Below are 224,440 nucleotides of genomic sequence, written 5' to 3'. Positions count from 1 at the left end.
TTGCGCGAGCGGCCGTCGCTCAGCTCGAAACGCACCACGCTCTCTGTGTGCTGGGTCAGCCCCGTGACCCGCCCTTCCACCCACCGTGTCTGACCATCCAGCTGCGGCGCGAGCCGATCATCCAGTGCCCACTGGGCGCTGAGGCAGGCCCAGCCCAACCCGAGTAAGAAAAAGGCCAACGGATACGTACGAAACGGTAGCATCATCAACGCGACGGCCGGCAGGACCAGCAGCCAACCGACCGACGGCAACGCCGGCAGGAAACGCAAGGCAAGCAATCCCAGTGCGAGCGCGAACATCCCTGTGCGCATGGATCATTCCTTGAAAGTGAACAAGCGAGTGTCAGCCCGGCCGCGCACCTGGATTATGATTTTTTGTCACAAAGTCTGAATTTCACGTTCACGGAATCCGGGCATACTTGTCCCTCGAACTGACCTGGACCCCTTATGCCACGGCGCTTATTCAAACGGTACATGCCCGACCCGACCAGCATCAGGGAACACAAATCCTTACGCTTTTTCGGCAAGCTGCTCCATGACCCCAACCTCTGGCACCTCAACCGGCACTCGGTAGCGCGGGCCATGGCCGTAGGCTTGTTTGCCGCATTCATCCCTATCCCCTTGCAGATGTTGCTGGCGGCCTTCCTCGCCATTTCCGTGCGCGGCAACATGCCCATCGCGGTAAGCCTGGTCTGGCTGACCAATCCCATCACCATGCCCGTCGTCTTCTTCTGCACCTACATGACCGGTACATGGCTGATGAACATACCGCCGCGCAGCCTGCCCGACGAGCTGACCTGGGAATGGATCAGCGGTCAGCTATCAACGATGTGGCAACCGTTTCTACTGGGCTCGGTGGTGATGGGCCTGGTGCTGGCGGCACTGGCGTACTGCCTGACCATGACCTATTGGCGCTGGTGGGTGGGTCATCAGTGGAAAAAACGCAAACTGCGCAACCGCTAGCCACCTGCCCGGCGCCTTCCTTAATCGGCATTGCCCGATACCCGCGGCCGTCGAGGCACGTTCTTCGCCTCATCTGATTATTTTGCGAGATTCCATGCTCCGCATATGGCTACACTGCGCAGGTGGTGCGGGCCGGATGCCTGCGTGGAATGTCGAAAACAGTGTGGTGCGGGAGAGTGGCGTGCTTAGAAGAATGGGGATAAAAGGCCGCGTACTGTTGCTGACCTTGCTGCCTACCAGCTTGATGGCGTTGCTTCTGGGGGGCTATTTTACCTGGATGCAGTTAGCGGACCTGCAGACCCAATTGCTCAATCGTGGCGAGATGATCGCCGAACAGTTGGCGCCGCTGGTGGCTCCCGCGCTGGGCAGCAAGAACACCAAGCTGCTGGAACGAATTGCCACCCAGTCCCTGGAGCAAACCGATGTCCGCGCCGTATCTTTCCTGGCCCCGGACCGTTCGTCGCTGGCCCACGCCGGCCCGACCATGCTCAATGAACCCCCTATCGGCAACAGTTCCCACCTGCTGCAACGTACCGGCAATGACGCCACCCGCTATTTACTGCCCGTGTTCGGTCGCCATCGCAATCTCGCCGGCGAGTTGATCCCCGATGAATCCGACCGCCTGCTGGGCTGGGTCGAGCTGGAGTTGTCCCATAACGGCATGCTGCTGCGCGGCTACCGCAGCCTGTTCGCCAGTCTGTTGCTGATCGCCATTGGCCTGATGTGTACCGCCGCCCTGGCGCTGCGCATGAGCCGCACGATCAACGCCCCCATCGGCCAGATCAAACAAGCAGTGGCGCAACTCAAGGACGGCAACCTGGAGACCCGGCTGCCACCGCTGGGCAGCCAAGAGCTGGATCAACTGGCGTCGGGCATCAACCGGATGGCCGAAACCCTGCAGAATGCCCAGGAAGAATTGCAGCACAGTATCGATCAGGCCACCGAAGACGTGCGCCAGAACCTGGAAACCATCGAAATCCAGAACATCGAACTGGACCTGGCCCGCAAGGAGGCCCTGGAAGCCAGCCGTATCAAGTCCGAGTTCCTGGCCAATATGAGCCATGAAATTCGCACGCCGCTCAACGGTATCCTCGGCTTCACCCATCTTTTGCAGAAAAGCGAGCTGTCGCCCCGTCAGCTGGATTACCTGGGCACCATCGAAAAGTCCGCCGATAGCCTTCTGGGCATCATCAACGAAATTCTCGACTTCTCGAAAATCGAAGCCGGCAAGCTGGTCCTCGACAGCATTCCGTTCAATTTGCGCGACCTGCTGCAAGACACCCTGACCATCCTCGCGCCCGCCGCCCACGCCAAGCAACTGGAATTGGTGAGCCTGGTTTATCGGGATACGCCACTGTCCCTGGTCGGCGACCCGCTGCGCCTCAAGCAGATCCTTACCAACCTGGTCAGCAATGCCATCAAGTTCACCCGCGAGGGCACTATCGTCGTCCGGGCGATGCTCGAAGATGAGCAGCAAGACAGCGTGCAACTGCGCATCAGCGTCCAGGACACCGGCATCGGTCTGTCCAACCAAGACGTGCGAGCGCTGTTCCAGGCGTTCAGCCAGGCAGACAACTCACTGTCCCGGCAACCCGGTGGCACCGGACTCGGGCTGGTGATTTCCAAGCGCTTGATCGAGCAGATGGGCGGCGAAATCGGTGTCGAAAGCACGCCGGGGCAAGGTTCGGAGTTCTGGGTCAGCCTGAGCCTGCCAAAAACCCGCGACGATATCGAAGACCTGCCTTGCGCGCCGCTGCTGGGTCAACGCGTCGCCGTGCTGGAAAACCACGACCTGGCGCGCCAGGCCCTGCAACATCAATTGGAAGACTGCGGCCTGGAAGTCACCCCGTTCAACAGCCTGGAAAACCTCACCAACGGGATCACCAGCGCCCACCAGACCGAACAGGCAATCAACCTCGCGGTGCTTGGCATCACCGCCAATGACATTCCGCCAGAGCGCCTCAACCAGCACCTTTGGGACCTCGAGCATTTGGGCTGCAAAGTGTTGGTGCTGTGCCCGACCACCGAGCAGATGCTGTTCAACCTGTCCGTGCCCAACCCCAACAGCCAGTTGCAGGCCAAACCGGCCTGCACGCGCAAACTCAAGCGTGCCCTGTCCGACCTGATCAGCCCGCGGCCCTTGCGCAGCGACCCCGGGGAACCGTTGTCCAGTCGCGCGCCACGGGTGCTCTGCGTCGATGACAACCCGGCCAACCTGTTGCTGGTGCAGACCCTGCTGGAAGACATGGGCGCCAAGGTCCAGGCGGTGGAAAGTGGCTACGCGGCCATCGAGGCGGTGAAAGATGAAACCTTTGACCTGGTGCTGATGGACGTGCAGATGCCAGGCATGGACGGACGTCAAAGTGCCGAGGCGATTCGCCAATGGGAAAGCGAGCGCCCCGGCCACGGTACAGCGTTGCCCATTGTCGCTCTGACCGCCCACGCCATGGCCAACGAAAAGCGCGCGTTGCTGCAAAGCGGCATGGATGATTACCTGACCAAGCCCATCAGCGAACGGCAACTGGCCCAGGTGGTGCTGAAATGGACGGGCCTGGCCTTGCGTAATCAAAACCTTGAGCGTAGCGGCGAAGGTGCCGGCCCCACGGTACAGCTGCCGGTTCTGGACCAGGAGGAAGGCTTGCGCCTGGCCGCCGGCAAGCCTGACCTGGCGGCCGACATGCTGGCGATGCTGCTTGCCTCCCTGCAAGCCGACCGCGAAGCGATCAGCGTCGCCCGTGCGGACAACGACAACCATGCCTTGATCGAACGGGTCCACCGCCTCCACGGTGCGACCCGCTACTGTGGCGTACCGCAGTTACGCGCGGCCTGCCAGCGCGCCGAAACCTTGCTCAAGCAGGACGACGCCAAGGCCATGGCCGCTCTCGACGCCCTGGACATGGCGATCGCCCGTCTCGCCAGCGAGGCGCGGGTCAACGCCTGAGCCTGCCAAGAAAGGAACATTTGATGCGCATCATCCTCTTCAGCAGCCAGACCTATGACCGCGACAGTTTTCTGGCTGAACCGTTGCCAGCCGGCATGCAACTGCAATTTCAACCGGCACGCCTGAACCTCGACACCGTAGCCCTGGCAGACAGGCACGAGGTCGTCTGTGCCTTTATCAACGACGACCTCAGCGCTCCGGTGCTGGAACACCTGGCCGCCGGCGGCACACGCTTGATCGCCCTGCGCTCCGCGGGCTACAACCATGTCGACCTGGCCGCCGCCAAACGCCTGGGGCTGACAATCGCCAGGGTGCCGGCCTACTCGCCTCACGCGGTGGCGGAGCACGCCGTCGCGCTGATCCTGGCCCTGAACCGCCGCTTGCACCGCGCCTATAACCGCACCCGCGACGGCGATTTCAGTCTGCATGGACTGACCGGTTTCGATCTGGTGGGCAAAACGGTCGGCGTGGTCGGGACCGGACAGATCGGCGCGACCTTCGCCAAGATCATGACCGGCTTCGGTTGCAACTTGCTGGCTTACGATCCCTATCCCAACCCACAGGTCGAAGCCCTGGGCGCTCGCTACGTAAGCCTGGACGCGTTGCTGGGCGAGGCGCAGATCATCAGCCTGCATTGCCCGCTGACCACCGACAGTAGACACCTGATCAATGCGCAATCCCTGGCCCACATGCAGCCCGGCGCCATGCTGATCAACACCGGGCGTGGCGGCCTGGTGGACACGCCGGCGCTGATCGCAGCGCTGAAGAACGGCCAACTGGGTTATCTGGGGCTGGATGTCTATGAAGAGGAAGCCCAGTTGTTTTTCGAGGATCGCTCGGATCTGCCACTACAGGACGACGTACTGGCACGCCTGTTGACGTTCCCCAACGTGATCATCACTGCCCACCAGGCATTCCTGACCCACGAGGCGTTGGCGGCGATTGCCGCGACCACTCTGGCCAACATCGCGGCGTGGGCCGCGGATCAGCCACAAAACCTGGTGCACGGATGATCAGCGGTAACATGCCGCGCGCATGATGAGCAGGCGCCCGTGATAGGATGCCGCGCCTATTTGGAGGATCCATGGCCGAACACGATTTCCGCTTCAGCTTGCTGAGCCCACAACACACCCTGATCGAATGCCGTGCCCTGGTGCCGGGCCGTTATCAAGTCACCGGCAACGGTGGCTCGATCAAGCACGGCGACGTGCTGATCGTCACCCTGCGGGGCAGCAAGACCCTGTCGATGCGACTGACCGTCGAGGGCGACGCGCGTTACTCCATTCGCCCAGCCGGGCAATGGGTGGCCATGGCGCAAGGGCCGAAATTCGGCGAGCTGGAAATTCACACCTGGAACGTCAACTGCGACAGCTGCGATGCGGTGCTGGAGTTTGAGTTCTCGGTCGAGACCAAGCTGACCAAGGAGCCACTGCAACCGGCCGCCAACGCGCGAATCGCCGAGTTGGGCTGGAGCACCGACGGCGACAGGCACCGCTGCCCGAAATGCCGCAAGGCCGCTCAATGAAGCGCCTGTGGATGTTCACAGCAGTGGCTGCCGGCCTTGCCGGCTGCGCCAGCGACGAGGTCAAGCTCACGCAGGACCGCAGCTACGTGGTGGAGTGGATTGGTGAACGACCACTGATGGATTACGCCCACCTGACCGTCACCCTCGGCGCCGATGGCCGGGCGTATGGCAATGGCGGCTGCAACCATTGGTTCGCACCATACACCCTGGAGGGTGACACGCTCAGCTTTGGCAAGATTGGCAGCACTCGTAAACTCTGCCCAGAGGCGTTGATGGAGCAGGAACAGCGTTTTTTCAAGGCACTCGAGCGTGTACAGCGTTGGGATATTTCACCGATTCAGCAGACGCGTTTCTGGCCAGCCGAAGGGAAACCGTTGCGGTTGTGGTTGGAAGAAGGTTGATCTGACTCGCGTGGTCACGGGCGGCCACTACTCGCTACTGTTGATAGTTGCGCCCGTCCCACCGAAGCCTCCACTAGACCTGCCGTAACTCATTAGGCACAGAAGAACGCGCGCCCAGCCGACTGATCCACACCGCCGCCACAATCACCGCCCCGCCCAGAAACAATCGCCCCAACGGCTCATGCTGATTCCAGATCAGCAAATTCAGCAACAAGCCCACCGGCACATGCAGATTGTTCATCACCGCCAGCGTGCCCCCGCTGACCAGGCATGCGCCCTTGTTCCACCAATAAAGCCCCAATGCGGTACTGACCAGCCCCAGGAACACCAGCACGCCCCACTGCAACGGTGCTTCGGGCAGGAAGTCGGCCTTGCCGAACACCAGGAACGCCGGCAACACCACCGCCAACGCCCCCAGGTAAAAGTAACCAAACCGTCGATAGTGCGGCAGATCGCTGGGATGACGCGCCACCAGGCGCCGGTACAGCACCTGTCCGGCGGCGTAGGTGAAGTTGGCCAATTGCAGCAGCAAAAAGCCCATGAAGAAATCCGGATTGACCTGATCCAGTCGGATCACCGCCGCGCCTGCCACCGCTACCAGCGCGGCCACCAGCGCCCAAGGGTTGAAACGCCGGTTCAACGCGTCCTCGATCAACGTCACATGCAGCGGCGTAAGGATGGTGAACAGCAACACTTCCGGCACCGTCAACACCCGGAAACTCAGATATAAACAGACGTAAGTCACACCAAACTGCAACGCGCCAATCAGCAACATCCCGCGCATGAACGCCGGCTCGACCGAACGCCAGCGCGTCAACGGGATAAATACCAGCCCGGCCAACAGCACCCGCACCAGCACGGCAAAATAACTGTCGACGTGACCGGCGAGGTATTCGCCGATCAAGCTGAAGGAAAACGCCTGAATCAGGGTGACAACCAGTAAATAGCCCATGTTCGCCTCATCGTGAATGGGCGCGACCTTAGCGTTTTTCGATCCGCGACGAAACTCAAGGCAAAAAAAACCCGACCTCGCTAAAGCGTCAGTCGGGCGGAGCACTCAGGAGCAACAAGTGCAAAGGGAGGTTCGGTACACGCACTTGAAGGGTTGCGTGACGCTATGAAAACACCGGGTGATTATCTGGCGATTAACGCTTCAAGCGACCTGTGCCAACAGCGCCTTGGCATGGTTCAAGCCTTTTTCCTGGAAATCGCCCCCCAGATTCACCCCTTCGGCGTGAATGAACGCGACGTCATGGATACCGATAAACCCCATGACCTGACGCAGGTACGGTTCCTGGTGATCGCTGCTGGCTCCGGCGTGAATGCCGCCCCGGGCGGTCAACACGAAAGCGCGCTTGCCGGTGAGCAGACCCTGAGGACCGGTGGCGGTGTATTTGAAGGTCACGCCGGCACGCAACACATGGTCGAGCCAGGCCTTGAGCGTGCTGGGAATCGCGAAGTTGTACATCGGTGCCGCCATCACCAGTACATCGGCGGCCAACAGCTCTGCGGTCAATTCGTTGGAGCGGTCCAGGGACGCCTGTTCACGCGCATTGCGCTGTTCAGCTGGCTTCATCCAGCCGCCCAGCAGGTCGGCGTCCAAGTGTGGAACCGGGTTGACGGCCACATCACGCAAGGTGATCTGGTCGGCAGGATGAGCCGCTCGCCATTGGCTGATGAACTGCTCGGTCAGCTGGCGGGAAATCGAATCCTGCTGACGGGCACTGCTTTCGATGATCAGAACATTGGACATGGTTACGTAGGCTCCATCGGAGATTGCTGTAAGTCGATGGAGTGAAGGTTAAACAGAGCCCTTTCGATAAAAAAGCGTAAAAAACTGCTGTAATCCATCTATAAATTTGTTTATAAGCGGAGCACGGCATACGGCCTTCTCCGCTCCGGCTTATTTGGGTTCGCAGGTCAGCTTGATGCGCATCTTGATAATCGCGCGACTGAACTTGACCGTGGTGTTGGTACTTTTACCCGCTGGAACCAGCACCTTGCGCACACGAGTCGGCTCCGGGCCATTGGTAAACGCGACCTTGCACGTAGCGTCATTAGCGCCGTAGTTGCTGAGTTGAATGGAGCTGATATCGGCATCAATGTCAGAGGCGCTGTAATCAATGCTGACACCCTTGATCGATTTGGACACATCGATGGGATAGGCAAACGCGCTCACCGGCAGCAGCGCCAGCAATACACAACAGAATTTCTTCATTCGGCAGTCTCCAGTAAGGACTGCCAGCTTAGGACAAGAGGAGCTCATCTTGAAAGCGCCCCGCGTGACCCTTGATCAATGGCGCACGCTGCAAGCCGTGGTCGACCACGGTGGCTTCGCCCAGGCGGCTGAAGTGCTGCATCGTTCGCAGTCCTCCGTGAGCTACACCGTGGCTCGCATGCAAGACCAGCTCGGCGTGCCGTTGTTGCGTATCGACGGGCGCAAGGCCGTGCTCACCGAGGCCGGCGAAGTCCTGCTGCGGCGCTCGCGCCAACTGGTAAAAAATGCCAGCCAGTTGGAAGACCTGGCCCACCATATGGAACAGGGTTGGGAAGCCGAGGTACGCCTGGTGGTCGATGCTGCCTATCCCAACGCCCGACTGGTACGCGCCTTGAGCGCCTTCATGCCGCAAAGCCGCGGCTGCCGCGTACGCCTGCGTGAAGAAGTGCTCTCCGGCGTCGAGGAACTGCTGATCGAGGGCGTGGCTGACCTTGCGATCAGTAGCTTCAGCATTCCCGGTTACCTGGGCACGGAGTTGAGCGACGTGGAGTTTATCGCCGTGGCCCATCCCGAACATGCGCTGCACCGGCTCAACCGTGAATTGAGCTTCCAGGACCTGGAAAGCCAGATGCAAGTCGTGATCCGTGACTCCGGCCGACAACAACCGCGCGACGTCGGCTGGCTGGGGGCGGAACAACGCTGGACCGTCGGCAGCCTGGCCACCGCCGCGGCCTTCGTCGGCAGCGGCCTGGGGTTTGCGTGGCTGCCCCGGCACATGGTCGAGCGTGAACTCAAGGACGGCGTGCTCAAGCAACTGCCCCTGGAGCAAGGTGGCAGCCGCCATCCGACCTTCTACTTGTTTTCAAACAAGGACAAACCCCTGGGACCGGCCACGCAGATTCTCGTGGAGCTGCTGCGTACCTTTGACACCGCACCGCTGGACGCACCCTTTGCCGCACCGCAGCAAGCCTGACACGGAGGTCACAGATGGCCTATTTCGAACATGAAGGTTGCACCCTGCATTACGAGGAATATGGCCACGGCGTGCCGCTGATCCTGATCCACGGCCTGGGCTCGAGTTGCCAGGATTGGGAGCTGCAGGTGCCGGTGCTGGCGCAGCACTATCAGTTGATCGTGGTGGACATACGCGGCCACGGTCGCTCCGACAAGCCCCGCGAGCGCTACAGTATCGAAGGATTCAGCGCCGATTTGCTGGCGTTGATCGAACACCTGCGCCTGGGGCCGGCCCACGTGGTGGGTTTGTCCCTGGGCGGCATGGTTGCCTTTCAACTGGCGGTGGATCAGCCGCACTTGCTCAAAAGCCTGTGCATCGTCAACAGCGCACCGCAGGTCAAGGTCCGGACCGCCAGCGATTATTGGCAATGGGCCAAGCGCTGGAGCCTGGCACGGATACTCAGCCTGGACACCATCGGCAAGGCGTTGGGCAACAGACTGTTTCCCGCGCCCGAACAGGCGGATCTGCGGCGCAAGATGACCGAACGCTGGGCAAAAAATGACAAACATGCTTACCTCGCCAGCTTCGATGCGATCGTGGGCTGGGGTGTGCAGGAACGACTTTCGAGGATCACCTGTCCAACCCTGGTCATCAGCGCCGATCATGACTACACCCCGGTGGCGCAGAAAGAAATCTATGTAAAACTGCTGCCCGACGCGCGGCTGGTGGTGATCGAGAACTCCCGCCATGCGACGCCGCTGGATCAACCCGAAGCCTTCAACACCACCCTGCTCGACTTTCTGAAGAACGTCGAAACCACTACCCAGGATCACTGACCCATGCTGAAAAAAATCGCGATCTTTGCCGGTTCCATTCTGTTTGCTGCCAACCTGATGGCGGCCGAGCCTGCCAAGGCGCCCCATGTATTGATCTCCACCACCAACGGTGACATTGAAATTGAACTGGATCCGGTCAAGGCGCCGATCAGTACCAAGAACTTCCTGGCCTATGTCGACAAAGGCTTCTACACCAACACCATTTTCCACCGGGTGATCCCGGGTTTCATGGTCCAGGGCGGCGGCTTCACCCAGCAGATGTCGCAAAAAACCACCGATGCACCGATCAAGAACGAAGCCAGCAACGGCCTGCACAACGTACGCGGGACGCTGTCGATGGCACGCACCTCGAACCCGGACTCGGCCACCAGCCAGTTTTTTATCAACGTGGCCGACAACGCCTTTCTTGATCCGGGTCGCGATGCCGGTTACGCCGTGTTCGCAAAAGTCGTCAAAGGCATGGACGTGGTCGACATCATCGTCAACTCGCAAACCACCACCAAACAAGGCATGCAAAACGTGCCGATCGATCCGGTCCTGATCAAGTCGGCCAAGCGCATCGACTGAGGTCCACCGGATGTCTCGCGCGGCGCCCACAAGGCACCGCGCGTATTTGAACAGGAGAGCCCGCGCCGCGGGCGTCAGACTCAATGCTCTATCGTCGTTTTGAACAACTGATCGATATCTTCCGCGACGCTCCCAGCGCGGCCCCTCCCGAGAAAGTCCTGCCCTTCTACCTCTATTACCTGCGCCAGGTGTGGCCGAGCTTCGCTGCGTTGCTGGTGGTGGGCTTGATCGGCGCGCTGATCGAAGTCGCGCTGTTCAGTTACCTGAGCCGCATCATCGACCTGGCGCAGGGCTCGCCACCCGCCAATTTCTTCGAACTGCATGCCAGCGAGCTGATCTGGATGGCTGTCGTCGCCCTGCTGTTGCGGCCCATTTTCGGCGCCTTGCATGACTTGCTGGTGCACCAGACCATCAGCCCCAGCATGACCAGCTTGATCCGCTGGCAGAATCACAGCTATGTGCTCAAGCAAAGCCTGAATTTTTTCCAGAACGATTTTGCCGGACGCATAGCCCAGCGCATCATGCAAACCGGCAACTCGCTGCGCGATTCGGCGGTGGCGGCGGTGGATGCCATCTGGCATGTGGCGATCTACGCCATCAGTTCCCTGGTGCTGTTCGCCGAAGCCGACTGGCGCCTGATGATTCCGCTGGTGTCGTGGATCGTCTGCTACAGCCTGGCCCTGCGTTACTTCGTGCCACGGGTCAAGGCGCGCTCGGTGACGTCCTCTGAAGCACGCTCCAAGCTGATGGGCCGGATTGTCGATGGCTACACCAACATCACCACCTTGAAGCTGTTCGCGCATACCCAGTCCGAACAGAACTACGCCCGTGAAGCCATCATCGAACAGACCGAAAAAACCCAGCTGGCCAGCCGTGTGGTCACCAGCATGGACGTGGTGATCACCACCATGAACGGGCTGCTGATCGTCACCACTACCGGCCTCGCCCTATGGTTGTGGACCCATTCGCTGATCTCGGTCGGCGCCATCGCGCTGGCCACCGGGCTGGTGATCCGGATCGTCAACATGTCGGGCTGGATCATGTGGGTGGTCAACGGTATTTTCGAGAATATCGGCATCGTCCAGGATGGCCTGAAAACCATCGCCCAGCCTTTGGCGGTTATCGACCGCGAAAACGCCCCACGCCTGACGGTACCCCGGGGCGAGGTGCGTTTCGAGCAGGTGGATTTCCACTATGGCAAAAGCAGCGGGATCATCGGCGGCCTGGACCTGGTGATCAAGCCAGGGCAGAAAATCGGCCTGATCGGTCCGTCCGGCGCCGGCAAGTCGACGTTGGTCAATCTGCTGCTGCGCCTCTATGACCTGCAAGGCGGGCGGATTCTGATCGACGGCCAGGACATCGCCGAGGTGGCGCAGGAAAGCCTGCGCGAACGCATTGGCATGATCACCCAGGACACCTCGCTGCTGCACCGCTCGATCCGTGAAAACCTGCTGTATGGCAAACCGGACGCCACCGATGAAGAACTCTGGGAAGCCATACACAAGGCCCGCGCCGACGAGTTCATCCCACTGCTTTGCGACGCCGAGGGCCGTACCGGCCTGGATGCCCACGTCGGTGAACGCGGGGTGAAACTTTCCGGTGGACAACGCCAGCGCATCGCAATCGCCCGTGTGTTGCTCAAGGATGCACCGATCCTGATCATGGACGAAGCCACCTCGGCGCTGGACTCTGAAGTCGAAGCGGCGATCCAGGAAAGCCTGGAAACCCTGATGCAGGGCAAGACCGTCATCGCCATCGCACACCGGCTGTCCACGATTGCGCGAATGGACAGGTTGGTGGTGCTGGAAAAAGGCCAGATCGCCGAAAGCGGCAACCATGCCGAACTGCTCGCCCACCGAGGGTTGTACGCGCGTTTGTGGCAGCACCAGACGGGAGGTTTTGTCGGGATCGACTGATTCCTTGCGCCTCGAAACACCGCCAATTCCGAACAATTCTGACAGTTTTTCTCTATCTCACTGGTCTTGCATCAAAATTCTGCTGTATTGCAATCGGGGTCCAGGAGGGCCCTGACATCAGACTGCAGGGAAGCATCACCGACCCGTAAATTAGATAGAGCAATCTATTAAGGACGTATTCATGTCTTTGTTCAAACGTTCCGTCACGGAAGGTCTAGGTACGTTTTGGCTGGTGCTGGGAGGTTGCGGGAGTGCGGTATTAGCCGCAGCGTTCCCGGGTGTCGGAATTGGTCTACGGGGGGTTTCCCTGGCATTTGGACTGACGGTACTGACCATGGCGTTCGCCATCGGCCATATCAGCGGCTGTCATCTCAACCCGGCAGTATCCGTGGGGTTGGTGGTGGGTGGGAGGTTTCCGGCCAGGGAGTTGCCAGCATACATCGTGGCACAAGTGATCGGCGGCGTGGTGGCCGCGGCCTTGCTTTACTTCATTGCCAGCGGCAAACCGGGCTTCGAACTGGCCTCGGGGCTCGCCTCCAATGGTTATGGCGAGCACTCGCCCGGCGGATACTCCATGGCGGCAGGGTTTGTCACCGAGTTGGTAATGACCGCGATGTTCGTGCTGATCATTCTCGGCGCAACTGACCGTCGTGCACCTGCCGGCCTGGCACCGATTGCCATTGGCCTGGGGCTGACCCTGATCCACCTGATTTCCATCCCCGTCACCAACACCTCGGTCAACCCGGCTCGCAGCACGGGACCTGCGCTGATTGTCGGCGGCTGGGCGATCCAGCAACTGTGGCTGTTCTGGCTCGCGCCGATCCTTGGCGCGGTAATCGGCGGTATCACCTATCGGTGGTTGGGCAAGGACGCAGCAGCCTGAGTCAAGCGTGCTCAGCCCTGGCGATACGGCAGGGCTGAGCGCGCTTCTTCGGCATACGCCAGAACGCCCATTCGCTCGCGCTCGAGGAAATCCGCCACCGCCGTTTTCAGTCCCGGATGGCGCAAGTAATGCCAGGAACGGGTAATCACCGGTTCAAACCCGCGAATCAGCTTGTGCTCCCCCTGGGCGCCCGCATCGAAACGCTGCAAGCCATGCGCGATGGCATAGTCCATGCCTTGATAGAAACACGTCTCGAAATGCAGCCGGTCGAACTCGGCAAGGCAGCCCCAGTAACGTCCATAAAAGCTGTCGCCACCCACCAGGCTGAACGCCATCGCCACGGGCCGCGTCCCTTGCTTGGCCAGCACCACGCGGATCGCGTGCGGCATACGCTCAGCCAACAGGCTGAAGAACGCTCGGGTCAGGTAAGGCGCCTGCCGACGCACCGCGTAGGTGTTGGCGTAACAGGCGTAGACAAAATCCCACTGGGCTTCGCTCAGCTCATGACCGTGCAACCATTCGAACTCGATCCCCTGCCCCGCCACTTGCTCGCGCTCCTTGCGCAGCTGCTTGCGCTTGCGTGAACTCAACGCATCGAGAAAATCCTGGAAGTCCCGATACCCACGGTTTTGCCAATGAAACTGGCAACCCAGGCGCTCTAGCCAACCCGCCTGTTGAGCCAGCGCGTCGTCGGCCAGGGCGTCCGTGAAGTTGATATGGGCGCTGGAAAGCCCTTCGATTTCCAGGTAACCGGGCAGGCTCTTGAGCAACTCGAAACCGTCCGCCGCACTCGCGGCCAACAGCCGTGGCCCGCTGACCGGGCTGAAAGGAACCGCCGTCAACAATTTGGGGTAGTAGTCGATACCCGCACGCGCGCATGCATCGGCCCAGCCATGGTCGAAGACGTATTCGCCGTAGGAGTGCCATTTACGATAGCTGGGCAATGCGGCAAGCAGCCGCCCGCCTTCGTAATGCAGCAAATGCTCCGGCTGCCAACCCGATTGCGCACCGAGACTGGCACTGTCTTCAAGGGCACTGAGGAAGCCATGGCGCAGAAACGGCTGCTCCTCGGGAACCAATGCGTTCCATTCATCCGGCGCAATCTCGGAGAGCGTATTCAAGCGTTGTAACCGCATCCCAATCCTCGACAGTAAACGCGTGTTCGCGATGGTCGTTCATCGGGCCATTCTGACAGAACCCGAGGTACAGCGGTTTCCCGCGAGCCACACGGCTGCACATAAAAAAAAACCCCGCCAAATGGCGGGGCAAGCAAACGAGGAGCGCTTTAACGGATGAAGAAAGAGCGCGGTGTCACGCTATTACGACGTTCTTAGAACACGTACTGCACACGACCTACAACGGCATCACCGCTGTCATCACCGTTGGCATTGGTGATTTTGTCGGTGCTGGCCTTGACGTAGTTCAGAGACACTTTGACCGCCTCATTCGCGTACCAGTTCACACCAACAGTGTTCAGGCTGGCCTTGGCATCACCGACTTCACGGGTAGCGCTGTTGGTCACGATGTTTTTGTCGTCAACACGCAGGTTGTCGTAGCGGTAGAACACTTCCCAGGCGCCAAACTGCTTGTTTTCTGGCTTGATGGAGTCGAACTTGCCGCCGTCGAGTTTGTAGGTGCGCGCTTCGCCAGTCAGGGTGTACGCCACCTGGCCGTAGAAACCACGGGCCTTGACGTCCTGGTAAGCGTCGCTGTCAGCCTTCATTTTGCGAGTCAGGTATTCAGCCTGCAGCGACAATGGGCCAGTGGCGAAAGCGAATTCACCGCCAAACACGGTGTCGGTGTCATACGCGCCGACTGCTGTCAGGTTGGAGGTCAGGCCAGTGCCGCCGCCAAAAGTGGCGCGGTTGCCGTTGGAGCCGGCATCGTTGCCGCCGCCGGTCGACACACCACGCACGCCGAGACGAGGACGGATCCGCGAGTCGAATGCCGCATCGCTCAAATCACGAACCGCCACATCCAGACCGAAGTGCAGGACGTTGCCGGCTTCATGCATCGGAGCGAACACCGCACGGCCGTTGAATTGCTTCACGCCTTTGCCGTCTTCGTCGTTGATGTCTTTGGTGGCGACGCTGGCGGACAGATAGGCCATGTCGGCAACTGTCGAGCTGACCTGGATGCCCAAGCCGTTTTCGTGGCCGTTTGCCCAATCGGCGAGTTCATAAGCCGAGTTACGCTCGATGCCGGTTACCCACTTGGAGCTGGTGGCTTTTTCCAGGCCGAAATCCGGGTCGAAACGACCGGCACGGATGGTCACAGGCTTGAAGCCCACGTAGGACATGGAAGCTTCGTCGAAGTAACCGTCGTCAGAGTTGCCGGCGTTGTGGGAGAAATCGTAGTTGATCTGGTATTTGAAGTCCTTGTAGACGGTGCCGCCCAGTTCCAGGAAAGCGCGACGCATGTAGGCGGCGTCGGCGGAGTCACCGTTCTTGGTGTAGAAACCGTCAAATGAGCCGTAATCGGCCTGCAAGCGACCACCCAGCTTGAAGCTGAAGTTCTGGTCGGTAGTAGCAACCTCAAGGCCGCCCTTGGTTTTGACTACGATATCGGCGCCATCAGTAGTGACAGTACCAGCGAAAGCCTGGGCGGTAACGGCCAGGGCCAGGGCGCTGGCCGCGAAACCGGCGAAGTGCTTACGGATCATCGAAGAATTCCCCTAATTGGTGGTCTTTTACTTTGGAAAACACACGGGTTCAGGCCCGCTGGTGTTGGGAGGGGATCTTGGCGAGCGGATATTTCAGGCAAGTTGCTGGAACATAAATATTTTATTACAGGGGAACTTTCTTACAACCAGCAGGAATAAGCCGCAGGCCACGGCCAGCCTGCATCTCAGCGAAAAAAGTGCTGAAAATGGCAGGTCGCAGAATGTGAAAAAAACCTGAAAAAAAATAACCTTTTATCCGCCGGAAGGTTTTGAAGGACGAAAAAAAGCCCGCGTCCGGCAGCGGCGCAGGCTTGGAATAGTCGTGGGCAGTCGTCGGGGTTTCAGGACTGGCGGTAATGCCGTTCAGTTACCCTGTGGCGAGGGGGCTTGTCCCCCGTTGGGCTGCGCAGCAGCCCCTAAACCTGCAGTCCCGGTTTTACCGGACTGAACGGGGGCGGCCTTTTTGGGGCTGCTGCGCAGCCCAACGGGGGACAAGCCCCCTCGCCACAAAGGTAACTGAATGGCATTAGGGCTTGCGGGTGTGCTCGGCGGCCAATCGCTCGGCGAGTTCGTCGATCTCGGCCATCGGGGGCTCGGGCAAGACACGCAGCGTAGCCTGCATCAGGCGCATCTGGCGGATAAAGCGCCGGCAATCAGAGCAGAACATCAAGTGATGGCGCATCAACAGACGCTCACCAAAGGTCAACTGCCCGTCGAGGTAGTCGCTGGAAAGCGCTACTTGTTCTCTACACGTCAACATTCGCCGGTTTCCTCAAAATGCTCCACCGTGGCGAAGACTTTAAGCCGTGCTCGATGCAAGAGCACCCGAACATTGGAGAGCGATATCTGCAGAAGATTACAAATCTCTTCCAGCTCCAACCCCTGGCGTTCTCGCAACAACAGCACGCTGCTTTGCAGTTCGGACAAACTCAACAACGTGTGCTCCAGGCATTCACGCAACTCACCTGCGGTCAGCAGCGCCTCCGGGGTGTCCTCGTGCCAGGCGAACGGGGCGACCAGCCAGTGGCCGTCACTCGCCGCAAATCGCTCATCGCCGACGGTCCCATGGGGCGCCGGCAAATCATCCAGCAACACTTCGCGGCGGTTTTGCTTGTAGCGGCCCTTGGCCGAATTGGCAGTGATGGTCAGCAGCCAGGTCTTGAGGCTGGAACGCCCCTCGAACGCGGCCAGGTTGCGCACCACCGAGAGCCAGGCGTCTTGTACCACTTCGTCGGCATGACGCTGGCCCACGATGGCGTAAGCCACGGCACGCATGGCGCTCTGGTAGGTGGTGAGCAACTCCTTGTAGGCCTGCTGCTCGCCCTTGAGCAGGCGCTCAAGCAGCTGCGCGTCGTCTGCTGCGGCCATTCAAACCTCGATGTCTCAGGGGCAGGGTGTTTAGCGTTTGCGCAGAATCACACTGCCAATCGAATACCCGGCACCAAACGAGCTGAGTACCGCGACCGCGCCCTTGGGCAAGTCGTCCTGATAGGTATGGAACGCAATCACCGAACCCGCCGAGCTGGTGTTGGCGTACGTATCGAGAATCACCGGAGCCTCTTCCACCTCGGCTTCACGACCCAGCAGTTTCTTGACGATCAGGTGGTTCATGCTCAAGTTGGCCTGGTGCAGCCAGAAACGCTTCACGTCGGTGACACTCAACTGGTTTTCAAGCAGATGCTGGCCGATCAACTCGGCAACCATCGGGCAGACATCGCGGAAAACCTTGCGGCCTTCTTGCACGAAAAGCTTGTCCGGCGCACCGATGCCCTCTTCCGCCGCGCGATTGAGGAAACCGAAGTTGTTGCGGATGTTATTGGAGAACTTGGTCAGCAGCTTGGTGCTGACGATATCGAACTGATACTCGGAGGTGGCCAGGTCAGCTCGCTCGAGAATCACCGCCGTCGCCGCATCGCCGAAGATGAAGTGGCTGTCACGATCACGGAAGTTCAAGTGACCGGTGCAAATCTCCGGGTTGACCATCAGGATCGCCCGGGCCTGGCCCAGTTGAATGCTGTTGCAGGCGTTCTGGATGCCGAACGTGGCCGAGGAGCACGCGACGTTCATGTCGAAGCCGAAACCCTGAATCCCGAGGGCTTCCTGGACTTCGATGGCAATGGCCGGGTAGGCCCGCTGCAGGTTGGAACAGGCGACAATCACCCCGTCGATATCAGCGGCGGTCTTGCCGGCGCGCTGCAAGGCTTGCTCGGCTGCGCCCACGGCCATCTGGCAGAGGATCGACCATTCGTCATTGGAGCGCTCGGGCAGGCGCGGGGTCATGCGCTGCGGGTCGAGAATGCCTTCCTTGTCCATGACAAAGCGGCTCTTGATGCCCGATGCCTTTTCGATAAAGGCTGCGCTGGATTCGGTCAACGCCTGAACGTCGCCCTGCTCGATAGCCACCGCATGGTCGGCATTGAACTGTTGAACGTAAGCATTGAAAGACTGCACCAGCTCTTCGTTGGAAATGCTGTTGGCCGGGGTGTACAGGCCAGTGCCGCTGATGACGACGTTATGCACGGTCGTTCCTCTAAATCTGTTCAGGCAGAAAGTATTGGCACTGCCGTACCAAACCGTAAAGTGCTCAAGCCCGTACCGCGGGCATCAAGCGGGAAACGCTGTATTGCGTCGCGCCGAGGCTGATACAGCCAATCTAGACGTTCCACGCATTTATAGCCGCGAAGTTTGCCATAAACCGCAGATCTTGGCGCCTTTTACCATGTACTTCATCCCGCTGAGCCGGCTCAGGCTTCCACTTGGCTCCACTGCTTGCTCAAACGCTTATCGGAGATCGGCACCTTGGTACCCAACTGCTGGGCAAACAACGACACCCGATACTCCTCCAGCCACCAGCGGTACAGCTCCAGTTGCGGATCGCGCTTGCCTTCCTGTGCATGCTTGTTCAGGCGCGTCTGGTACTGGCTCCACAGGCCGCTCAACTCGGTGCTCCAGACCCGGTCTTTCTGCACCTGTCCCGGCAGTTTCTCCAGGCGCAGCTCAATGGCCTTGAGGTAACGCGGCAACTCCTTGAACCACTGCGCGGGCGTTTCGCGCACGAAGCCTGGGTAGACCAGATTGCTCAATTGCTGCTTGATATCGTTCAACGCCACGGCCTGGGCCAGGTCGATCTTGCCTTTGAAGCGTTTTTGCAAGCCGTGCCATAGCTTCAGCACCTCCAGGGTCAACCGCGCCAGGCGCTCGGCATGTTCGGTCCAACCGCCGCGCTTGCGCTCGGCCAGCGCGGCCAGGCCCGAGCCGTCACGCGGCAGGCTGGCCTCGCCCTCCAGTATGCAACTGTCGAGACTCGCCAGCAGAATGTCTTCCACCAGCGCATCGATGCGTCCCAGCTCACGGTACATCAGCCCAAGCTCGGTCAAGCCGGGCAACTTGCCGCGCAGGAACTTTGCCGGCTCGGCCAATTGCTGCATCAACAGACGCTGCAAGGCACGTCGATGCTGGAACTCGGCTTCGGCGGCCGTCGAGAACCGCCCTTCCTTGACCGTGCCGTTTTCTTCGATCAGCGCCGGGTAGACGGTCATCGACAGCCCGGCAATATTTTGTTGAGTCTTCTCGGCCACCGCCGCGAACACCTTGGCTTCCACCGGCTGCTGGCTTTTCGCGGTCTGCGGTACCGCCAGCGCGGCCTGGCTAGCCTCGACGAAACGCGCGGTCAATTGCGCCAGGTCACGGCCCTCACCGAGGAACTTGCCCTGGGCGTCAACCACTTCCAGATTCATCTTCAGATGACTTTCCACCTGCTGTGCAGCCTCGGCCCAGGCCTCGTCACTGACCCGCGCGCCGGTCATGCGCAACAGCTCGCGCCCCAGCGCCTGGGGCAGCGAGCCCTGGGCGAATTCGATGCGTTGCAGCGCGGCCTTGACGAAATCCGGCACCGGCACGAAGTTCTTGCGCAACGCCTTGGGCAGGTTACGCACCAGGGCGATGCACTTGGCTTCGATCAGCCCCGGCACCAGCCACTCCAGACGCTCGGCGGGCAGCGCCGGCAACAGCGGCGCCGGCACACGCACAGTCACGCCGTCGCGGGGATGGTTGGGTTCGAAGTGGTAACTCAAGGACAGGGCCAGGTCACCCAGGTGCAAGGTGTCCGGATAATGCGCGGCGGTGACCTCGCTGGCTTCACGGGCCAGCACGTCTTCCTCGCGCATGATCAGCAGTTGCGGGTTTTTCTGGCTGTTGACCTTGTACCAACTGTCGAACGTCGCAGTCTGGTGAATCTCTGCCGGCAGACGCGCGTCGTAGAACGCATACAGGGTTTCTTCGTCAGCGAGGATGTCGCGACGGCGGGCCTTGGCTTCCAGCTCGTCGAGCTGCTCCAACAGCTGTTTATTCGCCGCGAGGCACTTGGCACGGGATTGGATCTCACCGCGCACCAGCCCTTCGCGGATAAACAACTCACGCGAGACCACCGGATCCACCGGCCCGTAATGCACCGGCCGGCGACCGACCACAATCAGCCCGAACAGGGTGATCTGCTCAAAGGCCACCACTTGTCCGCGCTTCTTCTCCCAATGGGGCTCGAAGTGGTTTTTCTTGATCAGGTGCCCGGCTAGCGGTTCGATCCAGTCGGCATCGATCTTCGCCACCATGCGCGCATACAGCTTGGTGGTTTCCACCAGTTCGGCGGTCATCAACCATTGCGGGCGCTTCTTGCCGATGCCCGACGACGGGTGAATCCAGAAGCGCCGTTGACGCGCGCCGAGGTAGTCGCCGTCCTCGGTCTTCTGGCCAATCTGACTCAGCAGGCCGGACAGCACCGCCTTGTGCAGTTTTGGAAAATCCGCGGGCTCCTTGTTGACGCTCAACTGCATGTCGCGACAGATCAGGCTCAACTGCCGATGGGAATCGCGCCACTCGCGCAAGCGCAGGTAGTTCAGGAAGTTCTTGCGACACCAGTTACGCAGCGGGCTGGCGGTCAATGCCTGGCGCTGCTCTTCAAAGCCACGCCACAGATTGACCAGGCCGGCGAAGTCCGAATCCGGGTCCTTCCATTGTGCGTGAGCCTGGTCGGCCGCTTGTTGGCGCTCCGGAGGACGCTCGCGCGGGTCCTGGATCGACATCGCACTGGCGACGATCAACACCTCCTGCAAGCTGCCGAGTTTCGCCGCCTCCAGCAACATGCGGCCCATGCGCGGATCCACCGGCAGGCGTGCCAGTTGGCGGCCCAGCGGGGTCAACTGGCTATTGCGATCCACCGCGGAGAGCTCTTGCAGCAGATTGAAACCGTCGCTGATGGCCTTGCCATCCGGCGGTTCGATAAACGGAAAATCAGTGATCTCGCCCAGGCGCAGGTGCAGCATTTGCAGGATCACCGCCGCGAGGTTGGTGCGCAGGATTTCCGGGTCGGTAAATTCCGGGCGACCGATGAAATCCTCTTCGCTGTACAGGCGCACACAGATACCTGGCTCGACCCGGCCACAGCGGCCTTTACGCTGATTGGCGCTGGCCTGGGAGACCGCTTCAATCGGCAGGCGCTGGACCTTGGCACGGTAGCTGTAACGACTGATACGCGCGGTTCCGCTGTCGATTACATAGCGAATGCCCGGCACCGTCAGCGAGGTTTCCGCGACGTTGGTTGCCAGCACCACGCGACGCCCCGGGTGCGACTGGAAAATGCGCTGCTGCTCGGCTGGCGACAAACGTGCGTACAGCGGCAGAATCTCGGTGTGCTTGAGCTGGGCCTTGCGCAACATGTCCGCGGCGTCACGAATCTCGCGCTCACCGGGCAGGAACACCAGCACATCGCCGGGGCTCTTGCGCTCGCTGCGTTCGAAGGCGGCGATTTCATCCAGGGTCGCGAGAATCGCCTGATCCACCGTCAAGTCGTCCTCGACGCGGTTGCCCTCCTCGTCCTGCTCCAGGGTCAGCGGCCGATACCAGGTTTCCACGGGGAAGGTACGACCCGAGACTTCGACAATCGGTGCATCGTCGAAGTGCTTGGAAAAGCGCTCCAGATCGATGGTAGCCGAGGTGATGATGACCTTCAGGTCGGGACGACGGGGCAGCAGGGTTTTCAGATAACCCAGCAGGAAATCGATGTTCAGGCTGCGCTCGTGGGCCTCGTCGACGATGATCGTGTCGTAGCGCTCGAGGTAGCGATCATTCTGGGTTTCCGCGAGCAGGATGCCATCGGTCATCAGCTTGATCAGGGTGTTGCCGTCACTCTGGTCCTCGAAACGCACCTGATAGCCGACCAGCGCGCCCAGCGGTGTGGCCAACTCTTCAGCGACCCGGCTCGCCACACTGCGCGCGGCAATCCGCCGGGGTTGGGTATGACCGATCAAACCATATTGACCGCGACCGATCTCCAGGCAGATCTTCGGCAACTGCGTGGTTTTACCCGAACCGGTCTCGCCGGCAATGATCAGCACCTGATGCTTGAGCAGCGCGGTCTTGATTTCGTCGCGCTTGGCAGCGATGGGCAAACTGTCGTCATAGCGAATCTGCGGAACGCTTTCGCGCCGCGCCGTGACCTGGGCGCAAGACGCCTGCATGCGCGCCACCCACTGAGCAAGCTTGTCCTCGTCGGGCTTCTTGCGCAGCTCAAGCAGTTGCCGACGCAAGCGATGACGGTCGGCAAGCATGGCGTGGTCGAGGTTCTTCAGCAGTTGGTCGATAGCGGGTGCTTGGTCAGTCATCAGGTACAGAACGATCGTCTAATTAAAAGCGGGGACGGATTGTCGCAGAAAACCGTCGGCAAGCGCGTCCCTCATTCGTTTTCCAGGCCCTTGCGCCGATACGGAAACACATCAATCACTTTCCCCGCCCGGATAGCGTCCTGCAGGCCCTTCCAGTAATCGGCGTTGTACAACTCGCCATGCAACTCATTGAACAAGCGTCTTTGGCCGGCATCGGCAAACAGGAACGGCGGGAACTCTTCGGGAAACACATCCAGCGGCCCAATCGAATACCACGGCTCCGAGGCCATTTCATCTTCCGGTGTGCGCGGCGCCGGGATGTGCCGGAAATTGGCTTCGGTCAGGAAACAGATTTCATCATAGTCATAGAACACCACGCGCCCATGCCGGGTCACGCCAAAGTTCTTCAGCAGCATGTCGCCGGGAAAAATATTCGCCGCCGCCAGTTGCTTGATTGCCAGGCCATAGTCTTCCAGCGCTTCGCGCACCTGGGCCTCGCTGGCGTTTTCCAGATAAAGGTTGAGCGGGGTCATGCGACGCTCGGTCCAGCAGTGGCGGATCAGCACGCTATCGCCCTCCACTTCGACCGTCCCGGCCGCCACTTCGAGCAATTCCGCCAGGCATTCGGGCTCGAACTTGCTCAGGGGAAAGCGGAAGTCCGCGAACTCCTGGGTATCGGCCATGCGCCCGACGCGATCAACACTTTTCACCAGCCGGTACTTCTCGATCACCGTCGCGCGGTTGACGTTTTTCGAAGGTGAGAAACGGTCCTTGATGATCTTGAATACCGTGTTGAAGCCCGGCAGGGTAAACACGCTCATGACCATGCCGCGCACCCCGGGGGCCATGATGAACTGGTCGTCGGTGGTCGCCAGATGATTGATCAAGGAACGATAGAATTCGGACTTGCCGTGCTTGTAGAAACCGATCGAGGTGTACAACTCGGCGATATGCTTGCCCGGCAGGATGCGCTTGAGAAAGCCGATGAATTCCGCCGGCACCGGTACATCCACCATGAAATAAGAGCGGGTGAACGAAAAAATGATCGACACATCGGCTTCGTCGGTGATCAGCGCATCGATCTGGATGCCCCGCCCTTCGCGGTGCAGCAATGGAATCACCAGCGGCCATTGCTCATCCCGGGTGTAAAGACGCCCCACCAGATAGGCCCCCTTGTTGCGATAGAGCACCGAGGAAAACAGTTCGACATTCAGCGCCGGGTCCTTGCACACCCAATCCGGCAGGTTCTCGCGCAACTGCGCCTCCAAGCGGCGCAGATCAGCGGCCAGGTCGGCGTAGGGTTCACTGAAACGGTAATCGCTGAATACCTGTTCCAGCATCCCCGCCAGCTTGCCCTGGGGTTTGTAGCTGCGGGTTTGCGCGGCGCGGGCACGCCGCAGGCTTGGGCGAGTGGTGTGGATGAACATGCAGCCGTCGCTGATCAAGTCATGGCTGAACAACCCGCAGAAGATCGAGTTGTACCAGGTCTCTGACAGCTCATCGTCAAAACGCAGGTCGATCAGGCTGATATAGGCGCTTTTGACCAACGGCCAGGATTGGATCTCGAGCAATGTGTCATCGGCGAAGGAGGCGCGTAGACGTGCGCTGACCTCACCGACCTTGTCTTCGTACAGGTTGATGCGCGCTGCCGATGCAGCCTGTGCCTCTTGCCATTGAGCCTTTTCGAAACGCTCGCGGGCGCCATCGGTGATCTGGCGAAAATGCTCGCGGTAATCGTCAAAGCCACCGAGGATCATCGTGGCAATGGACTGCGCGGTGTCAATGGCAGGCGTTTGCTGCGGCATGGCGGAGACCTCTGCGGGCATTCGGAAGACCTGAGCTTAGCCAGTGTCTGGAAGCAGGAGAAGTGCAATTTGCTGCGTCGCGTCTGGCAGTGCGCTTGAACGCGCGAGTGACGCGTTTTATCCGCCCAATGATGCATCAGGGATTGTGTCGGGCAGGGACGCTAAGCAACACTCTTGCCTTGATAAAAGGAGTTGCCCGTGAGACCTGTCGACACGCTGTACCTGGTGGCATTGGCCGCCATCTGGGGCGCGAGCTTTTTGTTTATGCGAATTATCGCGCCGGAAATCGGCACGCTTCCTACCGCGTTTTTCCGGGTATCGATTGCCGCCGCTGGACTTTTGGCGATCCTGGCCATGCTGCGCGTAAGCTGGGATTTTCAGGGCAAGTTCAAAACCATTTTGCTACTGGGAGTCATCAACTCGGGGATTCCCGCCACCCTGTATTCGGTCGCGGCCCAGGTGCTGCCGGCGGGTTACTCGGCGATCTTCAATGCCACCACCCCCTTGATGGGGGTGTTGATCGGCGGGCTGTTTTTCCATGAGCGGCTGAGTTCGTCAAAGGTTGCCGGCGTCTGCCTGGGATTGTTCGGTGTCGGCATCCTGACCCGCGCCGGGCCGGTGGCATTCGACCTGGAACTGCTGATGGGTGCCCTCGCCTGCCTGCTGGCCACCACTTGCTACGGCTTTGCCGGATTCCTCGCCAGGCGTTGGCTCGACCAACAAGGCGGACTCGACAGCCGCCTGTCAGCGTTGGGCAGCATGCTGGGCGCCACCTTGTTCCTGTTGCCGTGGTTCGGCTGGAGCGCGATCAGCCAGCCACCCGCCAGTTGGGGTGGCTGGAACGTATGGTTGTCGCTGCTGGGCCTGGGGCTGCTGTGTACGGCGCTGGCCTACATCTTGTACTTCCGTTTGCTGACGTCGATCGGACCGGTGAAGTCGATGGCAGTCACCTTCCTGATTCCGCCATTCGGCGTGTTGTGGGGCGCGCTGCTGCTGGATGAGCCACTGTCCATGGCGCACCTGTATGGCGGGATGTTGATCGCGGGGGCTTTGTGGTTGGTACTGCGGCCGGGGAAACTGGCAAAAGCCCTGTAGGCATAGGTGCTTAAATCCAGGCAGATGGGCTGTTGTGGCGAGCGGGCGTGCCCCGCGTTGGGTTGCGAAGCAGCCCCAGTAAGCCGAATGCACTGCCTCAGATATTCCGGAGTGGCTGGTTTTGGGCTGCTCCGCAGCCCAACGCGGGGCAAGCCCGCTCGCCACAAGGAAATTCGTCAGTTTCTGCGTAGGCCCCTATGCCCCATCAGTTTTTACGGAATACGAACATCAAACCGACGATGATCAACCCCATCCCCGCCACGCTCAGCATCGCCAGGCGATTGCCAAAGATCAGGTAGTCCATCACCGCCGTCACCGCCGGCACCAGATAAAACAGACTGGTGACGTTCACCAGATTGCCGCGGGCGATCAGGCGATATAGCAACAGCGTCGCCAGCAGCGACACCACCAGCCCCATCCACAAAACCGGCAGGTAAAAACCCGCGCTGTGCTCGATATGGAATGGCTGGAACGGCACAAACACCGAACACAGCAACAAGCCCGCAAGGTATTGCACGGGCAGTGTGCCCAACGGGTTTTCGCTAATGCGTTTCTGCATGATCGAGCCCAAAGTCATGCTTGCCAGCGCCAGCAAACCGAAGAGCATCCCGGCCAGCGACATGCTCGACAAGCCGATGCCCTGATAGACCACCATGATCAAGCCGGCCAACCCCAGGAGCAGGCCAGACATTCGGCGCCAGGACCGCCGGCGCTCCACCAGCACCACCGTGAGGATCGGTTGTACGCCCATGATGGTCGCCATGACCCCGGGAGTCACCTTCAGGTCGAGCGCCAACAGATAGAAAATCTGATACGCCCCCAACAGCACCAGGCCGGTAGCGATGGCATAGCGCATCGGTTTGCCCGGACGCGGCAATTTGAGCTTGAGGACAGGCACCAGAATCACCAGGCCGGCCAGGGCAATGGCAAAACGGATCAGCAGAAAAGCAAAGGGTGAAGCATGGGCCAGGCCCAACTTGGAGAAAATCGCCCCGCTGCTCCACAGCAACACAAACAGGCTCGTCGAGGCCGCCGCGGCCACGGATTGTTTTGAAATAACAGACATGATTACCACCTGTAATCAGGCAAAAGCCAACTCAGCCGAAGCTGAAATTCAGTAGATTTCGTTCAGGCGGGCACAGGGAAACAGCAATCAGCTGTTCAGCCCGGAATGCCGACACCCGGCGGTGATACGACTGCGTACACCGGCGTGCTACTGACAGGTGGGGGGTAATGACTGATCTGCACAGGCTGCTGATCCGCGCACGGCACGACGCCAGCGTTGACCGCTGAATCGACTACCGCTATGCGCTGGGAAGCTGGCATGGGCTGATCTTTTTGAAGGGAGGAGAAAGGTGTCGTGAAACACCTTTCGCAGACTATAACCAGCCGGCGACATGATCTGCAATGGTTTTGCCAGAAGTCCCGTAGGGACAGCGAGTGGCTAAGTACCCGGCGCTGAAACACCCGCCACTTGACCTCAAGAGAAAAAGTCATCGGTGGCATAAAAAAAACCGCTCAGCGAGCGGTTTTTCGGAACGGGCGGGCACCTCAGCCAAACAACCATTTCCACAACAGCACCAACACCAGCACCGCGAGTACCGGTCGCATGATGCGATAGGCTTTCGGGTGCTTGCGCTTCCACTGTTTGACCACGCCGCTGAAGCTGTCGCTGAAACGCTTGCTCCAGGCATAGGCCTGATTGATTCCGCCAACGCGCTCGTCATCCAGGTTTTGCGGAGCGGTTGCACGTCCCAACTGGGCACTGACCCACCGGTTGATACGGGTCATCAAGGGGTTGCTCAGTGGCCGCTCAATATCGCAGAACAGAATCACCCGGGTTTTCTCGGTCTCGTTTTTTACCCAGTGCACGTAGGTTTCATCGAACATCACGTCTTCACCGTCGCGCCAGGCGTAGACCTGACCGTCGACAAAGATCCGGCAATCGTCAGAGTTAGGCGTCGACAAACCCAAGTGGTAGCGCAGGGAACCGGCAAAGGGGTCACGGTGCGGGTTGAGATGGCTGCCACCGGGCAACAGCGCGAACATCGCGCCCTTGACGTTGGGGATACTGCTGACCAGCGCCACGGTTTTCGGACACAGCTGTTCGGCCGAAGGTAAAGGTTTGTCGTACCACTTCAGGTAAAAACGCTTCCAGCCTTTTTTGAAGAATGAGCCGAAACCGGCATCATTGTTCTTCTCGGCGGCGCGGATATAACCTTCGTCGAACAAGTGCATGGCCTCGTCGCGAATCACTTCCCAATTGTCCTTGAGTACATCCAGCTCGGGAAACTTGCTGCGGTCCAGGTAGGGTTTGGACGGCACGCCGGAGAAAAGATACATCAGCGCGTTATACGGGGCGAACAGCGCCGAATGATTGACGAACTGACGCAATACCGGCAAACGTGCCTTGCCGCGCAAATGCACGTAGAGCGTGCTGCCGATAAACAGCAACAACACCGACAGCTTGGCGGCCAAAGAAAAGTTCATGCAACAACTCCTGAAAATGGGCGTCTGGACAGTCACTTCCCATCAATGGGAAACCAGACGTAGCAGCCGGCCATCATAAACATTCATAGCCTTGGGAAAAACCCGCGCCATCCAACAATCAGTTTTAATCCAGCGCGAGGGCGGGCCAATTATGCATAGGCCACGCGCCATCGCGCTGATTTGCGTCAAGCCTGGTTTTCCTGGTCGGTAAACAAATCACTGAACAACATGCTCGACAAATAGCGTTCGCCGGAATCCGGCAGCACCACGACAATGGTCTTGCCCTGCATTTCCGGCTTCTGTGCCAGGCGCACCGCCACGGCCATCGCCGCGCCGCAGGAGATACCGCAAAGAATCCCCTCTTCCTGCATCAGGCGCAGCGCCATCGCCTTGGATTCCTCATCGCTGACCAACTCCACCCGGTCCACCATCGACAGGTCGAGGTTCTTCGGCACAAAACCGGCGCCGATGCCCTGGATCTTGTGCGGGCTTGGCTTGATTTCCTCGCCGGCCAACGCCTGGGTAATCACGGGTGAACTGATGGGCTCCACCGCCACCGAGAGAATCGGTTTGCCCTGAGTATTCTTGATATAGCGCGACACGCCCGTAAGGGTGCCACCGGTGCCGACACCCGCCACCAGCACATCCACCGCGCCATCGGTGTCGTTCCAGATTTCCGGGCCGGTGGTCTTTTCATGGATCGCCGGGTTGGCCGGGTTGTCGAACTGCGCCGGCATGAAGTACTTGGTCGGATCGCTGGCGAGGATTTCAGCGGCCTTTTCGATCGCCCCCTTCATCCCCTTGGCCGGCTCGGTCAGTACCAGCTCCGCCCCCAGGGCCTTGAGGACCTTGCGCCGCTCCAGGCTCATGGATGCAGGCATGGTCAGCATCAACCTGTAGCCTCGGGCGGCGGCGACAAACGCCAGGCCGATGCCGGTGTTACCCGAAGTGGGTTCGACAATGGTCATGCCGGACTTGAGTTTGCCGCTGCTTTCAGCGTCCCAGATCATGTTCGCGCCAATCCGGCACTTCACCGAGTAGCCCGGATTACGCCCCTCGATCTTGGCCAGGATGGTCACGCCACGTGGGGCAATACGGTTGATCTGAACCAGGGGCGTGTTACCGATGGAGTGCGCGTTGTCTGCAAAAATGCGGCTCATGGCGGGATCCTTAAGGCGGCGTTCAAGAAGGCAACAAGGGTATGCCTCGGACTTCAAGGCGTCTAGTCACTGGAACGTTGAGGCCACTTGGAGAGTCAATCGCCTACACGCTGGGAGGAGACACTTATGAAACGTCGCTACAGTTGGCCGCTAGTGACCGTCGCCGGGCTAGTGGTCTTCCTTGTCGTACTGAACATCGCCCTACCCTATCTGGTGCGCGACTACTTGAATGAAAAACTCGCCGACATGGGCGACTACCGGGGCCAGATCGCCGATGTAGACCTGGCCCTGTGGCGCGGAGCCTATCGGATCAACGGTCTGCAGATCGTCAAGGTCGACGGCAAGGTGCCAGTGCCGTTCGTCGACGCGCCGGAGATCGACCTGGCCGTGAGCTGGCATTCGTTGTGGTACGACCACGCGGTCGTGGCCGAGGTGCAATTCATCAAGCCTGAAGTGAATTTCGTCGACGGCGGCGCCAATAAGCAGGCTTCCCAGACGGGTCGGGGCACCGATTGGCGCGAACAGCTGGCCAAGCTCTTCCCCATCACCCTCAACGAAGTACGCATCAATGACGGAAAAATCACCTTCCGTAACTTCAGCTCAAAACCCCCGGTCAATATCAGCGCCAGCGACGTCAACGCCAGTCTCTACAACCTGACAAACGTGGTGGATGTCGAAGGCAAGCGTGATGCCCGTTTCGAGGGTAAAGCCCTGCTGCTCGGGCATGCACCGCTCGAAGCCCGCGCCACCTTCGACCCGCTGAGCGATTTCGAAGACTTCGACTTCCGCTTGCGCGCCCGCGACATCCAGCTCAAGCGCATGAATGACTTCGCCGCGGCCTACGGCAAATTCGACTTCAAAGCCGGTACCGGCGATGTAGTGATCGAAGCCCAGGCCGAGAATGCGCAGCTCACTGGCTACATCAAGCCGTTGTTGCGCGACGTCGAGGTATTCGACTGGCAGCAGGACGTGGAAGACAAGGACAAGGGGATTTTCCGCTCGATCTGGGAGGCGGTGGTGGGCGCCGGCGAAACGCTGCTGAAAAACCAGAGTAAAAACCAGTTTGCCACCCGCGTGGAATTGAGTGGCAGCGTGCATCAGCAAGATATCAGCGCGTTCCAGGCGTTTTTGCAGATTTTACGCAATGGTTTCATTCAGGCGTTCAATGCCCGTTATGAACAGCCCAAGCCCAGCGCGGAGTGAAAAGGCAATCCTGGTCAAGCAAGGCTGAACCAGTGTGGCGAGGCTTGGCTGCGATAGGGCTTGATGGGACCTGTCTGTGGCGAGGGGCTTGTCCTGTGGCGAGGGGGCTTGTCCCCCGTTGGGCTGCGCAGCAGCCCCAATTAAAGAAGAATGCGGCGTATCAGGCAGTCCTCAGCGGCTGGTTTTTGGGGCTGCTGCGCAGCCCAACGGGGGACAAGCCCCCTCGCCACAGGCAAGCCCCCTCTCCACTGCATAGTGTTTGGCACGCGAATTTCTTAAATGAACAGCGTTGCCAGCACAGTTAGGCGTGACCGGCCATTCAGAGACTGAATAACCCGTCTGCGTTCACAGTCGCCGAGGCCACGCGGTATAGTCGGGCATTGCTGATTTCGAGGAATAACCGATGAAGTTCGAAGGCACCCAGGCCTACGTTGCCACTGATGACCTGAAACTGGCCGTCAACGCCGCCATCACCCTGGAGCGCCCGTTGCTGGTCAAGGGCGAACCGGGCACGGGCAAGACCATGCTCGCAGAGCAACTGGCCGAATCCTTCGGTGCCAGATTGATCACCTGGCATATCAAGTCCACCACCAAGGCTCACCAGGGTTTGTACGAATACGATGCGGTCAGCCGCCTGCGCGATTCGCAGTTGGGCGTGGACAAGGTCCACGATGTGCGCAACTACCTGAAGAAAGGCAAGCTCTGGGAAGCGTTCGAGTCCGAGGAACGGGTGATCCTGTTGATTGATGAAATCGACAAGGCCGATATCGAGTTCCCCAACGACCTGCTGCAAGAACTCGACAAGATGGAGTTCTACGTCTACGAAATCGACGAGACCATCAAGGCCAAGAAACGCCCGATCATCATCATTACCTCCAACAACGAGAAAGAATTGCCGGATGCGTTCCTGCGCCGCTGCTTCTTCCATTACATCGCCTTCCCCGACCGCACTACCCTGCAGAAAATCGTCGATGTGCATTACCCCGACATCAAGAAAGACTTGGTCAGCGAAGCACTCGACGTGTTTTTCGACGTGCGCAAGGTACCGGGCCTGAAGAAAAAACCCTCCACCTCCGAACTGGTCGACTGGCTCAAGCTGCTGATGGCCGACAACATCGGCGAAGCGGTGCTGCGCGAGCGTGATCCGACCAAGGCCATCCCGCCGCTGGCCGGCGCCCTGGTGAAGAACGAACAGGATGTGCAACTGCTTGAACGCCTGGCGTTCATGAGCCGTCGCGGCACTCGATAAGGGCCTTGCCATGCTGCTCAACCTGTTCAACGAAATGCGTGCAGCCAAGGTGCCGGTCTCGGTGCGCGAACTGCTGGACTTGATCAACGCCCTGAAACAACGGGTGACCTTCGCCGACATGGATGAGTTTTACTACTTGTCCCGGGCGATTCTGGTGAAGGACGAGCGCCATTTCGACAAGTTCGACCGGGCATTCGGTGCGTATTTCAAGGGCTTGGAAAAACTCGACGATCATTTGCAGGCGCTGATTCCCGAAGACTGGCTGCGCAAGGAGTTCGAGCGCTCGTTGAGTGATGAAGAGCGGGCGCAGATCCAGTCCCTCGGCGGCCTGGACGAACTGATCGAAGCGTTCAAGAAACGTCTGGAAGAACAGAAGGAGCGCCACGCCGGCGGCAACAAGTGGATCGGCACCGGGGGCACCAGCCCGTTCGGCTCCGGCGGTTTCAACCCCGAAGGCATTCGCGTGGGGGATGCCGGCAAGCGCCAGGGCAAGGCGGTCAAGGTCTGGGACCAGCGCGAGTACAAGAACCTCGACGATTCGGTCGAACTCGGCACGCGCAATATCAAAGTGGCCCTGCGCCGCCTGCGCAAGTTTGCGCGCCAGGGCGCGGCGGAAGAGCTGGACATTGATGGCACCATCGACCACACCGCCCGCGACGCCGGCCTGCTGAATATCCAGATGCGCCCGGAACGGCGCAACACAGTCAAGCTGCTGTTGCTGTTCGACATCGGCGGCTCGATGGATGCCCATGTGAAGATCTGCGAGGAACTGTTTTCGGCCTGCAAGACCGAATTCAAACACTTGGAGTACTTTTACTTTCACAACTTCATTTATGAGTCGGTGTGGAAGAACAACCTGCGCCGCACCTCCGAACGCACCTCGACCCAGGATTTGCTGCACAAGTACGGCGCCGACTACAAAGTGATCTTCATCGGCGACGCGGCGATGGCACCGTATGAAATCACCCAGGCGGGTGGCAGTGTCGAGCACTGGAACGAGGAGCCCGGGTATGTGTGGATGCAGCGTTTCATGGAGAAGTACAAGAAGTTGATCTGGATTAATCCGTATCCAAAAGATACGTGGGACTACACCTCGTCGACCAATATCGTACGGGACCTGATCGAGGACCAGATGTATCCGCTGACCTTGCGCGGATTGGAAGAAGGCATGCGCTTTCTTTCCAAATAAATCATCTGCTGCCTGAATGCAGATTCAAATGTGGGAGCGGGCTTGCTCGCGATAGCGGTATATCAGTCAGTGCAACAATGACTGACCCACCGCTATCGCGAGCAAGCCCGCTCCCACATTGGTCTTGCCGTGTTCTCTAGAACGTCGTAAAGCGCTGCAAATATTTGAGGTGCTGACGATGCGCCGTTTCCTGCAGCACCGGCACCAGCCTCACCTTCTCCCCCGGCAGACACTGCGCCAAGCGCGCCAGCGACAACGGCGTCACCGCCCCCAACCGCGGATAACCGCCGATGGTCTGCCGATCGTTGAGCAATACAATCGGCTGCCCATCCGGCGGGACCTGGATCGCCCCCAGCGGAATACCTTCAGAAATCAACGACGGCCCTTGATACTGCAACGGCGTCCCCAGCAAGCGCATGCCCATGCGGTCGGCGCGGCTGTCCAGCGTCCACTCGGTGTTGAACGCATCAAACACGCTCTGCCCGCTGAATTGGCCGATCTGAGCCCCGAGAATCACCTCCAGTGAGGCCTCGGCCCGCAGAGTCAACAAGCGCTCGACGGGCAATTCGCACACGCCGCTGGCCGAACCTGAATACGCCAGACTCGCCCCTTCGGCCAATGCCCGCCCCCAACCGTCCAGCCCGCCCAACGCCTCGCGGCCGACGCTGGCGCAACTGCCCAGCACCTTGGGCGCATCAAAACCGCCCGGGGCTGCCAGATAGGCCCGCGCGCCACTGAACGGCCGGGTGAAACGCAAGCGCTGGCCCTTTTGCAGAATGAAACTGCGCCCGGGGCTGATGGCGCGTTCGTCGATATAGGCGCCCAGATCGGCACCGGCCAACCCCAATATGCAATAGTCTTCGGCCTGGACAGTGAAACCGCCCAGGGTGATTTCCACCACCGGCGCATCCAGTGGATTACCCAGCAATCGATTGGCCCAGGACATCGAGACCCAATCCAGGGCACCGCCCTGGGTTACGCCCAAATGCCTGACCCCAAAACGTCCGGCATCCTGCAACAGGCACAGCGGCGTACTGGCCTCGATCAGCAAGCGGCTCATACCTGGGCCTCCAGCGGCGAATCATCGCCGCCCAGGTGGATGAACTCGGCGTGGTCGATGGCCTCGAAACGCACGCTGTCGCCTGGCTGCATCAGGCTGTAGCCGTCACGTTCACGGTCGAACAACTTGGCCGGGGTGCGGCCAATCAGGTTCCAGCCACCAGGCGACTCCAGTGGATAAGCAGCCGTTTGTCGCTCGGCAATCCCGACGCTGCCGGCAGCCACGCGTTTACGCGGGGTATTCAGACGAGGCGTGGCCAGGGTGGCTTCCACCAACCCCATAAAAGCAAACCCGGGAGCAAAGCCGAGGGCGAACACCTGATAGTGATGCTGGCTGTGACGACGAATCACCTCGCTCACTGCAAGACCGCTGCGCCGAGCCAGCAACTCCAACTCGGGGCCGACGCTCAGGTCATACCACACCGGCAGCACATGGCATTGCCCGCTGCCCTGGGCTTCAGGCTGCAGCCCGTCGAGCGCCTCGGCGATCAGTTGCCGAGCCTGGCCCGGGTCCAGCACCGTCAGGTCGTAATGCACCATCAAGGTCGTGTAGGACGGCACAAGATCCACCAGCGCCGCGCCGAAACCGTCACGCAAGCGACACGTCGCGGCGAGCATCCAGGGCATGTTGTCTTCAGCGATCACCTCAAACAGACGCACCATCAGGCTGTCGATAGCCACCACTTCAATCCGGGGTTTCATTGGCTCTTCAACGCCTCGCGGATACGGCGCACGGCCGCCACCGAACTGGCGTTATCACCATGTACACACAGGGTGTCTGCCTGTAGCAGCAACGCGCTGCCATCGCTGGCGATGAGCGGTTCACCACGGGCGATGGTCAGGGCTTGCTGGAGGATGCTGTCTGGATCGTGATGCACCGCGCCCGGCAGTTGCCGCGACAACAGATGCCCGGCGCTGTCATAAGCGCGATCGGCAAAGGCTTCGAACCACAGCGTCACGCCGAACTCCTCGCCCAGCGCTTGCGCCGCGCGGTTGTCGCGGGTCGCCATCAGCATCAACGGCAAGCTTTTGTCGTAGGCGGCCACCGCCTGGATCACCGCACGCAGCTGTGCAGGGTTGGCCATCATGTCGTTGTACATCGCGCCATGGGGTTTGACGTAGCTGACCCGCGTCCCCTGGGCCCGGCAAATACCGTCGAGGGCGCCGATCTGGTAGTGCAACAGGTCCTGCAGTTCCTGGGGCGCATAAGCCATGGAACGCCGACCGAACCCCGCCAGGTCTTGATACGCCGGGTGCGCGCCGACTTGCACGCCATGCTGCAACGCCAGGCTGACGGTTTTGCGCATGATGCTCGGGTCGCCGGCATGGAAGCCGCAGGCGACATTGGCGCAGTCAATGAAGGGCATGACGTCGGCATCCAGACCCAAGGTCCAGTGGCCAAAACTCTCGCCGATGTCGCAATTCAGAAGCAGGCGGCTCACGGTGAAGACTCCTGTAGGCTTTATTTTTTTGTAGTGTGGGATCTTTTGCCAAGATCTCGCAACGCTGTTGTCGCCGGCCCCGACGACGCTTATCGTGGGACAGCTCGATTTTTGGCGCGCAGTCGCCGTTGCGTCCAACTAATAAAAACCGATCCATGCATAAGAAAAAGTTGATTCCATGAATTTGAAGTTCCTCGAAACCTTCGTCTGGGTAGCCCGCCTCAAGAGTTTTCGCCTCACCGCGGAGAAGCTGTTCACCACCCAGGCCTCGATTTCCAGCCGCATCGCAGTACTGGAAGGCGAGTTGGGAGTGAAGCTGTTCCTGCGTGATTCCCGAGGCGTGAGCCTGACCCCGGACGGCGTGAAGGTGCTCGAGTATGCCGAGCAGATGATGAACACGTTGCAGGGGCTCAAGCAATCATTGGAAACCACCAGCAGCAAAGTCGGACGGATCCGTATCGGCGCGATGGATACGGTGATCCACACGTGGCTCAGTCCGCTGGTGACTGAACTGATGGATCATTTCCCTTTGGTGGAAATCGAGCTGGTCGCCGATACCGCGCTGAACCTCTGCGACCAGTTACAAAAAGGCTTCCTCGATCTGATCCTGCAAACCGACCTGATGCGCCAGGAAACCGTGCGCAGCCTGGAACTGGCCAGTCATCCCATGGGCTGGATTGTCGCCAGCCATTCGATCTACAACCGTGACTACGCGTCCCTCGCCGACCTGGCTCAGGAACGCATCATTACCTACTCGAAGAACTCCCATCCGCATCAGGACGTACTGAGCCTGATGCAGGCCCACGGCGTGCCGGCCCCACGCATGAACTGCGTGAACTCGGTCTCGGCGATTACCCGCTTGTTGCGCGACGGGTTTGGCATCGGCGCACTGCCACCGGTATTGGTCAGCGAGGAACTGGCACGGGGCGAGTTGGTGATGCTGCCCATGGCACAACGCTTGCCGAACCTGCAGGTGGTGGTGTCGTGGCGGGTTGGCGTGGAGTTGGTGGAGGAGATTGTTGCGTTGTGCCAGAGCGTAGTGGCGCGCTATGCCGAGGACGTGGGTAAAGAGCGCATGGTGCTCAGCCAACCCAAAAAGCCCGATTAAACCTGTGGGGGCGGGCTTGCTCGCGATGCAGGCGCTGCGATCGATCAGATACCCCGAGGTGATGCTATCGCGAGCGAGCCCGCGCCCACACAAGCCCTACCTATGCCTTACAGGCCCTTGAGGTCGCGCTCTTCGATCGGCCGGCTCTGGCGCAGGCGCTTGCCGCCCAGCACCACCCAATCGATCAGACGGAACAGGCATTCCAGGCCGAACGACAGCAGCATCGCCCCGCCCAACCCCCACCCCATGGCTTCGGGGGTCAGGAGAATCTGGTAACTGTAGCCTTCCCAGGTTTCCCGGCGAATATCCGGGTCGGCCGCCACCGCAACCTGCAGCACGCGGATATACCACGGCCCTTGCATGGCCTGGTACTGCTTGTCCAACGCCACCTGGCGATCAAGCAACGTACCGAGACTGTTGGCATCGCTGCGAAATACCGGGTCATCGCTGGCACGGTAATGGGCCACCAAGGCCTGCAAGTCGCCCTTGAAGAACTGTTGCGCGGTGCTTTCAAAACCACGCAGGCCGGTCTGCGCTTCAATCAGATGCGCTTCGACACGCTTGGCGTAATCGCTGACAAACCCCGGCACTTGCAAGCCGACCAACAAACCCATGGCAAACAGCACCAGGCGCAGATAGCTGAGCAACATAATCGACGTCCTTATTCGGTCGTGCCCTGGCTGACGCATTCACCGCGTCGCCACAGGCTCCACTGGCCCGGTACGTAGCGGGTCCAGGTTTCGTTTTCGGTCAAGGGTTCGGTGGCAATCACCGTCACCACGTCATTGGGGGTGGTTTCCGCCTGAAAATCGACGATCACGTCGACATCTTTCAAGCGCGCCGGACCAAACGGCGCACGACGGGTGATCTGTGCAAGTTTGGTCGAGCAATAGCAAAACAGCCAATCGCCGTCGCTGAGCAGGCAGTTGAACACGCCTTTGCTGCGGAATTCGCTGCAGGCCGCGATCAGCTCCGGGAGCACCTGTTCAATCTCCACCGGCTCCGGGAAAGCCTCGCGGACGCGGTTAAGCAGGTCACAGAAGGCTGCTTCGCTATCGGTATCGCCCACCGGCCGGTAAAAAGTCGCCTGGGGGTTGAAGTCGGCCAATTGACCGTTGTGCGCAAAACACCAGTTACGCCCCCACAGCTCGCGAACGAACGGGTGAGTGTTGGACAGGCACACCTTACCGACGTTGGCCTGGCGGATATGGCCAATCACCACTTCACTTTTGATGGGATAACGCTGCACCAGCAGCGCGACTTCCGATTCGCTGCTCGCGGCCGGGTCCTGAAACAGGCGCAGGCCGCGGCCCTCATAGAAAGCGATACCCCAGCCGTCGCGGTGCGGACCGGTACGTCCGCCGCGCTGCATCAGGCCGGTAAAGCTGAAGACGATATCGGTCGGTACGTTGGCACTCATGCCCAATAATTCACACATGCCAAACTCTCGATGCAGGGCGGACGAGGTTATAGACGCGGTTCGACCCGCATACTGCTGACGGAAGCTGCCGGACGACCATAACGCTCGTCTGCGAAGGGCTCGTCATCGGCCGGTTCGGCCGCCATCTGGGCGGCGGCGGCGGCTTTTTGCTCACGGCGAGCCTTGGCGGCACGTTCGATCGGCCAGCGGATCAGCACAAACACCAGGTACAGGCCGAAGACGATCATCGCGTACATGAATAAATCGGAAACGGCACGCCAGGCGTTGTTCCCGACCTTGAGCAACATGTCCATGGCGGTGATGGCGACGGCGGGGGCAAATTGCTCCTTTACCGGGTCGACGATGGTCGGGCTCAACAACAACACCGCCATCAGCAACCGCAGCGGCTCGCGCAACCAGCGCCACATCCAGCGGGTCAGGCGAAACCACACCAACAGGCAGCCCAAAGCGGCAAAGGCATAAAGGCCCCAAGCGGTCAGATAGTCGTTCTCGGTCATGGTGTCCATGGCAAGGTAGGCAAACAGACGGCTATGATAACGGCTTTTCAGTGTCACGGCTGCAATGCCGTCGGCCATCCGCCAGACAGAGAGTGATCCATGCCTCCATCGACCCACGTCAATGCCGCCCCGATTGCCCGCCAGGCCACGGGGCCAGACCCGTATGCCTGGCTGCAGGAGCGCGACAGCGTTGAAGTGCTGGATTACCTCAAGGCTGAAAATGCCTGGCAAGAAGCACAGCTTGGGGACCAGCAAGACCTGCGCGAAAAGCTGTTTCAAGAGATCAAGGGCCGTATCCTTGAAACCGATCTGTCCTTGCCTTCCCCTTGGGGGCCTTACCTGTATTACACCCGCACCACCGCCGGTGACGAGTACGCCCGTCATTACCGTTGCCCACGTCCGGTCGATGACAGCCAGCAGATCGATGAAAGCGCAGAGGAATTGCTGCTAGACCCCAACGTACTGGCCAACGGCGGCTTTTTCTCGCTTGGCGCCTTCAGCATCAGCCCCGACCATCGGCGCCTGGCCTACAGCCTGGACACCAGCGGCGAAGAGATTTACACCCTGTACGTGAAGGAATTGGCCAGCGGCAAGGTCAGCGAACTGGCGTTTGAAAACTGCGACGGCAGCATGACCTGGGCCAACGACAGCCTGACGCTGTTTTTCGGTGAGTTGGACGACACCCATCGCCCATACAAACTGTATCGCTATCGCCTGGACGGTACGGCGGCCGAGGAAGTGTTCCATGAGCCCGACGGACGTTTCTTCATGCATTGCTACCGTTCAAGTTCCGAACGCCAGTTGCTGCTGTCCCTGGGCAGCAAGACCACCAGCGAAGTCTGGGCCCTGGACGCCGACCAGCCGGAGCAGGCTTTCACCTGCCTGGCGCCACGGATGGAAGACCATGAATATGATGTCGACCACGGTAAGCTCGACGGCGAGTGGACCTGGTTTATCCGCAGCAACCGCGACGGCATCAACTACGCGCTGTACGTGACCACCGACACCGGCAGCGTACCGACACAGGGCGACTGGCGGAACCTGATCCCCCACAGCGATGAAGTGATGCTCGACGGCGTCAGCCTGAACGCCAGCGCCATGACCTTGAGCCTGCGCATCGGCGGGCTACCGGTAATCGAGGTACATCCGCAGGGCGTTGCCGCCTACCGTGTGGAATTGCCTGACGCTGCCTACAGTCTCTACGTACAGAACAGCCTGGAGTTTCCGAGCGACAAGATCCGTCTGCGCTATGAAGCCTTGAACCGCCCCGCCCAGATACGCCAGCTGGAACTGGCCAGTGGCGCGCAACAGGTGCTCAAGGAAACCCCGGTACTCGGCGCCTTCAATGCCGATGACTATGTCAGCCAGCGGCTGTGGGCAACCTCCGCCGACGGCACCCAGGTGCCGATCAGCCTGGTGGTCAAACGCGACCAATTGGGTCAGGCAACGCCGCTTTACCTGTACGGCTACGGCGCCTACGGCTCGAGCCTCGACCCGTGGTTTTCCCATGCGCGCCTGAGCCTGCTGGAGCGTGGCGTGGCCTTCGCGATTGCGCATGTGCGCGGCGGCGGCGAATTAGGCGAGGCCTGGTATCGCGCCGGCAAGCAGGAACACAAGCAAAACACCTTCAGCGACTTCATCGCCTGCGCCGAGCACCTGATCGGCGAAGGCCTGACCACCTCCAGGCAACTGGTCATCAGCGGCGGCAGCGCCGGCGGGTTGTTGATCGGTGCGGTACTCAACCAGCGCCCGGAGCTGTTTCAAGCGGCGATTGCCGAAGTACCGTTCGTCGATGTGCTCAACACCATGCTCGACCCGGACCTGCCACTGACCGTCACCGAGTACGACGAGTGGGGCAATCCACAGGAGCCCGAGGTGTATGCACGGATCAAGGCCTACGCGCCCTACGAAAACGTCAGCGCCCAGGCCTACCCGGCGACACTGGTGATCGCCGGGTATAACGACAGCCGCGTGCAATACTGGGAAGCCGCCAAATGGGTGGCCAAGTTGCGCGCCAGCAAAACCGATAACAACCTGTTGCTGCTCAAGACCGAACTGGGTGCCGGCCATGGCGGCATGAGCGGTCGTTACCAGGGATTACGCGATGTAGCGCTCGAATATGGATTTGTATTCAAGGCGCTGGGCCTGGCTTAAACCCCTTCACCGGATGTCTTCGGCTTGCTGTCGCTTTGGTGCAGGCCAGGCAGCGGCTGGTCCTTGGGCGGCTTGGGCATTTCAATCGGCGGCAGCAACGGCACTCCGCCGCCTTGCGCCCTGGGCACAGTAGGCGGCGTGACTTGCGGATAAGGTGTCGGGGTTGCGGTACCCGGCGCGCCCGTGGTGGACGCAGGTGTATTTGGCACGGGTTGCAACACTTGAGCATGCGCGACACTCAGGGTGAGCACGCCGCATGCAATGACCGCTAGAATGCTGCACTTCATCGATGGCTCCATGGCCTGACTGTAAACCAGTCCTCAGGCTACTCCCAACTGCACAAGAATGCCCTTCCCAATGAGATTTCAATGAAACGTTTTGTTCTGCTGGACACCACCCCGATTCCTGGCAACGGCGGTGCCTTGTGCCTGTTCGAATACGGCGAGGATTTTGTCATCAAGATCCAGGGCGGTGACGGTGGACAGCTGATGAACACCCGCATGCACGGTTCCGAAGACGCGCTGGCGGAGATTCCCTGTCGCAAAGTGGCGGGTCGGCCGGGTTCACGGGTGTTGATTGGCGGCCTGGGCATGGGCTTTACCCTGGCGTCGGCGCTCAAACACCTGGGCAAGGGCGCCGAAGTGGTGGTCGCTGAACTGGTGCCTGGCGTGGTGGAGTGGAATCGCGGCCCATTGGGTGAAAAATCCGGGCGGCCCTTGCTCGACCCGCGCACCGTGATCCGCATGGAAGACGTGGCCAAGGTATTGCAAGCCGAGCCACAAGGCTTTGATGCAATCATGCTGGACGTCGACAATGGCCCCGAAGGTCTCACGCAAAAGGCCAACAGCTGGCTGTATTCGGCGGCAGGCCTGAGTGCCTGCGCCAAGGCCCTGCGGCCCAAGGGCGTACTGGCGGTCTGGTCGGCCAGCGCCGACCGCTTGTTCAGCGATAAACTGCGCAAGGCCGGTTTCAAGGCCGAAGAAGTGCAGGTGTTCGCCCATGGCAACAAAGGCACCCGGCACACCATCTGGATCGCCGAGAAGCTCAAGGGCTGAAGTGACCGGCAACGACTGCCCAATTAGCCGGTGAGCAGCTAGAATCAATGCAACCCGTGATTTATCCCCTACAACAGGCGCCATGATGAGTTCGACCAACCCGCCCTCCCACACCGCCAAGCTGGACCGCATCCTCGCCGATGCCCAGCGCGACCGGGAAATGGGCTATCGCGACAAAGCCTTGAAAATGTACCCCCACGTGTGTGGTCGTTGCGCCCGCGAGTTTGCCGGCAAGCGCTTGAGCGAACTGACGGTGCATCACCGCAATCACAACCATGACGACAATCCCCAGGACGGCTCGAATTGGGAATTGCTGTGCCTGTACTGCCACGACAACGAACACTCGCGCTACACCGACCAGCAATACTTCGGCGACGGTTCCACCAGCAGCCCGACGATTGCCAAGGCCACGCACAACCCGTTTGCGGCGTTGGCCGGGTTGATGAAGAAGGAGGATTGAAAGTGGGAAGCTGCAAGCCTCAAGCGACAAGAAAAAGCCGCTCTGCTTTTCACTTGCAGCTTGAAGCTTATCGCTCAAAGCTTGTTGCTATAATGCTGCCTTTTTAAGGCTTCCCCGTGGGCAATAAACGCTACAGCTGTATCGGCCTGTACAACCCCAAATCCCCCGAAAACGTCGGCTCGGTCATGCGCGCCGCCGGCTGCTATGGCGTGGCTTCGGTGTTTTACACCGGTAAACGGTATGAGCGGGCCCGGGATTTTATTACCGACACCAAGAAGGTCCACCACGACATTCCGCTGATCGGCATCGATGACTTGAAAAAGATCCTGCCTCTTGGTTGTATTCCGGTCGCGGTCGAGCTGGTCGACGGTGCCCGCCCGCTCCCGGAATACACGCATCCGGACCGTGCACTGTATATCTTCGGTCCGGAAGACGGCTCGCTGGACAAGGAAATTCGTGACTGGTGTGAAGACGTCGTGTACATCCCGACCACCGGCTGCATGAACCTCGCGGCAACCGTCAACGTGGTGCTCTATGACCGCCTGGCCAAGGGCAACAACACCCGTTCGGGTCCCAAGTACTGATTTTCCGGGAACATCCGGCGCTCGCCTGCAGTCAGCTGCATATCAATGGCCCTTCGTTGGAGATAGATCATGAGCGACAGCAAAACCCTGAAACCTGTTATTCAATCCACCCCCTTCCAGACCCAACCGACGCAAAATGTCCAAGGCTGGGAGCGCATCGGCTCGCTGGCCGGCGGCGTGGTGATGATGGGTAAAGGCATTCGCCGGGGCGGCTTTTTCGGCTTGATCCAGGTGGCGATCGGCGGCGCGGCCCTGGCCCGCGGCATCAGCGGCCACTGCTCGGCCAAGTCGCTGCTGGACAAAAGCCGTCAAGAAATGAATACCGTGCGGACCAAGATCGAACGCGCCGGGGAAGAGCTGAAAAACCTCAAGACCCAGGCCGAAGTAGCCGCCGAAAAAGCCACCAAGACCGTAGGCTGAAACCCCGCCCCGACAGCTGACAATTACTGTAGGAGCGAGCTGGCTCGCGAAAAACTCAAAGGCGCCGCGTTTATCCAGAATACGCGCGGTATCGTTGAGGTTTTTCGCGAGCCAGCTCGCTCCTACAGTTCGTTAATGAATCAATGGGTTGGGGCTTAGCGCAGGAGTTTACTGTCGAGTACGTCTGACGATTCGCCAATGACGCTCTCGGCGATCTGCACGAACTCCTGAGTGCTGATGCTCTCCAGGCGCATCAGCGCCTGGGTCAAATCATCCAGCGAACGCTTGTTGTGGGTTTTAAGGCGTATCTCTCGATCCAGGTCCTGCAGCAATACCACCGAGCGTGCCACCGCGGCAGCGTTCACTTGCTCGCCGCGCAAGGTCTTGACGCCCTTGCCTTCCTTGGTCAGCCAGGTCTGAATCGCTGCATAACGCTCGTCGCTGATCCCCCCGGCACGGCGCAACAGTTCGATGGCGTAATACTGCGCCAACCCTTCGCTGATCCAGTCGCTGCCTTGATGGTCATTGAAGCGGCCAATGGTTTGCACCACTTCACGGAGCAACGGACTGCTGCCGTTTTCGCTGACCAGCGGCGTGCGGCTGTTGAGGTAGATCGAATCCCATCCGAAGAATGCGCCTCGGCGCATCGGATCGCTGGCCCCGACCACCAGCAACTTCGCCGGGTGCCGGGGGAACACGGCCTGCACCTGGGGCCAGACGAACGTCAGGAGCGTCAATACGTCCATGCGGCGCATGGCCTGGCCCTTGGGCGAGGCGACAGTGATGTCGGTGGCCCCCAGGCGCGTTCGGCGGCTGCCCAGGTTACCGGCGAGCATCCAGCCAGTGGGCCTGTCGAACAGCCGCGACACATTGTCGATACGAAATTTGTTCTTGCCAATCCGCGGCCAGGAGGTCTCGACGCTTTTCCAGCCTGCGGGAAGCTCGAAAGTCAGACGCGACACCAGCTCGATACCGTCCTGCTGGTCCAGGCGGGCCGACGGCACCAGGTCGTCACCGCGAAACAGCGCCCAAGCGGGGGTGATGCGCGTTTCATAGGTGCCGGCCTTGCGCGCCTGAGTCAAACGTACGCGGTAGGTCAGGCTGGCCTTGTCGGCGCTCGGTTGCCACAGGCCGCGACGTTCACCGTCAGCCGCTCCCGGCAAAATTTGCCACAGGCCATCGGCCTTGAAATCGCTGTAGTCGCCATCGTCGCCCAACGCGAAGTTCAGGCTGCGCACGGCAGAGCCCCGGGACAGGCTCAAGCGCACTTCGGCCTGGTCACTCTCGGGCAACAGCTTGACGTGATAATCGAGGTCGACTTTCTTCGCCGACCACGCCGAGGCGCTCAACCCCAGCAACAGCAGGCTCGCTGCCAGCTTGAGTGCAACCGTCATACGCTCTCCTTCTCAGCCCGCGCGGAAAATCAGGTAATCCTCCCAATCGTCCTCGGCCACACTGCCTTCGCTGAGCATGCGCCCGGATTGGGAAATACGTTCGTGGTGAACGGCGTCGCGATCCCCGCAGACCAGGTGATGCCAGAGCGGCAAGTCCTTGCGCTCGCTGACCAATCGATAACCGCACGTGGGCGGCAGCCACTTGAACTGATCGGCCTGGCCCGGTGTGAGCTGGATGCAATCAGGCACCGAGTCTCGACGATTAGGATAGTCGGTGCACTGACAGGTCTTCAGGTCCAGCAGTTTGCAGGCGATACGCGTGTAATAGACCGCGTTGTCATCTTCGTCTTCAAGCTTTTGCAAACAGCACAGGCCGCAACCGTCACACAGCGACTCCCATTCCTCCTGGTCGAGGTGCTCAAGGGTTTTACGTATCCAGAAAGGTTCGACTTTGGCGGCCATGGTTCTACATCAATATCGGACTGTGAGAAGGCCGCCAGTCTAGTGCCCAAGCCACGTGGGGCCAAGCGCTTGCGACTGCCGGTATGACAAGCGTTGGCACCGGCTCGGCCGGAACCCTCTGGCGCGGCTGTCAGTAACCGCGCTCGAAACTCACTTCGCCACGCAACGGCGCCTTGGCCTGATACGCCCGCACGTTGTCGACAAACAACGCCACCATCATGCGTGGACAGGTCGGCGCCGAGCTGTGCCCGGTCAGCAGCAAGCCCCAGGCAGTCCAGAACGGATGGCGCTGCGGCAACGGCTCCTGCCGGCACACGTCGATCACCGCACCGGCCAGATGCCCTTCTTTAAGGGCCTCCACCAGATCAGCATCCACCACCGCCACGCCACGCCCGACGTTGATGAACAGGCCGGTCGGCTTGAACTGCTTGAACAGTGCCGCATCGTACAAGTCATGGGTGTCCGGCGTGTTGGGCAGCAGGTTGACCACATAGTCCACCTCTGCGACCAACCGCCCCAGTTGATCCAGCCCCGCCACTTCGACAAAGGGCGACTGTTCCCGGGCTTCACTGGCGATACCGTACAGCTCGACGCCAAACGGCAGCAGAAACTGCGCCACGCTGCGGCCGATATCGCCGGTACCGACGATCAGCACCTTGCGTCCCGCGAGACTCTGGCCCAAGCGGTTGTCCCACTTGCGCTCGACCTGGCTGACCAGCCGTGCCAGCACCTCGCGCTCGTGGCCGAGCATGTAGGTCAGCACGTACTCGGCCATCACCTGGCCATAAATGCCCACGGCCCGCGTCAGTCGATAATCCCGGGGCAAGCCTTCAGCCAACAGCGGCGTAATGCCCGCCCAGGTCGATTGCAGCCATTTGGGGTGATGCCCTTGGCGCAGCAGGGTCGCCAACAGGTCCGGTTGGCCCAGCCACACCGGGCAATCGGCGGCCAGACGCGACAGTTGGGCCGAGTCTCCGCTGGTCGAGACTTCAAGATCCGGCGCTGCTTCGCGCAGCAGTCGGGCATACAGCGGGTGGTCCTGTTCTGCAATCAGAACGCGCATGGTTCAAACCTTTCAAAAACAGTACGAGCGGCCGCCGGTGGCAGATTCACTGCACGTCTCGGGGCCGCTGGGTCATTCGATTCCATTGATGAGCGTACACCGCGCGGTGTACTTACCGATCACATCGGGTCATTACGGCGCAGCAGCTCTTCGGGCAAGTGTTCGATGTACTCGTCCTCGGCCGGCGGCATTTGCAGGTGGTAGCCCTGCTTTTCGAGGTTCTCCAGGACCACGCCGATGTCTTCGCGCGACAGCTTGCGTTCGGGGCTCAGGACCAGGTCAAACGCGTGGTGAGGCTTGCCGAACGCGGCCAGCAGGGTTTCCGGGACTCGCTCCAGGGCATCGCTTTTCAGCACGTAGAGGTACATCTCGTTTTTTTTCAGGCTGCGATAAATGGAGCAAATACGTTTCAAGGCTGTTCTCCGGCGGTGGCCAGGCTGTCCAGCAGCGCCTGGCCCATGAGCTCGCGGCGCCAGCCACGCAGCGAGTCAGGCAATTGGTAAGGCCCCTCGGGGTAGCCACTCTTGAGCAGCGCTTCGAGGGTTTTCTTGCGCAGCATCAGCTCCGGGGCCATGTCCAGGCGCTCGGCGAACGCCTGGCCAAGGGCGCGCAGTTGCTTGATCAACGCAGCGGCGTCAACCGGCAGCGGCTCAGGCACGGCCGGTGGCCACTGATCCATGGGCACACTGGCGGCATGCTTGATCAGGTCCAGCAGAAACTCGCCGTCCTGGCGCACGGTACGCGGGTGCATGTCTTCGATTTTGCCCAGCGCGGCGAGATTATCCGGCTGGGATTTGGCCAGGGGCCACAACGCGTGTTCGCGCACAATACGGTTGCGCGGCAGGTCGCGGGCACGGGCCTGCTGCTCGCGCCAGGCGCACAGTTCGCGCAACACAGCGAGTTGCGCGCGTGACAGTTTCCAGGCCAGCTTGGCGTCGCGATACACCTCGTAGGGGTCGACATCCCGGCGCAGGTTGGCAACCAGTTCGGCGCCATCTTCCAGGACCCAGGCGTATTTATCCTCGGACAGTTGCGGGCGCAGCCGGATATAGACTTCGGCCAGGTGCACGGCGTCTTCGGCGGCATAGCTGACTTGGGTCTCGGACAAGGGTCGCTGCAGCCAGTCCGAACGGGTCTCGCCCTTGGGCAACTCGATATCGAGTACCGCGTGCACCAGGCGTGAGTAGCCCATGGAGAAGCCCAGGTTCAGGTAAGCCGCCGCCAGTTGCGTGTCGAACAACGGCACCGGCAGGCTACCGGTCAGGCGCAACAAGACTTCCAGGTCTTCGCTGCACGCATGGACCACCTTGATCACCGCCGGGTTTTCCAGCAAGGCGGCCAGGGGCTGCCAGTTATCGATGGTCAGGGGATCGATCAGATAAGCGCGTACACCGTCCCCGATCTGGATCAGCCCGGCGATGGGATAAAAGGTATCGACCCGCATGAATTCGGTGTCGAGGGCGACGAATGGCAACTGCTGCCATTCGGCGCAATGCTGGCCGAGGCTATCGTTGTCGCAGATCCAGTGAATATCGATGGCCACACGGCTCTCCCTTGAAGAATGGCGCGCAGTATATATCGCCGGAAGGACTTTCGAGCACCCGCAGTACGCCAGCAATCATGAAAACTCCGACAGAAGACTAGGAATATACCTACAGATGCGATTTATCTTCTCTTACGCAGCACATAAACCCGCCACAAGGTTGAACCGGGCAGGAACTCTTGCTGGTTGAGAATGTTGAAACCGGCTTGCCTGAATTCGGCCTCCACCTGCGCCCGGAAAGTCACCGGGGGCTCTGCCAGCGCAGTGGCTGGCTCTCGGGAGGCGCTGTGCTGTCGGGCGGCGCGCTGACAGGAATCACTGTTGACCGAGACAATCACCGTGTCGCGGCTGACCCGATGAAACTCCTGCAGGAGCACCCGTCGAGCCTCGGCAACAGGCACATGCCGAAACAACTCCAGGCAAAAAATGCAGTCCACCGCATTCGCCGACAGGTCCACGGAAAACGCCGAGCCCTTGAAGGTCTTGACCCGCTGTAGCAGCACTGGAGCATGGTGGACCCGCGCGTGGTCCAGCCTCTCCTGGGACAGGTCCGAGGCCAGGATCACCCGATTGCTGTGTTCAGCCAACACGGGCCAGAAACGCCCTGGTCCACACGCCAGGTCCAACACCAGCCCCGGCTCGCCTGCCACTTTCAGCGCCTGGCGCACCAGGCGCTCATCACGCCACAACCACAGACGCCGCAGCCACCCCAAGGGACGTGTGTCAGCACACGTCCGAGCGTGCTCACGGTCACAGCGCTCGGCGAATTCCGCCTCGATGGAGGATAGGGAGGGTGACGGCATCACAAGACTCTTGTGTATGAATCGGTGTAAATGGACCTGGAAGACCCAGCTTACCCATCGCCGCGTGAAAAAAAGGTCGAAACACTCACCGTCCGTCCCTGCCCGATCAAGCCTGATGCAGATACCAGCGCCAGTCCTGCTCACCCACCTCGCCCATGAACTGGCGGTATTCGGCACGCTTGACCGCCAGGTACACCCTCAGGAATTCAGGGCCAAAGGCTTCGCGGGCCCAGTCCGAGCCTTCGAGGGCACGCAACGTGGTCAACCAGTCGCTGGGCAGCAACTCCGTGGCCTGCGCATACCCGTTGCCCTCCACCGGAGCCCCAGGATCGCGGCGTTCGCGAATGCCACGATGGATGCCCGCCAGAATCGCGGCCGCCGCCAGATAAGGGTTGGCATCGGCCCCACAGATCCGGTGTTCGATATGTCGGGAAAGCGCCGGGCCACCGGGCACCCGCAGACTGACGGTGCGATTGTCGACGCCCCAGGTCGCTGCCAGCGGCGCGTAGCTGTTGCTCTGGAAACGCCGGTAAGAGTTGGCGTTGGGGCAGAACATCAGCAGGGTGTCGAGCAACGTACTGAGCATGCCGCCCACCGCCTGGCGCAGCAGCGGCGTACCGTCTGGCGCTTCGCTGGCAAACAGATTGTTGCCCTCGGCGTCGGCCAGACTGACGTGCATGTGCATGCCGGTGCCTGCCAGGTCGTCGAAGGGCTTGGCCATGAAGCACGCGGTCATCCCGTGTTTATGGGCCACGCCCTTGACCAGGCGCTTGTAACGCACCGCTTCGTCCATGGCTTGCAAGGCATCGTGGCGATGTTCCAGGGTGATTTCCACCTGTCCCGGAGCGTATTCGGAAATCGCCGTGCGCGCAGGAATGCCTTGCAGCTTGCAGGCGCTGTACAGGTCGGCGAGAAACGGTTCGATCTGTTCCAGCTCCCGCAGGCCGTAGACCTGGGTCGAGCGCGGGCGACCGCCATCCACATCCCGCGCCGGCTGTGGTCGGCCATGGCTGTCGGGCTTCTGGTCGAGCAGGTAGAACTCCAGCTCGGCCGCCATGACCGGGTAGTAACCGTCGGCCTCGAGCCCTGCAATGACGTTGGCCAGCAAGTGTCGGGGATCGGCCACGGTGGCCGGCATGCCTTCTTCGGGATGCATGCTGACCTGCACCGCTGCGGTCGGGATCAGCCGCCACGGCATGCGCTGCAAACTGCCGCTGACCGGGTAGGCTCGACAATCGATATCGCCCACCTCCCAGACCAGCCCGGTGTTTTCCACGTCGTCACCATTAATGGTCAAGCCGAGGATGGTACTGGGCAGCGGTCGACCCGTTGCATACACCGCGAGCAATTCATCCCGGTGCAGCAACTTGCCACGCGGGACACCGTTGCCGTCGAGGATGAACAACTCGAACATCTCGATATCCGGGTGCTGTTCAAGAAAAGTCTGGGCTTCGTGCAGGGAGGCAAAGGCGGTACTCATGGAAAACTCTCATACGTTCGCGTCAGGCAGGCACACAGGCGCTGCCGGTCAGATGCGCAGGGCATCCACGGGGCAATCAACGTAGGGGAGCGTTATCCGGGGGACGCGCATGGCGGCAATGCCACAGCGCCCAGAAGGTCAACTCCGAGGGCAAAGCCCCCGCACGGTTCCGTCGACAGACCAAACGGCTTGACGCAACGGCGCCAGGCGATGGTTCTAGGTGAATCTCGGGGCAACCGTCCATGCAGGGATCACAGTGAAAAGATACTGGCCAGCCTCACATGCCGGATGCAGGCGTTCAATTCAGTCTTGACGGAGTTTGGTTGTACCCGGACTAAACATTTGGAACTATGGGCGCTTCGCTCATGCCCCAAGGAACCGCCTGGATGAAAGCTCCCTTGACCCTGTGCCTGCTGACCGGCCTGGCATTGCCTGCCCTGGCAGAGACTTCCGCTTCGCGCCTGGACGAGGTGCTCCAGCGCGGTGAAATGACGGTCTGCACCACCGGCGACTACAAGCCCTATACCTATTTGCGGGCGGACGGCCGTTACGAAGGCATTGATACCGCGATGGCCGAAGACCTGGCCAAAAGCCTGGGCGTACAGGTGAAGTGGGTGCCCACCACCTGGAAAACCCTGATGCCGGACTTCCTCGCCCAGCGCTGTGACATTGCCGTCGGCGGCATCTCCGTGTCCCTTGAGCGGCAGAAAAAAGCCTTCTTCAGCCAGGCGATGAACGTCGACGGCAAAATCCCCCTGGTGCGCTGCGCCGATGTCCAGCGCTATCAAACGGTCGAACAGATCAACCAGCCTCAGGTCCGGGTGATCGAACCCGCGGGCGGCACCAATGAAATCTTCGCCAGGGCGCATCTGGGCCAGGCGCAGTTGCGGCTGTTCCCGGACAACGTGACGATTTTCGAAGAGTTGCTGGCGGGCAAGGCCGACGTGATGATCACCGATGCCAGCGAGGCGCGCTATCAACAGAAGCTCAAGCCGGGACTGTGTGCGGTGAACCCCGAGCGCTACATGCAGTACAGCGAAAAGGCCTTCATGCTGCCCCGGGACGATGTCGCCTGGAAAAGCTACGTCGACCAATGGCTGCATTTGAGTACCGCCACCGGGGCCTACGACGCTATCGTCAAGCAATGGCTGGCGGCGCCTTGATCACTTCGGTCCAACCGTTCCAATCGCCCGACAAGCGTCTACGCTCTTGAAACACTGAACCAGAACGAGGGACGCGCAATGACGGGAATGCTCCGAGCCATCGGGTTGCTGCTGATGCTGTGCTTCAGCCAGGCCACCCTGTCCCAGGAACAGGACGCCCAGGCAGCCAGGGCACTGCTGGAAAAAGCCCTGGCGTATTACCACGACAAAGGCGACGGGGCGTTTGCCGCCTTCAGCCGCCAGGGTGAGTTTGTCGACAAGGATCGGTACGTGTTCGTGGTCGACACCCAAGGCATCCTGCTTGCCAGCGGCGGCCCGTCATCGGCGCTGATCGGCCGTGATGTTTCCGAAGTGCTCGGGCCAGACCTGCAGAAATCCTTCAAGGATGCGCTGAAAGTGCCGGAAGGCGATGGCATCCAGCAGGCCGAGTATCGCTGGAGGAACTGGAACGACGGCAAGGTCGAGCGCAAGCGCGTGTTCTACCAACGCATCGGCCAACGCATTCTGGCCGTGGGTTATTACCTGCCACGGGCCTCGCCGGAGCAGGCCAAGGCGCTGCGGGACAAGGCGGTCGAGGACTTGGAAAAAGACCAGGCCGGCACACTCAAGGCAATCAACGCGTTGCAAGGCGGCTTTCTACAGGACGATCTGTACGTGTTCGTGGTCGATCTCGACACCCGGCGCTACGTGGCCCACGGGACCAACCTGCGCCTGATCAACACTGACTTCGCAAGAATCAAGGACCCGGACGGCAAGCCGGTGGGCGAGCCGATCCTCGATCTGATGAAGGAACAGGACCAGGGCGAATATGAATACCGCTGGAAAAACCCGGTGACTGGCAGGGTGGAAAACAAGCATGCCTACCTGCGCAAGACCGGACACTTCCTGGTGGCGGTGGGTTACTACAGCCCATGACGACATGGGTTTGGACAGGTTTCGGTGGCATGTCCAAGGCTTATTGAGCATAGATATCTACACACCTTTGCCTCAATGCTTAAATCCAAGCAGATAGGGTTGCTGTGGCGAGCGGGCTTGCCCCGCGTTGGACTGCGAAGCAGTCCCAGCAAGCCGAATGCGGTGCATCAGATACTTCGTAGCGACTGGTTTTGGGGCTGCGAAGCAGCCCAGCGCGGGGCAAGCCCGCTCGCCACAGGGAAATTCGTCAGTTTTGTGTAGAATCCTCGGTTTATTGAGCTTTGTCCCCTCGCCCTCGCAACAGTCGGTTGGGCATCGCAATCGCGGCCGCCAGCCCCAGCAGTGAAACGGCCGCGCTGACCGTCAGCAAATGCCGAAACGTAACCAGCAACTCTTCGCGCAAGGCATCTTGCGCGGCGCCCGGTGCAGCGTTGAGGCCGTCCAGCAAGACATTCCCCGAACTGCCCTCGGCCGCCAGCGCGCCGTGGGCAAGGTTGGCGAAACTGGAATCCTGCAACAACGCCAGCAGCAAAGCCGACATGCAGGCAACCCCCACCGCCCCACCGAGTGAACGGAACAGGTTGGTGGTGCTGGTGGCAACCCCAATGTCGTGCTGCGCCACCGAATTCTGCGTGCCCACCAGGGACGTCGGGAACTGCATGCCGGCGGCAATCCCGCTGAGCAACATGCACACGCTGCTCAGGACCAAGGCCTGGGGAGCACTGAAGGCCATGCCCAGGATTGCCATCGGGCTGAGCAATGCACCGGCAAGGATCATCGGTTTATAGCGACCGGTCACCGAAGTCATACGCCCGGCAAAGTACGCGCCGATCGGCAAGCCCATGGCCAGCGGCAGCAGGTGCAGCGCGGCGCTGTCGGCGCCCGCCCCGGTCACGGTCTGATAACGCAGCGGTATCAATACGGTCAGCGAAATGGCCTGGAAGCTGGTGACGAAAATCGTGCACCAGCACAACACCGCGCTGCGGTTGACGAACAGGTGCATCGGCAGCAAGGGTTCCCGCGCACGACGTTCATGCCAGACGAACACCGCCAACGCCAGCAGCGCACACGCCAGCAGGCCCAGCACTTGATCGTCGCGCCAGGAGTGGCCTTGGCCGATTTCGGTGATGCCCAATAACAGCGTGGTCAGGCCCAGGATCAGCAGCAGCGTGCCGAGGTAATCAATGACCGGCTTGCGTTGCGGCACCGGCAGTCCCACCAGCGTACGGTGGGCCACCCACCAGGCGCCCGCGCCCAGTGGCAGGTTGATCAGAAAGACCCAGCGCCAGGACAGATACTCCGTCATATAGCCGCCCAACACCGGTCCGGCGACGCTGGCCACCGCGTACATGCTGCTGAAATAGCCTTGGTAACGCCCCCGCTCGCGGGGCGGAATAATGTCGCCGATGATCGCCTGGCTCACCGAAATCATCCCGCCGGCACCGATGCCCTGAAGGATGCGCGCCAGCACCAGTTGCTCCATGCTTTGTGCCATGGCGCAAAACAGCGAAGCCAGGGTGAACAGCCCCATGCCGATCAGCATCATCGGCCGGCGCCCATACAAGTCACCCAGCTTGCCGTAGATCGGCACCGCCACGGTCATGGCCACCATGTAGCCGGAAATCACCCACGCCAGCAGGTTGACGTCGTTGAATCGAGCGGAAATGGCCGGCATCGACACCGCAACGATGGTTTGGTCCAGGGCCCCGAGAAAGATCGCCAGCATCAGGGCGACGAGGACGCTGCGCACGGAAGGATTGACGTGTACGGGCGAGTTTAGGTGAGTCACGACTGAACCTGCAGGCAAGGCCCACGGAAAAAAGCCCGTGGGAATGCCCGCCATATTACTCGATAGCCAGCTACTCGATAGCCTCGTAAGGAAGTCCGACGTAGTTTTCCGCAATGGTTTTGCGCCCGGCCTCGGAGTCGAGGAAATACGCCAGTTCGCTCTCGGCAATCCGCTGGCTGAAACCGTCGGCCTGCGGAAACTGGTGCAGCATTGAGGTCATCCACCAGGAAAATCGTTCGGCTTTCCAGACCCGCCGCAAGCAGATCGAGGAGTAGCGTTCCAACAAATCCACACGCCCCTCGCGGTAAACCTTGAGCAAAATATTGAACAAGGTGCTGACATCGCTGGCGGCCAGATTCAAGCCCTTGGCGCCGGTGGGTGGCACAATATGGGCGGCGTCTCCGAGCAGGAACAGGCGACCATATTGCATCGGCTCCACGACGAAACTGCGCAACGGCGCGATGCTCTTTTCAATGGAAGGACCGGTCACCAGTCGTTCGGCCAGATCCGTCGGCAAGCGCGCTCTGAGTTCATCCCAGAAGCGTTCATCGGACCACTCTTCAATCGGCTCATCGGCCGGCACTTGCAGATAATAACGACTGCGCGTGGGCGAACGCATGCTGCACAACGCAAAGCCGCTCGGGTGTTTGGCGTACACCAGTTCATCGTGGACCGGCGGGGTCTCGGCGAGAATGCCCAGCCAGCCAAACGGGTAGACCCGCTCGAAAATCTCCAGGGACTCGGCCGGGATCGATTGGCGTGCCACTCCGTGGAAACCGTCGCAACCGGCGATGTAGTCACACTCCAGGCGGACTTGCTCGCCGGCGTGCTCGAAGGTCAGCCAAGGCCGCTCACTCTTGAGGTCATGGGGCTGCACATTGCGCGCTTCGTACAAGGTGATCGCGCCGGATTGCTGACGCGCGGCCATCAAATCCCGGGTGACTTCGGTCTGGCCGTAGATCATCACGGTTTTGCCGCCGGTCAGGGATTTCAGGTCGATGGGTTGCCGGTGCCCGTTCAGCGCCAACTCGAAGCCGTCATGAATAAGCCCCTCGGCATCCATGCGCTGCCCGACACGGGCCTGGCGCAACAGGTCGACCATGCCTTGCTCCAACACACCGGCACGAATGCGCCCGAGCACGTAGTCCGGGGCCTGGCGCTCTAGAATCAGGGTTTCAATCCCGGCATTGTGCAGCAGTTGACCGAGCAGCAGCCCCGAAGGACCGGCGCCGATAATGGCGACTTGGGTTTTCAGCGTTTTCATTATTTTTATGGCCTGTGGCTTTGCACGAACGTATTGAGTGAAAGTGTTGTCATTGCTTGTGTTGCTGGCATTTTTCACTTGAGCGGCCAGCATCAGAAGGTGAAAACTGAGCCAAAGCCTGCGCTTTTTGCCAATCAGGGCGATTACCGCACAACTATCCTGAGTATCGGATTGAAACCATGACCAGAGCTGCCAGTTCCGCGATTCCAGTGTTCAAACTCTACGGTGAAAGCCAACAATGGCCGACACCGGATTTGTTGCATTGCGAAACCATCTCCCGGCGCAGCCGTGAGTATCAGTGGGAAATCCAGCCCCACCGACATGCGGACCTGTGCCAGTTGCTGTATGTCCACAAAGGCCAGGCGCAACTGGAGATCGAAGGCCAGCGCAGCACGCTGAGGGAGTCCACCTTGCAGGTGCTGCCCCCCTTGTGCGTGCATGGGTTTCGTTTTTCCGAGGATGTCGAAGGCTACGTAGTGACGCTGGCCGCGCCGCTGATCGCCCATTTGCAAGGCCAACTGGGCGCGGCGGTGGACGGTTTGAGTGCGGTGGGCAGTTACCCGGCGGGCCAGGACAGTGATTACCTCAACAGCCTGTTCGCGCGGTTACAGGACGAATACAGCGAAGATTTCCCGGCGCGCGACATGATGATGCACGCCGTGGTCAGTGTGCTGCTGGTGTGGATCAGTCGACAGGCCATCCAGCGCCGTCATTCACGGATGCCGCGCGGCCGTGAATATTTCCGGCGTTTCACCCAGTTGGTGGAACAGCATTACCGCGAGCACCCGAAGATCGAGGATTTGGCCCATACGCTGGGCATTTCGGTCTCCCACCTTAACGGCACCTGCCGCGAGCTGGGCGGCCAGCCTGCGTTGCAGATCATGCACGACCGCCAATTGCTCGAAGCCAAGCGTTTGCTGACGTACACCAGCATGACCATCAATGAAATGTCCGAGGTATTGGGCTTTTCCGATCCGACCAACTTCTCCCGGCTGTTTCGCCGACGCGTCGGGTTTTCGCCCAAAGCGTTTCGGGAGCAGTTGAAGGCCGATTCGAGCGCCGGCCTGAAAGGCTAGCGCAACGCGCTCAGGGTAGCCGAATAGCTGCAAGGCCCGTGGTTACAGGTGGCGGCCATCCCCGGTTGCAGGCGAGCCTGCTCCGCCCGGTAGGCAGCCGTACCATAAAGGGCCGTGGCAACGGCGCAGAGGACGAAAATCATCAGGTACTTTCTTGTCTTGATCGTCATGGCATTGACCTCCGGACACACCAGCAAGGTGCTGTCTTCAGCATAGGTCAGCCAGGGCGAGATGCCAGTATCGAGGGGTATTCAGCCGCCTTATCGAGCCTGCAGCCCTTCGTCCCATTGCGGCTGTTGCGGAAACTTCTGCACCAGGAAATCCAGCAGGCTGCGCAACGCCTGGGGCATGTGTTTGCGCGAGGCGTACACCGCATACATGTTCATCTGCCGGGGCTCGGCGTGGGGCAGCAAGCGAATCAACTCGCCACGGCGGATGTAGTCGCCGGCCTGATAGGTGGGCAACATGGATACTCCAGCCCCGGCCAATGTGACCCGTAACAAGGTGCTGGCTTCATTGGCGCTGATATTGCCTTGCACCGGCACCGATACCGGCTCACCGCCCTCCACGAAATGCCAGACGCTTTTGCCAAAGTAGGAATGCGTCAGGCAATTATGTCGGACCAGGTCTTCCACCCGCTGAGGTCGCGGATGCTCGAGCAAATACGCCGGCGACGCGCAGATCACCGAGCGGCACACCGTCAACTTGCGCGCGATGAGGTTGGGGTCCAGATCGTTGCTCATGCGGATCGCCAGGTCGATGCGTTCATCCACCAGATTCACCGTGCGATCGAGCATTTGCAGATCAATGCTGACGAGCGGGTAGCGCTTGACGTATTCCGCCATCGCCGCCGCCAGTTGCGCCTGGCCGAAGGACGTACTGACACTCAAGCGCACCAGGCCACGCGGCGCATCGTTCGGCTCGCTGACGGCGGCCTGCATGTCGCTGCACAGCTCGAGCATCTGTCGGCATCGCGGCAAGATCTCACTGCCAGCGGCGGTCAGGCTGAGCTTGCGGGTGGTGCGATGCATCAAGCGCGCCCCGACCCAGTCCTCCAACTCCGCCAGGTAGCGCGAGACCACCGGACGCGACAGGTCCAGATGATCGGCCGCCGCCGATTGGCTGCCGAGGTCGACTACGCTGACGAACACCCGCATTGCTTGAAGACGATCCATGATTTGCCCGATTTTAGAAACAAACTGTGTTCAAGCATGGCATTTTTTGCTGTGAACCGTGCAATTAAGCTCTCTCCATCGCCCACCAAGGCCCTTCAATAACTGGAGCTGCACATGTTCACCACTCTCAAGCGTTTTGTACTGGCAACCGCCGTGCTGGGCTTCGCCGCCCATGCCGTCGCGGCGGACTTGACCCTCGATGTCTACAACCCCGGTGAAGCGGCGATTTTCCCGGTCAGTTCGGTGCTGGTCAGCGGCGAGAAAAACGCGATCCTGGTCGATGCGCAGTTCGGCAAAGGCCAGGCTGAGCAACTGGTGCAAAAAATTCGCGCCAGCGGCAAACAACTGACCGCCATCTACATCAGCCATGGCGACCCGGACTACTACTTCGGTCTCGACACACTGACCCAGGCGTTCCCCAAGGCCAAGGTCCTGGCCAGCCAACCGGTGGTGGACCATATCAAGGCCACGGTTGACGGAAAGTTGGCGTACTGGGGCCCGAAAATGGGCACCGACAAGCCGGCCAAGACCATCATCCCGCAGGTCCTGGAAAGCCAGAGCCTGACGCTGGAAGGCAAGCAGTTGCAGATCATCGGCCTGGACGGCCCGCAGCCCGACCGCAGCGTGGTATGGATCCCCTCGCTCAAGGCGGTTGTCGGCGGAGTGGTGGTTTCACAGAACATTCACCTGTGGATGGCCGACACCCAGGGTGCGCAATCCCACGCCGACTGGTTGGCCACCCTGCAACGGATCGAGCAGTTGCAACCGCAGACCGTGATCCCTGGTCATTACCTCGGCACACCGACACCTGAATCGGTGAAGTTCACCAGCGATTACATCAAGGCCTTCGATGAAGAAACCGCCAAGGCCAAGGACTCCGCGGCGCTGATCGCCTCCATGAAAAAACGCTACCCGACCCTGGCCGATGAAAGTTCGCTGGAACTGAGCGCCAAAGTCGCCAAGGGCGAAATGAAGTGGTGAATTGAACCAACCCCTACCGCACTGGAGAACGTCATGAGCAAGATTGCAATCATTGGTGCCACCGGCCGCGCCGGCAGCCAACTGCTGGAAGAAGCCTTGCGTCGCGGCCACAGCGTCACGGCCATTGCCCGCAACACCGGCGCTATCGCCCCGCGTCCCGGCCTGACCGTCAAGCAAGCGGATGCCCTGGACGCGCAGGCGTTACAAGCAGCCATCAGCGGCAACGAGGTGGTGATCAGCGCCGCGCATTTCGCCACTTTGCCGGCCGAGGCCGTTATTGGCCCGGTAAAGCAGGCCGGCGTGCAACGTCTGCTGGTGGTAGGCGGTGCGGGCTCATTGCTATTGCCGGATGGCAGTCGAGTCATCGACAGCCCCGGCTTCCCCGCCGAATACAAGGCTGAGGCCAGCGCTGGTGCGGTTTTCCTCGACACTCTGCGTCAGGAGAAAGCCCTGGACTGGAGCTTCCTGTCGCCTTCGGCCGAGTTTGTCGAGGCCGAGCGCACCGGCACGTTCCGCTTGGGTCAGGATGATCTGCTGGTCAGCAACGCAGGCCGGAGCTGGATCAGCTTTGCCGACTTTGCCATCGCCCTGATCGATGAAGTGGAAACCCCGAAACACTCACGCCAGCGCTTCACCGTCGGTTACTAAGCGGGAACGCAGACAGAGCGATGTTGAAGCTTGCAACCCCCTCTGTGGCAATGGAGCTAGCCTGTGGGGGCTGGTTCTGTGGCGAGGGGGCTTTGTCCTGTGGCGAGGGGGCTTGTCCCCCGTTGGGCTGCGCAGCAGCCCCAATCGCTATACACCGCATGACTCCAGAAAAAACTCAGCGACCGCTTTCAGGGCCGCTTCGCGCCCCAACGGGGGACAAGCCCCCTCGCCACAGGACAACCCCCCTCGCCACAGGACAAGCCTCCTTCGCCACAGAAGAAGTGGTTGTCACAAAAGGCGATGTTGATGGCAGGCGAAACAGCGCCCGACGACGCATTTTTTCAATAGCGCCTGCGACTTTCTGATTTGCCTCCATCCCTTGCAGCCCGGCCTAATAATGCCCTTGTCCGCTCAAGGCCCGCCCATGGAAAACGTTCACGCAAAACCCGCCACCGCCCTTTGGCTGATGATCAGCGTGGTGCTGGTGGCCCTCAACCTGCGCCCTTCCATGGCCGCGGTCGGTCCGTTGTTGTCGTCGATTCGCGGCGAGGTGCCACTGAGCTTCAGCGGTGCCGCGTTACTGACCATGCTGCCCGTGATGGCCATGGGCTTGGCGATGTTCTTCGGCATGAGCGTGTCCAAGCGGTTTGGCGAACACCGCAGCATTGTCGTGTCATTGCTGGTCATCGGTCTGGCCACCGTGTCGCGGCTGTTTCTCGATTCCGCCGCCGAACTGATCCTCAGCGCCATCGTGGCGGGAGTCGGGATTGCATTGATCCAGGCCTTGATGCCGGCGCTGATCAAATCGCGCTTCAGTGACAACGTTTCACTGTTCATGGGGCTGTACGTCACCGCCATCATGGGCGGCGCGGCCCTCGCGGCATCGTTCTCCCCCTTCGTCCAGATGCAGACCGGCAGTTGGCGCATCGGCCTGGCGATCTGGGCCGTGCTCGCGGTCCTGGCGCTGGTGTTCTGGTACGCGCAACGCTCGGTGTTGCCGCCCCTGCCGCAAGCCCGCGACGCTGCGCAAGAGTCGTTTTTCGGCAATCGCCGGGCATGGTTGCTGGCGATTTTCTTCGGCCTTGGCACCGCGTCCTACACCTGCGTCCTGGCCTGGCTGGCACCGTACTACGTGGAACAAGGCTGGAGCGAACAGAATGCCGGGCTGTTACTGGGCTTTCTGACTGCCATGGAAGTGGTGTCGGGGCTGATCACCCCGGCCATCGCCAACCGGCGGCAAGACAAACGCGGCGTGGTCGCGGTCGTGCTGGTACTGATCATTGCCGGCTTCTGTGGCCTGATTATGTCCCCGCAACACCTCAGCCTGTTGTGGCCGTGCCTGTTGGGCCTGGGCATTGGCGGGCTGTTTCCCATGAGCCTGATCCTGTCGCTGGACCATTTAGACAACCCGCGTCGCGCGGGCGGGCTGACCGCGTTCGTGCAGGGCATCGGCTACCTGATCGCTGGCGTATCACCGCTGATTGCCGGGATGATCCGCGATCAACTGGGCAGCTTTGAATGGGCCTGGTGGTCACTCACCGTGGTCATGGGGGTGATGCTGGTGATCGTCTTGCGCTTCGATCCACGGCACTATGCGCGGCATATCCGCTAGCGCGTCGTGTTCCAAACAGTATCTGTCCCACAACAGACATAGAAACAGCCTACAGAGCTTTCTATTGGCACGAGCGTTCCGGTAACATTTTGTCCTGTTTGCGCTGCGGTTGCGCAAAAGGCTCACGGACGACGCAGATGTTAAACAGCAACTTGCTTAGAAAGCTCGATATGCAGGACCTGATGGTGTTTATCGCTGTGTATGAACAAAGCAGCGTCACCGATGTGTCCGAAACCCTGTTCGTCAGCCAGTCCACTGTCAGTTACAGCTTGAAGAAACTGCGTACCAGCTTCGAAGATGAGCTGTTTATCAACACCCGTGCCGGCATGCGCCCGACCTACAAGGCCAGTGCCATGTATGGTCACGTGCAGAAAATCCTCGAAAGCATCAATCTCTGCCACTCTGGCGCCGCCGCGTTCGACCCCACCCAGAAAGCGGTGACGTTCAACATCTGCGCCCCCGAGTATTTCGAGCAACTGATCCTGCCCAGGCTGTTGAAGAATTTCGATCACGCCGACCTGCCGGTGATCGTCAATGTGCAAAAACTGGAAACCGACATCCCCGCCGAGGCTCTGCGCGAAGGACGTCTGGACCTGGTGATTTGCTTCGGCCCGAACTTTCATCGCGCACATAAAGACTTCAAGACCCAGATGCTGCTGGAGGACGACCTGGTCTGCGTCTTCGACAAGCGCGCCGCGCCACGGGAGCCCGCGTTCAGCCTGCAATCCTTTGTCGCCCGACGCCATGTGTTCCCTACGCCCTGGACTTCCAGCACCAACATGATCGACGGTTGGCTGGCTCGCCAATCCCAGAAGCGCCAGGTGATTGCCCGAGCCAACAGCTACAGCGCCGCGCTGAAAATGATCACCGGCACCGACTTCATCGTCACCCTGCCCCGCCGGGTGCAGGCGCTGCTGGCGCTGGAGCCGGTGTTCGGCCATTGCGAAGCACCCAATGGGCTGCCGGGGTTCACCCTGGATATGCAATGGAACGAAACCAGCGAACAGGACAGCGCCAATGCCTGGTTCCGCGAACAGGTGGCGAAGGTCTGTGGGGGGCTGCAAGCGGCAAGCGGCGAGCTTCAAGCTTCCAGCTAAACGCAGCAAGAAAGACGCAAAACCAACTTGCAGCTTGAGGCTTGCAACTTGCCGCTCTCAACCACTCATGAACGCTTCCAGGCGCGAGCGCATCCAGCGCTCCGCGGGATCGCTGTCCACGTGACTGAGCCAGACCATGGATAAATCCAGGCTGGGCGTTTCGAACGGGAAAGGTTCACAAAACACACTGCCCGACGCGGCCATGGCTTCAGCGGTGTAGTCCGGCAAACTGGCAATCATATCGGTGCCCGCCAGCAAGGCCGGCAAAGAACTGTATTGCGGTACCGACAACACCACATGCCGCTTGCGTCCGATCTCCGCCAGCCACTCATCGGCGAAACCTGCGACGTTGGCCGTGTGGGACACCAGCACATGGGGACGCGCACAGTATTCATCGAGGGTCAGCGGCGTGTCCGAGGCATCGGCGCGCAACACACTGGGACGGATATGACGCAGCAACTTGCGCTTGGCATTGGCCGGCAGGCCGCGCGTCTGGGTGATACCAACGGTGATATCACCGGACGCCAGCAAGTCGGGAATGCGCCAGTAATCGACATGCTGCACCACAAACACCACTTGCGGCGCTTCGATGCGCACGGCACGCAACAGCGGCGGCAGCAGGCCGAACTCGACGTCATCGGACAGGCCAATGCGAAAGGTCATGGTGCTGACGGAAGGGTCGAAGTCATGAGTCATGCTCAAGGCCACCGACAGTGAGTCCAGCGCCGGCGACAGGTGACGGATAATCTCTTCGGCCCGTGCCGTGGGCTCCATACGGTGGCCGACACGGATAAACAGCGGGTCATTGAACAGCGTGCGCAGGCGATTGAGGGCAGAACTGATGGTCGGTTGGCCGAGGAACAGCTTCTCCGCCACCCGTGTCACGTTGCGCTCGAGCATCAGCGTTTCAAAGACGACCATCAGGTTGATATCGGCCTTGCGTAGTTCATTGCGATTCATGACGAGCGCCTTACAGCCCAGGACAGACGGCAGTTTAGAAACACCGTGCGGCGGCGTCTATGCGCAGTGCGTTCAAGCCTCCGGTGATCGATTGACGAACGTGGCGCGCTTGACTCTAATGGACGTCCATTTCAAGCAAGGATCGCTGCGCCATGAAATTCGCCTACACCATCGTCTACGTGCCAAACGTCGCCGCCTCCCTGGATTTCTTCGAGAATGCCTTCGGCTTTACTCGTCGCTTCCTGCATGAATCAGGGACGTACGGCGAACTGGATACCGGGGACACCACCCTCTCTTTCGCAGCTCACGAATTAGGCGAAATGAACTTCAGGGGCGGCCATGTAGAAGCCCACGCCTCAACACAGCCGCTGGGCATGGAGGTGGGTTTTGTCACTGAGGATGTGTCGGCTGCCCATGCCAAAGCGCTGGCCGCAGGCGCGACCGAACTGTCAGCACCGCTTTCAAAACCCTGGGGCCAGGTGGTGTCGTATGTGCGCTGCCCGGATGGGACACTGGTGGAGCTGTGTACCGCGGTTTGACCCTCAGCCCCGCACACGGTCTATCTCAGCGGGCCCGGATCATCAAGAACTGATCGGAGACGCACCTGCCCGAAATTACCCAACGGGTCATCGCACGGGTGCTGTTCTGCCTGCTCGGTCGATTTCTCAAACCCTATCGATTGCGCGAGTGACTGGTGCTGTTGGCAGCGCTGCTGATATTGACCGCGCACAAAACAAAAAGCCCCTGAAATGTTCAACCATTTCAGGGGCTTTTCGGTGTTCGAATAATGGCGGAGAGATAGGGACTCACCATAAGCAACACGAAATGCCAACAAACGCGGTACATCAACGCCTTACACTCGAATAGTAGTACAATAGAGTAGTACAATTGACTGTATCCCTCACCCATTCCCGGCGTGCCAATGGCTGACAATCTGATTCAAAAGAAAGGCGAGTCCACTTGGTATGTGCGGTTAGCAGTACCTCCGGACGTGCGAAACGCTATGGGCGGGAACACCGTTCTGATTCAGTCATTGAAGACTGGCCTGAGATCTGAGGCGATGAATCGACGCCTGCCTGTTCTGGCTTCTTGGAAAGCTCAGATTCACGCTGCACGCGAGAAACGGGCGAGCCGTGGTGACGGATGGAAAGAGCAGATTGCGACGTCTGCTCGTGCATTTGATGATGTTTTCCGCCAACTCAAAACAGGTGTCGTTCTCGGTGAAGTGAAGGAAGTAGCTCCTCCTGATCCAGCGGATATTCAGGAGCTTCACCGGCTCATTTTTGACGATACCGAAAATGGAAGGCGGAGACGTGCAGAAGCAGACCGTGTTTACGCAATGCCGGGGCTTGATGGAGAAATAGCTTTGCATAACCTCGCACAACAGATGCTAATTGAAACGTTCGGTGAGGTAGTCACATCCGTTCAGGAGCTCTCGCCAACCGAAGCAGGTGAAATGCAGGGCATCTTGATTGATCCGAAAGCCCATAAGCAGAAGTCACCAATCAACAAGGCCAGATTGTCATCATTCCGCGAATACCGGAAAGCTCGAATTATTGCCCCCAAGACAATTGATCAGCAGGAGTCGAAGCTGGAGAAACTTTCCGCCTTCTTGAAGACGAGAGAGGGCAGTCTTGACTTTGATACTGTGTCGGAGTGGCTGGATTCCCTCAGATTATCGAGCAAGACCCTCGCACAATACCTACTTGCAGGAAGCGTCTTCTGGAAGTGGGCGATGAAGCACGACGCTCGCTGGCGAGAAGATTTCAAGGATCGTGCAAATCCCTTTGAGAATCACGATCTGCCGCAGGTGAGGGGCAAAGCCAGAGCCGAAGCACAGCGGAAAGATTTCAATCTGGAAGACATCAGCAAGCTACATAAGGCAGCGTTAGACGAGGGCCACACCACTCTGGCTGACTTGATTCTGCTTGGCACTTACACCGGCGCTCGCATCGAAGAGTTGTGTCAATTGACGGTTGAACACATCATTGAGCCAGACGGTATAAAAAGCTTCGACATTGTCGACTCCAAGACAGCAGCAGGCATCCGTGTTGTGCCAATCCACCCTGCTCTGCCTGCTCTCGTTGATCGTTTGGTTGAACAATCCAACGGTGGGTATCTGGTGCCGTCTCGCAGCAAAAACAAATACGGAATTCGATCAGACGCCCTATCCAAGGCATTTGGTAGGCTCAAGAGAGCGCACGGATATGGCAGCCAGCAAGTCTTTCACTCCATCCGCAAGACTGTCGTCACACAGCTTCATAGAGCCTCCGTGCAAGGCGCACTGATCGCTGAACTTGTTGGGCATGAAACAGGCTCCGTCACTTTCGATGTGTACAGCCAAGGCGCCACAGCAGCACAGAAGCTAGAGGCGATTTCTAAGATCCCCCTGCTGCCAATAATTTCCAATTCCATGGAAGGTACGCCGGAGTAAAGCTGTTGGCGGTACGCCCTGCTAACCATCTAAGGCGGAGCACAGAGACAGAACTATCTCTCTGGTTATATAAAAAAACCTAGGAACACGAGCAAATAACCTCAACATAACCCGTATCAGGTTGCTCACAATTTGGACGCTAACATCTCCTCACCCCTATGTTTACTGGCTTATATGGACGTATGGGCTAAGCAGGACGCTCTCTCTACCCTGAAAACTGATTTATGCACGACGGATGGTGCTAGAGAGCTCAGAATGATTATCGCCCGAGCCAAGCCCCAATCACATCTAGACTTAGATCGCAACAATTTATTGACAGGCGGCCGAAAGTCTGTAGAATAAGCAACCTACCCAGTAGGTAGACAGACAAATTAAAAACCTCTACGCGACCATGGTGCGAACAAATCGCCCAGAAATCGCAGGAGGTTTTTTAACGCCTGAATTTTGGCTGACCACCACCTGACGGTCATAGCAAATCATGAGAAGTCCCATGACAAACGCAATCCAAGCAGCACCAACATTGAGGTCGACGACATCGAATAGCTGAGTTCCTGCTCCTCCGTAGCGAGAAGAATGACGAGCCCGATGCCGACCAATGTGTCGGTTTTTTATTGCCCATTTTTCAACTGAACGGAGATAACAACATGCAACAACACAGCATCATCGACACCATCAGAACTATCCGCGTACACCCTTGCGTAGCAGGACACCATCTCGACTACACCCTCGGGGAGGAGCTTCCACTCTTCGCACCGCCAAAGGATGAACGGTTGACCTACGGCTTTGGCTACAACTCGGGGCGCCGTCGTAAAGCCATGGGAATGCCCTTCTTCAAAACAGGGAAGGGAACGCCCTACAAAACTTGGCACAACATGATGCGGCGAGCTTACGGCCCCAAGAAGCGCCCTGCTTATGAGGATTGCAGTGTCTGTAGAAAGTGGTGGGACTATCAGGAGTTCGCAGCTTGGTACTCCGTGCAACCATATGCTTTTGAGGATGACGCGGAGCTGGACAAAGACATTCTGGATCAACTGAACACCGTGTACTCACCAGAGCATTGCTCGGTAGTTCCGAAGCTGATCAATCAGATTTTTAGGAACACCCGAAGTCGTCGCGGAAGGCTGCCCATCGGGGTGTCAGTGGCGCCAAGCGGAGTCGGATTTGTGTCTTCGCTGTCGATGCTCGGCAAGCGTGTCGAACTGGGAAAATTCAGTGATATTTCTGACGCTTTCAAAGCCTACCAGTCGGCTCATAGTGATTATTGCATTGAGCTCCCAGAGAAGTACGAAGGCCAGATTGATGAGCGCGTGATCCAGAGACTAAGGACCTGCTCCCGCCACATCCGGGACTGATTCACGTCCACCCAAGTACCACCGCAGGCCTAAGCCTGCGGCAACCACTACTAACGAGGCACACGCCTATGAAATGAACTTGAATACAGGAGAACCATCCATGCAGCACCCATTCGTTTTTAAATTGATCCACGACCCCAGCAACAACATCAGCGATACTTCGACTGACGCCTCACTGACCCCAGAGCCGACTTCCGGCCGCTCAAAACGTGGCCCCAAGCCCAAAGTGCTTGCGAATCCTTTAGCACCAATTATTCGGATTGCAGTTGCTCAAAAACTGTCCTGGCTCGATGACTATGTCATGGGCGGCGTCTATACAGCAGCGGGTGCCAGCAATGGAACTGTTAACGTCAGCCCATCAAAGGTACGTCAGGTAATCTGCATGGATGAAATATCCACTCAAGCAATCATGCTATGCATTACCAATCACGACATATTACCGGTCAGTGATCGCACGGCTCGATGCCTTGGAGCTGCTGGTCGGACCGCACTAAAGGGCATTGAGCTTTATCTGGAGCGTCATCCTCTGGTGCTGACACGACTAGAGGATGAGGTTGACCATGCAGAGTGCTGGGGGCCAACGCATCCCGACGATATCGCCGCTTAATTACGGCAGGATATAAAAGAGGTTTTAAAACACCTCAATGCGGAGCATTGGGCGAAATGCCATTTCATGCGAAGCATGGATCAGAGCAGTCATCGTATCGTCCCGATTCTGGATTAGCACTCAATCAAAACAATTAAATCAACACACATCGCTTTTGATTCTGATTTACTCGCATGCGGAGCATCTAGATGATCAATGTAAGCGGCGCTTACGAGCTGACTTCTACTTGTAGAGCTGGGGATGAATGATAATAAATATCATCCCCTAACCTTCCAAGGCTGCCGCCTTGATGTGCGTCCAACCAAGCGAAGCTTGAGAAGGATCCAATCGTTAGCTTGCGCTAACCACGACGCACCAAGAAGAAGAAGATCAAGAGCTGGATTTGTGTAGGAATTTTATGGGTTCTTTACTCGACCGTCAGGTCAAGAGTGATCCTTCGTTACTGAGTCGGCCTGTTGAAAGCTCATCGCTTTCGGTGCAAATAAATCAGCGAAGCTATCTCAGAGTATCCAGCCCAAAGCTCCGCTTTAGGTGTGCGACAGCTTCTCGAAGCCCTGCTATGGCTGACCTACCGTGCCTATGTAGGGGGTCTGAGTGGACCGGCAACCACTACCGATAATAGAAGTACAACCCTACAACAACGAGTGCAAATATCACCTTCCAGTGAAAGGCGTCATCGTCAGCCTTGTCTGCTTCATTCTGTTTGAAGGTATCGGAGTCACTCAACCCGTCAACCTTGTATTGGACGATCCTGTCAATCTGTCTGTCGATCTTCTTGTTATGGCTGCTGTTCATTGAAATAACGACCAACCAGACGATGAGCCATACCCCCAGCGTTGGGATGCACAGCAGCAGGTGCAAGACATGGTTTGTGGTCCGCTTCCGGCTGGTGAGGACGAAGAGCTGCTCATTCATGATGTGTCCTTGTTGAATTGGCGATTGGTGTGAAAACACCTACATGCTCAGCTCTTAATCACAGCAAAGAGCGCACATATTCACATTATATTGTGAAGACCCGCTGATGCTCAACCACGACAGTGCCCGTTCGCTAAGGTGGAGTGATGGCATTGGAGATCGGGTTGGCCTTCGGGCATGTGCTACGGCAGAAGAGAAAAGAAGCAGGCTTGACCCAAGAACAATTGGCACTGGAAGCAGATGTGCAACGCAATTACGTAAGCCTGATGGAAAGAGGCATTAATCAGCCAACGATTGCAGTCCTCTTTAAGTTAGCAACCGCGTTGAAATGCAGCCCATCCGTGTTAATTCTCTTGGTAGAAGATGAGCTAGGCTGATTGCGTCAATTTGGCGCTGCCGCAACCTTGCTTGCTGGTGGTCTACTCATGATGCATACCTATATGGTAATGCGGTACAAGCTAGTGAGGCGCTATCAATTATCTATTTTTAAAAGCTATATGATTCTGCTATCATTTATCTATCAATTAACATGATAAAGGATAGCCAGCCATGAATGCCCACCTTTACCTCCGAGCATCGACAAAAGACCAAGATGCCAACCGAGCGAAAGTCGCCCTAGAGTTGTTCGCTTTCGAGAAAGGTTTGAATATCGTAGGCGTGCACGCAGAGAACATCAGTGGCACCAAGCTCAACCGCCCTCAGTTACTCGCCCTGCTCAATACTGCCGAAAGTGGAGACGTATTATTGGTTGAGTCTGTAGACCGCCTCAGTCGTCTTTCACAACCTGATTGGGACACTCTCAAAGCCACAATCAAGGCCAAAGGGTTGCGTCTTGTTGTAGCTGATCTGCCTACCAGTCACATGCTGGTTGAAGCAAAGGGCATCACAGGACAAATCATGGATGTGATTAACAACATGCTGATCGACTTGATGGCAACAATGGCACGACTGGATCAAGAGAAGCGCGTGGAGCGCATCATGCAAGGTTTGAAGAACAAGAAAACTGCGGAACCCGATTGGAAGCCAACAGGCAAAGGAAGGAATGCTGTCAAGTGGGCTGAGGTACAGGCACTGATGCGAAAGCATCCAACAATGTCAGCTGTTGAAATTGCGAAGCTGGCTGACTGTGGCGTTGCTACCGTTTACCGGATCAAGCGAGAAACAGCGGCAGCCTGACATCGTTTGTGGTTTAGACGTGGGGAACTGCGAGCCCAAACTTATTTTAGAAAAGCTGCGGCTTTTATTTTACCCTCTTGTACTTGGTTAAGCCCCTCGGGCAAAAATGCTAGATTATTTTCATAGCCGCAAAGTCAAACGACTATTAAAACACTTCGGAAATTTTGGCGAGACAAAGACTTTTCTAACACAATCCCTCTTTCCAATACAACACGCCCAAACGCCGAAAATTGTAAGCTTCGCTATCAGTGAAATGCCATACTCGCCATCGACCAGTTCTATCACAGCTAAAAAGTCACCCAATAATTAATGCCTGATCGCTTACTGTTAACTCACCAGATACAGTAATTCCTTGCCACAGTAACTGAGCAATCCAGAGCCCCTAAACCCAATTTAAGTCACAGCAAACTAAACCAAGCAAGATCATTTAGCTTGCTGCAAAATAAAAACGAGCAGTTTTTAGACAAACTGATTCTTTAAAATTGAATTAAAATGAGGATCATCACGAAAATGCTCCAAACCCATATTTATACAAATTTTAAGCCGAGTTCCAGCATCGGTCTTATGATTCGGTATTTTCTCAATCTGCTGTAGCAAACCAATCATCGTCGTACATGGATACGCATCCGTATTACCACGACTAATACGTTCGTTATCCAATAGAACGACACCCTCAGTATAAGCCTCAGCATCAACACCGTTACCCTCGATGAAGGTCTCCAAAAGAGCCATCCCTAGCGAATGCCTAGTCTGAAAGGAATCATAATACCCCAACCCAGTTCTGAAACAAGTAATTGCATTCTCTAGTCGCCCCGTCTTCCGATAGTAACGTCCAAAATGAAGCCAGAAAATCCCATCCCGACCAAAATACTGCTGCACTTCGTGATAGGTACGCTCAGTATCAGCAGATCGGCTATTGGTAGGATAATGAATCTTATAAAGAAAGTTATAAGATATTATATCCTTATAAATTTTATAAGCTAAAGGATGAAACTTAATATCATCGACAGTAAATTGTCGAGAAAGGAAAATCAGGGCAGATACAATTAGGTCAACCTGTCCGTTTTTCGCAATGCAATTTTTATAATAGAATTCAGCAATCACTCGATGCCGCAGCTTGAGAGTCATTGTTTTCTGATTAAGAACCACAATCCCTGAAAGCCCCGAAGCCAACTCGCTCAAGACAGCATCAACGCTAATTCCAAATATACCCGCAACATAACTAAGCGGAGGCTGATGACCCAACTGATTTATGACTACAACCAAGTTAAGAATTTGTTTGGGCAGCCCGTCTTGTACAGTTTGATAATCTTCAAATATTTTCTTTTCAAAATTCTCATTCGAAGTTAGAGAAAACAAGGTAGTCAAGAGATCACCAGAGTACCCGCGCTCCTTATCAAGGATGACTCGTGCACGCGCAGAAATACTTTTTTTCGAAAAGTTCGGAAAGTCAAAACCATGATAATCAATTTTGTTTGCGATACTTTCAGCATCACGCAAACTCAAATGCCCCATACGAAGATAGTTAGCTTCAAAGCGCAGAGTTAGCTGACGCTTATTCCTTTCATGTTCATGACTTCGCTCTTCAAGTACAAATAAACAATAGGGCTTTTTCTTTTCTGACAATGCATCTGAAAGATAGCTTATAGAATAATAATATTCAGACGCGGAGTAAAACACAAATACCGACTTTTCCCCGAGATTTTCTATTACTGATCTGAGGTAGGACGTTGACAGTTCAGCCCCATCATTGAACTCGTAAACACATCGATAAGAGGTAGATAGGCTTTGCAATGCAACACGTATAGCCGTTGACTTACCTGAACCGCTAGGTCCGACTACGTGCAAGACGCCCAAGCCGACCTGATTTTCTCTCAGTAAACGCCCTAAGGTAGACGACAAAACCTCTTGCTTTCCAATTTTGGCATGAGCTTCATTGTAAATGTAAAACCACTCAGGATCAGCGCCTGTAATGAAGTGACGTACAATGCCGGTTTTACTCGCTGCACTTTCGATCTCAGACGCAACGTAACTAAAAGCCCCTTTAAACCAAGTTAAAGACTTAACGTTCGCAACCACTTTTTTAATTTGAGGTACATTTTCGACCATTATCTCGCCGATACTTTTTGCACCCACAGACGAAAATAGCGTATTAAAAAACTCTTCTGCCGTACAATCGAGAACACGAAACCCATTGGCCTCATAATTAGCCATTTTAATTACATCTGGATTTGGCATAACAATCCAGTTATTCGCGGAGGTATCCGCATGAGGATAGTCGCTAATTCGAGCGGCTAAATAAGTATCAATATCAGTCTCTTCGAGCTGATTACCAATAACAACTAACCCCCCCGTCAATATTTTCGCAGCCAGGTCTCTATGCCAGTCATACACTTTAGTAGAGGCTTTTGCATATTCGAGGGTAGAAAATATAAAACCCTCATCAAGCTTAAGACAAGTCCCATGTATGGTAACTACAGGTATACTACCAATTGTATCCGACAACACGCCCTGGTCAGAGTAATTGAAGAATTTAAAATCCCCTCCAAGCTTACCAACACCGCTTTGTTTTTCACATGCCACATTCAATACGTTATCAATATTCGTTGTATAAACTCTGTTCCAGGCATACTGAAACATTTTCAACTGCCAAGGCTCAGCATCCTGAACAACAAAGCACGACGACAAAAACCCGCTGAAATTGGCTATCTGCCGGCTCCCTAACACGTACGCATCTTTCAATGTAGTTTTTGGACCAGCTGTTAGATTACATTCGCTCAAAATTAGATCACGTAATCCTTCACCACTAGGCAGACGCCCCCGCTGAGTCTTGTTTGTAATTGAAAATCCTGCCCCGAGCAGAAGTGATATTTCACCACTATTTATTGCTGGGGCGATTTCATTCTTAATAATATCAATATCTGACTGATTCACGCTGACATCCCTATTACGTTAATCGCATGATAATAGCATTATGACACCAACCAGCAATACCCTGGCTCACAGCCTCGCATACAGGACTCAGTGGCCACCCGAAATGAAATTGAAATGAAAGCACAAAATGGCGATGGTGAGCGGTCGCAAGCATCACTATGAAACAACGACAAGAATTGACTGAGTCAGATGGCGGCGTCCAGCGTTTTTTCTACAAATTGAGAGCCCCCCCCCGAGGACTCATGCTTTCGACTGGTGAAAATAGTCGCAAAGTCCAAATTTCTATCAGTAACGGGATGGGGCGGCGGGCTGAGCGGCAGAGCGAATCTAATCCGAAGACTGCGTGGCCTCGTTCACATTGCCCAGTGTGAATGAAGCATATACCGTGTGAACGTTCTGCATGAATTCCAGGACAACAAAAAGGGCTCACCTTTCGGTGAGCCCTTCCGGACCGCCAGCAGAGCGGATTTTGTTTGGTAGGCGCGATTGGACTCGAACCAACGACCCCCACCATGTCAACACAGTTCAGGCACCCATTATTTACGACCTTGTTTGGACCGACACTCTGCCTTAGCGATGGGTCATACAGACAGATGGATAACGTGGTAATCCATTGAGGCACGCAACACGTCGATTGCTGAAGCCCAATCAATAGCGTTTAGCCATCAACCTTATTCGGCAGATAGACCCAAGGCGACGGCAGGCGGTGGGTGCTTGAGATATTTCGAGGATAACTCTGGAGGTCGAATGAGTTTCGAGTTGAAGTGTTCGAAGGCAGAGGCACTACCGTAGGAAGCCACCAAATCAGCAAAAGCTTGGTGGCTACGAGGTTCACCCGTTAACGCGGCGGGCTACGGTGGTGATGGCACACATCCTCCCACTCGCCGAAACGGAACCGGCGATACTGACGGACAGGAATGGTTTTCTTTCCAACGGTAGTGCGGTCGAAGCTTTGCATAGCGATCATCTCTCTTTCATTGAGGTTAGTCGCACATGTCAAGAAACGACCGCCGATCAATTGACAGTTGACTGAACAGCCGTCAATTGGCTTTAATGGCGTCCTTCTCTTGAACCGTGCTCAAACGCATGCGTCAGAGGGTGCGGGTAGCCACGCCACGTTTGCCGACAGAAACGTGACTACTCGCAGACATCTTTAGCTGAGACCCCATTAATTTGGGGTTTCTGCATTTGTGTGGCCACTATATATGCTTCGCTGTACCCCTGCAAGCCTCCCTGATGCATTCCTGGCTATTTTCTTTCCTTCCCCCTCCCTGCCAGCCGTTATTAACGCTTTAACGTTTCCTGAGGCCCTCAAGAGGCCCTGTGGAGGCACTGTTACGCATACGTTCAGACGTAGTCGCCCTCTCCGATAAAAGAGCTTTAGTCACGGTATTTAGAGTCAGCAGATGCGCGAACCCCAACATGTAGGGTCCCGCAGGGAGGCGACATACAAGATAATGCGTTTTGGGGGGCTTATCAACGCACTACCTGTGGATAACGCTGTGGGTAAAATGTGTATGAAACGCGGAGCATCCGCGTAGGCCTTACTGCTGCTGGATTGCAGCGCTTATCACCGGATATTCCATACCCCCCCCCCCCCCCGGCTGGATTTTTTCTGAACGTACGATCATCTACAAATAAACTTGTATCGATTTTATAAGGTCGTTAAGTAGCTTGCGGAAGTTCAAACTCAGCAAGTGCAGCAGCCACTCACAGCCATCAGCTTCCAACACGAAGGGTAAAATGCAATGCAAACCAGTGAGGCTTACTCCTCACCAGCTCTGTAGCTGCCGGTGGCTAGCTCTGGCAACGCTGGCAGGAACGTACAAGCGTGCGCGTGGTTATCGTTGCAGAGGCTCTGGCATTGAGGAAGATTGCAGCTGAGCGATATTACCTTTCCGGCCTAACCGAACTGGGAAACCAATTACTTGCGATACCGGAAGACCAGCATCCAGACGCGTCATTGCATGCGCGAATTCCCGAGCACTATTGCAGAGTTTATGTCGCGAACGTCAGGAAGCTGGGATACCTCTCGCCAGAGGATGCTCAGTTGATTGTCAGCTTCTATCAATACGTCGATAGCGTTGTGCAGGACGTCACAAAGGGCGGAGGGAGGAATGATCAGTAGCTTCACAGAGACTGCAAACGCCCTGAAATTTGCGTTAGACGCTGCCCAGCAACTGACTGACAGACATGCGAAGAAATGAGCGTCGAGATACCACAAAATAGCATTGATTGAGTAGTACAACAGAGTAGTACAATCCAAAAACAAAAAAACCCCGGAGACCTTGATCTGCGGGGCTTTCATTTGTATGGCGGAGAGATAGGGATTCGAACCCTAGGTACCGGTGAAGGTACAACGGATTTCGAATCCGTCCCATTCGGCCACTCTGGCATCTCTCCAACGGCGCGCATCATAACAGCCTGTTACCGGGAAGCAAAGCACCAAGGCGATTTTTTTCCGTGCTATCAGATGCTTGCGTCGATTACAGCGGTACGCCGAGACGGTTGGCGACTTCTTCGTAGGCTTCGATAACATCACCGAGGCCCTGGCGGAAGCGGTCCTTGTCCATCTTCTTGCGCGTGTCTTTGTCCCACAGGCGGCAGCCGTCCGGGCTGAATTCGTCGCCCAGGACGATGGAGCCGTCGTGGAAGACCCCGAATTCCAGCTTGAAGTCCACCAGCAGCAGGCCGGCGTCGTCGAACAGTTTGCTCAGGACGTCGTTGACCTTGAGGGACAGCTCCTTCATGCGCGCCAGTTGCTCAGCGGTGCCCCAACCGAATGCCACGACGTGGGATTCGTTGATGAACGGGTCGCCCTTGGCATCGTCTTTCAGGAACAATTCAAAGGTGTAAGGGTTGAGCTTGAGGCCCTCTTCCACGCCCAGACGCTTGACCAGGCTGCCGGCGGCGTAGTTGCGCACGACGCACTCGACCGGAATCATGTCGAGCTTCTTCACCAGGCATTCGTTGTCGCCCAGCAGCTTGTCGAATTGGGTCGGGACACCGGCCGCTTCGAGCTTCTGCATGATGAAGGCGTTGAACTTGTTGTTCACCATGCCTTTGCGATCGAGCTGTTCGATGCGCTTGCCGTCGAACGCCGAGGTGTCGTTGCGAAACAGCAGGATCAAGCGGTTGGCGTCGTCGGTCTTGTAAACCGATTTGGCTTTGCCGCGGTAGAGTTCTTCACGTTTTTCCATGATGGGCTCCGCTTGCTAAGTAGGTGGGCTAGGCGATGTGTCGCCAGTCGAGCCCTGAATCTTGATCGGCCAGTTGCAGCCAGTCCGGGTCGCACCCGAGGGTGTCGACAAAACATTGCCGGGCCAGCTGCGGCAGGTTGTTCTTGCTGCTCAGGTGGGCCAGGACCAGGTGTTGCAAGTCTTGCCAGCCCAACTCATACACCAGGTACGCCGCCTGGTGGTTGTTCAAATGTCCCAGCTCGCCGCCGACCCGCTGCTTGAGAAAGTACGGGTAGTGACCACGGGCCAGCATGTCGCGACAATGGTTGGACTCGATCATCAGCGCATCGAGATCCCGATAACCTTCCAGCACCTTGGCGCAGTAGGAACCCAGGTCGGTGAGCACGCCGAAACGCCGCTCGCCGTCACTGAACACGTATTGCGTCGGCTCCTGGGCGTCGTGCGCAACGGCAATCACATCGATACTCAAGGCGCCGATCTGCAGTTGCTCGCCACCGGCCAGGAAACCTGCGGGGTCAATGGGTTTGCGCATCCCGCGCAAGGTACCGCGACTCAGGTACACCGGAAGATTGTAGCGCCGAGACAGCAAACCCACGCCATGCACGTGATCGGCATGTTCGTGGGTCACCAGGATCGCGCTCAGTTGCGTGGGGTGAATCCCCAGTCGCAGCAGGCGCCGCTCGGTTTCCCGCAGGGAGAAACCACAATCCACCAGGACGTACGTGTCGTCGTGGGCTACAAGCGTGCCGTTCCCTTGGCTACCGCTGCCGAGAACAGCAAAACGCATCGAATCAGCCCAGGTTGTCCTGAATCACGCCCAACACTTTGCGCGCTGTTTCAGCTGGCGCAACGGTGTTGATGTTTTTCTCGACGGTGACTTGCACGGTCTCGCCGACCTTGCTCAGGCGCACCTGATAACGCTCGGCGCGGGTCTCGACCTCTTCCTTGGTCGGTTCGCTGCCGAACAGTTTGCTGAAGAAGCCACGCTCTTCATCTTTCTTCTCGGCCTTTTCCGCGACGTTGATGTAGTACAGGCCCAGGCTGCGGTTGATGTCTTCGACACGCCACGGCCCTTGCTCCAGCGCACGGCCAACACTCGACCAGGCGCGATCCAGGTCTTCACCCAGGTTGAGCACGACGTTACCGCTGCCATCTTCGGTGAGGCTGACGCGGCTAGGCGTGTCGTAATCGCGGGCCGCGAGCAGGGACACGGAGCCACCCTGTTCGGAGATGCGGCTCATGCTCGCGAGCATCTCGTCGACCAGCGCGGAATCGACACCGGTGTTGACCGAGCGATTGCTGAATTCAACAGCGGCAGTGCTGCCGGCAGGACGCTCGGCGCTGACCACATAGACTTCACTGGTATTGCGCTGCACACCTGGCTCGATACGCACGCGGATCCGCGCTTCGCTGTCAGCGGCAATGCCACCGGACTGCAAGCGCTTGGCCAGGTTGGCCGAGAGTTCGCTCGGCGACTGCCACGCGGTGGTGAATTCACCGGTCTGGGGACGCTGCTCGTCGATACGGAAGCCGTTGTCCTGGAAGAACTGCAAGGCCACTGGCCAGACTTCGGCAGGCGGGCGCTGGGCCACGATCCAGCGGGAGTCGCCGCTCTTCTGCAGACTGTAGTCGCTGGCATCCGCCGCGGCTGCGGCAATCGGCTGCGGGCGCGGCACTTCGTACTCGCCCTTGATCGTGTCGTCGGCCACGTTGCGCGGGATCGGCAGCAACGGATCAAGACGCTTGGCGACATTGACATCCGGCGGCAACTGCATCGGGGCGGTTTGTTGTGCTTCCAGGTAATCGCTGCCGCGGTCACGGAAGTAGCCTTCCGGGCCCCAGATCCAACCGCAACCACTGGTGCTGGAGATAATCAAGGCAAGTGCGGAAAGTCCGGCCAATCGCTTCATGCGTAGTGCTTCCTCAATTAAACCAGGACGCCGGACTGGCGCAGGGCCTGTCGCAGCGGTTCGTGACAGGCTTCGCTGAGCTGGGTGAGCGGCAGACGGATACCGTCCGGCATCATGCCCATTTCAAACAACGCCCATTTCACGGGGATAGGATTGGATTCGATAAACAGTGTTTTGTTGAGCGGCATCAATTTTTCATGGATCGCCCGTGCGGTATCCGCATCACCGGCAATGGCAGCGGCACACAATTCGCTCATGGCTCGCGGCGCAACGTTGGCGGTCACCGAGATGTTGCCCTTGCCACCCAGCAGCATCAGCTCGACAGCAGTGGCATCGTCGCCGGAGTACACCAGGAAATCACTCTTCACACCGGCCAGGATGTCCTTGGCGCGTTGCAGGTCACCCGTGGCTTCCTTGATACCGATGATGTTCGGTACGGTGGACAGCCGAATCACGGTCGCGGCCTGCATGTCGCAAGCGGTGCGGCCAGGCACGTTGTAGAGGATCTGCGGGATGTCGACGGCTTCGGCGATGGTCTTGAAGTGCTGGTACAAGCCTTCCTGGGTCGGCTTGTTGTAGTACGGGGTCACCAACAGGCAGGCGTCGGCGCCGGCCTTCTTGGCATTTCTGGTCAATTCGATGGCTTCGCGCGTCGAATTGGCGCCCGTGCCGGCGATCACGGCGATACGCCCTGCAACACGCTTGACCACGAACTCGATCACCTCGATGTGTTCTTCCACATCAAGCGTGGCTGACTCACCCGTGGTGCCGACCGCCACAATGGCGTTGGTGCCTTCTTGCAGGTGGAAGTCCACCAGTTTGCCAAGGCTATCCCAGTCGAGATTACCTTGTGCATCCATGGGTGTGACCAGTGCCACCATACTGCCCGCAATCATGCAACCGCTCCTGCCGGAAAAAGAGAGCCGTAATGGTACTGGCGCCAAGATGCTTGTACAAGCGAAGTACCCTCCAAGGACGCGTTCTGGCTCAACTTAGTTGCCGGCAACGCCATCATTGGGCCAAAGCGGACTGCGCGGCTGGGTTTGAGGCGGGCGATCACGCAATGAAAACGCCACCTCCTATCCCTTGGCGGCGCTTTTCGCTACCCTTGATCCTTTGATCGATACAAGTACTTACGTATCGACCGCTCATCGCTTTAGGAATGCTGCATGTCCACCCCCACAGTCCGCGAACAATTCCTTGTCATCAGTGCCCTTGGCGCCAACCCCATGGAGCTGACTAACGTCCTGTGCCGCGCCAGCCATGAAAATCGCTGCGCCGTCGTGACCTCTCGTCTGACCCGCCATGGCGAATGCAGCGCGCTGGTCCTGCAGATTTCCGGGTCCTGGGACGCGTTGGCGCGCCTGGAGGCCGGCTTGCCCACCCTGGCCAAGAAACACGACTTCACGGTCAATGTAGTGCGCAGCGCAGCCCTGGAGAATCGTCCCCAGGCCCTGCCGTATGTCGCCTATGTCAGCTCGGCCTACCGTTCGGACATCGTCAACGAACTGTGCCAGTTCTTTATCGACCACAACGTCGAACTGGAAAACCTGACCTGCGACACCTACCAGGCTCCCCAGACCGGCGGCACCATGCTCAACGCGACCTTTACCGTGACCTTGCCGGCCGGCGTACAAATCAGTTGGCTGCGTGACCAGTTCCTGGACTTTGCCGATGCCTTGAACCTCGATGCATTGATCGAACCATGGCGCCCACAGAACCCGATGTAAGGAAATTCTCATGGCTGTAGTCATCGACCAACCGGTAGCCGATTTCGAAGCCCAGGCGACCAGCGGGCAAACCGTCAGCCTCGGCGCGCTCAAGGGCAAGCAAGTGGTGCTCTATTTCTACCCGAAAGACAGCACACCGGGTTGCACCACCGAAGGCCAGGGCTTTCGTGACCAGTACACAGCCTTTCAGGCCGCCAACACCGAAATATTCGGGGTGTCGCGGGACGGGGTGAAGTCCCATGAGAACTTCAAGGCCAAGCAGGCGTTTCCCTTCGAGCTGATCAGCGACAAGGATGAAGCGGTTTGCCAGCTGTTCGAGGTGATCAAGCTGAAGAAACTGTACGGCAAGGAATACCTCGGCGTTGATCGCAGTACCTTCCTGATCGACAAGGATGGTGTCCTGCGCCAGGCGTGGCGCGGCGTGAAAGTCCCGGGCCATGTGGATGCCGTACTGGCAGCTGCCCATGCCTTGAACAAGGCCTGAACGACACGCACAGGCACTTTCAAGCGGCTCAGGCTTTCCGCAGCCAGTAATAGAAGACGCCGCTTTCGACCTCCTCGTGCAACAGCGCATGCCCCGCCAATTTGGCAAACGTGCGGAAATCCCGCTGGGAGCCCGCATCGGTGGCAATCACCTTGAGCACCGCGCCGCTGCCCAGCCGGTTGAGCTCCATCTTGGCCTTGAGCAGTGGCAACGGGCAGTTGAGACCGCTGGCATCCAGCTCGGCATCATGGGCTACAGCGTCAGTCATGGTCTTACTCCGGGAGCGCATCAAGGGACGCTTAGAATATCTGGTCCCAAGCTCAGTGTCCGGCTACAGTAAGGTCTTTGTCGAAAGGCTTTGTGCATGACTTTTTTGCGCCCTACCCTGCTGACGCTGGCTTGCCTGCTTGCCTCTCCAGGCTTCGCTGACGACCTGCCGTCACTTGGCGACGCCAGTTCTGCCATTGTCTCGCCTCAACAGGAACACCAACTGGGTCGGGCGTGGCTGGCGTACCTGCGTGGCCAGGTGTCAGCACTCAATGACCCGCAGCTCAAGGATTATGTTGAAACCAGCGTTTATAAACTGGTGGAGACCAGCCAGGTCAATGACCGGCGCCTGGAGTTCATCCTGATCGACAGTCCGCAATTGAACGCCTTTGCCGCGCCGGGCGGGATTGTCGGGGTCAACGGCGGCCTGTTCCTCAACGCCCAGACCGAAGGTGAATATGCCTCGGTCATGGCCCACGAACTGGCGCACTTGTCCCAACGTCACTTCGCCCGAGGCGTGGAAGCTCAGCAACGGATGCAATTGCCGATGATGGCCGTCCTGCTCGGCGGGATCATCGCCGCAGCGGCCGGCGCCGGTGATGCCGGCATTGCGGCGATTGCCGGCAGCCAGGCGGCAGCGATCCAGGAACAGCGACGCTTCTCCCGGCAGAATGAACAGGAAGCGGACCGTATCGGCATCCTCAACCTGGAAAAGGCCGGTTACGACCCGCGCTCCATGCCAACCATGTTCGAGCGCTTGATGCGTCAGTACCGCTTCGACGCCAAGCCACCGGAATTCCTGCTGACTCACCCGGTCACCGAGTCACGTATTGCCGACACCCGCAACCGCGCCGAACAGGCAAGTACCGGTGGCAAGGAAGACAGCTTGCGCTATCAACTGATTCGCGCCCGGGTTCAGTTGTACTACGAAGAGACACCGGGACTGGCTGCCAAGCGTTTCCGTGCGCAACTGGACGAAAACCCGAAAAGCGATGTTGCGCGGTATGGCCTGGCCATCGCCCAAATCAAAGGCACGCAGCTAAATGAAGCGCGGGAAAACCTCAAGCCGTTGCTGGCCAAGGCTCCCAACGACGTCACCTACAACCTGGCGCAGATCGAGCTGGACATCATCAACAATCGGATGCCGGATGCTCAACAGCGAGTGGAGCGGATGCTCGCGCAATACCCCGGCAATTATCCGCTGAATCAGGTACGCGTCGGCCTGCTACTCAAGCAGAACCGTACGGCAGAGGCGGAGAAAGCCCTGGAAAGCTTGCTCAAGTCGCGCCCGGACGACCCGGACGTCTGGTATCAAGTGGCCGAGACCCGCGGCTTGTCGGGCAACATCATCGGCTTGCATCAGGCCCGCGCCGAATACTTCGCCCTGGTCGGTGATTACCAACAGGCTATTCAGCAGTTGGACTTCGCCAAGCGTCGTGCCGGCAACAACTTCCCCTTGTCGTCGCGGATTGACGCACGCCAGCGCGAGCTGATCGAACAGGAGCGCCTGGTCAAAGGCATGATGAGCTGACCCGAGACGCATAAAAAAGCCCCGTTCTCGTGTACCGAGAACGGGGCTTTTTATCGACCTGCGGTTAGCGGATTACTCTGCCAACTTGAAGGTAATGAAGCTTGCACGACCCTGGCGCAGGACTCGCATCGACACCGAACGGTTCTTCGGCAGCGCCTTGGCGATGTCGGTGAACTCCTTGGTGGAATTGATCGCCTGGTTGTTCAAGTGAGTGATCACATCACCCGGCTGCAAGCCGATCAAGGCCGCAGGACCGTCCTGGACCTCCTTGATCACAACGCCGCCCTGAAGGTCGAAGCTTTTCTTCTGCTCATCGGTCAGTTCGACCACGGCGATGCCCAGGCGATTGCTGCTGCGCTCGGTGCCGGCCTTGTTACCCAAGGCATCCAGCTCCTGGCCTTCCTCGGGGATAGCACCGACGGTCAGCTCGACATTGCGGCGCTTGCCATCACGAATCACCTCAAGGTTGGCCTTGCCGCCCGCCTTGAGCGCACCGACCAGATGCGGCAAGTCAGCTGACATGACGATGGGCTGACCATTCATGCTCAGGATCACATCACCCACCTGCAAACCGCCTTTGGCAGCCGGACCGCCGTCCTGAATCTGCGCGACCAGGGCGCCCGCCGGCTTGTCCAGGCCAAAGGATTCAGCCAGGTCCTTGTTCACTTCCTGAATCACTACGCCCAACCAGCCACGGCTGACCTTGCCACCTGCCTTGAGCTGGTTGGAAACGTCCATGGCCACATCAATCGGGATCGCGAAAGACACGCCCATGAAACCACCGGAGCGGGTGTAGATCTGCGAGTTGATCCCGACCACTTCGCCTGCCAGGTTGAACAGCGGGCCGCCGGAGTTACCCGGGTTGATCGGCACGTCGGTCTGGATGAACGGTACGTAGTTTTCGTTCGGCAGGCTGCGACCGATGGCGCTGACGATACCTTGGGTCACGGTGTGGTCAAAACCAAACGGCGAACCGATTGCCACGACCCATTGCCCGGCTTTCAAATCCTGGGACTTGCCCAGCTTAAGCACAGGCAGGTTCTTGCCCTCGATCTTCAACAGCGCGACGTCGGAACGCGGATCAGTACCGACCAGCTTGGCCTTGAGCTCACTGCGATCAGCCAGGCGGACGAGAATCTCATCGGCATCCGCGATCACATGATTGTTGGTGAGGATGTAGCCATCAGGCGAAATGATGAAACCCGAACCCAGGGATTGAGCCTCGCGCTGGCCACCACCACGGGGTGAGCGCGGCTGGGGCATGCCACGTTCGAAAAACTCCCGAAGCATCGGCGGCAGGCCTTCAAGGTCCGGCATCTGCTGATTCGAGACTTTGCGATCCGGCAGTTTCTGGGTGGTACTGATGTTGACGACAGCAGGCGATGCCTGCTCCACCAGCTCGGTGAAGTCAGGCAGCTCGACCGCTTGCGCGGCAACGGCCTGACCCAGCACCAGCACCGCGGCGACTATGGATAGGTAAGATTTCAAACGTGGTATCGACATACAGCTCCCGTTACGACGAACAAGGTTGGGCGACAGGGTTCAAGAAACGCCGAAGGCTACTACTACCGACGTTAATTTTCCGTGAACAAAACAAGGCCAGAGCCGAGAGGTTCTGACCTATAAAAAACATATGGAGATTTTGCAAGTGAAAATACTCTCCGAACATTTCATGTTCTCAGCACACAAGCAGGTATCGATGACACCTGCAGCACTGTGAACGATCGGGATGAGCACAGGATTAACGAATCATGGCTTGGCAGGTGCCGGACCGTTGCGAACCGACAGCGCAATCCTTTCAGCGGTGCCAAGCGGAATTTCTCCGACAACCGTTGCCATGATCTCGCCTTGTGGCGTCGCCAAGCGTCGGGATACGGCCACGGTTGGCCCTATCTGGACGCGGGTTTCGGCCACACTGGCATCCTGGACAGGTTCCAGAAATACCGAGAAGCGCGCCAATCCGTCGTCATACATCAGGCTGTTGACCACGGCCTTGGTCTGGGAGTCCTTGCGGGCACTGCTGCGGGTCAGTTGAAAACCGGGGGGCAGCCACTCCAGATGCCAGGCCTGGGTGACTGCCACGTCAGATGGATCAGGACTCGCGGGCTGCAAAGGCTTGCAGTCGCTACTGGGCTGCAGATCATGCTCGTCAGGTGTCTTGGCAGTGTTCAACCGGGTGAACTGGAAACGCTCCAGCAACTGCCCCTTGTCGTTGAGCAACAAGGACTTCAACGGCAGGCCAGTCTCCCGATCCAGGTGCAGCTCGAATCCGTAGCGATACGGGTCGCGGGGCTTCAGCGAAAGAATCACTGCTTGACGAGCAGCCACACGAGATTTGCCGATAACGGCAAGCTCGTAAACAGAGGAGAGTTTTTGTGGATCCAGCGCTCCGGCGGAAGCCCCGGGGGAACTTTCCAAACCGGCCACCAAAGTCCCGCTGACGCACTGGGTACGCCCGTTGACCCGGACAATTTCCTGGGCAGAACCGTCAACCTGCAAAAGCCGTTCACGGATCTGGCCATCCTGGACGCGATGCCAGATGTCGTGGGTCGAAAAACTACCGTTACGCTCGTAGATGAAGGTGCCTTGAAAACTGTGCTGCTCGGCGCGCCCAAGACGTTTCAGCCAGTCTTGAGCTTCGTCGGCATGGGCTGGTACGGTGGACCAGCCACTAAGCAGAAGCGCAAGGAGCGGTATGGCACGCATAAGGCTCCTTAGCGGTTCAGCGGTTTTCCAGACTTGCAGCGCGGGCGTATGGCAGTGCGCTTTCAGTGCCTTTCAGGGCTGATTCCTGAGCATGTTGGCGCAGGTAATCCGGAAGACGCTGATCTTGCCAACCGGATTGCCCCTGAAGCACACCATTGGTCACTGGACCGGCAGCTTCGGAACTTTCCTTGTAGCCGGCCAACACTGCTGGACCCTTGACCTGCGGACCGGCCATAACCGGTTGCTGAGGTTGCTGGGCCAACTCGACGCCGGCGATTTCGTCCTGGTTGTACAGGCGCACACCTGCCAATACGGCAACAGTCACAGAGGCAGCAACCGCCAGGCGACCCAGGCTACGCCAAGGTCCGCGAGTGGCTTTGGCCGGAGTGGCTTCATCAGCCAGTGCAGCAGAAACGGCCGCGGCAATATCCAGACGAGGGACTAACAGGTCCTTGTGCATCACTGCCCGGGCGACTTGGTAACGAGACCAGGTATCACGGGTTTCAGCGTCATCAAATGCGTTAAGCACTCGACGAAGTTCCAGTTCATCCGCTTCGTTATCCATCACTGCGGACAGCGATTCCTGCAGGGCATCACGACTCATGGCGGTTCCTCTCTTGGCTGTCGCCGCTGTCTTTAGTTTTCCTGCAACAACGGTTGCAAGGCTTTATCGATGGCTTCCCGAGCCCGGAAAATCCGGGAGCGTACGGTCCCCACCGGACATTGCATGACGCTCGCAATGTCCTCGTAACTCAGACCATCGAATTCACGTAAAGTTAACGCCGTACGTAAATCTTCTGGCAATTGTTGAATAGTGCGATGGACGGTGCCCTCAATCTCGTCGCGCAACAAAGCACGCTCCGGCGACTCGAGATCCTTGAGGCCGTGATCACCATCGTAAAATTCAGCATCTTCCGAACTCACATCGCTGTCGGGTGGACGGCGACCGCGAGAAACCAGATAGTTCTTCGCCGTGTTAATGGCGATGCGATACAGCCACGTGTAAAACGCACTGTCACCGCGAAAATTACCGAGTGCACGGTAGGCCTTGATAAAGGCTTCCTGTGCAACGTCCTGCGCTTCATGGGTGTCGTGCACAAACCGCACGATCAACCCGAGAATTTTGTGCTGGTATTTCAGCACTAGCAGATCAAATGCGCGCTTATCGCCGCGCTGTACGCGCTCGACAAGCTGCTGATCCTCTTCCTGGGTTAGCATGAACACTCCTCGTTGTACTTGAAGGAGGCTTGCATAACTAAACGATCAGGCTTGCAAACATAGACTCGGTCTTTTCGCAAAAGTTCTCCCCCCTTCAAGCAAGTTTCCGGCGCGCACTGTTTTGGCACACACGAAAAACGCAGCGCGGGCAACGCCGGCTGCGCGAATAATCTTGTCGCCGGATTTCTGACACGCCTTTTGCTCCAGGTCGATCAGTCAATCCAACGCTTTCCCAGCTTTCGGGCATCCTGCTATGGAGTGGGAATTCAAGCAAAAAGTTCCCCCCACGTCGGACCGCCTGATGAAAGCCGTGCCGTTCGTTGCCTGTAGTCTCACAACGCCACGAACCCCGCTATTGTGCCGATCCCCCTCTCTATATACTAGTGGGCCGTGTGACCCTTTGATTCGCCGATCCAGGCGTCCTGTTTGCGCCCTCCCCTCCGGATCGCTTTTTGCGGAATCCTTTAAATGAGCCAACAGTTTCAACATGATGTCCTAGTGATTGGTAGCGGTGCCGCAGGCTTGAGTCTTGCACTGACCCTGCCGAGCCACTTGCGCGTAGCCGTCCTGAGCAAGGGCGATCTGGCCAATGGCTCGACTTTCTGGGCCCAGGGCGGCGTTGCCGCGGTGCTGGACGACACCGACACCGTGCAGTCCCACGTCGAAGACACGCTGAACGCCGGGGGCGGCCTGTGCAATGAAGAAGCGGTGCGCTTCACCGTCGAGCACAGTCGCGAGGCCATTCAGTGGCTGATCGATCAAGGCGTGCCTTTTACCCGTGACGAACATTCCGGCAGTGACGATGGCGGCTTTGAGTTCCACCTCACCCGCGAAGGCGGTCACAGCCATCGACGGATCATCCATGCCGCCGACGCCACCGGCGCAGCGATCTTCAAGACCCTGCTCACCCAGGCCCGCCAACGTCCGAATATTGAACTGCTGGAGCAAAGGGTCGCCGTCGACCTGATCACCGAAAAGCGCCTCGGCCTGCCGGGCGAACGCTGCCTGGGCGCCTACGTCCTCAACCGGGCCAGCGGCGAAGTCGACACCTATGGTGCCCGTTTCACCATCCTGGCCTCGGGCGGCGCCGCAAAAGTCTATCTGTACACCAGCAACCCCGACGGGGCCTGCGGAGATGGCATCGCCATGGCCTGGCGTTCAGGCTGCCGAGTGGCGAACCTGGAGTTCAACCAATTCCACCCCACCTGCCTGTATCACCCTCAAGCCAAGAGTTTCCTGATCACCGAAGCCCTGAGGGGTGAAGGTGCGCACCTCAAACTGCCGAATGGCGAGCGTTTCATGCAGCGCTTCGACCCACGGGCCGAACTTGCACCGCGCGACATCGTAGCCCGCGCCATCGACCACGAAATGAAGCGCTTGGGCATCGACTGCGTCTACCTGGACATCAGCCACAAACCCGAAGACTTCATCAAGACCCATTTTCCGACAGTCTATGAGCGCTGCCTGGCGTTTAATATCGATATCACCAAAGGCCCGATTCCAGTGGTCCCGGCCGCGCATTACACCTGCGGCGGGGTGATGGTCGACCAACGGGGCCGCACCGACGTGCCGGGCTTGTACGCCATTGGCGAAACCAGCTTCACCGGCCTGCACGGCGCCAACCGCATGGCCAGCAACTCACTGCTGGAATGTTTCGTCTACGCGCGCTCCGCGGCCGCCGATATCCTCGAACAACTGCCCCGCATACCGGTGCCGGCCGCGCTGCCCCGCTGGGATGCCAGCCAGGTTACCGACTCCGACGAAGACGTGATCATCGCTCACAACTGGGACGAGCTGCGCCGTTTCATGTGGGACTACGTGGGGATCGTTCGCACCAACAAGCGTCTTCAGCGAGCGCAACATCGGGTCCGGCTATTGCTGGATGAAATCGACGAGTTCTACAGCAACTATAAAGTCAGCCGCGACCTGATCGAACTGCGCAACCTGGCGCAAGTCGCCGAGCTGATGATTCGTTCGGCCATGGAACGCAAGGAAAGCCGAGGCCTGCATTACACCCTCGACTACCCCCAAATGCTGCCGGTGGCCCTCGACACTATTCTGGTGCCAGCCACCTACGGCGACTGAACTTCAAGCGCACGCGCAGGCGTCGATGCACATCGGCGGCCTGTGAGTCCGCCGGCACGCAGATCGATCGCACCCACCATTCGCCCTGCAACCGATAGCGCAGCACCACAATCAACGGCAGAGCCAGGCTGTCAGGACGCAATTGCACACTGTGCCAGCCCCGCGCCGCACTCCATAACTGCCAACCATCGGCGTCGCGACGCAAGCCGCGGATCGCTGAACGGTGAGTCAGCAGGATTTGACGCGGCAAGACCCAGCCAGCATGGGCCAGGCACAACGCCGCCGCCGACAGGGCCAACCCGGGGGGAACGGCAAGGAAGCAAAGCGCGCCCAGCGCGAGCAACTGGGCGAGGAGATACGCCGCCAGCAATCGCCCGGAAGCGTGCCAGCGGCATTCGAAGGCATTACTTGGGCTGGACACGATCCAGAATCATCCGGACCATCCGTTGCAATTCTGGATCTTCCGATTCGGAGCGTTCCATGAACCAGCCAAACATGTCCTGGTCTTCGCATTCCAGCAGCTTGCGGTAACATTCGCGGTCCACTTCATTGAGCGTCGCATAGACCTCCCTGACGAACGGTACCAGCAACACATCCAGCTCAAGCATGCCACGACGGCTGTGCCAGTAGAGGCGATTGAGTTCTACATCTTCGACCATGGAGCGCTCCTCAAATAGAGCGCAAGTATACAGGCCTCGGCCCCGCGCAACAGTCGGCTTTGGTCGGGCGCATGAAACTACCCATTTGCCGGGCACCTCTCTATGATGCACCCATGACTTTCCAACTGCGATGACCCATGGCTGACTCTGCTTTTTTCTGCCCACTGTCCCACGAAGGCGTCCTGGCTGTTCGCGGCGCCGACGCGGCCAAGTTCCTCCAGGGACAATTGACCTGCAACCTCAATTACCTCAGTGACACCCACGCCAGCCTCGGCGCCCGCTGCACCCAAAAAGGCCGCATGCAATCGAGTTTCAGGATCGTATTGCAAGGTGATGGCGTGCTGTTGGCGATGGCCAGCGAACTGCTCGAACCACAACTGGCGGACCTGAAAAAATACGCGGTCTTTTCCAAATCCAAACTGACCGATGAAAGCGCGGCCTGGGTACGTTTTGGCCTGACAGACGCCGATCGGACAATGGCCAGCCTGGGCCTTGAACTGCCGGCCGAGACCGACAGCGTCGCGCGCGCCAATGAGCTGATTGCCATTCGTGTCTCCCCCGGCCGCGCCGAACTGTGGGTGCCAGCCGCGCACGCCCAGGCGCTGCATAAGCAACTGGCCGCGCAACTGCGCGAAGGCGATCTGAACAGCTGGTTACTGGGACAGATCCGGGCCGGCATCGGCCAGGTCATGGCACAGACCCGCGAGCTGTTCATTCCGCAGATGCTCAACTTGCAAGCCGTCGGCGGCGTCAGCTTCAAGAAAGGCTGCTATACCGGACAGGAAATCGTTGCGCGCATGCAATACCTGGGCAAGCTCAAGCGTCGTCTCTACCGCCTGAGCCTCGATAGCACTGTGCCGCCCGAACCGGGGACCCCGCTGTTTTCGCCCAGCCATAACAGCGCTATCGGCGAAGTCGTCCTCGCCGCGCGAGGCGACGAAGTGATTGAACTTCTGGCAGTGCTGCAAGCCGAAGCTGCCGATAGCGGCGCTGTGCATTTAGGTACGCTGGAAGGTCCCGGGCTGCGTTTGCTCGACCTGCCCTACCCACTGGACCGTGATCGCGAGATCCAGCGCTAAGCGCTGCACCTTTTGCAATACCCTAGAGATCCTGCATGAACAAGCTGGCGGAAAAAGTCCAACAGGCGTTGGTTAAGGCCATCGATAACGATGACCTGGTTCTGCCCACATTACCGGAGGTGGCCCTGCAAATTCGTCAGGCCGCCGAAGACCCGGACATTAGCATCAGTCACCTGAGCAAAGTCATCGGCCGCGACACCGCCCTGTCGGCACGACTGATCAAAGTGGTCAACAGCCCGTTATTGCGAGCGTCCCAGGAAGTGACCGATCTGCACACCGCGATCACGCGCCTGGGCACCAACTACAGCAGCAATCTTGCGATCGGTCTGGTGATGGAGCAAATCTTTCACGCCCGCTCCGAAGTCGTCGAGCAGAAAATGCGCGATGTCTGGCGGCGCAGCCTGGAAGTCGCGGGGGTCAGTTATGCGCTGTGTCGCAACCACAGCCAGCTCAAGCCCGATCAGGCAGCGCTCGGCGGGTTGGTCCACCAGATCGGTGTGCTACCGATCCTGACCTACGCCGAAGATCACTACGAACTGCTATCGGACCCGGTCAGCCTCAACCATGTGATCGACAGCATCCACCCGTTGCTGGGTGACAAATTGCTGCGGGTCTGGGACTTTCCGGATCGGTTGTTGTGCGTACCGGGACAATACCTGAATCTGGAACGCGACTCGCAAAAGCTCGACTACGTCGATCTGGTGCAAGTAGCGGTACTGTATTGCCATAAAGGCACGGATCATCCGTTGGCGGACATGGCGGTATCGACCTTGCCGTCGATTCATAAGCTGCGGATTGATCCCTACAGTGAAACCTTGCGCGCAGAGCTGGATGAAGCGCGATCGATGTTTTATTGATCGCCGGCGACAAAGCTCACACGCACCTTCAGCCCTGCCGACTCACCGTCATGCAGACTGATCTGCGCCAGATGCGCCCGGCAAATCTCACCGACAATCGCCAACCCGAGGCCTGAGCCCGCGCCCTGCTGATTGCGTCGATAGAAGCGCTCGAACACCCGGTCCCGCTCATCCAACGGGATGCCCGGCCCATCGTCTTCCACCTCCAGCACCGCTGGCGCCGTGACCCGCAGGATCACATTGCCGCCCGACGGCGTGTGAGCCAAAGCGTTGTCCACCAGATTGCTCAGCAGTTCATTCAGCAGCGTCGGCTCGCCCCGCAGCCAAACCGGCTCATCCGCCTCCAGTGCCAGCGCCACGCCACGGGCGTGAGCCAGCGGTGCCATGGCCATGCCCAGTTCGCGGGCCAACTGGCTCAAATCCAATAATTGCGCACCGCCTTCGGCAATGGCCCGAGCACCGTTTTCGATGCGCGCCAGGGACAACAATTGATTGGCCAAGTGAGTCAGGCGATCCGTGCCCTGGGCCGTCGTTTCCAGGGTCGTGCGCCAGATTGCCGGATCCTCGGCACGCAGCCCCAACTCAAGCCGCGCCTTGAGCGCTGCCAACGGGGTGCGCAACTCATGGGCGGCATCGGCAATGAACTGCGCCTGACGCTCGAACTGCCCACGCAGACGTTCGGTAAAATGGTTCAGCGCCCGCACCAGCGGACCCAGTTCGTGCTGCACCTCTACCAGCGGCAAGGGCCGTAAATCATCCGGCTGGCGTTCCTCCACTGCCGTGCGCAAACGCTCCAACGGACGCAACGCCGCACTCACCGCGAACCACACCAGCAGCAATGCACCGACCGCCAGCATCCCCAGGCGCAACAAGGTATCGGCCATCAAGCTACGGGCCATGCTGACGCGGGCCTCATCGGTTTCCGCCACGCGGATTTCCGCCATGCCATTCATGTTCGGTTCCGATACTGCCTTGAGCAGGCTCACCACCCGTACATTCTGCCCCTGATACTTGGCGTTGTAGAAGCGCGCCAGGGCCGGATAATCATCGGTGCGCGGCGTTCCCGGCGGCGGGCCCGGCAACTCTTCGTAACCGGAAATCAGCTTCTGGTGAATGTCATTGACCTGATAGTAAATGCGCCCGGCACTGTCATAGGCGAACGTGTCCAGCGCCACGTAAGGCACATCGGCGCTGAGGGTACCGTCGCGCTGGGACAGCCCGGCGGCGATGGTCCGCGCCGAAGCGAGCAAGGTCCGGTCATAGGCCGTATCCGCTGCCTCACGACCATTCCAGTAGGCACTCAAACCACTGGCCAGCATCAGCACCACCAGCAACACCGCCAGATTCCACAGCAGGCGCCAGCGCAGGCTGTTGTGCTTACGCATCGCGCGCTTCCAGCAAATACCCCAAGCCACGGAAGGTGACGATCGCCACCGGATGGCCGTCGAGTTTTTTGCGCAAACGGTGGACATAGATTTCGATCGCGTCGGGACTGGCCTCTTCATCCAGTCCAAACACCTGGGACGCCAACTGTTCCTTGCTCATGACCCGGCCAGGACGGGCAATCAGCGCTTCCAGCACCGCCTGTTCGCGGGAGGTAAGCGTCAGCAACTCGTCGCCCAGGGTGAACCGCCGGGTTTCCACGTCATACACCAGCACACCGCAGGTCTGCTGCCGTTCACCTCCCAGCACGCTGCGGCGTAACAACGCCTTGACCCTGGCCTCCAACTCAGTCAATTCAAACGGCTTGGCCAGGTAGTCATCAGCCCCCAGGTTGAGGCCATGGACACGGTCCTTTACATCACTGCGCGCCGTCAGCATCAACACCGGAAGATTTTTTCCACGCCCCCGCAACCGTGCCAACACCTCGAAACCATCCATGCGCGGCAAGCCCACATCAAGGATCGCCACCGCGTATTCCTCGCTGCTCAAGGCCAGGTCCGCCGCCACCCCATCGTGCAACACGTCAACTGTCAAACCCGTGCCCTTGAGCGCCTGGGCGACACTTTCAGCTAGTTGCAAATGGTCTTCGACCAAAAGGACACGCATGGATCTGTACCTCATTCAGGGGTGGCCGACGCCACGCTGTGCGAGGCAGTTTACAGACGCCACCTGCGCTGTGAAGCCCGAAAACATTGAAAGGTCGTTGAAAGGTTAGCGAAAGCTTCGCCCATTAGCATCGCGAAACGGAAGGTAATTCCTCCCGCGCTATTTCACCGATAGCGCCCGAAAAACGCCTTGAAGCGTTTTCGCCAATAAGAACAATAACGGAGTGCACCCACGATGCTGTCAACACAGCCCCAGGCTTTCCCGCCTGTTCGTTTTACCCGCCTGACCCAGACCACCCTCGCCACTGCCGCCGCCCTTGCCGGTTTTTCGCCGCTTACCCAGGCTGCCTTCTTCGAAGACAGTAGCGCGACCCTGGAAACGCGCAATATGTACTTCAACCGCGACTTTCGCGACGGCACCAGCGCCCAGCAGTCCAAGCGCGACGAATGGGCCCAGGGCTTCATGCTCAACCTGCAATCTGGCTACACCGACGGCACCGTGGGTTTTGGTGTCGATGCACTCGGCATGCTCGGGCTCAAGCTCGACTCCAGCCCAGACCGTACCGGCAGCGGCCTGCTGCCGACCCACGATGATGGTCGCGCCGCCGACGAATACTCCAAGTTGGGCCTGACCGGCAAGGTCAAGATCTCCGCCACCGAACTGAAAATCGGCTCGCTGATTCCTGACCTGCCGATCCTCCAGCCCAACGACGGCCGCATCCTGCCGCAGACGTTCAACGGCGGCCTGCTGACCTCCAACGAGTTCAAGAACCTGGTGTTCACCGGCGGCCGCCTGGACCAGGTCAAGGATCGCAATGACAGCAACTATGAGGACATCACCCTCAACAACAAGAACGGCCGTTTCCTGAGCGGCGCCACCGGCAAACACTTCAACTTCGGTGGCGTGGACTATAAGTTTGCCGACAAGATCACCGGCAGCTATCACTTCGCGCAACTCGACGATGTCTATCGCCAGCACTTTCTCGGCCTCGTCGCCGCCCGCCCGATGGGCCCGGGCACTTTCGCCACCGACCTGCGCCTGGCCATCAGTGATGACACCGGCAGCGCGCGCGGCGGCAGCATTGATAACAAGTCCCTCAACGGTATTTTCAGCTATGCGCTCAACGGCCATAAGCTGAGCGCCGGCTACCAGCACATGTCCGGCGACAACGCGTTTCCGTATGTGGATGGCAGCAACCCATACCTGGTCAACTTCGTGCAGATCAACGACTTTGCCGGCGCCGAAGAACGCTCCTGGCAGGCCCGCTACGACTATGACTTCAGCAAACTGGGGGTTCCCGGCCTGAGCTTCATGACGCGTTACCTGTCCGGTGACAACATCAAGCTGAAAACCGGCGACACCGGCAAAGAGTGGGAACGCAACACCGAAATCAAGTACGTGGTGCAAAGCGGTACGTTCAAGGACGTGGCCGTGCGCCTGCGCAACGCCAGTTTTCGCTCCAACTACTCGGCCCGGGACGCAGACGAAATGCGCGTGCTGGTCAGCTACAGCGTCGCGCTTTGGTAACCCTGACATCCACATTCCCAATAACAACAATGACGGAGTACCCCATGACCTCATCACTGCGTAAGTTCGCCCTGGCCGCCGGCTGCATGCTGTTCGCCGGCCAACTGCTGGCCGCCGACGAACCGAGACGTCCGGAATGTATCGCCCCGGCCTCCCCCGGCGGCGGTTTCGACCTGACCTGCAAACTGGCGCAAAGCGCGCTGGTCAACGAGAAGCTGCTGGAGAAGGCCATGCGTGTGACCTACATGCCCGGCGGTGTCGGCGCGGTGGCTTACAACGCAGTCGTGGCCCAGCGTCCAGCCGATGGCGGCACCCTCGTGGCCTGGTCCAGCGGTTCGCTGTTGAACCTGGCCCAGGGTAAGTTCGGGCGTTTCGATGAGGGCGCAGTGAAATGGCTGGCAGCGGTGGGTACCAGCTATGGCGCCATCGCGGTCAAAGCCGACTCGCCTTACAAAACCCTCGACGACCTGGTCAAGGCGCTGAAAAAAGATCCAGGCAGCGTGGTGATCGGTTCCGGCGGCACCGTCGGCAGCCAGGACTGGATGCAAACCGCACTCATCGCCAAGGCCGCCGGGATCAACCCGCGCGAGCTGCGCTACGTGGCCCTCGAAGGTGGCGGGGAAATCGCCACGGCCTTGCTCGGCGGGCATATTCAGGTAGGCAGCACGGACATTTCCGACTCCATGCCGCACATCCAGAGTGGTGACATGCGCCTGCTGGCGGTGTTCTCCGAAAACCGTCTGGACGAGCCGGAAATGAAAGACATCCCGACCGCCAAGGAACAAGGCTACGACATCGTCTGGCCAGTGGTGCGCGGTTTCTACCTGGGGCCAAAAGTCAGCGACGAAGATTACGCCTTTTGGAAAGACGCGTTCGACAAGCTGCTGGCTTCCAAGGAGTTCGCCAAGTTGCGTGATGAGCGCGAACTCTTCCCGTTCGCCATGACCGGTCCGGAACTGGACACCTACGTGAAGAAACAGGTGGCTGACTACAAAGTACTGGCCAAAGAGTTCGGCCTGATTCAGTAATCGCCCCTCGTTCGCGCGGCCACGTCTTTGCTTATCAAAGACGTGGCCCAGGAGTTTCCCATGCTCTTACAACGCATTTTCGCTGCTGCGCTGTTGCTGGTCTGTGCCGGCCTGGCGCTGATGGCCTGGCCCTATCAGGCAGCTTTTTCCTACGAACCTGTAGGGCCACGCGCCTACCCGCTGCTGATACTCGGGCTGATGAGCCTGGGCCTGATCTACATGCTGTTTCGCCCACAGCCCATCCGACACAGTGAAGAGGAGCCGCCGCTGGACCGCGCGACCCTGAACAAGATCGGGATCTGCGTGGTGCTGCTGCTGGTATTTGCCGGCACCTTCGAACCCCTGGGTTTCATTCTCAGCAGCATGTTGATCGGTATTCCGATGGCACGGCTGTACGGCGGCCGCTGGTTGCCCGGTGCAGTGATCATCACCTTGATGAGCGTCGGCCTTTATGTGCTGTTCGATAAAGTCATGGACGTGCCGCTACCCCTCGGTCTGCTCGACGTTCTGGAGAACTGATATGGATACTTTCAGCTATTTGGGCCAGGGTTTCGGTGTCGCGCTGAGCCCCTACAACCTGGTGACCGCCCTGTGCGGCACCCTGATCGGGACCGTCGTCGGCCTGTTGCCGGGCCTGGGTCCGATCAACGGCGTGGCGTTGCTGATCCCCATCGCCTTTGCCCTGGGCCTGCCGCCGGAATCAGCCTTGATTCTGTTGGCCGCGGTGTACCTGGGTTGCGAGTACGGGGGTCGCATCAGCTCGATCCTGTTGAACATCCCCGGCGAAGCGTCCACCGTCATGACCACCCTCGACGGCTACCCAATGGCCCGCAAAGGCCTGGCTGGCGTGGCGTTGTCGCTGTCGGCCTGGAGTTCGTTCATCGGCGCGTTCATCGCCACCTGCGGCATGGTGCTGTTTGCCCCATTGCTGGCCAGATGGGCGATTGCCTTCGGACCCGCCGAATATTTCGTACTGATGGTGTTCGCGATTGTCTGTCTGGGCGGCATGGCCGGTGACAAGCCGTTGAAAACCTTTATCGCGGCATTGATCGGCCTGTTCCTGTCGGCGGTGGGCATCGACGCCAACAGTGGCGTCTACCGCTTTACCGGTGACAACATCCACCTGACCGACGGCATTCAATTCGTGGTGTTGGTACTGGGTCTGTTCTCCATCAGCGAAATTCTGTTGCTGCTGGAAAAAACCCACCGCGGCCAGGAAGCGGTGAAGGCCACCGGGCGCATGATGTTCAACGTCAAGGAAGCCTCGGCGGTGTTTCTGGTGAACATCCGGTGTGGCGTGCTGGGCTTCATCATGGGGGTATTGCCGGGCGCCGGCGCCACCCTGGCGAGCGCCGTGGCCTACATGACCGAGAAACGCATCGCCGGCAGCAGCGGCGAGTTCGGCCAGGGCGACAAACGTGGCCTGGCCGCTCCCGAAACCGCGATCGGCGCGGCAGCCTGTGGCGCCCTGGTGCCGATGCTGACCCTCGGCGTGCCGGGTTCAGGCACCACGGCGGTGATGATCGGCGCGCTGTCGCTGTACAACATCACCCCGGGGCCGCTGTTGTTCCAACAACAACCGGACATTGTCTGGGGCCTGATTGCTTCGTTGTTTATCGCCAACATCATGCTGGTGATCCTCAACATCCCGATGATCCGCATCTTCACCCGCATCCTCGCCGTGCCGAACTGGGCGCTGGTCCCGGTCATCGCGATCATCACCGCGATTGGCGTCTACGCGGTGCATGCCACCACCTTCGATCTGTTCCTGATGATCGGCATCGGTATCTTCGGCTACATCCTGCGCAAGCTGGATTTCCCGCTGTCGCCGGTACTGCTGGGCTTTATCCTCGGCGGCCTGATGGAACAGAACCTGCGCCGTGCGCTGTCAATTTCCGACGGCGCGCTGGAAATCCTCTGGTCGAGCCCGATCACCTTCGGCGGCTGGGTGCTGACGGCCATCATGTTGCTGGTGCCGTTGCTGCGTATCTGGCGCAAGCGCTCCCTGCAGCGTCGTGCCGTGGCCGATGCCTGAGGTCAGTCTCAAGCATTGGTGGGCAACACCGCTGGTCGGCCTGGCCGGCGGTTACCTGGCCAGCCTGATCGGCTGGCCTTTGCCGTACATGGTCGGTTCGTTGCTGGCGATCATCCTGGTACGTTGCCTGACGCCGTGGCAACTGGCCGAAATACCCGGCGGTCGCAAATGCGGCCAATGGGTGGTCGGCATCGGCATCGGCCTGCATTTCACTCCCGTGGTGATCGATCAGGTGCTGGCCCACTTCGGGCTGATTTTCTTTGGCGCATTGATTACCAGCTTGTCGAGCATTGTCGGCGTATGGCTGATGCGCCGCAGCGGCGAAGACCGCGCCACCGCATTTTTCTCGAGCATGCCGGGCGGTTCCAGCGAGATGGTCAACCTGGGCGCGCGCAATGGCGCGGTGCTTAGCCGCGTCGCCGCGGGCCAGAGCTTGCGGGTGCTGGTGGTGGTGCTGTGCGTGCCGGCGATCTTCAAGTACTTGCTCGGTGAGGGTGCGCCGCAGTTTCACCCGGCTCCGGTCAACTGGGCCTGGCTGGCTCTGCTGTTCCCGGCCGGGGCGCTGGTCGCCTGGGGCTGGCAACGCTTGCGCCAACCCAACCCTTGGTTGTTCGGACCGCTGCTGGTCAGTGCCATCGCCAGCGTCACCTGGGATTTGCACATCGGCCTGCCCGATGGCGGCAGCCAGATCGGCCAATGGTTGATCGGCAGTGGCCTGGGTTGCCACTTCAACCGACAGTTCTTCCGCCGTGCACCATCGTTCATGGGGCGAACCCTGGTCGGCACGCTCTTGACCATGATCATCGCCACGCTGGCGGCGGTGGGTCTGAGTGCGCTGACCCAGCTGGATGTGCGCTCACTGACCTTGGGCATGATGCCTGGCGGCATTGCCGAGATGAGCCTGACGGCTGAAACCCTGCAACTGTCGGTGCCGTTGGTGACGGCGATGCAGGTGATGCGATTGTTGTTTGTATTGTTCCTGGCCGAGCCGTTGTTCAGGCATTGGAACAGACAGTCCGGCCAAGCCTAGGCGTTTGATCGTTCCCGGCCATGGGAACGATCATCCCCCTCCTCACACTGGCGGTAACCGCCACTCAATCGGCGTTTCGCCATTCTGCTCGAGAAACTTGTTGGCCCGGCTGAAATGCCCGCAACCAATGAAACCGCGATAAGCCGACAACGGTGACGGATGCACCGACGTCAGCACCAGGTGCTTGGTCGCATCCACCAATTTCTGTTTACCCTGGGCGTGAGCGCCCCACAACAGGAACACCAGGTGCGGTTGGTGCGCGCTGACCACCTCGATGATGCGATCAGTAAAGAACTGCCAGCCCTTGCCTGCGTGAGCATTGGCGTTGGCACGCTCCACCGTCATGGTGGTGTTGAGCATCAATACACCCTGGTCGGCCCAGCTTTGCAGGTAGCCGTGGTTGGGGATGTCGATGTTCAGGTCGCGCTTGAGCTCTTTATAGATATTGACCAGCGACGGCGGTGCCGGCACGCCCGGTTGCACCGAGAAGCACAAGCCATGGGCCTGGCCCGGACCGTGGTACGGGTCCTGGCCGAGGATCACTACCTTGACCTTGTCCAGAGGGGTTGAATTGAGTGCGTTGAAGATCATCGGGCCGGGCGGATAGATCTCTTTGCCGGCCGCGTGCTCCTGGCGCAGGAACTCACGCAACTGAGCCATATACGGCTGCTCGAACTCATCCCGCAAGGCCTGTTTCCAGCTGGGTTCGAGTTTGATACGGTCGCTTTCGGTCATGGTTACATCATCTAGTCAAGAGAATGAGGCGAACCCTAGGAAAGCCTACCCGGCTTGTCAATTGATCTGACGCATAACCGGCAGTTTCCCGCGAAGGGATCATACTGAACGTTCAATTTACCGATTGAGGTCATGATGAACCTGCACTTCGAAGAGCTCACCGGCAGCCACGGTGCCCGCATCGGCATCGCCAGCCTGAATGCTGAAAAGTCCCTCAATGCCCTCTCCCTGCCAATGATCCTGGCCTTGAGTGAACGCCTGGACGCCTGGGCCAAGGATCCGCAAATCGTCTGTGTGCTGCTGCGGGGCAACGGCGCCAAAGCCTTTTGCGCTGGCGGCGAAGTGCGCAGCCTGGTTGAGGCTTGCCGTGCACAACCCGGCGAAGTGCCCTCGTTGGCGGCAGCGTTCTTTACTGCCGAATACCGTCTTGATTACCGCCTGCATACTTACCCCAAGCCGCTGATCTGCTGGGGTCATGGTTATGTGCTGGGCGGCGGCATGGGGCTGCTGCAAAGTGCCTCGATACGCATCGTCACTCCCAGCAGTCGCCTGGCCATGCCGGAAATCAGTATCGGTTTATACCCGGACGTCGGGGCCAGTTGGTTCCTCTCCCGCCTGCCCGGCAAACTCGGGCTGTTTCTCGGCCTGACGGGGGCCCATATGAATGGCCGAGACGCGCTGGACCTGGGCTTGGCCGATCGCTTCCTGCTGGATGAGCAACAAGACCAAATGCTCGAAGGCCTGTTGCAGTTGAACTGGCAGGAACAGACCGCCATACAGCTCAACAGCCTGTTCAAGGCCCTCGCCCAGGAAGCAGCCAGCCAGCAACCCGACGCGCAATGGCTGCCTCGGCGGGCACAGATCGACGCATGGCTGGATGTGGGGGACGTACGCAGCGCGTGGCGCGCATTGAGTCTGTTGCGCGAGCACGCCGACCCCTTATTCAACCGCGCCGGCAAGACGTTGAGCGAGGGTTGTCCACTGACCGCGTGCCTGGTGTGGGAACAGATCCGACGCGCGCGACACTTGTCTCTGGCGCAGGTCTTCCAGATGGAATACACCTTGAGCCTCAATTGCTGCCGGCATCCGGAGTTCAGTGAAGGGGTACGGGCACGCTTGATCGACAAGGATCAGCAGCCTCATTGGCATTGGCCGGATATCAACAATGTTCCCGAGGCGGTGGTGGAGGCACACTTTCATAAAGTGTGGGAGGGCCGACATCCGTTGGCGGATATCTCCGACGTCTGACGGGCTTTTCAGTAGCGAAGCGCATCGAGTGTGAAGGAACAGTTATCCGGCTGGCGGTCATCACAGAGATAGAGTTCATGGCCAAATGAATCTCTGGCCAGCCGCCAATGCGTGGTATCGGACAATGACATGCTCAAGCCTTCAGTCGCCCCGGCATACCTCAAGACCACCAGACGTTGTTCGCGCCCGGAGCGATAGATGCACTTCTCCAGATAGCCCCATCTGCGCTCTTGACCCTCGCCGGGCATGAATACCGCGCCGACAAATTTATCGATAAAGTCCACCGGCGACACTTTCGGGCTCGTCCATCGATGCCCGGCGCTTTCTTGGTAAAAATACCCGTCGGCATATTTGATGGATGACGGGTACGGGCAGCCCTGCCAGGCATCCCCATGAGCGAAACAGGCAATGCCAAGCAAGATCAAAAGGAGTAATCGAGCTGTCATATACCGTTCCGTCAGTTCACCGCCAACAGGCCTGAATACAGCGCTTGTCGTTCAGTGAAATACAACTGCGGCATATAAACTAGCTGTCAAATATGACAGTACGCTAGACCGTCACCCAAAAAAACGGCGCATTTCGCGCCGTTTCAAAAAAGCCGATTAACGATGCCCGCCCCGACCTCGTCCATGGTCGCTGCCTCGACCGTCGCCACGACCTCGGCCGCCATTACCCCAATGATCACCGCGGCGTTGGTTGGGGTAGAACCTGTAGCCCGCCCTTGGTCCTGAAGGATAGTACCGAGGCGCCGGCTGGTAGTAGCGCGGCGCTGGGTAATAGCGCACGGGCGGCGCGTAGTACCCGCGCCGATACTGATAGGACGGGCCGTTGCCGTAGTAATAGACCGGCGCGGGCGAGGTATACACCTCGGATCGATAATAACTGCGGCCGCCACCGGAATACGGCACGCAAGCGCCAAGGGTCAAACCGAGCACAGCGATAAGTAATAGTCGACGATACATGGCGGCCTCCTGGACCGCGGGCGAGCACACACCAGCGACGCTGGGTGGCGACAAACAGCTTTCACTGAATGACGAAATATCTGACATCAAAAACAGAATCTGGTGCGATTTGTACATAGTTTGATACATCTATGGCGCGACAAAGCCACGCCGCGGTATCGTGCCCGCCACACCGGGCTTTACCGGAACCTTGACTGCTCAGCCTGAATCGACCGATGACCACTCCAAGCCTTTGCCCGGCCTGCGGCGCCCGCAACGACTGCAGCCTGGCCGACCCGCGTACCGCCGACCAAGCCTGCTGGTGCTACAGCGTAAGCATCGACCCGAAGGTGCTTGAGGCATTGCCCGAGGCATTGCGCGATAAAGCCTGCCTGTGCCCGCGCTGCGCGCAGGTCGACGCGCAGTTGCGCGGGACTGAGCCCTCGTAATGCGCGTCGACCGTTTCCTCAGTAACCTGCCCCGCTTCAATCGCCAACAAGTACGCCTGTTGCTGATTGAACGGCGGATCAAGGTCGATGGCCAGGTAATCAGCGATCCGCGCCACGACGTACGGGCATTCAGCCGCGTGGAATGCGACGACGAACTCCTCCAGGCTGGCAAGCCCGCGCGTTATTTCATGCTGCACAAACCTCAAGGCTGCGTCAGCGCCACCCTTGACCCGCAACACCGCACCGTCCTCGACCTGTTGGATGAGCCGGACAAAGGCGAGTTGCATATCGCTGGTCGCCTGGACTTCAACACCACTGGCCTGCTGCTGATCACCAACGATGGCCAATGGTCCCGGCGCCTGACCCAGCCACGCACGAAACTGCCCAAGGTCTACTACGTCGAGACTGAACAAGCCATCGGCCCGGCGTACGCGGCAACATTCGCCGCCGGCCTGTACTTTGCTTTCGAGGATCTCACCACCCGGCCGGCCGACCTGCAAGTGCTCAGCCCCAACAGTGCGCGGCTGAGCATCATTGAGGGGCGTTATCACCAGGTAAAGCGCATGTTCGGCCACTTCGACAACAAAGTGACGCGCCTGCATCGCGAACGCATGGGCCCGCTGGTGTTGGATGAAAGCCTTGCGCCAGGCCACTATCGGCCGCTGACGGATGAAGAAATCCGGCAAATATGACCGTTCGGCCGATGCGGCCAGAAACCCCTGCGCCCCACTGGCGATCTGGCCCGTCTCCTGCTTGAATCAAGACGCCAGCCGGTTTGACCGGCGAGCCCAACCTCCAAGAAACCCGTTGCCTGCCCACGCCACTTGATCTGTGGGTCTCCCAGGCAAATTGCCCGCCATAACAATACCCGTCGGCCAGCCATCCGGACCGACATGGGCCCTCCTTTCAGGCGTATGCCTACCTGTCACAAAGCGCGTGCAGACTGATCTGCGCGCACTACCCGCTTGCCAGGAGTCTTACGACATGAGGCCAGAAATCGCTGTGCTGGATATACAGGGTCAGTATCGGGTTTACACGGAGTTCTACCGCGCGGACGCTGCAGAAAAGACCATCATCCTGGTCAATGGCTCCATGGCCACCACTGCGTCTTTCGCCCAGACCGTGAAAAGCCTTCACCCGCAGTTCAATGTGGTTTTGTACGATCAGCCCTACGCTGGCCGTTCCAAAGCCCACAACCGCCATGAACACATGCTGACGAAAGAGGTTGAAGGCCAGATCCTTCTGGAGCTGATCGAGCACTTCGCCGCCGAACATGTACTGTCCTTCTCGTGGGGCGGTGTCGCCACCCTCGTCGCGCTCTCCCACCGCCCTCGTCGCGTGGAAAAGGCCGTGATCAGTTCATTCTCGCCGGTGATCAATGCCCCCATGCGCGACTACCTGGAGCGCGGCGTCGACTTCCTCGGCAACCTTGACCGCCACAACGTCGGCCACCTGGTCAACAGCACCCTCGGCAAATACCTGCCGCCGCTGTTCAAACGCTTCAACTACCGGCATGTCAGCAACCTGGCCGCGCACGAGTACGGGCAAATGCACTTTCACATCAACCAGGTACTCAACAGCGACCGCCAGTGCTACCTCAAGGCCGCGCGCGAGATCGACATTCCGGTACTGTTTCTCAATGGTGAGTGGGATGAATACACCAGCGCCCAGGACGCCAGGCTGTTTGAACAGCACGTGGCAAAGAGCAGCTTCGGGACGATCCAGGCGACCGGGCACTTCCTGGACATGGAACACAAGGCGGCGTGCAATGACAGCCGGCGGGCGCTGATGAGCTTTCTGAAACCAGGGCAATCCGCCCCTCGGCTGCGTTATCAGCAGGGCCAGACACAGCATGCATCGTCGCTGTGAAACCCATGCCCTCTGCCGCAGAGGGCTTGGCTTATTCAACGTAAGCCGCACATTTCTCAAAGAAAAACTTCAAATCGGCGCGTGCATCTGGTACAAAGTCAGCCGTTCTGAGCGGGTATAGTTTAGTGGCAAAACGAAAGCTTCCCAAGCTTTAGTTGAGGGTTCGATTCCCTCTACCCGCTCCACTCAGATAGTGCTCTCGCGCCAGAAGACTGGCGACGCGAACCTGCAAAAACCGGCCCTGGTGGCTAATACTGGCGAGTTAAGCCTTTTTGTAGAAGCTAGCTTGCTCGCGAAAAACGTCAACGATAACGCGTGCATTCTGGATAAACGCGGTGTCTTTGAGTTCTTCGCGAGCAAGCTCGCTCCTACAAGGCTTAACTGATCGGCATTAGCCTTGGTGGCCGGTTTTTTTGTGCCTGGAATGTGTACCGAATTGAGGCGCAAGAAACGTAGTTCTCCGTAGAGTTGGCCGGTTTAAAGTGCGATCGTTCGCGGCAAGTCACCTGCCCACCAAGGAGTTCGCTCATGCACTGTGAATACAAACTCATGCCCTCCCCCGTCGGCCAACTGACACTTGTGGCTCGGGACGGCAAACTGGCCGCTATTCTGTGGCCCACCGAACGTGCCAATCGCGTACGCCTGGGTGCCTTGCAAGAAGCCGACGACAGCCCGGTGTTGCAGGAAACCGAGCGCCAACTGAAGGAGTATTTCGCGGGTACCCGCCACCGTTTCGAACTCGAACTGGACTTTGACGGCACCGAATTCCAGCGCAAGGTCTGGGCCGCATTGTTGACTATTCCATTCGGTGAAACCCGCAGCTACAGCCAGATTGCCTCGCAGATCGGCCACCCGAAAGCCGTCCGCGCGGTGGGTGCGGCCAATGGGCGCAATCCGATTTCGATTGTTGCGCCCTGCCACCGCGTGATCGGGGCTTCAGGCGGACTGACCGGATTTGCCGGCGGCCTTGAAGCCAAGCAGTACCTGCTGTCCCTGGAAGATGACGAGCAGACAAAGCTCGCAATCTAATACGTCACGGCAATGGTCCGCGTACAAAGGACCGGTACTGAAACAACGCTCGAAAGCCAAGCGTGTGATAAAGCGAGAGGCCTTGCGTGGAGGCCTCGAGAAAACACCAGCGCGCCCCGAGGCTCATGGCATGGGCCAACGCAGTGTGTATCAAGCGCGTCGAATAGCCTTTGGCGCGATAGGCAGCGTCGGTCCCTATGTCATTCAGGCGAGCCAGGTCATCGCACAGGGTCAGGGTCAATGAGCTGACCGGCTGGCCTTTTTCCGCCAGGGTGAAGTGGTAGAACCGTGCGCCGCGGTCGAGCGCCGCCTGGTGTCGCGCCTGATAGTGCGCAGTTCCTTCGGCAGGCATGCCGAACGCGTTGCCCATGGGGCCGGCCCAATCGTTGAGGTTATGCGCCAAACTGATTTCGCCGTCGCCAGCCACCTGAGGTGAAGCGGCAAACCCTGCCAGATCAAGGACCATCGCGGTGCTCGTTTCTATCTCGATGAAGCCCAGCGTCTCGATGATTTCGCCCAGTGCCTCGACGTGCTCCTGCCGAGCAACCAGCCGGATTGGCAACTTGGTACGACGCATCAAAGCCTCGCATTCGAGCATTGCGTTACCCAACGGCGCGCTCCCCACGCGCACCAACAGCAGATTCCACACACTGCCGTATTCATCATCCCGATAGACATTCACACAGGCGTTGAAACGCCGGTGCGATAGGCTGGTCGCGGCGAAAAAGTACTCTTCGGCGCAGTGGTAGCGCGCCTCGACGAGGTTAGGCATTGGCAGATCCGCTCAAAAGCCCAGTCTTGCGAAGACCTTGCAGGGACACTGTCAGCACTTTCCGAAAGACGCACCGAACCGTTACCGGAGCAACACCTCCAATCTGTTTGCCCTCGGACAAATGTAAAAAGAAATTTCAGAGCTGGGTCATGGTCAGTACTTACATCAGCACTATCAACGGAGCACGACCATGAAATTCTCGAGACTTTCACAGCACCTGTCCCAATGGGCGGGCAGCGCCCGGACCTTTTACGCAGCGCTGGTATTAATCTTCCTGTGGGCCTTGAGCGGACCCTGGTTCCACTACAACGATACCTGGCAACTGATCGTCAACACCTCCACCACCATCATCACTTTCCTGATGGTGTTCCTTATCCAGAACACGCAAAACCGCGACAGCGACATGCTGCACATCAAGATCGATGAACTGTTGAGGGTGACTAAAGATGCGCAGAGCGCCGTACTGAGCCTGGAGGGCCTGGATTTGAAAGCACTGGAAAAACTGCGTCGCGAATACGAGGCCATCGGTGAACGACAAACCGTCGACGTCAACAGCAACGACTCGGTGACCACGGACACCAAACCGCTAAAGACCGATCTGAGCCAGGCCTGAAAAAACGGCGGCTGGATTGATTCCAGCCGCCGTCATTGAATGCGACGCCAACGATCAGCTTTCGTCGCGACGGTTCTTGCCATAGGTGGACGCCAAGGCCCGGGCTTTTTCCAGGCGGGTTTCCAGCTTCGGCAACGTCTCGTCGACCAGCGCCTTTATTTCCGGGATATCAGAAGCGGCGCCTTCCTGCTTGAACAGCGCGATGGCCTCTTCGTTGGCCTTGACCTGCTGGGCGGTGTAAGCGGCATCGAAAGAATCACCGTCGGTGAGTTCAGGCATCAGGTTTTGTGCCTTGTCGACGATCTGCTCGCGAGGCGCAACGGGCAGGTCAAGCTTCTTGGCGATGGCTGCCAGATGCTGATTGGCCAAGGTGCGCTCGTTGATCACCTCGATGGTGTAATCCTTGATTTCCTGTGATGAAGTCTTGGCGTGGGCCATGCGACTGGTTTCGATATCGGCCATGCCTTTGGCCGACGCCTGCTCGATAAACTCGGCAGGCCCCTGGGCCATGACATTACTGGCGCCGAGGCCCAGCAGCAGCGCAAGACTGGCGGTGCGTAACCGGATAGCCATGCGGCTCATGATGAATTCCTCCAGATGAAAAACATGCCGGGGAACGAGCCCCGCCCTGAATCTGAATTTTCAGAGCGGCAAAGGTTTAGAAAAAACTTCCTGGCGCGACGAACGGTCGTCGCGGCTCAGGTGGTTTTACTCCCGAGCAATCCCGGCAACGCATGCACCAGAGCGTTGATCGCAAAACCGATAAACATTACGCCACAGAGCCTGGTGATCAGTACTTCATGGCGCTGATACGCCGTGCGCACGTACCGCGCGCCGACAATCCCGATCAGGATGGCGTACGCCAGCAGTCCACCGACAAAACTCAGGAAAATCAGCCACGGCAACATGTCCCAGGTGAGTAATTCGGCCCGGCTCGCCAGCAACGCGGTAAACGTCGCCACGGCCACCGGATAAGCCTTGGGGTTGGTCAGGCCAAACACCACGCCATGCCAGAAAGGTTGCCGCGCCGCGCCTTGAGGCGCGTCTCCGCTACGGCTGCGGGTGCGGATGGCGCGCATGCCGAGCCAGAACAGATACACACCGCTGAGCACCCCGAGGACGTCAAAAGCGCCGCTGCCGATTTCCCGCGCCCCGACTATTGCGATCAACGCGGTGCTGCACCACACCACATCGCCCAGCAAGTGCCCGCATAAAAAACCGGCGCCCGCCCGACGACCACGGGCCGCACCGATGCCGAACACCGCCAGCACACCAGGTCCTGGGGTGATGCCATAGATAAAACCCGAGGCGAGCACGGCAAACAGCAACGATGGAGTCATGGTGAACACGCTCTGAAAGACGAATAAGGGGGCGCATCGATTGTGCAACGCAGCAATCTTAGCCGCCGCGTTTGGCCAGCACATCCTCGACGTGTTCGATCAGCCATTGCAAGGCACCATCTCCGCCACGCCGTGTATGCCACGCCAGCACGAACCCGAACGACGCAATGTGGAACGGCGGCGGCACCACCAGAAGTCGTTGCGTGTCGATGTTAAGCAATCCCTGTGACGAAACGGTCAGGATCAGGTCGGTGCCCTCGATCAACTGCGGCGCAATGCCCCAGTGCGGCAGGCTGATTGCAACATGCCGCCGCTCGCGGATGGCGGTCAGCGCCCGTTCGATTTCCGGGGTGCCGCTGCCACGCATTTCCAGCAACACATGCGGGCGCGCCAGGTAGGTCGGCAAGTCCAGTGTGCCGTCTTCGGGCAGGCTGGCACGGTCCACCAGACAGGCATAGTGCTCCTCGAACAACGGCGTACTGCGCAGTTCAGCTGGCAGGTCGGGAAAGACCCCGGCCGCCAGGTCGAGTTCTCCACTGAGCACGCCGTCCACCATGCCTTCGCGACTGGCATGGAGGATCTGCAGGTCGATACCCGGTGCGAATTCGCGCAACCTGCGCACCAGTCCGGGCAACAGTAGCGCAGCGCCATAATCCGACATGGCCAGACGAAACGTGCGCTTGGCCGAAGTCGGATCGAATCGGTTCGGTGCCAGCAGCGATTGCACCTGAGCCAACGCGTCGGCCAGTGGCGCGGCCAGCTCCAGCGCACGCGCGGTTGGCACCAGGCCGCCACCCTGGCGCACCAGCAGCGGATCCCCCAGCAAATCCCGCAAGCGCGCCAGCGCATGGCTGACCGCGGGCTGACTCAGGTGCAGGCGTTCGGCGGCACGGGTCACGTGTTGCTCGCTGAGCAAGGCGTCCAGAATCACCAGCAAGTTAAGGTCAATGCGACGAAGATCATTCATGGCATGCATGGTCTGCATAAGAACTTGGAATTTAAATCTGCGCGACGAATAGCTTAGAGTCCAGCAAAACCTTCTGGAGCATTCTCATGAGCACATTGCATTGGCTGGGATTACTGCTGCTGGCGGTCATCGCCGGAGCCGTGGTGCCGTTTCAAAGCGCGATCAATGCCAACCTCGGACGCGGCCTGGGTCATCCTTTATGGGCAACCCTGGCTTCGCTGATGGTGAGCATTCTGGTGTTGCTGCCAGTGATGCTGGCCCTGCGCTTACCGCTGCCCGACCTGGGCTTTATCACCAAGGCACCGTTGTGGATGTGGGCAGGCGGCGCGTTCGGCGTGTGCTTTATTTCCCTGGCGCTGGTGTTGATGCCCAAGCTGGGCGCCTCGGGTTTTATCGCCTTGGCCCTGGCCGGACAAATCCTCGCCTCGTTGCTGCTGGATCACTTTGGCCTGTTTGGCCTGGCAGAGCGGCAGCTGACGGCACCCCGAATGCTCGGAGCACTGATGTTACTGGGCGGTGTGCTGTTGATTCAGTTCAGCGCGGCGCCCGCCAAGGCCCTGACCGCTGCTTGACGCTCGATCAGCTACGCTCGGCAGCCAGCTGGTTGATCTGCGCGGGCTCGATAATCGGCTGCGCGGCACCGTGGCGGACCACCGTCAGCATTGCCCGGCCCAGGCTCTCGGTGCTCACCACCCAGGCCGGCCGCACACGACGAATCACTGACAGCACGGGGTTGATGACGGTGTAGATCGATTGGTAAAGCGCGGTTTTCGAGCGCACGCCGTACAGTGGCTGAATCACACCCGGACGGAACAGATAGACCGCCTTGAACGGCAGGCGCAGCAACGCGTTTTCGGTCTTGCCCTTGATCCGCGCCCACATCACCTTGCCCTGCCCGGAACTGTCGGTGCCGGCGCCGGAGACGTAGACAAAGGTCATCTGCGGATTGAGTCGCGCCAGGGTGCTGGCGGCCACCAGCGTCAGGTCATAGGTCTGGCGGGTATAGGTGTCTTCATCCATCCCGACCGAGGACACCCCCAGGCAAAACAGACAGGCATCAAATCCCTGGAGCAAGTGCTCCAGGGGCTGGAAGTCAAACATATCGGCATGCAGCACCTGGTGCAGCTTGCCGTGTTCCTGAGTCAAGGCGGTACGCCCCACCGCCACCACTTCCTGCACATCAGCGGCCAGCAGGCACTCGCGCAACACGCCTTGGCCGACCATGCCGGTGGCACCGAACAGTAGAACTCTCATAAGGGTAAACCTCAGCGGCAAGCATCAAGCTTCAAGCTTCAAGCTTCAAGCTTCAAGTTAAGAGCAGTGTGCAGATTAACAGCTTGTTGCCCGAGGCTTATAACTTGCCGCTGTTCCCCTCAGAACGCGCTGCGGAAAATCTCCTCAATCTGCCGCTGATCGGCAGGCCGGGGATTGGTCAGGCCACAGGCGTCCTTGAGGGCGTTGGTCGCCAGCAACGGGATGTCTTGCACCTTGGCGCCGAGTTCGCGCAGACCGGCGGGGATCTCGACGTCCTGGGACAGGCAGCGAATCGCGGCAATGGCGGCTTGGGCACCTTCTTCCGGGGTCAAGGACTGGGTCTCGACACCCATGGCTCGGCCCACGTCGCTCAGGCGCGCGGCGCTGACGCTGGCATTGAAGCTTTGCACATGCGGCAACAGCACCGCATTGCAGACGCCGTGAGGCAGGTCATACAGACCGCCCAACTGGTGGGCCATGGCGTGGACGAAGCCCAGGGACGCGTTGTTGAAAGCCATGCCGGCAAGGAATTGGGCGTAGGCCATGTTCTCCCGGGCGGCCATGTCGCTACCGTCGCGCACGGCCAGGCGCAGGTTGGCGCTGATCAGTTCGATGGCCTTGATTGCACAAGCATCGGTAATCGGGTTGGCGGCGGTGGAGACATACGCTTCGATGGCGTGGGTCAACGCATCCATGCCGGTAGCCGCCGTGAGCCCCTTGGGCATGGCGACCATCAGCGCAGGATCGTTGACGGACAGCAGTGGCGTTACGTTACGGTCGACAATCGCCATTTTCACGTGCCGGGTTTCGTCGGTGATGATGCAAAACCGCGTCATCTCGCTGGCCGTACCGGCGGTGGTATTGATCGCCACCAGTGGCAGTTGCGGCTGGGTCGATTGGTCGACCCCTTCGTAGTCACCGATGTGCCCGCCGTTGGTGGCGCACAGGGCGATGCCCTTGGCGCAGTCATGGGGCGAGCCGCCGCCCAGGGACACCACGAAATCGCAGCCACTGTGCTGGAGCAACGCCAGGCCTTTCTCGACATTCTCGACGTTGGGGTTGGGCTTGGCGCCGTCATAGAGCACCGAATCGATGTCTTGCCTGGCCAGTTGGTCGGCGATCATGGCAGCAACGCCCGCCTTGGCCAGTCCGGCGTCAGTCACGATCAGCGCCTTGCGAAAACCGTAGTTGCGGATGGCGGTCATGGCTTCGTCGAGGCAGCCGATGCCCATGATGTTGACGGCGGGAATGAAGAAGGTGCTGCTCATGGTGATTTCCTCGGGATACGTTGATGCCTACAGCATCGACCCCACCCGCCTGTGGGATCTTGATCAGGATCAACGTCGGCCCGTGATAAAGTCACCGTCCAGCCGTTTTTGAGTAGACCCGCCGCAATGAAGGATTTCCAGGATATCGACGCCTCCCTTGAAGACTGGAACGTGCTGCGCGGCAGCATCGCCTTCGCCGCAATCCTGATCGGTAACGGCGCCAGTCGCGCAGTGTGGGAGGATTTTGCCTACGACTCGCTGTTCGAAAACGCTCGCGCCGTGGAAGAAAAACCCCTGGGCGCTTCCGAGTTGAGCGTGTTTGACGCGATGCAGACCCGCAGCTTCGAGCAAGTGCTGGGCGCACTGAAAACCACCAGCCGGGTCAACAAGGCCCTGGCCGTCAGCTCTGCGGCGCCGCGTAATCGTTACTATGCAATCAAGGAAGCGCTGATCAATACCATCCACGCCGTGCATATTCCGTGGCGCCTGGTACAGCCAACGACCCTGACCACGATCAATCAGGAGTTGGCGCGTTACCCAACGGTGTTCACCAGCAACTACGACCTGCTCAACTACTGGTCGATCCTCCATGCACCGGGTATCGATGACCTGTTCCGTGGTGCCGACGCGCACTTTGATTTGCGCAACACTGCGACCGACACCCCACGCATTCTCTACCTGCACGGTGGTTTGCACCTGGTGCGCAATCTCGATGGCTCGGCGCGCAAACTGGCGTCCACCGACAGCACCCTGCTCAGCAGTTTCGCCATCAACAATACCCTCAAGACCCTCGACGACGTGCCCTTGTTTGTCAACGAAGGCCCGAGTGGCGAGAAGCTCAAGAGCATTCGCAGCTCGGATTACTTGTCGTTCTGCTATGAGCAGTTGTTGGAGCAGGAGGGCGCGCTGTGCATCTTCGGCCATCATCTGGGTGAGCAGGATTCACACTTGGTGGAGGCGATCCGACAGTCGAAGATCAAGTCCCTGGCCATCTCGGTATCTGGTCGCAGCGAGGGGTTTATCCAGCAGCAAAAGCGCCGTTATGCGGGGTTGTTCGAGGGAATGGATATAGATCTGCGGTTCTTTGCAGCGCGCACTCATGCGCTGGGCAATCCAGCGCTGTCCATACCCGTCGAACACTGATCTGCACCTCAATGAGGATCCCGTGTGGGAGCGGGCTTGCTCGCGATTGAAGCGTGTCAGCCAATACATCCGGCGACTGACCCACCACAATCGCGAACAAGCCCGCTCCACATTTGCTCAACGCTATTCTTCGGAGCTGTGCACCACCACCAGCAACTGCGCCTGCACCTCCCCCACCGAGCGAATCCGATGAGGCTTTTGTGCGTTGAAATGAAGCGCGTCGCCCCGCTCCAGAATTACCCGCTCATTCATGAAATCCACCTCCACCCGACCTTCGTGAACGAACAGAAACTCTTCCCCCATATGTTCCTTGAAGGTCTTGTCGCTGAACTCAGTCGGCGGGTAGATGATAAATGGCAACAGGCTGCGCTGACTGACCTGGTGAGCCAGCACCGCATAGCCCGGTGACGCCTCGGTACCGGACAAAAGCTGGCGTTCGTGACTACGCACCAGGCTGTAACTGTCGAGGCTGGCATTGTCTTCGCTGAACAGCTCTTCAACCTTGACGTTCAGCGCCTTGGCCAGTTTCAGCGCTGCGGCAATCGACGGTGTGTTCAAGCCACGCTCGACTTTGGACAGGTAACTCTTGGTCATGGCGGATTTTTCGGCCAAGGCTTCCAAGCTAATGCCGAGTTTTTTTCTTAGTAATTTCAAACGGATAGACATTCGCAGCGATTAATCCAGGCAGGACGCGATGATTATTGCTTGTCAATGACACAGAGTGTCATATAGCATCTTTTGTGTCATTTGTGCGAACCCAACGACCTTGCGAGCAGCGGGAACCAGCAAATCGACGTCCATTGAACCTTCCAAAGGGACACCGATATGGCCAAGACATTAGCACTTGCGAAAGAACAACTGGTCAAGCAAGTGCTGACCCAGATGCAAAATACCCTGGCGGATAATACGTGGACTGACCGGCAAAAGCTGGCCTTGACCTGCCGTATTCTGTTCGAGAACGGTCACGACTCCGGTCTCGCCGGGCAGATCACCGCGCGAGGGCCAACACCGGGCACCTACTACACCCAGCAACTGGGCCTGGGTTTCGATGAAATCACCGCTGGCAACCTGCTGCTGGTCAACGAAGACCTTGAAGTATTGGAGGGCCACGGCATGCCCAACCCGGCCAACCGTTTTCACAGTTGGGTGTACCGAGGCCGGCCGGATGTGAACTGCATCATCCACACCCATCCTACCCACATTGCCGCCCTGTCAATGCTGGAAGTACCGCTGCAGGTGTCGCACATGGACCTCTGCCCGCTGTATGAAGACTGCGCGTTCCTGGAGGCCTGGCCCGGCGTGCCGGTGGGTAACGAAGAAGGTGAAATCATCACCACCGCCCTGGGCGACAAGCGCGCCATCCTGCTGTCGCATCACGGCCAGTTATCCACCGGTAGCAGCATCGAAGAAGCCTGTGTGATAGCGCAATTGATCGAACGGGCAGCCAAACTGCAACTGCTGGCCATGGCAGCCGGCACTATCAAGCCGATCCTGCCGGCGCTGGGACGCGAGGCCCACGATTGGATCTCCAAACCCAAGCGCCACGGCGCAGCGTTCAACTACTACGCCCGGCAGAACCTGCGTCAACACGCCGATTGCCTGAACTGAAGCCTTTTTCGACCGGAGATCCTCCATGTCCAGCCCTACTATTCACGGCATCATCGGCTACACCATCACCCCTTTCAGCGCCGACGGCGCTCGCGTCGACCTCGACGCCCTGGGCCGTTCCATCGAGCGTTTGATCGACAGCGGCGTACAGGCCATCGCGCCGCTCGGCAGCACGGGCGAAGGTGCCTACCTGAGCGACGCGGAGTGGGACGAAGTCAGCGCCTACAGTATTTCGAAGGTCGCCAGGCGGGTGCCGACCATCGTCAGCGTGTCCGACCTGACCACCGCCAAGGCCGTACGTCGCGCCCGTTTCGCCGAAGGGCAAGGCGCCGATGTGGTCATGGTGCTGCCGGCTTCTTACTGGAAACTCAGCGAAGCACAGATCTTCGCGCACTATGCGGCCATCGGCGAGAGCATCGGCGTGCCGATCATGCTTTATAACAATCCGGCCACCAGCGGCACGGACATGTCGGTGGAGTTGATCCTGCGCATCGTCAACAGCGTCGACAATGTGACGATGGTCAAAGAGAGCACCGGTGATATTCAGCGCATGCACCAGTTGTATCGCCTGAGTGACGGCAAATTGCCGTTCTATAACGGCTGTAACCCCTTGGCGCTGGAAGCCTTCGCCGCTGGTGCCAAAGGGTGGTGCACCGCCGCACCGAATCTTATTCCACAACTCAACCTGGACTTGTACCAGGCGGTGCTGGCCAACGATTTGAACACGGCACGGGACCTGTTCTACCGCCAGTTGCCCTTGCTGGACTTCATCCTCAAGGGCGGTTTACCGGCGACGATCAAGGCCGGTTTGCGGATGACCGGGTTGGAAGCTGGCGATCCGCGACTGCCGGTGTTTCCGCTGGATGAGACAGACCGCACGCAATTGAGCACGCTTTTGGCGACATTGCGTTAAGCCAGAGCCAATAGCCTCGAAAAAACCCCGGCACTCCCGTGTCGGGGTTTTCGCGTTCACGGGAACTGTCAGGTCTTGTCTTTGATGGTGGTCGTGGGACCGTTGGTCTTGACGCTTTCGATGCCCTTGTCCCGAGCGGCTTCCGAAGCATACTGCTCGCTATTGCCGATCACCTGGTGATTGGCGGCTTTGAGGTTGAAGTACGGTTGGCCGCTCTTGGCGAGTTTTTTCTCATAACGCTCAGCCAGCGGACTGTTGGCCTGAACCGAGGCGATACCGTTTTCAGCGGCACTTTGAGTGGTGTAAAGCTCACTGGTCAAAATAGTTTCCGCATTGCCTGCCTTAAGCACAAAGCGAAATTGCCCATTGGTGCTTTTTTCTAACTCATACCATCCAGCCATGCTCTGCTCCCTTTAACCGAGAATGCGATCAACGACCTGTAGGATTAAAGGCCATGCTCGCTTTTTTGCCACCCGGGAGCACTCTTTGAGCACTGCCCGGAGACAAATGACAATAATTCTCGATATCATTCACGACTTTCCTGTCGCGCGCGCTGTCAGAAGGATATCCATGTCTCGTTTCAAGCCCGACCCGTGGTCGCCCGAGACCTTTCGCGGTTTTTATGCAGATATCCTGCATTACCTGCGCAAGCGCACGGACAATGCCAGCGACGCGGCGGACATGACACAGGATGTCTTCACCCAATGGCTGGACTACCGCGACCGGGCCAAGGTCGAGCAGCCACGGGCATTTCTGTTTCAAATGGCGCGCAACCTGCTGCGTGATCATTGGCGCAAACAGAAAGTGCGACACCTCGTTCACCACGAACAGGCCGACCGGGATGCCGAGCCTTTTATCGACGAGCAAAACGATCCGATGGCCGCCGCCCAACGCATCCAACGCCTGGAACAGTTGAAAGAAGTCCTCGGTGAACTCTCGCCGCGCCGGCGAGAAGCCCTTATGCTGCACCGCTTCGAAGGCCTGAGCCAGGCCCAGATCGCCGAACGCATGGGGATTTCGATCAGCATGGTGGAAAAGCACATTGCCTTTGCCCTGCTGCACTGCAAGCAGCGACTTCAACGAGAACCGGGCAAGGAGCAGCCAGAATGACCCGCTTGAGCGACACCGACAGCCGTGAAATTGATGAGCACGACGCCATCGATGCCCAGGCCGCCAGTTGGTTTGCGCGCAACCGCCACGAAGGCGGCCAGGTCGACCGCAAGGCATTTGCCGCCTGGCATGCCGAGCCGGCGCATGCCCGCGCCTACGCCGAATTCGAACAGCTGTGGGCCGACCTCGGCCAGTTGCAGCAACTCAACAAACCCATCCCGCTGCCCCCTCGCAAACCCTCGGTCTGGCGACCGGCGCTGGCCGTCGCGGCAGCGCTGGTGTGTGCGGTGCTGAGCAACAACCTCGGCGCCCCCCGTGGGCTCTATCACGCCGACGTCGCGGCACAAGGCAAAGGTATGCGCAGCCTGAACCTGCCGGACGGCAGCACGTTGTACATCAACGCCAATACCCGGTTGCGGGTCGACTTCAACGCCTATCGCCGCGAGGTCTCTCTGGACCAGGGCCAGTTGTACCTGGAAGTGGCGCCTGACAAGGAGCGACCGCTGTTCGTGCGCGCAGGCGAAGCCAATGTGCGGGTGGTGGGCACCGCGTTCGATGTGCGACGCAGCCAGCAGCAGCTGGTCGTCAGCGTCGCCCACGGAAAGGTCGCCTTCGAGCCCGACCACAAGGCCGACGCCACATTGCTCGGTGCACAACAGCGAGCCAGCTACAGCTACGCCAAGGGCACCGTGCAACGACAAACCCTGGGCGCCGGCGAAATTGCCGACTGGCGCAGCGGACACCTGTCCTTTCGCAACCGCGAACTGGCCAGCCTGATCGACGAACTGAACCTGTACCGCCCCAAGGCGGTGGTGCTGGCCGACGGTGCGGTGGGGCAACTGAAGGTCTCGGGCAACCTTGATGTGAATGACCCGGACGCGCTGCTCAACGCGTTGCCGGCGCTGCTACCGGTCAAGACCGTGGTGCTGAAAGACGGAAAAATCAGGATCGAGGCGCGTCAATAAGACAGCATCGCCCACTTGAGAATATTTTACATTCGCATGTGTGGTTTTTTTTGGCTGCCGCGTCTTCCTCCGGTCTGCGTTTGATACGCATGCCTTTTTTGGCTATTTAGCCGCTTTGGGGGATTTCATGTTTCGCGCGCCTTGCCATACTCAGCAGCTGTTTCTTCGACCGACACTCATCGCCACGTGCCTGGCCTTCTGCCTCACGGCCCAGGCCGAATCGTTCAACTGGCAACTGCCGGCTCAGCCTCTGGCCACCTCATTGAGCCAGGTGGCACAACAGGCGAAAATCCAGCTGCTGTTTGATGAAGAGCTGCTGCGCAATATGCAGGCGCCAGCCATCCACGGCGACTATACCCCGCAAGTGGCAATCCGCACGCTGTTGAGCAACCGCGAACTGACGCTGATCAAAGTTGGCAGCACCTATGTGGTGCGCCCGCAGGAAAGCAAAACCACCAGCAGCGGTGTGATTCAACTGGACGCCTTGAGCGTGATTGGCAACGGCAATCAAGTCGACTCCAGCACCGTGGGCCGCTCCACCCTGTCCCAGGCCGATATCGACCGCTACCAGCCCAACAACATCGCCAGTCTGGTGCAGACATTGCCGGGTGTGACCATGGGGGGCTCGATGAAACCGGGCGGCCAGACCATCAACATCCGCGGCCTGGGCGATGCCGAAGATGTGCCCTTGACCGTCGATGGCGCGACCAAAAGCGGGTTCGAGCGCTATCAGCAGGGCACCGTGTTCATCGAGCCTGAGTTGATCAAGAGCATCGAGGTGGAAAAAGGCCCGCACTCGGCTTTCACCGGTAACGGTGGCTTTGGCGGGACCGTCAACATGATCACCAAAGACGCCCCGGACTTGCTCAAGGACGGTCGCGACAGCGGCGCGATGCTCAAGTACGGTTACTCCAGCAATGACCACGAACAGGTCTACAGTGGCGCCGTCTACGGGCGTACCGACGATGGCCGCTTCGACGCACTGGCCTACCTGACTCAGCGCGACGGCGGCGACATGAAGCTGGCAGATGCCCGCCCCGATCCAAATAACGCATTCCCGATCAACCCCCAGCGCCTGCCCAACAGCGCGCAAAATGTCGACGGCAAACTGTTCAAGCTCAACCTGCACCTGACCGACGAACACAGCGTCGGCATGTCCTACTCTCGCTCCAACAGCCAGCGCTGGACGCCTTTCTCGGCCAAAAGCTACCCGACGCCACCCAGCCAGAGCAATATCGACCGTTATGGCTACGAGGGAGCGCTGAAACGGTTTTTAGCCAACCGAACCACGGTCGACACCACCTGGTCGGGCAAATACGAGTATCAGCCGCTGGACAATCCGTGGGTGGACATGAAGCTCAGCTATTCGCAGTCCGACACCGATCAGACCGACGAACGCAACGCCGACGCTTACTTCAGCCTGGCCACCGGCGGGCGCAAGATGGACACCGCCTACACCGACAAGATTCTTGAACTGCGCAATATCAGCCGGTTCAACACCGGCCCGCTGGAGCACGCCCTGACCACCGGCGTGCAACTGCGCAAGCACATCCGGGAAACCGAGAGTTGGATGCCCGGCTCGACCCACGACACCCCCAAATACAACCATGGGCATTTCCAGCCGTCGTTCATGCCCCACGGTAAAGTCGACACTCACGCGTTCTACCTGCAGGACGCCGTGACCCTGGGCGACGTGACCATCACCCCGTCCCTGCGCTACGACCATGTGCGCAACCGCGGCGACGCCAACGATGCGCCGTACTACAGCAGCCAGGACCCAGCGGTTGGCCATGACTACAGCAACCGCACTTACACTGGCTGGTCACCGCGTCTGGCAGCGTTTTGGCAAGTTACCCCGGACGTGGCCATGTTCGCCAACTGGAGCCGCACCTGGCGCGCACCGGTGATCGACGAGCAGTATGAAGTCCAGGGCCTGGGCAGCCGCACTGCCACCAGCCTCGACCTCGACCCGGAGCGCATCACCGCAATTACCCTGGGTAACGTCACTAACTTTTCCAACGTGATTGCCAGTGGCGACAACCTGCAACTGCGCACAACGCTGTTCCACAACAAAATCGAAGACGAGATTTTCAAGGCCACCGGCATCGGTTGCCAGCAACAAATGGTGGTGCCCGGCAGCATTGCCGATGTCTGCACCGACCAAGCAGCGAAGTCCAATTACCGGAATGTCGGCGGCATGACCATCAAGGGCTTCGAGCTCGAAGGCTACTATGACTCCAACTATCTGTTCGGTTCCTTGAGCTACTCATGGGCCACCGGCAAACGCGAAAACCCTTACACCAACCCTTGGGCAACCGACCTCCACGTCTGGGCACGTGATATACCGCCGGCCAAATGGGTTGCCGTGCTGGGCACTAAAATCCCGAGCTGGGACGCACAAGTCGGCTGGCAAGGGCAATTCGTGCGCAAGACCGACCGCCTGCCCAGTGACAGATACTCAGGCGGCTTGAACAGTTCGGTAGGCGACCGTTTCTACGATCAGTACGCAAACGCCAGCTATGACACCCAAGGCCTGTTCGCCAACTGGAAGCCGCAACAGGCGTATCTGAAAGGTACCGAAGTCAACTTCACCGTCGACAACCTGTTCAATCGCAGCTACCTGCCCGCCTTGAGTGGCGACAGTGCCTACAGCGTAGGGCGCAACGCGAAAATCAGCGTGACGCGGTTTTTCTAGGCCGGAGGCTGCTATTCGCAGCCCCGTCGATACCGTCTTGAAGCTCGCCAAGCAACCGTAACGCCCGAGCGCTCCCTACCCAATGCAGCTCAAGACGGGATTCGCAGACGTCTAAATGGACAGGTAACCATCGGCCCGCAACAGGCTTTCCAGGCAATGCTCGGTGATGTTGTAGAACGCCTTGAGTTCCTCGATTTTGACCAACAACTGAGTCGGGTCAACCGGCTCTGGGCGTTTGACCGCAAGGATCATCTTGTTCTTGTTGGTGTGTTCCAGGGAAATGAACTCGAAGACCTTGGTCTCGTAGCCACAGGCTTCCAGGAACAATGCCCGCAGACTGTCGGTGAGCATTTCCGCCTGCTGGCCCAGGTGCAGGCCGTATTGCAACATGGGTTTGAGCAACACCGGGCTCTGGATCTGCAAGCGGATCTGCTTGTGACAGCACGGCGAGCACATGATGATCGACGCGCCGGAGCGGATACCGGTATGAATCGCGTAATCGGTGGCAATGTCACAGGCATGCAGGGCGATCATCACTTCCAGTTCGCTCGGCGCCACGCTACGCACGTCGCCACACTTGAACTGCAGCCCGGGGTGCTCCAACCGAGCCGCGGCGGTGTTGCACAAGGTCACCATGTCTTCGCGCAACTCGACGCCCGTCACCTGGCCCTCGGCCTTGAGGGTGTTGCGCAGGTAATCATGGATCGCGAAGGTCAGGTAACCCTTGCCCGAGCCAAAATCCGCGACCCGCACCGGCTGATCCAGTTGCAACGGCGAGGAGGTCAGCGCATGGCTGAACACTTCGATGAACTTGTTGATCTGCTTCCACTTGCGCGACATCGCCGGGATCAACTCGTGCTTGGCATTGGTCACGCCCAGGTCGGCGAGAAACGGCCGGCTCAAGTCGAGGAAACGGTTCTTCTCACGGTTGTGCTCGGCCGACGGCGCCTCACGCAACTGTTGCGGCTTGCTTCTGAACAGCGAGCTTTTGTTCTTTTTGCTGTATTCCAACTGCGCTTCGTCGGTGACCGACAACAGGTGCGCGTTCTTGAACGAGGCCGGCAGCAGCCCGGCAATTGCCGCCACGCCCTCTTCCACGGCGAAGTTCTTGGTGATGTCGCGGGTTTTGTAGCGATAGACGAAGGACAGACACGGCTGTTCCTTGACCGTCAGTTGCTTGATGATCAGGCGCTGCAGGTCTGCTTCATCGCCAACGTACTTGGCCAGTACCAATTTGATAAAGGCGTTTTGCTCAAGGCTCGCGCTCAGCAGTTCGATGAACTGCGCATGATGATCCGGCGCGGGGCTGGCAGGTTTGGCAGTAACAGACATGAACAAAAACGCCTCGGGCTGGAAATGCCGGGCATTTTAAGGGGGATAGGGCGCCAGGGCACGGAGTTATTTGCCCAACGGACACCACCATTGAAAAATGTGGGAGCGGGCTTGCTCGCGATAGCGGTGGATCAGTCAACATCTTCAGTGACTGACACTGCGCTATCGCGAGCAAGCCCGCTCCCACATTTTTGAACGGGTTACTTCAGGACGATCAGGCGGTTGGGCAACTCATTGCGCGCATGCGTCACCGGCACATGCTCCTTGAGCAGTTCGCCGCAGGCCTCGATGCACGTGATAAATCCGGCCAGCGTCTGCCCCTGTTTCACCTGCTGGGTAAACGTCTTGACGATGGCATCCCAACGGCTGTCATCCAGCCGTTGGGAAATCCCGTCATCCACCAGGATTTCCACATACCGTTCGGCTTCGCTGACAAAAATCAGCAGGCCGGTGCTGCCGACGGTGTGGTGCAGATTCTGCTCCAGGAACTGCCGGCGCGCCAGGTTCGACGCCCGCCAATGCCGCACGGTGCGCGGGATCAGTCGGGTGGTGATCGACGGCAGCCGGAACAGCAGGCACAACACAATGAACGTCGCCCATTGGGTCAAAAGCAAGGTGTGCATGCTCAGCCAGCCAAACAGGTAATGCACGATTCCCGGCACCACCAGCGCCACCACACTGGCCCACAACAATGGGATGTAGGCGTAGTCGTCGGCACGGGCCGCCAGCACGGTCACCAGTTCTGCGTCGGTCTGTTGCTCGACCCTGGCGATCGCTTCGGCGACCTGACGTTGCTCGTGTTCACTCAGTAATGCCATGGTTGTAGTTGCTCGTTAGTTATTGTCATTACCAGCCGCCCGAAGCCCCGCCACCGCCGAAACCACCGCCGCCGCCTCTGAATCCGCCACCACCGCCCCCGCCCCCGCCACGGCCGCTGCTGCTGAGAATGGCCAGCAGAATGGCACCCACCGGCAGGCCCATGCGATTGCACAACCACAACACCACCAGCAGCAGGATGAACAGACCGATGGAGAACACCGGGTTGTTCCTGGCAAAATCGGGATCAGCGACATGGGCTGGCACCGCCAGCGGTTCACCGCCCACCACCTGCAGCATGGCGGCAACGCCATCGCTGATACCCTGGCTGAAATTCCCCGCCTTGAACGCTGGCGTGATCACCTGATTGATGATCACCCAGGACTGCGCATCGGTGAGCACGCCTTCCAGGCCGTAGCCGACTTCGATGCGCAACTTGCGCTCATCGCGGGCGACGATCAACAGTGCGCCATTGTCCTTGCCCTTTTGGCCAATCCCCCAATGTCGCCCCAACTGATAACCGAAATCCTCAATCGGCAATCCTTGCAGGTCCGGCACCGTGACCACCACGATCTGATCCCCGGTGGTTTGCTCCAGCGCCTGCAATTGCTGGCTCAGGCGCTCACGCACCGCCGGCTCGATCATTTGCGCGTTATCAACCACCCGCCCGGTCAAGGCCGGGAAGTCCAGGGCGGCCTGGGCAGTCAGGCACCAGGACAGCAGTAACGCCGCCAGCCACCAAGCACGCCGGCCCATCAGAATTTCACTTGCGGCGCTTTATCGGCATCGGCACTGGTAGCCTCGAAGTTGGCGCGGATCGGCAAGTCGCTGTACATCACGCTGTGCCACAGACGACCAGGAAAGGTCCGAATCTCGGTATTGAACGCCTGCACCGCAGCGATAAAATCACGACGCGCGACGCTGATACGGTTTTCGGTGCCTTCAAGCTGCGATTGCAGGGCCAGGAAGTTCTGGTTGGCCTTCAGGTCCGGATAACGCTCGGACACCACCATCAGGCGGTTTAGGGCGCCGCTCAAACCGTCCTGGGCTTGCTGGAACTGCTTGAGTTTTTCCGGGTTGTCGAGGGTGCTGGCGTCCACCTGGATCGAGGTGGCCTTGGCCCGCGCTTCGATCACCGCAGTAAGGGTGTCCTGCTCGTGGGCAGCGTAGCCCTTGACCACTTCCACCAGGTTGGGGATCAGGTCGGCGCGTCGTTGATACTGGTTCTGCACCTGGGCCCAGGCCGCCTTGACCTGCTCGTCGAGGGTCGGAATCTTGTTGATGCCACAACCGCTCAGCACGGTGCTGATCAGTAACAGAGCGGCTGCTTTCCAGCCCCATCGAAGAGTATGTGCTGCTTGCATGGTGTTTCTCCTGCCCAATCCTATGGAATTTGATGACTGACCCTATACATCGCGCGCTTGGGGCATAATCCGCCATCACTGGATTGCATTGAGCCAATCAGCTAAAAAGATGCCCAGCGCGATAGAGAGTTCAGAAGTGTGCGGCATTTATCCGAATAACACCCGAACAACAATAGCCGTTCCCAACATTTTGGCCGAGTAGCGTTCCGCTTGAACGCTGCACAGGGCGCCAAAAAAGGATATTCATGAAGAAGCTGTGTTTGCTGGGCCTTGTTGCCACTCTGGCCAGTTACCCCGTTATCGCCGAGACCAGGCCCGCTACGCTTAAAGACAAGGACGCCTTCGTCAGCGACCTGCTCAGGCAAATGACCCTCGATGAAAAGATCGGCCAGTTGCGCCTGATCAGCATCGGCCCGGAAATGCCCCGCGAGATGATCCGCAAGGAAATTGCCGCCGGTCGCATTGGCGGCACCTTCAATTCCATCACCCGCGCGGAAAACCGTCCGATGCAGGACGCGGCCATGCGCAGCCGGTTGAAGATCCCGATGTTTTTCGCCTATGACGTGATTCACGGCCATCGGACGATTTTCCCTATCAGCCTGGCGCTGGCGTCGAGCTGGGACATGGACGCCATCGCTCGTTCCGGGCGCATCGCCGCCAAGGAAGCCGCCGCCGACAGCCTCGACATTACCTTTGCGCCAATGGTCGATATCTCCCGCGACCCGCGCTGGGGCAGGACCTCCGAAGGCTTTGGCGAGGACACCTACCTGGTGTCGCGCATCAGCGAAGTGATGGTCAAGGCCTTTCAGGGCCCAAGCCCGGCCCAGGCCGACAGTCTGATGGCCAGCGTCAAGCACTTCGCCCTGTACGGCGCGGTGGAAGGCGGTCGCGACTACAACGTGGTCGACATGAGCCCGGTGAAGATGTACCAGGATTACCTGCCGCCCTACCACGCCGCGATCAAGGCCGGTTCCGGCAGCGTGATGGTGGCGCTGAACTCGATCAACGGCATCCCGGCCACCGCCAACACCTGGTTGATGCACGACCTGCTGCGCAAGGAATGGGGTTTCAAAGGCCTGACCGTCAGCGATCACGGCGCGATCTTCGAGCTGATCAAGCACGGCGTGGCCAAGGATGGGCGGGAAGCGGCCAAGCTGGCGATCAAGGCCGGTATCGACATGAGCATGAACGACCAGTTGTACGGCAAGGAACTGCCCGGCCTGCTCAAATCCGGCGAAATCGAACAGAGCGACATCGACAACGCCGTGCGCGAAGTGCTGGGCGCCAAATATGACATGGGCCTGTTCGCCGATCCGTACCTGCGTATCGGCAAGGCGGCAGATGATCCGGCCGACACCTATGCCGAGAGTCGCCTGCACCGCAGCGAAGCGCGCGACATTGCGCGGCGCAGCCTGGTATTGCTGAAAAACCGGAACCACACGCTGCCGCTGAACAAATCCGCGACCATCGCGCTGGTGGGCCCGCTGGCCAAGGCACCTATCGACATGATGGGCAGTTGGGCCGCTGCGGGTCGACCCGATCAGTCGGTGACCCTGCTGGACGGCATGAGCCACGCCATCGGCGCGAACGGCAAGGTGATCTACGCCCGTGGCGCCAACATCACCGACGACAAGGCCGTGGTGGACTACCTGAACTTCCTCAACTTCGACGCGCCGGAAGTGGTGGACGATCCGCGCTCGGCCCAGGCGATGATCGATGAAGCGGTGAAGGCTGCCAGGCAGGCTGACGTGGTGGTGGCCGCCGTGGGCGAATCTCGTGGCATGTCCCATGAATCCTCCAGCCGCACCGACCTGAACATCCCGCAAAGCCAGCGCGAGCTGATCAAGGCGTTGAAGGCGACCGGCAAACCGCTGGTTCTGGTATTGATGAACGGCCGCCCGCTGTCGATCCTTGAAGAAAACCAACAAGCCGATGCGATCCTGGAAACCTGGTTCGCCGGTACCGAAGGCGGCAACGCGATTGCCGATGTGCTGTTCGGTGACTACAACCCGTCGGGCAAACTGCCGATCACCTTCCCACGTTCGGTGGGCCAGATTCCGACCTACTACAACCACCTGACCATTGGCCGGCCGTTCACGCCGGGCAAACCGGGCAACTACACCTCGCAGTATTTCGACGACACCACCGGACCGTTGTATCCGTTCGGTTATGGCTTGAGCTACACCACGTTCAGCCTGTCGGACATGGCGCTGTCGTCCACCACCCTGAACAAGACCGGCAAGCTCGAGGCCAGCGTCATCCTGAAAAACACCGGCAAGGTCGATGGCGAAAGCGTGGTTCAGTTGTACATCCAGGACGTGACCGGCTCGATGATCCGGCCGATCAAGGAGTTGAAGAACTTCCAGAAGATCCTGCTCAAGGCCGGCGAGTCGCGGGTAGTACGCTTTACCATCACCGAGGATGATTTGAAGTTCTACAACACCCAGCTCAAGTTCGCCGCGGAACCGGGCGAGTTCAATGTGCAAATCGGGCTGGACTCACAGGATGTGCAGCAGCAGAGCTTCGAGCTGCTGTAGGGGGCAGCTGCAAGCTGCAAGCTTGAAACTTGAAGCTTGCCGCTTGCACCTTAAAACCTACCCCCTCCCCTTCAGCAAATTCACCACCAACCGATCAAGCCAGCCCCACATCCGCTGCTTCACCCGGCGCCACAACGGCCGGGCCTTCCACGCCTCCAGGCTGACCACCTGGCTCTGCGCAAAATCGCGCTCGAAACTGTCCACCACCGCCAGCGTCAACGCGGGATCCAGGGCTTCCAGGTTAGCCTCCAGGTTGAAGCGCAAATTCCAGTGATCGAAGTTGCACGAACCGATGCTCACCCAATCGTCCACCAGGACCATTTTCAAGTGCAGGAAACACGGCTGGTACTCGAAGACCTTCACCCCGGACTTGAGCAGGCGCGGGTAATAGCGGTGCCCGGCATAACGCACCGACGGGTGATCGGTACGTGGCCCGGTAAGCAGCAGCCGCACATCGACACCGCGTCCGGCGGCACGGCGCAAAGCCCGGCGTACGCTCCAGGTCGGCAGGAAATACGGCGTGGCCAACCAGATACGGCGTTGACCGCTGTGCAATGCGCGAATCAAGGACTGCAGGATGTCGCGATGCTGCGCCGCGTCGGCATACGCCACCCGGCCCAGCCCTGGTCCGGTCGCCGGCAGTTTGGGCAGGCGTGGCAGACCAAAATGCGTGTCCGGTTTCCAAGCGCGCCGCTCATCGTTGGCCAGCCATTGGCGGTCGAACAAGGCTTGCCAGTCCTGCACCAGCGGGCCGCTGATTTGCACCATCACTTCATGCCAGTCGCAGGTGTCGTGCCCGGGGTTCCAGAACTCATCGGTAACCCCGGTGCCACCCACGACAGCGATGCTCTGATCGATCAACAGCACTTTGCGGTGATCACGGTAGAGGTTGCGCATCCCGCGGTGCCAGCGCAGGCGATTATAGAAGCGCAGTTCGACACCGGCATCGATCAAGCGCCGCCGCAAGCTGAGGGTAAACGCCAGGCTGCCGTAATCATCGAACAGGCACCGTACCCGCACACCGCGCTCGGCCGCCTGGACCAGCGCCTGGACCATTGCCTCGGCACAAGCGCCCGCCTCCACCAGATACATCTCAAGTTCTACCTGACGCTCGGCGCGGGCGATGCCCACCAGCATCTGCGGGAAAAAGCTCGCGCCGTCGATCAATAATTCGAACTGATTGGCGCTGCGCCAGGGAAACACCGCGCCTTTCATGTCAGCGAGCCGTGAAAATCAGCACCGCACCCACCGGCACCGACAAACTGATGGTTTCCAGGCCAGCCAGTTTGCGCAGGGCCGTGACGCCCGGCAGCAGGTCAAAGTCGGCGGCGTTCAGTACCAACGGTTCCAGGGTCACCACCTGGAAACGCCGGTCGTCCAGGCGAGTCGCCAGCAGCTCGGCGTTATAGGTTTTGGTCTTGCCGTGCAGCGTCACGCTCAACGGCAAGACCAACTCCAATTGCGCGCCGGAAGCCAGGTCGTTGATCGGTTGCAGGTTGATCTGCGTTTTGATCAAGGCGTCGGGAAACGTCTTGATCTCGAACAATTGATTGCGCATACGCTCGTCGCGCAAGGGAATACCGCTGTTGACCGACTCCAGCTCGACTTCCAACTGCGCCGCGCCCTTGCCGTCAACCTTGCCGTGCAGGACCAGGAAGCGGTGGACTTCGCTCATGTGGGTGTTTTTGGTGGTCACGAATGACAGGCGTGAGGACTCGTTATCCAGGTACCACGCCGCTTGCGCGGGTACGGCAACGGCGGCCAGCAGCACGAGGACCAGGGGTTTGAACAGAGCAGCGTTGAACATAAAAACTCGCGGGGCGGAAAACCTGGGCGAACAGTAGCAAAGACCTCCTGCAGGAGCGAGCTTGCTGGTGAAGAACGTTAACGATAAGCCGGCTTGCCTGGGTCAACGCGGCGCCTTTGGATTTTCGCGAGCAAACCGGCTCCGACAAAAAGCCCTCTGGCGCTGGGGGACGGCGTAGCGCGCAGCGGGTTAATCCTCACTGCGCCGTTAGTTCAGCAGACTTTTCCCAAGTTACTCCCAGAAAAGTCCGACTGTACTTTTGATAACCACATACTCAGGGTTGTAGAGGGATAACGCACGCTTACTTATTGTCATGGGTGGATTACTAGATGTTCGTTCTCACCGAAGTAACAAGAGGCAAGCAGCACAAGTATTAATGGATAAGGGAAAAACAATGAGCAAAGGATATTTCATTGGCCTGGGTGACAAGACCACCTGCGGCGGCGAAGTGCTGGAGGGTGATAAACGAATCAACTTCTATGGCCTGCTTCATGCGTGCGAAGGTGACCGGGTCACCTGTGGCAAGAACGGCGAGACGTATAAGATCCTCGGCGGCATTTCCCACATGAACAGTCATGGCCGGCTTATGGCTGGCACGCTGGACAGCGTCAGCGGTTGCCCCTGCCAAGCCCGACTGATTCCTTCGGTGTCCACGGCCTCCTACAGCAGCCGCAACGCTGCACCACGAGCCGCTGAAGCGGTCCCCGCCACTCGTTCGGTGGCGCCGCAGCAAGCCAGCTTCACCCCGTCGAACACGCCAGCCCCAACGCCCTTCACCAGCCTGCAGGGCCAGGAACCGGGTTTCTATGTTGCGCCCAAAAGCATGACCCGCGAAGCACTGGAGGCCACGCTGTTCCCGGTGCGCGATCCGGCGGTGATGAGCAAGTTCCAAGCGCTCAATCCGAATGTCGGCGATGTGAAAGCCGGCTCGATGATTGTGCTCAGCGATCCGCACAACACATCCTGCACCTATCAGGAAGCGCAATTGATGCAGGCCGCGCAACAGGTCCAGGCGTCCCTCGACCCCCTGACACCGGAAGAGGCCGAGTTCATGTTCCGCCACGCGGCTGAAATCGCCAGTTTTAGCGGGCAGACCTCAACCTGGCTTGGCGTCAGCGCGGTGGTGATGGAAAAGCACCTGAGCAACCTGCGCGACACCCTGCAAGCCATGGAGCGCTTGCATCAGGAAAGCTATCGTCAGCACGGCCACCTGAAATCGCAACAGTTCTTCGCCGATCGCCGGCACCTGATCAAGCAGCTGGATGCCCATCTGTTGAACTCCACTCGACTGCGTGGCCAGACAACCTTGGGCGACCACCCGAAGTTGAAAGCGGCGCTGGGCATTTCCAGCAAGAGTCTGGTGCATCACTGGAACAAGGCCGGTGCACCGGGGCAGATTCCGGGCTATGCCACTCATGTGGAAGCGACCAGTCGTGCGGCCAAGTACATGACGGCGGGCGGGTATATCGGTATCGGGATTGGCGGTGTGTCTTCGTTGCTGGCGATTCAGCAGGTGTGTAGCGGCGATTCTGGAGAGGCGTGTGAGAGGGTCAAGTTTACGGAAGGGGGGAAGTTTGGCGGGTCCACCGTGGGTGGCGCCATAGGTGGAGGTATAGCCAAATATGCCAGCGGGCCAATCTGTGTGGCGCTTGGCGTCTCTACGGGTATAGGAGGTGTTATCTGTGTCGCCGCCGTTATAGGGACTGGTGCTTGGATGGGTACAACTCTCGGTGGTATGGGTGGCGAAATAGGCGGAGAAATTCTGTACGAGAAAACCTTGCCATGATGACAGAGGAATTTTGGAAGTCTTGGCTGGCTTTCTGGATTGTCACCGGGGGCCCTCTGCTCGGTTTTGTGAGCGTTGCATACACTTTGTACCTAAGCCATCGTCACTTGGGCGCCATGAAGGAGGCCTTGAAGAACAGCCGTTATATTTATCTTTGGGGGGCAAGCCTGGGCAAACGGGGTTTGATTTGCTCCCTCTTGGAGATAGCAAAAATCGCCGGAATGGTGACATGGTCGAGAGCGTATATTCGTATGGGAGATATAGATCCTATCGATCTTGAAAATTTTCCACCTTATCTGAAACGTCTTTTGATCATCGATGCAACGATGAAGATCATTGCCTTCTTCTGGATGATAATTGGAGGCCTGCTGGTGAAATTTAAGTAACTCGATAGACGACTCCACATTGCAAGCGGAGCTGGATATTTCCAATAAGAGTCTGGTGCCTCACTGGGCCAAGGTCTAATGCCGTTCAGTTAAACAAATAGCGTCCACGGTAGGAGCGAGGCGCGCGCCTAACCCTTGCCCCTACAAAAACCTTAACTGAACGGCATTAGGACAAGGCCGGTTGAGCCTCAGTGGAACAACCGACACCCCTGACGCTCACCCAACCATTGCGCGCTGTGGGTACGGCCCAAACCGCTGGCTGTCACTACACGCTTTTGCGGGTTGTCGGCGAAGGCGCTGGTGGGCACGTATTGCTTCACATAGCCCTGGCAATAGTCGGCCGGTAGGCCTTGTACATAGCGGCAGGAGCAGTATTCCTTGGCGGTGTAGGCGCCAATGATGTCGGGGAAAGCGTGCAGGTTGTGGCGCTCATGCCAGACCCAGCCCAGCAGGACGAGCAGCAACAGGAGCAAGACGCTGCCGAGTGGACGGCGGCGGATCATGGCTGCACCTGCGTGGCCACGGCGGCCAGTACGCGCTTGAGCAATTCGTTGTGGCGATAACTGCCGTCGCGGTCATCGGCGTAGCGCACGATCACCAGGCCTTCGTCGGGCAGGACATACAGCGCCTGGCCCCAATGTCCGAGAGCGGCGAAGGTGTCGGCGGGGGCATCTGGCCAGGCCAGTGCTGCGCCTCGGGCACCACGGTTGAGCCACCAATGACCGCCGGGGACCGCTTCATCCTGACCGGCCTTGTAGTGCTCAAAAGGTTGGCGATTGAAGTCCACCCATTCCTTGGGCAATAGTTGCCGGTCGCCCCAACGTCCGTCCCGTACCATTAACAGGCCAACGCGTGCCAGGTCGCGCGCGCTGAGGTAAGCGTAGGACGAAGCGACGAAGGTTTCGTTGGCATCGCTTTCCCAGGTCGCGCTACGAATACCCAGGGGCGTGAACAACGCAGTCCAGGGATAGTCGACATAGGCCTTGGGCCCGAGCATGCCTTTGAGGGCGGCGGACACTAGATTGCTGTCGCCACTGGAGTAGCGAAACACTTGGCCGGGGGCGCTGAAAGACTCGGTGTTGGCAGCAAATTTCGCCATATCGGCGCGGCCGCGGGTATAGAGCATGGCCACCACTGAAGATTTCAGCGGGGCATACTCGTAGTCTTCCTGCCAGTCCAGGCCAGAGGCCCAGTGCAGCAAGTCGGCCAGGGTAATGTCCGGGTGTTGCTTCATCGGCGGATAAAAGCGAGCAGCCGGATCGCTCAACTTGAATCGCTCCTCGCCATAGGCCACGCCCAATACCGTGGCCATCAGGCTTTTGCTGATGGACCAGGTCAGGTGCGGCGTGCTGGCGGTGACCGGCGCGGCGTAGCGCTCATAGATGATTTGACCGTCACGAATCACCAACAGTGCGTCGGTGCGGATGCCTTCACGGGTAACCTCGTTTCGAGGCGCGAAAGCATAGTCTTCCAGTGCCTTGACGGCGGGACCGGACAATTGCGGGCCCTGGGACCAATCCTTTGTCGGCCAGGTTTCGGCGAATACCGTAGCGGTGAAGAGCAGCAAGGCAACGCACAATAGACCTTTGACCATGAACGAGGACTCGTGGGCATTCAAGCCCGCGAGCCTAGTCGAGACAGATGACCGTTTGGCGACAGATTCAGCCAGGTGTCGGGGTCAAGGCTTTTTCCAGGCGCTTGGCCCGTGCCGTGGCGGCCAGGTCCAGAACGCCTTGGTCACGCTGCCACAGCGCAGCCCATGGCCCGGTACCCATGGCTTCATTGATCTGCGCTTTCAGCGCCTCGAACTGGGCAAACAATCCACCCAGCAACACATGCCCCGCCGCCGAGGCCGTTGGCTGGCGACTGACTTCAGCGCAACCGGCCAGCAACGCCAGGAGCTGCAGTTGCAAGCTGCGAGGCCAGGCGCATTCCTGACCGATTCCCTGCAGCCACGCGGTCATCGCGCTGAGCACATAGGTGTCTTCAAGCGTGCGGAAGGGTTTGACGTAATCGTCCCAGCCATCCCCCGGCAAGCGTTCGCACAAGGCATGATCAAGATGCACACGACCATGGCTGATGTCGGGCATCAATGGCAGGGTGGGCAACGCCTCCAGGCGCACGCCGGAATCGCCGGCCAGTACCACCGCCAGGCTCAGGCGCGGTTTTTCATCCGGCGCTTCGCAGCGAGCGGCCACCAGCAACCAGTCGGCCGCGTCGCCAGCCGTCACGAAGTCCTTGCGACCGGTCAGGCGCAGATCGTCCAGGCGCGTTTGCATGTCCAGCGGACGCAGGCTGCGCTGTTCAGTCGCACACAAGGCGCCCAGGCTGTGGGGCGCGCTGGGCCAGAGCGCACGTAATGCCGCCTGGTACCCCACCAGAAAAGCCAGGCCTGGGGTGGGCATCAGGCGCGCGCCCTGTACCGCCAATTCAAAGGGCGTGACCGATCCCAATTGTTGCAACAAAGCACCGTAGCCCTCCGCCAGGTCGGGATGGGCAGGCAGTCGGTCGGGGCGTTTGAGCAAAGCGTGCCAAGGCATGGTGGGCTCCTCAAGGGGCTGTCATCTAAGCGTCACCGTAGGTTCATGGAGATGACACCGGGGGTACATAGCCTGACTTTGCACAACAAAGTCGACTGGCCGCAACCCTGGCCGGCACCTGGAGACTCGCCATGACTCAGATCGCCCGCATCAGCGACACCGGCAATGAACGCCGCCTGCAAGCCGAACGCCTGATCGGCGCCCAGGCTTTGCAAGAAGCCCAAGCCTTGCGTTTCACCGTTTTCAGTGGCGAGTTCAATGCCAAGCTGAAAGGCGCGGAACAAGGCCTGGACATGGATGACTATGATGTTCACTGCAGCCACATTGGCGTACGGGACTTGAACACCGGTCGACTGGTGGCCACCACCCGCCTGCTGGATCACCAGGCGGCCAGCACCCTGGGCCGGTTCTACAGTGAAGAAGAGTTCAGCCTCCACGGTCTGCTGCATTTGCAAGGGCCCATCCTGGAAATCGGCCGTACCTGCGTCGACCCGGCCTACCGCAACGGCGGCACCATCGCCGTGCTGTGGGGCGAATTGGCCGAAGTCCTCAACCAGGGCGGCTACAGCTACCTGATGGGGTGTGCGAGCATCCCGATGCACGACGGCGGCATCCAGGCCCACGCGATCATGCAGCGCCTGCGCGAACGCTATCTGTGCAATGAGCACCTGCGAGCCGAACCGAAAAAACCGCTGCCGAGCCTGGACCTGCCGTCCAACGTCATCGCGGAAATGCCGCCGCTGCTAAAAGCCTACATGCGCCTGGGCGCAAAAATCTGCGGCGAACCGTGCTGGGACGAGGATTTCCAGGTGGCCGACGTGTTCATTCTGCTCAAGCGTGACGAGCTGTGCCCGCGCTACGCCCGCCACTTCAAGGCTGCCATGTGATGAATCGTCTACGAGTCTACGGGCGGATCGCCCGCGTGCTGTTGGTAGTCGCCCTGGGCTTGAGCATGGCGAGCGTATTCGGTCTGTTTGAACGCATGGGGGTCGCCAACTCAATGGTCCGGCGCCAGCGCTGGTCACGTTTTTTCATGTCCCGGTTGACCCACGCCCTGCCCTTTCGCGTCAGTGTTCACGGCGAGCTGCCACAACAGCCGATGCTGTGGGTAAGCAACCACGTTTCATGGACGGATATTCCGTTGCTGGGCATGGTCACGCCGATGTCGTTCCTGTCCAAGGCCGAAGTGCGTACGTGGCCAGTCGCCGGTTGGCTGGCGGCGAAAGCCGGCAGTTTGTTTATCCGCCGTGGCGCGGGTGACAGCCAATTGATCCGCAAGCAGATGACCCGCCATCTGGAGCAACAGCACCCGCTGCTGATGTTCCCCGAAGGCACCACCACCGATGGCCGCACCTTGCGCACCTTTCACGGTCGACTGCTGGCCAGTGCAATTGACGCCGAAGTGTCGTTGCAACCGGTGGCGATTCGTTATTTGCGCGATGGGCAGATTGATCCACTGGCGCCATTTATTGGCGACGATGATTTGCTCTCGCATTTGATGCGCTTGTTTGGCAATGATCAGGGCGATGTGGAAATCCATCTGCTCAAGCCCATTGCCTGCGCCGGTCAGGAACGCGCGGCGCTGGCATATCAGGCGCAGCAGGCGGTGCAAAAGGCGTTGTTTGGGCCACTGCCGGAAACGGAACAGATGCCTGTTCGGCCGGCGTTCGCAGCCTGAAGCGGGCACGATTCAAAAGGTGGGAGCGGGCTTGCTCGCGAAAGCGGTTTTCCAACAAAAGATGTGCTGATTGATTCACCGCTTTCGCGAGCAAGCCCGCTCCCACAGTTTCAGCTATCAACGGTCAATTGGGCTTGTGCAAAGGTCTGCAACTGGGGGTAGAACAGCCGAAAGTCTTCACTCAGCGGTTCATATAACACCTGTAACTCCTGCATGGCATGGCCCAGTTCCTCAGGCTGGCTCAGACGCCGAGAGATCCCGCGTAACACCTGCTCCATCACCGCAAAGTCACGGTACGACCCCAGCCAATCATCCGCCGCCATATAAGGCGCGATCTGCGCCAGCCTTCCGGGCAGTTGCGGTTCGGCGGCCAACACCCGATAGACTTGCGAAGTAAAACGCTCCAACGGCTGATCGGCATACATCGCCCAATCACGCGCCAGGCAATGGTCAAAAAACACATCCAGGACAATCCCGGCATAGCGCCGCCGGGTCAGGCGGAAGCGTGACAGCGCCGCCCCGACCAGCGAATGAGTGTCGGTAAAGCGGTCGATCGAGCGATGCAACTGAATCGCCGACTCGATTTGCGGGTCGTATTGGCCTTGCAGGCGGCCTTTGACGAAGTCGCCATAAAGACTGCCCAGCAATTGAGCAGGAAGTTGGCCGCCGAGGTGCAGATGTGCGAGATAATTCATGGCGCGCAGTTTAACACTGCCGCCGACGTATCGTTATAACCCGATATACCGAATTGCTTGAGCCTAAGATCAAAATCATATTGGTATATCGGGATATAGCGATTTAAAGTTCGCCTTATCGCGATATAACGCTGCATCGACACCGAGCACTGCCATGTCCATTGACCTCGACGAAATAATAAAAGCCCTGGCGCACCCAGTACGGCGAGACATCCTCAACTGGCTGAAAGACCCGAAAGTGCAGTTCCCCGAACAGCTCCACAACCACGAATACGGTATCTGCGCCGGCCAGATAGACCAGCGTTGCGGGCTGTCGCAATCCACCGTTTCGGCGCACCTGGCGACGCTGCAGCGGGCAGGTTTGATCAGCAGCCAGAAAGCCGGCCAATGGCACTTTTTCCGACGTAATGAAGACGTGATCCAGGCAGTCATCCAAGCCATCACCGAAGAACTCAGCCCTACGCTGTAAAGGACCCGAAGATGCCCCTCTCGCTACTCATACTGGCCTTGAGCGCCTTCGCCATCGGCACCACCGAGTTTGTCATCATGGGCTTGCTGCCTGATGTGGCGGCCGACCTCGGTGTGTCGATTCCCGGCGCTGGCTGGCTGGTGACCGGTTACGCCCTGGGCGTGGCCATTGGAGCGCCCTTCATGGCACTGGCCACCGCCAGATTGCCACGCAAGGCCGCCCTGGTAGCGTTGATGGGTATTTTCATCATCGGCAACCTGCTCTGCGCCCTGGCCAGTGACTACAACGTGCTGATGTTCGCCCGTGTGGTGACTGCCCTCTGCCACGGCGCATTCTTCGGGATCGGCTCGGTAGTGGCCGCCAATCTGGTGCCAGCCAACAAGCGCGCTTCCGCCGTGGCGCTGATGTTCACCGGTTTGACCCTGGCCAATGTGCTCGGCGTGCCGCTGGGTACCGCGCTGGGCCAGGAAGCCGGCTGGCGCTCGACCTTCTGGGCCGTGACCGGGATTGGCGTGATTGCCCTGATGGGCCTGATGCGCTTTTTGCCGGCCAAGCGTGACGAAGAGAAACTCGACATGCGCGCCGAACTGGCAGCGCTCAAGGGCGCCGGGATCTGGTTGTCGTTGAGCATGACCGCGCTGTTCGCCGCGTCGATGTTCACCCTCTTCACCTACGTGGCGCCGTTGCTCGGGGATGTCACCGGCATTTCGCCAAAAGGCGTGACCTGGACCCTGCTGCTGATCGGCCTGGGCCTGACCGTGGGCAACATTATCGGCGGCAAGCTGGCGGACAAGCGCCTGGCGGCCACACTGATCGGCGTATTCATCAGCATGGCGGTGGTTTCCACCGCACTGAGCTGGACCAGCGTCGCGATTATCCCCACGGAAATCACCCTGTTCCTTTGGGCCACCGCCTCGTTTGCCGCCGTGCCTGCGCTGCAGATCAACGTGGTGACCTTCGGCAAGGCCGCGCCCAACCTGGTGTCGACCCTGAACATCGGTGCGTTCAACATCGGCAACGCCTTGGGTGCCTGGGTCGGCGGCAGCGTCATCGCCCACGGCTTCGGCCTGACCAGCGTGCCGTTGGCAGCCGCGGCCCTCGCGATCCTGGCGCTGATAGTCACGCTGATTACCTTTCGCCAGGGCGGCAATGCCGACCTGGCCCCCGCTACCAACTGATCATCTCAACAGACGAGTATTTGCTATGACGACTATTTTCGACCCAATCAAACTCGGCGACCTGGAGCTGGCGAACCGTATCATCATGGCGCCGCTGACCCGTTGCCGCGCGGATGCCGGTCGGGTGCCCAATGCATTGATGGCTGAATACTACGTACAGCGCGCCTCCGCAGGCCTGATCCTCAGCGAAGCCACTTCAGTGACACCGATGGGCGTCGGCTATCCGGACACGCCGGGCATCTGGTCCAACGACCAGGTGCGTGGCTGGGCCAATATCACCAAGGCTGTGCACGGCGCGGGCGGCAAGATTTTCCTGCAATTGTGGCATGTGGGCCGTATCTCCCATGAGTCGTACCTGGACGGCGAAACGCCGGTGGCGCCAAGCGCGATCCAGCCGGCTGGCCACGTTAGCCTGGTGCGCCCGCTCTCCGACTATCCGACACCGCGCGCCCTGGAAACCGCAGAAATCGCCGACATCGTCGATGCTTACCGTGTCGGCGCCGAAAACGCCAAGGCCGCCGGTTTCGACGGCGTGGAAGTCCACGGCGCCAACGGCTACCTGCTCGACCAGTTCCTGCAAAGCAGTACCAACCAGCGCACCGACAACTACGGCGGCTCCCTTGAGAACCGTGCGCGCCTGCTGCTGGAAGTGACTGACGCGGTGATTGAAGTCTGGGGACCAGGCCGCGTGGGCGTGCATCTGGCACCGCGTGCCGACGCCCATGACATGGGCGACGACAACCTGGCGGAAACCTTCACCTACGTCGCTCGCGAACTGGGCAAGCGCGGTATCGCGTTCATCTGCTCCCGTGAAAAGGAAGCCGACGACAGCCTCGGTGCACAATTGAAAGCCGCTTTTGGCGGCCCCTACATCGCTAACGAACGCTTCACCAAGGACAGCGCCAATGCCTGGCTGGCCGCAGGCAAGGCCGACGCCGTGGCCTTCGGCATCCCGTTCATTGCCAACCCGGACCTGCCGGCACGCCTGAAGATCGACGCGCCGCTTAACGAGCCACAGCCGCAAACCTTCTACGGCAAAGGCCCAGTCGGCTACATCGACTACCCGACGCTCGCACTCTGACCTGCTTCCCCTGTAGGAGCGAGCTGGCTCGCGAAGAGCGTTAACCATAACGCAGCGCATCTGCTTTATTCTTCGCGAGCAAGAGCCAGGCGCGCCCTCGCGCCAACAAAAGACAAAAGCCCCGGTTCGTGAGAGCCGGGGCTTTTTTGTCTAGGGCGGGAAACATTCCTTCACAGCAATGCAACAATATCGCTACAAAATACTTAGCCGGCTACCTTCAAACCCCGCGCCTACGCGTATATAAAGTCATCCCACTTAATCAGCTAAAAGGACGATTGAGCGTCTTTGGTCTTTACTGTTGACACAAATTGACTGAAATACGCACTTTGTCTTAATTGCGCAGGCTTGGGCTCAAGCGCAGCATATCCAGCCCGGTATCGACCCAACGCTCAGCCTCCTGGTGCAACTCGAAACTGTCAGGCACCAGTAACCATTGGCCGAGAAGACCGTTGATATAGGCATGCAAGGTCACCGCTGCCCGAACCGTATCGAGATTTTCCGGGAGCTGCCCGCGCTGGAGCGCGTTATGCAAGGTCAGCCCGATGCGCAGATTGCATTCGAGGCTGGCGGTCTGGCGTTGACGACGCAGATCACACATTTCATCGGTGAATTCGCATTTATGAAACAAAATCTCATTAATGCGCCGAGTCTTCGGGTCCAGGGCTACTTGATGGAACAAATGAATCAGCAGCTTGCGCATGCACCCCAGCGGATCGACTTCGTCTTCGCTTTCACTGGCCCTGGCCAATTCGTCCAGCGGCTCGTGCAACGTATCGAGCATCGCCTGAACCAGGTCGGCCTTGTTGCTGAAATGCCAGTAGATCGCACCGCGCGTGACGCCCGCCAACGCCGCGATATCCGCCAGCGTGGTACGCGCCACGCCGCGTTCGTAGAAGGCCTGCTCGGCGGCTTCAAGTATTTGGCTACGCGTTTCCTGAGCTTCCTCTTTGGTACGACGAACCATGGCAGTAACACCTCAATCAGGACACGGGCGGTGGTCAATAACCACCTTCTGAATAATTATGGGACGACGCCGTCATGGGCACCGAACGTAATAGAATCGAAGCTTTCAGCGGTGCTTTGTAAGGAATCCGCGAAGCCTGTCAAGAGTTTACAAACAACCATGAACGTAAGTATATTGCGTAGCAAGCTACTTATCCACTCAATGCCTGTTTTTTACCCTTCCACACTTCTTGTGCGCATTCAGCGCGCCTGACCCGAGGATCTTCATGCAACTTAAGCCAGCTGTTACCGCCCTGGTCACTGCCGTCGCCCTGGCATCGCTGCTCAGCGGATGTAAAAAGGAAGAAGCGGCTCCGCCCGCTCAAACCCCTCAGGTCGGCGTGGTCACCCTTCAACCTCAAGCCTATACCCTGACTACCGAGCTGCCCGGACGCACCACTGCGTACCGCATCGCGGAAGTTCGTCCTCAGGTCAACGGCATCATTCTCAAGCGTCTGTTCAAGGAAGGCAGCGACGTCAAGGAAGGCCAGCAGCTCTATCAGATCGATCCGTCGGTCTATGAAGCCACCTTGAAAAGCGCCCAGGCCAGCCTGCAACAGACCAAGTCGATTGCCGACCGCTACAAGCAGTTGGTCGACGAGCAGGCCGTCAGCCGTCAGGAGTACGACACGGCCGTCTCCAACCGCATGACCGCCGAAGCCAACCTGCAAACCGCGCAGATCAATGTGCGCTACACCAAAGTGTTCGCGCCGATTTCCGGGCGTATCGGTCGCTCTGCGGTCACCCAGGGCGCCCTGGTCAGCAACGGCCAGGCCGACGCCATGGCAGTGATCCAGCAACTGGACCCGATCTACGTCGACGTCACGCAGTCTTCCGCCGAGATGCTGAAACTGCGGCGTGACCTGGAAAGCGGTCAACTGCAGAAATCCGGCGACAATGCCGCCATGGTCAAGCTGACCCTGGAAGACGGCAGCGAGTACGCGCAGCCCGGCAAGTTGGAATTCTCCGAAGTTTCGGTCGACCAGACCACCGGCTCCGTGACCCTGCGCGCCGTGTTTCCCAACCCTGATCACATCCTGCTGCCGGGCATGTTTGTCCATGCCCAGCTGCAAGCCGGCGTGAACAGCAAGGCGATTCTGGCCCCGCAACAAGGCGTGACCCGCGATATCAAGGGCATCCCCACCGCGCTGGTGGTCAACGCCGACAACAAGGTCGAACAGCGTGAGCTGGTTGCCAACCGTACCGTCGGCGCCTACTGGCTGGTTGAAAAAGGCTTGCAGGCTGGCGACCGTGTGATCACTGAAGGCTTGCAGTTCATCAAGCCGGGGATCGCGGTTGAAGTGAAGGACGCCACCAACGCCAAGCCCGCCGGTACTGCTCCTGCCGCCGCTGGCAAAGGGGAGTAATTCATGTCGAAATTTTTTATCGACCGCCCCATTTTCGCTTGGGTAATTGCCCTGGTGATCATGCTGGTCGGCGCTCTATCGATCCTCAAATTACCCATCAACCAATACCCGGCCATTGCGCCAACGGCCATTGATATCCAGGTCACCTACCCGGGCGCTTCCGCACAGACTGTGCAGGACACCGTGGTGCAGGTTATCGAGCAACAGCTCAACGGTATCGACAACTTGCGTTATGTCTCCTCGGACAGTAATTCCGACGGCAGCATGACCATCACCGCGACGTTCAATCAGGGGACCAACCCGGACATCGCGCAGGTCCAGGTGCAGAACAAGCTGAACCTGGCGACCCCATTGCTGCCGCAAGAAGTGCAGCAACAGGGGATCCGGGTGACCAAGTCGGTGAAGAACTTCCTGATGGTGATCGGCCTGGTGTCCGAAGACGGCTCCATGAACAAGGATGACCTGTCCAACTACATCGTTTCCAATATCCAGGACCCGATTTCCCGGACGTCCGGCGTGGGCGACTTCCAGGTCTTCGGTTCCCAGTACGCCATGCGTATCTGGCTGGATCCGGCCAAGTTGAACAACTTCCAGATGACCCCGGTGGATGTCAGCAACGCTGTCCAGGCGCAGAACGTGCAGGTGGCCACCGGCCAACTGGGCGGCCTGCCTGCCCTGCCCGGCACACAGTTGAACGCGACCATCATCGGCAAGACCCGCCTGCAAACCGCCGAGCAGTTTGAAAAGATTCTGCTGCGCGTGAATGCCGACGGCTCCCAGGTACGCCTGGGCGATGTGGCCCGTGTCGAACTGGGCGGCCAGAACTACAGCATCAGCGCGCAGTTCAACGGCAAGCCGGCTTCCGGCATGGCGATCAAGCTGGCATCCGGCGCCAACGCCCTGGACACCGCCAAGGCCATCCGTGAAACGGTTGCGTCCCTCGAACCGTTCTTCCCGCCTGGCATGAAAGCCGTGGTCCCGTATGACACCACCCCGGTAGTGACCGAATCGATTTCCGGGGTAGTGCATACCCTGATCGAGGCGATCGTCCTGGTGTTCCTGGTGATGTACCTGTTCCTGCAGAACTTCCGCGCCACCATCATCACCACCATGACGGTGCCGGTGGTATTGCTGGGCACCTTCGGGATCCTCGCGGCCTTCGGTTTCACCATCAATACCCTGACCATGTTCGGCATGATCCTGGCCATCGGCCTGCTGGTGGACGATGCGATCGTGGTGGTGGAGAACGTCGAACGGGTCATGGCCGAGGAACACTTGTCGCCGAAAGAGGCGACGGTCAAATCCATGAGCCAGATCCAGGGCGCCCTGGTCGGTATTGCCCTGGTGCTGTCGGCGGTACTGCTGCCAATGGCATTCTTCGGCGGTTCCACGGGGGTCATCTATAAACAGTTCTCCATCACCATCGTTTCGGCGATGGCGCTGTCGGTACTGGTTGCGCTGATCTTCACCCCGGCGCTCTGCGCCACCATGCTCAAGCCGATCGATCCCGAGAAGCACGGCCAACCCAAGCGCGGTTTCTTCGGCTGGTTCAACCGCTCCTTCGACCGTGGCGTACTGAGCTACGAACGCGGCGTGGGCAACATGATCAAGCACAAGGCGCCTTCGTTCCTGGTGTACCTGATCATCTTCGCCGGCATGATCTGGCTGTTCACGCGTATTCCGAGCGCGTTCCTGCCCGAGGAAGACCAGGGCGTGATCTTCGCCCAGGTGCAGACACCGGTTGGCTCTTCGGCCGAACGAACCCAGACGGTCATCGACGACATGCGCGCCTACCTGTTGAACGACAAGGAAGGCGAGCCGGGCGAAGGCAAGGCCGTGCAGTCGGTGTTTACCGTAAACGGCTTCAACTTTGCCGGTCGTGGCCAGAGTTCGGGCCTGGCGTTCGTCATGCTCAAGTCCTGGGATGAGCGCGATGCCTCGACCTCGGTGTTTGAGGTGGCCAAGCGTGCGCAGGGCTACTTCTCCCAGACCTTCAAGGACGCCATGGTGTTCGCCATCGTGCCGCCCTCGGTTCTGGAACTGGGTAACGCCACCGGTTTCGACGTGTTCCTGCAGGACCAGGGCGGTGTCGGCCATGACAAGCTCATGCAGGCCCGCAACCAGTTCCTGGGCATGGCCTCGCAGAGCAAGATCCTGGCAGGCGTTCGTCCCAACGGCGTCAACGATGAGCCGCAGTACGAGCTGACCATTGACGACGAGAAGGCCAGCGCGCAGGGCATCAGCCTCGCCAGCATCAACCAGACCCTGGCGATCGCGCTGGGTGGCAGCTACATCAACGACTTCATCGACCGTGGTCGGGTGAAGAAGGTCTATATCCAGGGTGAAGCCGCCAGCCGGATGACGCCTGAAGACCTGACGAAATGGTTCGTCCGCAGCAACGACGGAAAGATGGTGCCACTCTCGGCCATCGCCTCCGGCGACTGGATCTTCGGTTCGCCGAAACTCTCGCGGTACAACGGTGTAGCAGCGATGGAAATCCTCGGCACCCCGGCACCGGGCTACAGTACCGGTGATGCGATGGCGGAAGTCGAGCGGATCGCCAAGCAATTGCCGTCGGGTATCGGCTATGCCTGGACCGGCCTTTCGTATGAAGAACGCCTGTCCGGTTCCCAGGCGCCTGCGTTGTACGCCCTGTCGTTGCTGGTGGTATTCCTCTGCCTGGCCGCGCTGTACGAAAGCTGGTCGATCCCGATTGCAGTGGTGCTGGTTGTACCGCTGGGCGTCATCGGGGCCCTGATGGCTACCAGCCTGAGGGGGCTGTCCAACGACGTGTTCTTCCAGGTGGGACTGTTGGTGACCGTCGGCCTGGCCTCGAAGAACGCCATCCTGATCGTGGAATTCGCCAAGGAGCTCCACGAACAGGGCAAAGGCATCGTCGAGGCGGCGATCGAGGCATCCCGCATGCGCCTGCGCCCGATCATCATGACGTCCATGGCGTTCATCCTCGGCGTACTGCCGCTGGCGATCTCCTCGGGCGCAGGTTCAGGCAGCCAACACGCCATCGGTACCGGCGTAATTGGCGGTATGATCACCGCAACCGTCCTGGCGATCTTCTGGGTGCCATTGTTCTTCGTCACCGTGTCATCCATCGGCAGCCGCAAGAAAACCGACAAGTCCGACACACCGCACACTCCTAAAGAGGCTGGCTAATGCGCAAGTCGCTACTTTCCCTGGCAGTCACCGCATTCGTGCTCAGTGGCTGCTCGCTGATCCCTGACTATCAGCAGCCCGAAGCACCGGTTGCCGCCCAGTTCCCGCAGGGGCCGGCGTATTCGTCGGCCCAGGCGCCGAGCCAGGCCGCTGCCGAGCAAGGCTGGAAGCAGTTTTTCCATGACCCGGCCCTGCAACAACTGATTCAGGTGGCCTTGGTAAACAACCGCGACCTGCGTGTCGCGGCCCTGAACATCGACGCCTTCGCGGCGCAGTACCGTATCCAGCGTGCCGACCTGTTCCCGGCCGTTTCGGCCAATGGCAGCGGCAGCCGTCAGCGGGTTCCCGCACGCGCCTCGCAAACCGGCGAGGCGGGTATCACCAGCTCATACTCGGCGACGCTCGGGATCAACGCTTACGAGTTGGACCTGTTCGGTCGAGTGCGCAGCCTGAGTGAGGAAGCGTTGCAGAAGTACTTCGCTACCGAAGAAGCACGCCGCAGCACACAGATCAGCCTGGTGGCCAGCGTGGCCAACGCCTACCTGACCTGGCAGGCCGACAAGGAGCTGCTGAAGCTGACCCAGGACACCTTGGGCGCGTTCGAGCAGAGCTACAAGCTCACCTCCCGCAGCAATGAGGTCGGCGTGGCCTCGGCCCTGGACTTGAGTCAGGCGCGGACCTCGGTCGAGAGCGCGCGCGTCCAACTGGCGCGCTACACCCGCCAGGTGGCTCAAGACGAAAACAACCTGACGATGTTGCTGGGCACCAGCCTGCCGGCGAATATCGCCAGCAAGCCACTGTCCGACGATCTGTTGAGCGAAGTACCCGCCGGCTTGCCTTCGGACCTGCTGCAACGTCGCCCCGACATCCTGCAGGCCGAATACAACCTCAAGGCCGCCAACGCCAATATCGGCGCGGCCCGTGCGGCGTTCTTCCCGAGCATCAGCCTGACGGCCAATGCCGGTACGCTGAGCCCGGACCTTGGCGGTCTGTTCAAAGGCGGTTCGGGCACCTGGTCGTTCGCCCCGCAGATCAACATCCCGATCTTCAACGCCGGTAGCCTGCGCGCAAGCCTGGATTACTCGAAGATCCAGAAAGAGATCAACGTCGCGAACTACGAGAAGGCGATTCAGACCGCATTCCAGGAAGTCTCCGACGGCCTGGCGGCACGAGCGACCTACAACCAACAGTTGCAGGCCCAGCGTGATTTCGTCGAGGCCAACCAGGACTACTACCGTCTGGCCGAGCGTCGCTACCGCATTGGTGTCGACAGCAACCTGACCTTCCTCGATGCCCAGCGCCAGCTGTTCAGTGCCCAGCAAACGCTGATCACCGACCGCCTGGCACAGTTGACCAGCGAAGTGACCTTGTACAAGGCCTTGGGTGGCGGCTGGAATGAGCAAACGGCGCAGAACACGCCGCCGAAGAAGCAAGAAGCGCCAGAACTGAAGCTGTTCTGATAGCAACCAACAAGCCCACCTCTGCTGCATTTGTGGCGAGGGGGCTTGTCCTGTGGCGAGGGGGCTTGTCCCCCGTTGGGGCGCGAAGCGGCCCTGAAACCAGTCGCTGAGTTTTTTCTGAAAGAATGCGGTGATGCCTATTAGGGCCGCTTCGCGCCCCAACGGGGGACAAGCCCCCTCGCCACAGACAAGCCCGATATCACAGACAAGCCCATCACCACAGACAAGCCCGATATCACAGGCAAGCCCCATCACCACAAGCAAACACCCCCGCCCTGCTCCACCTGTCCCTGCGCAAAACCGGTTGATCGTCAGCTAGCCGATAAGTCTGCTGTAAAACCGCGACAATCTTGCTGTATGGTGCGCGCCTGTCGCTGCCGACTTCGCTCGATAGCGGCCTCTACTTGAGCCTGCGCACAGCATGAAATCCTTCGCCATTGCCTCCGTACTACTCGCCCTGGCGCTAAGCCTCAGCGGCTGCATTGGCGCGCCCATCGTCCTGACCTCACTGACCGCGGAACGCCTGGAAACCCAGGCCCCGGTGCGCTTTTTGCTGACCTTCGATGACGGCCCCAGCGCTTCCGGCTATGCCAACCCCAGCCGCTCGGTGATCGCCGACCTGGCCGACAATCCCGTACAGCCGGGCATCAAGGCGATCTTCTTTTTACAGACCGAGTCGGCACGTGGCGGCGGCAGCGAGCGTGGTCGTAAAACCATGCAGCGCGAGCACGCGGCCGGCCATATCCTGGCCTTTCACACCGCAACGCGCTGGCATACCAACCATCGCTTGCTGGATGACGAGGAACTGGCGCAGACCCTACGCCTGGGCGCGGCGAGCATCGCTTCGATCACCGGCGCTGCGCCCCGACTGATTCGTCCGCCCTTCTGGAATTACGACAAACGCACCTTCGCCGCCTATCGGCAACAGGGCATGCACATTCTGTTGACGGACTTGAGCGCCAATGACGGCAAGATATGGGGTTTCAATGCCAGCCCCAGGCGCCGAGCCAACCTGCTGCTGCAGCTGTCGCAAGCGCGAGAACGAATCGCCCTCGGCGAACTGCCAACAGTGGACGGCGTAATCCCCGTGGTGGTGACCTTTCACGACATCAACCGCTATACCGCGCGGCACATGAAGGAATACCTGCAGATTCTGCTGGACAGCGCTCAAGCCAATGGCCTGAAAACCGCTGCCGAGCCGTTCTACACGGACTCCATCAGTCTCGAGCGCGCCGCTCTGGCGCGCACGGTGAAAGACATCGATGAAGTGGTGTATCTGCCGGGGATATGGAATTGGCTGTGGGAAGATGATTCCCGCTGACTACACCCGCGTGCTCAACCCTGCTCCCGCGATTCGACGCCCAACTCATCCCAGACGGACTCGGCCAGGTGAAAGGTCGCATTGGCCGCCGGAATCCCGCAGTAGATCGCGCTCTGCATCAACACCTCCTTGATCTCGGCGCGGGTCACGCCATTGCTGGCGGCGGCGCGCAGGTGCAGCTTCAGCTCCTCGTTGCGGTTCATGCCGATCAGCATTGCGATGGTAATCAAGCTGCGGGTGTGGCGGGGCAAGCCCGGACGGGTCCAGATGTCACCCCAGGCGTGGCGGGTGATCATGTCCTGGAACTCGCGGTTGAACTCGGTCAGCGCGTTCAGGCTGCGGTCGACATGCGCATCGCCCAGGACTTCACGACGCACCTTGAGGCCGTCGGCATAACGTTGTTTTTCGTCCACGAAAGGTTCCTCAGCGGGCCAGCAGGAATGACAGCACCCGGTCGCTGAACGCAGCACCGGCTTGCACGTTGGACAAATGCGCCGCAGGGAACTCGGCGTACTCGGCGCCCTTCACCTGCGCCTGAATGAACTGGCTGCCCGAGGGCGGCGTGACCGCATCGTCGGTGCCGGCAATCACCAGCGTCGGCAGCGTGATCGACGACAATTGCTGACGAAAATCCGCATCCCGCACCGCCGCACAGTTGGCGGCATAGCCTTGGGGTGAAGTGGCCGCCAGCATGTCGGTAATGCGCTGGGTCTGGTCGGGATTGGCCTCGGCAAAATCAGCGGTGAACCAGCGCGCAATCGACGCATCCCGCAACGCCACCATCGCGGCCTGGCCATCGCGCAAGACCATTTCGATCCGCGGGTCCCATACCTCGGGGGTGCCGATTTTCGCCGCCGTATTACACACCACCAGTCGCAGCAAGCGTTCGCCAGCGTTGATACCCAGCCATTGGCCGATCAACCCGCCCATGGACAGACCGCAAAAATGTGCGCGCTGGATCTGCAGCGCATCCAGCAGCGCCAGTACATCACGTCCCAACTGCTCGATGCTGTAGGGACCTTCGGTGACCAGGGACTTGCCATGGCCACGGGTGTCGAGGCGCAACACCTGGAAATGCTCGGTGAACGCCGGCATCTGGGTGTCCCACATGTGCAAGTCGGTACCCAATGAGTTGGAGAGCACCAATACCGGTGCGCCTTGCGGGCCTTCAAGTTGATAGTTCAGTTCGCCATCAGCGAGTTGTACACGTGCCACAGCAGCCTCCTCAGGCAGAAAATCCAAAGTGTCCCGCGACCGCGCGGCTGACCCAGGTGTGCGCCTGGCCCAGATAGTGCGCAGGGTCCAACAAACGATCCAATTCGGCCGCCGATAGCTCGGCGGTCACTTGCGGCTCATCGGCCAACACCGCGCGCAGATGCCGCTGCTCGGCGACCGCGCGTTTGCAGCACTGCTCCAGCAAATGGTGCGCGGTTTCGCGCCCCAGGCGTTGGGCCAGCACCATGCTAACGGCCTCGGCCAGCACCAGGCCTTGGGTCAAATCAAGGTTGCGGCCCATGCGTTGCGGATCGACTTCCAGGCCTTCGCTTACCAGCAGTGCTTGATGCAAGGCGCCGGAGACCAGCCGGCAAATCTCGGGCAGGGTTTCCCATTCGGCGTGCCACAGGCCCAGGCTGCGTTCGTGCTCCTGAGGCATCGCGCTGAACATCGTCGCCACCAGGCCCGGAACCCGTGTCGCGCAGCTGATCAAAACCGCGGCCCCGACTGGATTGCGCTTGTGGGGCATGGTCGAAGAACCACCCTTGCCCGGCGCCGACGGCTCGAACACTTCTGCCGCTTCCGTCTGCATCAACAAGCTGATATCGCGGCCGAGCTTGCCGAGGTTGCCGGCGATCAAACCGAGGACCGCGGCAAACTCCACCAGCCGGTCACGCTGGGTATGCCAGGGTTGCTCCGGCAAACTCAATTGCAGGTGCGCCGCCAGGGCCTCGGCCACCGGCATCGCCTGTTCGCCCAGCGCCGCGAGGGTTCCGGAGGCGCCGCCAAACTGCAGCACCAGCAAGCGTGGCTTGAGCTGCGCCAGGCGCTCTCGACTACGCGTCACAGCGCCCAGCCAGCCGGCGATTTTCATCCCCAGCGTCACAGGCGTCGCGTGCTGCAGCCAGGTGCGTCCGGCCATCGGCGTTGCAATATAGCGTTGGGCCTGAGCGGCAAGGATGTCTCCCAGCCGCGCCAGATCGTCTTCAATCAGCGTCACGGCGCGGCGCACTTGCAGCACCAGGCCGGTGTCCATCACATCCTGGCTGGTGGCGCCCAAGTGTACGTAGCGCTCGGCACCCGCATCGGCACTGGCGATCTGTTTACCGAGTGCCTTGATCAGCGGGATCGCTGAATTACCCGCGGTGGCTATCGCCTCGCCCAGCGCGCTCGTATCGTAGAGCGACGCCAGGCAGGCCTGCGCTATCGATGCCACGGCTGCTTGCGGAATCACCCCAACCTGGGCTTCGGCCCGGGCCAGCGCGGCTTCGAAGTCCAGCATGCCTTGCAGCCGGCCTTGGTCACAGAACACCTCGGCCATGCTGTCGGCCGTGAAATAGGTGTCGAACAACTGATTGCTCGTGCGCGTCGTCATAAACCATCCTTAAGGCACGCACGCCCTCAAAGGCGCGCCAACCGGTTACAGATCGTGGTGCAAGTACTCTGCCTGTTTCGGCAGGCGCAAGCTGAACAGGAATGCGATCGCCATCATGCCGGTGACATACCAGTAGAAGGTGTTTTCCATGCCGATGGACTTCAGGCCAAGGGCCACGTACTCCGCTGAACCGCCGAAAAGGGCATTTGCCACCGCGTATGCCAGGCCCACACCGAGTGCGCGCACTTGTGGCGGGAACATCTCGGCTTTTACCAGGCCGCTGATGGAGGTGTAGAAGCTGACAATCGCCAACGCCAGGGTAATCAGTACAAAGGCCAGGAACGGACTGCTCACGGTTTTGAGGGTCAACAGGATCGGCACGGTGCACAGCGTACCGAGGGCGCCGAACCAAAGCATCGAATTACGCCGGCCGATCTTGTCCGAAAGCATGCCAAACAGTGGCTGCATGCACATATACAGAAACAGCGCGCCGGTCATGATGTAGCTGGCCGTCTTGGCGTGCATCCCGGCGGTGTTCACCAGGTACTTCTGCATGTAAGTGGTAAAGGTGTAGAAAATCAGCGAGCCGCCGGCGGTATAGCCGAGCACGGTGATAAACGCCGCTTTGTGATCGCGAAACAGCGCGGCAATGCTGCCGGCGTCTTTGTTGTCGCGCATCTCCTGGCTGGTGGTTTCTTTCAGGGAGCGACGCAGTAACAGCGAAATCACCGCGGCAATCGCGCCGATCACAAACGGAATCCGCCAGCCCCAGGCGCGCAGTTCTTCTTCAGTCAGCAGTTGTTGCAGGATCACCACCACCGACACGGCCAGCAATTGCCCGCCGATCAAGGTCACGTACTGGAACGAAGCGAAGAACCCGCGCTGGCCTTTGAGCGCCACTTCGCTCATGTACGTTGCCGTGGTGCCGTATTCGCCGCCCACCGACAGCCCTTGGAACAACCGCGCCGCCAGCAGCAAGGCCGGAGCCCAGGCGCCGATGTCTTTGTAAGTGGGCAAAAAGGCAATGACCAGAGAGCCGGCGCACATCATCAGCACCGAGATCATCATCGAGTTTTTGCGCCCATGCTTATCGGCCACCCGGCCAAACAGCCAACCACCAATGGGCCGCATCAGGAAACCGGCGGCGAATACGCCTGCGGTGTTCAGCAGTTGAACCGTGGGGTCATCGGAAGGGAAAAACGCCGGAGCGAAATAAATCGCACAGAAGGCGTAGACGTAGAAGTCGAACCATTCGACCAGATTGCCGGACGAAGCCCCGACAATTGCAAAAATCCGTTTGCTGCGTTCTTCTCCGGTGTAGTGACCGGTATGGGTTGTCATATTTTTTCACTCGTAGGGAACGGACTTAACCCTAGACATACTTTGTAACAGTCTCGTTCCGCAAGTAGACTTTTGGGGTGGTGAGGGGGAGAAGGAACAGGCCGAAGCGTGCCGCGAAAATTTCGCGACCTGCATGACCGAGCCGACTATGGATTCACCGATGAGCGTTCAGGTCGATGTAACACTGGCATATCCCCTGGTCAGTCCCCTCTCGCCCTGGGGCATGGATATCTACACAATTTTCAGAAACCGACGATTTTCCCTGTGGCGAGCGGGCTTGTCCCGCTTGCCACAACAGCCCTCTCTGCTTGGATTTAAGCGTTGAGGCAAAATTGTGTGGGGTGGCCCTGAAGCCCCCCTCAATAATCGAAAAACACCGTCTCTTTATCCGTCCCCTGCAACACCACGTTCCACTGATACACCCCCGACGCGTCCGCCTTGGCAATCAAGGTACTGCGGCGTTCAGCGGGTACACACCCCAACAACGGGTCATCCCCATTCATCACTTCACCGTCAAAATAAATCCGCGTCAGCAAGTGCTTTACCAGGCCACGGGCAAACACCAATACCACCAGGTGCGGGGCCTGGGTCGTGCCCTCCAACCCCGGCACGCTGCCCGGCTTGATGGTGGAAAACCGAAAACGCCCTTCGGCGTCCACCGGCACTCGGCCAAACCCTTCGAAGCTGGGATCCAGGGGTTTGTCCTGCTCATCTTCGGGGTGGTCATATTTACCGGCAGCATTGGCTTGCCAGACTTCCAGCATGGCGTCGTTGACGGCATCACCGTTGCCATCCAGCACTTGCCCGCTGATCGCCACCCGCTCGCCCAAGGTCTCGGCCGAGGCTAGATCTTCGCGGTTCAGCCAAGTCAGGCCGATATGATAGTAAGGCCCGACGGTGTGGGATGTAGTCGCGTAAAGAGTCATCTCATTTCTCCATCGGCGTGGCGTCGCGGCCGCGCAGGACGATGTCCCAGCGGTAGCCGAGGGCATAATGCGGAATGGTTTTTTCAAGGTCGAAACGGGCGATCAAGCGTTCCTTGGCCGAGGTGTCGGGCACGCAGTTGTAGATCGGGTCGTATTCCAGCAACGGGTCGCCGGGGAAATACATCTGCGTCACCAGCCGCGTCAGCACGCTGGGGCCAAACAGCGAAAAATGAATATGCGCCGGGCGCCAGGCATTGTGATGATTGCCCCACGGATAGGCGCCGGGCTTGATGGTCTGGAACTGGTACCAGCCGTCGGCATCGGTGACCGTGCGACCGGTGCCGGTGAAGTTCGGGTCCAGGGGCGCGTCGTGCAGATCGCGCTGATGGTTGTAGCGTCCAGCGGCGTTGGCCTGCCAGATTTCCACCAGGATGCCCGGTACCGGCAGGCCGTTCTCATCCAGCACGCGGCCGTGGATGATGATGCGCTCGCCTTGCGGCTCGCCATCGTGCTGGGCTGTGAGGTCGTTGTCCTTCTCGTCGATGCGTTCGGTGCCGATAGTCGGGCCGGTGATTTCCGACAACGAATGGGGCAGAAACACCAACGGCTTGGACGGCGAACGCAGGTTCGTCGACTGGTACGCCGGGTGCAGGTAATCAGGCTGAGTACCCGCTTGCGGGCGCCGGTATCCGGGCTTGTCACTCATGGATCAATCCTCGTTGTTCTGGTGTTTTAAACGCGCTCGATAGCCAGCGCCAAGCCTTGGCCGACGCCGACGCACATGGTTGCCAACCCCTTGTGCCCCCCGGTTTTTTCGAGTTGGTGCAGAGCCGTCAATACCAGCCGAGCACCGCTCATGCCCAACGGATGGCCCAAGGCAATGGCGCCACCGTTCGGGTTGACCTGCGGCGCGTCGTCCGCCAGGCCCAGCTCACGCAGCACCGCCAGGCCTTGGCTGGCGAAGGCTTCGTTGAGTTCGATCACATCAAAGTCGCTGACGGCCAGCCCCAGGCGTTCCACCAGCTTGCGCACCGCCGGTACCGGGCCGATCCCCATGACTCGCGGCGCCACACCGGCGCTGGCCATGCCCAATACCCGGGCGCGTGCGGTCAGGCCGTGTTGTTTCACGGCAGCGGCAGACGCCAGAATCAGCGCGGCGGCGCCATCGTTCACACCAGAGGCGTTGCCGGCGGTGACGGTCTTGTCCGGGCCGTTGACCGGTTTGAGTCGGGTCAGGGCTTCCAGGGTGCTATCGGCCCGAGGATGCTCATCATGTTCGACCAGGATCTCGCCTTTTTTATGCGCGACCCGCACCGGCACGATTTCTTCAGCGAAATAACCGGCGGCCTGAGCAGCGGCGGCGCGTTGCTGGCTGCGCAAGGCAAAGGCGTCTTGATCGGCGCGCGATACCTGGTAGTCGTCGGCCACGTTATCGGCGGTCTGCGGCATCGCATCGACACCGTATTGGGCCTTCATCAACGGGTTGATGAAACGCCAGCCGATGGTGGTGTCTTCCAGCTTCATGTTGCGCGAGAACGCCGCGTCGGACTTGCCCATCACAAACGGCGCACGGGACATCGACTCGACGCCACCGGCAATCGCAAGCTCCATTTCACCACTGGCAATCGCGCGGAACGCGGTGCCAATCGCGTCCATGCCCGAAGCACACAAACGATTGAGGGTCACGCCAGGAATGCTGTCGGGCAAACCGGCCAGCAATGAAGCCATGCGTGCCACGTTGCGGTTGTCTTCGCCCGCCTGGTTGGCACAACCGAGAAACACTTCCTCGACCGCGCTCCAATCCACGCAAGGGTTACGCTCCATCAGCGCCTTGATCGGCAAGGCGGCCAGATCATCGGCGCGCACGCTCGACAAACCGCCACCGAAACGCCCGATAGGTGTGCGAATGGCGTCACAGATAAATACGTCGCGCATCAGGCTTCTCCTGGGGCTTGGCCATGGGCGGCGGCCGTGCGGGCTTCAAGGTCGCGCAGGGCAGTCAATTCAACCTCGGTGGGTTCAGCACTGGTGCTGACCTGATCGGCAAACCGAATCGCCCAGCCGGTGGCGGCGACCACCTGTTCACGCGTGACACCTGGGTGCAGGGCGGTGACCACGAATTCGTGAGTGCCCTCCTCCGGCTCCATGATGCACAGGTCAGTAATGATCCCCACCGGCCCCGCGCCCGGCAGGCCGAGGCGCTTGCGCGAATCCCCGCCTTCGCCGTGGCCTACCGAGGTGATGAAATCCAGTTTGTCGACGAACGAACGCGCCGATTGCTTGAGGATAATCAGCACGCTCTTGGCGGAGCCGGCAATCTCCGGCGCGCCACCCGCGCCCGGCAGGCGGACTTTGGGCTGGTGATAGTCACCGACCACCGTGGTGTTGATATTGCCGAAGCGGTCGACCTGGGCGGCGCCGAGGAACCCGACATCAATACGTCCGCCTTGCAACCAGTAGCGAAAAATCTCACCGGTCGGTACGACGGTGTCGGCGGTTTCCGCCAGTTCGCCATCACCGATCGACAACGGCAGCACCGAGGGCTTGGCGCCGATCGGGCCGGACTCATAAATCAACACCACATCCGGCGAGGACGTCAGGCGTGCCAGGTTGGCGGCCTTGGAGGGCAAGCCGATACCGACGAAGCACACCGAACCGTTCTTCAGGCGACGCGCGGCAGCCACAGTCATCATTTCATTGGTCGAGTACGTCATTACTTGGCCTCCTGCGCGGCAGCCAGTTTGGCTTGGAACTGACTGAAGTCAGCGGTGCCGTGGATGTATTCAGCAATCCATGCGGTAAACGTCCCACGGTCCCGGGCAATCGGGTCCCAGGCCTGATAAAAGCGGTTGTCACGCTCGGTGTAACCATGCGCGTAGGACGGATGCGCACCGCCCGGGACATGGCAAACGGCGGTCAGCGCCCAGGTGGGCAGGACGCACGCGTTCATTGGCGCCTTCAGGTCGTCGACGATTTCCTCGACGGTGACGATGCAACGCCGGGCCGCCAAGGCGGCTTCTTTCTGTACGCCGAGAATTCCCCACAACAGCACATTGCCCTTGCGGTCGGCTTTTTGCGCGTGGATCACGGTAACGTCCGGACGCACCGATGGCACCGCGGCCAGCACTTCACCGGTAAATGGGCAGGTGACGGATTTGATCAGCGGGTTGACCTTCGGCAGGTCAGAACCTGCGTAAGCACGCAACACCGCAAACGGCAGGCCGGAGGCTCCGGCAACGTAGGCATTCGCCAAGTCGGCATGACTGTGTTCTTCAATTTCCAGGGGTTGCGGCCACTGTTTCTCCACCGCGTCCCGCAGACGATGCAACGAGCCCACGCCGGGATTGCCGCCCCAGGAGAAAATCAACTTGCGGGCGCAGCCTGCACCGATCAGTTGGTCGTAGATCAGGTCGGGCGTCATGCGCACCAGCGTCAGGTCTTTCTTGCCCTGACGAATGATTTCATGACCTGCCGCTGTAGGGATCAGATGAGTAAAGCCTTCGAGCGCGACGGTATCGCCATCGTTGACGAACTGCTTTACCGCATCAGACAGCGAGAGAATTTCAGCCATGGGGTTGGGCTCCCGGTGTGGGTCGAAAAAGGCGCTGAGGGCAGCGCTGAAGTGCCTGAAGGTTAAGCCGGGGAATTTCGCCAAACAATCCGATAATCGACTGAGCGTTCGATTATCGAACAGATTGTTGTCTGGCTATCGATTACGCTTCAGGGGCGTATCGGCATGACTGACCAGGGCCCAGCGCTGCCGCGACATTAATGAGCCAGGGAAAACACCGTCAATTCGTCAAAGCGGGATCTGTGCGGTCACCGAACGCTAAGCGAACAATTGGGCGCTCAGCTCCTGGCTGGCGCTGAGCATGCTCGGCAGAAAGCGCTGCTCGAGCTCGCTGCGGCTGACCCGCCCGGCGTGGGTGCTGACATTGAGCGCAGCCAATACCTGACCAGACGCGTCATACACCGGCACGGCGATGGAACGCAGCCCTTGCTCCAATTCCTGATCAACGATGCACCATCCCTGCTGCCGAACTTGTTGCAGGCATTCGAGCAAGGCCTGGGGCGTGGTCAACGTGCGACTGGTCTTGGTTTGCAGGTCGGCATGGTCCAGGTAGTCCTGCAACGAGGCATCGTCGAGGGCGGCCAGCAAGATCCGTCCCATGGACGTGCAGTAGGCCGGCAGACGGCCGCCGACCGAAAGGTCCACCGAAATCAGGCGTTGGGTGGTGGCGGAGCGGGCGATATAAAGGATGTCGTCACCTTCCAGGGTCGCCATGTTGCAGGCTTCATGCAACTGCTCGCTCATGCGGTCCAGGTAAGGCTGGGCGGAAACGGCCAAAGGCGTGGAAGACAGGTAGGCATGGCCGAGGGTCAAGACCTTGGGCAACAGGGAATAAGTTCGCCCGTCAGTGGTGGCGTAGCCGAGCTTGATCAAGGTATGCAGGCAACGACGTACGGCGGCACGCGGGATTTCCGTGCGGTGGCTGATCTGGGCGATGGTCAGGTGGCGCTTGCGCTCCTGAAACGCCTGCACCACCGCCAGGCCACGCGCCAGGGACGTCATGAAATCCGGATCGCCGGTAAACGCCTGAATCCGTTTGGCCGGTGACGCAACGATAGGCGGCGCTACTGATGCAAAGGAGTTGCGCAATTGATCGTTCATTCCAGGCCCTTTCTCTTGTTTTCGATGGCTATTACAAGCTGGCTGGCAAGCGGCGCACAAGACGAGGCCTGCAACACTGTGCGATTATCGGACGCCCAGTCGATAATCGCAATTTCCCCCTCCGCTGGCGTGAGCGGCCTTGTGCAACAGCACCCGATCATTGAAAGCATGCCCGATTCGCCCGTGGCTGAATAAATAAGCTCGGGACGCGGCGGTCAGTTGTAAAACATTAAGCAAGTGTGACGTTAAAACTTCGGCACTACTGCCCTGAAATACACCCACTGGCAAAGTTGACGTTTTTTAACTTGTTGGTGATAGTGTTATTCAAATACACCGTTATAATGCACCTCGTGATAAGGTTGGCCCAGCTTCCAGAGCGATTGCAGATTTCGCCGAGCCTTGCCCACGCGTTGCCCAAGGCGCTGTTGCAGGTACCTGACGCCCATTCAAATGCCTGCCAATTGCTTGTGACTTGAAAAGAAAACTGTTGCTACGACAGCTGTTCTTCTCCGGTGCCGTGGCCGCCTGCAATAACGAAGTGGTTTATCGTGCCTCCCCCCTCAAATGTGGACTCTATTTGAAGGTGACGCGATGAACGCCTTCCCTGCATTGCGCTTCACCGGAATTAAACTCAACTCAATTAGGTAACAATGTGACGAAAGACGAACTGCGCGCGGAACTTGAGCGCCAGGAACAACGTTACAAGGATGTTTACGGCGGGGAAGTCACCACCTACGCCGCCCAGCCAGAACCTGAGCGCAAACCATGGCGCAAACGCGCCAGTCTGCTGGATCAGGCTTTTGCCCAAGAGATTCAAAAGATCGAAAAGGATCTGAAGGCCGAAGAGCCATAACCCTTCGGGTCGCGCCCCAAGGGTCAGGTGCTTTCCTGCCAGCACCTCGCTGGCGGGAAAGCGCTATGTATGCCTGTTGTATGCCCGACTATCGTCATTTCCTGCATCCCGTCGAAATTTCATACAACTGTTTCACTGCCAGTGTCGCGATTGTCGCACCCGAAACCAACAGAAAAAACGCTATACATCAATGAGTTGCTGAAACCCCGAAATACCTGTGGCCGGCGCCAGAGGCACAGATTAATTCGTTGAAGAATGTTACCAGCGAGCAGCTAGTGCATCGATTACCCAGCTTTTCTGGCATAATCGCGCCCCCTTTCGACCTGGTCATAAAACCTTCATGATCGATTTATTCAGCGGACTGGATGCCTGGGTTCTTGTGAGCCTGCTGCTCGCCCTCTTCTTTGTCCTCGCCTTCGAGTTCATCAATGGCTTTCATGACACCGCTAACGCGGTGGCCACAGTCATCTACACCAAGGCCATGCCACCGCACCTGGCCGTGTTCTTTTCCGGGGTGTTCAACTTCCTCGGCGTGCTGCTCGGCGGGGTGGGCGTTGCCTACGCCATCGTGCACCTGCTGCCGGTGGAATTGTTGATCAATGTGAACACCGGCCATGGTCTGGCCATGGTGTTCTCATTGCTGGCGGCGGCCATTACCTGGAACCTCGGCACCTGGTACTTCGGGATTCCGGCGTCCAGCTCCCACACGCTGATCGGCTCGATCCTCGGTGTCGGCCTGGCCAATGCCTTGATCAACGACATTCCGCTGGCTGATGGGGTCAACTGGCAGAAGGCAATCGATATCGGTGCCTCGCTGGTGTTCTCGCCCATGGCCGGTTTTCTGGTCGCAGCCTTGGTGTTGATTGGTCTTAAATGGTGGCGTCCGCTGTCGAAGATGCACAAGACACCGGACCAGCGTCGCAAGCTCGACGACAAGAAACACCCGCCATTCTGGAACCGCCTGGTATTGGTGATTTCCGCCATGGCCGTGAGTTTCGTGCATGGTTCCAACGACGGCCAGAAAGGTATCGGCCTGATCATGCTGGTACTGATTGGTATCGTGCCCGCCCAGTTCGTACTCGACTTGGGCAGCAGCACTTACCAGATCGAGCGCACCCGTGACGCCACGTTGCACCTCAATCAGTTCTACCAGCGCAACCACGAAACCCTCGGCGAATTTCTCTCCCTGGGCAAGAGCGTTCCGGAAGACCTGCCAGGCAAATTCCGTTGCAACCCGCAACAGACCGAGCCGACCATCAATTCGCTTCTTGGCACATTGAAAGGTGTCTCCGACTACCACTCGCTGACCTCCGAGCAACGCATTGAAGTGCGTCGCTACCTGCTCTGCCTGGACGATACCGCGAAGAAAGTCGGCAAGCTGCCCGGCCTGGACAAACGCGAGAAGTCCGACCTCGACAAGCTGCGCAAAGACTTGACCGCCACCACTGAGTACGCGCCGTTCTGGGTGATTCTCGCGGTAGCGTTGGCCCTGGGCCTGGGTACCATGGTGGGCTGGAAGCGTGTGGTTCTGACCATCGGTGAGAAAATCGGCAAGCAGGGCATGACCTATGCCCAGGGCATGTCGGCACAAATCACCACGGCCACCATGATTGGCTTTGCCAATATCTTCAGCCTGCCAGTGTCCACTACCCACGTCCTGTCTTCGGGCGTGGCGGGGACCATGGTCGCTAACAAAAGCGGCTTGCAGGGTGGCACGGTGAGAACCATCCTGATGGCGTGGGTGTTGACCCTGCCTGCGACCGTGGCCTTGTCGGCCGGATTGTTCTGGCTGGCGTCCATCGCGCTGGGGAGTTGATCCTCCGCGGCTGATCCAGGAAGGCGCAACCTTTGGGGGTTGCGCCTTTTTTTATGTTTGAAGGGCTGCCAAGCAGCCAAACGCCAGGCAAAAAAAAGGGCGACCGAAGTCGCCCAAAATGCCTTGCGTGCTCATGTAATCCAGAAAAACCTAGGGTTTTTTACGCTTGTTGGCGTCTTTCCAGATAAAAATCCCAAACCCTACAAAAAACAGCACCATGAGGCCGACGGTCAGCACTCCGGCAAACACCACATTATCGAAAAACATGACCGGCCTCCTGTGCTTGCCCTGTTGCGATGGGGCTAAGTTAACCAAGAAGCCGAAAGGAGAAATTGACGGGGATCAATGTCGCCCGCGACGGGGCGTAAAGAAGGGAAATAACTGACCTGCATCAACAGATCCGGAGCGTTTCAGCGTTTTTTCGGTTTGTTTTTCGACTTTTTCTTCACCTTGCCCAAGGGCATCGCCTGTTCAAAGGCTTGGCGCACTTCATTGAGCCGCTTGTCATTAAGGTCATGGACACGCTTGGCGCGCTCGGTATTCAGATCGATCAGCTTGTCGTCACTCATGGCTTGGCTTACGTCGTGGCTGGAATACCCCAATAATGCGTCCTGACCCGTCGTGCGGTAAACCGCCGGCAAACAAAATGTGTGTCATCCAGCCTACTGTCCGCAAAATCGACGCCTTCCAACCACCTGAAGGGGTCTTACATGGCACTGCATGAGGATCTTTCGCCCTCGCTGGCCCTGCGCGGTTAAACCTCGACGTCCACCCACAACCCTTGCCGGGGCGCATCTTCGATCAGCGGCGCGACCGGCACGGTATTATCGGCATTGAGTTCATCACCGGGAATGGCCAGATGCTGCTCGGGGTCTTCTTGCACTTCGCGTCGGCGCTTTTGCTGTTCCTGCTGACGTCGTTGTTCGTCGCGCAGCAACAGGGCCGACTGTTCGGGGTCGCGATTTTTCAGGTCAATGGTGCTTTCGTTGGAACTCGCTTGCGCCGGCACCACCGGAGGAATATCGGGCTTGGGGCGCACGGGATCGAGTTGCGAGGTCACCGGCACAACACTCAAGGGCAAGATGGGTGGCAGCATAATTATGAGTCTCCTGTCAGCAAGCTGTCGGCTGCCGCGCTAACGACTTGAGCCTGGGGTCGCCAACTTGTGACCCAGTCGTCAGTCTTCGGTGCCGTGCCACCCGTCGAATCGCCCCCCCATCATCCCGGCAAGCAGAGTAGTTTTTGTCAGAATCCTTTGGCTGAGGACCTTGTTCCGTTAGAATAGTCGGCTTTTTCACGGCGGGAGTCAGGCAGCATGGCGCAGCAGTATCAACCGGGGCAACGCTGGATTAGTGACAGCGAAGCAGAGCTGGGCTTAGGCACCGTTCTGGCACAGGACGGGCGCTTGTTGACCGTGCTCTATCCGGCCACTGGCGACACCCGCCAGTACGCGCTACGGAATGCGCCCCTCACTCGCGTGAGGTTTTCGCCAGGTGACACCATCACCCATTTCGAAGGCTGGAAAATGACCGTGCGCGAAGTCGACGATGTCGACGGCCTGCTGGTCTATCACGGCCTCAATGGGCAGAACGAGCAGGTCACCCTGCCGGAAACCCAACTGTCGAACTTCATCCAGTTCCGTCTGGCCAGCGACCGTCTGTTCGCCGGCCAGATCGACCCGCTGGCCTGGTTCTCCCTGCGTTACCACACCCTGGAACATACCAGCCGCCAGTTGCAGTCCTCGCTCTGGGGCCTGGGTGGCGTGCGTGCGCAGCCGATCGCCCACCAATTGCACATTGCCCGTGAAGTCGCCGACCGTATCGCCCCTCGGGTATTGCTGGCGGACGAAGTGGGCCTGGGCAAGACCATCGAAGCCGGCCTGGTGATCCACCGCCAGCTGCTCTCCGGTCGAGCCAGTCGCGTGCTGATCCTGGTCCCGGAAAACCTGCAGCACCAGTGGCTGGTAGAGATGCGTCGGCGCTTCAACCTGCAAGTTGCCTTGTTCGACGAGGAACGCTTTATTGAAAGCGATGCCAGCAACCCGTTCGAAGACACCCAGCTCGCGCTGGTTGCCCTGGAGTGGCTGGTCGAGGATGAGAAAGCCCAGGACGCGCTGTTCGCCGCCGGTTGGGACTTGATGGTCGTCGACGAAGCTCACCACTTGGTGTGGCACGAAGAACAAGCCAGCGCTGAATACACGCTGGTTGAGCAGTTGGCCGAGACTATTCCCGGGGTCCTGCTGCTGACCGCCACCCCCGAACAATTGGGCCAGGACAGCCATTTCGCGCGTCTGCGCCTGCTGGACCCGAACCGTTTCCACGACGTTAAGGCCTTCCGCGCCGAAAGCGAAAATTATCGCCCGGTGGCCGAAGCCGTCCAGGAGCTGATGGACAAGGGCCGCCTCTCGCCTGCGGCCCACAAAACCATCCTGGGTTTCCTCGGTAACGAAGGTGAAGCCTTGTTGACCGCGGTCAACGATGGCGACACCGAAGCCAGCGCCCGCCTGGTACGCGAACTGCTGGATCGCCACGGCACCGGCCGCGTACTGTTTCGCAACACCCGCGCCGCCGTGCAAGGCTTCCCGGAGCGCAAGCTGCATGCCTACCCGCTGCCGTGCCCGGACGAATACCTCGAACTGCCGCTGGGCGAACACGCCGAGCTGTACCCGGAAGTCAGCTTCCAGTCGCAGCCGGATATTGAAGAAGAACAGCGCTGGTGGCGCTTCGACCCTCGGGTCGAATGGCTGATCGACCAGTTGAAAATGCTCAAGCGCACCAAGGTCCTGGTGATCTGCGCCCACGCCGAAACCGCCATGGACCTGGAGGACGCCCTGCGCGTACGTTCCGGCATCCCGGCCACGGTGTTCCACGAAGGCATGAACATCCTCGAGCGGGACCGTGCCGCGGCCTACTTCGCCGATGAAGAATTCGGCGCCCAGGTGCTGATCTGTTCGGAAATCGGCAGTGAAGGTCGCAACTTCCAGTTCGCCCATCACCTGGTGCTGTTCGACCTGCCGTCCCACCCGGACCTGCTGGAACAGCGAATCGGCCGTCTTGACCGGATCGGCCAGAAACATGTGATCGAACTGCATGTGCCGTACCTGGAAACCAGCCCGCAGGCACGGCTGTTCCAGTGGTACCACGAAGCGCTGAACGCCTTCCTTAATACCTGCCCGACCGGCAACGCCTTGCAGCATCAGTTCGGCCCGCGCCTGCTGCCGTTGCTGGAAGACGCCGACGACGGCGAGTGGCAAACGCTGATCGACGAAGCCCGTGCCGAGCGCGAGCGCCTCGAAGCCGAACTGCACACCGGTCGTGATCGCCTGCTGGAACTCAACTCCGGCGGCGCTGGCGAAGGTGATGCGCTGGTGGAAGACATCCTTGAGCAGGACGATCAGTTCACCCTGCCGATCTACATGGAAACCCTGTTCGATGCGTTCGGCATCGACAGCGAAGACCATTCGGACAACGCGCTGATTCTCAAGCCGAGCGAAAAGATGCTCGACGCCAGCTTCCCGCTGGGCGACGACGAAGGCGTGACCATCACCTACGACCGCAACCAGGCCCTGTCTCGCGAAGACATGCAGTTCATCACCTGGGAACACCCGATGGTCCAGGGCGGCATGGACCTGGTGCTGTCCGGTTCGATGGGCAACACCGCCGTGGCGCTGATCAAGAACAAGGCGCTCAAACCGGGCACCGTGTTGCTGGAGCTGCTCTACGTCAGTGAAGTGGTCGCGCCACGCGCGTTGCAACTGGGCCGCTACCTGCCGCCAGCGGCACTGCGCTGCTTGTTGGATGCCAACGGTAATGATTTGTCGGGCCGTGTCTCATTCACCACCTTGAACGATCAACTCGAGGCTGTGCCACGGGCCAGCGCGAACAAGTTTATCCAGGCCCAACGTGACCAACTGACGCCACGGATCAACGCCGGTGAAGAAAAAATCGCCCCACGTCACGCCGAACGCGTGGCCGAGGCACAACGCCGCCTGGCTGCCGATACGGATGAAGAACTGGCGCGCCTGACCGCGCTGCAAGCGGTCAACCCGACCGTACGTGACAGCGAGCTGGTAGCTCTGCGCAAGCAACGTGAGCAAGGCCTGGCCATGCTTGATAAAGCTGCGCTGCGACTGGAGGCGATTCGCGTGTTGGTCGCGGGTTGATGCTGCTGTTCTGTTGAACTAAAAGACCCGCTCAATGCGGGTCTTTTTTAGGGTGTGGGGTTCATGGCGACCGGGAAAATCGGCTTTGAATCCATCATCGACGCGGTGCCTCAGGTCGCAGGTTGTCTTCGCACACTTCGGTCAGTTCCCTCTCCTCCGGGAGAGGGCTAGGGTGAGGGGCGAATCTCAAGTCCGCCACTTATCGCCCTGCCAGCACGGCATTACCTCAAACCACCACCGCAGGCCCCGACACCTCCACCGTCCCCATTCCATCCTTCATCCGCTGGGCATCACGCACAAAACACCGCGATGCCAGGAACAGAAACAGCATGGTCAAGAACAACGCCACCGGAATCAGATACATAGCGTCATGCAGGCCCACTGCTTTAAAAGCTTCAGTCATTTGCTCAGCCCCCGCCGCATACATAGCGGAGTGAGCAAAATGGTCAGACAGACCGCCCACCACAATCGGCCCCATGCCACCGCCCAACAAATACAAACCTGCGAAAAACAGCGCCATGGCCGTGGCCCGCAAGCGCGGCTCCACCACGTCCTGAATCGCCGTGTAGACGCACGTATAGAAGTTATAGGCAAACAACCAGCCCACACTGAATACCGCCACGAACACGCCGATCTCGATGCGGCCTGCGTGCAGGGCCCAAGCGGTGCAGAGCGTGGAGATGATCAGGCTGAACGCGGCGAACAACAGGCGGCCATTGGCAATACGCTGATGGATTTTGTCGGCTACCCAGCCACCCAGCGTCAGTCCTACCAGACCCGTCACGCCGACAATGACTCCGGTCGCCACCGCCGCTTCCTGCAACGGCATCAGAAAATACCGCTGCAACATTGGCACCAGAAACGAGTTGCAGGCATAGGTCGCAAAGTTGAAGCACAACCCGGCCAGCACCAACCAGAGAAAAGTCGGGACCGCTAGCACGCGGCGGATCGGCCGGTCGATTTTTTCTTGGGAAACCTGCACCGCTTCAGCCGCGCCGCGCTTGGGCTCCTTGATATAGAACATGAACACCGCCAGGATCAGCCCCGGCACAGCGGCGATGAAGAACGGTGCGCGCCAGCTGTCGAAGGCCTCGACCATCGCGCCGATGGTGAAGAACGCCAGCAGCAGCCCCAAGGGCAAGCCGAGCATGAAAATGCCCATGGCTCGGGCCCGGCGATGCGCCGGAAACAGATCGCCGATCAATGAGTTTGCCGCCGGCGCGTAGCTGGCCTCACCAATACCGACGCCCATGCGCACCAGCAGAAAGGTCCAGAAACTGCCGACCATGCCGTTGACTGCGGTCAGCCCGCTCCAGGTCGCCAGGCCCCAGCCCATCAGCTTGCTGCGCGAGCCGGTGTCGGCCATGCGCCCAAGCGGCAGACCGGCAATGGCGTAGACGATGGTGAATGCGGTACCGATGATGCCGAGCTGGAAGTCGCTGAGACTCCATTCCATGCGGATCGGCTCGATGATGATCGCCGGGATCGTGCGATCAAAGAAATTGAACAGGTTGGCCAGAAACAGCAGGAACAGAATGCGCCAGGCATTCGCCGCTTGGGTCGAGTTCTGCATGGGTCCGTCTCTTTTATTGTTATAGAGCTGCGATGCCCTGCGCATCCTGCCCGGAACCTGCAATCTAGTCAGCCGCGGCCCGATTGTCTGTAATGATTCGTAAAGCTGATAGGGCGTAATTTCATCCTCGGCAGCAAAGTGTCGAGCCATCGAAAAATAAGCGCTTACCCCCCTTCCCAAGCGCATTGGCAAGATTAGAATAGCGAGCCTTCCGCAGTCCCCCCTACCTCTTATTGATGACGTGCCATGTCCGATGCCAGTCCGTGTCTGAAATGCGGTGCCTGCTGTTCACACTTTCGCGTGTCTTTCTTTTGGGGCGAATGCGCTTCGGCAGGAGGAACCGTGCCCGATGATCTGGTCGTACAGATCACGCCCAGCCGAGTGGCGATGATCGGCACAGACAGCAAACCGGTACGCTGTTGCAGCCTTGTAGGGGACGTCGGCACGGGTACCCGTTGCTCGATTTATCATCAACGTTCCAGCGTCTGCCGCGAGTTTGAAGCGTCCTGGAGCCAAGGCGAAATAAACACCGATTGCGATGCCGCGCGCGCCGCTTTTGGCCTGGCGCCTCTCGAGCAGCCGATCCACGACCTCGACTTGCCCATCAGCGCTTAGCATGATCGGCTATTACCGAATAGCCATCATCCAACTAAAGCCCTCCGACGAACGACTATTCATGAGCGTCCGGAGACGCTTTCCCTAGTAAATACAGGCTTATATCTGTCCGCTTCGGCCTACAACGCACAGCAAAGTCGCGAATTCTCACTCAGTGATGGCTCTTGGACATTTTGCAGCCATCCGTTCAGGCACATGGCGCACAATGACGTCTAAACATAATCCTGCTACTGCGGTATTTGAGCGGGACGGGAATATCCCCGCACGCCCTTCGCAAACCCGAGCATCGCTCACACTTGGAAACAATTCTCCAACTCCCCAGGCCGCCTCAAAACTGTGCCCATGACGCAAACGTCACCCTGCCTTGTGACCTTTCTCCACGGCAAGATGCCATCACCGCATCAGCAGTTACTCCGCTACACACTTAATACAGCGAAATCAGGCGCACCTTTTTCGTGCAAGTCATGCTTGCCCTGCCCTTTCCTGGATCAGAATCCACGGCGACACCACCACCGCCCACAGCCCCGGATCCCGCTCCACCAGGTCCAGCGCCCGCGTCGCAGAGACCTCGCCAACCGTCTCTGCAGCCAGCCAGGCAGCGACTTTATCGCGGTTATCCTGCGCCATGGCCTCGGCGGTTTCGATCAAATCCAGGCTGGCATCGACCCACAATAGGGCACCCTTCGCAAAGAACGGCTCAAGCTCCTTCCAGGAAATTTCGGCAGTTTCACCAAGCAGCTTGGCATAGAGGGTGCTAGGTTCTTGCGTCATGGGAGTTCACCTGAGGAAAAAATCGGCGCAATCATACCGTCGAGCCTCAGGCAGAAAAACCCGGTTGCAAATGAAGTCCCGAGAGAAAGCGCCAGGAAAGCCAAGGATTGCCTGAAACTCTGGCATCAACGCGCCGCAATTCTGACTTTTTCTTTCATTTAAGCGACATACCCAGCGTTTGCCCCCAGCAGCCAGCTTTTCAATCGACGAACCGGCGCTCTACACTGTACCGGTACAGTTGCCAGGCCGCCGCCGGGGGATATCCGAGATATCCGATCCGGTTCAGCAGCTCACAAGGCCGCTAGAACTATAAAAAATACAACAGTAAGAGTGGAGCACTATGAATAAGGCTACTAAGCAGATTTCCAAACTGTTTGCCGCTATGGTCCTGGCCGGGGTTGCCAGCCATTCGTTCGCAGCCGACACCATCAAGATCGGTATCGCCGGCCCTAAAACCGGCCCGGTGACCCAGTATGGCGACATGCAGTTCATGGGTGCCAAACAGGCTATCGAAGACATCAACGCCAAGGGCGGGGTTGACGGCAAGCTGCTCGAAGCCAAGGAATACGACGACGCTTGCGATCCTAAACAAGCCGTTGCCGTCGCCAACAAAGTGGTCAACGACGGCGTCAAGTTCGTGGTCGGTCACCTCTGCTCCAGCTCCACTCAGCCAGCGTCCGATATTTATGAAGACGAAGGCGTCATCATGATTACCCCGGCTGCCACCAGCCCGGAAATCACCGAGCGTGGCTACAAGATGATTTTCCGCACCATCGGCCTGGACAGCGCCCAGGGCCCGGCGGCCGGCAACTACATTGCCGACCACGTGAAGCCTAAGGTTGTTGCGGTCCTGCACGACAAGCAACAGTACGGTGAAGGCATCGCCTCGGCCGTGAAGAAAACCCTGGAAGACAAAGGCGTGAAAGTCGCCGTCTTCGAAGGCCTGAACGCCGGGGACAAGGATTTCTCCTCGATCATCCAGAAGCTCAAGCAGAACAACGTCGACTTCGTCTATTACGGCGGCTACCACCCGGAGCTGGGGCTGATCCTGCGCCAGTCCAAGGAAAAAGGCCTGGACGCCAAGTTCATGGGTCCGGAAGGCGTCGGCAACGACTCCATCTCGCAAATTGCCCAGGGCGCTTCCGAAGGCCTGCTGGTGACCCTGCCGAAATCCTTCGACCAGGACCCGGCCAACAAAGCCATCGTCGATGCGTTCACCGCCAAGAAGCAGGACCCAAGCGGTCCGTTCGTATTCCCGGCGTACGCTGCCGTTGAAGTCATCGCCGGTGGTATCGCCGCCGCGAAAAGCGAAGACACCACTAAAGTCGCCGAAGCGATCCATGCCGGTACCTTCAAGACCCCGACGGGTGACCTGAGCTTTGACGAGAAAGGCGACCTGAAGGACTTCAAGTTCGTGGTCTACCAATGGCACTTCGGCAAACCAAAAACCGAAGTTTCCCCTCAGTAAGCCAGGCGTTACTGGACAACAAGCCCACTGTGCAAGCAGTGGGCTTTGTTTTACGAGGTTTATGGGCCTGACACCCGCGATCCGGGCGCTGGCTCACCTGAAAATCTTAAAACCGTCACCAGCGGTTCGCTGGCCAACGCTCCGTGCAAATGTGGTCACAGAACACAGCACCGGGCTGGAACATGACTCCACCAGTGAAATGCGTATCGGGTTTTTAGGAGCGCTGTAATGCCTGAGATCTATCATTTTTTCCAACAGCTGGTTAATGGCCTGACCATTGGCAGCACCTATGCCTTGATAGCCATTGGCTACACAATGGTTTACGGCATCATTGGAATGATCAACTTCGCCCATGGCGAGGTGTACATGATTGGTTCCTACGTGGCTTTCATTGCCCTTGCCGGGCTGGCCATGATGGGTATCCACTCACTGCCCTTGTTGATGACTGCCGCGTTCCTTGCGTCGATCATCGTAACCAGCGCCTATGGCTACAGTATCGAGCGCGTTGCCTACCGTCCCTTGCGTGGCAGCAACCGTTTGATCCCGCTGATTTCCGCCATCGGTATGTCGATTTTCCTGCAGAACACCGTATTGCTGTCCCAGGACTCCAAGGACAAGTCCATTCCCAACCTGATCCCGGGGAGCTTCTCCTTCGGTCCGGGTGGCGCACAAGAAGTGCTGATTTCCTACATGCAGATCGTGGTGTTTGTGGTCACGCTGATCGCGATGCTGGGCCTGACCCTGTTCATCTCCCGCTCCCGTCTGGGGCGCGCCTGCCGGGCCTGTGCCGAAGACATCAAAATGGCCAACCTGCTGGGCATCAACACCAACAACATCATCGCCCTGACCTTCGTCATTGGTGCCGCACTGGCGGCCGTCGCGGCCGTGTTGCTGAGCATGCAGTATGGCGTGATCAACCCCAACGCTGGATTCCTGGTAGGCCTCAAGGCCTTTACCGCAGCCGTATTGGGCGGTATCGGCAGTATTCCGGGCGCCATGCTCGGCGGGCTGGTACTGGGTGTGGCCGAAGCCTTTGGCGCCGATATCTTCGGTGACCAGTACAAGGACGTGGTGGCATTCGGTCTTTTGGTTCTGGTGCTGTTATTCCGGCCGACCGGCATTCTGGGCCGTCCGGAGGTTGAGAAAGTATGAGCAGATATCTTAAATCGGCGTTTTTCAGCGCCTTGCTGGTGTGGGCCGTGGCCTTCCCGGTCCTCGGCCTCAAACTGAGCATTGTCGGGATCAACCTTGAAGTACATGGCACCGGTCCGGTAACCCTGACCATCATTGCCCTGTGCTCGGTATTGATGTTCCTGCGGGTGCTGTTCAGCCAGCAGGTCGGTGACCTGTTCAAGTCCAACCGTCGGCCACTGGTGTCGCCCAAGGTCAGTCAGTTCCTGACCCTGCCGCGAACCCAGCGCTACATCATCATCGGACTGATCGTGGCCGCACTGATCTGGCCGTTCTTTGGTTCCCGTGGCGCGGTGGATATTGCCACCCTGATCCTGATCTACGTGTTGCTGGGCCTGGGCCTGAACATCGTGGTCGGTCTGGCGGGGCTGCTGGACCTGGGTTATGTCGGCTTCTATGCGGTGGGTGCCTACACCTACGCGCTGCTGTCGCATTACCTGGGCTGGGGCTTCTGGATCTGCCTGCCCATTGCCGGCCTGATGGCGGCGACCTTCGGCTTCCTGCTGGGCTTCCCGGTGTTGCGCCTGCGCGGCGACTACCTGGCGATCGTGACGCTGGGCTTCGGTGAAATCATCCGCTTGTTCCTGCGTAACCTCACCGATATCACCGGCGGTCCCAACGGTATCAGCAGCATTCCCAAGCCAACCTTCTTCGGCCTGTCGTTCGACCGCAGGGCCGCGGAAGGCATGCAGACCTTTCACGAGTACTTCGGGATTGTCTACAACCCGATCAGTAAGGTGGTGTTCCTCTACCTGGTCGCCTTGTTGCTCGCCCTGGCGGCGCTGTTCGTGATCAACCGTTTGCTGCGCATGCCCATCGGGCGCGCATGGGAAGCGCTGCGCGAAGACGAAATTGCCTGCCGTGCATTGGGCCTGAACCCGACTGTGATCAAGCTCTCGGCCTTCACCCTCGGCGCAGCATTCGCCGGTTTCGCCGGCAGCTTCTTCGCCGCGCGCCAGGGGCTGGTGACACCGGAGTCATTCACTTTTATCGAGTCGGCGATCATTCTCGCCATCGTGGTATTGGGTGGCATGGGCTCGCAATTGGGTGTGATTCTCGCGGCCATCGTGATGATCCTGCTGCCGGAGCTGATGCGTGAATTCAGCGAATACCGCATGTTGATGTTCGGCGCCCTGATGGTGCTGATGATGATCTGGCGCCCTCAAGGCCTGCTGCCCATGCAACGCCCTCACATGGAGTTGCGCAAATGAGCCGCGAGATCCTGAAAGTCGACAACCTGAGCATGCGCTTCGGCGGCCTGCTGGCGGTCAACGGCGTGGCCCTGACCGTGAAGGAGAAGCAGGTCGTGGCCTTGATCGGCCCCAACGGCGCCGGCAAGACCACGGTCTTCAACTGCCTGACCGGTTTCTACAAGCCCAGCGGTGGCAGCATCCTGTTGGACGGCCAACCCATCCAGGGCATGGCCGGCCACGACATTGCCCGCAAGGGCGTGGTGCGCACCTTCCAGAACGTGCGGTTGTTCAAGGACATGACGGCGGTCGAGAACCTGTTGATCGCCCAGCACCGCCACCTGAACACCAACTTCTTCGCGGGCCTGTTCAAGACCCCGGGCTTTCGCAAAAGCGAACAGGAGGCGATGGAATACGCCGCGTACTGGCTGGACAAGGTCAACCTGACCGAGTTTGCCAACCGGCCAGCCGGGACTCTGGCGTACGGCCAGCAACGACGCCTGGAAATCGCCCGCTGCATGATGACCCGCCCGCGGATCCTCATGCTCGACGAGCCCGCCGCCGGCCTGAATCCCCGGGAAACCGAGGACCTCAAAGCCCTGATCGGTGTGCTGCGTGAAGAAAACAACGCCACCGTGCTGCTGATCGAACACGACATGAAACTGGTCATGAGCATTTCCGACCATATCGTCGTAATCAACCAGGGCACGCCGTTGGCCGACGGTACGCCTGAGCAGATCCGTGACAATCCTGAAGTGATCAAAGCCTACCTGGGGGAAGCGTAAATGCTGCAATTCGAAAACGTTTCCACCTTCTACGGCAAGATCCAGGCGCTGCACGACGTCAACGTCGAAGTGCGCCAGGGCGAGATCGTCACGCTGATCGGTGCCAACGGTGCCGGCAAGTCCACGTTGTTGATGACCCTCTGCGGTTCACCCCAGGCTCACAGCGGCAGCATCCGCTACATGGGTGAGGAGTTGGTGGGACAACACTCGGCAACGATCATGCGCAAGAGTATTGCCGTGGTGCCGGAAGGTCGGCGGGTATTTGCCCGCCTGACCGTGGAAGAGAACCTGGCGATGGGTGGGTTCTTTACCGACAAGGGCGACTACCAGGAGCAAATGGACAAGGTGTTGCACCTGTTCCCCCGGCTCAAGGAGCGCTTCAGCCAACGCGGCGGCACCATGTCCGGCGGCGAGCAGCAAATGCTCGCCATTGGCCGGGCGCTAATGAGCAAGCCCAAGCTGTTGCTGCTGGACGAACCCTCCCTGGGCCTGGCGCCGATCATCATCCAGCAGATATTCGACATCATCGAACAACTGCGCAAGGACGGTGTGACGGTGTTCCTGGTCGAACAAAACGCCAACCAGGCGTTGAAAATCGCCGACCGGGCCTATGTGCTGGAGAACGGTCGGGTGGTCATGCAGGGCAGCGGGGAACAACTGCTGACCGATCCGAAGGTGCGCGAAGCCTATCTGGGCGGTTGAACACCGACGGAACAGAAAACGGCCCTGTTCGGGCCAATACCGGTCAGTTAAGGAAACGCCGACTACTGTAGGAGCGAGCTTGCTCGCGAAAAACGTCAACGATAACGCGTGCATACTGGATAAACGCGGCGCCTTTGAGTTCTTCGCGAGCACGCTCGCTCCTACAAAAAATCCTTAACTGATCGGCCCTACCCTGTTCGGGCTGTTTTTTTTCTACCCGGTCTGTAACGATCCCGTTCTCCCTTTCTCTAGTGGTGTAGGCAAGCAACCCCGCTTGCTGATTCAACCCACTACTGGAGATACCTCATGACAAGCAAACCCCGTTCGCTGTCCGCCTCGACCCTGATTCTGGGCTGCGCCCTGAGCCTGTCAGCACTGAGCACCACCGCCCACGCGGCCGACGACATGGAGAAATGTTTCGGTGTGGCCGAAGCCGGCAAAAACGACTGCGCCGCGGGTGCTGGCACGTCCTGCGCCGGCACCTCGAAAACCAAGGATCAGGCCAACGCCTGGAAACTGGTGCCAGCCGGCACTTGCCTGGAAATGCCAAGCACCACCTCGCCGACCGGTTTTGGCCAGAAAGCCGCTTTCACCGCCAAGTCCTGAAACCAGCCGACGCCTGAGTACTGACGATGACACTCACATCTGCCCGCGCTGTTTTAACAGCGCCAGCCACCCAGACTCAGGCGCCCGGCCTCCCCGCTCGGGCAGGGCTGGGGCTCAAGAACGAGCATTGGCGTGAAGTGCTCGATACACGGCCCGACATTGGTTTTTTCGAAGTCCACGCCGAAAACTACATGGTGGCGGGCGGCCCGTTTCATCATTACCTGGGATTGATCCGTGAACACTATCCACTCTCGCTGCACGGCGTCGGGCTGTCCATCGGTGGTGAAAATCCACTGAACCTTGAACACCTGGCATGTCTGGCCACGCTGATCGAGCGCTATCAACCCCATTGCTTTTCCGAACACCTGGCCTGGTCCAGCCACGGCCCGATGTTCCTCAATGATTTGTTGCCCCTGGCCTATGACGACGAAACGCTGCAGCGAGTGTGTGCGCACATCGATCAGGTACAAGACACCCTCAAACGGCGAATGCTGTTGGAGAACCCCTCGACGTACCTGCAATTCCAGCGCTCCACCCTCGAGGAAACGGACTTCATCAGCGAGATCATTCGTCGTACAGGCTGCGGTTTACTGCTGGACGTCAACAACCTGTATGTCTCCTGCGTCAATCATCAGCAAGACCCGCTGGGCTACATCGACGCCCTGCCGTTGCACGCCGTGGGTGAGATTCATCTGGCGGGTTTCGCCGAAGACACCGACAGCCTCGGCGACCGCTTACTGATTGACGATCACGGCGCGCCAATCGACAACGCCGTATGGCACCTCTACCAACACGTGCTGGCGCGGACCGGTCCCGTTGCCACGCTGATCGAACGAGACAATCAAATACCGGCATTCAGTGTGTTACACGCCGAAGCACGCCAGGCCGATCACTACCTGCGGGCAGCACGTTCATGAGCACTCACGCGATATTTGCCCGCGCCCTGCTCGCGCCTGAGCAGGATTGCCCCGAAGGGTTGTTCAGTCGCAACGGCGCCGATCCGGCCAGTCGTTTTGCGGTGTATCGCAACAACGTCCACAGCTCCTTGATCAACGCCCTTGCCAGCGGTTATCCGGTGACGTTGCAATTGGTAGGCGATGCATTTTTCCGCGGCATGGCAGGACGCTATGTCCAGGCATTTCCCCCCACCAGCCGATTGATCAGCGAATATGGCGCTGATTTCGCGGATTTCATCCAACGCTTCCCGCCCGCGGCGAGTGTGCCTTACCTGGCCGATGTCGCACGGCTGGAACGGTTGCGGGTCAGGGCCTGTCACGCCGCCGATGCGCCGGTCATGGACCCGCAAGACATCATCGACGCCTTGCAACAGCCCACGGATTTTGGCGACCTGCACCTGCAACTGCATCCGTCCCTGGCAACGTTGAGTTCGCCTTACGCCGTCGTCGCACTGTGGGCCGCACACCAGGCGGGCACCTCACTCTCCGGCATCGATCCGCTTCATCCGCAAAGTGCGCTGGTGGTGCGTGATGGCCTTGAGGTCAAGGTATTCGCCATCGACAGCGGCATGCAGGCGTTCATCAACAGCCTGGCCAACGGACGACCATTGGAAATGGCCATGAGCCACGCGCAAGAGGCATGCATTGAATTTGCCCCACAGCAATGCCTCAGGCTGCTGATCAGCCAAGGGGCTGTCACCCACTTGCATATCGAACAAAAGGTAACGCCATGAGCCCTGCCCCTTCGCACCTGATACAACGGAGCATCCAGCTCTTCGAGAAAATCCCCTACAGCCTGATCGCCTTCATCGCCCGCTTTTCGATTGCCGCGGTGTTCTGGAAATCCGGACAAACCAAGGTCGAAGGGTTTGCCGTGGACGTGATCAGCGGCACCTTCCAATTCAACGCACCGCACTTGGCACCTTCGACCTTGCCGCTGTTTCGCAGTGAATATCACGTGCCATTGCTATCCCCGGAGATGGCCGCGTACCTGGCTGCGTTCGCCGAACACCTGTTCCCGATAATGATCCTGGCGGGGCTGGCCACGCGCTTCTCGGCGCTGGCCTTGCTGGGCATGACGCTGGTGATCCAACTGTTCATCTATCCGGATGCCTACCCGACCCATGGCACCTGGATCGCGCTGCTACTGGTATTGATCGGCAAAGGGCCGGGACGCTTGTCGATGGATCACCTGATTGCCCGTCATTACCGCTAGAGCCGGTCCAATGCCTCGCCGCTGCGCTTGAACCAATCCACCAGATAATCCGCCAGTACCTGGGTCCGGCGCGGCAATCCTCCCTGATAAGGATGCACCAGGTACATCGGCATACTGCGCGTCTGATAATCGCGCAGCAGCCAGCGCAAACGGCCCTCGGCCAACGGTGCCTGTAACAGATAGGACGGCAGCCGCGCGATGCCCGCACCGGCCAGGGCGGCTTTTCTCAACAGGCTGTAGTGGTTGGAGGCGAAGGTCCCGGTAACCCGCACGCGCAGCAGTTCATGTTGCTGGTGATACAACCACTCTTCGCGGCCGCTGTAATGGCTGTTGAGCAAGCAATTGTGTGTCGTCAGCTCGTCGGGTGTCTGAGGCTCACCGTATTGCTGCAGGTAGGCGGGGCTGGCGCAGGTCATTTCGTGCCAGGCCAACAATGGCCTGGCCACCAGTCGTTCATCATTGGCGACTTGCGAACGCACCGCCAGATCGAAACCGCCCCGGGCCAGGTCGTGATAGTGGTTGCTGAGTTCCAGTTCGATCTGCACTTGCGGATATTGCCGGGAAAACTCCAGCAATAGCCCATCGAAGAAGGTTTCTCCCAAGGACACCGGAACCGTCATACGCACCGGCCCCGCTATATCATCCTTGAGCCTGGCCAGCGCCTGACGCGCCCGTTCGACGTGTACCTGCAACGCCTGGGCCTGAGGCAACAGCGCGGCGCCGGCCGCCGTCAAGCTCAGGCGGCGAGTAGTGCGGTGCAGCAACACCACGGCAAACCGGCTCTCCAATTGACTGATGCGCTTCGATAACTGCCCTTTACTGCACCCGAGCTGCTGGGCCGCCTGGGTAAAACTTCCCGCTTCGATCAACACGGCAAACGCTGCGAGGTCATCCATTTCGCTCATGGATTGTTTCCATATGAAAACCAAAGGTTGCCCATTAGCACGCTGATAGCCCCGAAAAACAACTCTAGACTGACCACTCACCGACATATCTGGAGCAAAGTACGATGAAAATCCTGTTGATTGGCGCCAGCGGCACCATCGGTTCTGCGGTCAAGGCGAACCTGTCCCAAAGGCATGATGTGCTCAGCGTGGGCCGCCAGAGCGGCGACTTTCAGGTCGACATCAGTGACAGCGCCTCGATCCGACAGCTGTTCGAACAAACCGGCAGGTTCGACGCGTTGATCTGCGCCGCCGGCAGCGTCAACTTCGTGCCCCTGGCAGACATGAACGCCAGCGATTTCAGCCTCGGCCTGCACGACAAACTGATGGGCCAGGTCAATCTGCTGCTGATCGGTCGTGAGTTCGCCAATGACGGGGCTTCGTTTACCTTCACCAGTGGCATCCTCAACCGCGATCCGATCCGCACCGGCGCCTCGGCGGCGCTGGTCAACGGTGCGCTGGACGCGTTCGTCAAGGCCGCGGCGATCGAGCTGCCACGGGGCTTGCGGATCAACGCGGTGAGCCCGACCGTAGTGGTCGAGGCGATGCACAGCTATGCGCCGTTCTTCCGCGGCTTCAAGCCTGTACCGGCATCCGAGGTGGCATTGGCCTACGCCAAAAGTGTTGAAGGGCTACAGACAGGGCAGACTTATATCGTCGGTTGAATTCAACCTGTGTCCCAGGCTTGTGATGCAGCGCCAGCCTGCGTAACGTGACGGCACTTGCCTGGAGACCCGATAATGCGTGTTGCCCGTACCCTAGCGCTGTTTGCCCTGCTCCCACTGTTCACTGCCTGCCAACTGTTCGACAGCGAGCCGGCCAAACCCTCCCTGGCGGGCCTGACCCGCATGCAGGGTGAACTGACCGCCGTGGGCGAAAAGCTGTTGTTCCAGCCCTGTCACGACCAGCGTAGCTACGTGGTCAAGGATACCGGCGGCACCAGTATCCTCCAGGAGGCCGCCTCCCTGGCCGGTCAGCAGGACAAACTGTTTGTCGATTTGCGCGGCAAGTTTTCCGGTGTCGCCAGCGGCACCCAGGGCCAGGTCGATCTGCAACAACTCTATCGCGTCGAGCGCTCGACGTCGGCCTGCGATGACCCGGATTTCAAACGCATGATCCTGCGCGCCAACGGCCACAAGCCCGCCTGGGCATTGAATGTCACCAACAAGGGCATGGTCTTGCAGCGCGAAGGCCAGCCGCCGTTGCCGGTGCCCTACGTGGAAGAACAATTGGGCGATGGCCGCTTCAATCTCACCACCGAGGCCAATGGCCAGCACCTAGAATTGTGGGTCGCTCCACAGCGTTGCATCGACAAGGTCAGCGGCAGCCTGCAACACATGACCGCCGAGCTGCGGGTCAACGGTGAGGTACAACGTGGATGCGCGGCATTCGGCGGCTCCCGGGACGACTGATTCGACCTGCGTTGTTTTAACATGACGAGATACCGCCATTGGGGCTTATAATCGCCGGTTTGCAAAACCGCCGGCTTCACCAAACGCCGCATACCGGATCCTGTCATGTTACGAATCACCGAACTCAAGCTGCCCATCGACCATCCCGAAGAAGACCTGCGGCCTGCCATCGTGCAGCGCCTGGGCATCGCCAGTGATGACCTGCTCGATTTCACCCTGTTCAAACGCAGCTATGACGCCCGTAAAAAGTCATCGGAGCTGTGCTTCATCTACACCGTCGACCTGCAAGTCAAAGGTGAAAGCGCCTTGCTGCTCAAGTTCGCCGAGGACCGTAACGTCAACCCGGCGCCGGACATCAGCTACAAAGTCGTGGGCCAGGCACCGCAAGGTTTGAGCGAACGGCCAATCGTCGTGGGCTTCGGGCCGTGCGGGATCTTTGCCGGTTTGTTGCTCGCACAAATGGGTTTCAAGCCGATCATCCTCGAGCGCGGCCGCGAAGTGCGCCAGCGCACCAAGGACACTTGGGGCCTGTGGCGCAAAAACGTGCTCAACCCCGAATCCAACGTGCAATTCGGTGAGGGCGGCGCCGGCACGTTTTCCGACGGCAAGCTCTACAGTCAGATCAAGGACCCGCAATTCCATGGCCGCAAAGTCCTGAACGAGTTCGTCAAGGCTGGCGCGCCGGAAGAAATCCTCTACGTCAGCAAACCGCACATCGGTACATTCCGCCTCACCGGCGTGGTGGAAAACATGCGCCAGCAGATCATCGCCCTGGGCGGTGAAGTGCGTTTCGAGCAGCGTGTGACCGATGTGCTGATCGAAGACGGTCAGTTGCACGGCGTCGTCGTCGACGGCGGCGAGCAGATTCTGTCCCGGCACGTGATTCTCGCCCTCGGCCACAGCGCCCGCGATACCTTCCGCATGCTCCACGGCCGTGGGGTGTACATGGAGGCCAAGCCGTTCTCGGTGGGTTTCCGTATCGAGCACCCGCAATCACTGATCGACGCCGCGCGCCTGGGTAAATATGCCGGGCATCCGAAACTCGGCGCAGCCGACTACAAGCTGGTACACCACGCCAAGAATGGCCGCTCGGTCTACAGTTTCTGCATGTGCCCAGGTGGCACGGTGGTAGCCGCCACTTCCGAGCCGAACCGGGTCGTGACCAACGGCATGAGTCAGTACTCGCGTAATGAACGCAACGCCAACTCCGGGATCGTGGTGGGCATCACCCCGGAAGTGGATTATCCGGGCGGCCCGCTGGCCGGGATCGAACTGCAAGAGCGCCTGGAATCCCACGCGTTCATCCTCGGTGGCAGTAACTACGAAGCGCCAGCGCAACTGGTCGGTGATTTCATCGCTGGCAAGCCGTCAACGGCCATCGGTACCGTGGAGCCTTCCTACAAGCCTGGGGTCGCCCTGGGCGACTTGGCCCAAGCCTTGCCGGACTTCGCCATCGAAGCCATTCGCGAAGCGTTGCCGGCCTTCGAGAAGCAAATCAAAGGCTATTCGCTGCACGACGCCGTACTGACCGGGATCGAAACCCGCACGTCGTCACCGCTGCGCATTACCCGCGACGCCTCGATGCAGAGCTTGAATGTAAAGGGCCTGTTCCCGGCCGGCGAAGGCGCGGGGTATGCCGGCGGGATCTTGTCGGCAGGCGTCGACGGGATCCGGATTGCGGAAGCCGTGGCGCGCAATATGCTGGGAATTGACGCTTAGGGCGGCAGTGGTAGAGGGGGTAAGCGGCAAGCTTCAAGCTACAAGCTTCAAGTTAAACGCACAGTCTGCTGTAGCTTGCCGCTTGCCGCTTGCCGCTTGCCACCACCGTCAAACATTCGCGCGCAGCACGGTATCCGGCAACGGCTCGCCGCGCTCGACACTGGCCGCGACAACCGCAATCAGCCCTTCCAGCTCATACCCCTGCCCCGCCAGCCACGCCTGATCGTAATAAGTCGTGGCATAGCGCTCGCCGCCGTCACACAGGATCGCCACGATGGAGCCCGACTCGCCCCTGGTTTGCATTTGCCGTGCCGCGATCAATGCACCAATCAGGTTGGTACCGCTCGATCCACCCACTCGCCGACCCAGACGCCCAGCCAGGTAATGCATGGCCGCCAGCGACAAGGCATCCGGCACCTTGACCATCGCATCAATCACCTTGGGCAGGAACGATGCTTCCACCCGTGGCCGCCCGATGCCTTCGATCCGCGAGCCACAATCCAGGCGCAGACTGGCGTCACCGGTCTGGTAATACTCGAAAAACACCGAACGCTCGGCATCGGCGCATAACACTTGGGTGCAATGCTGGCGATACCGCACATAGCGACCCAAGGTCGCGGTGGTGCCGCCTGTGCCAGGACTGGAAATCAGCCAGCTCGGCTCCGGGTACCGTTCAAAACGCAGTTGCTGGAAAATCGACTCGGCGATGTTGTTGTTGGCTCGCCAGTCGGTGGCACGCTCGGCGTAGGTGAACTGGTCCATGAAGTGACCGCCACTTTCCCGCGCCAGGCGCTCGGATTCGGCATAAATCTGCGTGGGGTCCTGTACCAGATGGCTCTTGCCGCCATAAAAGGCGATCTGGGCAATCTTTTCCTGAGAGGTGGTGGCGGGCATCACGGCAATAAACGGCAAGCCCAGCAAGCGCGCGAAGTAAGCCTCGGAGATGGCGGTTGAACCGCTGGAGGCCTCGATGACCGGTGCTCCCGCCTTGAGCCAACCATTGCACAGCGCATACAGGAATAATGATCGGGCCAGCCGATGTTTCAAGCTGCCGGTGGGGTGGCTGGACTCATCCTTGAAGTACAACTCGATTCCCGGCAAGCCTGGCAACGGCAACGGAATCAGATGCGTGTCGGCACTGCGCTGGAAGTCCGCTTCAATGATACGGATGGCCTCTCGGGCCCACGGACGGTTGTCGCTCATGATCAACTTCTCTCAGGTTTGAGGCTTGATCTTAGGACATTTTGCGGCCCCTCCACAGATACAGTCATGACTCAATAAAACGCACAATTGCGAGCTATCCTGCAGCTGTTGGCGCTAGCCCCCGTGGCGCTCAGGAAGACTGCATCGCCCCCGAAGCCGAGAATAAAAAACCCCGACCAGCCACCCGGTCGGGGTTCTCTTTGTTGCAACGCTGAACTCTTAACGCGTAACGCGGCTGGTCCCATCCACCGTCATGATGCGGACACGGTCGCCGATGCGGAAGATTTCGTTCTCTTCAACAGCCTGAACATAGGCACGCGTGCTGCCGTCGTCTTCGCGAACGGTGATTTCCACGCCTTGGGTACGGGTCAGGCCTTCTTCGGTAGCCGAACCCAGCAAGCCGCCGGCAACCGCGCCGATAACAGCCGTCACGATGCTGCCACGGCCACCACCGATGGCGCTGCCGCCGACACCACCAATGACCGCACCCGCGGCACCGCCGATCGGGGTCTTGGTGCCTTCGATTTTCACCGGGCGCAGGGATTCGATGGTCCCCATGCGGACGGTCTGGACACGCCGCGCTTCGTCACGGGAGTAAGAGTCGCCGGTCAGACTGGAGGCGCAGCCACCCAGCAGCAACGACATGGTGGTAAAGCAAGCAACCAGCAGAACAGACTTACGCATAGCATCAACTCCATAGGACAGGTATTCATTAAACTCCGCTGCTTGACGCCTGTCACGGCACGGCCCGGAGAAAATTGCTTTCATTCAGCCCCAGTACAGTTGGGCTGTGCGGCAAAACTCGACGAACGGTAGAACCTGCGCCACCACAAGGAGTTTCATGGATTACTTCATCATTGTAGCTACCACTGCGGCAGGCCTGTATTTCCATTGGTGGCTGTATAGCCGCATCAAGCGCTGGATAGACCGCGACCTGGCGTTATCCCTCGCCGGGGACGATCAACGCAAGCGCCTCTTCATGCTGCAACAGTTGGACCGCGCTCGGGTCGAGAAGGTCAAACGTCGGGATTTGCCACGTTGGCTGCAGGACGCAGCACAGGAATATTCGCCGCAAGCCCCTGACTAAAGAGGCATAGGTATCTACACAACTTTGCCTCAACGCTTAAATCCAGGCAGATAGGGCTGTTGTGGTGAGCGGGCTTGCCCCGCTTAGGGGGGCTGCGAAGCAGTCCCAGTAAGCCGAATGCGGTGTATCAGAGACTCCGTAGCGACTGGTTTTGGGCTGCTTCGCAGCCCAACGCGGGACGAGCCCGCTCGCCACAGGGACATTCGTCAGTTTCTGAAAGTTGTGTAGACACCTATGCTAAAGAGGCTTGGGGATCAGGTAGGGAATCAAAGGCGCCTCAGGGCGCCAATCGCTCACGGGTCCAGTCGGCACCTTGCCGGCGATAATTCAGGCGGTCATGCAGACGGCTCGCCCGGCCCTGCCAGAACTCGATACGCTCCGGCAACAGGCGATAACCGCCCCAATGGTCAGGGCAGTCGGGCTGGGTATCACTGAAACGTTGCTCAGTCGCCTGGAGCAACGCCTGCAATTCTTCACGATCGCGGATCACCCGGCTCTGCGGAGAAGCCCAGGCGCCAAGACGGCTGCCCAGCGGGCGAACCTGATAATACGCATCCGACTCTTCAGGCGTGACCTTGACCACCCGACCTTCAATCCGGACCTGACGCTCAAGCGCCGGCCAAAAGAAGGTCATGGCGGCAAAGGGCCGCGCCGCCAGTTGCTCACCCTTGGCGCTCTGATAATTGGTGAAAAAGGTAAAACCTTGTGCGTCCAGGCCCTTGAGCAACAGGACCCGGCAGTGTGGCCGTCCGTCCTGGTCGACTGTTGCCAGGGTCATGGCATTGGCTTCCACCGGCGGCTGCTCGGTCTTTACCGCGTCGCCGAACCATTGCTGGAACAAGGCAAACGGCTCATCCGGGGCCTGGGCCTCGCTTAAACCGTCCCGTGTGTAGTCACGGCGCATATCGGCCAATGCCTGGGTCATGCGGCTTTATCCTTCTCGCTCAGCGACTCAGTTTTTTGCCTGGTCTTTCGAGGCTGGTTTTTTCGCCGACGCAGTAGTCTTGGATGCCGTCGACTTTTTCGCGGCAGGTTTTGCGGCGGCTTTCTTAGTCGTCCGTTTGGCCGCAGTTTTCTTCGCAGGCGCCTTTTTTGCAGCGACCGCTTTTTTAGCGGCCGGTGCTGGCACGTCCTGTACCGCCACCAACTCAGCCTTCGGCGGGTTTGGCGAGTTGTACTGGCTGAGCAATGCCAGCATGGTGGTGCGCTGGGTGAACATGATCTCCATGCGACGGTTCAAGGCTCGGCCCTGGCTACTGTCGTTGGCTGCACGCGGCATCAAATCGCCCATGCCGCGCAACATCAGACGATCCTGCTTCAAGCCACTGAGGCTGAAAATCGACGCGATGGACTGCGCTCGTTCCTTGGTCAGGGCCTGGTTCTGGCCGGCGTTGCCTGCGGTATCGACGTGGCCCAGCACCAGTACAGCGGTCTTCGGATCGCTTTCAACCGCCTTGGCGACACGCGTGAACGGGCCGAGCGTCACTGGCAGCAACATCGCCGGGCGTTTCGGGTTGTAAGAGCCATCGACCGGGGCGATCACCACCAGCACGTTATCGCGACGTTCCAGTTCGAGCTTGGTGCCCTTGATGGCTGCGCGCAGGCGTGGCTCGTAATCATCCAGCCAGGCCTGGGTCACTTTCGGGTCCGGCATCGAAACGTTGGACACGTCGACTTTGCTCAGGGATTTTGGCTTGCTTTCAAACGGCCACCACCACTTGCTATCGGTGTCCGTCTTGGCCACTACCGGCGCAGCGGCAGGTGCAGGCGTCGCGGCCTTGAGGTCTGCTTTCAAGTCAGCCTTGGCGTTGGCTTCCTTGGTATCCGTCTGGAACGGCCACCACCACTTGCTATCGGTGTCGGTCTTGACCACGGCTGGCGCGGCATCGGGTGCAGGCGTCGCAGCCTTGAGGTCGGCTTTCAGATCAGCCTTGGCGTCGGCGGCCTTGGCATCTGCTTGGGGTGTTGCGTCTTTGGCAGTCGTCTTGTCGGTGCCGAATGACCACCAATGGCCACCTGCGGCATCATTTTGTGGAGTTTGTGCACAACCAGTAAGAGTGAGACAGAGCGCCAGTGCCAAGGACTTGTTCGATAACATGAGATATCCACAAAATGAGAAAAAAATCGGGGGTCTAGATGACCCATTAAACAGACGCTTCAAGATGATTAAAGTTACAAAATTTTACCGAGCGTCTTATGCAAGTGCCTTTTTAACAAAAAAACACCAAACAGCAAGCTATTTACAGACAACCGGCGAATATTCCGACCAACTTTTGCGCGCGCGGGTCCATAAGTACGTAAGGCCCCAGAGTATTGGTCACAAAACCAAACGCTACATCATATTCCGGATCGGCAAACCCGATCGAGCCACCGGCCCCTGGATGCCCAAATGCACGTGGCCCAAGGCCGAAAGTCGCATTGGGCACCTGCGGTTGATCCAACATGCAACCCAGGCCAAAACGGGTTTGCGTCAATAAAGTTTTATCCGGCCCGATACTGTGCTCGCGGGTCAGTTGTTCGAGCATCTCGGCTTCCAACAAACTTCCGTCCAACACACCACTGTAAAACCCCGCCAAACTGCGCGCATTACCATGACCATTAGCCGCGGGCTGCTGCATGCGTCGCCACTCAGGTTTATTAGTACTGGTCAGAATAGACGGCGGATTAGTAAATGCACGGGTGGTCATTGCCGTGGGTTCACGCATTGTTACCTGCAGCAAACGTTGTGCGGCTTCATCACCCATATTGCCTTTACCCCGGGCAATATGAGCGACCCGATGGAATTCCGTGTCCGCCAGCCCGACGTGAAAGTCCAGGCCCAATGGACGCGCGACCCTGGCGACAATTGACTCCCCCGGCCCACGACCGTCGGCCCGGCGCAACAACTCCCCCACCAGCCAACCGTAAGTGATGGCGGCATAACCATGCCCTTCGCCAGGCGTCCACCACGGCGCTTCGGCGGCCAGCGCGTCGACCATCACTTGCCAGTCATACAGCGCTTCGGCGGGCAACGTTTCACGTAGCGCCGGCAACCCGGCCTGATGGCAAAGCAGCTGGCGCAGGGTGATGATTTCCTTGCCTGCCGCGGCGAACTCCGGCCAGTAGTCGGCGACTGGAGCATCCAACTTCAACTTGCCTTCCGCCACCAGTTGCAGGGCGGTCACGGCGGTGAAGGTCTTGGTGCAGGAAAACAGGTTAGCGATGGTGTCGCTGTGCCAAGCCTCGGTGCCGTCCTTGTCGGCGGTACCGGCCCACAGATCGACGACCGTTTCACCGCCAATCTGGATACACAGCGCCGCGCCACGCTCCTGAGGGTCGTCGAACAGCGCGGCAAAGGCTTCACGCACTGCTTCGAATTGAAGCTCGTAATGACCCTGAATCTGCACCTGCATCCCCCTCGCGAAAGCCTTACGTAAAGTGGCGCATATTGTTCCAGTCATTACAGTGTTTGGGAACCCGCTGCCGTGGGAATCGACACGTCGGCGCGATCAGTGACCCTTGCTCTCGTGCCCCTCCGCAGCCCCACCGTCCTGTGCTGCTGCGTTGCCGTCGGGCCCAGGCTTGCCGGCCGCTCCTGAATGGGCCTCAACCTTGGCCTTTTCAGCCTCCTTGCCCAGTTGCCGGATCGCCGCCAGGTTGCTTTTACGCACCCTCTCGACAAAACCATGGAACGGCACGTCAGTGATCCCAACCAAGCCGAAGTGACCGTTTTCACCGTCCAGCAGACGGCCCGTAACCGGTTGGTCGAGGTACTGGAACCAGTGCACGCCGACAATCGACGGCTCGGCCAGGGCTTGCTTGAGGAAAGTCGCATACGCCGGGCCCCGGTCTTCTTCCCTGGCCAACTGCGTCACGCCGCCCCAGAACGGGCCCCGGTCGGCCGAGCCGAAGTTGAACTCGGTGATCAAGACTGGCTTATCCAGGGCCCGCAAGGCCGCGAAGTCGTAACCATCCTGGGGCTTGAGGGTGTACATGTTGAAACTCAGCACATCGCAATACTGGGCGCAGGATGCCACGGCTTCGGGGGTGCTGACCGCATAGCGGCCACCCAGCAGCATCTGGTTGGGCGCATGCCATTTCAGCGCGTCGGAGATGGTCTTGAAATACGCATCGGCGAAAGTCTTCTGGAAGTGTTTGAAGTCCGCTTCGATTTCCGGGTGTTCCGGACTCGGCATCGGCGGCACGAAACCTGGGTCTTCCATCAATTCCCAGGCTGGCAGTTCAATGCCCCAGGCTTTCGATAGGCCGGCCTGATTCCGGTACTTGTCTCGCAGTTGTTTGAGAAACGCGCGCTTGGCCGGCACATCGGTGGTCATGAGCAACGTGCCGTAGGCCAAGGCATAGCGGGATTTCGCATCCTCTCCGGGGCCGGCCCACGCTAATTCGTTATCCGCAAAAAAACCGATCAGCCAAGGGTCGTCACGATGGTCTCGGGTGGCGATCGCCACGGCGCGCTCGGCAGCCATGGCAAAGCGCGGGTCGAAGGGATCAGGTATGCCGCCCCACCAATCGATGCCGGTGCTGATACTGGTGTAATCGCCGACAATCGACAGCGGCAGCGTGTAGGGCACGCGATCAGCCGCGGCCAACTCCGGCGCGCTCCAGTTGCCAATGGTGTTGAATCCCCAGGCTTGCAGACGGTCGAGGGTGTGACCGACCCAGCGCTTCGCGTCGAAACCTTGCGGCGTGCAGGGCGGCGCTTGAACCGCGGGCGTCGGTGCAGCCTTCGCTTTGGCCTCGCAGGGCTGGCCATGGGTACGTTGCAGGTTGGCGCCATAAAAGTCATACCAGCGACCGGCGGCGAAACTGCGCCCCTGACCGGAACCATTGCCGCTGCGGTCATCACCGCTGCCGTAGTATTTATCAAACGGCTCGCCGGCCTTGGGCAGCGCGGCGAACATCCATTCACGGCCCGCGACGTAGGTCTGACTGTTATTGGCGGTAACGGTGTTGACGCCCAGTGAGTAGAACGGATGCCCTAGCGGGGTCACCAGGTACCAGCGGCCATCACGCTTCTCGGTGCGAAAAAAACCGCTGGCCTCGAAAGCCGGGCCCCTGGTCCAGCCGCCGAAGGTATCCAGGGAAGTCTTGTCACGCTGGGCCAGCCAGCCCTTGAGTTGTTGCTGCTCAGTGGCTGCCGCAGCTTTCAATTGCTCGTCATCGCTGATTTTTTCCGGCCAGCGCCCCCGGGTGGATTGCCCGTAGGCATCCACCAACTCGCTGTAGGCGGCCTTGAGCACTGGCTCGCTGTCCTGCACGCCAAAGCGTTCCAGGAGGATGCTCTGGGGCGTGTCGGGCTTGAGCATCGACAACGTGACAGACACCACCTGGCTACGGTCGATCTCGCCGGAACTGCCAGCCAGTAACACCCGCTGACCGTCAACGGTGATCGGCATCGGCGGGCCGGCCTTCATGCCCTGGCTCAATGGCGAGTTGGCTTGCAGGGGAACCAGCAAGGTTTGCGCAGGGCCGGCAGGCAGGTCGACGCGGCTGACCAAGGTCTTGCCATCCTTGCTCTGAATCTTGACATACAGGGTCAGCGCCCAGTCCATCGCGCTTTGGATACGCAAGCTCATGGCGCCTGACTGCGACCAGTCCCAGGCGCCGCTCTGCGGGCTGAGCACCAGGCTCGGCTCCGCCGTCGGATTGAAGATGATACGGCGCAATACTTCGCCTTCGGGGGTTTGTTCAGCGTTGTATTGCGGCAGGACGGCATCCTGGGTCGCGACCGTCACCACGTCTGCGGGCCGAACAAAATTGAACAGTGTTTGTTGACCCGCCGGTGCAGCCAGCACGGGCGCTGCAAACAGCAAGGCAAAAAGGGCGGGCAGCGTGCGAATCATACGAACAAGGTTCTCCCAACGGCCGGTGAATGGCCTGATGACGTGAAACAGTGACAGTGAGGTAGACCACGACGTGGGCGATTTCGCCCACCGTGGCTCAAGATATTTCGCGCCGGAATGGCGGCAATGCATTGAGGATAGCTTTGCCGTAGCGCTGGGTGACCAAACGGCGGTCGAGCAAGGTGATGGTCCCGCGATCCTGCTCGGTGCGCAGCAAGCGTCCGCAGGCCTGAACCAGCTTCAGGGAGGCATCCGGTACCGAGATTTCCATGAACGGGTTACCACCCCGGGCTTCGATCCATTCGGCCAGCGCGGCTTCCACCGGATCGTCCGGCACCGAGAACGGGATCTTGGCGATCACCACGTGTTCGCAATAGGCACCTGGCAAATCCACGCCCTCGGCAAAACTGGCGAGGCCGAACAGCACACTGGAATCCCCGCCATCGACTCGCGCCTTGTGCTTGTTGAGGGTTTCCTGTTTTGACAGGTTGCCCTGGATAAATACCTGCTTGCGCCAGTCGCGATCCAGGCCGTCGAACACGTCCTGCATCTGTTTACGCGAGGAGAACAGCACCAGCGTACCTTTGGATCCCTCGACCAGCTCCGGCAGATCACGAATGATCGCGGCGGTGTGGGCTGCCGCATCCCGAGGATCGGCCTTGAGGTCAGGCACCCGCAGTACGCCGGCGTCAGCGTGATGGAAGGGGCTCGGCACCACCGCGGTGACCGCTTTCTTCGGCAGACCGGCGCGCATGCGAAAGCGCTCGAAGGTCCCCAGGGCCGTCAGTGTCGCCGAGGTCACCAGGGCACCATAGGCGACGTTCCACAGGTTGCGACGCAACATCTCCGCCGCGAGGATCGGGCTGGCATTGACCTCGATATCAAACAGCGCACCGCTTTCCGACAGGGTCAGCCAGCGGGCCATGGGCGGATTGTCTTCCGGGTCTTCGGCGGTAAAGGCGGTCCACAACTCCCAGTTGCCCTGGGATCGCGAGAGCAGACTGCCAAACAGCGGATACCATTCTTCGGCCTGGTTGCTGGCGATACCGATATTGACCTCGCCGTCCATGCCTTCCTTGAGCAAGTCAGTGAGCCGGGTGAACACGTCGGTCAGGCGCGAAAAGCCTTTCTTCAGTTCAATCCCCATTTCCCGCATGTGCTCGGGAATCATCCCGCCCACAAAACGATGGCGCGGACGCTCACGCCCTTCGACGTCTTCGCCGGGCTTGAAATCCGCCACCTGCTCGCAGGCGCTGAACATGAACTGCTGCTGGGTCTTGATCTCCCGCGCCAGCTCCGGCACCTGCTCGATCAACTTGCCCAGATCGCCCGGCAGCGGATGCTGCGCGAGCAATTTGGTGAGGTTCTTGGCGGTGGTTTCCAGCCAGTCGGCGGTGGAGCGCAGCCGCGTGTAATGGGCAAAGTGGCCGATGGCCTTGTCCGGCAAGTGATGACCTTCGTCAAACACGTACAACGTGTCGCGCGGATCAGGCAGCACCGCGCCGCCGCCCAGGGCCAGGTCGGCCAGGACCATGTCGTGGTTGGTGACGATAACGTCGACCTTGCCCATGCCTTCCCGCGCCTTGTAGAAGGCACATTGGCCGAAGTTGGGGCAATGCCGGTTCGTGCACTGGCTGTGGTCGGTGGTCAGGCGCGCCCAGTCGGCATCTTCCAGGGCATTGGGCCAGCTGTCGCGGTCGCCATCCCATTTATTGCCGGCCAGCTTCTCGATCATGCTGGTAAACAGCTTCTGGCTGGCCTCATCGACCTCGATCTTGAAGCCTTCTTCTTCAAACAGAGAGGCCGTGGCGGTCTGCGCGTGGCCTTCCTGCAATAACACATCGAGCTTGGACAGGCACATATAGCGGCCACGGCCCTTGGCCAGGGCGAAGGTGAAACTCAAGCCGCTGTTGCGCATCAGGTCCGGCAGGTCTTTGTAGACGATCTGTTCTTGCAGGGCCACGGTGGCGGTGGCAATCACCAAGCGTTTGCCAGCGGCCTTGGCGGTGGGGATCGCCGCCAGGCTGTAGGCCACGGTCTTGCCGGTACCGGTGCCGGCTTCGACGGCCACAACGGCCGGGTCGCCACTGCGCCGACCTTCGTCGTCGGTGTCGATATCCCCGAGGACCTTGGCGACTTCAGCAATCATCAGGCGCTGGCCGTACCGCGGTTTCAAGCTCTTGGCTTCGAGAAAACGCGTGTAGGCGCCCTGGATCGTGGTTTTGAGTTCAGTGCTGATCATGGATAGTCGGGCGCAAAAAAACGCTGGATAAATTTTCAGTGGTTCGGATCGGCCGCTATCATACCCCGCTAATTAATCCCGCGCAGAACGGAGTACCTCAATGAGTGTCTTTAGCCTCGCTTACACCCTGCATGTAGTGGCCGCCCTGGTGTGGGTCGGCGGTATGTTTTTCGCCTGGATGATCCTGCGCCCGGCTGCCGTGGCGGCCCTCGAGGGCCCTGCCCGGCTCAGGTTATGGGTAAATGTGTTTCAACGTTTTTTCGTGTGGGTTTGGGTGGCGGTGCTGGTTTTGCCGATCAGCGGTGTCGGCCTGCTGCACCTGGGGTTCAACGGTTTTGAGAGCGCGCCGCGGTATGTGCAGGTGATGATGGGGTTGTATGCAGTGATGACGGCGCTGTTTATCCGGATTCAGGCGTTGAAGCTGCCGGAACTGCGCACGGCGGTGGCGGCCGAGGACTGGACGGCGGGTGCGGCTGTGCTGGGGCAGATTCGCCGGTTGGTGGGGGTCAATCTGGTGGTGGGGCTGGTGGTGGTGGCCTTGGCTTCGGCGCGACCGGGGTTTTGAGGCATGTCGTAAGATCAGCTGGAAGAGCTGTTGTGAGCTGTGGTGGAGGGTCTTTTGGTGCTTGGCTTGAGGTCCGCCCCTCATCCTAACCCTCCCGAAACGTCGGACCGCCCCAGAGGGGCGAAGGGACTGACCGCCGGATATTGGCGGTTTACGGCGACCTGAAAGAGCGGTTTCGAATGCATAATCACTACGGTTTTTCAGGTCGCCCATTTTCTCAGCACACTTCGGTCGGTCCCCTCTCCCTGTGGGAGAGGGTTAGGGTGAGGGGCTGCCAAGATCCAACCAGCAGCCTGTAAAAACTGCACCCAACCCACTTCAATTCAAAACCGCTGGACCGTCACAGAGCCCGCGTCCCCCGCAGGTCCCGGTTGCCCTTCAAGCCCTGGCCGGCCTTTTTCGCCGCCGTCAGCCCGGTACACCAGGCATCCCTTGGACTGCCCGCCCCTGCCCGGCTTGCCCGCGACACCCGGCAAACCACCCGCGCCACCATCGACCCAGACTTTAATCTGCTCACTCGGATAATCCTGAGGCAATTCAATCCGCACGGCCGCCCCCGCAGCGCCTGGCAGGCCGTCACCACCGTTGTCACCATTGGCACCGCGCCCAGCCGAGCCCCAGGTGCAGCCCGGATCTTCGCCATTGGCGCCATCCAGTCCCGCATAACCTTGGGCGCCCGTGCCTCCGCGTGCATCGACCGAGAGTTCCTCGGCCTGCAGGGATTTGATGCGCAAGGTCAGATCACGCCCAGGCTTGGCCGGTTTCTCATGCGTGCCGGGCGCGCCGCGAGAGGTGATCTGGCTGCCGTGTTCCAATTGGGCATGGCTGACCTGCAATTGAAGGCTGGAAGTACTCGGCACGATAGCAATCCGCGCGTCACGGCCCAGGTGCAGTTGATCGATAGTGACGTGGGTGATGTTGCCCGGAATCAACAAAGTGCCGTAATCCGCCACGTCCAGCCGCTCCAGTTGCAACACGCTACTGCTGCTGGGCAGGCGCATCAACGAGTTCGTCTCGACGCTGACGCTCTCGGCCAGTGCAACGGGGCTGACCAGCAGGGCCAACAGAAATACCTTACGCATGATTGGCTTCCTTGTTTGCATCATCAACAGCAGCAGGGGCCGGCAGGCTCTGCACATGGAACATTCCCAGCAGCAGGATTTGCAGGCGGTCGCGCCAAGGGTGTGCACGGTGCTTGAGGCTGGCGTTGAATAACAGCAACGCCAGAAGATGGGTCAGCAGCAGCAGACTGCCGACCAGATTGACCAACAGGTGGAACGGATTGATCAGTGGCCTGACCAGATTGACCATCACAACAACCCAAAACAGCAACGTCAGAAACTTGCCTGACCCCCAAAACACCTTCATCCCGCCTGCTCCCCTTGCACATTATTCTTTGGGCGCACAGTAACGAGTTCTGCAGGCGCTTTGCCAGTGAAGCTTTAAAAAACTTGATGAAGACGCGATTTGACGTCCGGATCGACGAGGATCGTCGGAAGGTGCCTACAGAAATGCCCCTGTGGCGTACACAGGGGCATTGGAGCGTCAGCGATTGATCTGGATTTCCACACGACGATTCAAGGCTCGGCCGTCGGCGGTTTTATTGTCGGCCACCGGATGCGTTTCGCCGGCCCCCGTCACAGACACAAAGTTACTGCGGGGCACCCCGGAACTGACCAGGTACTCCGTCACCGACTGTGCGCGTTGTTCCGAGAGTCGCTGGTTATAGGCATCTCTGCCCACACTGTCGGTATGCCCACTGACCCGCAGTTGGGCGCTCGGCGCTTCCTGTTTCAGGCGGGTGGCGACGGTGTCGAGCGTGGCTTTGTCCGCGCCGGTCAGCCTGGCGGAATCAAATTCGAAGTGAACGTCGCGAATCACGATGGTCTCTTCCTTGACCACCACAACCTCGTCCACGACGACCGGTTCAGGCGTTGGTGGACAGCCATCGGCATCGACCTGCACACCTTTAGGCGTGCCCGGACACTTGTCGCGACTGTCCGGCACGCCATCACCGTCCTCGTCACCGTCGCCATGCACCCAGCAATAAGCGCCGGCCATGCCGCCAATCAACAACGCGCCACTACCGGCCCACGCAGAGCTTTCGGTCGCGCCAAGAGCGGCACCGGTCACACCGCCGACGGCGGCGCAAGTGGGCCAATCGGTTTTTTGCAAACCTGCGCAACCTGTCAATACTCCGGTTAGCAGAACCAAGGGTAGAGCTGTCCGCATAATGCTCATCTGATTTCTCCTGAAGGGATCGGCCGCAAGCCGATGGGTGGAGTAAAGACCGCTCTTTTGATCCGCGCCAGCCGGCGCCCCCCCGGATTCATTGGTCGCGACGGCTTTATCTGCAGGTCATGCAGTCGTCGGCGCTAGGCCCGCGCGCTCAAGCAGGCTAGTCTCTACGGCTCTGATGCGAGGATCTTCAATGACCGCCGGCAATTCTTCCCGTACGCCCCAGCAAGCCCTTGCGGCCTTGCTCGACTTGCACGCCCCCAAACACCTGTTGTTGTTGGGTGCCAGTCAGTTTCCGGCGCTTGATGCATTTCGCGAGGCGCATCCGGACACCCGCGTGTCCGTGGCCGGGCCTGGCCCCTTGTCACAAGAACTGGCCGCCCAACGTTTTGACCTGGCCCTGGCGGTGGATTGCCTGGAGCATCTGTCAAAATCCGCGGGGCTGACGCTGCTGGGCGGCATTCGCAACCTGAATGCCAGCCGTATTGCAGTGCTGGTGGACATGGTTGCCTGCGACTGGAAAGAAACCGACTTCTTCTCCCTGGCGCTGCAAGCCAGCGAACGGTTTCAACGCGACAATCAGGTACTGACGCTGTTTACCTATGATCTGCTTGAATACAAACAAGTGCCGGACTGGTTGAATGCCCGTTTCTGGGCCAACCCGGAAAACTTCGGAAAGTATTGGTGGTAACCCGATGAGTACATCCATATGCCCCTGCGGCAGCGGCAACCTGCTGGATGCCTGCTGCGGCCATTATCACGCCGGTCACCCCGCGCCCTGTGCCACGGCCTTGATGCGGTCACGCTACAGCGCCTATGTATTGGGCCTGGTGGACTATCTGGTGGACACCACGCTACCGGCGCAACAAGCCGCCCTTGACCGCGATGCCATCCACGCCTGGAGTGCCCAAAGCACTTGGCTGGGCCTGGAGGTGGAAAGTTCGGAAGTGCTCGGCGGCCAACCGGAACACGCCTTCGTCACCTTCATCGCCCGCTGGCATGACAGCGAAGGCGAACACAGCCACAGGGAAAAGTCATCCTTCGTACAAAACAATGGACGCTGGTACTTCATTGACCCTACGGTAGAGGTGAAGATCGGACGCAACGACGCCTGCCTGTGCGGCAGCGGGCAGAAATTCAAGAAGTGCTGTTCCAGCTATCGGTAATGGCACCGCTCCCGACAGAGACTCCGCCATGGTTATCCGGTTACGTACTCTCAGCCTTCTGCTGGCGTGGACGCTCACACTCTCGGGCTGTGCTTCCTGGTTCGCGGAGGACACGCCACCGCCCCAGATACACTTGGTCAACGTGGAGTTGGTACGAGCCAAGTTGCTGGAGCAGAAGTTCAAGCTGCACTTTCGCGTCGATAACCGGGGCGACTCGGACCTGACGGTGCGCGGCCTGATCTACAGGATCAGTCTCGCCGATGTGGAACTGGCCGAAGGGGAGTCCAACGAGTGGCTGACCGTGCCGCCCCACAGTCGGGGATTTTTCAAAGTATCGGTGCGCACCAACCTGTGGCCACAAGTGCGGAAAATCGCTGATCTGCTGAAAAAACCGCAACGCCCCATTCCCTACCGCCTGGAGGGCGAGCTGAAAACCGGATTATTCATCGGCAACGACGTGCAAGTGATGCGCAGGGGCGAGATAATCCCTGGCGATTTTATTCCGGAGCGACATCGATGACTCAGCAACCCCATGTCCATGGACCAGACTGCAACCATGATCACGACCATCACGACCATGGTCATGTCCACGGCCCGAACTGCGGTCACGCCCACCAGGAGCCCGTGCGCAACACCCTGAAGGACGTTGGCCGTAACGATCCTTGCCCATGCGGCAGCGCCAAGAAATTCAAGAAGTGCCACGGGGCCTGATGCCCTGAACATCCGCCAATGTAGGGTGATCCATACATTGGCGGTGTTGTCTGTCCGTTCAAATGCTATCCCTTCTGGAGAGCTTCATGATCGACTTGTACTACTGGACCACTCCCAACGGTCACAAAATTTCCTTATTCCTCGAAGAAGCCGGCCTGCCCTACCAGGTGCATCCGATCAATATTGGCCAGGGCGACCAGTTCAAGCCTGACTTCCTGAAGATTGCTCCCAACAACCGCATTCCGGCGATTGTCGATCAGCACCCGGTTGACGGTGGAGCACCCATTTCCCTGTTCGAGTCCGGCGCAATCTTGCTCTACCTCGCGGAAAAGACCGGCCGGTTCCTGTCCCAGGACCTGCGCGCCCGCCAGGAAGTCCTGCAATGGCTGTTCTGGCAAATGGGTGGGCTTGGCCCAATGGCCGGGCAAAACCATCACTTCAGCCAGTTCGCCGCGGAAAAGATCCCCTATGCCATCAAGCGCTACGTCGATGAAACGGCCCGCTTGTACGGCGTGCTGGATCGGCGCCTGGCAGACCGCGCGTTTGTCGCAGGGGAGGATTACAGCATCGCCGACATGGCGATTTACCCATGGATCGTCTCCCACACGTGGCAGAGCCAGAAGCTCGAAGACTTCCCCCATGTACAGCGCTGGTTCAACCAGATCAAGGAACGGCCGGCGACGGTGCGGGCCTATGAACTGGTGGCAAAAGTAAACCCACCGAAGCCCTGACATCCTTTCATGCATGCGCTGTCGAGCCCCAGTTCGACAGCGCCAGTGCTTGCTCATTCAAATCCACAAAATAAGCTGCGCCTCCCGCTTGCGTCGTTTCGCCGCGCTCACTAACGTAGCGCCTTTACTGACGTCCCCCCGCAGGAGCTTTGCCATGGCCTCGCCAGCCCTCTTACACGTTCTTCCCCGGTTCGGCGTTGCCGCAGCACTGGCCAGCGCCTTGAGCCTGGCCGGTTGCCAGTCAATGAACACCCACGACACCCTGCCCCCGGTTTCCGGCGTGCAGCCACTCAAGGGACTGGCGCAAAACGTTTCGGTGCGCCGCAACAGCCAGGGCATGCCGCTGATCGAAAGCAGCACCTTCCATGACGCGCTGTTCACCCTGGGTTATGTGCATGCCAGCGACCGCATCAAGCAGATGGTCACCCTGCGCCTGCTGGCCCAGGGTCGCCTGGCAGAAATGTCGGGGCCGGACGTACTGGATGTCGACCGCTTCATGCGCGCGGTCAACCTGAAAAAAAGCGCCGGCGAGCTGTACAACGCCTCGTCACCACGCCTCAAGCGCTTCTTTGATGTCTATGCCCGCGGGGTCAACGCGTACCTGTTCCGCTACCGCGACAAGCTGCCCCCGGACCTGGCCGAGACCGGTTACAAGCCGGAATACTGGAAACCGGAAGATTCGGCGCTGCTGTTCTGCCTGCTGAGTTTCAGTCAGTCGGCCAACGTGCAGGAAGAGTCGTCCTCACTGGTATTGGCTGGGAAAGTCGGGGCCGACACGCTCGCCTGGCTGACCCCGAGCGCCCCGGATGAACCGCTGCCGCTGGATGAGAGCGCTAAACTCAAGGGGCTGGACCTGCGCCAGATCGCCGGTCTCGCTGAACTGGATAGCGCCAGCCGACACGTAAATGCCATCAATGCTCTGAATGTAACCACCTCCAGCAACTGGGCCATCACTGCGCAACGCAGCCGCAGCGGCAAGAGCCTGTTGGCCAATGACCTGTCGGCCGGGCTTCAGGCACCCTCGCCCTGGAACTATGTGCAGATTCGCGCCCCGAAGTATCAGGCCGCCGGTGTCTCGATTGCAGGATTGCCCCTTCTGTTTTCCGGTTTCAACGGCAAGGTCGCCTGGAGCATGAGCGCGGCCAAGGGCGATACCCAGGATCTGTTCCTGGAAAAAATCAGGCGCCAAGGCAGTGCGCTGTATTACGAGAACAACGGAAAATGGCTGCCTGCCACGCTGCGTAACGAAACGTTCTTCGCCAAAGGGCAGCGACCTATTCGTGAAGCGGTGTACGAAACCCGTCATGGCGCTCTGCTCAACAGCCCCCAGGTGCTCGACAGCGGATACGGTCTGGCCTTGCAAACCGCAAGTTTCAAGGATGACCAGAGCCTGGATGCGTTCTTCGACTTGTCGCGAGCACAAAACGCCAGCAAGGCGTCGGACGCCACCCGGGAAATTCGCGCCATTGCCCTGAACATGGTCTTCGCCGACGCCAGCAACATCGGCTGGCAAGTCACCGGACGCTTCCCCAACCGTCGCGAAGGCCAAGGCCTGTTACCGTCGCCAGGCTGGGATGCGCGCTTTGACTGGGACGGCTATGCCGATGCCATGCTGCACCCGTATGACCAGGACCCGCCCCAAGGCTGGCTCGGTACCGCCAACCAGCGCACCGCCCCACGTGGCTACGGCATGCAGTTGTCCAACTCCTGGGACGCGCCGGAGCGCAGTGAGCGCCTGGCGCAACTGGCAAGTGCCGGCAAACATGACACGCGCAGCATGATCGCCATGCAGTACGACCAGACCAGCCCTTTTGCCGCCAAGCTCAAGGCCATGTTCAACGCTCCAGGAATGGCCCAACCGCTGAAACAGGCGATCAACGACCTGCCCGCCGTCGAACGCTCGAAGGCTCAGGAAGCGTTCAATCGCTTGATGGCGTTTGACGGTCGCTTGGCGCCTGGCTCCAGCGACGCGGCGATCTACGAGCTGTTCCTGCAGGAAAGCACTCGGCAGATCTTCCTTGACGAACTCGGGCCTGAGACCAGCGCCACCTGGAAAGCTTTTATCAGCAACGCCAATCTGTCGTACTCGGCCCAGGCCGATCACTTGCTGGGGCGCGAAGACAGTCCGTTCTGGGATGACGTACGCACCGCGCAAAAAGAACTCAAGCCGACAATCCTCGCCCGTAGCCTGGCGGCTGCCATCACCGCCGGTGACAGCCAATTGGGCATTGATCACAAAGCCTGGCAATGGGGCAAGCTCCACAGCTATACCTGGAAAAACACCACCGACCAGCCCCTGCGCGGCCCCGTGGCGGCAGGCGGGGATCACGACACGTTGAACAGCTCGCCGTATAACCGGGGCCAGGGCTTCGACACGCTTCAGGTGCAGGCGCTGCGAATGATCGTCGACTTCGGCCAGGTAGAGCCGATGATGGGTCAGAACGGCATCGGCCACTCCGGCAACCCGGCCAGCCCGCACTATACCGATGGGATTGATCCCTGGCTCAGGGCGCAATACCTGAGTTTCCCGCTGCAACCGCAGAACTTTGACAGGGTGTATGGGAAGACGCGGTTGACACTGGTGCCTGGCAAGTAACGGGAGGCTAGCTGGACCCAGTAGCTGCCTGAGTTTGGGGGACCTATCCGTTGCCGCAGTAACGGATAGGTCCCCATCCCCGACCCGCCCCCGACATCGAACTGCAGTGTTTTATCGAACTTCCAAACCCTGCGCCGCCTCATAACTAACAAGCCCACCGCCCTGGCACGCCCATGGACCTTGTTATTGCCCGGCCGGAAGGCCTGTATTGCCCCGCCGGGGATTTCTACATCGACCCCTGGCGCCCGGTGGAACGCTCCGTCATCACTCACGCCCACGGCGATCACGCCCGCGGCGGCAACCAGCACTATTTGGCGGCGGCGCCCGGCGAAGGCATCTTGCGCTCGCGCCTCGGCCAGGACATCAACCTGCAAACCCTCGCCTACGGCGAACCGCTGCTCCATCACGGCGTGACCTTGAGCTTCCATCCCGCCGGCCACGTGCTGGGTTCGGCCCAGGTGCGCCTGGAATATCAGGGCGAAGTCTGGGTCGCCTCCGGTGACTATAAAGTCGAACCCGACGGCACCTGTGCCCCCTTCGAACCCGTGCGTTGCCACACATTTATCACCGAATCGACCTTCGGCCTGCCGATTTATCGCTGGCAGCCCCAGGCGCAGATCTTTGCCGGGATCAACGACTGGTGGCAGGCCAATATCGCTGCGGGCAAGGCCAGCGTGCTGTTCTGTTACTCCTTCGGTAAGGCCCAACGGATTCTCCATGGCATCGACGCGAGCATCGGCCCGATCCTCAGTCACGGCGCGGTCGAGCCCTTGAACCGGGTATATCGCGAAGCCGGTATTTATATTCCGCAAACCCTGTACGCCGGCGACTTCAAAAAAACTGATCCGCTGCTGCGCCAAGCCCTGATCATTGCCCCACCCTCGGCCGGTGGCAGCACCTGGATACGCCGGTTCGGCGACTACAGCGATGCCTTCGCCAGTGGTTGGATGCGCCTGCGCGGCACTCGACGGCGGCGCGGCGTGGATCGCGGTTTCGTGCTCTCGGACCACGCCGACTGGCCAGGACTGTTGTGGGCCATCGAGCAGACCGGGGCCGAACGGGTCATGGTCACCCACGGCTCGGTCGGCGTGCTGGTCAGGCATTTGCGCGAAAAGGGCCTGGATGCCCAGGGATTCACCACCGAATATGGTGATGACGAAGAGGATGCCTCGTCATGAAAGCCTTCGCCGAGCTGTACGCCAATCTCGACGCCACGACCTCCAGCAATGCCAAGCTCGCCGCCTTGCAAGCGTATTTCCTGCAAGCACCCGCGGCAGATGCGGCCTGGGCCGTGTATTTCCTGTCTGGCGGGCGGCCACGACAACTGGTGCCCACCCGCCTCCTGAGGGACATGGCGACCGAAGCCTCGGGCATCGCGCCCTGGTTGTTCGAGGAGAGCTATCAGTCGGTGGGCGACCTGGCCGAGACCATTTCCCTGCTATTACCGGAATCACCCCACACCTCGGATGACGGCCTCGCGCCATGGCTCGAAGAAAAGCTCCTGCCCTTGCGCGGACTGGCCCCTCAGGAACTGGCCGAGCGCCTGCCCGCGCTCTGGGCGCAGCTGGATCAGCCAAGCCTGATGCTGTGTATCAAGCTGATCACCGGCAGCTTCCGGGTCGGCGTATCGAAACTGCTGGTAACCCGTGCCCTCGCCGCCATGGCGGGGTTGGACAGCAAGCGCGTGGCCCAGCGCCTGGTGGGTTACACCGACCTGTCCAATCGTCCGACCGCCGAGGGCTACCGCAAGCTGATTGCGCCCGAGTCATCCGACGAACATGCACAGCGCGGTGGCCAGCCCTATCCGTTTTTTCTCGCGCATGCCCTCGCCCAACCGGCGGAGCAGTTCGACAGCCTGCTCGGAGCGCCGCAAGACTGGCAGGTGGAATGGAAATGGGATGGCATTCGCGCGCAATTGGTCAAACGCGAGGGACGACTGTGGATCTGGTCGCGGGGCGAGGAATTGGTCACTGAACGCTTCCCCGAACTCCACGACCTGGTGCATGGCCTGCCCGACGGCACGGTGATCGACGGCGAAATCGTGGTGTGGAAAGCGCAGCCTGGAGCGCTGCTGGAAGCTGCCGAGCCCCGCGTGCAACCCTTCGCCCAACTGCAACAGCGTATCGGCCGTAAAACCCTGAGCAAGAAAATTCTCGAAGACGCTCCGGTGGCCTTGCTGGCCTATGACCTGCTGGAACATCAGGGCGAGGACTGGCGCAACCACACCCAGGCCCAGCGTCGGGAACAGCTGGAGCAGGTCATCGGCGCATGCAATCAGCCAACGCTGATCGCGTCTGCGCTGTTGACGGGCGATAGCTGGCAGGACTTGGCCGAACAGCGCGAAGCCTCCCGTCGCCTCGGCGTGGAAGGCATGATGCTCAAGGCCCGGGAGGGCCTCTATGGCGTGGGCCGGACCAAGGACATGGGCGTGTGGTGGAAGTGGAAAGTCGAGCCGTTCAGTGTCGATGCCGTGCTGATCTATGCCCAGCGCGGTCACGGGCGACGCGCCAGTCTCTACAGCGATTACACCTTCGCCGTGTGGGACGGACCGCCGGGTAGCAGCGAGCGCACGCTGGTGCCGTTTGCCAAGGCCTATTCCGGGCTTACCGATGAGGAAATGCGCAAGGTCGACGGCATTATCCGCAAGACCACCGTGGAGAAATTCGGCCCGGTCAGCAGCGTCACACCCAGCCTGGTGTTTGAGCTGGGCTTTGAGGGTATCGCGTTGTCCAAGCGGCACAAGAGCGGGATTGCGGTGCGCTTCCCGCGGATGCTGCGCTGGCGCCAGGACAAGTCGGTAGACGACGCCGACAGCCTGGCCACCTTGCAGGCGTTGCTGACTTGAGTCCGCGCGGCTGCCGGAGCCGGGCGTTGAAGAAACTGCACTGGCAAGGGGTTTCAGTTAAACCTTTGCGGTTTCTGAAAGGTCAGTGAAATAGGCCCTCAGGAGCGTCAACCGCGCATGGCAAAACCTTCCGACTTCACCAGACAATGGTTTACCGCCAAGGGCTGGAAGCCCTTCGCCTTTCAGAAACAGGTGTGGACGGCGGTCAAACAGGGTCAGTCGGGGTTACTTCATGCCAGCACCGGCGCGGGTAAAACCTACGCGCTGTGGTTTGCCGCCCTCAATCGTTTCGCCAGCACTCGTCCGCCCACATCGGGCAAGCGCAAACCTCCCACGGAACCGCTGACAGTACTCTGGATCACCCCCATGCGAGCGCTGGCGGCCGACACGGCCAGGGCCCTTGAAGCGCCGCTGGCATCGTTACAGATCCCCTGGAGTGTCGGCCTGCGCACTGGCGACACCAGCAGCAGTGAACGTGCCCGCCAAAGCCGGCGACTTCCCACTGCACTGATCACCACCCCGGAAAGCCTGACCCTGATGCTCGCACGCGCTGACAGCCAAACCAGCCTGTCGTCTCTGCGCATGGTAGTGGTGGACGAATGGCATGAACTGATTGGTAACAAACGCGGCGTCCAACTGCAACTCGCCCTCGCCCGTTTGCGACAATGGCATCCGCAGCTGATTGTATGGGGCATTTCCGCGACCCTCGGTAATCAGCAACACGCGCTGCAAGTACTGATCCCACAAGACGATGGGATAAACGTGCAGGGGCAAACCGCCAAACAACTGCAGGTGGATACGCTGTTGCCGCCGGTTATCGAGCGTTTTCCCTGGGCTGGCCACATCGGTCTGAAAATGCTGCCCCAGGTGGCGGCCCAGATCGACAGCAGCACCAGTTGCCTGGTCTTTACCAACACTCGCGCGCAGGCGGAGATCTGGTACCAGGCATTGCTTGAGGCTCGCCCCGAGTGGGCCGGCGTGATCGCCCTGCACCACGGCTCGCTGTCCCGGGAAACCCGTGACTGGGTGGAACGGGCCTTGAAGGACGGCCAACTGAAGGCCGTGGTCTGTACCTCGAGCCTGGACCTCGGGGTGGATTTCTTGCCGGTGGAGCGGGTGTTGCAGATTGGCTCGGCCAAAGGCGTCGCACGCTTGATGCAGCGCGCCGGGCGCTCCGGCCATGCCCCCGGTCGACCGTCACGGGTGACGCTGGTGCCGACCCACAGTCTGGAACTGGTGGAGGCCGCCGCCGTCCGGGACGCCATTGCCGAGCGCCACATCGAGGGCCGCGAATCCCCTCATGCCCCCTTGGATGTGTTGGTGCAACACGTGGTGAGTATGGCGCTGGGTGGCGGGTTTACCCCAGAGGCGCTGCTGGCGGAAGTACGCAGCACCTGGGCTTATCGTGACCTGACACAGGCCAACTGGGACTGGGCCCTGGCCTTCGTAAGACATGGCGGGCTGTCGTTGACCGCCTACCCCGATTACCGCCGCGTGGAGCCAGACGAACAGGGTATCTGGCGCGTCCCCGATGCGCGTTTGGCACGTCGCCATCGCATGAGCGTGGGCACGATCGTCAGCGATGCCAGCATCCAGTTGAAATTCTGGAGCAAGGGCGGCGGCGGCAAGACCCTGGGAAGCGTAGAAGAAGCTTTTATCGCGCGGCTCAAGCCGGGAGACGGTTTCCTGTTCGGCGGGCGCCTGCTGGAGTTGGTTCGGGTGGAAAACATGACCGCTTATGTGCGGCGCGGCACCGCGAAAAAAGCTGCCGTGCCGCGCTGGAATGGCGGACGCATGCCGCTTTCCAATGAGCTGGCCCAGGCCGTGATCGAACGCTTTGATGCCGCAGCTCAGGGCCAGTATCGCGGAGCGGAAATGCAGGCCATACAGCCGCTGCTGGAAACCCAGCTACGCTGGTCCGGACTGCCCGCCCGCGACCGTCTGCTGGCAGAAGTCCTCAAGTCGCGGGAAGGCTGGCATCTGTTTCTCTACCCGTTTGCCGGTCGCCAGGTCCATCTGGGGCTGGCCAGCCTCGTGGCATGGCGGGTCAGTCAGCGGCAAGCCGTGACCTTCTCGATCGCCGTCAACGACTATGGCCTGGAACTGCTTAGCGCCACCGAAGTGAACTGGCCGCTATTGCTCGACAAAGCGCTGTTGAGTACCGATCAGTTGTTAGCCGATGTGGCGGCGAGTCTTAACGCGGGCGAACTGGCTTTACGGCGCTTTCGCGAAATCGCGCGGATCGCCGGACTGGTGTTCGCAGGCTACCCCGGCGCGCCCAAGAGCACGCGCCAGGTCCAGGCGTCCAGCGGCTTATTCTATGAGGTGTTCAAACAATACGACCCGCAGAATCTACTGCTGAGCCAGGCCGGGGAAGAAGTCCTGCGTGATGAGTTGGATATTCGCCGGCTGGAGGACACCTTGTGCCACTTGTCGGCATTACAGCTCGACCTGCACTCGATCAAACGCCCCACGCCCTTGGCCTTCCCTCTGCTCGTGGAACGCTTTCGGGAAAGCCTGAGTTCGGAGAAACTCTCGGAACGCATCGCGCGAATGGTCAAGGATCTGGAAAAAATCGCCGACGCAGGCAAACGTTGATGCCCGCCCATTATTCAGTGCGCGTGGCCGGCGAAGAGCTGTGGCTACTGGCGGACAAGGCCGTGTACTGGCCCGCGGAAAAGACCCTGCTCATCGCCGACGCTCACTTCGGCAAGGCCTCAGCCTATCGCAGCCTGGGTCAGCCAGTGCCCAAAGGCACCACCCACGAAAACCTTCAACAACTGGATCGCCTGCTGCAGGATCTGGCCTGCGAGCGGGTGATCTTTCTGGGCGATTTTCTTCACGGTCCCGGTTCGCATGCCCAGGGAACCCTGAGCGCGCTGAGAGCGTGGCGCCAGCACCATCACGGCCTGCCTTTGACGCTGATTCGCGGCAATCACGACAAACGCGCTGGAGACCCGCCTGAGGACCTGGACATCGAAGTCGTCACTGAACCGCTGCTGGTCGGGCCCTTTGCCTTGCAACACGAGCCGGATGCCTATCCGGGCCAGCACGTTCTCGCCGGGCATGTGCACCCGGTCTATCGATTACGCGGCAAGGGCCGACAAAGTCTTCGCCTGCCGTGCTTTGTCATCGGCAAACAGGTAAGCCTGCTGCCGGCATTCGGCGCGTTCACCGGAGGGCATTCAGGGCATTACGAAGAGGACAGCCAGGTTTTCGTTATCGGCGACCAACAAGTGTGGCCAGTGCACTAGGCAACTGACCATTGCGTGCCGTGGGCGAAGAATCAAGCCACTGGCGCGGGAGGCGGTTCGTCGGGGAGGACTGGTTCGCCAGGCTCTTCGGGCTGCGTTGGCCAGGGATCATCTGGGCCTGGCTGGCCGGGGATACCACCGGCGAACGCAGGATCAGCCATCAAGGACCAGGCAAGCACGCCAATCTGGTTGGGTTCAAGTCGGGCGAGTTCGGCGCTTATTCGCGGATCGAGCTTCATAAGGGACTCCTCAAGCATGGCCCGGAACGTTTTGCACGATCCGGGGCGGTACACCCAATAGAGTGTCCACCCGCCGACAAATTCCCTTGGTGTGTAAGACGTTTCGATCAGGTGCGTGGCAACGTGACGCCGCGCTGGCCCTGATACTTGCCGCCACGGTCTTTGTAGGAGACTTCACACTCTTCGTCGGATTCAAAGAACAGCATCTGTGCAACACCTTCGTTGGCGTAGATTTTCGCCGGCAAGGTGGTGGTATTGGAGAACTCCAGCGTCACGTGTCCTTCCCACTCCGGCTCGAGCGGGGTGACGTTGACGATAATGCCGCAACGCGCGTACGTGCTCTTGCCCAGGCAAATGGTCAGCACATTGCGTGGAATGCGAAAGAATTCGACGGTGCGCGCCAGCGCAAAGGAGTTCGGTGGGATGATGCAGACGTCGCTCTTGACGTCGACGAAGCTTTTTTCGTCAAAATTCTTCGGGTCGACAGTGGCCGAGTTGATGTTGGTGAACACCTTGAATTCATCGGCGCAACGTACATCGTAGCCATAGCTGGAAACCCCGAACGAAATCAGCCGGTCGGCGCCTTCGCCGCGCATCTGGCGCTCTACGAAGGGCTCGATCATGCCGTGCTCTTGCGCCATGCGGCGAATCCACTTGTCCGATTTGATGCTCATGGCGGGTGTCCTGAATAGCGAGGTGGTAAATTCTGTTGGGCATCTTACCGGGGCTGGCCTCGTGGTTCAAAGGACCCCGGGCTTTTTCTTGAGTAGCTCAGTGAATTGCCTGGCCCGGAGCAATGGGGCCACACCTTTGCGGCGTAATCGCAACGCCAGAAAAGCGCACCGCCAGTCACGAAAATAGAGAAACCTTCGGAAATACCATTGGCACGTTCCTGAAAAAGGGTTAAGGTGGCGCCACTGTGCTGCTTGTGTCACTGAGAATCTCTACACGATATGTTGAATTTCGATCCAACCATCTCCAAGAATTTTTCCTGCTCTTTGCACTCAGTCTCGGCCAGGGCTTTTCCTGAGTCGCAGTTAACTTTGTCCAAGGAGTTACACCATGTCTAATCGCCAAACTGGTACCGTTAAGTGGTTCAACGATGAAAAAGGCTTCGGCTTCATCACTCCACAATCCGGTGACGACCTGTTCGTTCACTTCAAAGCTATCCAATCCGACGGCTTCAAAAGCCTGAAAGAAGGCCAACAGGTTTCTTTCATCGCTACCCGCGGTCAGAAAGGCATGCAAGCTGAAGAAGTTCAAGTTATCTAACTTGTACTGATCCAGTCAAAAAGCCCCGCCCTCAAAAGCGGGGCTTTTTTATGCCCGGGATTTGACCCTGGCACCAGGTAACACCCAGCACAAAAAAATGTGGGAGCGGGCTTGCTCGCGAATGCAGAGTGTCAGTCGACAGATATACTGGCTGATCCACCGCATTCGCGAGCAAGCCCGCTCCCACATTTCGTACTGTGTCGTTATTGAAACAACGACTCACTCGACAAGCCATTCTTTTCCAGGATCTCACGCAGGCGCTTGAGCCCTTCCACCTGAATCTGCCGGACCCGCTCGCGGGTCAAGCCAATCTCCAGGCCAACATCCTCCAGCGTGCTGCTCTCATGGCCACGCAGGCCGAAACGGCGTATCACCACTTCGCGCTGCTTGTCCGTCAGCTCGGACAACCACTGATCGATGCTTTGCGACAGATCATCGTCCTGCAACAGCTCGCAAGGATCCGTGGGACGATCATCCGTCAAGGTATCCAGCAGGGTTTTATCCGAATCCGGACCCAGCGAGACATCGACTGACGACACGCGCTCATTGAGGCCCAGCATGCGCTTGACCTCGCCTACCGGTTTTTCCAGCAGGTTGGCGATTTCTTCAGGCGAAGGTTCATGATCGAGTTTTTGTGTCAGCTCACGCGCCGCCCGTAGGTAGACGTTGAGCTCCTTGACCACATGAATCGGCAGCCGGATGGTCCGGGTCTGGTTCATGATTGCCCGTTCGATGGTCTGGCGGATCCACCACGTGGCATAAGTCGAAAAACGGAAGCCCCGCTCCGGGTCAAATTTCTCCACCGCCCGGATCAAGCCGAGATTGCCCTCCTCGATCAGGTCCAACAGGGAAAGCCCACGATTGACATAGCGTCGGGCGATTTTCACCACCAGCCGCAAGTTGCTTTCAATCATGCGCTTGCGCCCCGCCGGATCGCCCTTTTGCGACAAGCGCGCAAAGTGGACTTCCTCTTCGGGAGTGAGCAAAGGAGAAAAGCCGATTTCATTGAGATACAGCTGGGTCGCGTCGAGCGCCCGGGTGTAATCAATGTATTTGTGCTGTTTTAACGCGGGGGAGTTTTTGGATTTGGCGCGAACTGAAGGTACTGCGGGTCCCTCATTCGACATCGAATCCGTGCCGATGCCGGTCTCCATAAGGAGAACCTCATCGTCGATGTCAAACTCCGGCGCTTCTTTACTGAGAGCCATTGTTATAGTCCTTTGGTGAGTTCGACCTCAAGCTCAAGCGACGCCTTTATCCTTGGCAACGCTGGAGCCTGTTCCTTCTACGTGAGGGAACAGGCTGACATCACATCAACGCCGGGGAAGGAATTGCAATGGATCAACAGGTTTACCTTGGCGGCGAATCTCAAAGTGAAGTTTCACCCGATCTGTGCCCGTCGACCCCATTTCGGCAATTGTCTGCCCAACCTTGACCTGCTGCCCCTCCCGAACCAACAACCTGCGGTTATGACCGTAGGCACTGACGTAGGTATCGCTGTGCTTAATGATGATCAGCTCGCCGTAGCCCCGTAAACCACTCCCGGCGTATACCACTGTCCCATTTGACGCAGCTAAAACAGGCTGTCCCAAATCCCCCGCGATATCAATGCCTTTATTCAAACTACCGTTTGAAGAGAATTTTCCAATAAGGACACCGTTCGAGGGCCATCCCCAACCACTCGGCGCGGGCCCGGCAGGTGGCAACGGCGCGGGCGCTGGCTTTTTCACGACGGTGGTTGTCGCGGTGCCTGCAGGCTTGGTGATGATCGTGGTCTTGCTGGATGACGACGCCGAGGAACCGGACTTTGTCACTACTGCCGTAGGCCTTGAACCGGAGCGGCCATCGAAACGAATGGCTTGGCCTGGGTGTATCGTGTAAGGCACAGGAATATTGTTACGAGCTGCTAACGCCTTGTAATCCCATCCATAACGAAAGGCGATCGAGAACAGCGTGTCGCCCTTGCGCACCACATATTGCCCAGTGGTGACCGTCGGCCGTTGTGGCGCCGCCTTGTTGCGATCGATAACCCGCGCTCCGCCGCCGGGCGTGCTGGAGCAAGCCACCAGCAAGGAACTCAAGACAAGGCCAATCACCAGTCGCTGAAAGCTGTTTTTACTCATACGCTGCGCATTGACCGTGAGACTCACCCGCCGCTCCCTTTGTGCTGGCTAAACATGAACGCCTGTAACAGGCTTGAAGTGTGTCGCCAGTATAACTGGCTGCCGAACGTTAACCGGCAACAACCTGGAAACGAAAAATTCATCTCGTTTGCCCATCGGCATGAATCATATTGACTCAATGGACTTCGCTGTAAGACACATGCCCGGCAATAGAATTCAGTACATGCTATTAAATGATCAGGCCAGCGGGCCATTGAGCAGCGGGACAAAACGCACGGCCCCCAAGACATGCCGGGAAAAACCCTCTTCCTCGCGAACGATCAGCATCAATTGCTGCACCTCGCCGGATCCCACCGGAATGACCAGGCGTCCACCCGGCGCGAGCTGATCCAGCAGCGCCTGCGGCACATCGGTCGCGACGGCCGTGACAATGATGCCATTGTAGGGCGCCAGCGCGGGCCAGCCTTCCCAACCATCGCCCCAGCGAAAAACCACGTTGCGCAGGTTCAATTCGACCAGGCGCTCCTTGGCCCGGTCTTGCAATACCTTGATCCGCTCGACGGAAAAAACCCGCTCCACCAGTTGCGACAGCACCGCAGTCTGATAGCCCGAGCCGGTGCCGATTTCCAACACCTTGTCCAGCGGACCCGCGGCCAGCAACAGTTCGCTCATCCGCGCCACCATATACGGCTGGGAGATCGTCTGGTTGTGGCCGATGGGCAGCGCGGTGTCTTCATAGGCGCGGTGTGCCAGCGCCTCATCCACGAACAAATGCCGCGGAGTACGGCGAATGACTTCCAGCACCTGGGCGTTGGACAAGCCTTCTTCATACAGCCGCTGGATCAACCGCTCGCGTGTACGCTGGGAGGTCATGCCGATGCCCCGGCGCAGCAGGTCGTCTTGTTCACGAGCCATCAGCGCAGCCCCTCCAGCCAGCCATCGAGGCTACTGAAGGCATCACTGAAGGTGCGATCGAGTTGCAACGGGGTAATCGAAACATAACCTTGCATCACCGCATGGAAATCCGTACCTGGCCCACCGTCCTCGGCATCGCCGGCCGCGGCGATCCAATAGCCTTCCTTGCCACGGGGATCGACGACTTTCAGCGGAGTTGCCGCCCGCGCGCGATGGCCCAGGCGGGTCAGCTGGATGCCGCGAATATGATCCAGAGGCAGATTGGGGATATTGACGTTAAGCACTGTGCGCGGCGGCAAGTCCAGAGTGTCATGGGCTTCTATCAGCTTGCGGGCGAAATACGCCGCTGCCGGCAAGTTGTCCAATTGACGCGAAGCCAACGAAAAGGCGAACGAAGTGCGTCCCAGGAAGCGTCCCTCAAGAGCCGCCGCCACGGTGCCGGAATACAACACATCGTCACCCAGGTTAGCCCCCAGATTGATACCGGAGACAACCAGGTCCGGCTCGTGCTCCAGCAGGCTGTTGAGCGCCAGGTGCACGCAATCGGTCGGGGTGCCGTTAACGCTGACGAAGCCATTGGCCAATGTCTGCGGGTGCAGCGGACGGTCGAGGGTCAGCGAACTGCTGGCGCCACTTTTGTCCTGGTCCGGGGCAACCACCACGCACTCGGCGTAATCCGCCAGCGCAGCATGAAGCGCGGCAAGGCCGGGTGCGGTGACCCCGTCGTCGTTTGATATCAGAATACGCATGGGCTGTCCGTCTGCCCCACCGGCACCAGATCAACAAGCTCGCGCACCAAGACAGTGGCGAAGCATCCGGCCGGCAGGACGAATTCCAATTGCAGAATGTCAGGTTCGGGATAATGCCACGTCAACCCGCTAATGGGCAGTCGCAGAATGCGACGTTCCTGACTCATCCCGGCATTCACCAGCCAATCGCGCAGGTCCGCCTCGCTCTCTGCGACGGCTTGTTCCAGCGCATGGGTCGCGCCGCTGGCAGGCGAATCGCCCTCCCCCCACTGCGGCCCGGTGGGATGCAGGTCGAGGATGGCCAGGCGCGGGTCACTGCACTCGGCCTCGCCCGCCGGGAAAAAGCTGCGGCTGTCGGTAAACGCCAGCAGGTCACCGACCTGGGCACACTGCCATGAGCCATCGGCGACCCGTGCCGCCAGCACTTTATTGAACAGCAAGCTGCGTGCAGTCGACAGCAGCCGCGAACGCACGTTGCGCTGCTCCGGCAAGGCCTTGCGTGCTGCCCAGGCACGGGCATCGACGACGTTACCGCCGTTATGCCCAAAACGCTGGGAGCCGAAATAATTGGGGATCCCGTGCCGGGCAATCAGTTGCAGGCGCGCATCAAGGGCAGCGCTATCGCCGGACAACTGGGTCAGGCGCAAAGTAAAACCGTTGGCCGAATGCGCACCGCGCTGCAACTTGCGCTTATGCCGAGCAATTTTCAGAATCTTGAGGGTGTCGTTTTCCGCCCCGCTCAAATCGGGATCAGCCTTGCCCGGCAGCTGCACGCTGAACCATTGGCGCGTCAACGCCTGGCGATCCTTGAGCCCGGCATAGCTGACGGTACGCAATGGCACACCGGCGGCCTTGGCAATGCGCCGCGCAGCTTCCTCGGTGTTCAGCCCACGCTTTTCCACCCATAGCCACAAGTGTTCACCCTCGCCGGTCAGCGGGATATCCAGCACTTCATCGACCTGAAAGTCTTCGGCTGTGGCCTTGAGTACCGCGCTGCCAAGTGCATCGCCATAGGCTCGCGGGCCTAACAGTTGCAGATCATTCATGCGCGCAACAACACAGCAACGGAATGCACGGCAATCCCCTCTTCACGACCGGTAAAGCCGAGCTTCTCGGTGGTGGTGGCTTTCACGTTCACTTGGTCCAATTCTATTTGCAGGTCCGCGGCAATCAATGCGCGCATCGATTCAATATGCGGGGCCATCTTGGGCGCCTGGGCAACGATGGTGTTATCGACATTGCCCACCTTCCAGCCCTTGGCGTGGATCAGGCCGACCACATGCCGCAACAGCACGCGGCTGTCCGCGCCCTTGAAAGTGGGATCGGTGTCCGGAAAGTGTTTGCCGATATCCCCCAACGCTGCTGCGCCGAGCAAAGCATCGCTCAAGGCATGCAAGACAACGTCGCCGTCGGAATGAGCCAGCAACCCGTGGTGGTGTGCGATCCGTACGCCGCCCAAGGTGATGAAGTCGCCTTCGGCGAAACGATGCACATCATAGCCATGGCCAATACGCATAAAAAAACGCCCCGATTTAATTCAGGGCGTGATTCTACCTACTTTTGCCTCACATTAACCGAGCAAAGCACGTCCATGATGCCGCAAATGGTCATCAATGAAGCTGGCGATAAAAAAGTAGCTGTGGTCATAACCCGGTTGCAGGCGCAGCTCCAACGGATGACCGGCGGTCTTGGCCGCTTGCTGCAAGGCTTCGGGCTTGAGTTGCGTGGCGATAAAGTCGTCACGATCGCCCTGATCTACCAGCAATGGCAGTTTTTCCGAGGCTTCGCCGATCAGCACACACGCATCCCACTCCCGCCACTTCGAGCGCTCGTCGCCAAGATAGTGGGAAAATGCCTTCTGCCCCCAAGGACAATCCATCGGGTTATTGATCGGTGAAAATGCCGATACCGACTGATAACGCCCTGGGTTGCGCAACGCACATACCAGCGCTCCATGACCGCCCATGGAGTGACCGCTGATACCGCGCTTGTCCGAAGCAGGGAAATGCGCCTCGACCAGCGCTGGCAATTCCTGCACGACGTAGTCATGCATCCGATAGTGTTTGGCCCAGGGTTCCTGGGTCGCATTCAGATAAAACCCGGCCCCCAGGCCAAAGTCCCAGGCGTTTTCCGGATCATCCGGCACGCCGGCTCCACGCGGGCTGGTATCCGGCGCGACGATAATCAAGCCCAACTCCGCCGCCATGCGCATCGCGCCGGCCTTCTGCATGAAGTTCTCATCGGTGCAGGTCAGCCCCGACAGCCAGTACAACACCGGCAGCTTGCCGCCCTGCTCGGCTTGAGGCGGCAGGTAGACGGCGAAGGTCATATCGCAGCCCAGCACCTGCGAGCTGTGTTTGTAACGCTTATGCCAGCCACCAAAACTCTTCTGGCAGGAAATGTTTTCCAAGGTCATGGGAGAGCTCCCAGCTATAAGCTGCAAGCTTCAAGCGGCAAGAAGGCGTACACCCACTTTGGCGCTTATAGCTGGCAGCTTGCCGCTGCTTCAAAAATGAATGACGGTACGAATGCTTTTGCCTTCATGCATCAGATCAAACGCCTTGTTGATATCTTCCAGCCCCATGGTGTGGGTGATGAACGTATCCAGCGGGATTTCGCCGCTCTGGGCCATGTCCACATAGCTTGGCAACTCACTGCGCCCACGTACGCCACCGAAAGCCGAACCGCGCCAGACGCGACCGGTGACCAGTTGGAACGGACGGGTCGCGATTTCCTGGCCGGCACCGGCCACACCGATGATCACCGACTCACCCCAACCCTTGTGGCAGCATTCAAGGGCGGCACGCATCAGCTGCACATTGCCGATGCACTCGAAGGAAAAGTCGACGCCGCCATCGGTCATGTCAACGATGACTTCCTGAATCGGACGGTCGAAGTCTTTCGGGTTTACACAGTCTGTAGCACCCAGTTGCTTGGCGATTTCAAACTTGGCCGGGTTGATATCAATGGCAATGATGCGAGCGGCCTTGGCTTTCACCGCACCGATCACCGCCGACAGACCGATGCCGCCCAGGCCAAAGATGGCCACGGTGTCGCCGGGCTTGACCTTGGCGGTGTTGAGTACCGCACCGATGCCAGTGGTGACGCCGCAGCCCAGCAGGCAGACTTTTTCCAGCGGTGCCTCTTTGGAGATCTTGGCTACGGAGATTTCCGGCAACACGGTGTACTCGGAAAAGGTCGAGGTGCCCATGTAGTGGAAAATCGTTTCGCCCTTGTAGGAAAAACGCGAAGTACCATCCGGCATCAGGCCTTTACCCTGCGTTGCGCGAATCGCCTGGCAGAGGTTGGTCTTGCCCGACAGACAGAATTTGCATTTGCCGCACTCCGGGGTGTACAGCGGAATCACGTGATCGCCTACCGCTACCGACGTCACGCCCTCGCCAATCGCCTCGACCACTGCGCCGCCTTCATGGCCAAGGATCGACGGGAAGATGCCTTCGGGATCGGCGCCCGACAGTGTGTAGGCGTCAGTGTGGCAAACACCGGAAGCAACTACGCGCAGCAGAACTTCACCGGCCTTGGGCAGGGCCACATCGACCTCAACGATTTCCAGCGGCTTCTTGGCCTCGAAGGCAACGGCGGCGCGCGACTTGATCATGCTGACTCTCCAGTGAATAAAAACGAGACAAAGAGTGTAATACAGCGCCTTACGATGAATAATCAGATCAAAAGCAAAACATTATTGCCATACAGGGATAATCCTGATGTCCGAAAGCCGCTGGGAAGGTATCGATGAGTTTGTCGCCGTCGCCGAATGCAGCCAATTCACCGCCGCCGCTGAACGTCTCGGGGTGTCCTCCTCCCACATCAGTCGTCAGATCGTACGGCTGGAAGAACGACTGCAGACCCGCCTGCTTTATCGCAGCACCCGCCGCGTGGCGCTAACTGAAGCAGGGCAAACTTTTCTGCAGCATTGCCAGCGCTTGCAGGACGGCCGTGAAGAAGCCTTGCGAGCAGTCGGCGACCTGACCAGCGAGCCCAAAGGCATGCTCCGCATGACCTGTGCCGTGGCGTACGGCGAGCGCTTTATCGTGCCACTGGTGACGCGTTTTATGGGGCTCTATCCGCAGCTACGGGTCGATATCGAATTGAGCAACCGCCCGCTGGACCTGGTACATGAAGGGCTGGACCTGGCGATTCGCCTGGGCCGACTGCAAGACTCGCGAATGGTCGCCAGCCGCCTTGCCCCCCGGCGCATGTACCTGTGCGCCTCACCCTCCTACCTTGAGCGGTATGGACGACCCCATAGCTTGTCGGAATTGAGCCGGCACAATTGCTTGATTGGCAGCTCGGATATCTGGCAGTTGGCGCAGGACGGTCGGGAGTTTTCCCAAAGGGTGCAGGGAAACTGGCGCTGCAACAGTGGGCAAGCGGTATTGGACGCCGCGCTGCAGGGGGTGGGGCTGTGTCAGTTACCGGACTATTACGTGCTGGAGCATTTGCACAGCGGCGCGCTGGTTTCATTACTGGAGAGTCATCAGCCGCCGAATACGGCGGTGTGGGCGCTGTATCCGCAGCAGCGGCATTTATCGCCGAAGGTGCGCAAGTTGGTGGAGTTCTTGAAGGAGGGATTGGCTGGACGGCCGGAGTATGGCGGGTGAGTGTTTGTTGTCTGGGCAAGCCTCATCGCGAGCAAGCCCGCTCCCACATTCGAGCGCATTCCACCTTTGAAATGAGGCTGAATGTGGGAGCGGGCTTGCTCGCGATAGAGTCAACTCGGTGTAACTGACTTACCTGCGATTAGCCCAGCGCAACCTCAGCCACTCCAGATCCTCCGGCCGCGTCACCTTGATATTGTCCGAGCGCCCTTCAATCAGCCGCGGCGCCTGGCCGGCCCACTCCATCGCGGAGGCTTCGTCGGTGATCAGCGCGTCAGCCACCAGGCTGTCGGCCAATGCCCGGTGCAGAGCCCCCAGACGAAACATCTGCGGCGTATAAGCCTGCCAGATCAGGCTGCGATCCACCGTTTCCACCACCCGCCCGTGCTTATCCACACGCTTGAGGGTGTCGCGCGCCGGCACCGCCAGCAATCCACCGACAGGATCATCCGCAAGCGTGGATAGCAGCTTGTCCAGATCATCACGACTCAAGTTGGGCCTTGCCGCATCATGGACCAGCACCCAGTCGTCGTCACCGGCGCCTTGGGCATGCAGGTGCAGCAGCGCATTCAGCACCGAGCCCGAGCGCTCGTCACCACCTTCGACACGGGTAATTCTCGGGTCGTTGGCATACGCCAGGTTCGGCCAATAAGGATCATCGACAGCAAGACTGACCACCAACCCCATCAGGGCGGGATGATCGAGGAAACAGCCGAGGCTGTGTTCAAGAATTGTGCGCCCACCCAATTGCAGGTACTGCTTGGGACGGTCCGCAGCCATACGGGCACCGACGCCCGCGGCAGGAATCACGGCCCAGAAGGCCGGCAAACAGGAATTCATTGAGCCAACTGGTAGAGGGTTTCACCCTCCTTGACCATGCCCAACTCATGACGAGCCCGCTCTTCGACGGTCTCCATGCCTTTTTTCAACTCAAGCACTTCCGCATAGAGCACGCGGTTGCGCTCCAGCAAACGCTCGTTTTCGGCGTGCTGCTCGGCTATTTGCTGGGTCAGGTCGGTGACCTGCGCCAGACTGCCATCACCCACCCAAAGGCGGTATTGCAGGCCAGCCAGAAGCAAGAGCAAGACGAGGAACAACCAATTGGGACTGCGCATCGAATATCGGGTATCCAGTGGAAAAGACAGCCATGCAAAACTTTTGAAACAGATAGCACGAAGCCTGGAAGAACCAGGCTTGTGCTTGATAGGCATCAGATTAGTGGGAAAATTCGCCGCGTAGCGTCTTTTTTCCACACATGACCTGTTGTCTTTTTACCACTAACGACTCAGCCGCGAAACTCGCCGCGACCGTTGTACTTGGCTTTAGCACCCAATTGCTCTTCGATACGCAGCAATTGGTTGTACTTGGAGACGCGATCGGAGCGGCACAGGGAGCCGGTCTTGATCTGACCCGCCGAAGTGCCCACGGCCAGATCGGCAATGGTCGAATCTTCGGTTTCGCCGGAGCGGTGGGAAATCACGGCGGTGTAACCCGCGGCCTTGGCCATCTGGATGGCTTCCAGGGTTTCGGTCAGGGTGCCGATCTGGTTGAACTTGATCAGGATCGAGTTGGCGATCTTCTTGTCGATGCCCTCTTTCAGGATCTTGGTGTTGGTCACGAACAGGTCGTCGCCCACCAACTGGACTTTCTCGCCGATCTTGTCGGTGAGGATCTTCCAGCCATCCCAGTCGGACTCGTCCAGGCCATCCTCAATGGAGATGATCGGGTAGCGTTCGCTCAAGCCTTTCAGGTAATCAGCAAAACCTTCGGCGTTGAACACCTGGCCTTCGCCGGACAGGTTGTACTTGCCATCTTCGTAGAATTCGCTGGCCGCGCAGTCCAGGGCCAGGGTCACGTCGCTGCCCAGCGTGTAACCGGCGTTGGCCACGGCTTCGGAGATCACTTTCAGCGCATCTTCGTTAGACGCCAGGTTCGGCGCGAAACCACCTTCGTCACCGACCGCGGTGCTCAGGCCACGGGCCTTCAGCACAGCTTTCAAGTGATGGAAGATTTCGGTACCCATGCGCAGGCCTTCGGAGAAGGACTTGGCGCCAACCGGCTGCACCATGAATTCCTGGATATCGACGTTGTTGTCCGCGTGCTCGCCACCGTTGATGATGTTCATCATCGGGACCGGCATCGAGTAGACACCTGGAGTGCCGTTCAGGTTGGCAATGTGCGCGTACAGCGGCAGGTCCTGATCCTGCGCAGCAGCCTTGGCGGCAGCCAGGGACACGGCGAGGATGGCGTTGGCGCCCAGGCTGCCTTTGTTTTCGGTACCGTCGAGCTTGATCATCGCCTGGTCCAGGGCTTTCTGGTCCAGCGGGTCCTTGCCCAGCAACAGGTCACGAATCGGCCCGTTGATGTTGGCTACAGCCTTGAGCACGCCCTTGCCCAGGTAACGGCTCTTGTCGCCATCACGCAGTTCCAGTGCTTCACGGGAACCGGTGGAAGCACCCGACGGCGCGCAGGCGCTGCCGATGATGCCGTTATCGAGAAGCACGTCGGCTTCGACGGTGGGGTTGCCACGGGAGTCGAGAACTTCACGACCTTTGATGTCGACGATTTTTGCCATTGTTGTAAACACTCCAAAGTTGACGAAAACGACGCAGCTGAAGGAAATCTTTTGACCGACCGCAAGGGTGGAACAACGGGGCAGGCTTGCAGAGGACAAGGCCCAGGCCCGTGGGCCTGAGCGTAAAGCGTGGGAAAGTTTACCGGAGAAACGGCAGTTACGCGGTCTCTACCGTCGGAAAACTCTTGACCAGTTCGTCCAACTGCTTGAGCTGGGCCAGGAATGGCTCCAGTTTATCCAGGCGCAGCGCGCATGGACCGTCGCATTTGGCATTGTCCGGGTCCGGATGAGCTTCCAGGAAAAGGCCTGCCAATGACTGGCTCATGCCAGCCTTGGCCAGGTCCGTCACCTGGGCACGTCGCCCACCGGCGGAGTCCGAGCGACCACCGGGCATTTGCAGCGCGTGGGTCACGTCGAAGAATACCGGGTATTCGAACTGCTTCATGATGCCGAAACCGAGCATGTCCACCACCAGGTTGTTGTAGCCGAAGCTCGAACCCCGCTCGCAGAGGATCAACTGGTCGTTACCCGCTTCCACGCACTTGCTCAGGATATGTTTCATTTCCTGGGGTGCGAGGAACTGGGCTTTCTTGATGTTGATCACCGCGCCGGTCTTGGCCATGGCGACCACCAGGTCGGTCTGGCGCGACAGGAAGGCCGGCAACTGGATGATGTCGCACACCTCGGCGACCACGGCAGCCTGCTCAGGCTCGTGGACATCGGTGATGATCGGTACGCCGAAGGCTTGCTTGATGTCCTGGAAGATCCGCATGCCTTCTTCAAGGCCCGGGCCACGGTAGGAAGTCACGGACGAACGGTTGGCCTTGTCGAAGCTGGCCTTGAATACGTAGGGGATACCCAGTTTCTGGGTAACACGCACGTATTCTTCACAGACCTGCATCGCCATGTCGCGGCTTTCCAGCACGTTCATGCCGCCAAACAGCACCATGGGCTTGTCGTTGGCAATCTCGATGTCGCCTACGCGAATGATCTTCTGGGCCATCAGGGTTACGCCTTCTTCTGATGTTGCGTCAGTGCGGCTTTGACAAAACCGCTGAACAACGGGTGACCGTCGCGCGGCGTCGAGGTGAACTCAGGGTGGAACTGGCACGCCACGAACCACGGATGATCCGGGGCCTCGACCACTTCAACCAGCGCGCCATCACCGGAGCGACCGGAGATTTTCAGGCCGGCCTCTTTGATTTGCGGCAGCAGGTTGTTGTTCACCTCGTAGCGGTGACGGTGACGCTCGACGATCACGTCCTTGCCGTAGCAACCGTGAACCAGCGAACCCGGCTCCAGCAGGCAATCCTGCGCGCCAAGGCGCATGGTGCCGCCCAGGTCGGAAGCTTCGGTACGGGTTTCAACGGCGCCAGTGGCGTCTTCCCACTCGGTGATCAAGCCCACGACCGGGTGGCCGCTCTTGCTGTCGAACTCGGTGGAGTTGGCGTCTTTCCAGCCCAGCACGTTACGGGCGAACTCGATAACGGCCACTTGCATGCCCAGGCAGATCCCCAGGTACGGCACCTTGTTTTCCCGAGCGTATTGAACGGCGGTGATCTTGCCTTCCACGCCACGCAGGCCGAAACCGCCGGGGACGAGGATTGCATCGACGCCTTCAAGCAGCGCGGTGCCCTGGTTCTCGATGTCTTCGGAATCGATGTAGCGCAAATTGACCTTGGTACGGTTGCTGATGCCGGCGTGACTCATCGCTTCGATCAGCGACTTGTAGGCGTCCAGCAGTTCCATGTATTTGCCGACCATGGCGATGGTGACTTCATGCTCAGGGTTGAGCTTGGCATCGACCACCGCGTCCCATTCGGACAGATCCGCGCCACCGCACTGCAGGCCGAAACGCTCGACTACAAAATCGTCCAGGCCTTGCGAATGCAGGATGCCCGGGATCTTGTAGATGGTATCGGCGTCTTCCAGGGCAATCACCGCACGTTCTTCAACGTTGGTGAATTGCGCGATCTTGCGCCGCGAAGAGATGTCGATCGGGTGATCGGAGCGGCACACCAGCACATCCGGCTGCAGGCCGATGGAACGCAGTTCCTTGACCGAGTGCTGGGTAGGCTTGGTTTTGGTTTCACCGGCGGTGGCGATGTACGGCACCAGCGTCAGGTGCATCAGCATCGCGCGCTTGGCGCCGACTTCGAAGCGCAACTGACGGATGGCTTCGAGGAACGGCTGCGACTCGATGTCACCCACGGTGCCGCCGATCTCGACCATCGCCACGTCGGCATCGCCTGCGCCCTTGATGATGCGGCGCTTGATTTCGTCGGTGATGTGCGGGATCACCTGGATGGTTGCACCCAGGTAGTCACCACGGCGCTCCTTGCGCAGCACGTGCTCGTAGACACGGCCGGTGGTGAAGTTGTTGTTCTGGGTCATGGTCGTGCGGATGAACCGCTCGTAGTGGCCCAGGTCCAGGTCGGTCTCGGCGCCGTCGTGGGTGACGAACACTTCACCGTGCTGGAACGGGCTCATGGTGCCCGGGTCAACGTTGATGTACGGGTCCAGCTTGAGCATGGTGACCTTAAGTCCCCGCGCCTCCAGGATGGCCGCCAATGAAGCGGAGGCAATGCCTTTCCCCAATGAAGAAACAACACCGCCCGTGACGAATATGTAGCGCGTCATGAAAAACCCTAGAAGTCTGCGTTAAAGCGGTCCGAGCCGCCGGGGAAAGCGAAGGAAGGCCGAAGCCCCCGATCACCTGCATTAATCACAGTGCACCTTTCAAAAAAACCGCCGCGTTGTGACAGACCAGCAATGGAACACCGGTACGTTGATCGCTACACATTTTTTGGAATCGCCCAGCAAAGACTGCTTGGTAATCGGCAACTGCTGCGATTCAGGCGAATCCACAGAAGTTGTATCAAGAAGGGAGCGTAGTCTACCGGAAAGGCGCTATCAGCTCAAACCTTGATCGCAGGTTAGCGGCATCCAATGTAATTCCCAATCGCCCTGGGCACTTGTCGCCAGCCCCGGCAGGTTGGGCACCGCCAGTAATTGCCCGTCGCGGTACAGCAGCGGCAATCTGCCACGCACGAAACCCGGTACGCCGCTCTCACTCAGCAAACGCTTGAGGTCGCGCCGGCCGCGCCCCGGCACCGCCATGACTTCCCCGCCCTGCCGGTAACGGATGCTCAAGGCCCCCTTAGGCGCCAGCCCTTTAAAGTACAGATGCCCGTTACAGGGTAACTGTAGTGGGTTTTGCGGGTGCGACCAGCCCAGTGAAGCGCCGGAAAAGTCCGACCACGTCGCCGGTAACCACCAAATCCGCTCAGCGCAACGCTGCAGTTGACCGTCAGCCAGGGACCACACGGGTTGTGCGTCAGGCTTGGCGTCCCGCAGGCTGATCCAACCGGCCCAATGCTCGCTGTCGGGCAGGCGAGTCAGCGCTGACAACCAATGGCGCAGCGCGTTGCGCTGCCGAGCCTCAGAGAGCCCGCTGAGTGGCGCCAGTGCCAACGATGGCAACGCCAGCCAAGGAAACCCCGATGGCTGACGGGCGATGTGCAGGTCGATACTCGCCAACTCATCAAGCAAGCCCTGAGCTTCGCTCAAATGTTCCGCGGTGCGCGCGAGACAAGTAGTGGCCTGAGGCCATCGCTCGGTCAGTCGCGGGAATACCTGATGGCGCAGGTAATTGCGGGAAAAACGCAGGTCGGCGTTGGAAGGATCTTCGATCCAGGCCAGCCGGTGGTCATGGGCATAGGCTTGCAACTCAGCGGGCGACACATCCAGCAGCGGCCGCACCAGATAGCCTGCCGCCAGCGGGCGAGACCCAGGCATCGCCGCCAGTCCTCGCACTCCCGCGCCCCGCAACAATCGAAACAACAGCGTTTCCGCTTGATCGTCACGGTGCTGGCCAGTCAACAGGATCTCCCCGGCCCCGGTGCCGTCGGCAAATGCCCGATAACGCGCATCGCGGGCGGCACGCTCAAGGCTCGCGCCGGGTTGCACCTGCACACGCACAATTCGCAAGGGCACGCCCAGGCTGTCGCAAACCGATTGGCAATGGCCTGGCCAGGCGTCGGCGGCAGCTTGCAGGCCATGATGGACATGCACGGCGCTGAGCGGCGGGAGGGTTTCGGTACGTGCCAAGGTGGCAAGGAGGTGCAGCAGGACGCTGGAATCAAGACCGCCGGAGAACGCGACATGCCAGGCCGGGGCATTGCGCCACGGGGCCAGGGCTTGCAGGAGTTGAGCGGTCAAGGTGGGGTTCATAGCAAACTACCGCCATCAATCTGGATACGCTAACCCAACAGATACAAAGCAATGTGGGAGCAGCTTTATGTGGGAGCGGGCTTGCTCGCGATAGCGGTGTGTCAGCCCGTTAATCTGGCACTGATAGATCGCTATCGCGAGCAAGCCCGCTCCCACACAAGCCCGCTCCCACATTGAGTACCGCGTCGCGCTTAGAGACCGTAGCTCATCAAGCGCTCGTAACGACGGGCCAACAGGGCTTCATTGTCGAAGTCCTTGAGCATCGCCAGCTGCGCGCTGAGTTCGGCACGGATAGTCGCGGACGCAGCAGCCGGGTCGCGGTGTGCGCCGCCCAACGGTTCGGCGATGACTTTATCCACGATCCCCAGGCCTTTCAGGCGATCGGCGGTGATGCCCATGGCTTCGGCTGCATCCGGCGCCTTTTCGGCGGTCTTCCACAGGATCGAGGCACAACCTTCCGGCGAGATCACCGCATAGGTCGAATATTGCAGCATATTCAGCTGGTCGCAGACGCCAATCGCCAAGGCGCCGCCGGAACCGCCTTCACCAATCACGGTGGCGATGATCGGCGTTTTCAGGCGCGCCATGACCCGCAGGTTCCAGGCAATCGCTTCGCTCTGGTTACGCTCTTCGGCGTCGATGCCCGGATAGGCGCCCGGCGTGTCGATGAAGGTCAGGATCGGCATTTTGAAACGCTCGGCCATTTCCATCAGCCGGCACGCCTTGCGGTAGCCTTCGGGACGCGGCATGCCGAAGTTGCGCCGTACTTTCTCACGCACTTCGCGGCCTTTCTGGTGACCGATGACCATTACCGGCTGGTCGTCCAGGCGCGCGATACCGCCGACAATCGCGGCATCGTCGGAGAAATGACGGTCGCCGTGCAATTCATCGAACTCGGTGAAGATGTGATCGATGTAGTCCAGCGTGTACGGACGACGCGGATGGCGGGCCAGGCGCGCGATCTGCCAGCTGGTCAGCTTGCCGAAGATGTCTTCGGTAAGCGACTTGCTCTTGTCTTGCAGGCGGGAGATTTCATCGCTGATGTTCAGCGAATTGTCATTGCCGACCAGGCGCAGTTCTTCGATCTTGGCTTGCAGGTCAGCGATCGGCTGTTCGAAATCAAGAAAATTCGGGTTCATAAGCGTCCGTCTTGGGTCGACGGCCAGGGAGTGCCTGGCCAGCCGGTTGTCTATTCGCGCCCTACCTTAAGGGAGAGGCGCGTCAAGGTCGAGATTAAATGTCGAGTCGAGGTCAGGGGTAAAAACCCAGCCCTGACCGTCAACGGTATTGGAGGAAGACGTTGTCACGCCCGAACTGGTCACGCAATGCCTGAATCAAGCCATCCGCCGGATCGATACGCCATGTCTCGCCGAACTGCAACATCGCCTTCGCGTCCGCGCCGGTATACTCCATGGTCACCGGGCACGCCCCGCGATGGCGCTTGAGCAGGTCGCCCAACCAGCGTAGCTGATCGCCCTTGAGTGCCTCACTGCGCAACTTCAGGCGCAGGCTTTCCGCCAGGTTGGTGCGCGCATCTTCCATGCTCATCACGCGCTTGATGCGCAAGCGTAGCCCACCGGAAAAATCATCATTGCTGACCTCCCCTTCCACCACCACCATCGCATCGGTCTGCAGCAGTGACTGGGCGGAATGGAAGGCATCGGCAAACAGCGACGCTTCGATCCGGCCAGAGCGGTCGTCGAGGGTGATAAAACCCATCTTGTCGCCCTTTTTGTTTTTCATCACCCGCAGCGCAATGATCATCCCGGCAACGGTCTGGGTGTCGCGCGCCGGTTTCAGGTCGATGATGCGCTGACGGGCGAAGCGGCGGATTTCGCCCTCGTATTCGTCAATCGGGTGACCCGTGAGGTACAGGCCCAAGGTGTCCTTCTCGCCCTTGAGGCGTTCCTTGAGGGTCAGCTCCTTGGCCTTGCGGTGATTGGCGTAGACGTCCGCGTCGGCTTCGACGAACAACCCGCCAAACAGGTCGGCGTGGCCGCTGTCGTGGGTGCGGGCAGTTTGCTCGGCGGCCTTGATCGCCTCTTCCATCGCCGTGAGCAACACCGCACGGTTACGGTCGATATTGGCTTGGTAGGCTTTCGGCTCGTCATGGAAGTACGGGCCAAGACGGTCGAGTGCGCCGCTGCGGATCAGGCCGTCGAGGGTGCGTTTGTTGATGCGCTTGAGGTCAACCCGCGCGCAGAAGTCGAACAGGTCCTTGAACGGGCCGTCCTGACGCGCCTCGGTAATCGCTTCCACCGGGCCTTCGCCCACGCCTTTGATGGCGCCCAGGCCATAAATGATGCGGCCTTCATCGTTGACCGTGAACTTGAATTCGGAGGCGTTCACGTCCGGCGCGTCGAGGCGCAACTTCATGGTCCGCACTTCTTCGATCAAGGTCACGACCTTGTCGGTGTTGTGCATATCGGCCGAGAGCACCGCCGCCATGAACGGCGCCGGGTAGTGGGCCTTGAGCCAGGCGGTCTGGTACGACACCAGGCCGTACGCGGCGGAGTGAGACTTGTTGAAGCCGTAACCGGCGAATTTTTCCACCAGGTCGAAAATGTTACCGGCGAGGTCGGCGTCGATATTGTTGGTGGCGCAACCTTCAATGAAACCGCCGCGTTGCTTGGCCATTTCCTCGGGCTTTTTCTTACCCATGGCGCGACGCAGCATGTCCGCACCGCCGAGGGTGTAGCCGGCCATCACCTGGGCGATCTGCATCACCTGTTCCTGATACAGGATGATGCCGTAGGTCGGCGCCAGGACGGGCTTGAGGCCTTCGTACTGGTAGTCGGAGTGCGGGTAGGCGAGTTCGGCACGCCCGTGTTTGCGGTTGATGAAGTCGTCAACCATGCCCGATTGCAGCGGGCCCGGACGGAACAGCGCCACCAGTGCGATCAAGTCTTCCAGGCAGTCGGGCTTGAGCTTTTTGATCAGCTCTTTCATGCCGCGGGATTCGAGCTGGAACACCGCGGTGGTTTCAGCTTTTTGCAGCAGGCTGTAGGTCGGCTTGTCGTCCAGCGGGATAAACGCGATATCCAGCGGTTCTTCGCCGACCTTGGCACGGTCGCGGTTGATGGTCTTGAGGGCCCAGTCGATGATGGTCAAGGTACGCAGGCCGAGGAAGTCGAACTTCACCAGGCCGGCCGCCTCCACATCATCCTTGTCGAACTGAGTCACCAGGCCGTCGCCTTCCTCATCGCAATAGATCGGCGAAAAGTCGGTCAACTTGGTCGGCGCGATCACCACGCCACCGGCGTGTTTGCCGACGTTACGCACCACGCCTTCAAGCTTGCGGGCCATGTCCCAGATTTCGGCGGCCTCTTCATCGACCTTGATGAAATCGCGCAGGATTTCTTCCTGCTCGTAGGCTTTTTCCAGGGTCATGCCGACTTCGAAGGGGATCATCTTCGACAGACGGTCGGCCAGCCCGTAAGACTTGCCCTGCACCCGCGCCACGTCACGGATGACCGCCTTGGCCGCCATGGAACCGAAGGTGATGATCTGGCTCACGGCATTGCGACCGTATTTCTCGGCCACGTATTCGATCACGCGGTCGCGACCGTCCATGCAGAAGTCGACGTCGAAGTCGGGCATCGAGACCCGTTCCGGGTTCAGGAACCGCTCGAACAGCAGGTCATATTCCAGCGGATCGAGGTCGGTAATCTTCTGCACATAGGCCACCAGCGAGCCCGCACCTGACCCCCGGCCCGGCCCTACCGGTACGCCGTTGTTCTTGGCCCACTGGATGAAGTCCATCACGATCAGGAAGTAGCCGGGGAACCCCATCTGGATGATGATATCCAGCTCGAAATTCAACCGATCGACATACACCTGGCGCTTGGCCTCGTAGTCGTCAGTGGTGTCTTTGGGCAGTAGAACCGCCAGGCGCTCTTCCAGGCCATCAAAGGACACCTTGCGGAAATATTCATCGATGGTCATGCCATCGGGAATCGGGAAGTTGGGCAAAAAGTGTTTGCCCAGCTTCACTTCAATATTGCAGCGCTTGGCGATTTCGACGGAATTTTCCAGCGCCTCGGGCAGGTCGCTGAACAGCTCGGCCATTTCCTCGGCGCTTTTCAGGTACTGCTCTTCGCTGTAGTTTTTCGAGCGGCGCGGATCGTCCAGCGCGCGTCCTTCACCGATGCACACACGGGTTTCGTGGGCTTCGAAGTCTTCCTTCTTGATGAAACGCACGTCGTTGGTCGCTACCAGCGGCGCGCCGAGCTTTTGCGCCAGGGCCACAGCCGCGTGCAAATGCTCTTCATCGTTGGGGCGATTGGTGCGCTGGACTTCCAGATAGAAGCGGTCGGGGAAAACGTCCATCCACTCACGGGCCAGTACTTCGGCCTCCTGAGGATTGCCGCCCAGCAACGCGATGCCGATCTCGCCCTCTTTTGCCGCCGACAGCATGATCAAGCCTTCGCTGGCTTCGGCCACCCACTCACGCTCGATAATGATCGAACCGTTGCGCTGGCCCTCGATAAAGCCCCGGGAGATCAGTTCAGTCAGGTTGCGATAACCAACGCCGTTCATCGCCAACAGGCTGATGCGGCTCAATGGGTTATCCGGGTCTTTGTTGGACAGCCACAGATCGGCGCCGCAGATCGGCTTGATCCCGGCGCCCATCGCGTTTTTGTAGAACTTGACCAGCGAACACATGTTGTTCTGATCAGTCACCGCCACGGCGGGCATGTTCATGCCCACCAGGGTTTTGACCAGCGGTTTGATCCGTACCAGGCCGTCGACCAGGGAGTATTCAGTGTGCAGGCGCAGGTGAACGAATGAAGCCGGCATAAAGATCCTGTCTTGATACATGGAAACAACAAGGCCCGGATTGTACCGGGCCTTGGCAAAAACATCAGCCTCGCGACTAAACCTCGCTCAGGCTCTCGCGCAGCTCGTAGGCCTGGCGCACCGGGGCAAAGGAGCGGCGATGAATCGGTGTGGGGCCAAGACGCGCCAAGGCTTCCAGATGAACGGGCGTCGGGTAGCCTTTGTGCCCGCCGATGCCGTAGCCCGGATAGATCAATTCGAAGGCGGCCATTTCCCGGTCGCGACTGACCTTGGCCAGAATCGACGCAGCGGCAATCGCCGGGACCTTGCTGTCGCCCTTGACCACCGCTTCAGCCGGCATCGACAACTTCGGGCAGCGATTACCGTCGATCATTGCCAACTTGGGCGTGATGTGCAGGCCTTCCACGGCACGCTGCATGGCCAGCATGGTGGCATGAAGAATATTCAACGTATCGATTTCTTCGACTTCGGCTCGCGCAATATGCCAGCTCAGCGCCTTCTCGCAGATTTCATCGAAGAGTTTTTCACGACGCGCTTCAGTGAGTTTTTTCGAGTCGTTCAACCCAAGAATCGGGCGGTTCGGGTCAAGAATGACCGCAGCGGTGACCACCGCACCACACAGCGGACCGCGCCCGACTTCGTCGACGCCCGCGACCAATGCGTGAGTCTCGGCGACCAGGCTGAAATCCAGGCCGATTTGCGTTTTCATAAGGCTCCCTGCTTCTGGCCAATCAAGGTCAAGACCGCGTCGGCCGCCTGGTTTGACGCATCGCGGCGCAATACGCGATGGATTTGGTCAAACCCTCCGGTCTGCTCCCTGCCGTCGTCGATCAAAGGCAGAAGGGTCTGCGCCAAGGCCTCGGGCGTTGCATCGTCCTGCAACAACTCGGGCACCAGGAGACGCTGGGCCAGCAAGTTGGGCAAGGAAATATAAGGGCTTTTGACCATGCGCTTGAGAATCCAGTAGGTCAGCGGCGCCAAGCGATAGGCCACCACCATCGGGCGCTTGTACAGCAGTGCCTCGAGCGTCGCAGTCCCGGAGGCGATCAACACCGCATCGCAGGCCGCCAGGGCCAGATGCGATCCGCCGTCGAGCAGTGTCAGCGGCAAGTTGCGCCCCACCAGCAAGGTTTCTATCTGTGCACGACGCTGCGGGCTGGCGCAGGGCAATACAAAGCGGATGCCCGGCTTCAAGGCCAGCAAACGCTCGGCCGCGTCGAAAAACAACGCGCCCAGACGCCCGACCTCGCCACCCCGGCTGCCGGGCATCAACGCGACCAACGGCCCGTCGGCCAAGCCCAATTCGGCACGCGCCGCGGCCCGATCAGCCTGCAGCGGAATGGCGTCAGCCAGGGTATGACCGACAAATCGCACCGGCACGCCCTTCTCTTCATAGAATTTCGCTTCGAACGGCAACAACGTCAGCATCAAGTCGCAGCCTTCGCGGATCTTCAGCACGCGCTTCTGCCGCCACGCCCAGACGGAAGGGCTGACGTAATGCACGGTCTTGATTCCGGCCTGACGCAACTTGAGCTCAATAGTAAGCGTGAAGTCCGGCGCATCGATACCGATAAAGACGTCGGGCTTTTCTTCAATCAGGGTCTGGATCAATAGCTTGCGACGCGCCAGCAACTCGCGAAGACGTCCCAGGACCTCCACCAGCCCCATGACCGACAATCGCTCCATGGGAAAGTAGGAAACCAGGCCCTCGGCCTGCATCAGCGGACCGCCGACGCCAATAAACTCAACAGCGGGATGTTGAGCCTTGAGGGCTCGCATCAGACCGGCGCCCAGAATGTCGCCGGAAGCTTCTCCGGCCACCAGCGCTATACGCAACTTGGCCATGATCAGCGGGTGATGCCGCGAGTCGATGCCTGGATCGAATCACGGAACACCGCCACTTCCGGGAACAGCGCCGCCGGATCCGCCAACTCGTTCAGCGCCTGGTCAACCGTCAGCCCCTGACGATAGACCACCTTGTAGGCACGGCGCAGCGCGTGGATCGCGTCTTCGCTGAAACCACGCCGGCGCATCCCTTCGAAGTTCATGCTACGGGCTTCGGCGGGGTTGCCGAACACCGTGACAAACGCAGGAACATCCTTGCCGATGGCGGTGCCCATGCCGGAAAAGCTGTGGGCGCCAATATGGCAGTACTGATGAACCAGGGTAAAACCGGAGAGGATCGCCCAGTCATCAACGTGTACATGGCCCGCCAATGCGGTGTTGTTGACCAGAATGCAGTGGTTGCCGATGACACTGTCGTGACCGATATGCGCATAGGCCATTACCAGGTTGTGATCACCCAGGGTGGTTTCTGCTCGGTCCTGCACGGTACCGCGATGAATGGTCACGCCTTCACGGATGATGTTGTGATCACCGATTACCAGGCGTGTTTCTTCACCCTTGTACTTCATGTCAGGGGTGTCTTCGCCTACCGAGGAAAACTGGTAGATGCGATTGTGCTTGCCGATTCGGGTCGGACCTTTGAGGATCACATGTGGCCCGATGACAGTTCCCTCGCCGATTTCCACACCTGCGCCGACGATCGACCATGGGCCGACCTCGACGTCGGCGGCCAGGATGGCCGTCGGATCGATGATTGCGCGAGGGTCAATCAAACTCATAGTTTGCGTTCCGCACAAATGATTTCAGCGGAGCACACAGGCTTGCCATCGACCGAGGCCTGGCATTCGAACTTCCAGATCTGGCGCTTGCAGCTGATGAACTTGGCTTCAAGGATCAACTGGTCGCCAGGTGTCACCGGGTTACGGAAGCGCAGCTTGTCGGAGCCAACGAAATAGTAAAGCGTGCCGTCGGCAGGCTTCAGGTCAAGCATTTTGAAACCA

At 59.5% G+C, this 224,440-nt stretch carries 219 protein-coding genes and 2 tRNA genes (2 of these 221 cut by a window edge); 101 read left to right on the top strand and 120 right to left on the bottom strand.

Annotated elements, in window-relative coordinates; translation table 11 throughout:
* Positions 1–311, bottom strand: the 5' end (the start) of a protein-coding gene (locus AC6CIA_RS06685; RefSeq protein WP_498311177.1) for a DNA internalization-related competence protein ComEC/Rec2. Its footprint begins 1,945 nt before the window's first position; only the first 311 of its 2,256 coding nucleotides appear in the window; it begins with the start codon at positions 309–311; the stop codon falls past the left edge of the window.
* A gap of 135 nt (positions 312–446) precedes the next feature.
* Here AC6CIA_RS06685 and AC6CIA_RS06680 point away from each other — a divergent pair, with 135 nt between their 5' ends.
* The 5 genes from AC6CIA_RS06680 to AC6CIA_RS06660 all read left to right on the top strand — a co-directional run bounded on the left by AC6CIA_RS06680 (position 447) and on the right by AC6CIA_RS06660 (position 5,829).
* Positions 447–962, top strand: a complete 516-nt coding sequence (locus tag AC6CIA_RS06680) for a DUF2062 domain-containing protein (RefSeq protein WP_498311176.1) — start codon at positions 447–449, stop codon at positions 960–962.
* A 181-nt stretch (positions 963–1,143) separates the two neighbouring features.
* Positions 1,144–3,903, top strand: coding sequence for a response regulator (locus AC6CIA_RS06675; RefSeq protein ID WP_498311215.1), 2,760 nt, complete (start codon positions 1,144–1,146; stop codon positions 3,901–3,903).
* A 23-nt stretch (positions 3,904–3,926) separates the two neighbouring features.
* A complete protein-coding gene (locus tag AC6CIA_RS06670; protein ID WP_498311175.1) occupies positions 3,927–4,916 on the top strand; it encodes a 2-hydroxyacid dehydrogenase in 990 nt (329 codons plus the stop codon).
* 71 nt (positions 4,917–4,987) lie between these two features.
* Positions 4,988–5,428 (top strand): hypothetical protein, encoded by a 441-nt coding sequence (locus AC6CIA_RS06665; protein ID WP_498311174.1) that lies wholly within the window; start codon positions 4,988–4,990, stop codon positions 5,426–5,428.
* A complete protein-coding gene (locus AC6CIA_RS06660) occupies positions 5,425–5,829 on the top strand; it encodes an META domain-containing protein (RefSeq protein WP_498311173.1) in 405 nt (134 codons plus the stop codon). Before AC6CIA_RS06665 ends, AC6CIA_RS06660 begins: the two co-directional genes overlap by 4 nt.
* Positions 5,830–5,902: 73 nt before the next feature.
* Here AC6CIA_RS06660 and AC6CIA_RS06655 read toward each other — a convergent pair whose 3' ends face one another.
* From AC6CIA_RS06655 to AC6CIA_RS06645, 3 genes are all read right to left on the bottom strand, one after another.
* Positions 5,903–6,781, bottom strand: a complete 879-nt coding sequence (locus AC6CIA_RS06655) for a carboxylate/amino acid/amine transporter (protein ID WP_498311172.1) — start codon at positions 6,779–6,781, stop codon at positions 5,903–5,905.
* A 201-nt stretch (positions 6,782–6,982) separates the two neighbouring features.
* The gene (locus AC6CIA_RS06650) at positions 6,983–7,582 is read right to left on the bottom strand and encodes an FMN-dependent NADH-azoreductase (RefSeq protein ID WP_498311171.1); all 600 of its coding nucleotides are present in this window, start codon (positions 7,580–7,582) and stop codon (positions 6,983–6,985) included.
* 150 nt (positions 7,583–7,732) lie between these two features.
* The gene (locus AC6CIA_RS06645; RefSeq protein WP_339529206.1) at positions 7,733–8,047 is read right to left on the bottom strand and encodes a 3-phosphoglycerate kinase; all 315 of its coding nucleotides are present in this window, start codon (positions 8,045–8,047) and stop codon (positions 7,733–7,735) included.
* 49 nt (positions 8,048–8,096) lie between these two features.
* On the opposite strand from AC6CIA_RS06645, the gene AC6CIA_RS06640 reads away from it, so the two are divergent.
* The 5 genes from AC6CIA_RS06640 (at position 8,097) to aqpZ (ending at position 13,204) form a co-directional block, all read left to right on the top strand.
* Positions 8,097–9,020: a PA3225 family LysR-type transcriptional regulator gene (locus AC6CIA_RS06640; RefSeq protein WP_498311170.1), complete on the top strand. Its 924-nt coding sequence runs from the start codon at positions 8,097–8,099 to the stop codon at positions 9,018–9,020.
* A 14-nt stretch (positions 9,021–9,034) separates the two neighbouring features.
* Positions 9,035–9,838 (top strand): alpha/beta fold hydrolase, encoded by an 804-nt coding sequence (locus AC6CIA_RS06635; RefSeq protein ID WP_498311169.1) that lies wholly within the window; start codon positions 9,035–9,037, stop codon positions 9,836–9,838.
* A 3-nt stretch (positions 9,839–9,841) separates the two neighbouring features.
* Complete coding sequence (locus AC6CIA_RS06630; RefSeq protein WP_339529203.1) at positions 9,842–10,405, top strand: peptidylprolyl isomerase; 564 nt, start codon at positions 9,842–9,844, stop codon at positions 10,403–10,405.
* Between the two features lie 83 nt (positions 10,406–10,488).
* Entirely contained in the window at positions 10,489–12,321 is a 1,833-nt protein-coding gene (locus AC6CIA_RS06625; RefSeq protein WP_498311168.1) for an ABC transporter ATP-binding protein, read from the top strand.
* A gap of 181 nt (positions 12,322–12,502) precedes the next feature.
* Positions 12,503–13,204, top strand: a complete 702-nt coding sequence (gene aqpZ / locus AC6CIA_RS06620; RefSeq protein ID WP_498311167.1) for an aquaporin Z — start codon at positions 12,503–12,505, stop codon at positions 13,202–13,204.
* Positions 13,205–13,215: 11 nt separating this feature from the next.
* Here aqpZ and AC6CIA_RS06615 read toward each other — a convergent pair whose 3' ends face one another.
* The 7 genes from AC6CIA_RS06615 to aceK all read right to left on the bottom strand — a co-directional run bounded on the left by AC6CIA_RS06615 (position 13,216) and on the right by aceK (position 24,327).
* Positions 13,216–14,340: a GNAT family N-acetyltransferase gene (locus AC6CIA_RS06615; protein ID WP_498311166.1), complete on the bottom strand. Its 1,125-nt coding sequence runs from the start codon at positions 14,338–14,340 to the stop codon at positions 13,216–13,218.
* Between the two features lie 194 nt (positions 14,341–14,534).
* Positions 14,535–15,866, bottom strand: a complete 1,332-nt coding sequence (locus tag AC6CIA_RS06610; RefSeq protein WP_498311165.1) for an OprO/OprP family phosphate-selective porin — start codon at positions 15,864–15,866, stop codon at positions 14,535–14,537.
* A 526-nt stretch (positions 15,867–16,392) separates the two neighbouring features.
* Positions 16,393–16,626 carry an anti-sigma factor family protein gene (locus tag AC6CIA_RS06605; protein WP_339529198.1) on the bottom strand — a complete coding sequence of 78 codons (234 nt, stop codon included), beginning with the start codon at positions 16,624–16,626 and terminating at the stop codon, positions 16,393–16,395.
* On the bottom strand, positions 16,620–17,234 hold the full coding sequence (locus AC6CIA_RS06600; RefSeq protein WP_498311164.1) for an RNA polymerase sigma factor: 615 nt from the start codon (positions 17,232–17,234) through the stop codon (positions 16,620–16,622). The genes AC6CIA_RS06605 and AC6CIA_RS06600 overlap by 7 nt, the downstream gene beginning before the upstream one ends.
* A gap of 30 nt (positions 17,235–17,264) precedes the next feature.
* Positions 17,265–18,386, bottom strand: a complete 1,122-nt coding sequence (locus AC6CIA_RS06595) for a beta-ketoacyl-ACP synthase III (RefSeq protein WP_498311163.1) — start codon at positions 18,384–18,386, stop codon at positions 17,265–17,267.
* 224 nt (positions 18,387–18,610) lie between these two features.
* Positions 18,611–22,522: an ATP-dependent RNA helicase HrpA gene (hrpA, locus tag AC6CIA_RS06590; protein WP_498311162.1), complete on the bottom strand. Its 3,912-nt coding sequence runs from the start codon at positions 22,520–22,522 to the stop codon at positions 18,611–18,613.
* Between the two features lie 71 nt (positions 22,523–22,593).
* The gene (gene aceK, locus AC6CIA_RS06585) at positions 22,594–24,327 is read right to left on the bottom strand and encodes a bifunctional isocitrate dehydrogenase kinase/phosphatase (RefSeq protein ID WP_498311214.1); all 1,734 of its coding nucleotides are present in this window, start codon (positions 24,325–24,327) and stop codon (positions 22,594–22,596) included.
* A 198-nt stretch (positions 24,328–24,525) separates the two neighbouring features.
* Here aceK and AC6CIA_RS06580 point away from each other — a divergent pair, with 198 nt between their 5' ends.
* Positions 24,526–25,422, top strand: a complete 897-nt coding sequence (locus AC6CIA_RS06580; protein WP_498311161.1) for a DMT family transporter — start codon at positions 24,526–24,528, stop codon at positions 25,420–25,422.
* A gap of 205 nt (positions 25,423–25,627) precedes the next feature.
* Here the strand turns inward: AC6CIA_RS06580 and AC6CIA_RS06575 are convergent, their stop codons facing one another.
* The 4 genes from AC6CIA_RS06575 to cysK form a co-directional block, all read right to left on the bottom strand.
* Positions 25,628–26,488, bottom strand: coding sequence for a DMT family transporter (locus AC6CIA_RS06575; protein WP_498311160.1), 861 nt, complete (start codon positions 26,486–26,488; stop codon positions 25,628–25,630).
* A gap of 95 nt (positions 26,489–26,583) precedes the next feature.
* Positions 26,584–26,748 (bottom strand): hypothetical protein, encoded by a 165-nt coding sequence (locus AC6CIA_RS06570; RefSeq protein WP_498311159.1) that lies wholly within the window; start codon positions 26,746–26,748, stop codon positions 26,584–26,586.
* Between the two features lie 225 nt (positions 26,749–26,973).
* A complete protein-coding gene (locus AC6CIA_RS06565) occupies positions 26,974–27,912 on the bottom strand; it encodes an aspartyl/asparaginyl beta-hydroxylase domain-containing protein (protein ID WP_498311158.1) in 939 nt (312 codons plus the stop codon).
* Positions 27,913–28,097: 185 nt separating this feature from the next.
* A complete protein-coding gene (gene cysK, locus AC6CIA_RS06560) occupies positions 28,098–29,072 on the bottom strand; it encodes a cysteine synthase A (protein WP_498311157.1) in 975 nt (324 codons plus the stop codon).
* Between the two features lie 126 nt (positions 29,073–29,198).
* On the opposite strand from cysK, the gene AC6CIA_RS06555 reads away from it, so the two are divergent.
* From AC6CIA_RS06555 to AC6CIA_RS06545, 3 genes are all read left to right on the top strand, one after another.
* Positions 29,199–30,275 (top strand): DUF748 domain-containing protein, encoded by a 1,077-nt coding sequence (locus tag AC6CIA_RS06555; RefSeq protein WP_498311156.1) that lies wholly within the window; start codon positions 29,199–29,201, stop codon positions 30,273–30,275.
* A gap of 403 nt (positions 30,276–30,678) precedes the next feature.
* Positions 30,679–31,524, top strand: coding sequence for an AAA family ATPase (locus tag AC6CIA_RS06550; RefSeq protein ID WP_029292347.1), 846 nt, complete (start codon positions 30,679–30,681; stop codon positions 31,522–31,524).
* Positions 31,525–31,534: 10 nt separating this feature from the next.
* Entirely contained in the window at positions 31,535–32,713 is a 1,179-nt protein-coding gene (locus AC6CIA_RS06545; protein WP_498311155.1) for a vWA domain-containing protein, read from the top strand.
* Between the two features lie 136 nt (positions 32,714–32,849).
* On the opposite strand, the gene AC6CIA_RS06540 is transcribed toward AC6CIA_RS06545, so the two are convergent.
* From AC6CIA_RS06540 to AC6CIA_RS06530, 3 genes are read right to left on the bottom strand one after another with little or no spacing between them, the layout of a single operon-like run.
* On the bottom strand, positions 32,850–33,773 hold the full coding sequence (locus AC6CIA_RS06540) for a 5-oxoprolinase subunit C family protein (protein WP_498311154.1): 924 nt from the start codon (positions 33,771–33,773) through the stop codon (positions 32,850–32,852).
* Positions 33,770–34,474, bottom strand: a complete 705-nt coding sequence (locus AC6CIA_RS06535; protein ID WP_498311153.1) for a 5-oxoprolinase subunit B family protein — start codon at positions 34,472–34,474, stop codon at positions 33,770–33,772. Before AC6CIA_RS06535 ends, AC6CIA_RS06540 begins: the two co-directional genes overlap by 4 nt.
* Positions 34,471–35,214, bottom strand: a complete 744-nt coding sequence (locus tag AC6CIA_RS06530) for a 5-oxoprolinase subunit PxpA (RefSeq protein WP_498311152.1) — start codon at positions 35,212–35,214, stop codon at positions 34,471–34,473. Before AC6CIA_RS06530 ends, AC6CIA_RS06535 begins: the two co-directional genes overlap by 4 nt.
* A 178-nt stretch (positions 35,215–35,392) precedes the next feature.
* Between AC6CIA_RS06530 and AC6CIA_RS06525 the strand changes: the two genes are divergently transcribed.
* Entirely contained in the window at positions 35,393–36,322 is a 930-nt protein-coding gene (locus AC6CIA_RS06525) for a LysR family transcriptional regulator (RefSeq protein WP_498311151.1), read from the top strand.
* A gap of 107 nt (positions 36,323–36,429) precedes the next feature.
* Here the strand turns inward: AC6CIA_RS06525 and AC6CIA_RS06520 are convergent, their stop codons facing one another.
* From AC6CIA_RS06520 to AC6CIA_RS06510, 3 genes are read right to left on the bottom strand one after another with little or no spacing between them, the layout of a single operon-like run.
* On the bottom strand, positions 36,430–36,972 hold the full coding sequence (locus tag AC6CIA_RS06520; RefSeq protein ID WP_498311150.1) for a DUF2937 family protein: 543 nt from the start codon (positions 36,970–36,972) through the stop codon (positions 36,430–36,432).
* Positions 36,973–36,983: 11 nt separating this feature from the next.
* The gene (locus AC6CIA_RS06515; RefSeq protein WP_084376864.1) at positions 36,984–37,760 is read right to left on the bottom strand and encodes a class II glutamine amidotransferase; all 777 of its coding nucleotides are present in this window, start codon (positions 37,758–37,760) and stop codon (positions 36,984–36,986) included.
* A gap of 29 nt (positions 37,761–37,789) precedes the next feature.
* The gene (locus tag AC6CIA_RS06510) at positions 37,790–38,338 is read right to left on the bottom strand and encodes an MFS transporter (RefSeq protein ID WP_339529180.1); all 549 of its coding nucleotides are present in this window, start codon (positions 38,336–38,338) and stop codon (positions 37,790–37,792) included.
* A gap of 21 nt (positions 38,339–38,359) precedes the next feature.
* On the opposite strand from AC6CIA_RS06510, the gene AC6CIA_RS06505 reads away from it, so the two are divergent.
* Entirely contained in the window at positions 38,360–40,414 is a 2,055-nt protein-coding gene (locus AC6CIA_RS06505) for a S9 family peptidase (RefSeq protein ID WP_498311149.1), read from the top strand.
* Here the strand turns inward: AC6CIA_RS06505 and AC6CIA_RS06500 are convergent.
* Complete coding sequence (locus AC6CIA_RS06500; protein ID WP_498311148.1) at positions 40,411–40,701, bottom strand: hypothetical protein; 291 nt, start codon at positions 40,699–40,701, stop codon at positions 40,411–40,413. The two genes, AC6CIA_RS06505 and AC6CIA_RS06500, sit on opposite strands and share 4 nt — an antisense overlap.
* 81 nt (positions 40,702–40,782) lie before the next feature.
* Here AC6CIA_RS06500 and AC6CIA_RS06495 point away from each other — a divergent pair, with 81 nt between their 5' ends.
* From AC6CIA_RS06495 to AC6CIA_RS06480, 4 genes are all read left to right on the top strand, one after another.
* Positions 40,783–41,469 carry a spermidine synthase gene (locus AC6CIA_RS06495; protein WP_498311147.1) on the top strand — a complete coding sequence of 229 codons (687 nt, stop codon included), beginning with the start codon at positions 40,783–40,785 and terminating at the stop codon, positions 41,467–41,469.
* 85 nt (positions 41,470–41,554) lie between these two features.
* Entirely contained in the window at positions 41,555–41,929 is a 375-nt protein-coding gene (locus AC6CIA_RS06490; protein WP_084376869.1) for a YajD family HNH nuclease, read from the top strand.
* A gap of 116 nt (positions 41,930–42,045) precedes the next feature.
* On the top strand, positions 42,046–42,513 hold the full coding sequence (locus AC6CIA_RS06485; RefSeq protein ID WP_084376870.1) for an RNA methyltransferase: 468 nt from the start codon (positions 42,046–42,048) through the stop codon (positions 42,511–42,513).
* Positions 42,514–42,582: 69 nt separating this feature from the next.
* On the top strand, positions 42,583–42,933 hold the full coding sequence (locus tag AC6CIA_RS06480; protein ID WP_084376871.1) for a YgaP family membrane protein: 351 nt from the start codon (positions 42,583–42,585) through the stop codon (positions 42,931–42,933).
* A 155-nt stretch (positions 42,934–43,088) separates the two neighbouring features.
* On the opposite strand, the gene AC6CIA_RS06475 is transcribed toward AC6CIA_RS06480, so the two are convergent.
* The 7 genes from AC6CIA_RS06475 to AC6CIA_RS06445 form a co-directional block, all read right to left on the bottom strand.
* Positions 43,089–44,327, bottom strand: a complete 1,239-nt coding sequence (locus AC6CIA_RS06475) for a hypothetical protein (protein WP_498311146.1) — start codon at positions 44,325–44,327, stop codon at positions 43,089–43,091.
* Between the two features lie 12 nt (positions 44,328–44,339).
* Positions 44,340–44,789 (bottom strand): YcgN family cysteine cluster protein, encoded by a 450-nt coding sequence (locus AC6CIA_RS06470; RefSeq protein WP_084376874.1) that lies wholly within the window; start codon positions 44,787–44,789, stop codon positions 44,340–44,342.
* A gap of 130 nt (positions 44,790–44,919) precedes the next feature.
* Complete coding sequence (locus AC6CIA_RS06465) at positions 44,920–45,852, bottom strand: D-2-hydroxyacid dehydrogenase (RefSeq protein WP_498311145.1); 933 nt, start codon at positions 45,850–45,852, stop codon at positions 44,920–44,922.
* 119 nt (positions 45,853–45,971) lie between these two features.
* Complete coding sequence (locus AC6CIA_RS06460) at positions 45,972–46,265, bottom strand: YcgL domain-containing protein (protein WP_339529174.1); 294 nt, start codon at positions 46,263–46,265, stop codon at positions 45,972–45,974.
* On the bottom strand, positions 46,262–47,395 hold the full coding sequence (rnd, locus tag AC6CIA_RS06455; RefSeq protein ID WP_498311144.1) for a ribonuclease D: 1,134 nt from the start codon (positions 47,393–47,395) through the stop codon (positions 46,262–46,264). Before rnd ends, AC6CIA_RS06460 begins: the two co-directional genes overlap by 4 nt.
* A gap of 122 nt (positions 47,396–47,517) precedes the next feature.
* The gene (locus AC6CIA_RS06450; protein ID WP_498311143.1) at positions 47,518–48,198 is read right to left on the bottom strand and encodes a class I SAM-dependent methyltransferase; all 681 of its coding nucleotides are present in this window, start codon (positions 48,196–48,198) and stop codon (positions 47,518–47,520) included.
* Positions 48,199–48,304: 106 nt separating this feature from the next.
* Positions 48,305–49,678: a glutamine synthetase family protein gene (locus tag AC6CIA_RS06445; protein WP_498311142.1), complete on the bottom strand. Its 1,374-nt coding sequence runs from the start codon at positions 49,676–49,678 to the stop codon at positions 48,305–48,307.
* Between the two features lie 386 nt (positions 49,679–50,064).
* On the opposite strand from AC6CIA_RS06445, the gene AC6CIA_RS06440 reads away from it, so the two are divergent.
* Entirely contained in the window at positions 50,065–50,841 is a 777-nt protein-coding gene (locus AC6CIA_RS06440) for a transporter substrate-binding domain-containing protein (protein ID WP_498311141.1), read from the top strand.
* Positions 50,842–50,919: 78 nt separating this feature from the next.
* Entirely contained in the window at positions 50,920–51,756 is an 837-nt protein-coding gene (locus AC6CIA_RS06435; RefSeq protein WP_498311140.1) for a cache domain-containing protein, read from the top strand.
* A 271-nt stretch (positions 51,757–52,027) separates the two neighbouring features.
* Here AC6CIA_RS06435 and AC6CIA_RS06430 read toward each other — a convergent pair whose 3' ends face one another.
* On the bottom strand, positions 52,028–53,545 hold the full coding sequence (locus tag AC6CIA_RS06430) for an MDR family MFS transporter (RefSeq protein ID WP_498311139.1): 1,518 nt from the start codon (positions 53,543–53,545) through the stop codon (positions 52,028–52,030).
* Positions 53,546–53,615: 70 nt separating this feature from the next.
* Complete coding sequence (pobA, locus tag AC6CIA_RS06425; RefSeq protein WP_498311213.1) at positions 53,616–54,800, bottom strand: 4-hydroxybenzoate 3-monooxygenase; 1,185 nt, start codon at positions 54,798–54,800, stop codon at positions 53,616–53,618.
* Between the two features lie 188 nt (positions 54,801–54,988).
* Between pobA and AC6CIA_RS06420 the strand changes: the two genes are divergently transcribed.
* The gene (locus AC6CIA_RS06420) at positions 54,989–55,885 is read left to right on the top strand and encodes a helix-turn-helix domain-containing protein (protein ID WP_498311138.1); all 897 of its coding nucleotides are present in this window, start codon (positions 54,989–54,991) and stop codon (positions 55,883–55,885) included.
* On the opposite strand, the gene AC6CIA_RS06415 is transcribed toward AC6CIA_RS06420, so the two are convergent.
* Both AC6CIA_RS06415 and AC6CIA_RS06410 read right to left on the bottom strand, forming a co-directional pair.
* On the bottom strand, positions 55,882–56,055 hold the full coding sequence (locus tag AC6CIA_RS06415) for a hypothetical protein (RefSeq protein ID WP_339529165.1): 174 nt from the start codon (positions 56,053–56,055) through the stop codon (positions 55,882–55,884). The two genes, AC6CIA_RS06420 and AC6CIA_RS06415, sit on opposite strands and share 4 nt — an antisense overlap.
* 90 nt (positions 56,056–56,145) lie before the next feature.
* Positions 56,146–57,060, bottom strand: a complete 915-nt coding sequence (locus tag AC6CIA_RS06410; RefSeq protein ID WP_498311137.1) for a LysR family transcriptional regulator — start codon at positions 57,058–57,060, stop codon at positions 56,146–56,148.
* A 114-nt stretch (positions 57,061–57,174) separates the two neighbouring features.
* On the opposite strand from AC6CIA_RS06410, the gene AC6CIA_RS06405 reads away from it, so the two are divergent.
* From AC6CIA_RS06405 to AC6CIA_RS06390, 4 genes are all read left to right on the top strand, one after another.
* Positions 57,175–58,041, top strand: coding sequence for an MBL fold metallo-hydrolase (locus tag AC6CIA_RS06405; RefSeq protein WP_498311136.1), 867 nt, complete (start codon positions 57,175–57,177; stop codon positions 58,039–58,041).
* 33 nt (positions 58,042–58,074) lie between these two features.
* A complete protein-coding gene (locus AC6CIA_RS06400; protein WP_498311135.1) occupies positions 58,075–58,689 on the top strand; it encodes an NAD(P)-dependent oxidoreductase in 615 nt (204 codons plus the stop codon).
* Positions 58,690–59,113: 424 nt separating this feature from the next.
* On the top strand, positions 59,114–60,301 hold the full coding sequence (locus tag AC6CIA_RS06395; protein ID WP_498311134.1) for a cyanate transporter: 1,188 nt from the start codon (positions 59,114–59,116) through the stop codon (positions 60,299–60,301).
* 137 nt (positions 60,302–60,438) lie between these two features.
* The gene (locus AC6CIA_RS06390) at positions 60,439–61,398 is read left to right on the top strand and encodes a LysR family transcriptional regulator (protein WP_498311133.1); all 960 of its coding nucleotides are present in this window, start codon (positions 60,439–60,441) and stop codon (positions 61,396–61,398) included.
* Between the two features lie 57 nt (positions 61,399–61,455).
* On the opposite strand, the gene AC6CIA_RS06385 is transcribed toward AC6CIA_RS06390, so the two are convergent.
* Positions 61,456–62,358, bottom strand: a complete 903-nt coding sequence (locus AC6CIA_RS06385; protein WP_339529159.1) for a LysR family transcriptional regulator — start codon at positions 62,356–62,358, stop codon at positions 61,456–61,458.
* 152 nt (positions 62,359–62,510) lie between these two features.
* Here AC6CIA_RS06385 and AC6CIA_RS06380 point away from each other — a divergent pair, with 152 nt between their 5' ends.
* The 4 genes from AC6CIA_RS06380 to AC6CIA_RS06365 all read left to right on the top strand — a co-directional run bounded on the left by AC6CIA_RS06380 (position 62,511) and on the right by AC6CIA_RS06365 (position 66,751).
* Positions 62,511–62,897 carry a VOC family protein gene (locus AC6CIA_RS06380; RefSeq protein WP_498311132.1) on the top strand — a complete coding sequence of 129 codons (387 nt, stop codon included), beginning with the start codon at positions 62,511–62,513 and terminating at the stop codon, positions 62,895–62,897.
* Positions 62,898–63,280: 383 nt separating this feature from the next.
* Positions 63,281–64,792, top strand: a complete 1,512-nt coding sequence (locus tag AC6CIA_RS06375; RefSeq protein WP_498311131.1) for a tyrosine-type recombinase/integrase — start codon at positions 63,281–63,283, stop codon at positions 64,790–64,792.
* Positions 64,793–65,436: 644 nt separating this feature from the next.
* The gene (locus AC6CIA_RS06370; protein WP_498311130.1) at positions 65,437–66,144 is read left to right on the top strand and encodes a hypothetical protein; all 708 of its coding nucleotides are present in this window, start codon (positions 65,437–65,439) and stop codon (positions 66,142–66,144) included.
* Positions 66,145–66,244: 100 nt separating this feature from the next.
* The gene (locus AC6CIA_RS06365) at positions 66,245–66,751 is read left to right on the top strand and encodes a hypothetical protein (protein WP_498311129.1); all 507 of its coding nucleotides are present in this window, start codon (positions 66,245–66,247) and stop codon (positions 66,749–66,751) included.
* Positions 66,752–67,360: 609 nt separating this feature from the next.
* On the opposite strand, the gene AC6CIA_RS06360 is transcribed toward AC6CIA_RS06365, so the two are convergent.
* Positions 67,361–67,666, bottom strand: coding sequence for a hypothetical protein (locus tag AC6CIA_RS06360; protein WP_498311128.1), 306 nt, complete (start codon positions 67,664–67,666; stop codon positions 67,361–67,363).
* Positions 67,667–67,812: 146 nt separating this feature from the next.
* Here AC6CIA_RS06360 and AC6CIA_RS06355 point away from each other — a divergent pair, with 146 nt between their 5' ends.
* Both AC6CIA_RS06355 and AC6CIA_RS06350 read left to right on the top strand, forming a co-directional pair.
* Complete coding sequence (locus AC6CIA_RS06355) at positions 67,813–68,043, top strand: helix-turn-helix domain-containing protein (protein ID WP_498311127.1); 231 nt, start codon at positions 67,813–67,815, stop codon at positions 68,041–68,043.
* A 172-nt stretch (positions 68,044–68,215) separates the two neighbouring features.
* A complete protein-coding gene (locus tag AC6CIA_RS06350; protein WP_498311126.1) occupies positions 68,216–68,842 on the top strand; it encodes a recombinase family protein in 627 nt (208 codons plus the stop codon).
* A 459-nt stretch (positions 68,843–69,301) separates the two neighbouring features.
* On the opposite strand, the gene AC6CIA_RS06345 is transcribed toward AC6CIA_RS06350, so the two are convergent.
* Positions 69,302–71,776, bottom strand: coding sequence for a P-loop NTPase (locus AC6CIA_RS06345; protein ID WP_498311125.1), 2,475 nt, complete (start codon positions 71,774–71,776; stop codon positions 69,302–69,304).
* Positions 71,777–73,607: 1,831 nt separating this feature from the next.
* On the opposite strand from AC6CIA_RS06345, the gene AC6CIA_RS06340 reads away from it, so the two are divergent.
* Positions 73,608–73,904, top strand: coding sequence for a hypothetical protein (locus AC6CIA_RS06340; RefSeq protein WP_498311124.1), 297 nt, complete (start codon positions 73,608–73,610; stop codon positions 73,902–73,904).
* A 185-nt stretch (positions 73,905–74,089) separates the two neighbouring features.
* On the opposite strand, the gene AC6CIA_RS06335 is transcribed toward AC6CIA_RS06340, so the two are convergent.
* From AC6CIA_RS06335 to dapA, 5 genes are all read right to left on the bottom strand, one after another.
* Positions 74,090–74,179 (bottom strand) — tRNA-Ser (locus AC6CIA_RS06335).
* 83 nt (positions 74,180–74,262) lie between these two features.
* A complete protein-coding gene (gene purC, locus AC6CIA_RS06330; protein WP_084376932.1) occupies positions 74,263–74,976 on the bottom strand; it encodes a phosphoribosylaminoimidazolesuccinocarboxamide synthase in 714 nt (237 codons plus the stop codon).
* 28 nt (positions 74,977–75,004) lie between these two features.
* The gene (locus AC6CIA_RS06325; protein WP_498311123.1) at positions 75,005–75,763 is read right to left on the bottom strand and encodes an MBL fold metallo-hydrolase; all 759 of its coding nucleotides are present in this window, start codon (positions 75,761–75,763) and stop codon (positions 75,005–75,007) included.
* Positions 75,764–75,767: 4 nt separating this feature from the next.
* The gene (gene bamC / locus AC6CIA_RS06320) at positions 75,768–76,886 is read right to left on the bottom strand and encodes an NlpB/DapX family lipoprotein (protein WP_498311122.1); all 1,119 of its coding nucleotides are present in this window, start codon (positions 76,884–76,886) and stop codon (positions 75,768–75,770) included.
* Between the two features lie 17 nt (positions 76,887–76,903).
* Positions 76,904–77,782, bottom strand: a complete 879-nt coding sequence (gene dapA / locus AC6CIA_RS06315; protein ID WP_498311121.1) for a 4-hydroxy-tetrahydrodipicolinate synthase — start codon at positions 77,780–77,782, stop codon at positions 76,904–76,906.
* Between the two features lie 273 nt (positions 77,783–78,055).
* On the opposite strand from dapA, the gene AC6CIA_RS06310 reads away from it, so the two are divergent.
* Positions 78,056–78,616 (top strand): glycine cleavage system transcriptional repressor, encoded by a 561-nt coding sequence (locus AC6CIA_RS06310; protein ID WP_032857877.1) that lies wholly within the window; start codon positions 78,056–78,058, stop codon positions 78,614–78,616.
* A gap of 10 nt (positions 78,617–78,626) precedes the next feature.
* A complete protein-coding gene (locus tag AC6CIA_RS06305; RefSeq protein ID WP_498311120.1) occupies positions 78,627–79,100 on the top strand; it encodes a peroxiredoxin in 474 nt (157 codons plus the stop codon).
* A 28-nt stretch (positions 79,101–79,128) separates the two neighbouring features.
* On the opposite strand, the gene AC6CIA_RS06300 is transcribed toward AC6CIA_RS06305, so the two are convergent.
* The gene (locus AC6CIA_RS06300; protein WP_498311119.1) at positions 79,129–79,368 is read right to left on the bottom strand and encodes a sulfurtransferase TusA family protein; all 240 of its coding nucleotides are present in this window, start codon (positions 79,366–79,368) and stop codon (positions 79,129–79,131) included.
* Between the two features lie 96 nt (positions 79,369–79,464).
* Between AC6CIA_RS06300 and AC6CIA_RS06295 the strand changes: the two genes are divergently transcribed.
* Positions 79,465–80,898 (top strand): M48 family metallopeptidase, encoded by a 1,434-nt coding sequence (locus tag AC6CIA_RS06295; RefSeq protein ID WP_498311118.1) that lies wholly within the window; start codon positions 79,465–79,467, stop codon positions 80,896–80,898.
* A 72-nt stretch (positions 80,899–80,970) separates the two neighbouring features.
* On the opposite strand, the gene AC6CIA_RS06290 is transcribed toward AC6CIA_RS06295, so the two are convergent.
* The 4 genes from AC6CIA_RS06290 to rpoE form a co-directional block, all read right to left on the bottom strand.
* A complete protein-coding gene (locus AC6CIA_RS06290) occupies positions 80,971–82,401 on the bottom strand; it encodes a DegQ family serine endoprotease (RefSeq protein WP_498311117.1) in 1,431 nt (476 codons plus the stop codon).
* Between the two features lie 246 nt (positions 82,402–82,647).
* Complete coding sequence (locus AC6CIA_RS06285) at positions 82,648–83,604, bottom strand: MucB/RseB C-terminal domain-containing protein (protein ID WP_498311116.1); 957 nt, start codon at positions 83,602–83,604, stop codon at positions 82,648–82,650.
* Positions 83,605–83,620: 16 nt separating this feature from the next.
* Entirely contained in the window at positions 83,621–84,208 is a 588-nt protein-coding gene (locus AC6CIA_RS06280; RefSeq protein WP_498311115.1) for a sigma-E factor negative regulatory protein, read from the bottom strand.
* Positions 84,209–84,240: 32 nt separating this feature from the next.
* Complete coding sequence (rpoE, locus tag AC6CIA_RS06275; RefSeq protein ID WP_003172477.1) at positions 84,241–84,822, bottom strand: RNA polymerase sigma factor RpoE/AlgU; 582 nt, start codon at positions 84,820–84,822, stop codon at positions 84,241–84,243.
* Positions 84,823–85,290: 468 nt separating this feature from the next.
* Between rpoE and nadB the strand changes: the two genes are divergently transcribed.
* Positions 85,291–86,907, top strand: coding sequence for an L-aspartate oxidase (gene nadB, locus AC6CIA_RS06270; RefSeq protein WP_498311114.1), 1,617 nt, complete (start codon positions 85,291–85,293; stop codon positions 86,905–86,907).
* Here the strand turns inward: nadB and AC6CIA_RS06265 are convergent.
* Together AC6CIA_RS06265 and AC6CIA_RS06260 are read right to left on the bottom strand one after the other, a co-directional pair.
* Positions 86,876–87,328 carry a protein YgfX gene (locus AC6CIA_RS06265; RefSeq protein WP_498311113.1) on the bottom strand — a complete coding sequence of 151 codons (453 nt, stop codon included), beginning with the start codon at positions 87,326–87,328 and terminating at the stop codon, positions 86,876–86,878. The two genes, nadB and AC6CIA_RS06265, sit on opposite strands and share 32 nt — an antisense overlap.
* On the bottom strand, positions 87,312–87,566 hold the full coding sequence (locus AC6CIA_RS06260; RefSeq protein WP_498311112.1) for an FAD assembly factor SdhE: 255 nt from the start codon (positions 87,564–87,566) through the stop codon (positions 87,312–87,314). Before AC6CIA_RS06260 ends, AC6CIA_RS06265 begins: the two co-directional genes overlap by 17 nt.
* Positions 87,567–87,703: 137 nt before the next feature.
* Between AC6CIA_RS06260 and ygfZ the strand changes: the two genes are divergently transcribed.
* Both ygfZ and AC6CIA_RS06250 read left to right on the top strand, forming a co-directional pair.
* Positions 87,704–88,645, top strand: coding sequence for a CAF17-like 4Fe-4S cluster assembly/insertion protein YgfZ (gene ygfZ, locus AC6CIA_RS06255; RefSeq protein WP_498311111.1), 942 nt, complete (start codon positions 87,704–87,706; stop codon positions 88,643–88,645).
* Positions 88,646–88,680: 35 nt separating this feature from the next.
* On the top strand, positions 88,681–89,502 hold the full coding sequence (locus AC6CIA_RS06250; protein ID WP_498311110.1) for an HDOD domain-containing protein: 822 nt from the start codon (positions 88,681–88,683) through the stop codon (positions 89,500–89,502).
* On the opposite strand, the gene AC6CIA_RS06245 is transcribed toward AC6CIA_RS06250, so the two are convergent.
* Both AC6CIA_RS06245 and AC6CIA_RS06240 read right to left on the bottom strand, forming a co-directional pair.
* Complete coding sequence (locus AC6CIA_RS06245) at positions 89,496–90,887, bottom strand: sensor histidine kinase (RefSeq protein WP_084376958.1); 1,392 nt, start codon at positions 90,885–90,887, stop codon at positions 89,496–89,498. The two genes, AC6CIA_RS06250 and AC6CIA_RS06245, sit on opposite strands and share 7 nt — an antisense overlap.
* On the bottom strand, positions 90,880–91,551 hold the full coding sequence (locus tag AC6CIA_RS06240) for a response regulator (RefSeq protein WP_084376960.1): 672 nt from the start codon (positions 91,549–91,551) through the stop codon (positions 90,880–90,882). Before AC6CIA_RS06240 ends, AC6CIA_RS06245 begins: the two co-directional genes overlap by 8 nt.
* A 234-nt stretch (positions 91,552–91,785) precedes the next feature.
* Between AC6CIA_RS06240 and AC6CIA_RS06235 the strand changes: the two genes are divergently transcribed.
* Genes AC6CIA_RS06235 through AC6CIA_RS06215 form a run of 5 tightly spaced genes read left to right on the top strand, consistent with a single transcriptional unit; the run spans position 91,786 to position 97,171 of the window.
* Positions 91,786–93,078, top strand: a complete 1,293-nt coding sequence (locus AC6CIA_RS06235; RefSeq protein WP_498311109.1) for an OprD family porin — start codon at positions 91,786–91,788, stop codon at positions 93,076–93,078.
* A 44-nt stretch (positions 93,079–93,122) separates the two neighbouring features.
* Positions 93,123–94,106 (top strand): Bug family tripartite tricarboxylate transporter substrate binding protein, encoded by a 984-nt coding sequence (locus tag AC6CIA_RS06230; protein ID WP_498311108.1) that lies wholly within the window; start codon positions 93,123–93,125, stop codon positions 94,104–94,106.
* A 60-nt stretch (positions 94,107–94,166) separates the two neighbouring features.
* Positions 94,167–94,625, top strand: coding sequence for a tripartite tricarboxylate transporter TctB family protein (locus tag AC6CIA_RS06225; protein WP_084376964.1), 459 nt, complete (start codon positions 94,167–94,169; stop codon positions 94,623–94,625).
* Position 94,626: 1 nt separating this feature from the next.
* Positions 94,627–96,141 (top strand): tripartite tricarboxylate transporter permease, encoded by a 1,515-nt coding sequence (locus AC6CIA_RS06220; protein ID WP_498311107.1) that lies wholly within the window; start codon positions 94,627–94,629, stop codon positions 96,139–96,141.
* The gene (locus AC6CIA_RS06215) at positions 96,134–97,171 is read left to right on the top strand and encodes an AbrB family transcriptional regulator (protein WP_498311106.1); all 1,038 of its coding nucleotides are present in this window, start codon (positions 96,134–96,136) and stop codon (positions 97,169–97,171) included. The genes AC6CIA_RS06220 and AC6CIA_RS06215 overlap by 8 nt, the downstream gene beginning before the upstream one ends.
* A gap of 42 nt (positions 97,172–97,213) precedes the next feature.
* Here the strand turns inward: AC6CIA_RS06215 and ung are convergent, their stop codons facing one another.
* On the bottom strand, positions 97,214–97,906 hold the full coding sequence (ung, locus tag AC6CIA_RS06210; protein WP_084376969.1) for a uracil-DNA glycosylase: 693 nt from the start codon (positions 97,904–97,906) through the stop codon (positions 97,214–97,216).
* Positions 97,907–98,041: 135 nt separating this feature from the next.
* Here ung and dspII point away from each other — a divergent pair, with 135 nt between their 5' ends.
* On the top strand, positions 98,042–99,154 hold the full coding sequence (gene dspII, locus AC6CIA_RS06205; protein ID WP_498311212.1) for an enoyl-CoA hydratase/isomerase DspII: 1,113 nt from the start codon (positions 98,042–98,044) through the stop codon (positions 99,152–99,154).
* A gap of 8 nt (positions 99,155–99,162) precedes the next feature.
* Here the strand turns inward: dspII and AC6CIA_RS06200 are convergent, their stop codons facing one another.
* Both AC6CIA_RS06200 and AC6CIA_RS06195 read right to left on the bottom strand, forming a co-directional pair.
* Positions 99,163–99,600: a DUF3757 domain-containing protein gene (locus AC6CIA_RS06200; RefSeq protein ID WP_498311105.1), complete on the bottom strand. Its 438-nt coding sequence runs from the start codon at positions 99,598–99,600 to the stop codon at positions 99,163–99,165.
* A 156-nt stretch (positions 99,601–99,756) separates the two neighbouring features.
* Positions 99,757–100,116, bottom strand: coding sequence for a hypothetical protein (locus AC6CIA_RS06195; protein WP_498311104.1), 360 nt, complete (start codon positions 100,114–100,116; stop codon positions 99,757–99,759).
* A 215-nt stretch (positions 100,117–100,331) separates the two neighbouring features.
* Between AC6CIA_RS06195 and AC6CIA_RS06190 the strand changes: the two genes are divergently transcribed.
* The 5 genes from AC6CIA_RS06190 to AC6CIA_RS06170 all read left to right on the top strand — a co-directional run bounded on the left by AC6CIA_RS06190 (position 100,332) and on the right by AC6CIA_RS06170 (position 103,442).
* On the top strand, positions 100,332–100,544 hold the full coding sequence (locus AC6CIA_RS06190) for a cysteine-rich CWC family protein (RefSeq protein WP_084376974.1): 213 nt from the start codon (positions 100,332–100,334) through the stop codon (positions 100,542–100,544).
* Positions 100,544–101,236 (top strand): 16S rRNA pseudouridine(516) synthase, encoded by a 693-nt coding sequence (locus tag AC6CIA_RS06185; protein ID WP_498311103.1) that lies wholly within the window; start codon positions 100,544–100,546, stop codon positions 101,234–101,236. The genes AC6CIA_RS06190 and AC6CIA_RS06185 overlap by 1 nt, the downstream gene beginning before the upstream one ends.
* Before the next feature lie 292 nt (positions 101,237–101,528).
* Positions 101,529–102,413, top strand: a complete 885-nt coding sequence (locus AC6CIA_RS06180) for an alpha/beta fold hydrolase (RefSeq protein ID WP_498311102.1) — start codon at positions 101,529–101,531, stop codon at positions 102,411–102,413.
* A 111-nt stretch (positions 102,414–102,524) separates the two neighbouring features.
* Positions 102,525–102,598: transfer RNA gene (locus AC6CIA_RS06175), tRNA-Gly, on the top strand.
* A 343-nt stretch (positions 102,599–102,941) separates the two neighbouring features.
* A complete protein-coding gene (locus AC6CIA_RS06170; protein ID WP_084376979.1) occupies positions 102,942–103,442 on the top strand; it encodes a methylated-DNA--[protein]-cysteine S-methyltransferase in 501 nt (166 codons plus the stop codon).
* 4 nt (positions 103,443–103,446) lie between these two features.
* On the opposite strand, the gene AC6CIA_RS06165 is transcribed toward AC6CIA_RS06170, so the two are convergent.
* Positions 103,447–104,214, bottom strand: a complete 768-nt coding sequence (locus AC6CIA_RS06165) for a GNAT family N-acetyltransferase (RefSeq protein WP_498311101.1) — start codon at positions 104,212–104,214, stop codon at positions 103,447–103,449.
* Between the two features lie 190 nt (positions 104,215–104,404).
* Between AC6CIA_RS06165 and AC6CIA_RS06160 the strand changes: the two genes are divergently transcribed.
* Positions 104,405–104,827, top strand: coding sequence for a low affinity iron permease family protein (locus AC6CIA_RS06160; protein WP_498311100.1), 423 nt, complete (start codon positions 104,405–104,407; stop codon positions 104,825–104,827).
* 54 nt (positions 104,828–104,881) lie between these two features.
* Here the strand turns inward: AC6CIA_RS06160 and AC6CIA_RS06155 are convergent, their stop codons facing one another.
* The 3 genes from AC6CIA_RS06155 to AC6CIA_RS06145 form a co-directional block, all read right to left on the bottom strand.
* Complete coding sequence (locus tag AC6CIA_RS06155; RefSeq protein ID WP_339529129.1) at positions 104,882–105,409, bottom strand: DUF4142 domain-containing protein; 528 nt, start codon at positions 105,407–105,409, stop codon at positions 104,882–104,884.
* A 116-nt stretch (positions 105,410–105,525) separates the two neighbouring features.
* A complete protein-coding gene (locus AC6CIA_RS06150; RefSeq protein ID WP_339529128.1) occupies positions 105,526–106,167 on the bottom strand; it encodes a LysE family translocator in 642 nt (213 codons plus the stop codon).
* 58 nt (positions 106,168–106,225) lie between these two features.
* The gene (locus AC6CIA_RS06145) at positions 106,226–107,143 is read right to left on the bottom strand and encodes a LysR family transcriptional regulator (RefSeq protein WP_498311211.1); all 918 of its coding nucleotides are present in this window, start codon (positions 107,141–107,143) and stop codon (positions 106,226–106,228) included.
* A 77-nt stretch (positions 107,144–107,220) separates the two neighbouring features.
* Between AC6CIA_RS06145 and AC6CIA_RS06140 the strand changes: the two genes are divergently transcribed.
* Positions 107,221–107,706: a DMT family transporter gene (locus tag AC6CIA_RS06140; protein ID WP_498311099.1), complete on the top strand. Its 486-nt coding sequence runs from the start codon at positions 107,221–107,223 to the stop codon at positions 107,704–107,706.
* A 7-nt stretch (positions 107,707–107,713) separates the two neighbouring features.
* On the opposite strand, the gene AC6CIA_RS06135 is transcribed toward AC6CIA_RS06140, so the two are convergent.
* The gene (locus AC6CIA_RS06135) at positions 107,714–108,388 is read right to left on the bottom strand and encodes an NAD(P)H-binding protein (RefSeq protein ID WP_498311098.1); all 675 of its coding nucleotides are present in this window, start codon (positions 108,386–108,388) and stop codon (positions 107,714–107,716) included.
* 119 nt (positions 108,389–108,507) lie between these two features.
* Positions 108,508–109,656, bottom strand: a complete 1,149-nt coding sequence (yiaY, locus tag AC6CIA_RS06130) for an L-threonine dehydrogenase (protein WP_498311097.1) — start codon at positions 109,654–109,656, stop codon at positions 108,508–108,510.
* A gap of 126 nt (positions 109,657–109,782) precedes the next feature.
* Between yiaY and AC6CIA_RS06125 the strand changes: the two genes are divergently transcribed.
* Positions 109,783–110,799, top strand: a complete 1,017-nt coding sequence (locus tag AC6CIA_RS06125) for a DUF4917 family protein (RefSeq protein WP_498311096.1) — start codon at positions 109,783–109,785, stop codon at positions 110,797–110,799.
* 123 nt (positions 110,800–110,922) lie between these two features.
* On the opposite strand, the gene AC6CIA_RS06120 is transcribed toward AC6CIA_RS06125, so the two are convergent.
* Positions 110,923–111,465 (bottom strand): helix-turn-helix domain-containing protein, encoded by a 543-nt coding sequence (locus AC6CIA_RS06120; protein WP_498311095.1) that lies wholly within the window; start codon positions 111,463–111,465, stop codon positions 110,923–110,925.
* Positions 111,466–111,624: 159 nt separating this feature from the next.
* On the opposite strand from AC6CIA_RS06120, the gene AC6CIA_RS06115 reads away from it, so the two are divergent.
* Together AC6CIA_RS06115 and AC6CIA_RS06110 are read left to right on the top strand one after the other, a co-directional pair.
* Positions 111,625–112,407 carry an aldolase gene (locus AC6CIA_RS06115; protein ID WP_498311094.1) on the top strand — a complete coding sequence of 261 codons (783 nt, stop codon included), beginning with the start codon at positions 111,625–111,627 and terminating at the stop codon, positions 112,405–112,407.
* Positions 112,408–112,432: 25 nt separating this feature from the next.
* Entirely contained in the window at positions 112,433–113,320 is an 888-nt protein-coding gene (locus tag AC6CIA_RS06110) for a dihydrodipicolinate synthase family protein (RefSeq protein WP_498311093.1), read from the top strand.
* Between the two features lie 68 nt (positions 113,321–113,388).
* Here the strand turns inward: AC6CIA_RS06110 and AC6CIA_RS06105 are convergent, their stop codons facing one another.
* On the bottom strand, positions 113,389–113,721 hold the full coding sequence (locus AC6CIA_RS06105; RefSeq protein ID WP_339529119.1) for a YegP family protein: 333 nt from the start codon (positions 113,719–113,721) through the stop codon (positions 113,389–113,391).
* A gap of 169 nt (positions 113,722–113,890) precedes the next feature.
* Here AC6CIA_RS06105 and AC6CIA_RS06100 point away from each other — a divergent pair, with 169 nt between their 5' ends.
* From AC6CIA_RS06100 to AC6CIA_RS06090, 3 genes are all read left to right on the top strand, one after another.
* A complete protein-coding gene (locus AC6CIA_RS06100) occupies positions 113,891–114,430 on the top strand; it encodes an RNA polymerase sigma factor (RefSeq protein ID WP_498311092.1) in 540 nt (179 codons plus the stop codon).
* On the top strand, positions 114,427–115,395 hold the full coding sequence (locus AC6CIA_RS06095) for a FecR family protein (protein ID WP_498311091.1): 969 nt from the start codon (positions 114,427–114,429) through the stop codon (positions 115,393–115,395). The genes AC6CIA_RS06100 and AC6CIA_RS06095 overlap by 4 nt, the downstream gene beginning before the upstream one ends.
* A gap of 127 nt (positions 115,396–115,522) precedes the next feature.
* Positions 115,523–118,090 carry a TonB-dependent receptor gene (locus tag AC6CIA_RS06090; RefSeq protein WP_498311090.1) on the top strand — a complete coding sequence of 856 codons (2,568 nt, stop codon included), beginning with the start codon at positions 115,523–115,525 and terminating at the stop codon, positions 118,088–118,090.
* A gap of 111 nt (positions 118,091–118,201) precedes the next feature.
* Here the strand turns inward: AC6CIA_RS06090 and AC6CIA_RS06085 are convergent, their stop codons facing one another.
* From AC6CIA_RS06085 to AC6CIA_RS06070, 4 genes are all read right to left on the bottom strand, one after another.
* Complete coding sequence (locus AC6CIA_RS06085) at positions 118,202–119,422, bottom strand: class I SAM-dependent methyltransferase (RefSeq protein ID WP_498311089.1); 1,221 nt, start codon at positions 119,420–119,422, stop codon at positions 118,202–118,204.
* A 200-nt stretch (positions 119,423–119,622) separates the two neighbouring features.
* Positions 119,623–120,240 (bottom strand): TPM domain-containing protein, encoded by a 618-nt coding sequence (locus AC6CIA_RS06080; protein ID WP_498311088.1) that lies wholly within the window; start codon positions 120,238–120,240, stop codon positions 119,623–119,625.
* A 28-nt stretch (positions 120,241–120,268) separates the two neighbouring features.
* Positions 120,269–120,994 carry a TPM domain-containing protein gene (locus tag AC6CIA_RS06075; RefSeq protein WP_498311087.1) on the bottom strand — a complete coding sequence of 242 codons (726 nt, stop codon included), beginning with the start codon at positions 120,992–120,994 and terminating at the stop codon, positions 120,269–120,271.
* Positions 120,994–121,602, bottom strand: coding sequence for a LemA family protein (locus AC6CIA_RS06070; RefSeq protein WP_339529112.1), 609 nt, complete (start codon positions 121,600–121,602; stop codon positions 120,994–120,996). The genes AC6CIA_RS06075 and AC6CIA_RS06070 overlap by 1 nt, the downstream gene beginning before the upstream one ends.
* A 245-nt stretch (positions 121,603–121,847) precedes the next feature.
* Between AC6CIA_RS06070 and bglX the strand changes: the two genes are divergently transcribed.
* Complete coding sequence (gene bglX / locus AC6CIA_RS06065) at positions 121,848–124,139, top strand: beta-glucosidase BglX (RefSeq protein ID WP_498311086.1); 2,292 nt, start codon at positions 121,848–121,850, stop codon at positions 124,137–124,139.
* Positions 124,140–124,196: 57 nt separating this feature from the next.
* On the opposite strand, the gene AC6CIA_RS06060 is transcribed toward bglX, so the two are convergent.
* Complete coding sequence (locus AC6CIA_RS06060; RefSeq protein WP_498311085.1) at positions 124,197–125,354, bottom strand: phospholipase D-like domain-containing protein; 1,158 nt, start codon at positions 125,352–125,354, stop codon at positions 124,197–124,199.
* Position 125,355: 1 nt separating this feature from the next.
* Positions 125,356–125,946 (bottom strand): YceI family protein, encoded by a 591-nt coding sequence (locus AC6CIA_RS06055; RefSeq protein ID WP_339529109.1) that lies wholly within the window; start codon positions 125,944–125,946, stop codon positions 125,356–125,358.
* A gap of 394 nt (positions 125,947–126,340) precedes the next feature.
* Between AC6CIA_RS06055 and AC6CIA_RS06050 the strand changes: the two genes are divergently transcribed.
* Together AC6CIA_RS06050 and AC6CIA_RS06045 are read left to right on the top strand one after the other, a co-directional pair.
* Positions 126,341–127,732, top strand: a complete 1,392-nt coding sequence (locus AC6CIA_RS06050) for a PAAR domain-containing protein (protein ID WP_498311084.1) — start codon at positions 126,341–126,343, stop codon at positions 127,730–127,732.
* Positions 127,729–128,118 (top strand): hypothetical protein, encoded by a 390-nt coding sequence (locus tag AC6CIA_RS06045; RefSeq protein ID WP_339529107.1) that lies wholly within the window; start codon positions 127,729–127,731, stop codon positions 128,116–128,118. The genes AC6CIA_RS06050 and AC6CIA_RS06045 overlap by 4 nt, the downstream gene beginning before the upstream one ends.
* A gap of 188 nt (positions 128,119–128,306) precedes the next feature.
* On the opposite strand, the gene AC6CIA_RS06040 is transcribed toward AC6CIA_RS06045, so the two are convergent.
* The 3 genes from AC6CIA_RS06040 to AC6CIA_RS06030 all read right to left on the bottom strand — a co-directional run bounded on the left by AC6CIA_RS06040 (position 128,307) and on the right by AC6CIA_RS06030 (position 130,658).
* Entirely contained in the window at positions 128,307–128,621 is a 315-nt protein-coding gene (locus AC6CIA_RS06040) for an amidase (protein ID WP_498311083.1), read from the bottom strand.
* A complete protein-coding gene (locus tag AC6CIA_RS06035) occupies positions 128,618–129,712 on the bottom strand; it encodes a serine hydrolase domain-containing protein (protein ID WP_498311082.1) in 1,095 nt (364 codons plus the stop codon). The genes AC6CIA_RS06040 and AC6CIA_RS06035 overlap by 4 nt, the downstream gene beginning before the upstream one ends.
* 67 nt (positions 129,713–129,779) lie before the next feature.
* Positions 129,780–130,658, bottom strand: a complete 879-nt coding sequence (locus tag AC6CIA_RS06030) for an acyl-CoA dehydrogenase middle domain-containing protein (RefSeq protein ID WP_498311081.1) — start codon at positions 130,656–130,658, stop codon at positions 129,780–129,782.
* 131 nt (positions 130,659–130,789) lie between these two features.
* On the opposite strand from AC6CIA_RS06030, the gene olsB reads away from it, so the two are divergent.
* Complete coding sequence (olsB, locus tag AC6CIA_RS06025; RefSeq protein WP_084377008.1) at positions 130,790–131,545, top strand: L-ornithine N(alpha)-acyltransferase; 756 nt, start codon at positions 130,790–130,792, stop codon at positions 131,543–131,545.
* Positions 131,545–132,336 carry a lysophospholipid acyltransferase family protein gene (locus tag AC6CIA_RS06020; protein WP_498311080.1) on the top strand — a complete coding sequence of 264 codons (792 nt, stop codon included), beginning with the start codon at positions 131,545–131,547 and terminating at the stop codon, positions 132,334–132,336. Before olsB ends, AC6CIA_RS06020 begins: the two co-directional genes overlap by 1 nt.
* 110 nt (positions 132,337–132,446) lie before the next feature.
* On the opposite strand, the gene AC6CIA_RS06015 is transcribed toward AC6CIA_RS06020, so the two are convergent.
* Complete coding sequence (locus tag AC6CIA_RS06015) at positions 132,447–133,031, bottom strand: acyl carrier protein phosphodiesterase (protein WP_498311079.1); 585 nt, start codon at positions 133,029–133,031, stop codon at positions 132,447–132,449.
* A gap of 154 nt (positions 133,032–133,185) precedes the next feature.
* Between AC6CIA_RS06015 and AC6CIA_RS06010 the strand changes: the two genes are divergently transcribed.
* From AC6CIA_RS06010 to AC6CIA_RS06000, 3 genes are read left to right on the top strand one after another with little or no spacing between them, the layout of a single operon-like run.
* Complete coding sequence (locus tag AC6CIA_RS06010) at positions 133,186–133,500, top strand: ArsR/SmtB family transcription factor (protein ID WP_339529101.1); 315 nt, start codon at positions 133,186–133,188, stop codon at positions 133,498–133,500.
* Positions 133,501–133,511: 11 nt separating this feature from the next.
* The gene (locus AC6CIA_RS06005) at positions 133,512–134,678 is read left to right on the top strand and encodes an MFS transporter (RefSeq protein WP_498311078.1); all 1,167 of its coding nucleotides are present in this window, start codon (positions 133,512–133,514) and stop codon (positions 134,676–134,678) included.
* A gap of 25 nt (positions 134,679–134,703) precedes the next feature.
* Positions 134,704–135,759 carry an alkene reductase gene (locus AC6CIA_RS06000; protein WP_498311077.1) on the top strand — a complete coding sequence of 352 codons (1,056 nt, stop codon included), beginning with the start codon at positions 134,704–134,706 and terminating at the stop codon, positions 135,757–135,759.
* 331 nt (positions 135,760–136,090) lie between these two features.
* On the opposite strand, the gene AC6CIA_RS05995 is transcribed toward AC6CIA_RS06000, so the two are convergent.
* The gene (locus tag AC6CIA_RS05995) at positions 136,091–136,723 is read right to left on the bottom strand and encodes a TetR family transcriptional regulator (RefSeq protein ID WP_498311076.1); all 633 of its coding nucleotides are present in this window, start codon (positions 136,721–136,723) and stop codon (positions 136,091–136,093) included.
* A 265-nt stretch (positions 136,724–136,988) separates the two neighbouring features.
* On the opposite strand from AC6CIA_RS05995, the gene AC6CIA_RS05990 reads away from it, so the two are divergent.
* The 4 genes from AC6CIA_RS05990 (at position 136,989) to AC6CIA_RS05975 (ending at position 144,080) form a co-directional block, all read left to right on the top strand.
* Positions 136,989–138,128 carry an efflux RND transporter periplasmic adaptor subunit gene (locus AC6CIA_RS05990; RefSeq protein WP_339529097.1) on the top strand — a complete coding sequence of 380 codons (1,140 nt, stop codon included), beginning with the start codon at positions 136,989–136,991 and terminating at the stop codon, positions 138,126–138,128.
* A gap of 3 nt (positions 138,129–138,131) precedes the next feature.
* Positions 138,132–141,299, top strand: a complete 3,168-nt coding sequence (locus AC6CIA_RS05985; protein ID WP_498311075.1) for an efflux RND transporter permease subunit — start codon at positions 138,132–138,134, stop codon at positions 141,297–141,299.
* Positions 141,299–142,759, top strand: coding sequence for an AdeC/AdeK/OprM family multidrug efflux complex outer membrane factor (gene adeC / locus AC6CIA_RS05980; protein ID WP_498311074.1), 1,461 nt, complete (start codon positions 141,299–141,301; stop codon positions 142,757–142,759). The genes AC6CIA_RS05985 and adeC overlap by 1 nt, the downstream gene beginning before the upstream one ends.
* 421 nt (positions 142,760–143,180) lie before the next feature.
* A complete protein-coding gene (locus AC6CIA_RS05975) occupies positions 143,181–144,080 on the top strand; it encodes a polysaccharide deacetylase family protein (RefSeq protein ID WP_498311073.1) in 900 nt (299 codons plus the stop codon).
* Between the two features lie 14 nt (positions 144,081–144,094).
* On the opposite strand, the gene pcaC is transcribed toward AC6CIA_RS05975, so the two are convergent.
* The 10 genes from pcaC to pcaR all read right to left on the bottom strand — a co-directional run bounded on the left by pcaC (position 144,095) and on the right by pcaR (position 153,609).
* Complete coding sequence (gene pcaC / locus AC6CIA_RS05970) at positions 144,095–144,493, bottom strand: 4-carboxymuconolactone decarboxylase (RefSeq protein WP_498311072.1); 399 nt, start codon at positions 144,491–144,493, stop codon at positions 144,095–144,097.
* A gap of 10 nt (positions 144,494–144,503) precedes the next feature.
* Positions 144,504–145,295, bottom strand: a complete 792-nt coding sequence (gene pcaD / locus AC6CIA_RS05965; RefSeq protein WP_498311071.1) for a 3-oxoadipate enol-lactonase — start codon at positions 145,293–145,295, stop codon at positions 144,504–144,506.
* A gap of 10 nt (positions 145,296–145,305) precedes the next feature.
* A complete protein-coding gene (locus AC6CIA_RS05960; protein WP_498311070.1) occupies positions 145,306–146,670 on the bottom strand; it encodes a 3-carboxy-cis,cis-muconate cycloisomerase in 1,365 nt (454 codons plus the stop codon).
* Positions 146,671–146,715: 45 nt separating this feature from the next.
* On the bottom strand, positions 146,716–148,011 hold the full coding sequence (locus AC6CIA_RS05955; RefSeq protein WP_498311069.1) for an MFS family transporter: 1,296 nt from the start codon (positions 148,009–148,011) through the stop codon (positions 146,716–146,718).
* 359 nt (positions 148,012–148,370) lie between these two features.
* Positions 148,371–148,937 carry a protocatechuate 3,4-dioxygenase subunit alpha gene (gene pcaG, locus AC6CIA_RS05950; RefSeq protein ID WP_498311068.1) on the bottom strand — a complete coding sequence of 189 codons (567 nt, stop codon included), beginning with the start codon at positions 148,935–148,937 and terminating at the stop codon, positions 148,371–148,373.
* 1 nt (position 148,938) lies between these two features.
* A complete protein-coding gene (pcaH, locus tag AC6CIA_RS05945) occupies positions 148,939–149,643 on the bottom strand; it encodes a protocatechuate 3,4-dioxygenase subunit beta (RefSeq protein ID WP_498311067.1) in 705 nt (234 codons plus the stop codon).
* A 26-nt stretch (positions 149,644–149,669) separates the two neighbouring features.
* Positions 149,670–150,875, bottom strand: a complete 1,206-nt coding sequence (gene pcaF, locus AC6CIA_RS05940) for a 3-oxoadipyl-CoA thiolase (RefSeq protein ID WP_498311210.1) — start codon at positions 150,873–150,875, stop codon at positions 149,670–149,672.
* Positions 150,872–151,651: a CoA-transferase subunit beta gene (locus tag AC6CIA_RS05935; protein ID WP_339529087.1), complete on the bottom strand. Its 780-nt coding sequence runs from the start codon at positions 151,649–151,651 to the stop codon at positions 150,872–150,874. Before AC6CIA_RS05935 ends, pcaF begins: the two co-directional genes overlap by 4 nt.
* Complete coding sequence (locus tag AC6CIA_RS05930; RefSeq protein WP_498311066.1) at positions 151,651–152,508, bottom strand: CoA transferase subunit A; 858 nt, start codon at positions 152,506–152,508, stop codon at positions 151,651–151,653. Before AC6CIA_RS05930 ends, AC6CIA_RS05935 begins: the two co-directional genes overlap by 1 nt.
* A gap of 258 nt (positions 152,509–152,766) precedes the next feature.
* Positions 152,767–153,609 carry a pca regulon transcriptional regulator PcaR gene (gene pcaR, locus AC6CIA_RS05925; RefSeq protein ID WP_339529085.1) on the bottom strand — a complete coding sequence of 281 codons (843 nt, stop codon included), beginning with the start codon at positions 153,607–153,609 and terminating at the stop codon, positions 152,767–152,769.
* Positions 153,610–154,261: 652 nt separating this feature from the next.
* Here pcaR and AC6CIA_RS05920 point away from each other — a divergent pair.
* Both AC6CIA_RS05920 and AC6CIA_RS05915 read left to right on the top strand, forming a co-directional pair.
* Positions 154,262–154,462, top strand: a complete 201-nt coding sequence (locus AC6CIA_RS05920; protein ID WP_029297082.1) for a hypothetical protein — start codon at positions 154,262–154,264, stop codon at positions 154,460–154,462.
* Positions 154,463–154,802: 340 nt separating this feature from the next.
* Complete coding sequence (locus tag AC6CIA_RS05915) at positions 154,803–156,278, top strand: inorganic phosphate transporter (RefSeq protein ID WP_084377050.1); 1,476 nt, start codon at positions 154,803–154,805, stop codon at positions 156,276–156,278.
* A gap of 150 nt (positions 156,279–156,428) precedes the next feature.
* Here the strand turns inward: AC6CIA_RS05915 and ccoM are convergent, their stop codons facing one another.
* The 3 genes from ccoM to AC6CIA_RS05900 form a co-directional block, all read right to left on the bottom strand.
* The gene (gene ccoM / locus AC6CIA_RS05910; RefSeq protein ID WP_339529084.1) at positions 156,429–156,545 is read right to left on the bottom strand and encodes a cytochrome c oxidase subunit CcoM; all 117 of its coding nucleotides are present in this window, start codon (positions 156,543–156,545) and stop codon (positions 156,429–156,431) included.
* Positions 156,546–156,688: 143 nt separating this feature from the next.
* Positions 156,689–156,847 carry a hypothetical protein gene (locus AC6CIA_RS05905; protein WP_090221635.1) on the bottom strand — a complete coding sequence of 53 codons (159 nt, stop codon included), beginning with the start codon at positions 156,845–156,847 and terminating at the stop codon, positions 156,689–156,691.
* Between the two features lie 185 nt (positions 156,848–157,032).
* The gene (locus AC6CIA_RS05900) at positions 157,033–157,374 is read right to left on the bottom strand and encodes an aspartate-semialdehyde dehydrogenase (protein ID WP_498311065.1); all 342 of its coding nucleotides are present in this window, start codon (positions 157,372–157,374) and stop codon (positions 157,033–157,035) included.
* Between the two features lie 219 nt (positions 157,375–157,593).
* On the opposite strand from AC6CIA_RS05900, the gene rapA reads away from it, so the two are divergent.
* Positions 157,594–160,440 carry an RNA polymerase-associated protein RapA gene (gene rapA, locus AC6CIA_RS05895; protein WP_498311064.1) on the top strand — a complete coding sequence of 949 codons (2,847 nt, stop codon included), beginning with the start codon at positions 157,594–157,596 and terminating at the stop codon, positions 160,438–160,440.
* Positions 160,441–160,666: 226 nt separating this feature from the next.
* Here the strand turns inward: rapA and AC6CIA_RS05890 are convergent, their stop codons facing one another.
* The gene (locus tag AC6CIA_RS05890; protein WP_498311063.1) at positions 160,667–162,013 is read right to left on the bottom strand and encodes a spinster family MFS transporter; all 1,347 of its coding nucleotides are present in this window, start codon (positions 162,011–162,013) and stop codon (positions 160,667–160,669) included.
* Positions 162,014–162,259: 246 nt separating this feature from the next.
* Here AC6CIA_RS05890 and AC6CIA_RS05885 point away from each other — a divergent pair, with 246 nt between their 5' ends.
* Positions 162,260–162,628 (top strand): YkgJ family cysteine cluster protein, encoded by a 369-nt coding sequence (locus AC6CIA_RS05885; protein ID WP_339529079.1) that lies wholly within the window; start codon positions 162,260–162,262, stop codon positions 162,626–162,628.
* Positions 162,629–163,090: 462 nt separating this feature from the next.
* Here the strand turns inward: AC6CIA_RS05885 and AC6CIA_RS05880 are convergent, their stop codons facing one another.
* Positions 163,091–163,399 carry a DUF2288 domain-containing protein gene (locus tag AC6CIA_RS05880; RefSeq protein ID WP_339529078.1) on the bottom strand — a complete coding sequence of 103 codons (309 nt, stop codon included), beginning with the start codon at positions 163,397–163,399 and terminating at the stop codon, positions 163,091–163,093.
* 340 nt (positions 163,400–163,739) lie between these two features.
* Between AC6CIA_RS05880 and AC6CIA_RS05875 the strand changes: the two genes are divergently transcribed.
* From AC6CIA_RS05875 to AC6CIA_RS05835, 9 genes are all read left to right on the top strand, one after another.
* Positions 163,740–164,867, top strand: coding sequence for a branched-chain amino acid ABC transporter substrate-binding protein (locus tag AC6CIA_RS05875; RefSeq protein WP_498311062.1), 1,128 nt, complete (start codon positions 163,740–163,742; stop codon positions 164,865–164,867).
* Positions 164,868–165,095: 228 nt separating this feature from the next.
* Positions 165,096–166,019 carry a high-affinity branched-chain amino acid ABC transporter permease LivH gene (livH, locus tag AC6CIA_RS05870; protein WP_498311061.1) on the top strand — a complete coding sequence of 308 codons (924 nt, stop codon included), beginning with the start codon at positions 165,096–165,098 and terminating at the stop codon, positions 166,017–166,019.
* Positions 166,016–167,269 (top strand): high-affinity branched-chain amino acid ABC transporter permease LivM, encoded by a 1,254-nt coding sequence (locus tag AC6CIA_RS05865; protein WP_498311060.1) that lies wholly within the window; start codon positions 166,016–166,018, stop codon positions 167,267–167,269. Before livH ends, AC6CIA_RS05865 begins: the two co-directional genes overlap by 4 nt.
* On the top strand, positions 167,266–168,033 hold the full coding sequence (gene livG / locus AC6CIA_RS05860; protein ID WP_339529074.1) for a high-affinity branched-chain amino acid ABC transporter ATP-binding protein LivG: 768 nt from the start codon (positions 167,266–167,268) through the stop codon (positions 168,031–168,033). The genes AC6CIA_RS05865 and livG overlap by 4 nt, the downstream gene beginning before the upstream one ends.
* The gene (locus tag AC6CIA_RS05855) at positions 168,034–168,735 is read left to right on the top strand and encodes an ABC transporter ATP-binding protein (RefSeq protein ID WP_498311059.1); all 702 of its coding nucleotides are present in this window, start codon (positions 168,034–168,036) and stop codon (positions 168,733–168,735) included.
* 306 nt (positions 168,736–169,041) lie between these two features.
* Entirely contained in the window at positions 169,042–169,341 is a 300-nt protein-coding gene (locus AC6CIA_RS05850; RefSeq protein WP_339529072.1) for a BufA1 family periplasmic bufferin-type metallophore, read from the top strand.
* A 26-nt stretch (positions 169,342–169,367) separates the two neighbouring features.
* Positions 169,368–170,258: an MNIO family bufferin maturase gene (bufB, locus tag AC6CIA_RS05845; RefSeq protein ID WP_498311058.1), complete on the top strand. Its 891-nt coding sequence runs from the start codon at positions 169,368–169,370 to the stop codon at positions 170,256–170,258.
* Positions 170,255–171,031 carry an HvfC/BufC N-terminal domain-containing protein gene (locus AC6CIA_RS05840; protein ID WP_498311057.1) on the top strand — a complete coding sequence of 259 codons (777 nt, stop codon included), beginning with the start codon at positions 170,255–170,257 and terminating at the stop codon, positions 171,029–171,031. Before bufB ends, AC6CIA_RS05840 begins: the two co-directional genes overlap by 4 nt.
* Positions 171,028–171,513: a DoxX family protein gene (locus tag AC6CIA_RS05835; protein ID WP_498311056.1), complete on the top strand. Its 486-nt coding sequence runs from the start codon at positions 171,028–171,030 to the stop codon at positions 171,511–171,513. Before AC6CIA_RS05840 ends, AC6CIA_RS05835 begins: the two co-directional genes overlap by 4 nt.
* Here AC6CIA_RS05835 and AC6CIA_RS05830 read toward each other — a convergent pair.
* Positions 171,510–172,418 (bottom strand): LysR family transcriptional regulator, encoded by a 909-nt coding sequence (locus AC6CIA_RS05830; protein ID WP_498311055.1) that lies wholly within the window; start codon positions 172,416–172,418, stop codon positions 171,510–171,512. The two genes, AC6CIA_RS05835 and AC6CIA_RS05830, sit on opposite strands and share 4 nt — an antisense overlap.
* Before the next feature lie 104 nt (positions 172,419–172,522).
* Between AC6CIA_RS05830 and AC6CIA_RS05825 the strand changes: the two genes are divergently transcribed.
* From AC6CIA_RS05825 to AC6CIA_RS05815, 3 genes are all read left to right on the top strand, one after another.
* Entirely contained in the window at positions 172,523–173,122 is a 600-nt protein-coding gene (locus AC6CIA_RS05825; protein ID WP_498311054.1) for a short chain dehydrogenase, read from the top strand.
* A 75-nt stretch (positions 173,123–173,197) separates the two neighbouring features.
* Positions 173,198–173,869 (top strand): COG3650 family protein, encoded by a 672-nt coding sequence (locus AC6CIA_RS05820; protein WP_498311053.1) that lies wholly within the window; start codon positions 173,198–173,200, stop codon positions 173,867–173,869.
* A gap of 105 nt (positions 173,870–173,974) precedes the next feature.
* Positions 173,975–175,588, top strand: coding sequence for an NAD(P)/FAD-dependent oxidoreductase (locus tag AC6CIA_RS05815; protein WP_339529065.1), 1,614 nt, complete (start codon positions 173,975–173,977; stop codon positions 175,586–175,588).
* Between the two features lie 108 nt (positions 175,589–175,696).
* On the opposite strand, the gene AC6CIA_RS05810 is transcribed toward AC6CIA_RS05815, so the two are convergent.
* Both AC6CIA_RS05810 and AC6CIA_RS05805 read right to left on the bottom strand, forming a co-directional pair.
* Complete coding sequence (locus tag AC6CIA_RS05810) at positions 175,697–176,791, bottom strand: PLP-dependent cysteine synthase family protein (protein WP_498311052.1); 1,095 nt, start codon at positions 176,789–176,791, stop codon at positions 175,697–175,699.
* 219 nt (positions 176,792–177,010) lie between these two features.
* A complete protein-coding gene (locus AC6CIA_RS05805; protein WP_498311051.1) occupies positions 177,011–177,475 on the bottom strand; it encodes an outer membrane lipoprotein in 465 nt (154 codons plus the stop codon).
* Between the two features lie 157 nt (positions 177,476–177,632).
* Between AC6CIA_RS05805 and AC6CIA_RS05800 the strand changes: the two genes are divergently transcribed.
* Positions 177,633–177,878 carry a hypothetical protein gene (locus tag AC6CIA_RS05800; protein ID WP_339529064.1) on the top strand — a complete coding sequence of 82 codons (246 nt, stop codon included), beginning with the start codon at positions 177,633–177,635 and terminating at the stop codon, positions 177,876–177,878.
* A 277-nt stretch (positions 177,879–178,155) separates the two neighbouring features.
* Here the strand turns inward: AC6CIA_RS05800 and pdxH are convergent, their stop codons facing one another.
* From pdxH to dinG, 5 genes are all read right to left on the bottom strand, one after another.
* On the bottom strand, positions 178,156–178,803 hold the full coding sequence (pdxH, locus tag AC6CIA_RS05795) for a pyridoxamine 5'-phosphate oxidase (protein ID WP_498311050.1): 648 nt from the start codon (positions 178,801–178,803) through the stop codon (positions 178,156–178,158).
* A 27-nt stretch (positions 178,804–178,830) separates the two neighbouring features.
* A complete protein-coding gene (locus AC6CIA_RS05790) occupies positions 178,831–179,976 on the bottom strand; it encodes an OmpA family protein (protein WP_498311049.1) in 1,146 nt (381 codons plus the stop codon).
* A gap of 142 nt (positions 179,977–180,118) precedes the next feature.
* Positions 180,119–181,264: a serine hydrolase domain-containing protein gene (locus AC6CIA_RS05785; protein ID WP_498311209.1), complete on the bottom strand. Its 1,146-nt coding sequence runs from the start codon at positions 181,262–181,264 to the stop codon at positions 180,119–180,121.
* 102 nt (positions 181,265–181,366) lie between these two features.
* A complete protein-coding gene (locus AC6CIA_RS05780) occupies positions 181,367–183,721 on the bottom strand; it encodes a beta-galactosidase (protein WP_498311048.1) in 2,355 nt (784 codons plus the stop codon).
* A 97-nt stretch (positions 183,722–183,818) separates the two neighbouring features.
* Positions 183,819–185,963, bottom strand: a complete 2,145-nt coding sequence (dinG, locus tag AC6CIA_RS05775) for an ATP-dependent DNA helicase DinG (protein WP_498311047.1) — start codon at positions 185,961–185,963, stop codon at positions 183,819–183,821.
* Between the two features lie 100 nt (positions 185,964–186,063).
* Here dinG and AC6CIA_RS05770 point away from each other — a divergent pair, with 100 nt between their 5' ends.
* A complete protein-coding gene (locus tag AC6CIA_RS05770) occupies positions 186,064–186,528 on the top strand; it encodes a CopD family protein (RefSeq protein ID WP_498311045.1) in 465 nt (154 codons plus the stop codon).
* Between the two features lie 323 nt (positions 186,529–186,851).
* Here AC6CIA_RS05770 and AC6CIA_RS05765 read toward each other — a convergent pair whose 3' ends face one another.
* The 3 genes from AC6CIA_RS05765 to AC6CIA_RS05755 form a co-directional block, all read right to left on the bottom strand.
* Positions 186,852–187,610: a collagen-like protein gene (locus AC6CIA_RS05765; protein ID WP_498311043.1), complete on the bottom strand. Its 759-nt coding sequence runs from the start codon at positions 187,608–187,610 to the stop codon at positions 186,852–186,854.
* Positions 187,603–187,896, bottom strand: coding sequence for a DUF1145 domain-containing protein (locus AC6CIA_RS05760; RefSeq protein WP_498311041.1), 294 nt, complete (start codon positions 187,894–187,896; stop codon positions 187,603–187,605). The genes AC6CIA_RS05765 and AC6CIA_RS05760 overlap by 8 nt, the downstream gene beginning before the upstream one ends.
* Positions 187,897–188,073: 177 nt before the next feature.
* On the bottom strand, positions 188,074–188,769 hold the full coding sequence (locus AC6CIA_RS05755; protein WP_498311039.1) for a PA1041 family peptidoglycan-binding anchor lipoprotein: 696 nt from the start codon (positions 188,767–188,769) through the stop codon (positions 188,074–188,076).
* Positions 188,770–188,959: 190 nt separating this feature from the next.
* On the opposite strand from AC6CIA_RS05755, the gene AC6CIA_RS05750 reads away from it, so the two are divergent.
* The 10 genes from AC6CIA_RS05750 (at position 188,960) to pdeM (ending at position 200,069) form a co-directional block, all read left to right on the top strand.
* Positions 188,960–189,457 (top strand): DUF6231 family protein, encoded by a 498-nt coding sequence (locus AC6CIA_RS05750; RefSeq protein WP_498311037.1) that lies wholly within the window; start codon positions 188,960–188,962, stop codon positions 189,455–189,457.
* A 4-nt stretch (positions 189,458–189,461) separates the two neighbouring features.
* A complete protein-coding gene (locus tag AC6CIA_RS05745) occupies positions 189,462–189,932 on the top strand; it encodes a YchJ family protein (RefSeq protein WP_498311035.1) in 471 nt (156 codons plus the stop codon).
* A 28-nt stretch (positions 189,933–189,960) separates the two neighbouring features.
* On the top strand, positions 189,961–190,452 hold the full coding sequence (locus AC6CIA_RS05740) for an LEA/WHy family protein (RefSeq protein ID WP_498311033.1): 492 nt from the start codon (positions 189,961–189,963) through the stop codon (positions 190,450–190,452).
* Entirely contained in the window at positions 190,449–190,643 is a 195-nt protein-coding gene (locus AC6CIA_RS05735) for an SEC-C metal-binding domain-containing protein (protein ID WP_410018823.1), read from the top strand. The genes AC6CIA_RS05740 and AC6CIA_RS05735 overlap by 4 nt, the downstream gene beginning before the upstream one ends.
* An 86-nt stretch (positions 190,644–190,729) precedes the next feature.
* Complete coding sequence (locus AC6CIA_RS05730) at positions 190,730–191,374, top strand: glutathione binding-like protein (protein WP_498311031.1); 645 nt, start codon at positions 190,730–190,732, stop codon at positions 191,372–191,374.
* Between the two features lie 154 nt (positions 191,375–191,528).
* Entirely contained in the window at positions 191,529–193,970 is a 2,442-nt protein-coding gene (locus AC6CIA_RS05725; RefSeq protein ID WP_498311029.1) for a penicillin acylase family protein, read from the top strand.
* 173 nt (positions 193,971–194,143) lie between these two features.
* Entirely contained in the window at positions 194,144–195,148 is a 1,005-nt protein-coding gene (locus AC6CIA_RS05720; RefSeq protein WP_498311027.1) for a ligase-associated DNA damage response exonuclease, read from the top strand.
* Positions 195,145–196,815 (top strand): ATP-dependent DNA ligase, encoded by a 1,671-nt coding sequence (locus tag AC6CIA_RS05715; RefSeq protein ID WP_498311025.1) that lies wholly within the window; start codon positions 195,145–195,147, stop codon positions 196,813–196,815. The genes AC6CIA_RS05720 and AC6CIA_RS05715 overlap by 4 nt, the downstream gene beginning before the upstream one ends.
* A 117-nt stretch (positions 196,816–196,932) precedes the next feature.
* Complete coding sequence (locus AC6CIA_RS05710) at positions 196,933–199,413, top strand: ligase-associated DNA damage response DEXH box helicase (RefSeq protein ID WP_498311023.1); 2,481 nt, start codon at positions 196,933–196,935, stop codon at positions 199,411–199,413.
* Positions 199,413–200,069: a ligase-associated DNA damage response endonuclease PdeM gene (gene pdeM, locus AC6CIA_RS05705; RefSeq protein WP_498311021.1), complete on the top strand. Its 657-nt coding sequence runs from the start codon at positions 199,413–199,415 to the stop codon at positions 200,067–200,069. Before AC6CIA_RS05710 ends, pdeM begins: the two co-directional genes overlap by 1 nt.
* Positions 200,070–200,101: 32 nt before the next feature.
* On the opposite strand, the gene AC6CIA_RS05700 is transcribed toward pdeM, so the two are convergent.
* Both AC6CIA_RS05700 and dcd read right to left on the bottom strand, forming a co-directional pair.
* Positions 200,102–200,308 carry a hypothetical protein gene (locus AC6CIA_RS05700; RefSeq protein ID WP_339529048.1) on the bottom strand — a complete coding sequence of 69 codons (207 nt, stop codon included), beginning with the start codon at positions 200,306–200,308 and terminating at the stop codon, positions 200,102–200,104.
* Positions 200,309–200,415: 107 nt separating this feature from the next.
* Complete coding sequence (gene dcd / locus AC6CIA_RS05695) at positions 200,416–200,982, bottom strand: dCTP deaminase (RefSeq protein ID WP_019692149.1); 567 nt, start codon at positions 200,980–200,982, stop codon at positions 200,416–200,418.
* A 388-nt stretch (positions 200,983–201,370) separates the two neighbouring features.
* Between dcd and AC6CIA_RS05690 the strand changes: the two genes are divergently transcribed.
* Entirely contained in the window at positions 201,371–201,580 is a 210-nt protein-coding gene (locus AC6CIA_RS05690) for a cold-shock protein (RefSeq protein WP_002554837.1), read from the top strand.
* A gap of 203 nt (positions 201,581–201,783) precedes the next feature.
* Here AC6CIA_RS05690 and rpoS read toward each other — a convergent pair whose 3' ends face one another.
* The 8 genes from rpoS to AC6CIA_RS05650 form a co-directional block, all read right to left on the bottom strand.
* Positions 201,784–202,788 carry an RNA polymerase sigma factor RpoS gene (gene rpoS / locus AC6CIA_RS05685; RefSeq protein WP_339529047.1) on the bottom strand — a complete coding sequence of 335 codons (1,005 nt, stop codon included), beginning with the start codon at positions 202,786–202,788 and terminating at the stop codon, positions 201,784–201,786.
* 105 nt (positions 202,789–202,893) lie between these two features.
* Entirely contained in the window at positions 202,894–203,730 is an 837-nt protein-coding gene (locus tag AC6CIA_RS05680; protein ID WP_498311019.1) for a peptidoglycan DD-metalloendopeptidase family protein, read from the bottom strand.
* A 210-nt stretch (positions 203,731–203,940) separates the two neighbouring features.
* Positions 203,941–204,576: a protein-L-isoaspartate(D-aspartate) O-methyltransferase gene (locus AC6CIA_RS05675; RefSeq protein ID WP_169865481.1), complete on the bottom strand. Its 636-nt coding sequence runs from the start codon at positions 204,574–204,576 to the stop codon at positions 203,941–203,943.
* Between the two features lie 41 nt (positions 204,577–204,617).
* Positions 204,618–205,367 (bottom strand): 5'/3'-nucleotidase SurE, encoded by a 750-nt coding sequence (surE, locus tag AC6CIA_RS05670; protein WP_498311017.1) that lies wholly within the window; start codon positions 205,365–205,367, stop codon positions 204,618–204,620.
* On the bottom strand, positions 205,355–206,413 hold the full coding sequence (gene truD, locus AC6CIA_RS05665; RefSeq protein ID WP_498311016.1) for a tRNA pseudouridine(13) synthase TruD: 1,059 nt from the start codon (positions 206,411–206,413) through the stop codon (positions 205,355–205,357). The genes surE and truD overlap by 13 nt, the downstream gene beginning before the upstream one ends.
* Positions 206,410–206,883: a 2-C-methyl-D-erythritol 2,4-cyclodiphosphate synthase gene (gene ispF / locus AC6CIA_RS05660; protein ID WP_339529044.1), complete on the bottom strand. Its 474-nt coding sequence runs from the start codon at positions 206,881–206,883 to the stop codon at positions 206,410–206,412. The genes truD and ispF overlap by 4 nt, the downstream gene beginning before the upstream one ends.
* Before the next feature lie 54 nt (positions 206,884–206,937).
* Positions 206,938–207,783, bottom strand: coding sequence for an S-formylglutathione hydrolase (gene fghA / locus AC6CIA_RS05655; RefSeq protein ID WP_498311014.1), 846 nt, complete (start codon positions 207,781–207,783; stop codon positions 206,938–206,940).
* 90 nt (positions 207,784–207,873) lie between these two features.
* Positions 207,874–208,986 carry an S-(hydroxymethyl)glutathione dehydrogenase/class III alcohol dehydrogenase gene (locus tag AC6CIA_RS05650; protein WP_498311012.1) on the bottom strand — a complete coding sequence of 371 codons (1,113 nt, stop codon included), beginning with the start codon at positions 208,984–208,986 and terminating at the stop codon, positions 207,874–207,876.
* Between the two features lie 106 nt (positions 208,987–209,092).
* Between AC6CIA_RS05650 and AC6CIA_RS05645 the strand changes: the two genes are divergently transcribed.
* Entirely contained in the window at positions 209,093–209,989 is an 897-nt protein-coding gene (locus AC6CIA_RS05645; protein ID WP_339529041.1) for a LysR substrate-binding domain-containing protein, read from the top strand.
* 129 nt (positions 209,990–210,118) lie between these two features.
* Here the strand turns inward: AC6CIA_RS05645 and ispD are convergent, their stop codons facing one another.
* From ispD to fabZ, 12 genes are all read right to left on the bottom strand, one after another.
* Positions 210,119–210,826 carry a 2-C-methyl-D-erythritol 4-phosphate cytidylyltransferase gene (ispD, locus tag AC6CIA_RS05640; RefSeq protein WP_498311010.1) on the bottom strand — a complete coding sequence of 236 codons (708 nt, stop codon included), beginning with the start codon at positions 210,824–210,826 and terminating at the stop codon, positions 210,119–210,121.
* The gene (gene ftsB, locus AC6CIA_RS05635; protein ID WP_084377146.1) at positions 210,823–211,101 is read right to left on the bottom strand and encodes a cell division protein FtsB; all 279 of its coding nucleotides are present in this window, start codon (positions 211,099–211,101) and stop codon (positions 210,823–210,825) included. The genes ispD and ftsB overlap by 4 nt, the downstream gene beginning before the upstream one ends.
* A 170-nt stretch (positions 211,102–211,271) precedes the next feature.
* On the bottom strand, positions 211,272–212,561 hold the full coding sequence (eno, locus tag AC6CIA_RS05630; protein ID WP_084377148.1) for a phosphopyruvate hydratase: 1,290 nt from the start codon (positions 212,559–212,561) through the stop codon (positions 211,272–211,274).
* 157 nt (positions 212,562–212,718) lie between these two features.
* Positions 212,719–213,564 (bottom strand): 3-deoxy-8-phosphooctulonate synthase, encoded by an 846-nt coding sequence (kdsA, locus tag AC6CIA_RS05625; RefSeq protein ID WP_003189190.1) that lies wholly within the window; start codon positions 213,562–213,564, stop codon positions 212,719–212,721.
* 5 nt (positions 213,565–213,569) lie between these two features.
* Positions 213,570–215,201, bottom strand: a complete 1,632-nt coding sequence (gene pyrG / locus AC6CIA_RS05620; RefSeq protein WP_339529039.1) for a CTP synthase — start codon at positions 215,199–215,201, stop codon at positions 213,570–213,572.
* Positions 215,202–215,474: 273 nt separating this feature from the next.
* Positions 215,475–216,794 carry a tRNA lysidine(34) synthetase TilS gene (tilS, locus tag AC6CIA_RS05615; RefSeq protein ID WP_498311008.1) on the bottom strand — a complete coding sequence of 440 codons (1,320 nt, stop codon included), beginning with the start codon at positions 216,792–216,794 and terminating at the stop codon, positions 215,475–215,477.
* Positions 216,795–216,985: 191 nt separating this feature from the next.
* The gene (locus AC6CIA_RS05610) at positions 216,986–217,933 is read right to left on the bottom strand and encodes an acetyl-CoA carboxylase carboxyltransferase subunit alpha (protein ID WP_339529037.1); all 948 of its coding nucleotides are present in this window, start codon (positions 217,931–217,933) and stop codon (positions 216,986–216,988) included.
* Positions 217,934–218,072: 139 nt separating this feature from the next.
* On the bottom strand, positions 218,073–221,594 hold the full coding sequence (gene dnaE / locus AC6CIA_RS05605) for a DNA polymerase III subunit alpha (protein ID WP_498311006.1): 3,522 nt from the start codon (positions 221,592–221,594) through the stop codon (positions 218,073–218,075).
* A 76-nt stretch (positions 221,595–221,670) separates the two neighbouring features.
* Entirely contained in the window at positions 221,671–222,303 is a 633-nt protein-coding gene (rnhB, locus tag AC6CIA_RS05600) for a ribonuclease HII (protein ID WP_498311004.1), read from the bottom strand.
* On the bottom strand, positions 222,300–223,439 hold the full coding sequence (gene lpxB / locus AC6CIA_RS05595) for a lipid-A-disaccharide synthase (RefSeq protein WP_498311003.1): 1,140 nt from the start codon (positions 223,437–223,439) through the stop codon (positions 222,300–222,302). The genes rnhB and lpxB overlap by 4 nt, the downstream gene beginning before the upstream one ends.
* A 2-nt stretch (positions 223,440–223,441) precedes the next feature.
* Positions 223,442–224,218 (bottom strand): acyl-ACP--UDP-N-acetylglucosamine O-acyltransferase, encoded by a 777-nt coding sequence (gene lpxA / locus AC6CIA_RS05590; protein WP_084377162.1) that lies wholly within the window; start codon positions 224,216–224,218, stop codon positions 223,442–223,444.
* On the bottom strand, positions 224,215–224,440 hold the 3' portion of the coding sequence (gene fabZ / locus AC6CIA_RS05585) for a 3-hydroxyacyl-ACP dehydratase FabZ (RefSeq protein ID WP_084377164.1). It continues 215 nt past the right edge of the window; the window shows 226 of its 441 coding nt (coding positions 216–441); the start codon falls outside the window, past its right edge — the gene reads right to left on this strand; the stop codon is at positions 224,215–224,217. Before fabZ ends, lpxA begins: the two co-directional genes overlap by 4 nt.

It is taken from the genome of Pseudomonas sp. GQ91 (genome assembly GCF_059758795.1).
This window is presented reverse-complemented; position numbering and strand designations above follow the sequence as displayed.

Excerpts from the sequence above, each read along its gene's own strand:
- AC6CIA_RS05815 (WP_339529065.1), top strand. The coding sequence starts at position 173,975 with ATGTTACGAATCACCGAACTCAAGCTGCCCATCGACCATCCCGAAGAA.
- AC6CIA_RS05955 (WP_498311069.1), bottom strand. The coding sequence starts at position 148,011 with ATGACAACCCATACCGGTCACTACACCGGAGAAGAACGCAGCAAACGG.
- AC6CIA_RS05985 (WP_498311075.1), top strand. The coding sequence starts at position 138,132 with ATGTCGAAATTTTTTATCGACCGCCCCATTTTCGCTTGGGTAATTGCC.
- AC6CIA_RS06655 (WP_498311172.1), bottom strand. The coding sequence starts at position 6,781 with ATGGGCTATTTACTGGTTGTCACCCTGATTCAGGCGTTTTCCTTCAGC.
- AC6CIA_RS05810 (WP_498311052.1), bottom strand. The coding sequence starts at position 176,791 with ATGAGCGACAACCGTCCGTGGGCCCGAGAGGCCATCCGTATCATTGAA.
- purC (WP_084376932.1), bottom strand. The coding sequence starts at position 74,976 with ATGGAAAAACGTGAAGAACTCTACCGCGGCAAAGCCAAATCGGTTTAC.
- AC6CIA_RS06570 (WP_498311159.1), bottom strand. The coding sequence starts at position 26,748 with ATGCCAGCTTCCCAGCGCATAGCGGTAGTCGATTCAGCGGTCAACGCT.
- AC6CIA_RS06550 (WP_029292347.1), top strand. The coding sequence starts at position 30,679 with ATGAAGTTCGAAGGCACCCAGGCCTACGTTGCCACTGATGACCTGAAA.
- bufB (WP_498311058.1), top strand. The coding sequence starts at position 169,368 with ATGACACTCACATCTGCCCGCGCTGTTTTAACAGCGCCAGCCACCCAG.
- AC6CIA_RS06055 (WP_339529109.1), bottom strand. The coding sequence starts at position 125,946 with ATGTTCAACGCTGCTCTGTTCAAACCCCTGGTCCTCGTGCTGCTGGCC.
- AC6CIA_RS06545 (WP_498311155.1), top strand. The coding sequence starts at position 31,535 with ATGCTGCTCAACCTGTTCAACGAAATGCGTGCAGCCAAGGTGCCGGTC.
- AC6CIA_RS06140 (WP_498311099.1), top strand. The coding sequence starts at position 107,221 with ATGAGCACATTGCATTGGCTGGGATTACTGCTGCTGGCGGTCATCGCC.
- AC6CIA_RS06100 (WP_498311092.1), top strand. The coding sequence starts at position 113,891 with ATGTCTCGTTTCAAGCCCGACCCGTGGTCGCCCGAGACCTTTCGCGGT.
- AC6CIA_RS06535 (WP_498311153.1), bottom strand. The coding sequence starts at position 34,474 with ATGAAACCCCGGATTGAAGTGGTGGCTATCGACAGCCTGATGGTGCGT.
- AC6CIA_RS06030 (WP_498311081.1), bottom strand. The coding sequence starts at position 130,658 with ATGCCTTGGCACGCTTTGCTCAAACGCCCCGACCGACTGCCTGCCCAT.
- AC6CIA_RS06405 (WP_498311136.1), top strand. The coding sequence starts at position 57,175 with ATGTTCACCACTCTCAAGCGTTTTGTACTGGCAACCGCCGTGCTGGGC.
- ispF (WP_339529044.1), bottom strand. The coding sequence starts at position 206,883 with ATGCGTATTGGCCATGGCTATGATGTGCATCGTTTCGCCGAAGGCGAC.
- AC6CIA_RS05820 (WP_498311053.1), top strand. The coding sequence starts at position 173,198 with ATGCGTGTTGCCCGTACCCTAGCGCTGTTTGCCCTGCTCCCACTGTTC.
- adeC (WP_498311074.1), top strand. The coding sequence starts at position 141,299 with ATGCGCAAGTCGCTACTTTCCCTGGCAGTCACCGCATTCGTGCTCAGT.
- AC6CIA_RS05690 (WP_002554837.1), top strand. The coding sequence starts at position 201,371 with ATGTCTAATCGCCAAACTGGTACCGTTAAGTGGTTCAACGATGAAAAA.
- AC6CIA_RS06075 (WP_498311087.1), bottom strand. The coding sequence starts at position 120,994 with ATGGGCCGGCGTGCTTGGTGGCTGGCGGCGTTACTGCTGTCCTGGTGC.
- AC6CIA_RS05865 (WP_498311060.1), top strand. The coding sequence starts at position 166,016 with ATGAGCAGATATCTTAAATCGGCGTTTTTCAGCGCCTTGCTGGTGTGG.
- rpoS (WP_339529047.1), bottom strand. The coding sequence starts at position 202,788 with ATGGCTCTCAGTAAAGAAGCGCCGGAGTTTGACATCGACGATGAGGTT.
- AC6CIA_RS05875 (WP_498311062.1), top strand. The coding sequence starts at position 163,740 with ATGAATAAGGCTACTAAGCAGATTTCCAAACTGTTTGCCGCTATGGTC.
- AC6CIA_RS05770 (WP_498311045.1), top strand. The coding sequence starts at position 186,064 with ATGAGTGTCTTTAGCCTCGCTTACACCCTGCATGTAGTGGCCGCCCTG.
- AC6CIA_RS06505 (WP_498311149.1), top strand. The coding sequence starts at position 38,360 with ATGCCTCCATCGACCCACGTCAATGCCGCCCCGATTGCCCGCCAGGCC.
- AC6CIA_RS05935 (WP_339529087.1), bottom strand. The coding sequence starts at position 151,651 with ATGACGTACTCGACCAATGAAATGATGACTGTGGCTGCCGCGCGTCGC.
- AC6CIA_RS05760 (WP_498311041.1), bottom strand. The coding sequence starts at position 187,896 with ATGAAGGTGTTTTGGGGGTCAGGCAAGTTTCTGACGTTGCTGTTTTGG.
- AC6CIA_RS06375 (WP_498311131.1), top strand. The coding sequence starts at position 63,281 with ATGGCTGACAATCTGATTCAAAAGAAAGGCGAGTCCACTTGGTATGTG.
- AC6CIA_RS05960 (WP_498311070.1), bottom strand. The coding sequence starts at position 146,670 with ATGACGACGCGCACGAGCAATCAGTTGTTCGACACCTATTTCACGGCC.
- pdeM (WP_498311021.1), top strand. The coding sequence starts at position 199,413 with ATGCCCGCCCATTATTCAGTGCGCGTGGCCGGCGAAGAGCTGTGGCTA.
- AC6CIA_RS06540 (WP_498311154.1), bottom strand. The coding sequence starts at position 33,773 with ATGAGCCGCTTGCTGATCGAGGCCAGTACGCCGCTGTGCCTGTTGCAG.
- AC6CIA_RS05995 (WP_498311076.1), bottom strand. The coding sequence starts at position 136,723 with ATGGTTCGTCGTACCAAAGAGGAAGCTCAGGAAACGCGTAGCCAAATA.
- AC6CIA_RS06110 (WP_498311093.1), top strand. The coding sequence starts at position 112,433 with ATGTCCAGCCCTACTATTCACGGCATCATCGGCTACACCATCACCCCT.
- AC6CIA_RS06105 (WP_339529119.1), bottom strand. The coding sequence starts at position 113,721 with ATGGCTGGATGGTATGAGTTAGAAAAAAGCACCAATGGGCAATTTCGC.
- bamC (WP_498311122.1), bottom strand. The coding sequence starts at position 76,886 with ATGAAGCGATTGGCCGGACTTTCCGCACTTGCCTTGATTATCTCCAGC.
- AC6CIA_RS06015 (WP_498311079.1), bottom strand. The coding sequence starts at position 133,031 with ATGAATTATCTCGCACATCTGCACCTCGGCGGCCAACTTCCTGCTCAA.
- AC6CIA_RS06240 (WP_084376960.1), bottom strand. The coding sequence starts at position 91,551 with ATGCGTGTCCTTTTGGTCGAAGACCATTTGCAACTAGCTGAAAGTGTC.
- ung (WP_084376969.1), bottom strand. The coding sequence starts at position 97,906 with ATGACCGAAAGCGACCGTATCAAACTCGAACCCAGCTGGAAACAGGCC.
- AC6CIA_RS06365 (WP_498311129.1), top strand. The coding sequence starts at position 66,245 with ATGCAGCACCCATTCGTTTTTAAATTGATCCACGACCCCAGCAACAAC.
- ccoM (WP_339529084.1), bottom strand. The coding sequence starts at position 156,545 with ATGTTTTTCGATAATGTGGTGTTTGCCGGAGTGCTGACCGTCGGCCTC.
- AC6CIA_RS06295 (WP_498311118.1), top strand. The coding sequence starts at position 79,465 with ATGACTTTTTTGCGCCCTACCCTGCTGACGCTGGCTTGCCTGCTTGCC.
- AC6CIA_RS05645 (WP_339529041.1), top strand. The coding sequence starts at position 209,093 with ATGTCCGAAAGCCGCTGGGAAGGTATCGATGAGTTTGTCGCCGTCGCC.
- AC6CIA_RS06220 (WP_498311107.1), top strand. The coding sequence starts at position 94,627 with ATGGATACTTTCAGCTATTTGGGCCAGGGTTTCGGTGTCGCGCTGAGC.
- AC6CIA_RS06090 (WP_498311090.1), top strand. The coding sequence starts at position 115,523 with ATGTTTCGCGCGCCTTGCCATACTCAGCAGCTGTTTCTTCGACCGACA.
- AC6CIA_RS06555 (WP_498311156.1), top strand. The coding sequence starts at position 29,199 with ATGAAACGTCGCTACAGTTGGCCGCTAGTGACCGTCGCCGGGCTAGTG.
- AC6CIA_RS05800 (WP_339529064.1), top strand. The coding sequence starts at position 177,633 with ATGGATTACTTCATCATTGTAGCTACCACTGCGGCAGGCCTGTATTTC.
- AC6CIA_RS06680 (WP_498311176.1), top strand. The coding sequence starts at position 447 with ATGCCACGGCGCTTATTCAAACGGTACATGCCCGACCCGACCAGCATC.
- AC6CIA_RS06445 (WP_498311142.1), bottom strand. The coding sequence starts at position 49,678 with ATGAGTACCGCCTTTGCCTCCCTGCACGAAGCCCAGACTTTTCTTGAA.
- AC6CIA_RS06060 (WP_498311085.1), bottom strand. The coding sequence starts at position 125,354 with ATGAAAGGCGCGGTGTTTCCCTGGCGCAGCGCCAATCAGTTCGAATTA.
- tilS (WP_498311008.1), bottom strand. The coding sequence starts at position 216,794 with ATGAACCCCACCTTGACCGCTCAACTCCTGCAAGCCCTGGCCCCGTGG.
- AC6CIA_RS06160 (WP_498311100.1), top strand. The coding sequence starts at position 104,405 with ATGAAATTCTCGAGACTTTCACAGCACCTGTCCCAATGGGCGGGCAGC.
- AC6CIA_RS06565 (WP_498311158.1), bottom strand. The coding sequence starts at position 27,912 with ATGAACTTTTCTTTGGCCGCCAAGCTGTCGGTGTTGTTGCTGTTTATC.
- AC6CIA_RS05650 (WP_498311012.1), bottom strand. The coding sequence starts at position 208,986 with ATGATCAAGTCGCGCGCCGCCGTTGCCTTCGAGGCCAAGAAGCCGCTG.
- AC6CIA_RS06660 (WP_498311173.1), top strand. The coding sequence starts at position 5,425 with ATGAAGCGCCTGTGGATGTTCACAGCAGTGGCTGCCGGCCTTGCCGGC.
- AC6CIA_RS06500 (WP_498311148.1), bottom strand. The coding sequence starts at position 40,701 with ATGAAGTGCAGCATTCTAGCGGTCATTGCATGCGGCGTGCTCACCCTG.
- AC6CIA_RS06235 (WP_498311109.1), top strand. The coding sequence starts at position 91,786 with ATGCTGTCAACACAGCCCCAGGCTTTCCCGCCTGTTCGTTTTACCCGC.
- AC6CIA_RS06490 (WP_084376869.1), top strand. The coding sequence starts at position 41,555 with ATGAGTTCGACCAACCCGCCCTCCCACACCGCCAAGCTGGACCGCATC.
- AC6CIA_RS06645 (WP_339529206.1), bottom strand. The coding sequence starts at position 8,047 with ATGAAGAAATTCTGTTGTGTATTGCTGGCGCTGCTGCCGGTGAGCGCG.
- AC6CIA_RS06095 (WP_498311091.1), top strand. The coding sequence starts at position 114,427 with ATGACCCGCTTGAGCGACACCGACAGCCGTGAAATTGATGAGCACGAC.
- AC6CIA_RS05730 (WP_498311031.1), top strand. The coding sequence starts at position 190,730 with ATGATCGACTTGTACTACTGGACCACTCCCAACGGTCACAAAATTTCC.
- AC6CIA_RS05885 (WP_339529079.1), top strand. The coding sequence starts at position 162,260 with ATGTCCGATGCCAGTCCGTGTCTGAAATGCGGTGCCTGCTGTTCACAC.
- AC6CIA_RS05890 (WP_498311063.1), bottom strand. The coding sequence starts at position 162,013 with ATGCAGAACTCGACCCAAGCGGCGAATGCCTGGCGCATTCTGTTCCTG.
- livH (WP_498311061.1), top strand. The coding sequence starts at position 165,096 with ATGCCTGAGATCTATCATTTTTTCCAACAGCTGGTTAATGGCCTGACC.
- AC6CIA_RS06135 (WP_498311098.1), bottom strand. The coding sequence starts at position 108,388 with ATGAGAGTTCTACTGTTCGGTGCCACCGGCATGGTCGGCCAAGGCGTG.
- AC6CIA_RS05790 (WP_498311049.1), bottom strand. The coding sequence starts at position 179,976 with ATGTTATCGAACAAGTCCTTGGCACTGGCGCTCTGTCTCACTCTTACT.
- dspII (WP_498311212.1), top strand. The coding sequence starts at position 98,042 with ATGAACCTGCACTTCGAAGAGCTCACCGGCAGCCACGGTGCCCGCATC.
- AC6CIA_RS05700 (WP_339529048.1), bottom strand. The coding sequence starts at position 200,308 with ATGAAGCTCGATCCGCGAATAAGCGCCGAACTCGCCCGACTTGAACCC.
- olsB (WP_084377008.1), top strand. The coding sequence starts at position 130,790 with ATGACTCAGATCGCCCGCATCAGCGACACCGGCAATGAACGCCGCCTG.
- cysK (WP_498311157.1), bottom strand. The coding sequence starts at position 29,072 with ATGAGCCGCATTTTTGCAGACAACGCGCACTCCATCGGTAACACGCCC.
- AC6CIA_RS06615 (WP_498311166.1), bottom strand. The coding sequence starts at position 14,340 with ATGCGGTTACAACGCTTGAATACGCTCTCCGAGATTGCGCCGGATGAA.
- AC6CIA_RS06150 (WP_339529128.1), bottom strand. The coding sequence starts at position 106,167 with ATGACTCCATCGTTGCTGTTTGCCGTGCTCGCCTCGGGTTTTATCTAT.
- AC6CIA_RS06200 (WP_498311105.1), bottom strand. The coding sequence starts at position 99,600 with ATGACAGCTCGATTACTCCTTTTGATCTTGCTTGGCATTGCCTGTTTC.
- AC6CIA_RS06280 (WP_498311115.1), bottom strand. The coding sequence starts at position 84,208 with ATGAGTCGTGATGCCCTGCAGGAATCGCTGTCCGCAGTGATGGATAAC.
- lpxA (WP_084377162.1), bottom strand. The coding sequence starts at position 224,218 with ATGAGTTTGATTGACCCTCGCGCAATCATCGATCCGACGGCCATCCTG.
- AC6CIA_RS06325 (WP_498311123.1), bottom strand. The coding sequence starts at position 75,763 with ATGCGTTTTGCTGTTCTCGGCAGCGGTAGCCAAGGGAACGGCACGCTT.
- AC6CIA_RS06520 (WP_498311150.1), bottom strand. The coding sequence starts at position 36,972 with ATGTTGCTCAGCTATCTGCGCCTGGTGCTGTTTGCCATGGGTTTGTTG.
- AC6CIA_RS06360 (WP_498311128.1), bottom strand. The coding sequence starts at position 67,666 with ATGAATGAGCAGCTCTTCGTCCTCACCAGCCGGAAGCGGACCACAAAC.
- AC6CIA_RS05855 (WP_498311059.1), top strand. The coding sequence starts at position 168,034 with ATGCTGCAATTCGAAAACGTTTCCACCTTCTACGGCAAGATCCAGGCG.
- AC6CIA_RS05850 (WP_339529072.1), top strand. The coding sequence starts at position 169,042 with ATGACAAGCAAACCCCGTTCGCTGTCCGCCTCGACCCTGATTCTGGGC.
- AC6CIA_RS06195 (WP_498311104.1), bottom strand. The coding sequence starts at position 100,116 with ATGTATCGTCGACTATTACTTATCGCTGTGCTCGGTTTGACCCTTGGC.
- lpxB (WP_498311003.1), bottom strand. The coding sequence starts at position 223,439 with ATGGCCAAGTTGCGTATAGCGCTGGTGGCCGGAGAAGCTTCCGGCGAC.
- rpoE (WP_003172477.1), bottom strand. The coding sequence starts at position 84,822 with ATGCTAACCCAGGAAGAGGATCAGCAGCTTGTCGAGCGCGTACAGCGC.
- truD (WP_498311016.1), bottom strand. The coding sequence starts at position 206,413 with ATGAATGATCTGCAACTGTTAGGCCCGCGAGCCTATGGCGATGCACTT.
- AC6CIA_RS06600 (WP_498311164.1), bottom strand. The coding sequence starts at position 17,234 with ATGGCCGCAGCAGACGACGCGCAGCTGCTTGAGCGCCTGCTCAAGGGC.
- nadB (WP_498311114.1), top strand. The coding sequence starts at position 85,291 with ATGAGCCAACAGTTTCAACATGATGTCCTAGTGATTGGTAGCGGTGCC.
- dnaE (WP_498311006.1), bottom strand. The coding sequence starts at position 221,594 with ATGCCGGCTTCATTCGTTCACCTGCGCCTGCACACTGAATACTCCCTG.
- AC6CIA_RS06005 (WP_498311078.1), top strand. The coding sequence starts at position 133,512 with ATGCCCCTCTCGCTACTCATACTGGCCTTGAGCGCCTTCGCCATCGGC.
- aqpZ (WP_498311167.1), top strand. The coding sequence starts at position 12,503 with ATGTCTTTGTTCAAACGTTCCGTCACGGAAGGTCTAGGTACGTTTTGG.
- rapA (WP_498311064.1), top strand. The coding sequence starts at position 157,594 with ATGGCGCAGCAGTATCAACCGGGGCAACGCTGGATTAGTGACAGCGAA.
- AC6CIA_RS06665 (WP_498311174.1), top strand. The coding sequence starts at position 4,988 with ATGGCCGAACACGATTTCCGCTTCAGCTTGCTGAGCCCACAACACACC.
- AC6CIA_RS06450 (WP_498311143.1), bottom strand. The coding sequence starts at position 48,198 with ATGCCGTCACCCTCCCTATCCTCCATCGAGGCGGAATTCGCCGAGCGC.
- AC6CIA_RS06400 (WP_498311135.1), top strand. The coding sequence starts at position 58,075 with ATGAGCAAGATTGCAATCATTGGTGCCACCGGCCGCGCCGGCAGCCAA.
- AC6CIA_RS06305 (WP_498311120.1), top strand. The coding sequence starts at position 78,627 with ATGGCTGTAGTCATCGACCAACCGGTAGCCGATTTCGAAGCCCAGGCG.
- AC6CIA_RS06495 (WP_498311147.1), top strand. The coding sequence starts at position 40,783 with ATGAAACGTTTTGTTCTGCTGGACACCACCCCGATTCCTGGCAACGGC.
- AC6CIA_RS06000 (WP_498311077.1), top strand. The coding sequence starts at position 134,704 with ATGACGACTATTTTCGACCCAATCAAACTCGGCGACCTGGAGCTGGCG.
- AC6CIA_RS06435 (WP_498311140.1), top strand. The coding sequence starts at position 50,920 with ATGACGGGAATGCTCCGAGCCATCGGGTTGCTGCTGATGCTGTGCTTC.
- AC6CIA_RS06385 (WP_339529159.1), bottom strand. The coding sequence starts at position 62,358 with ATGAATCGCAATGAACTACGCAAGGCCGATATCAACCTGATGGTCGTC.
- AC6CIA_RS06250 (WP_498311110.1), top strand. The coding sequence starts at position 88,681 with ATGAACAAGCTGGCGGAAAAAGTCCAACAGGCGTTGGTTAAGGCCATC.
- pdxH (WP_498311050.1), bottom strand. The coding sequence starts at position 178,803 with ATGACCCAGGCATTGGCCGATATGCGCCGTGACTACACACGGGACGGT.
- AC6CIA_RS05740 (WP_498311033.1), top strand. The coding sequence starts at position 189,961 with ATGGTTATCCGGTTACGTACTCTCAGCCTTCTGCTGGCGTGGACGCTC.
- bglX (WP_498311086.1), top strand. The coding sequence starts at position 121,848 with ATGAAGAAGCTGTGTTTGCTGGGCCTTGTTGCCACTCTGGCCAGTTAC.
- AC6CIA_RS06420 (WP_498311138.1), top strand. The coding sequence starts at position 54,989 with ATGACCAGAGCTGCCAGTTCCGCGATTCCAGTGTTCAAACTCTACGGT.
- AC6CIA_RS06050 (WP_498311084.1), top strand. The coding sequence starts at position 126,341 with ATGAGCAAAGGATATTTCATTGGCCTGGGTGACAAGACCACCTGCGGC.
- AC6CIA_RS06285 (WP_498311116.1), bottom strand. The coding sequence starts at position 83,604 with ATGCGTGCCATACCGCTCCTTGCGCTTCTGCTTAGTGGCTGGTCCACC.
- AC6CIA_RS05715 (WP_498311025.1), top strand. The coding sequence starts at position 195,145 with ATGAAAGCCTTCGCCGAGCTGTACGCCAATCTCGACGCCACGACCTCC.
- AC6CIA_RS06350 (WP_498311126.1), top strand. The coding sequence starts at position 68,216 with ATGAATGCCCACCTTTACCTCCGAGCATCGACAAAAGACCAAGATGCC.
- AC6CIA_RS06670 (WP_498311175.1), top strand. The coding sequence starts at position 3,927 with ATGCGCATCATCCTCTTCAGCAGCCAGACCTATGACCGCGACAGTTTT.
- AC6CIA_RS06040 (WP_498311083.1), bottom strand. The coding sequence starts at position 128,621 with ATGATCCGCCGCCGTCCACTCGGCAGCGTCTTGCTCCTGTTGCTGCTC.
- kdsA (WP_003189190.1), bottom strand. The coding sequence starts at position 213,564 with ATGGCCCAGAAGATCATTCGCGTAGGCGACATCGAGATTGCCAACGAC.
- AC6CIA_RS06480 (WP_084376871.1), top strand. The coding sequence starts at position 42,583 with ATGAGCGACAGCAAAACCCTGAAACCTGTTATTCAATCCACCCCCTTC.
- AC6CIA_RS05735 (WP_410018823.1), top strand. The coding sequence starts at position 190,449 with ATGACTCAGCAACCCCATGTCCATGGACCAGACTGCAACCATGATCAC.
- ygfZ (WP_498311111.1), top strand. The coding sequence starts at position 87,704 with ATGGCTGACTCTGCTTTTTTCTGCCCACTGTCCCACGAAGGCGTCCTG.
- AC6CIA_RS06035 (WP_498311082.1), bottom strand. The coding sequence starts at position 129,712 with ATGGTCAAAGGTCTATTGTGCGTTGCCTTGCTGCTCTTCACCGCTACG.
- AC6CIA_RS06185 (WP_498311103.1), top strand. The coding sequence starts at position 100,544 with ATGCGCGTCGACCGTTTCCTCAGTAACCTGCCCCGCTTCAATCGCCAA.
- AC6CIA_RS06510 (WP_339529180.1), bottom strand. The coding sequence starts at position 38,338 with ATGGCCGACGGCATTGCAGCCGTGACACTGAAAAGCCGTTATCATAGC.
- AC6CIA_RS05765 (WP_498311043.1), bottom strand. The coding sequence starts at position 187,610 with ATGCGTAAGGTATTTCTGTTGGCCCTGCTGGTCAGCCCCGTTGCACTG.
- AC6CIA_RS06410 (WP_498311137.1), bottom strand. The coding sequence starts at position 57,060 with ATGGATCGTCTTCAAGCAATGCGGGTGTTCGTCAGCGTAGTCGACCTC.
- AC6CIA_RS06215 (WP_498311106.1), top strand. The coding sequence starts at position 96,134 with ATGCCTGAGGTCAGTCTCAAGCATTGGTGGGCAACACCGCTGGTCGGC.
- AC6CIA_RS06165 (WP_498311101.1), bottom strand. The coding sequence starts at position 104,214 with ATGCCTAACCTCGTCGAGGCGCGCTACCACTGCGCCGAAGAGTACTTT.
- AC6CIA_RS06155 (WP_339529129.1), bottom strand. The coding sequence starts at position 105,409 with ATGAGCCGCATGGCTATCCGGTTACGCACCGCCAGTCTTGCGCTGCTG.
- pyrG (WP_339529039.1), bottom strand. The coding sequence starts at position 215,201 with ATGACGCGCTACATATTCGTCACGGGCGGTGTTGTTTCTTCATTGGGG.
- AC6CIA_RS06085 (WP_498311089.1), bottom strand. The coding sequence starts at position 119,422 with ATGTCTGTTACTGCCAAACCTGCCAGCCCCGCGCCGGATCATCATGCG.
- AC6CIA_RS06415 (WP_339529165.1), bottom strand. The coding sequence starts at position 56,055 with ATGACGATCAAGACAAGAAAGTACCTGATGATTTTCGTCCTCTGCGCC.
- AC6CIA_RS05930 (WP_498311066.1), bottom strand. The coding sequence starts at position 152,508 with ATGGCTGAAATTCTCTCGCTGTCTGATGCGGTAAAGCAGTTCGTCAAC.
- AC6CIA_RS06045 (WP_339529107.1), top strand. The coding sequence starts at position 127,729 with ATGATGACAGAGGAATTTTGGAAGTCTTGGCTGGCTTTCTGGATTGTC.
- AC6CIA_RS05750 (WP_498311037.1), top strand. The coding sequence starts at position 188,960 with ATGACCGCCGGCAATTCTTCCCGTACGCCCCAGCAAGCCCTTGCGGCC.
- eno (WP_084377148.1), bottom strand. The coding sequence starts at position 212,561 with ATGGCAAAAATCGTCGACATCAAAGGTCGTGAAGTTCTCGACTCCCGT.
- AC6CIA_RS06515 (WP_084376864.1), bottom strand. The coding sequence starts at position 37,760 with ATGTGTGAATTATTGGGCATGAGTGCCAACGTACCGACCGATATCGTC.
- AC6CIA_RS06245 (WP_084376958.1), bottom strand. The coding sequence starts at position 90,887 with ATGCGTAAGCACAACAGCCTGCGCTGGCGCCTGCTGTGGAATCTGGCG.
- AC6CIA_RS05915 (WP_084377050.1), top strand. The coding sequence starts at position 154,803 with ATGATCGATTTATTCAGCGGACTGGATGCCTGGGTTCTTGTGAGCCTG.
- dinG (WP_498311047.1), bottom strand. The coding sequence starts at position 185,963 with ATGATCAGCACTGAACTCAAAACCACGATCCAGGGCGCCTACACGCGT.
- AC6CIA_RS06390 (WP_498311133.1), top strand. The coding sequence starts at position 60,439 with ATGTTAAACAGCAACTTGCTTAGAAAGCTCGATATGCAGGACCTGATG.
- AC6CIA_RS06225 (WP_084376964.1), top strand. The coding sequence starts at position 94,167 with ATGCTCTTACAACGCATTTTCGCTGCTGCGCTGTTGCTGGTCTGTGCC.
- AC6CIA_RS06610 (WP_498311165.1), bottom strand. The coding sequence starts at position 15,866 with ATGATCCGTAAGCACTTCGCCGGTTTCGCGGCCAGCGCCCTGGCCCTG.
- AC6CIA_RS06575 (WP_498311160.1), bottom strand. The coding sequence starts at position 26,488 with ATGTCTGTTATTTCAAAACAATCCGTGGCCGCGGCGGCCTCGACGAGC.
- AC6CIA_RS06010 (WP_339529101.1), top strand. The coding sequence starts at position 133,186 with ATGTCCATTGACCTCGACGAAATAATAAAAGCCCTGGCGCACCCAGTA.
- AC6CIA_RS06115 (WP_498311094.1), top strand. The coding sequence starts at position 111,625 with ATGGCCAAGACATTAGCACTTGCGAAAGAACAACTGGTCAAGCAAGTG.
- AC6CIA_RS06605 (WP_339529198.1), bottom strand. The coding sequence starts at position 16,626 with ATGTTGACGTGTAGAGAACAAGTAGCGCTTTCCAGCGACTACCTCGAC.
- rnhB (WP_498311004.1), bottom strand. The coding sequence starts at position 222,303 with ATGAAAACGCAAATCGGCCTGGATTTCAGCCTGGTCGCCGAGACTCAC.
- AC6CIA_RS06310 (WP_032857877.1), top strand. The coding sequence starts at position 78,056 with ATGTCCACCCCCACAGTCCGCGAACAATTCCTTGTCATCAGTGCCCTT.
- AC6CIA_RS05720 (WP_498311027.1), top strand. The coding sequence starts at position 194,144 with ATGGACCTTGTTATTGCCCGGCCGGAAGGCCTGTATTGCCCCGCCGGG.
- AC6CIA_RS06355 (WP_498311127.1), top strand. The coding sequence starts at position 67,813 with ATGGCATTGGAGATCGGGTTGGCCTTCGGGCATGTGCTACGGCAGAAG.
- AC6CIA_RS06525 (WP_498311151.1), top strand. The coding sequence starts at position 35,393 with ATGAATTTGAAGTTCCTCGAAACCTTCGTCTGGGTAGCCCGCCTCAAG.
- AC6CIA_RS06145 (WP_498311211.1), bottom strand. The coding sequence starts at position 107,143 with ATGCATGCCATGAATGATCTTCGTCGCATTGACCTTAACTTGCTGGTG.
- AC6CIA_RS06625 (WP_498311168.1), top strand. The coding sequence starts at position 10,489 with ATGCTCTATCGTCGTTTTGAACAACTGATCGATATCTTCCGCGACGCT.
- dcd (WP_019692149.1), bottom strand. The coding sequence starts at position 200,982 with ATGAGCATCAAATCGGACAAGTGGATTCGCCGCATGGCGCAAGAGCAC.
- AC6CIA_RS05830 (WP_498311055.1), bottom strand. The coding sequence starts at position 172,418 with ATGAGCGAAATGGATGACCTCGCAGCGTTTGCCGTGTTGATCGAAGCG.
- fghA (WP_498311014.1), bottom strand. The coding sequence starts at position 207,783 with ATGACCTTGGAAAACATTTCCTGCCAGAAGAGTTTTGGTGGCTGGCAT.
- AC6CIA_RS06300 (WP_498311119.1), bottom strand. The coding sequence starts at position 79,368 with ATGACTGACGCTGTAGCCCATGATGCCGAGCTGGATGCCAGCGGTCTC.
- hrpA (WP_498311162.1), bottom strand. The coding sequence starts at position 22,522 with ATGACTGACCAAGCACCCGCTATCGACCAACTGCTGAAGAACCTCGAC.
- AC6CIA_RS06630 (WP_339529203.1), top strand. The coding sequence starts at position 9,842 with ATGCTGAAAAAAATCGCGATCTTTGCCGGTTCCATTCTGTTTGCTGCC.
- AC6CIA_RS06260 (WP_498311112.1), bottom strand. The coding sequence starts at position 87,566 with ATGGTCGAAGATGTAGAACTCAATCGCCTCTACTGGCACAGCCGTCGT.
- AC6CIA_RS05675 (WP_169865481.1), bottom strand. The coding sequence starts at position 204,576 with ATGACCTCCCAGCGTACACGCGAGCGGTTGATCCAGCGGCTGTATGAA.
- AC6CIA_RS05825 (WP_498311054.1), top strand. The coding sequence starts at position 172,523 with ATGAAAATCCTGTTGATTGGCGCCAGCGGCACCATCGGTTCTGCGGTC.
- AC6CIA_RS06395 (WP_498311134.1), top strand. The coding sequence starts at position 59,114 with ATGGAAAACGTTCACGCAAAACCCGCCACCGCCCTTTGGCTGATGATC.
- AC6CIA_RS05990 (WP_339529097.1), top strand. The coding sequence starts at position 136,989 with ATGCAACTTAAGCCAGCTGTTACCGCCCTGGTCACTGCCGTCGCCCTG.
- AC6CIA_RS06180 (WP_498311102.1), top strand. The coding sequence starts at position 101,529 with ATGAGGCCAGAAATCGCTGTGCTGGATATACAGGGTCAGTATCGGGTT.
- pcaG (WP_498311068.1), bottom strand. The coding sequence starts at position 148,937 with ATGACTCTTTACGCGACTACATCCCACACCGTCGGGCCTTACTATCAT.
- AC6CIA_RS05780 (WP_498311048.1), bottom strand. The coding sequence starts at position 183,721 with ATGATTCGCACGCTGCCCGCCCTTTTTGCCTTGCTGTTTGCAGCGCCC.
- ftsB (WP_084377146.1), bottom strand. The coding sequence starts at position 211,101 with ATGCGCAGTCCCAATTGGTTGTTCCTCGTCTTGCTCTTGCTTCTGGCT.
- AC6CIA_RS06475 (WP_498311146.1), bottom strand. The coding sequence starts at position 44,327 with ATGACGGTTGCACTCAAGCTGGCAGCGAGCCTGCTGTTGCTGGGGTTG.
- AC6CIA_RS06380 (WP_498311132.1), top strand. The coding sequence starts at position 62,511 with ATGAAATTCGCCTACACCATCGTCTACGTGCCAAACGTCGCCGCCTCC.
- AC6CIA_RS06465 (WP_498311145.1), bottom strand. The coding sequence starts at position 45,852 with ATGCGCGTTCTGATTGCAGAACAGGACCACCCGCTGTATGCCCGACTG.
- AC6CIA_RS06170 (WP_084376979.1), top strand. The coding sequence starts at position 102,942 with ATGCACTGTGAATACAAACTCATGCCCTCCCCCGTCGGCCAACTGACA.
- pcaH (WP_498311067.1), bottom strand. The coding sequence starts at position 149,643 with ATGAGTGACAAGCCCGGATACCGGCGCCCGCAAGCGGGTACTCAGCCT.
- AC6CIA_RS05725 (WP_498311029.1), top strand. The coding sequence starts at position 191,529 with ATGGCCTCGCCAGCCCTCTTACACGTTCTTCCCCGGTTCGGCGTTGCC.
- AC6CIA_RS06120 (WP_498311095.1), bottom strand. The coding sequence starts at position 111,465 with ATGTCTATCCGTTTGAAATTACTAAGAAAAAAACTCGGCATTAGCTTG.
- AC6CIA_RS05880 (WP_339529078.1), bottom strand. The coding sequence starts at position 163,399 with ATGACGCAAGAACCTAGCACCCTCTATGCCAAGCTGCTTGGTGAAACT.
- livG (WP_339529074.1), top strand. The coding sequence starts at position 167,266 with ATGAGCCGCGAGATCCTGAAAGTCGACAACCTGAGCATGCGCTTCGGC.
- pcaR (WP_339529085.1), bottom strand. The coding sequence starts at position 153,609 with ATGAACGATCAATTGCGCAACTCCTTTGCATCAGTAGCGCCGCCTATC.
- AC6CIA_RS05710 (WP_498311023.1), top strand. The coding sequence starts at position 196,933 with ATGGCAAAACCTTCCGACTTCACCAGACAATGGTTTACCGCCAAGGGC.
- AC6CIA_RS06125 (WP_498311096.1), top strand. The coding sequence starts at position 109,783 with ATGAAGGATTTCCAGGATATCGACGCCTCCCTTGAAGACTGGAACGTG.
- AC6CIA_RS06070 (WP_339529112.1), bottom strand. The coding sequence starts at position 121,602 with ATGCAAGCAGCACATACTCTTCGATGGGGCTGGAAAGCAGCCGCTCTG.
- AC6CIA_RS05835 (WP_498311056.1), top strand. The coding sequence starts at position 171,028 with ATGAGCCCTGCCCCTTCGCACCTGATACAACGGAGCATCCAGCTCTTC.
- AC6CIA_RS06190 (WP_084376974.1), top strand. The coding sequence starts at position 100,332 with ATGACCACTCCAAGCCTTTGCCCGGCCTGCGGCGCCCGCAACGACTGC.
- AC6CIA_RS05610 (WP_339529037.1), bottom strand. The coding sequence starts at position 217,933 with ATGAACCCGAATTTTCTTGATTTCGAACAGCCGATCGCTGACCTGCAA.
- AC6CIA_RS06290 (WP_498311117.1), bottom strand. The coding sequence starts at position 82,401 with ATGTCGATACCACGTTTGAAATCTTACCTATCCATAGTCGCCGCGGTG.
- AC6CIA_RS05900 (WP_498311065.1), bottom strand. The coding sequence starts at position 157,374 with ATGCTGCCACCCATCTTGCCCTTGAGTGTTGTGCCGGTGACCTCGCAA.
- dapA (WP_498311121.1), bottom strand. The coding sequence starts at position 77,782 with ATGATTGCGGGCAGTATGGTGGCACTGGTCACACCCATGGATGCACAA.
- ispD (WP_498311010.1), bottom strand. The coding sequence starts at position 210,826 with ATGAATTCCTGTTTGCCGGCCTTCTGGGCCGTGATTCCTGCCGCGGGC.
- AC6CIA_RS06440 (WP_498311141.1), top strand. The coding sequence starts at position 50,065 with ATGAAAGCTCCCTTGACCCTGTGCCTGCTGACCGGCCTGGCATTGCCT.
- AC6CIA_RS06230 (WP_498311108.1), top strand. The coding sequence starts at position 93,123 with ATGACCTCATCACTGCGTAAGTTCGCCCTGGCCGCCGGCTGCATGCTG.
- aceK (WP_498311214.1), bottom strand. The coding sequence starts at position 24,327 with ATGCCGCAGCAAACGCCTGCCATTGACACCGCGCAGTCCATTGCCACG.
- AC6CIA_RS05975 (WP_498311073.1), top strand. The coding sequence starts at position 143,181 with ATGAAATCCTTCGCCATTGCCTCCGTACTACTCGCCCTGGCGCTAAGC.
- yiaY (WP_498311097.1), bottom strand. The coding sequence starts at position 109,656 with ATGAGCAGCACCTTCTTCATTCCCGCCGTCAACATCATGGGCATCGGC.
- AC6CIA_RS05905 (WP_090221635.1), bottom strand. The coding sequence starts at position 156,847 with ATGAGTGACGACAAGCTGATCGATCTGAATACCGAGCGCGCCAAGCGT.
- AC6CIA_RS06020 (WP_498311080.1), top strand. The coding sequence starts at position 131,545 with ATGAATCGTCTACGAGTCTACGGGCGGATCGCCCGCGTGCTGTTGGTA.
- AC6CIA_RS05745 (WP_498311035.1), top strand. The coding sequence starts at position 189,462 with ATGAGTACATCCATATGCCCCTGCGGCAGCGGCAACCTGCTGGATGCC.
- AC6CIA_RS06080 (WP_498311088.1), bottom strand. The coding sequence starts at position 120,240 with ATGGCATTACTGAGTGAACACGAGCAACGTCAGGTCGCCGAAGCGATC.
- surE (WP_498311017.1), bottom strand. The coding sequence starts at position 205,367 with ATGCGTATTCTGATATCAAACGACGACGGGGTCACCGCACCCGGCCTT.
- AC6CIA_RS06650 (WP_498311171.1), bottom strand. The coding sequence starts at position 7,582 with ATGTCCAATGTTCTGATCATCGAAAGCAGTGCCCGTCAGCAGGATTCG.
- AC6CIA_RS05805 (WP_498311051.1), bottom strand. The coding sequence starts at position 177,475 with ATGCGTAAGTCTGTTCTGCTGGTTGCTTGCTTTACCACCATGTCGTTG.
- AC6CIA_RS06470 (WP_084376874.1), bottom strand. The coding sequence starts at position 44,789 with ATGGCCGCCAAAGTCGAACCTTTCTGGATACGTAAAACCCTTGAGCAC.
- AC6CIA_RS05755 (WP_498311039.1), bottom strand. The coding sequence starts at position 188,769 with ATGAGCATTATGCGGACAGCTCTACCCTTGGTTCTGCTAACCGGAGTA.
- AC6CIA_RS06370 (WP_498311130.1), top strand. The coding sequence starts at position 65,437 with ATGCAACAACACAGCATCATCGACACCATCAGAACTATCCGCGTACAC.
- AC6CIA_RS06635 (WP_498311169.1), top strand. The coding sequence starts at position 9,035 with ATGGCCTATTTCGAACATGAAGGTTGCACCCTGCATTACGAGGAATAT.
- AC6CIA_RS05840 (WP_498311057.1), top strand. The coding sequence starts at position 170,255 with ATGAGCACTCACGCGATATTTGCCCGCGCCCTGCTCGCGCCTGAGCAG.